Genomic DNA, 230686 nt, shown 5'->3' on the forward strand with positions numbered 1-230686 from the left:
CTGGCGCAGATCCTCATCCGCAGCATTGATCAGGTGCAAACCCAGCCGTTCGTCGCCGTCGCCCGCGCCAAAGGGGCCAGCCGCAGCGGCGTGTTGTGGCGACATGTGGCGCGCAACGCCCTGCTTCCGGCACTGACCATTGCCGGTTTGCTGTTTGGCGAACTGATCGCCGGAGCGCTGATCACCGAAACTGTCTTCGGCCTTAATGGCCTCGGGCAACTCACGCAACAGGCCGTGAATAATCAGGATGTCGCGGTATTGCAGGCGATTGTGGTGATTTCCGCCGCCGCTTTTGTCGGCATCAACTTACTGGTCGATTTACTGTATCCGCTGCTCGACCCGCGCCTTAAAGCCTCTGCGTCTAAAAACTCACGGGGAGCCACCGCATGAGCAGTTTACCGCTTGGCAAAAGCATTCTCTCGTTACCCCTTACACAGCGTCGCCGCTGGAAACCTGCCCGCCTGCAACCGGGGTTAATCCTCGCGTGGCTGGTGATGGCGACCGTCATTTTGTGGGCGATTGCCCCCGGATTATTTACGGATTACAGCGGTACCGAAGGGATTGCCGGTGCGCAGCGTCTGGCCCCGCAGGCCGGACACTGGCTGGGGACGGATCAGCTCGGCCGCGATGTCTACGCCCGCATTGTTTACGGCGCGTCACATTCCCTTTCCGGCGCGCTGGTTGCGGTGGCGCTCGGGCTGGTGTTCGGCACCGCCTTAGGGCTGGCAGCGGGCGCAACCGGCGGTCTGGTGGATGCCATCGTTATGCGCATCAATGATGTTTTGCTGTCAATTCCCGGCCTGCTGCTGTCGCTGAGCGTAATTATTCTGCTCGGCTTCGGCACGGTGCACGCGGCGATTGCCGTCGGTGTCACATCCGTTGCCAACTTCGCCCGCCTGGCCCGCGCCGAAGTGGTGCTGGTGCGTCACAGTGATTACGTCGAAGCCGCCTGGGGCAGCGGCGGTTCCTTTCTGTCGATTTTGTGGCGGCATATTTTGCCCAACTCGCTGACGTCGGTGATCGCCTTCTCGGCGTTGCAGTTCGGCAGCGCGATACTGGCGATTTCCACCCTGAGTTTTCTCGGTTACGGCACGCCGCCGCCGACGCCGGAATGGGGTTTACTGATCGCCGAAGGCCGTAACTACATTTCCACCGCCTGGTGGCTGACCACTTTCCCCGGCGTCGTCGTGGTTCTGGTGGTGCTTTCCGCCAACCGCATCAGCCAGTCATTACGCAGGAGAACGCGATGAACGCGCAGGCCACTTTTACGCATAACGCCCCGCCGGTGCTCGAACTGGATAATCTCTCCATCGCCTACGACGGCAAACCGGTGGTGCATAACGTGTCGTTTACGATTAACGCCGGTGAAGTGCTGGCGCTGGTCGGCGAATCTGGCTCCGGCAAAACCACCACCGCACAGGCGATCATCGGTCTGCTGGCTGAGAACGGCCATATCGAACAGGGTGAAATCCGCCTCAATGGCACGGACATCAGCCAGTGGTCACAGCGCCGTCTCGACGCCCTGCGCGGCGCACGCATCAGTCTGATACCGCAGGATCCCACCAGTTCGCTGGATCCGGTCAAAACCATCGGTTCGCAGGTAGCAGAAATTCTCGATATCCATCAGCGCCTGTCACGTCAGCAGCGCGACGCCCGCGTGGTGGAACTGCTGTCCCGCGTGGGTCTTTCGCACCCGGAACAGCGGGCGAAGCAGTATCCGCATGAGCTTTCCGGCGGCATGAAGCAGCGCGTATTAATCGCCATTGCGGTTGCGCTGCAACCGGCGCTGATCATTGCCGATGAACCGACCAGCGCGCTGGATGTCACGGTGCAAAAACGCATTCTGGATTTGATTGACGAACTGCGCCGCGAGTCCGGCACCGCCGTCTTGCTGGTGACGCATGACCTGGCGATTGCCGCCGAACGCGCCGACCGGTTGCTGGTGTTCCGTCACGGCAAAGTGCAGGAGCAGGGCATCACCCGCGAGGTGCTGAATGCGCCGAAAAGCGATTACACCCGCCAGCTTTTCGCCGATGTCCCTGCCCTGTCCGGCCGTCACCGTGCGCACCTGCGCACGGCGGAGGAACCGGTGCTGGTGGTCGAAAACATCACTCACGATTTCACCCTCGGCGGCAAAAATCAGGCGGCGTTCCGCGCCGTTGATCACGTGTCATTCAGCATTCCGCGCGGCACCACGCATTCGCTGGTCGGCGAATCCGGTTCCGGCAAAACCACGCTGGCGCGCATTCTGCTCGGTTTTCAGAAACCGGACAGCGGACGTGTGCTGATCGACGGCGAAGACATCACGCGCCTGAAAGGCGAAGCCCTGCGTCAGTTGCGTAAAAAAATCCAGCTGGTGTATCAGAATCCTTTTGCCTCGCTGGATCCGTCGCAAACGCTGTTTCGGGTCATCGAAGAACCGTTGCTGAATTTCGAAAAAATCCCGGCTGATGTACGCCGTGAACGGGTGCTGGATATCGCCCGCCGCGTGGCGCTGCCGGAAGCATTACTCAGCCGCAAACCCCGCGAACTGTCCGGCGGTCAGCGCCAGCGTGTGGCCATTGCGCGGGCACTGATTTTAGAGCCGAAAGTGCTGGTTCTCGATGAAGCCACGTCGGCGCTTGACGTCACCGTGCAGGCGCAAATTCTGACGTTGCTTTCGCAGTTACAGGATTCACTCGGCCTGACCTATTTATTTATCTCGCACGATCTGGCGACCGTCCGGCAAATCTCGCACAGCGTCTCGGTGTTGAACCGCGGACAGCAGGTAGATTCCGGCAACGTGGAAGACGTTTTCGCCCTGCCTTCCAGCGATTACACCCGCCAGCTTATCGATGCCATTCCCGGCCGCCATCGCGCCGCATGAAACAGCACATGAAACAAGAGGGACATTATGAGCAGTAAACGTCTTGGATTTTTCACCCGCCTTCTGGACAACACCAGCGCGCAGGAACGTTACCGGCTGGCGACCGAGCAAATCATTCACGCCGAACAACTGGGTTTTGATTCCGCCTGGGTCGCGCAGCACCATTTTCATGAAGCCGAAGGCGGCCTGCCTGCGCCACTGGTTTTTCTTGCGCAGGTGGCAGCGCACACCCGCTTTATCCGTCTCGGCACCGGCGTGATCACCCTGCCGATGGAGAATGCCCTGCGCGTGGCCGAAGACACCGCCGTGCTGGATTTACTCTCCGGCGGACGGCTGGAAGTCGGTTTAGGCTCGGGGGGTACACCAACGTCATTCCCGCCGTTCGGGCTGGAAAGTCAGGATCGCGGCAAGGCGTTTGGCAACAACCTGCAAATCCTGCTCACCGCCTGGCGCGGTGAACCGCTGGCGGGCACCGGTAACCGTTTATATCCGGCGGCACCGCAACTGGCGAACCGCGTCTGGCAGGCGACCTTCTCGGTTGACGGCGGCGCGCGTGCGGGTAAATCCGGCGACGGTCTGATGCTCTCACGCACCCAGCCACGCCCGGCGGACGCGCCGGATTTACGCCTCGACGAGCTGCAAAACCCGATCATTGATGCCTATCTCGACGCACTGCCCGACGGCGTTGCACCACGTATCATGGGCTCCCGTACCGCCTTCGTCGCCGAGAACGGCGATGAGGCGCGCGAACTGGCGCAAAAAGGCTTACGACGCCAGGCCGAAAATCACCGCGCCAGCGGGCAGATTGTGCAGGGCGATACGCTGGACGATTACATCCGCGCCTTCGACGTGCATCTCGGCACGGCGGCGCAGGTGACGGCCAGTTTGCAGGCCGATACCGCCCTCGCCCGCGTCACCGATCTGGCGTTTCAGGTGCATTCCATTGATCCGCCGCATCCGTACATTTTGCGTTCCATCGAACTGATTGCCCGTCACGTTGCGCCCGCGCTCGGCTGGGTTCGCCGCACGCCGCAGCGCAGTGTTTCCTCTCCATCCGCCGATTCCTCATTTTCAAGGGAAACCCTATGACCCCCTATTCGACCGACCTGCTGGAAAAACTGGCGGAAATCGCTCCGGATTCCGCACTGAAACAGGCACGCGATACCCGCGACGCCGCCACCCGTCACGCACAGGGCAGTTACGATGCGCTGTTTACCGAACAGGATGGCGTGGATTTTTTGCTGGCAGAACGCCTGCGGCTGGCGCAAAACGTGGCGCGCTGGCACGGCGATTCACAACTGACCAATCACTATTCCGAGCGTTTGCAGGATTTGCCGGATATCGACGAAACCGCCCGCCTCGATGCCGCGCTGACGCACGGTGAACGTCTGAGCTTCAAACCCGCCAGCGCCACGCCTGCGCATTTGCAGACGCTGAAAAAAGCCGGCTGGTCGGTGGATGCGATTGTCACGCTGTCGCAACTGATCGCCTTCGTCAGCTTCCAGAGCCGCGTGCTGCGCAGCTACCGGCTGATCGGCGGCAAGCCGGTGGAAAACGGCAGCAATAAACCGGTCGGCGCGGCGTTCTGGCGCACCGAACCGAACACACACAGTGGCCGCGATGCGCCACAGGCGTTTACCCAGGAAGAACTCGGCTGGGAGCCGTGGATCCCGGCGAAAAAACTCGAAGAATTCGACGCCGGCCAGCAGGCCATTCTGGCGAAATTCGGCCATACCGATTCTGACTATTTCCGCCTGTTAGGCCGCAATTTACCGGTCCTCGAACAGCGCACCCTGACGGACAAAGGCATTTTCTACACCTCCGGCGGGTTGCCACGCAAAGAGCGCGAACTGGCCGCCACGGTCGCCAGTAAAATCAACGGCTGTATTTACTGTGCTTCTGTGCATTCACGTAAAGCCAGTCAGTTGTCGAAGCAAACGGAAGAGGTTCAGCGCCTGATCGACACACCGCCGGGCGGCATTCTCAGTAAAGAACAATCTCCGCGCTGGCAGGCCGAAATTGATTTCGCCGCCGCGCTTTCGGCTACGCCACCGGTCGCCACGGAGCAGCACATTGCGGCGCTGCGTGAACAGGGGTTAAGCGAACTGGAGATTGTCGATCTGGCACAGTCCGCGGCATTTTTCGCCTGGGCCAACCGTCTGATGTTAACGCTGGGAGAACCGTTTAATGACTGAAGCCATCCGTCCGCAACTCGATCATGTCGTCATCAACGTCGCCGAACAGCTCAATCTGGCCGGGCAACAGTTCCGCCGTCTGGGATTTCATCTCACGCCGCGCGGCCATCACTCGCTGGGTTCCAGTAACCATCTGGCGATTTTCGGCGAAAACTATCTCGAACTGCTCGGCTATGAGCCGGGCAACGCCCGCACCCGCACCGATCTGTGGCAGGCTCCGCTCGGCCTGACCGGTCTGGTGTGGAAAACGCAGAATTCATCGGCGGTATACGAACATCTGCAACAGCAAGCTATTGCCGGTTCCGCACCGGCGGAGTTCTTCCGCCCCGTGGCGCTCAACGACGGCACCTCGCCGAATGCACGGTTCCGCACCGTGCCGCTGGCTGCCAGCCGCGTGCCGAATGGCCGCAGTTTCTTTTGTCACCATCTGACACCGGAACTGGTGTGGCGTAATGAATGGCAAAACCACCCGAACGGTGTCGCCGATATCACCGGCTTTGTGATTTCCGCCGTCAGCCCGCAGGATGCCGCACAGGTGTATGGTGAGTTATTCGGTGCCGCTGCGCTGGAGATCAAACCGCAGGAAGTGCTGCTGCGAGCAGGTCGCGCCACCGTCCGGTTTATCACACCGGAGCAAGCCGCCGCTGAATTCGGCATTGTGCCGGAAGGCGAAAACGGCAGCGCCCGCATGATCGGGCTGGAATTCGCCACGCGATCGCTGGATGCGGTACGCAATAGTTTGCGGGTGGGGGAAATACCTTTCAGGGATGACGTTAACCGTGTGTCTGTCCGTGCAGCGGACGGGCTTGGGGTGGCGCTTGGATTCAGCGAGGAATGATCTGCTTTTAGCTGCTCCCCCTGCGAATGGGGAGGCCGGGAGGGGGTTTTAAGTATTAACGCAAATGCCTGCGCGGTAACTTAACCCGCTGATTTGTCTTTAATACCCCACCCCAATCCTCCCCTTCGCAGGGGAGGGAGTCGATCGAGTTTCCGCTGAAGACTTTAGATCTTTTCGCTCTTAGTTATCACTTTTATTTTGTTGCTTAAATTCCCTGATATGTTAAAACTCTGCTACCGCGAGTCTTAGACGGCTAAACGTCTAAATACCCATCCGTCTATTTAATAAGGCCCAACGCTCAGTGACATCCTCCCTTCTTGAGATGCGTAATATCTCGATTTCATTTGCCGGTTTCCCTGCCCTGCGTCAGGTGAATTTCACGCTGGAAGGCGGCTCCGTTCATGCCTTAGTCGGGGCGAATGGCGCGGGGAAATCAACGCTGATGGCCGTGCTTTCCGGCACACATGAGCATTACACCGGGCAGATCACCATCGACGGTGAGGCAGTAAATATCCGTCTTCCCCATCATGCCCGCCAGCACGGGATCCACCTGGTACAACAGGAAGTGGATGTTGCGCTGGTGCCGACGCTCAATGTCGCCGAAAACATCATGCTGGACCGGCTGTCCGAGCCGGGCCATTTGCACAACTGGTCGCAGCTATACCATCAGGCGCAGTTGCTGACCGACCAGCTTGGGCTGAACATCAGCCTGCGGGCGCGGATCGAAAGCTGCACACTGGCCGAGAAACAACTGATTTTGCTGGCACGTGCGTTATCGCATAAATGCCGCTTTCTGATCCTCGATGAACCGACCGCGCCGCTGGATCAGGCGGAAAGTGCCCGCCTGTTCGCGCTGGTGCGCAAGCTGAAAGCCGCCGGAATGGCGATCGTATTTATCTCGCACCGCATCCATGAACTGCGCGATATCTGCGACCGCATGACGGTGCTGCGTGACGGACGTCTGGTCAGCGATGACAGCATGGACGGTCTGAGCAATGAACACATTATCGAGAAAATGATCGGCCATCAGCTCGACGATATTTATCCACCGCGCCGCCCGCCGCACAGTGGTGAAACGCTGCTAAGCATTCAGGGAATGCACGATAAAGACAAACTGCGCGATATCTCGCTGCGCCTGCATCGCGGGGAAATTCTCGGGATTGCCGGGCTGGCCGGTGCCGGAAAAACTGAACTGTGCAAAGCACTGTTCGGCGCGACGCCGAGTCAGGTCGACAGCGGTGAACTGAATGGCAAACCCTGGAAGCCAAAAGAGCCGCATCTTTCTGTGGAACAGGGACTGGCGTTAGTGCCGGAAGAAAGGCGCAAGGAAGGGATTTTCATTGACGAAAATATCCCGATGAACCTGAGTGTCACGGCTGACGATACGTTTTCGCGCTGGAGTATTTTCAGTACGCGGCAGTCGCTGTCATGGGCAAAAGACATTATCGGCCGTTTAGGCATTCGCGCTTCCGGGCCGATGCAGAAGCTGGCACGGCTTTCCGGCGGCAATCAGCAAAAGGTTGCCATCGGGAAATGGCTGCGCAGTGAGAGTCAGGTGCTGATTTTCGACGAACCGACCAAAGGCGTGGACATCAAGGCCAAAACGGACGTGTTCAGGCTGATCGACGGCCTGGCGCAACAGGGAAAAGGCATTATTTATGCTTCCGGTGAGTTCGCCGAACTGGTCGGTTTATGCGACCGCATTCTGGTGTTATGGGATGGCCGTATCGTCGCCGAACTGAACGCCGCAGACGTCGACGAAGAAACCTTATTAGTCTATTCAACCGGAGGAATACCCGCGTGAACAAAGCCGTGGTGAGTAAAGAAAACGTGCCCGACGCCCGCCTGCCGTGGCGTCATCAGCTGTTTGAATTTTTGTATAAATGGGGCATGTTGCTGACCGTGGTATTGCTGATCGCCGCGTTTGGCCTGGCCTCAGATAATTTCCTCGAACCGTCGAACATCATCAACATTTTGCGTTCAATTGCTATCGTGACGGTGATTGCCATCGGCGTGTCGATTTCCCTGGCGGTCGGCGGCTTCGATTTATCGGTCGGTTCAACGGCGTCGCTCGCCAATGCGCTGGTGATTTCGATGTTCGTCTGGCACGGTTTCGGCACCACCGAAGCGATACTGATCACGCTGGCGTTGTGTACGCTGGTCGGACTGTTCAATGCCTTTCTGATCGTCATCCTGAAAATTCCTGACATGCTGGCGACGCTCGCCAGTCTGTTCGTGATCCAGGGTGCGGCCATGACCTACAGCTATGGCGGTTCGATCACTGAAAATATGTTATTGCCCAGCGGTGACATGGCTGAAGGCACGGTGCCTGCGGTGTTCAGCCTGCTCGGACAGGTGCCGGTGATTGTGATCGTGATGGCCGTCGTGACCCTTGCGGTACAATTGTTTATGTCACTGACCAAACATGGCCGCCGTATGTACGCCATCGGCGGTAACCCGCTGGCCGCGCGTCTGGCCGGGATCCGCACCGCCCGTTATCGTGTTATCGCTTACGTGATGTCATCGGTACTGGCCGGTGCCGGCGGGATTTTGCTGGCCTCACGCATTGGTTCTTCGCAGGTGAATGCCGGTGGCGGTTATCTGATGGACGCCGTTGCCGCCGCGTATATCGGTTTTTCACTGGCGGGTTCCGGTAAGCCTAATGCGCTCGGCACACTGCTTGGTGCGGTGATTTTGGGCGTGCTGTCGAACGGGCTGGTGATGCTGTCAGTGCCGTATTATGCGATGGATATCATCAAAGGGTTAGTGCTGGCGGTGGCGTTAGCGCTGACGTATATCCAGAAACGGTGATTTTTTTGGGTTCGGCACCCAAACTGGCCCTTAAGGTCAACACCTTGGGTCAAGGTCGTGGGCTCGCCGCCCACACGGGCCAAGACCTTGGGTTGCCACCCAAACTGGCCTCAAGGGTGGCTTATCGCCACCACCCTTGAGAATCCCGGGCTCTTTTAACTGCGCGCTCCGCTCGCTGGCTATGTTTCAGAGACCACAGCGACAGGCTGGAAATCTTGCCGCTTTGCGGTACCTTCTCTCGGTCCTGGAGCCTCAGGTCTCCAGGCCGCTCCGTTCAGCAAGATTTCTGAAACGCCCGCACGATCTTAAATTCAAAGGCAGACAGTTTTTAGATTTCAAAATCAGTCAGGTTGTGAATTAAGAGCCTGAGGCCGGTTCCAAAATACCGCCGGACGAGAGGTGGAAAACCGCGCATCTTTTTGCGCGGGTTGTAACCCGATGGGAGGGAACCGCGCAGCGGCGGGATTTTGCGGCTATCACTGCGGCTGATGAAACATAGTCAGCGAGCGGAGCGCGCAGTGAAAGAGCCCGGGGGGTCTTGGGGGGTGGCGGCGATAGGCCGCCCCCCAAGTCGGTGTGGGCCGACGCCCACGACCTTGAATTTGAAGTTAAAACCGCCCCTGATTCGGTCAAAATCAGATCACACCAGCACCTTATACATCACACTGGTCGATTCCAGCTTTCCCCCCGTCGACATCGCATAGTGCGGGATCGTTCCGCTCAGGGTAAAACCCAGATTTTCATACAACGTCTGCGCCGGACTGCCGGTGACGGTATCGAGCACCAGCAGTGTTTTGCCCTCTTCCCGTGCCAGGGCTTCGACCGCCATCATCAGTTTTCGGGCGATACCTTTGCGCCGCCCGTCAGGATGCACCATCAGTTTCACCACATCACCGCGATGCGCGCCGTTGGCAGGTTGATCGACGACAAGCTGCACGGTACCCGCAATTTTTCCCCCCAGACGCGCCACCAGCAGACGTTTTTCGCCACGCTCAAAAGCCGGTAACAACTTTTGCCAGAACGCCTGCGCCTGCACAAAACCGAAAGGCAGAATAAAACCGATGCTGGCACCCAGCGCCACGGACTGCATCAGCGTTTCAGCCAGCGCATCCCGATCACCTGGCGACAATACGCCGCCCTGTACTTCACTGACCACCACTTCATTGCTGTTTTGCATAACGTTAAACCTTACTCAGTCAGACATTAAGGACGTGAAATGACGATGGCATAGCGGGCATCTGCCGGGCCGGGCACCTTGAAAGAGGTGCTGCCGTGGAGATGAAACCGCAGGCAGTCGCCCGGTTCAAGCCGGTAGCTGCGGCCATCAAGCGTGAATTCCAGAATGCCTTCCAGCATCCAGATATGCTGTTCAAGACCCTCTACCGGCGGTGCGTCGTAAGTAATGCTGGCGCCAGCCTTCAGCACACCGGACATCAGCTCAGCGCGAAAACCCGGTGCCGGTGCGGAAACGGAACGACGCTCAAAACCGGTTGCCCGGTCATGCCACACCGGTTGTTGCGATGCGCGGATAAGCTCCGGGGGATTATCTTCCAGCGCCATCAGCAAACGGGAAGTGGTCAGCCCGTAAGCCGCACTCAGTTTGCCCAGCAACGAGGCCGTCGGGCTGGTTTCTGCCCGCTCCACGCGTGAAAGTGTCGCGCGGCTGATGCCGGTCATCTGCGCCAGTTGTTCAAGTGACCAGCCCTGGCTGACGCGTAATTCTGCCAGCCGTTCCGCCAGACGGAGATCGTGATTGTCCTGGCCTTCTCCCATTTTCTTACCCTGCCGTAAAATCTCAATACAGGGAAAATATCTCTTATATGAGAACGCTGCAAGTTAAAAAAGTGTAACCAAAAGGATTTTCCAAGTTGTACAAAAATAATAAAGTTGTACAACTTTAAGATGTGGCGCTAGAGTGAGCTTATAAGTGGTATGAATATTTGGATGGAAATATGTCTCTGTACAGCATCGGTGAAGTCGCCCGAATTTGTGGTATCAACCCGGTCACGTTGCGTGCCTGGCAGCGGCGTTATGGCCTGCTGAAGCCACAGCGCACAGAGGGTGGCCATCGTCTGTTTAATGATGATGATCTCGATACCATCCGCACCATTCTGGGCTGGATCAATCGCGGTATTCCGGTTGGTCAGGTGAAATCTTTGCTGGAAGGTAAAGTGGACGCGCTACCCGGTGGCTGGTCGCAGTCAGAACATCAGTTGCTGACTGCCTTACAGGATGGTCGTCCGCAAAAAGTTCGTCAGCTGATGATGGAATTCGGTCGAGAATATCCGGCGGCCACATTTGTGAAGAACGTGCTTCGCCCGCTGCGTGAACGCCTGAGTTCCGGCGATGCGCGACTGCTGATGTTACGCAGCCAGCTTGACGGGCTGATCATTGAACACGCAGTGATGTGTATGAACGCTGCCCGTAAACGCCCCGGAGCGGTTGCCACACTGATCGGCTGGGGACATACAGACAGCACCGAATTGTGGCTTGAAGCCATCGTGCGCTGCGAAGAAGGTTTTCAGATCGAGATATTACCGGTTCCGCTCAGCGAACCGTATCTGGAAAACCTGAGCGGTTCGCAAATTCTGTTGTGGTCCGAAGGCAAGCTGACGCAGGTCCAGCGCCAGCGCCTGCAGAACTGGATGGATCAGGGGTTGTCGATCATGCTGCTGGGCAGTTCTGCGGTTCTGCTTGGCGCAGAAGAAACAGACGCAGAGGAAGGCGGGTTCAGCGAACGTCTCCGGGGCGGTGATCCTCATGCCAGTCTTCATACCGGGCCAGTTCGCCAGAAAGGAAAAAATAATGACTAAACATTTTCCTGAGTCCGCAATCCCTGACGATGTTCTGGTGCGACTGTGCGAATTTTATCGCCATCTCGATATCACCCGCCTGCCGCTGCTTTCCCGTATTTATCATCCGCAGGTGGTGTTTACCGATCCGGTTTCGCATTACGAAGGGGTCGATGCGCTGGAACACTACTTTGCGCAATTGCTTAAAAAAGTGAATGACTGCCGTTTCGAGATCCAGCCTCCGCTTATCCGGGGCGATGAAGCGTCACTGTTCTGGCGGATGGAATTCTCGCACCCGGCTCTGAAAAAAGGTCAGGCGCTGTTCCTTGATGGCGCAAGTCATCTGCGCATGAATGAAAACCTTATCATCTGTCAGCGTGATTATTACGATCTCGGTGCCATGCTGTACGAGCACATTCCGGTGCTGGGCGGTGTCGTGCGTGCTGTCAAAGCCAGGTTGAAATAATGCGCCGCGTACTGATCACCGGTGCCAGTTCAGGTATTGGCAAACAACTGGCACAGGATTATGCCGCCGAAGGCTGGGAAGTCATTGCCTGCGGGCGTGATGGCGCAAAGCTGACGGCGGTGGCCGCAGCCAGCCCGCTGATCATCCCGCTGCGTTTTGATATCACCGATTTACAGGCTACCCGCGAAGCGTTGCAGGGCAGGCAGGCCGATTTGGTGATCCTTTGCGCCGGCACCTGCGAATATCTCGACAACGGCGTCGTCGATGCTGAAAAAGTCATGCGGGTGATGAACACCAATTTTACCGGTCCGGTCAATTGCCTTGATGCCCTGCTCCCCGGCTTAGCGCCCGGCAGCCGGGTAGCGCTGGTGGGTTCCGTCGCCTGGCTGCTGCCGTTTGCACGCAGTGAAGCCTATGGGGCATCCAAAGCGGCGCTGGCCTTTTTTGCCCGCTCTCTGGCGGTTGATCTGGCGAAACGTCAGATTCACATTTCGCTGATCCAGCCGGGGTTTGTCGAAACGCCACTGACATCGCGCAATGATTTCCCGATGCCGATGATGGTGAGCGTCACGCAGGCCTCAAAGCACATCCGAAAAAAACTGGCGCGCGGTGACAATGAAATTGCCTTCCCTCCGCTTTTTATCCGTTTACTCAAGGTGGCCTCATTGCTGCCCGTCAGTCTGCAACAATGGTTATGCCGGAAAATGGTGAAATAACATGACAACAAAAGTGGCGATTGTGGGCAGTGGTATTTCCGGGCTGAGCTGCGCCTGGTTGCTGGCAAAAAGTCAGCCCGACTGCGAGATTACCGTCTTTGAAGCGTCGGCAACCTTAGGCGGGCATACTGCCACGCAGGATGTGATTTCCGACGGAAAAGAATACGCCATCGATACCGGTTTTATTGTCTATAACTCCCGGACATACCCGCATTTTATTGCCCTGCTCAAAGAACTGGGCATTGAAGGCCAGCCGACGGAAATGAGTTTTTCCGTACGCAATCCGGTTAACAAACTCGAATACAACGGCCACTCGCTGAACAGTCTGTTTGCCCAGCGCCGTAATCTGCTCAAACCGCACTTCTGGCGATTTATTCTCGAGATCCTGCGGTTTAACAAGCTGTGCAAAACGCGTTTGCTGAATCCGCACAATGACGAAGATACGCTGGCTGATTTACTCGATCAAAACGGTTTCACGGCGTTTTTCGCCCTGCATTATGTGTTGCCGATGGGAGCGGCTATCTGGTCTTCTTCCCTGAGCGATATGGCGAATTTCCCGCTGTCGATGTTCCTGCGCTTTTTTGATAATCACGGACTGCTGGACGTCAGCAACCGCCCGCAATGGATGGTGGTACCCGGCGGTTCACGGGAATATATCCGCCGGATGCAGGAAAAACTTCCGGCCAGCGTCAGGCTGCTCACCCGTGCTCCGGTCAGTAAAGTCGTGCGCACGCCCTGCGGTGTGACGCTGCATTCCCCGCACGGCGAGGCGCATTTTGATCAGATTGTTTTCGCCTGCCACTCCGATCAGGCGCTGGCGATTCTGGGCGACAACGCCAGTGCTGATGAGCAAAGCATTCTCAGCGCCCTGCCTTATCAGAGCAACGACGTTATTTTGCACACTGATACGCACCTCCTGCCACGGGAAAAACGTGCCTGGGCGAGCTGGAATTATCAGTTGCCCAATTCGCTGCATCTGGCCGAACGCGCAGATATGCGCGACAGCAATGCGGCACACCGCCGCGCCAGCGTGACCTATAACATGAATATTTTGCAGGGGCTGAATACGCCGCAAACTTTTTGTGTGTCGCTCAACCCGCTGACGCCGATAGATGAAAGCAAAGTCCTGTTCCGCACCACGTATATGCACCCGGTTCTCAATCTGGCCAGTCACCAGGCGCAGCAGGAGCGCCACCGGATTAACGGCCACAACCGAACCTGGTTCTGTGGTGCGTACTGGTACAACGGCTTTCACGAAGACGGCGTCAACAGTGCCCGCGATGTGGCGGAACAGCTCAGTCTGCAACCGGGCAGTGTACAGCGACAGTATGATCAGGAAAAACGGGAGGCGTCATGAACAGCCAGTTGTATGTCGGCACGGTGTGCCATCGCCGGTTTACGCCGGTTGAACACCGTTTCGACTACGATATTTTCATGCCGCTGATTGACCTCGATGAACTGGATCAGTTACCTGCACAGGGTATTCAGCTCGAGCGGTTTTCCGCCGCCAGTTTTCGTCGCAAAGATTATCTCGGCGGCGGTGATATCAAAACCAAAGCGCAAGCGAGAATTGAAGCGCTGACCGGCGAGCGCCCGGACGGACGGGTGATGTTGTTATGTCAGTTGTGTTATTTCGGCTGTTATTTCAATCCGGTAAACTTTTACTATCTTTATGATAAAAAAGAGATTTTATGCTGGATGCTGGCCGAGGTGCGCAATACGCCCTGGAATGAACGTCATACCTACGCCGTGCTCCCTGACGGTTCACAACCGGTGCCGAAAGCCTTTCATGTGTCGCCCTTTAATCCGATGGATATGGTCTATCACTGGCGGCTGACACCTCCCGGAAAACAGTTACACATCACTATTGAAAATTACCGCAAAGAACGGGAATTCGATGCAGCCCTTTCACTGACGGCCCGTCCGCTGACCCGCGCGGCGTTGCGTCAGCAATTGTGGCGACTGCCTCTCATGACCGCAAAAACCGCGCTGACCATTTACTGGCAGGCGCTGAAACTGTGGCTGAAACGGGCCCCCATTTATTCTCATCCTCCCGTTGATAAGGACTGACCATGAGCCAACCTGAAATGCAGCTCGCCCGTGAAGGGGCGAATAACAGGCGCTGTAGTAAAGCGGCACGCGCGCTCATTCTCGGCGTACTCAAACAGCTTAAAGGGGCCGGTCTGATCCTGCGCGAACGCGGCGAGGAAGAACTCTTCTTCGGCGATCCGAGCGCGATATTGCAGGGGGAAATAGATGTTCTGCATCCGCGAGCTTACCGGCGTGTGCTGCTGGGCGGCAGCGTCGCCGCGGGTGAAAGCTTTATTGATGGTGACTGGACGACGCCTGATCTGACCGTCGTTCTGCAACTGCTGGCCGAGAACCTGAAGCTGGTCGATAAAATCGAGGCTCGCCTGAGCTGGCTCAGCACGCCGGCAAAAAAAATTATTCACTTTTTCCGCCGCAACAGCCCGGCGCAGGCGCGTAAAAATATCTCGGCGCATTACGATCTGGGTAACGATTTCTATCGGGGTTTTCTCGATGAGAAGATGCTTTATTCATCGGCCTGGTATCAGGAACCGCAGATGACACTGGAACAGGCGCAGGAAGCCAAGATGCGCCGTTTGTGTGACCAGCTTGAATTGAAGGCGGGCGACCATCTGCTGGAAATCGGCACCGGCTGGGGTGCGATGGCCGAATTTGCCGCGCGGGAATACGGCTGTCAGGTGACCACCACCACCATTTCCCGTGAGCAATATCACTTTGCCTGTGAGCGGATCGAAAAAGCCGGGCTGACGGACCGCGTGACGGTGCTGTTTGAAGACTACCGTTCGCTGCGGGGGCAGTTCGACAAACTGGTGTCGATAGAGATGATCGAAGCCGTCGGCAAACGCTATCTCTCCACCTTTTTCAGGCACTGCAATGCGCTGCTTAAACCGCAGGGACGCATGGCGATCCAGGCCATCACCATCGCCGACCAGCGTTATGCCGCCTACAGCCGTAATGTCGATTTTATTCAGTGCTACGTTTTTCCCGGCGGTTTTCTGCCCTCAATTACCGCCATGAATGACACGATGACCCGCTGCACCAGTCTGGTGGTGCGTGACCTGTTCGATATCGGTGCCGATTACGCCCGTACTCTTCACGAATGGCGTGAACGGGTTCTGCACTACTGGACTACGCAGACGGAGGGCGTGCATGACGAATATTTCCGCCGCCTGTGGCTGTTTTATCTGTGCTACTGCGAGGCAGGTTTCCGCGCCCGCACCATCAGCACCGTGCAGCTTGTTGCCGAGCGACGCGCATGAAATCCTTGCGCTTCTGGCTGCTGACATTGGGTTTTGATGCCTGGTGGACGCTGGCCGTCTGGGGGCGCAAACGTTTTATCCTCTTCCTGCTGGTAAGCAGTTTTCTGATGCTGGCGTTTACGCCAGCAAAACGCCGGTTATGGGTCGCCACGGCCTGCACGCTGGGTATCATGATGGATTCGCTGTGGTGCATTCTGGGTCTGTTTGAATTTACCGGTGCTTCCGCCGTACCGCCGTGGATGATGGCGTTATGGCTGGGTTTCAGCGCCTGGTGGCTGTGGTTACTCAGCTATTTACGGCTGACGTGGTACTGGCTGGTGCCTGTCGGCGCGGTCAGCGGCCCGCTGGCTTATTACCTCGGCATGCAACTGGGTGCCATGCAACTTCTCGCCGCACCGGTATATGTCTGGCTCTTACTGGCGGCTGGCTGGGCGGTATTCTTACCGCTGGTAAGCCTGCCGGTTTTGATCAGCAACGACACAGGGCGGAAAACCCGATGATGCGCACATTTCTGACAGCACTTTCGCTGATGATTTCCTTCTCTGCCTTTGCCGCCACGCCGTGGGGCCCCTGGCAACAGGTCGGGCGCGCTACGCTGAGCTGGGGACCCTTTGAGGTTTATCACTCGCAACTGCTGACACCGGACGGTCAATATCACCCCGGAAAATGGCCGCAGGCGCTGGTGATTGACTATCTGCGCAGCATTGACCATCAGGAGCTGACCAAAGCCACCGAAGAACAGTGGCAGGCGCTGGGATTACTGACGCAGGCACAGAAAAATGGCTGGCTGGACGCGGTGCAAAACACCTGGCCGGATGTCAGCAACGGCAGTGAAATCGTGTTTGTCGCCACGGAAAACGGCGGCCAGTTTTACAGCCAGCCAGCGAACAGCGTGCTGAGTACACCGGTGGGTCAGCCTTTCAGTCCGGCATTCCGTGATGCCTTTCTGGCTATCTGGCTCTCGCCCGCCACACAGTACCCTGATTTACGCAGCAAGCTGACCGGCGCATCCGCGTCCGATTAATGGCATCTTATGGAGGTTTTATGAGTGTTCTGCGCAAGATTTTTGTCACCCTGATCGTCGGCAGTATGCTGTTACTCACCGGCTGCAAAGCCAATATTCAGGATTACGCGCAAGCGCAACCGAAGCTGGATATTTTCACCTGGTTTGCCGGTGACAGTGTGGCCTACGGCATGGTGCAGGATCACAGCGACAAACAGACCCGGCGCTTTACCGTGAAAATCCGCGGTGACGTGGCGGGCGATACGCTGACGCTGCATGAAAATTTTGTTTATGACGACGGTGAGAAACAGACCCGCATCTGGCGAATCCGCAAACTCACGGATGGCAGTTATACCGGTACGGCGGGTGATATTATCGGCACCGCCGCCGGGCAATCCGCAGGCAATGCCTTTAACTGGAAATACGTGATGGATGTGAAATCAGGCGGCAGCACCTACCGCCTGACGTTCGATGACTGGATTTACCAGCAGGACGAACAGCACCTGTTTAACGCCACCTCGCTGAAAAAATTTGGCGTGGAAGTGGCGCGGGTGACGATCTTCTTTGAGAAGAAGTGAGGTAAGCTCGAACCGTTCCCTCCCCTGCGAAGGGGAGAATTAAACCTTCACTTCTTTAATCTCAGTCTTCTTACGCCCGAACACGAATTTCCCCAGTGTCACCAGCAATACCGCGCAGAGAATAACGCCTAACGCCACCCACTCGACCGGGGAAAGGGATTCACCGGCGAAGCCAATGCCCAGCAGAACGGCCACAATCGGGTTCACATAGGCATAACTGGTGGCAACGGCGGGACGGACGGTTTTCAGCAGGAACATGTAGGCGCTGATGGCAATCATCGAGCCAAATACCACCAGATAACCGAGCGCCAGAAAGCCGCTCAGCGGCGGGACTGCCGTCAGGTGTTCGCCGCTGAACCGGCTGGCCACCAGCAGTACCAGGCCCGCGATAATCATTTCCGCCGCGCCTGCCATTAAGCCTTTGGGCAGCGGCAGACGCGAACTCCACACCGAACCAAACGCCCAGCTCAGCGAGGCGAGCAGGATCAGCGCCGCGCCCCACGGGTTGCCTTGCAGATTGCTGCCGGTATTAAGCAGCACAATCCCGAACAGGCCGATGGCAACACCGGTCCATTCCAGACGGCTGTTAGGCATACCCCACAGGCGGCTGAAGCACAGGGTAAACAGCGGCACGGTCGCGACCATTACCGCTGCAATGCCTGACGGCACCTGCATGTGTTCGGCCACCGTCACCAGCCCGTTACCCACCGAGAGCAGCAAAATGCCCACCGCACCGGCGGCCATCCACTGTTTAAGGGTCGGAACGTGATGGCCACGCAACAGCAGAAATGTAAACAGAATGCATCCGGCGACAAAGAAACGCAGTCCGGCCATCATCAGCGGTGGCCAGCTTTCCACCCCCACGCGGATCACGAAATAGGTAGAACCCCAGATGAAATATAGTGCAAACAGTCCAGCGATTAATGGCAGCAGAGAACGGGTGGCGGAACCAGTCATAGGAATAACTTATTAGCGTGATAACGAAGGCAGACAGTTAACGCTATTGGCCTGATTACCGGCAAGTAAATCTGTGCTATCACATCAAAATGTTGCTAAAAGGTTTCTGTATATGACAAAAAATGCGCTGGCATCAGGGTTAAAAGTAATCACAGCATGAATAGTCTGTTGCAGGGGTGCGGAAACGATTTATAATTCGCCGTTCAAAATTCTGAGGTATTGCACATGAACTCGCTTGGCAAAAAATTATTTATCGCGCTGTTTGGTCTGATGGCCATTGGTGCAATTGGTGGCGTGATGGTTGCCGGTTATGCGGTGGTGATTCAGGACGACGCTAAACCGGTCAGCGACAGCGACGCCCCTTCTGTGGTGCCTGCGCCAGCGGCGGCGTCAGCGCACTGATTCGTCTGCTGACCGCTGCTGCCAGCGTTGTAACCAGTGGCTCCAGCGTTCAAACACCATATCCACACAAATCGCCAGCAGCGCGACAATCACCGCACCCTGCAATACATAGGCGGTATTAAAGCCGCTCAGGCCGATGATAATCGGCGATCCCAGGCTTAATGTACCGACCGACGAGGCGATCGCCGCCGTCCCGATATTAATAATCACTGACGTGCGGATCCCTGAAATAATCACCGGCGCGGCCAGCGGGATTTCCACTTTTCTCAGCATCTGCCCGCGGCTCATGCCCACACCCTGCGCAATCTCGCGCGCCGACGCCGGGACCGATTCAATACCGGCAATCGTCCCCTGTAAAACCGGCAACAGCCCGTAAAGTACCAGTGCGATAATCGCCGGTTTTTCGCTAAACCCCATCACCGGCACCGCCACAGCCAGCACCGCGACCGGCGGAAAAGTCTGCCCCATCGCCACCAGCGTTTCCACCAGAGAGCGGAATTCCTTGCCTGCCGGACGCGTCACCCCGACGCCCGCCGCCACGCCAATAACCACCGCGATCAGACTGGAAATACTGACCAGCAACAGATGCGCCTGCACCAGCGCGGCGAAACTCTCCTGCTGATACACCGGCCTGCTGAGCGCCGGAAACATCCAGTGGAACAGACCGCCGAGCGAGGTCATGCCGAAAATCAGCGCCAGTAACAGCGCGAAAAGCCAGAGTAAAGGATCGGTGATAATCCGCACGACAACCCGTTTCATGCGCCGCTCCTTTGTACCGTCAGATCCGCAAAATGCAGCACGCCCAGCCGCTGCCCCTGTTCATCCACCACCGGCAACTGCTGAACCTGCTGCGCGACAAATGTTGATAATGCCTGACTCAGGCTCATGGTGTCAGTCAGCGGTGGCTGGCTGCCGGAATACGACTCGCCGCGCCGCGTCAGCGAACCGACTTCGCACAGCGATAACAAGCGGATCCCCATGTCGCTGCCACCGAAGAAATCACGCACAAACGGCGTCGCCGGTTGCGTCAGCAATTCCAGCGGCGTGCCCTGCTGCACTACCTGCCCGTCATTGAGCAGTACAATGCGGTCGCCCAGCGCCAGCGCTTCGTCGATGTCGTGTGTCACCAGCACAATCGTGCGGTGAGTGATTTTATGAATGCGCGCCACTTCTTCCTGCAACGTGGCGCGGGTCACCGGATCCAGCGCGCCGAAGGGTTCGTCCATCAGCAATACTTCCGGGTCTGAAGCCAGCGCTCGCGCCACCCCGACGCGTTGCTGTTGCCCGCCGGAAAGCTGATGCGGATACCGCTGACGAAACTGTTTCGGATCGAGATTGAGCAATTCGAGCAGTTCGGTCACGCGGTCACGTATTTTCGCTTTCGGCCATTTCAGTAATTGCGGCACGGTGGCGATGTTCTCTTCCACCGTCCAGTGTGGAAACAGGCCGATTGACTGGATCGCGTACCCCATCCGGCGGCGCAGATCCTGCGCCCGGAATTTTTCTATCGGTTCACCGGCGAATAAAATCTCTCCGCGATCGTGCTCCACCAGCCGGTTGATCATTTTGAGCGTGGTGGATTTCCCTGAACCGGAAGTGCCGATCAGCACCGTGAATTCGCCTTTGGCCATTTCCAGCGTGAGATCGCGCACGACCGCTTTTCCGGCAAAGTGTTTGCTTACCTGCTTGAAATGAATCATCTGCGTGTGGTTTCCAGAATTGATACTGCGAATTTAAAGACGCTGTCGACGACGACCGCCATCAGCACCGCCGGGATCACCCCGAGCAGCACCAGATCCAGCGCACTGCTCAGCAAGCCCTGGAACATGATAGCCCCCAGCCCGCCCGCACCAATCAGTGCCGCAACCATCGCCATACCGACGGTTTGCACTGCCACAATGCGAATGCCGGTGAGGATAACCGGCAAGGCGATCGGCATCTGCACCCGGAAAAATACCTGCGCACGGTTCATACCCATACCACGGGCGGACTCAGTCACGGCTTCCGGCACTGACTCCAGCCCGGCAATCACGCCGCGCACCAGCGGCAGCAGCGAATACAGCACCAGCGCGATAATCGCCGGTGCCAGCCCGATGCCGCTGATACCGTGCTCCGCCAGCCACGGCAGCGCTTTTGCCAGCCCGGCCAGCGGCGCGAGCAGCAGGCCAAACAATGCAATCGACGGCACCGTCTGAATGATGTTCAGTACCGACAATACCGGCCCGCGCCATCGGGGTTTGCGGTGACACAGCAAACCGGCAGGCAGCCCGATCAGCACCGCAGGCACCAGCGTGCCGAACAGAATGCCGAGATGCTGCCATACCGCATCGTTAAACACGTCCGAACGGTTGTCGTATTCCTTGAGCAGCGACAACTGGGCAAGCTGACCGTAAGCCAGCAGCAGAACCACCGGCACGATCATCTGCACATTAAGCAAAATGCGCAGGCTGTGATTGCGGGTAAAACGGGAAATGGCATCGGAGGCGATCAGCAGACAAAGTGCCGCCCCCGCCCAGAAACCGCCGCCAAGCGAAGTGCGCGCGATACTGTCTTCATCGCCACCGGCAAGCTGTACGGCGCTGTGACCGGCCAGCCAGACCAGGGAAGTCAGCAGGATCTCAGCCAGCAACATCACCACTAAATGATTGCGGCCATAAAGCGTCAGAAAGGCGCAGATCAGCAGCAAAACGGCAGGCAACAGGAGTAAAGCAGAATAACCATGCAGCAGGCTTGCCAGCGAAATGCCTTTGCCGGACACCAGCCGGTTGGGGGCATGGCTGACGAAAGCCAGACCGAAACCGGCCAGCAACAGCAGCAAAACCAGCGTCAGCAGGACGCGGTTTTTGACGGGGGAGTGAGAAGTCAAAGCATTACCTGATATCAGAGAGCACGATCCGAAGATCGTGCTCCGGGCGTCACTGCCCGGTTATTTTTTAACGAAGCCCTTTTCCTGCAAATACTTCGCCGCAACCTTTTTCGCATCCTGACCATCAACCGCGATTTTCGCATTCAGGCCCTGCAACGTTTTGGTATCGAGCGACGCAAACACCGGCCTGAGCAACTCAGGAATGTTCGGATGTGCTTTCAGCGCCGCCTCACGGATGATCGGGGCCGGTGCGTAAATCGGCTGCACACCTTTCGGATCTTCCAGCGTTTGCAGGCCGAGCGCCGCCACCGGACCGTCCGTGCCGTAGGCCATCGCCGCATTCACCCCGGAGGTCTGCTCGGCGGCGGCTTTGATGGTCACCGCCGTATCGCCGCCCGCCAGAGACAACAGTTGGGCCTGATTAAGCTTGAAGCCGTAGGCATTCTCAAACGCCGGTAAGGCATCCGGACGCTCGATAAACTCGGCTGACGCCGCCAGTTTGAAATCGCCGCCGCTGCTGATGTATTTGCCCAAATCACCCAGCGATTTCAGGTTGTGTGCACTCGCCACATCCTGACGCACCGCGATAGTCCAGGTGTTATTCGCCGGAGACGGGCTCAGCCAGACAATTTTGTTCTGGTCATAATCCAGCTTTTTGACTTTATCAAAACCGGCCTGCGCATTTTTCCACGCCGGATCTTTATCATCCGAGAAGAAGAAGGCGCCGTTACCGGTGTATTCAGGATAGATATCGATTTCGCCCGCGGTGATCGCACCGCGCACCACTTTCGTCGTCCCCAGCTGTAATTTATTGGTGGTGTGAATACCATTGGCTTCCAGCACCTGAATAATGATGTTACCGAGCAGCGAACCTTCGGTATCAATTTTGGAGCCGACACGCACGGCGTCATCCGCCGCCTGTGCGCTGAAACTTAACGCCGACACCAGCGCCAGCGCTGCCACGGAAAATCCCCGTACTCGCCCGGTTGTTACATTCATGTTCTATCCTCTTATCGGGTTATATTGATTTTTGTCGCCCGGCGACTGCTCTGTCTTTCTGCTTTCATCTGTATAAACAAGCTGCTAACAAGAATAGTCCAATTTCGCGCAGGGGAATGGATGGTGAGCTATAAAAGCAGGCGGCGGTATCGCTGTAAAATACGTAAATGTTCGAAGCTTATCCGCCGCATCACTTAGGCAACCCTCTTCCGTTTTCCCTGCAGACAGGAGAACCCGATGTCAGTGCAACATCCACGCAGAACACATCCCCGCGTGATCAGCGCGGCCATCGCTGACGGTGATCATCGCCTGAAATTCGAAAAGATCCGCCTTGGCGCACCGCGTCGTAATGAGGTGGGCGTACACATTGTCGCCTGCGGGATCTGTCATACCGATCTGAGTTTTATCTCACCGGCCACGGTCTTAGGCCACGAAGGCGCAGGGATTGTCGATCAGGTCGGCAGCGCGGTAAAAAGCGTAAAACCGGGCGATCATGTGGTGCTGTCGTTTCAGTCCTGCGGCCAGTGCGACGCCTGTGAAAATAACCGGCCTGCGGACTGTGAACATTTTTCCACGCTGAATTTCGGATTCTCGCGCCTCGACGGCAGCAGCGCCTATCCGCCGGGCATCAGCGGCCATTTCTTTGGACAGTCGTCGTTTGCCAGCTACGCGCTGGTGACGGAACGGAATCTGGTGAAAGTGGATAAATCCCTGCCGCTGGCTACCCTCGCCCCGCTCGGTTGCGGCCTGCAAACCGGTGCGGGAACGGTGATGAACACGCTGAGGGTAAAAAAAGGCGACCGTCTGCTGGTCACCGGCACCGGCGCGGTGGGGATGGCGGCGGTGATGGCGGCGAAAATGGCCGGAGCAAAAGAGATTATCGCGCTGGATCAGTATCAGCACCGGCGGGATCTGGCGCTGGAACTGGGCGCGACAGATGTCATGAAAACTGGCAAAGAGCGCAGTCTGCAAGGTACGCTGGATTACGTCATCGACACGGCGGGGGTTTCATCGCTGGATACACTGGGGCAGAACGCCCTTAAAGACGGCGGAGTGATGGTGCGCCTGACCGGCGCCGGTGGCGCGACGCTTTCCCGCAGGCGGAAAATTATCAGCGTGATCCAGGGCGATTCGGTGGCACAGGAATTCATCCCGAAAATGATTACGCTGTGGCAGGCAGGTAAATTTCCTTTTGACCGGTTACTGCATTTTTATGACTTTGAGGCGATTAATCAGGCCATTGAAGATACCGGCAGCGGCAAGGTGATCAAGGCCGTTTTACGCTGGCAGGAATACGCTTAGATCCCTTTGTTTTAACATATAGCCATTTGTTTTCACGCAATGTCTCATCAGGACTTGTGAGCGGCATCACCTCGCCTCTATGCTGGCTTTTTTGTCAAAAAGCGTAAATACAACAATGTCTGACTCAATTGCGGCCTCTCAGACCGCCTCTTCAGGGGATTACAGCGCGGCCAGCACGGCGCCTGACCAGCCGGTGGTGATTCGTTCCGCTGCCGATATTACTCAGTTAGTGAACCGCGGCGCGGCGAAAATCAGCGACGCGCGCATCGTGATTGCCATCGCACTGGGCGGCGTTTTCCTCGACGCCTACGACCTCGGTGCGCTGGCCTTCGGGATGAAAGATATCACCCGCCAGTTCGGCCTGACGCCTTCCGGCGCGGGTTTTGTGGCCTCGGCGATCACCTTCGGGGCGATTGTCGGCGCACTCTTCGGCGGTTATCTGACCGACAAAATCGGCCGTTACCGCGTCTTTATGGCTGATATGTTCTTCTTTGTGATTGCCGCGCTGGCCTGCGCCTTTGCACCGAATGAATGGGTGCTCGGCGGGTCGCGCTTCGTGATGGGATTAGGCGTCGGCATCGATTTACCGGTGGCGATGGCGTTTCTGGCAGAGTTTTCAAAACTTCAGGGTCGCGGTAATAAAGCCTCGCGCGTGGCGATGTGGTGTCCGACGTGGTACGCGGCGATCAGCGTCTCCTATCTGCTAGTTCTGCTGCTTTACGCGGTACTGCCTGCCACGCATACCGACTGGTTGTGGCGTCTGATCCTCGGTTTCGGCGCGGTCCCGGCGATTCTGATTATCGCAATCCGTCACCGTTATATGAATGAATCACCGGTCTGGGCGGCCAATCAGGGCGACCTGCAAAGTGCCGCGGCGATCCTGCGAAAGTCTTACAACATCAATGCAGTCGTGGCTGAAGATGCGGACAAAACACCGCAGGTGAAAGTACGCAAAGCCGCATGGCGTAACTACGGCACCCTGTTGCAGGGGATTTATCTTCGCCGCACGGTACTGGCGACCGTGACAGCCGTGGCGTCGTCCTTTGCCTATAACGCCGTGGCGTTCGGGCTTCCGGTTATCTTATCCAGCTTCCTGCAACAATCGATGATCAGCACCATTCTGTTCTCCCTCGGCCTGAACCTGTGCTTCGCCTTCGTCGGTGGCCTGATCGCAGTGAGATATGTCTCGAAATTTGGTGCATGGAAAATGACCTATGCCGGTTACGCCTGCCAGTTAATCGCGATGATCGGCCTGGCTGTGGTCGGCCGCCCGGCAGACGGCGGTGAAGCCGCAATTTCCATCGCCATGCTGGCATTATTCCTGTTCGGTCAGGGCTTTGGTCCGGGATCGCACACCATGACATTTGCCTCACTGAGCTACCCGACATCACTGCGCGGCATGGGTGTCGGCTTCAACCAGACGCTGATGCGCGGCAGTTCGACGGTCTCGCTGTTCCTTTTCCCGGTACTTTCCGCCGCACTCGGCACCGGCGTGTTCTGGGTGATCGCGCTAGCGCCACTGGCAGGCTTAATCGTGCTGACAGCGGTACGGTGGGAACCGTCGGGATATGATGTGGATGCTGAAGATTTTCAGCAGGAAATTAAACCGGTTTAGGTTTTTACCTTGCTCCTCCCCCTGCGAAGGGGGAGGCTGGGAGGGGGTTTTAAAGACAACACAATAGGCACTGCACTCTTCAACTCTTTGATTCTTCTTTAATACCCCACCCCAACCCTCCCCTTCGCAGGGGAGGGAGCAGATCGGTATTCTTACTCATCTCTGTTAGAAAACTGAGAGAGTGACATCAAACCACCGCACTTCTCGGCGCAAACACAAACCCGATGTCGTTCTCGATCATCGCGGCCACCAGTTCAAACCCGCCATTCGGTCTGGTCTGCGCAAATTCCAGTTCGCTGGTAAACACCGGGCTGACCCAAAACTGATTCACCGGATCCCCGTAAATTTTCGGCAAACGCATTTTGTCTGCCGGACCGCACAGCGCGGAGGAAATGACATGCCCTTCAAAGCCGAGCGGTGCCATCGGCGACATCAGCGTGTGGCCTTCCCCCAGCCAGCTGAGCGTCGTCCAGGGGATCTGTGCATAACCGGATAACGCGCTGGCCATCTGCACGGCATTTTCTTCTGTCACATATTCTTTGCCGACCGAAAAAGCCAGCTCGATGCGACGGTGTTTTTCAGCTTCATCATTAAAAATGATATCGACTTGCGGCATCGGACGGATGCTCATACCGACGGTGAAGAAGTAATAGTTTTCTTCGTCTTCATGCTGGGAAATCGCCATCGGCGGCCAGTTGCCCTGATTGATCAGATAATATTTCAGTGAGGGGCCAAAGCGGTCTTCGTAGGATTCCAGCAGCTTGCGCTGGATTTTCGGCCACGGATTGCTGAATTCATTTTGCCAGTCGCGCCAGAACAGACGGGTCTTTTCCGCCAGCTCACATTGCATATTGGTCGAGGCAGAACCGAGCGGGAAGGTCAGCGGATTTTGTTTGATGCAACCGGCGGAATAACACACCGAATGGTCGATATACAAACTCCAGCCGGGGATCACCGCCAGCAACAATCCCTGATACCACAACGCCGCGCCGTCATCGCTTTCATTCCACAGGATCTGGATTTGTGCAGGGTCCAGCGGCGCTTCGCCTTCGAGATTGCGACAGTATTGCGCCGCCAGCATCGGGGCAATACCCTGCTCCATTGCCTCTGTGTCATCGTTCGCTGGTGCAGGTACCAGATTGCGTACCCAGCAGGCGCGCATTTTCGGGAAGCGGTCACGCAAATCTTCGCGGGCGAAAATATAGAAATACACCACGCGGTTGTCCTGCTCGACCAGCGCGGTCAGGGTTTGTTTGTCGTTACTGACTTCAGCAACAATGTCGGACTGGCGCATATGACCTCAACAATATTAGGAAGCTTATTATTCCCTGTGATGGTCAGTGTAAAACGGATAAGCCAGCCATATAACGGGCAATATTCCCAAAAATCCCCGATAAATCATTAAAACAGGCGCTTTTTGTTAAAATATCGACATCAGCGACAATACTTACGGAACAGTTGCGCCAGACAAGCCGCACACTGAGAGAATCGGTTTAGCGCCGCCCGGGCCGGGCATGTATCCGCATCTTTAACGATCAGCGAAGACGCCCCATCCGCCGCATGGCCCGGTGCCATGAGCCGTTTCTCACCGCCCAGCGCAGCACGCCTGCAATGCGGCGGGTACCGAAACGCACAATTTTACGTTTAGACGGAGAAAGGGAAATCCCCAGTTGCGTCGCCGCCCACTCAGGCAATAACTCAATGCCCGCCTGAATCATCAGGCTGCCCACCGGCTTCGCCAGACGGCTCGGTGCGGGCGCATTCTGCAATAATCTCACCACTTCCAGTGTCCGTTCATCACAGCGCAACTGCGGGCGCATCGCCTGCAGATAGTCTTCTACTGCATCGACACTTTCAGGCACATTGACCGCACCGAGGCTTTTCGCCACACGGGAAAATTCCTGATAATAAAGGTTCTGCCCGGCAAGACTGAGCAAAGGATTGCGATAACGCAGATGTGATTGCAGGAAACTGTAGGCTTCCGCCACGTGCACCCAGACCAGTAAATCCGGGTCATTGGCCGCATAAGGCGTGCCGTAAGCATCGGTACCGGTGACCCGCAAATGAATGGATTTTACTTTTTCGATTAACGCGTTGGCATCATTCACAGGCGCAAAAGTCGTCCCGGAAATGAACTGGCTGGTGCGACGAAGCCGCCCGAGCATATCTTCACGAAATGAGGAATGATCCCAGACACCGGCGAGCGCCAGCGGATGAAGCATTTGCAGCAGCAAGGCACTGACCCCGCCACAAAGCATAGATGAGAAGTCTCCGTGAATTCGCCAGGTGATGCTTTGCGGGCCAAACAGCCCCGGGTCACCCGGCGGATTCTCAAAGTCTATACCGCCTAACGCCAGGCCCGAAATACTCAGCACCTGACGTTCTATTCTCTTTCTTAACAATTATCGTAACTCAGTGATTATTGTACGGCTTTGCTGACTACCGTCGCTTTGGTCAGATCGGGCCACAGGTTCATGACCACGTCAATCAGCCGGTTCAGTTCATCAGCACTTGCGCCGTCACGGGCCTGTACGGAAAAGCCCTGAATGGTGCAGGCGAGGTATTTCGCCAGCAGCGCGCTGTCGGTTATCGCAGTCAAATCGCCGCTCTGTTTTTTCTTCTCGAAATATTCAAACAGAGTGCGTTCCTGCGAAAGGTGGCGCGCACGCAGCATTTCGGCAATATCCGCAGAAGATGAAGACATCCCGGATGATGCGCTGATCATAAAGCAGCCACTTGGCGTGTCGCAGTCGGTAAACAGCTCAACGATGGCACGCAAATAGCGCCCGACCGTATCTTCAACGGACAAATCTGTTCTGCTCAGTAAACATGAGCTCTTTTCGTAAAAGTTTTTCAGATAATGTTCAACGGCTGCGCGGAAAAGCCCTTCTTTGTTACCAAATTCAGCATACAAAGTTGGCGCTTTTGCACCGGTTGCTTCGACCAAATCGGCTAATGAAGTGGCCTCGTAACCATGGCGCCAGAATAAATTCAAGGCCTTGCTCAGAGCAGTTCCACGATCGAACTGTTTTGGGCGACCGCGACTTTTCCGGACCAAAGCCGTCTGTTCAGTGCTCATACACCCTCCTTCCATCACCATTGTGATTATGGTTATTAAATTTTTTTAGAAATAACTTAACGATCATTATTAAAAATAGTTGCGCACAAGTCCAGCGGAGTTTATCATTTAATTATCGAGCGATAAGAAAATCACTCAAACCCGTAAAGCTGCACAACGAAAACGCTTTTATAAGTCTTTTTATCAGCAACACATTCAGGACGTAACATCATGAGTAACTTTAAAATCCTTCTTGCAGTTCTGGCATTAACCGCTGTACCGGTTGCCAATGTTGCCGCACAGCAGGTTATCATGATGCCTTTACAGAGTCCGGAAGTGAGGATGGTCAATGTGACCGGTGACAGTAACTTCTGTAACCCGGCCACCTGTACGAACAAAAAAATCGAACAGGGCCGTATTCCTACTTCTCCCACTCAGCCACCTGCACCAACGACCACCGGTCATCAGCCCGCGTCTATTTACTACTAACGAACGCGGTAACTGACGACAAACCGTCAGGGCAGGAATAACGATAAGGCGGCTCAGGTCGCCTTATCTTTTTCTTAACTGCCCCCTGTTTTATCACCCTCTCCGGCCAGAACCAACCATTAACTTAGCGATCATTAAAGATTCATTCAGCAAAAATATGCATAAAGGTTTTTCAATTAATCGCGCAAATCATTTCAAAAACATTAAGTTAACAAAAGTAAAACAAGAGCCGCATTTAACGTGAGCTTCATCACAGCACGATTAGTTAACGATCATTAAAAAAAACATCTTGCACAAACTCTCAACACTCCCTATCATTTACTTATCGAACGTTAACTAATAACTAACGTTGACCCGAAACGGGGGTTCCTGAAAAAAGGTACCCCGAAGAAAAAATTGACGAACAGGAATTAACATCATGAAAACAATCGCAATGACAATAGCAGCACTGACACTTGCTACCGCTTCTTTCTCTACCCTGGCAGCGACTGAAGTTCAGTCCGCACCCGCGGGTGAACAAACCATCGGTACTGTCAGCGCCTCTTCAAACGGTGACCTGAGCACACTGCAGTCAAAACTGAATGCAAAAGCCACGGAAGCCGGTGCAAGTTCATACCGCATCATCGGTGCTTCAGGTGAAAACCATCTGTACGGTACTGCTGAGTTGTATAAATAAGCCCGGAAGATTCCGTTAGCAGATTGTTCCGCACAATAAGTTAACGATTAATAAATAAATGAGTTGCACAGAATGTGATCCAGGTCTAACATTTACTTATCAACTGTTAAGAAATAACAGTCGGACCTGACAATCACCTGCTGATAAACAAATAAACAGGAAGACCATCATGAAAAATATCACTATGACTTTAGCGGCAATCGCCCTTGCTACCGCTTCTTTCTCAACTCTGGCAGCGACTGAAGTTCAGTCTGCACCAGAAGGTCAACAGGCAATTGGTGTGGTAAGTGCTTCTTCAGGCAATGATTTATCAAGCCTGCAGAACAAACTGAATGCCAAAGCTAACGAAGCCGGTGCAAGCTCATACCGCATCATCGGTGCGTCAGGTGAAAACCATCTGTACGGTACTGCTGAGCTGTATAAATAAGCACAAGAATAAGCAATTTAAGGGTACAACAGCATTTAGTTAACGATTAATAAGCTAGATGTTGTATCGGACAGAAGACAGCTTTGCCCATTAAATGAACGTTGATAACAACGCCTGGCAAAGCGTAAAAATACGGAACGAGGAAAATATTATGAAAAACTTAACAATGACTCTTGCTGCAATCGCACTGGCTACCGCGTCATTCTCGACTCTGGCTGCAACAGAAGTTCAGTCAGCACCTGCAGGTCAGCAGGCGATTGGTGTCGTCAGCGCAACATCAGGCAACAGCCTGAGCAGCCTGCAGGACAAACTGAATGCCAAAGCCAGCGAAGCCGGTGCAAGCTCATACCGTATTATCGGTGCGTCAGGTGACAACCACCTGTACGGCACAGCTGAACTGTATAAATAAGCTGAATAAGCCGTAAAGAGCAGTAAGCAGAAGAGGCGGCATTGGCCGCCTTTTTCGTGTCTGCGCTGCTGAAAAGTTTCTCGCAAAGCCCCCCACCCGTCTTACCTTGTGCTACATTTCCTCTTCTGTTTCCTCCAGGTTTTCTTTCCCAATGTAACGAATTCTCATCACTGACAGTTTTTCTTCTCCCTGTTGCCTGCGTGCAATGCGGGGGGTTTCTGTTATTTCTGATGAGAATCTCTTTCATGAATTCGTTATTGATTGCGCTCATACGCGCACTTCGCAGTCATCGCTGGCTGCGGCTGCTGGGTTGTGCCTTTATTCTATCGTCTCTGGGAAATGGCCTGACGCAGGTGGTGGTTTTTGGTCAGTTGCTGCGCTGGAATGCCTCCCCCGCTACACTGACTTTCACCTATATGCTGGCAACATTGCCCGGCTTTCTCGGAAGTCTGTGGGGCGAACATTTGTGCAGGAGAATGTCGCCACTGTGGATTTTGATCCTGACCGAAATACTCGGCATGGTGGCACTGATATTTCCGCTGTATGGTCTGCTGTCACACAATATTTCCGCATTGCTGGCCGTTCAGTCTGCTGAAGCGTTATTCAGCGGGATGAGTTATCCGGCGCTCACCTTGCTATTCAAACGCGGGCTAAGCGCTGAGGAGTTACCGGCGGCGACGGCAATGGAAACGCTGATCTTCGCCTCGCAGGTTTTGCTTGGCACCGGCGCGGGGGTTTTGCTGTTTAATGTTGTTTCGCCACTGAGTATGCTGCTGCTCGATGCCTTGAGTTTTTCCGCATCTGCCGTTTTGCTTCTGACCACCCGGAAAATATTTCAGGCCAGATACGCCGAAACTCCACCCGCTGACGCCCCCATCCCCGCGCCACTGCGCTGGAAAAATTACTCACCGCTGCAAAAACGAAGTATCTTGCTGTTACCGGCGCTCGCCGCTGTCGGGTCACCCGCTATGGCATTATTGCCCGCACTCGCGCAGCAAATCCGCCCTGAAGAAACCACTGGTCTGGCACTCCCGTTGTTGTTTGCCCGTAGCCTCGGGCAACTTTGCGGGCCCTTATTACTCAATGCTGACAAACTCCGGCATTACAGCGCCAGTAACGGACGGTTATTGCTATGCCTGATGTTGTTTCTGGGCGGATATTTCCTGCTTCCACCGTTGTCAGTCTGGCCGGTGGCAAGTCTGGCGCTGATTTTCAGTGCTCATCTGGCCTCGAATATGGTGTTTGCATTAGGAACTTTCGGAGTGCTGCAAAATTTTGCGGGCAGACAGGTCGCCACAGCCAGCGCTTTGGCCTGGCGCGGACAAGTCATGGTGAGTGCTGTCGCCACCGGCACCGCTGGTTTGCTGGCAGAAAGCATCGGCGCAACCGGCGCGCTGTATAGCGTGTCACTTGCCAGTCTGGCTGGCGTTGTTATCTTACTCTGGCGCTACAGGACGTAATCAAAAAACGAAAAAGGCAGGGATTTTCTCCCTGCCTTTTAACACCGTATAAACGCTTTCTTTCGGCACATCTCGCAAGAATTCTCCTTAATTATCTCACCACCTTTTAGCTGCCGTATAAGGACGTTGGCATAAGAGCTATTTAGGTATAAAATTTTATACACAAGGAAAGTGACGGTGATTAAAGATATCGACTGGCGTGGAAGTTCGTTGAAGGACTTACGTGATTTTCCCACAGACGCCAGAAAAAGAGCGGGCTATGAGCTTGAGCAAATTCAGCAAGGGCTTCCCCCAACACAATGGAAATCAGTCAACGACTGGGGTGCTGGCGTGGTTGAAATCAAACTCGATGTACGCGCCGGTACTTTTAGGGTTGTCTATCTCGCTAAATTCGACGAGGCCATTTACATCCTGCACTGCTTTGCGAAAAAGAATCAGCAAACCAGCCCGAAAGATATTTCCATTATAAAAAGCCGCTATGCCCAAATTGTACGGGAGCGCCACAGGAGAGAAAATGAAAAAGGATATTGATGTCGCATCACGACATATCACGCCAGCAGGCGGAAATGTGTTCGCCGATTTGGGATTCAGCGCCGTCGAAGCCCAGGCTTTACATGCAGATTCCCAGAGTAAAATTGCTCATACTCTGGCGCTCAAAGAGCAACTGATGACGGAAATTGGCCTCTGGATCATCCATCAGAATCTGCGGCAGAGCGATGCTGCAAAAGTTTTACAAGTTTCGCGCCCGCGCGTTTCTGACGTCGTAAACAAAAAGACGGATAAATTTACGCTTGATGCCCTGATTCTGATGCTGAGCCTGGCCGGAAAACAGGTGAAGCTGGTGGTTGAATAATCAGCAAGGTAAACAAAAAAGCAGAGATCTCTCCCTGCCTTCTTCGTATTGCCCTAAACCAGCCGGTCAGTTAGCCGAGCTTTTCAACTGATTGTCTTGCTGATGTTGCTCCAGCGCCAGCGCGATCAGTCGGGTGATCAGTTCAGTGTAACTTAGCCCACTGGCTGCCCAGAGTTTCGGATACATACTGATGTTGGTGAAACCTGGCAATGTGTTGATTTCATTGATGACGACATCACCCTGCTCTGTCAGGAAAACGTCCACACGCGCCATGCCACGACATTCCAGCACCTGAAATGCCTGCAACGCAATGACACGGATACGGTCATGGATTTCCTGTGGCAAATCAGCCGGAACAGCCACGGAAGCACCGGATTCGTTGATGTATTTGGTATCGTAGGAATAAAACTCGTCATGCAGGATCACTTCGCCACACACACTGGCCTGCGGGTGATCGTTACCCAATACAGCACATTCAATTTCACGGCCTTTTATGGCTGATTCCACCAGTACTTTGTGGTCGAAGCTGAATGCTTCATCCAGCGCACGCTGATAGCCCGCTTCATCGCTGACTTTACTGACGCCCACCGATGAGCCCTGATTCGCTGGCTTGATAAATAACGGCAGACCGAGTTGTTGCGAAACGCTGGCAAAGGTATTTTTCTGACGGTTCGCACGGGTCAGACAGACAAACGGTGCAACGGCCAGACCGGCATCACGCAGTAAACGCTTGGTGACATCTTTATCCATGCTGACGGCGGAGCCCAGCACGCCGGATCCCACGAAGGCAATATTTGCCATACGCAGTAACCCCTGCAGGGAACCGTCTTCCCCCAGCGTTCCGTGCACAATCGGGAAAACAACATCCACCTGTGACAACGCACTGGCGCTGTGGGTTTCGATTAACTGATTCTCAGTCTGGCCGGGGATCAGTGCAACCTGGTTATTCGAGCGGTTCAGGGCAATCAGCGACGGATTTTCAGCATTGATCAGGTAGTTACTGGCATCATTAATATGCCATTCTCCCTTCTTATCAATGCCCAGCAACGTCACATCAAAGCGTTGTTTATCAATCGCATCCACGATGTTTTTTGCCGACTGCAGGGATACTTCATGCTCTGCCGATTTACCACCGAAAATAATACCAACCCGTAATTTACTCACCTGCAGCTCCTTGTCGCCTGCCTCAGCGGACGGCGAATGTTTCTATAAACAACCACGCTATAAGCCATTACGACTAATCAACAACAAACAGTTTCGCGCCAACCGGTGTGGATGAACGGTGCGCTTCGGCATTGTCCGCCACCTGATAACTCATGCCCGGCGATAAGATAAAAGTCCGTCCGTCTTCAAGACGCGTATGAAGCTCTCCCTCCAGGCAGAACAAAACATGGCCTTTACTGCACCAGTGGTCAGCCTCATAGCCTGCTGAATATTCAACGATCCTCACCCGGATATCGCCAAATTTTTGTGTACGCCACAGCGCCATGCCGGTATCACCCGAATGCTGCGTTGGCGTGACATCACTCCAGTCAGTCGTGCAAAACGGAATCGCATCAAGCTTCATGAGTTTCTCAATGTGGGGAAAAGAAAGGAAAGCCAGCATAAAAGTGAGCGCTAAATTTATCAATCGCTTGCTGAAAACAATTCATTAACAGCCCGTCGCAAAGTTATGTAAAGCCGACTGTTCTTAGAGACAGGCTACAGCACACGTATGACGGGGCCAGTGAGAATGCGGCCAGAGCAGGCAATGCTGTTGTGTTGCATGAGATTTCTGTGGGACAGGGGTCACGTTTTTTCGACTATGCTTAATGTTCTGTTGAGAACGCAGAAAGGCGCACGCACCTCAATTCCAACGTGCCGTTGTTTTCGACGACACGCCACAAAACAAGGAGCAACACATGCCATATCAAACGATAAATCCATTCAACAATAAGCTCATCAAAGAATATCAAACACATAACGATCAGCAGGTTGAAGAGGCGCTCTCTGCAGCCCATGCTTTATATAAATCTGACTGGGGTCAGGGCGATATTAAGCAACGCGTTAACGTGCTGCATAAATTATCCGAACTGATGGCTTCCCGCATCGATGAACTGGCGGAAGTGATCAGTGTAGAAATGGGGAAACTCATCGGTCAGAGCCGTGGCGAAGTGCAGATTTGTGCGGATATAGCAAAATTCTATGCTGAAAAAGCGGAGGAGTTTCTCAAGCCTGTGCCGTATAAATCCGATCTCGGCGAAGCCTGGGTTGAACATCATCCGATAGGGGTGATCCTGGCCGTCGAGCCGTGGAATTTCCCGTTCTACCAGTTAATGCGCGTACTGGCACCGAATCTGGCCTCCGGTAACAGCGTGGTGGTCAAACACGCCAGCATCGTTCCCCATTGTGCGGAAACTTTTGAGAAACTGGTTACCGAAGCGGGTGCGCCAAAAGGTGCGTATACCAACCTGTTTATTTCTCAGGATCAGGTCAGTGCCATCATTGATGATGACCGCGTTCAGGGTGTCGCGCTGACCGGTTCGGAAAAAGCCGGTGCGGTCGTGGCTTCACGGGCGGCCTCTAAGCTGAAGAAATCGACGCTGGAACTCGGCGGTAATGACGTGTTTGCCGTACTCGATGATGCCGATATCGATAAAGCCGCCAAAGCCGGGGCGCAGGCCCGTGTTTCCAATGCCGGACAGGTCTGTACGGCGGCCAAACGCTTCATTATTCATGAGAAAGTCGCCGATGAATTTCTTAAAAAATTCACCGAGCACTTTAAGGCGCTGAAGATCGGCGATCCGCTGGATAAATCCACCACGCTGGGGCCGTTGTCCTCTGCCGATGCCGTGAAAACGCTGAGCAAACAAGTGGATGACGCCGTGAAACACGGGGCTAAACTGCACTTCGGCGGTAAAAAGGTGGCAGACAATCCGGGCAACTTCTTTGAGCCAACGATTCTGACGCACATTACCCGCGATAATCCGGCCTATTTCGAAGAGTTCTTTGGCCCGGTGGCGCAGGTGTATGTGGTGAAAAATGATGAGGAACTGGTGAAACTTGCCAACGACTCCCATTACGGCCTCGGCGGTTCGCTGTTTACTACCGATCTGACCCGCGCCCGTAAGCTGGCAAGCCAGATTGAAACCGGTATGGTATACGTCAATTCACCGACGGATACCGCAGCGGAACTGCCTTTTGGCGGCGTGAAACGCTCCGGTTTCGGCCGCGAACTCTCTGATCTCGGTATCAAAGAATTTGTGAACCAGAAACTGGTGGTGCTGGCCGCGAAGTCCTGATGCTTCTTCTCCCCCTGCGAAGGGGGAGTTTCCCTCCCCACACTTTTCCTTTCTCCCTTATTTACCAAGCGTTGATACACAACAAAGCGCGGTAACTTGTACCCCCTCTATAATCAGGCCCGTTTGTCTTCCCACTGGTAAATCACATGGCGTATGAACTCAATCTGAACTGGCCGGAATTTTTAGAGAAATACTGGCAAAAAAAACCTGTTGTTATCAAAAAAGCGTTCTCAAATTTTGTTGATCCAATCTCTCCAGACGAATTAGCCGGTCTGGCGATGGAGCCGGAAGTGGACAGCCGTCTGGTGAGCCATAAAGATGGTGAATGGCAGGCAAGTAACGGTCCTTTTGAAGATTTCGACGGGCTGGGTGAAACCGGCTGGTCATTGTTGGCGCAGGCCGTAAATCACTGGCATTTGCCTGCGGCTGAGCTGGTGAAGCCTTTCCGCGTACTGCCGGACTGGCGTTTAGACGACCTGATGATTTCGTATTCCGTGCCCGGCGGCGGTGTCGGCCCGCATATCGATCAGTATGACGTTTTTATCATTCAGGGCATGGGCAGCCGCCGCTGGCGTGTGGGCGATGCCCTGCCGATGCGTCAGTTCTGCCCGCACCCGGCCTTACTGCATGTGGATCCGTTCACGCCAATTATTGATGAAGATCTTGAGCCGGGTGACATTCTGTATATTCCGCCGGGCTTCCCGCACGACGGCTTTACCCATGAAACCGCCCTCAACTATTCCGTCGGTTTCCGTGGCCCTAACAGCCGCGATTTCATCAGCAGTTTTGCTGACTACGCGCTGGAAAATGATCTGGGCGGCAATCATTACAGCGATCCGGATTTAACCCTGCGTGACCATGTCGGTAAAGTCGAAGATTATGAACTGGAACGCGTACGCCAGATGATGGTTGAGCTGATCAGCCAGCCGGAAGATTTCAAACAATGGTTTGGCCGTTTCGCCACCACGCCACGCCATGAACTGGATATCGCACCTGCCGAACCGCCATACGAATCACATGAAATTGCCGATGCGCTGATGCAGGGCGAAAAACTGATACGCCTGAGCGGTCTGCGGGTTCTCAACGTCGGCGAACGTTTCTTTGTTAACAGCGAGCCGCTGGAAACATCGCAGTATGCCGCCGCCGATGCGCTGTGCCGCTATACGCTGATCAGTAAAACAGAGCTGGGTGCTGCGTTGCAGGATGCTGAATTTGTCGCTCTGTTAACGGATCTGGTGAATCAGGGTTACTGGTATTTCGACGAGTAAACCACCGGGGATTCAATAACGGCAAAAGGCGGCCTCCATCACGGATGCCGCCTTCTTTATTCTGCGTCAGACCCTTAATATTTACGACCGATAAAGCTCCACCGGCGGCTTCATTTTCCGTTCTTCCGGTGCGAATAAACTAATCTCTTCGCCCAGGATATATTTGGCGCGCAGCATCGCGGAAATCTTATCCATAATCATCACGATAGCCACCAGAATCAGTGTGATAAACATCACCACATCCCAGTTCCACAGACGCATATTTTCCGCATACACCAGACCAATCCCGCCCGCGCCAACAAAGCCAAGCACAGCAGCTGAACGGGTATTGGATTCAATCTGATACAGCGACAACGCAAGGAATGTCGGGAAGGATTGGGTGAAAATCCCGAAGCGGTGCGTTTGTAACGGGGAAGCCCCCAGCGCGCGCAGGCCGCGGCTTGGCGAACGATCTACTGCTTCATGCCCTTCAGCATAAAGCTTGCCGAGCAAGCCTAAATCCTGCATTACAATCGCCAGCACACCAGCCAGCGGCCCCATGCCGACAGCACGAACGAAAATCAGCCCCCAGATCGCCATATCCAGCCCGCGTAAAACATCCAGAAGACGGCGGATTACCATGGAAACGGGTCTGAGAACCGGCGTCGACATCACATTACGCGCCGCGAGGAATGAAAGCGGCAATGCGAGGAAAGACGCGGTGATGGTTCCGGAAAACACAATCGCCAGCGTGATGGCGATTTGCGAAAAATAATACATAAACGGCCATTCGGAAACGTTATGCCAGACAAACATCCGCAGGAAATAACGCCCTACTTCGCGGGTGCCGCGCACCACTTCGCTCCACGGAATGCCAAAATAACTGAAGAAATAAACGTAGTAGAGGGTAATCACGACAGCCAGTATCGCAAGGTAGCGCAGATAGCGGCGCTGCGCGGCAAACAGATGCCCGTGCTGCTGCTTCAGGCTGCTGACCACATGAGGTTCGAGCGCATCAGTTAACATCAGAAAGTGCCCTCCACAACGCGTTTACGTAATTTACCGGAAAGAAAATCCATAGCCGACACCACCAGAATAATCAGCAGTAACGTCATGCTGACCTGATCATAGCGGTCCAGTTTGATTGAGGTCATCAGCTCCTGTCCGATACCACCGGCCCCGACCAGCCCGAGGATAGTCGACTGGCGGAAGTTAATTTCGAGGCGCATAAAGCTGTAGGATAAGAAGATCGGTTTCACCTGCGGCCACATGGCGAAACGCATGCGCTGCAAACGCCCCGCGCCGCAGGCCCTGAGGCCACGCACCGGTTTGTCTGATGCGGTTTCAATAGATTCGTAGAACAATTTGGTCAGGCTGCCGACAGTGTGTAACGTCAGGGCGATAAAACCCGGAATGGCACCGACGCCAAATGCCATCACACACATCACTGCCCAGGCCAGTTCCGGCATGGTGCGCAGGAAAGCGACAAAAGTACGGATGCTGAATTTCACCCATTTAGGCGAATCCGTATTACTGGCGGCGAGAAAAGCCAGCACGACCGCCAGCGCTGTCGACAATATCGTCGAGGACAACGCCAGCTGAATAGTTTCCCAAATCAGCGGCAGCTGAATATTGAGACGATATCCCCAGTACGCCAGTGAACCTTCGGTATGACCGTCAGCAAATAATAATGACCAGTGTAATACCGGCACCGTCTGACCAATATAATCAAAGAAGCTGGGGGCAGAGACAATAATCGTTTTTAAATTAAGTTCGGAAACATTGCCTGACCACAGATATAACAACAGCATCAGCCCTGACCAGATCAGCGCTTCCCGCTTTTGTTTACCGCGTATCTGCTGGTAATAACGATTGAAGTCTTTGTTCAAAATAATATTTCCGATTTGCAGATAATCATTATTCCTCCCCCTTCGCAGGGGAGGGAGCTACGGGTTAGCGACCGCCTTTAGTCAGTTCACGCTTCATATCGATAATCTGCTGATATTCAGCCAGTGACGTTTCGCCGATATGCTGTTTGCCTCCCACGGCTTTCACGAAACAAGCGTGGTCATCTTTATCCAGTTTCTTAATGGCAGAAACCAGCTTAGCTTTAAATGCCGGTGGCAAATCGCTGCGCACTAAAATCGGACCATTAGGAATTAACGGTGATTCCCAGATAATGCGGATTTTCTTCATCAGATCCGGATGGTCCATGCGGATCATGCGGTTGAATGCGCCGGAGGTATAACCGGTTTCCCGGTCGCCGATCATTGAAGCCCAGGTCACGGCGCCTTCGAACTGACCGTTCAGCACGCCAAGAATATCCTGCTCATGGCCACCGGAGAAGGTCACGCTGGAGAAGAAGTTGTTGTATTTGTTATCCGTGGTGCCGCCAAATTCTTTCTTAAATGTCTGATTCGGGATCAGGTAACCGGAAGTGGAATCCGGATCAGCGAAACCGAATGATTTGCCTTTCAGGTCAGACAATTTCTGATACGGGCTGTCGGCTTTAACGACAACAACGGAGTGATAACCACGGGATTTATCGGTATCATCAATCACAATACCCACCAGATCCACCGCTTTCGGATTATTAATATAGACCGAAGCGAAAGATGACGGGGACATGCTTAATACCATATCCACTTTCTTACCTAACAAACCTTGAATAACACCTGAATAATCGGATGAATTACGCAGTTTGGTATCCACATTTAATTCTTTATCGAAGAAATCTTTTACACACTGATTATCGCCAATTTGCTGAGTGGCATTCTGGCCCCCCAGAATACCTAAGTTTAATTCTTTAGGAGCATCTTCTGCCATGCTGTGCATTGCGGTTAAAGAACCTGCTACGAAGACTGCCAGACGTAATAACTTCTTCATGTAATGATGACCTTGTGTAGATTGAGAGAAAGTAGAAATAAGCACTGCAAAAAAATAAATGACGTTATTGTTTAACTGTTTATAGCTTCGTGTTCTTCACCGTATAACTGATGCAAAATACCGTCAGTTAACTGATCCGGATGCCCGTCGAAAATAATCTGCCCTTTCGCGATGCCGATAACGCGGGTGCAATAATCTTTCACCAACTCAACCGAGTGCAGGTTGACCATCACGGCGATATTCTCTTCGCTGACTTTTTTCAGCGCATTCATGATGCGCAGGGTATTTTTCGGATCCAGTGACGCCACCGGTTCGTCGGCCAGCAGAATTTTGGGGTTCTGCATCAGGGCACGACAAATCGCCACACGCTGCATCTGGCCGCCGGAAAGGTTTTCAGCCCGCTGCAACGCATGCGGCAGCATGTGCAACCATTCAAGCAAAGAAATAGCCCGGGCGCGGTCTTCGTCATCGAACTGATTAAAGAATGATTTGAACGTTGAGGTATGACTGAGACGCCCCAGTAACACATTGGTCAGCACATCCAGACGCGGCACCAGGCAAAAATCCTGAAAAATCATGCCACAACCGGAACGCCAGCGACGCAGCGCTTTGCCGGTCAGCCCGGCCAGTTGTTGCTGCTCACCGTTTTCGTAATGGCACACCACACTGCCTTCTGTGAGCGGGATCGTACCGTTGAGCACATGCAGCAGGGTGGATTTACCCGCGCCGGAACGGCCAATGACCGCCACGAATTCACCGGCGTGGAGATCAAAATTGATGTCGTTCAGGACACGCTGACCCGATTTATAGGATTTCACCAGGCCTTTGACGTCCAGAACTTTATTCAGATGCTGCGGCCCGGTCTGAGGATATTCAGCCTGTGCCAGCTTAAGTTGAGCTTGCGCCATGATGCTGTCTCTCGGTTGCTTTCGTTATCTGGCGTTCATTAAGCGCGAGTTTTATGACACATCAATGACGATTTAATGGACAGCACATGACAAAAATGCAACAGATTAAGTGAAATTACCTAACCCATATCCCGAATGATGTTTAACGTAATAAGTATGATTTAAGTCTATGATTAGATGGCATCACATCAAAAAAGGAAGATGAAATGGATAATCAGTCACTCATCGCCACGCTGAAAGAGATTGCCGGCAGTCGCCACGTTTTAACCGGCGACAGCAACACTGAACGTTACCGCAAAGGGTTCCGATCCGGTGGCGGCAAAGCGCTGGCGGTGGTATTTCCGCAAACGCTGCTGCAGCAATGGCAATTGCTCAAGGCCTGTATCGCCGCCGACAAAATTGTCATTATGCAGGCCGCCAATACCGGGCTGACCGAAGGTTCGACGCCCAGCGGTGACGACTATGACCGCGACATTGTGATTTTCAGCACGCTGAAACTAGACACAATCCAGTTACTCGACGGCGGCCATCAGGTGATCGGCTTTCCCGGCAGCACCCTTTATAAGCTGGAAAAAATCCTCAAGCCCTACAACCGCGAGCCCCATTCGGTGATTGGCTCATCCTGTATCGGCGCATCGGTGGTCGGCGGGATCTGTAATAATTCCGGCGGTTCGCTGGTGAAACGTGGCCCGGCGTATACCGAAATGGCACTGTACGCACAGATTGATGCGCAAGGTGAGTTACAGCTGATTAATCATCTGGGTATTAATCTTGGCGAAACGCCGGAAGAAATCCTGACACGTCTGGAAAAAGGCGATTATCTGGAAACCGATATCCAGCATGATCAGCGTCTGGCGTCAGATCACGATTATGCCTCGCGTGTCCGCGAAGTGGATGCTGATACGCCGTCACGTTTCAACGCCGATCAGCGACGTTTATTTGAAGCCTCGGGTTGTGCGGGTAAGCTGGCCGTTTTCGCCGTGCGGCTGGATACCTTCCCGGCAGAAACGCAGCAGCAGGTTTTTTACATCGGCACCAACGATACTGCGGTGCTGACAGAATTACGTCGTCAGATCCTGCGTGATTTCGCTAACCTTCCGGTTGCCGGGGAATACATGCATCGGGATATTTTCGATATCACCGAAGTCTACGGCAAAGACACTTTCCTGATGATCGACAAACTTGGCACCGACAAGATGCCGGATATGTTTACTGCCAAAGGAAAGTTCGATGCACACGCCAGTAAGGTCCCTTTCCTGCCTAAAAATTTCAGTGACCGCGTGATGCAATGCCTGAGCAAAGCTTTGCCGAATCATCTGCCGCCGCGGATGAAACAGTACCGCGACCGGTTTGAACATCACTTATTGCTGAAAATGTCCGGCCCCGGCATTGACGAAGCCCGAACTTTTTTGACGCGTTTCTTTAGTGAGGGTCAGGGTGATTTCTTTATCTGTTCCGCCGATGAAGGCAAGAAAGCCTTCCTGCACCGCTTCGCTGCCGCCGGTGCGGCCGTGCGTTATCACGCGGTACATGAAAAAGAAGTGGAAGATATTCTGGCACTGGATATCGCACTGCGCCGCAATGACCGTGACTGGTTCGAAACTTTGCCGGAAGATATCGATAATCAGCTGGTGGCAAAACTGTATTACGGCCATTTCATGTGCCACGTTTTCCATCAGGATTACATCGTCAAAAAAGGCGCAAACAGTAAGGCGCTGAAACACAGAATGTTAGAACTGCTCGATGCCAAAGGCGCGGAATATCCCGCCGAACATAACGTCGGCCATTTGTATCTGGCGAAACCGCATCTGAAAGAATTCTACCGGCAGGCCGACCCGACCAACAGCTTCAATCCGGGGATCGGGAAAACCAGTAAGTTGAAAAACTGGCATGATTGAAATAGCTCATCTCGTCCACTGCGAAGAGGTTTAATACCCCACCCCAACCCTCCCCTTCGCAGGGGAGGGAGCGTAACAACCTCATCTCATAAGTCATTAAAACAACTGTGTTCCGTAACCCCACATAATCACCGTCAGAGCCAGAAGTAGCTCTAAGACCAGAACGCCCATTGCCAGTGTTGAACTGGAGAACAGGAACCCTTCGCGACGGTCGATATTGAGGAAGTTAGGAATGCCGAGATACAACAGATATCCGCTGTAACACAGGCCGATCAGCCCGACAAACAGGCATAACCAGACCATCGGATACAGGGCGACGAGCCCGCTGAGGAACATCGGCGTGGCCACGTAGCCGGCAAAAACGATACAGTTGTTGAGTGTCGGGCGACTGTCATAACGACGTGCCATCCCGTAGATAATCCGCCCCATCAGTGCGACAGCAGCGAGCATCAGAACATAGAAAATGACGGCGATATAAGACGCGGTGAACATGGAAACCATCAGCTTCTCGCCGTCACCGAAGTTCCAGCCAAGTTGTGTTGTTCCGATGAAAGAACAGACAACCGGGATTAGCGCCATTAAAAGAACATGGTGGGAATACACATGTGAAACGGTTTCCCGCTCACGCTGGATTTGTTGCAATTCGGGACCCGGATTAGATATCAGTCCCCAGACATGATTAGCCATGAAACACCCCCTTGTACGCCGAAAGCCGCCAGCAGCGCGCAGTGATAAACCTTCGGGGATACCCGTCAGACAAGGGCATAAAGAAGGTGGCGACCTGTCTATATTATAGTCGTTCTTGCCAGCTTTGCTGATACGGCCAATTCAGCGTAATGAGCGATTAACCGCAGCAGAGAGCCTTTAGTGGATGTAGCGTGCCGCCGTAAACGTCACGCCAACCAGTACCAGCATCATGCTGATAATCCACCGGGTCTGCTGGATCATGAGGTTATAAAACATCGCCTGCATGGCGCTTAGTGAGGCTTCAATCTTCACAAAGCGCGCATCCACCTGTTCGAACCGTTTATCGATTTGTTCAAACCGTTTATCAACTTGTTCAAACCGCTTATCAACTTGTTCAAAACGCTTATCGACTTGTTCAAACCGTTTATCGATATGCGTCAGTCGTTCGTCAATCCTGAGCAGATGCCCGTCAATGCGGGAGATGTTCTGTTCGGTTTTGCCGACCCGCACTCCGATATCGGTCACGGCATCAGTGAGTGTCACCATCTGATGTTCCAGTTTGCCGACACGGAGATTGGTCTCCGTGGCCACTTCCGTCAGGTGAGTGATCTGCTGCTCCACCTTCCCGACGCGCAGATTCAGCCCGGCAATTTCCTCGCCGTTTTTGATCCCCTGCTTTTCAATATTATTGATTTGTGTTTGCATAAGCTTCTCCATTGGCGATTTTCCTTTATATTCTTCCGGCCAGGCTGACGCGCCCGGAAGATACAGCATCGGATTGACGGGCGAGATATCCATTGTGTGTAACTGAAACATGGCTGTTGTCCCTCACATGTGCTTTCCCTGTTTAGAAATCCTTAATCTGCGGAAAGTTTGCACTGGATAAATAACCACCTCAAATCAATTTCCTTCTCGATAAATACGCGATTGCTTATGTATCTATATATGGCTGAATTGCATTGCTTTGCTGAATAAATACTAATGAAAATAGTCTGTTACGGAGATCTGTAACGCGTGAAGCTTAAGGCGTTACCGGCGGCGGCGGGTGATGAACGTCATAGTGCGTACCGGGGAAACCGGGCATTTTCCGGCCCGCATTAACTCATAAACTTTTACGGGCGAAAAAGTCTGCAGCGAGGTTAAAAAATCATTAACGTAGAGGCAGGCATTACTTATCAGGAGAATGGCATGCGCATTACCTGCTTACACACGGCGGACAGTAATATTGCGGTATTTGAAAACACAGCACAGGAACTCGGGTTGAATCAGCATCAGTTCCGGCATGTTTCGCGGCCCGATTTACTGGCCGCAGCCGAAAAGGCGGGCGGGCTGACCGCGGAAATCCGTCAGCAAACGGCGGATGTGCTGCTGGCATTGAGTGAAAATGCCGATCGCGTGTTACTGACCTGCTCGACGCTGGGTTCTGCGGCGACGCTTGCCAGTGAAAGCGCCGCCGTGCCGGTTTTACGTGTTGATCAGGCGCTGGCGGAACAGGCCATGAAAACGGCGGGCAAGGTGGTCGTACTGTGTGCAGTCGAAACGACGCTGGAACCGACGCGGCAGTTATTCGCTCAGGTAGAAAAACATCCGCAGGCACAGTGTGAAATCCGTCTGGTGGCGGGCGCATGGCAGAAGTTTAAGCAGGGAGATCTGGCCGGATATTTACAGGCCATTGCAGTGGTGGCAGATGCGGAATATAAGCAAGGCGCGGCCTGCGTGGTACTGGCTCAGGCTTCAATGACCGGTGCAGCGCAACTGACGCAAATGGGTAAACCACTCACCAGCCCTGAATGTGGTTTACGCGCGGCGCTGGCCTGAAAACGGCAGCCAGAAAGCAGAAATACCACCAGACGCTATACTGATAAGGAATATCATTGGCTTAGCCGGATAGCCGATGACGACTGAAGATTATGTTAAGGAAAAAATATGAAAATTATTCTTTGGATCATCGCCATCATCTTTATCGTCGGCTTACTGACCCTTACAGGGGTATTTAAACTGATTTTCTGACCACGTTGTCTGTCCCTGCAAAACAAAAAGTCCGGCACCTGGCCGGACTTTTTCAGTTTCATTAATAGCCTAAATAATTCGAGTCGCAGAAAGGCGGCAAGTAAAGGAGTCCCGATGAGCTGACATCAAGTCAGTGATTCGGGCGCCTGAGCGCAGCCAACGCATCTGCGGCCTGAAGTATGACAGGTATTTCAATCATCGGCCTCTTCGACCGAAGGCTGCGTTTTCTGCTGCTCTTTCTGCTTACGGTAGTTCTTCGCAATTTGCGGAACTGGCACTGCTTTGCCGGTTTCCATCCAGGTGCGCAGACGGTTGGCATCCGCAAAGGCAGTAAATTTACCGAAGGCATCCATCACGACCAGCGTCACGGGCTTGCCGTTAATGGTGGTACGCATCGCCAGACAATGGCCTGCTTCATCGGTATAACCGGTTTTGGTCAGCTGGATATTCCACGACGGGTTCATGATCAGATGGTTGGTATTACGGAACGGCAATGCATACGCCGGATGGCTGAAGACAGCCGTTTTTTCAGCCGTCGTGCTGAGCTGTCCGATCAGCGGATAGCGCTGGGAAGCCAGCAGCAGCCGTGTTAAATCACGCGCTGTGGAGACATTGCGTGGCGACAAACCGGTCGGTTCAGCATAATGCGTATGGGTCATGCCCAGCGATTTCGCTTTCGCATTCATCGCATTAATAAATGCAGAATAACCGCCCGGATAATGTGCCGCGAGGCTGGCCGCAGCCCGGTTTTCCGAGGACATCAGCGCCAGTTGGATCATCTGACGGCGGGTAATTTCACTGTTCAGTTTCACGCGGGAGAACACGCCACGCATTTCAGGTGTATTACTGATATCGATATTGATCACTTCGTCGAGTGGCAGATTCGCATCGAGCGTGACCATCGCGGTCATCAGTTTGGTCAGGGAGGCAATCGGCCTCACCTCATCCGGATTTCGGGAATAAATCACTTCGTGGCTTTTCAGATCCACCACCATGGCACTGCCGGAAGCAATTTGAACGATCGGGGCGACGGCCGGCTCATGCTTTGCAGCGAGGGCGGCAGGGGCAGACAACATGCCTGAATTTAAGGCTAATAAGCTCAGAACCAGAAGACGGATTTTCACATGCATTGCTCTGTATTTAGAAAGTTGTCATTAAGATATGTCGTAACAGCGGGCGGAATTATAAGGGAGGTGAATAGTCTTAGCACTCGCAATTTTCAATTCTATTTGTCACAAAGTCTGTCGCTTCCCCCCGCAGGCCGTGGAACGGCGAGTAAGTGACCACTTGCGTAAGATTGCACCGAAAAAATAAAGGGACGCTCAGAAAGCGTCCCTTCGAAATACACAGGTGAATATTATTGATTGTCGATCAGATAACTGATTTCCTGCCCGTAAGAAAGCTCAAGCGTATTGCCATCCGGATCATCCAGAAAAGCCCAGTATCCCACCGGTGCGCCGGAATCTGTGGGTTCCTTACGCAAAACGCCTGCGGCACGAGCCTCTGCAAGTCGGGCGTCCATGGCTTCTTTCGTCGCGCAAGCGACGCCAAGATGGCCGAAGGGGCCAAGTTTAGTGTCGGTATTCTCAGGATCTTCTGCCAGTACAATGGCGAAATGGCGGGTCATGTCGCACAGCCACGCGACAGGTCTGGCGTTGCTGCCCTTTTCCCCGCGCCGGTGGATCACTTTCATGTCAGCAAACTGCTGGTAGAACGCGATGCTGGCATCCAGATCTTTGACGGCAAAAGCGATGTGGGTCAGGCCGATATCTTTATTTTCCATGATACTTCTCCATTTTTAAGCGTTGTCGCGTGGAGAAGTCATGACGGGGGATCACCGGTTAATACGTCCGGCAATTTCCTTCGACGTCTTCAGCACGCGCACTTCAGTAAATAACTCTGTCGCCTCTTCGTACTCTTTACGTAAATAACTCAGCCACTGTTTGATGCGCGCAACGTGATACAAGCCGGTGTCGCCCTGCTTTTCCAGACGGGTGTATTTCTGCAACAGCGTCATGACGTCCGGCCACGGCATACGCGGTTCGTTGTACTTCACCACACGGCTGAGATTCGGAATATTCAGCGCGCCACGCCCCAGCATCACCGCATCACAACCGGTGGTTTGCAGGCAGGCCTGAGCGCTTTCGTGATCCCAGATTTCACCGTTAGCGATCACCGGAATACTCAGACGCTGACGGATTTCGCCAATCGCAGCCCAGTTAATACGCTCCGGCTTATACCCGTCTTCCTTGGTACGCCCGTGCACCGTCAGTTCCGTTGCACCGGCCTGCTGCACCGCATCGGCAATTTCGACGCTGTGTTCCAGCGAATCCCAGCCGAGACGCACTTTCACAGTGACCGGCAAATGCGCGGGAACCGCTGCGCGCATGGCTTTGGCGCCCTGATAAATCAGCTCCGGATCTTTGAGTAATGTCGCCCCGCCACCGCTGCCGTTCACCAGCTTTGACGGACAACCGCAATTGAGATCGACACCGTAAGATCCCAGTTCCACGGCGCGGGCGGCATTTTCAGCCAGCCACTGCGGATACTGACCGAGCAACTGCACGCGCACCAGTGTGCCGGACGGCGTGCGGCTGGCATGATGTAATTCAGGGCACAGGCGATAGAAGGATTTGGCGGGGAGCAACTGATCCACCACGCGCAAAAACTCGGTGATGCACAAATCATAGTCGTTCACTTCTGTGAGAAGTTCACGAACCAGAGGATCAAGCACACCTTCCATCGGAGCCAGTAATACGCGCATCGCAGTTCAACCCTTAAAAATGACGCGCAAGATTACCGCAAGGCCCGCCGCCGGGCAATTACCCCTGAGACAAATCGCGGCTTAATGACGTTTTCGCCCTGCCCTGTGAGCGTCTGACTCTGACAGAGCGCCAGGCAATCCACACCGCCAGAAGCGCAGGCACTGCAAACAGCAGGAACATCCAGAATGCCGCGCTGGCTGCGCCGTTATCGCCCTTATCAACGCCCGCAAAGTTAGCTACCGTTCCGGCTAACGCCGCGCCGAGCGCCGCTGCAAAAGATTGCACTACGGTTATCGACGCACCGGCTTTTTCGCGATCCTCTTCCGGTGCCTGTTGCAGAACACGGGTCAGCAGATGCGGCCAGCCGAGACCAATCCCAAAACCGGCCAGCGCCAGCCCGAGCACCACACCACTGATATTCAGCCACGGCAGGCCGAAAGCAACCGGCACGGTGAATAACAGTAAAAGCAGACCCGCAGCCAGGATCAGTGGCCCGCAGATAATCGCACCGTCGGCACGACGTCCTATCCAGCCGGAACTGGCCACTTCGCTTAATGTCCAGCCCGCAGCCGCAGCGGCAGTGATGTATCCGGCCGCCAGCGGCGTCTGGCCGTGTAAATGTTGCAGCAGATACGGCACAAACAGTTCGCAACCAAGGCCGATAATCAGCAACGTCATTACCAGATACAGGCCATAGAGCGGTGAGGAACGGCGTAAAGCGTCGCGCGGAAGTAACCTGACATCCGCTGTAAATTCGCGGTGGCGCAAGATCAAAATCATCACCACCGCGACCACGAAACCGAGCAGGTTTATCAGCCCTGAGGAAGACAGACTGCCCGCCGACACGACCAGCACCGCGCCGGTCAGCAAAGCCAGTTGCACCAGCGGCAGCGGTTCGTCCGGCTGCCTGTCGTGCCGGGATTTCGGCAAAATCCGCCAGACCCACAGCCCGAACAGTGACGTGACCGGCAACAGCAAACCAAACGCCCAGCGCCAGGCGTGCAGTTCGGCAAAAATACCGCCGACCGCCGGGCCGACCAGCGTCGCAATGCCCCACATCGCCGAAATCAGCGCCATCGCCCGTGGCCAGAGAGATTCTTTAAACAGGAGGTTGATCATCGCGTAGGACAGTGCGAACAGGAATCCGCCGCCCAGCCCCTGCAGCGCCCGTCCGAGCAGCAGCACCGGCATATTCGGCGCGGCGGTACAAATGGCAGCACCGGCAATAAAGATACCGGTCGCCATCAGATAACTGCCACGCGGCCCGGCGGTGCGCATCAGCCGTGCGGAAAGTGCCGAGCCGAGAATGGAGCAAACGACATACAGCGTGGTGTTCCAGGCATACCAGGCCAGACCGCCGATATCCTGCACGACGGAAGGGAGGATCGTGATAACGATGTAACTGTTAGTGGCATAAAGCGCAACGCCTGCGCTCAGGGTGATGGCGCTGCCCCGGTTTTCGGCGCTGAATAAATCTGCCCATCCGTTCTGACTTCCCGACATTTTTTCTGCATCCCTTTGGTTTGTTCTTTCCACGCATTGAAGCGCGTTGTGATTATGGTATGATTAAAACAAGAAATTACTTGGAATATCTTTTACGTAATCTAGAACCCGGCGAGGCAATATGTCAAGCAGTGACCTGGAAAATAAAAATGACGTCCGGCAAAGCGTCGCAGAGCGCTTACTGACGCTGCTGAAAACCCGCGGAGAACTTCAGGCCGGCGATGCCGGACATCTGCTGGGCACCACAGGTGAAGCCGCGCGCCAGCAGTTTGTGAAGCTGGCGAAGGAAGGACTGGTGGACGCTAAATCTGTCCCGCAGGGGGTCGGGCGTCCGGCGCAGTTCTGGCAACTGACCGCCGCCGGTCATGCGCGATTTCCCGATGCCCATGCTGACCTCACCGTACAGCTTTTGCAGTTGATCCGCACCTCCCTGGGTGATTCTGCGCTGGATCAACTGATCACCTCGCGCGAAAACCGGACACTGGAAAATTACCGGCAGGCCATGAATGGCGCGAATTCTCTGGAAGAAAAGCTGCAACGGCTGACGGCTATCCGCACGCGGGAGGGTTACATGGCAGACTGGAAAATGCAGGAGGACGGCAGCTATCTGTTTGTCGAAAATCACTGCCCGATTTGCGCTGCCGCGACAACCTGTCAGGGGTTTTGCCGGGCCGAGCGGGATGTGTTCAGCGAGGTGCTGAACGCCAGCGTCGAGCGCACCGAGCATATTTTGCAGGGCGCACGCCGTTGTGCCTATGTGATCAGGTAAATCAGATCAGGCAGAACGCAGGCGAAAAAAAACCGCCGGTGAAGGCGGTTAGATAGCAAGTCAGCAGGAAACTTATTTGTTGCCGCTGCCCGCATTGCCGGTACGACGCTGGCCTGCGTGTGCAGGACGCGAACGTGCCGGACGGTTCTCAGCTGAACCGCGGTTTTCTGAACCCCGGTTTTCAGAGGTGCCGCTGCGCTGACCGTTGCCGCCCGGGCGCGGAGCGCCTGAACGTGGAGCGCCGGTACGCGGTGCACCCGGACGCTGGCCCTGACGTGGCGCGCCACGACCGCCGCCGCCGCTGCCCTGACGACCATTAATGATCGGCTCAGCTTTGATACTCGGGTCTGGCTCGTAGCCTTCCAGCGCGATGCGCGGAATTTCACGTTTCAGCAGACGTTCGATATCACGCAGCAGTTTGTGTTCATCGACACACACCAGAGAAATCGCTTCACCGGTGGCTTCCGCACGACCGGTACGGCCGATACGGTGAACATAATCTTCCGGTACGTTTGGCAGTTCATAGTTCACCACGTGCGGCAACATATCGATATCCAGGCCACGCGCAGCGATGTCTGTTGCCACCAGAACACGGACAGAACCGGCTTTAAAATCAGCCAGTGCACGGGTACGTGCGCCCTGACTTTTGTTGCCGTGAATAGCCGCAGCCGTGATGCCGTCTTTATTCAACTGTTCAGCCAGATGGTTTGCACCATGTTTGGTCCGGTTGAACACCAGCACCTGTTTCCAGTCGCCTTCACCGATCATCTGAGACAGCAATTCTCTTTTACGTTTCTTATCAACAAAATGAACGCTTTGTTCAATTTGCGCAGAAGCGGTATTGCGACGCGCGACTTCTACAGAAGCCGGGTTGGTCAGCAGCTTGCTCGCCAGACCTTTAATCTCATCAGAGAACGTCGCGGAGAACAGCAGGTTCTGACGCTTGGCAGGCAGTTTTGCCAGCAGGCGGCGGATGTCATGAATGAAGCCCATGTCCAGCATGCGGTCGGCTTCGTCCAGCACCAGAATTTCAACCTGAGATAAATCAACAGCACGCTGATGTTCCAGATCAAGCAAACGACCCGGCGTTGCGATCAGCACATCCACACCACCGCGCAGTTTCATCATCTGCGGGTTGATGCTCACACCGCCAAATACCACCAGCGAACGCAGGGTCAGGTATTTGCTGTAAGCCTGTACGTTTTCACCAATCTGCGCCGCGAGCTCACGGGTTGGCGTCAGGATCAGCGCACGAACCGGGCGACGTCCTTTGAATTGCGCGTTGGTATGGCTGAGCATATTGAGCAGCGGCAAAGTAAAACCAGCGGTTTTACCGGTACCGGTCTGCGCACTCGCCATCAGGTCACGACCTTCCAGCACGACAGGAATAGCCTGACGTTGGATAGGCGTAGGTTCGCGATAGCCCTGTTCTTCAACAGCACGCAAAATTTCGGCACTTAAGCCGAGGGAATCAAATGACATATAAGGAAAAGCTCCAGTCCACTCTAACCCGAACGGGGTTCGGTGCAGTTTCAAGAGTGGATGATCAGACGAGGCAAATGAGGCATTACCACGAGGATTCGGCACAAACTGCAGTGCGCCAGTTGCGTCGATACTAGCACAAAACGCCGCCCTGCGTGAAGTTATCTCCTTATTGCCTGTAACTGGCGGTTACAGCCGCAGACTCTGGTAACAAATACAGGCCGCATAATCTGCCGAGATAATCCGAAACTTTGATACAGGATAATCAATTATAAACCTGATGAATGGGTTCCCACTTTTTGCGTCCCACTTCACAGATTTGATTGCTATGCTTCTTTTCTCTCACTCCTCTGTGCATAAGGCTACATCGCTGCAACATGGAAACCTGGAAAGTAAATTTAATCTCCGTCTGGCTGGGCTGTTTTTTTACCGGCATGGCGATGAGTCAGATCCTGCCTTTTTTACCGCTTTACATCGAACAGCTCGGCGTGACGTCGCATGAATCCCTGAGTCTGTGGTCAGGACTGGTGTTCAGCGGTACGTTTTTGGTTTCCGCTATCGTTGCGCCACTGTGGGGCAGCCTGGCTGACCGCAAAGGCCGCAAACTGATGTTGCTGCGTGCCGCACTGGGCATGGCGATTGTCATGATGTTACAGGGGTTCGCCACCAACGTCTGGCAGCTTTTTATTCTGCGCACACTGATGGGGCTGACGTCCGGGTATATTCCCAACGCGATGGCGCTGGTCGCCTCGCAGGTACCGCGCGATAAAAGTGGCTGGGCGCTGGGCACGCTGTCTACCGGCCAGGTCTCCGGCGTGATTATCGGTCCGCTGCTCGGCGGTTTTATGGCTGACCATCTCGGCCTGCGCACGGTGTTTTTCGTCACCAGCGGCATGCTGTTTATCAGCTTCCTGATCACATTATTTTTGATTAAAGAGCGCGTGGTGCCGGTGACCAAAGCCAACCGGCTGAGCGGTAAAGCGGTATTTACCACGCTGCCTTATCCGTGGCTGATTGTCAGTCTGTTCGTCACCACCATGATGATTCAGCTCGCCAACGGTTCCATCAGCCCGATCCTGACGCTGTTTATCCGCGAACTGTCATCGGATACCAGCAACATCGCCTTTATCAGTGGCGTGATTGCCGCCGTGCCGGGCGTTTCCGCGCTGATGGCCGCCCCGAAACTCGGCAAGCTCGGCGACCGCATTGGCGCGCACCGCATTCTGATTGCCGCGCTGGTTTTTTGCTTCATTCTGTTTTGCCTGATGGCGCTGATTAATACGCCAACCCAGCTGGGTATCCTGCGTTTCATGCTCGGTTTCGGCGACGGCGCGCTGATGCCTGCGGTACAGGCATTGCTGGTGAAATACAGCAGCGATCAGGTCACCGGCCGGATATTCGGTTACAACCAGTCGTTCATGTATCTCGGCAACGTGGTCGGCCCGCTGATTGGCTCCAGTGCTTCTGCCCTGCTCGGCTTCAGGTGGGTGTTTATCGTGACGGCGGTGCTGGTGCTGTTTAACACCGTACAGGTGTGGTGGAGTTTTCGGCAGGTACCGACGGGGAGAGTCAGGGTTTGATGTGCTCCTCCCCCTTCGCAGAATTACCCTGAGGACTTTGATTTGCTCCTCCCCCTGCGAAGGGGGAGGACGGGAGGGGGTTTTAAGGGCTGACACCAATCTCTGTGCAAGCTCCAACTTATTGTTCGCCATTAATACCCCACCCCAACCCTCCCCTTCGCAGGGGAGGGAGCTAATAAACCTTACCAGCCGGCATAAAAAAGGGGCACTTCTCAGTGCCCCTCTCAAACGTTTGCAATCAAAAACCCTTACCGGCGGTTGCCGAAGATCCGCAACAGCATCAGGAACAGGTTGATGAAATCGAGATACAACGTCAGCGCGCCAACAATTGAGTATTTACGGAAGTTATCACGGTCGTCTGCTGATAACTGCGCACCCATGTTTTTCAGCTTCTGCGTGTCATAGGCAGTCAGGCCGACGAAGATCAACACACCTGCGTAAGAAATGATGTTCGCGAGGCCGGAGCTTTTCAGCCACATGTTCACCAGTGATGCCAGCACCAGACCAATCAGCGCCATGAACAACATACTGCCGATACCGGTCAGATCACGCTTGGTCACGTAACCGTAGACACTCATTGCGCCAAACATACCGGCGGCGACGATGAACGTTCCGAAGATTGAATCACCGGTGTAGACCAGGAAAATGCTGGAAAGCGTCAGACCGGTTAGTGCGGAATACAGCATGAACAGACCGGTGGCCACGGTGCCGCTCAGGCGGTTCACCATGCCGGAAATCACGAACACCAGCGCCAGTTGCGCGATGATCAAACCAAAGAAAGTAATCTGACTTGAGAAAACAAAGCTCATGATTTTTTCAGAGCCGGAAGCATACCAGGCCACAAATGCGGTCAGCAGCAAACCACAGAACATCCAGCCATACACTTGCGCCATGTACGCCTGAATGCCGGTGTTCGCGCGTTCAACAATTGAACCGTTACTGCGTGGATATCGATCCATGATGATTACCCTTTTGCATGGAGGATGAAAATGAGGCCGGAACAGCCTCCCGATTTTTAAAGCGTATCACAGATAGAGAGAAAAGCATGGGCGGTCTGCGTGCGGTTGAGGCGCTATTTACCAGCGCGCCGCCGCCTGTTTATCACTGTCGCGGGCATCGACCCAGCGGTCACCCTCTTCTGTGGCTTCACGCTTCCAGAACGGCGCGCGGGTTTTCAGATGATCCATAATAAATTCATTGGCTTCGAATGCCATGCCGCGATGCGCGCTGGTCACGCCGACAAACACAATTTCATCGCCCGGATACATCGGCCCGACGCGGTGATAAACCGAGACACGTTGCAGCGGCCAGCGGGTGCGGGCTTCGGCAACAATCTCAGCCAGCGCTTTTTCGGTCATGCCCGGATAATGTTCCAGCGTTAACGCGCTGACGTGGCTGCCCAGATTGTGATTGCGCACTTTACCGGTAAAGGTCACCACCGCACCGTCGGCGTCTGATTGCGCCAGCCAGTTGTACTCATCACCCACGCTGAATGGCGCGGCATCGACAACAATTTTCGTCTGATCCATCTCAGCCCCCGGTCACCGGCGGGAAGAACGCCACTTCATCGCCCGCACGCAGCGGATGCGCCATCGTGGTCAGCGTCTGGTTAACCGCCACCAGTAATTTCCCTGATTCCAGCGCCAGTGCCCAGCGGTCGCCCCGTCCGGTGAGCGAAGTCCGTAGCTCTTCCACCGTGGCGAAATCCGCAGGAAGTTGCAGACCTGAGGTGCCGGTCAGTTCGCGCACCTGCGCGAAGAATAAAATATCAATCATACTTGCACCTTACTTTCCGCTTTAAAGTCCCCGGATTTGCCACCGCTTTTTTCCAGCAGACGGATCGGGCCGATCACCATATCTTTCTGCACGGCTTTACACATGTCATAGATAGTCAGCGCCGCGACAGAAGCCGCCGTCAGCGCTTCCATTTCCACACCGGTTTTACCGCTCAGACGACAGCGTGACTCGATACGAACACGGTTATGTTCCGGCTGCGCTTCCAGCTTCACTTCCACTTTGGTCAGCAACAACGGATGGCACAGCGGGATCAGGTCCCAGGTTTTCTTCGCAGCCTGAATACCGGCAATCCGCGCTGTGGCAAACACATCACCTTTGTGGTGGTTGCCGTTGATAATCATTGCCAGCGTGTCAGCCGCCATTTCAACAAAGGCTTCCGCACGGGCTTCGCGGACGGTTTCCGCTTTACCGGAGACATCCACCATGTGGGCGTCACCGGACGCATTAATATGGGTCAGTTCAGACATACTTATTTCTTCAAATGTGGAGTGAAATTGCACGGCCCCTGACGGGCATCGAGCTGCGCTTCAATAATGTTGTCCCAGGCGGTCTGGCAGGCACGGGTTGAACCGGGCATGGCGAAAATCACCGTCTGGTTAGCGATGCCGCCAATGGCGCGCGACTGAATGGTCGAGGTGCCGATATCTTCAAACGACACCATGCGGAACAACTCGCCGAAGCCTTCGATTTCGCGGTCAAACAGGGGTTTCAGCGCTTCCGGCGTATTGTTGCCCGCGTTAAAACCGGTACCGCCGTTGACCAAAATCGCCTGAATCTTTTCATCAGCAATCCACGCGGAGACCACGGCACGGATGCTGTAAATGTTCTCTTTGACGATTTGCTGCGCAACGACGTGATGGCCGCCTTCGGTGACCGCTTCTTTCAGGTAATGCCCGGATGTGTCTTCAGCGTCGGTGCGGCGGTCAGAAACCGTCATGATCGCGACAGATAAAGGCAAAAACTCTTTACTGGCTTTACTCATCAGTTTGCTCCTTAAACGATAAATGCCGGATTCAGCCGCCGATAAACGACAGGTTCTGAGTAACTCCGGTATTGCCTTCATGCAGGAAGTGGGTTTGTTTTTTACGGCTGAGGCCGCCCTGAATGCGGTCCATCAACGCGTCCTGCTGCATGTCGTCGGCTAATAAATCGCGTAGCGGAATGCCCTGCTCGCCGAAAAGACACAAATGCAGATTGCCGATGGCAGACACGCGCAACCGGTTACAGCTTGCGCAAAAGTCTTTTTCGTAAGGCATGATCAGACCGATTTCACCCAGATAATCCGGATGGCTAAAGACCTGTGCGGGGCCGTCGCTGCGGGCGCGAAGCTGTAACTGCCAGCCCTGACGCACCAGTTGTTCGCGCAGTACTTCGCCCGAAACATGGTGTTTACGGAACAGGTCACCACCGTCGCCGGTTTCCATCAGTTCGATGAAACGCAGCTGGATGGGACGGGTTTTGATCCAGCCGAGGAAGGTATTCAGACTGGCATGATTCACATCGCGCATCAGCACGGTATTGACTTTCACCTTGCTGAAACCGGCATCAAAGGCGGCATCAATACCCGCCATAACGTCATGAAATTTATCCTGCCCGGTGATGGCATGAAACTGGCGGGCATCAAGACTGTCAACGCTGACGTTGATGTTAGTCAGCCCCGCGTCGCGCCATTTCGCAATATCACGCGCCATACGGTAACCGTTGGTCGTCACTGCCAGCGTTTTGATTGAGGGATTTTCGCGCACGGTGGCAATGATCTCGCAGAAATCGCGGCGCAGCGACGGCTCTCCACCGGTCAGACGCACTTTTTCCGTCCCTAAATTAGCGAACGCGCGGCTGACCCGACGGATTTCATCGAGCGAGAGAAAACTTTTATTGCTGTGTCCGTGCGGCTTGTAGCCATCCGGCAGACAATAGGTGCAACGAAAATTGCACACGTCTGTGATCGACAGCCGCAAGTAGTAAAACTTGCGGGCAAAAGCATCAGTAAGTTGAAGCACCTTTAACACCTTTCCAGATACGGGAGATGCGGGCATTTCTGCCATGCACCCTGGTGACTTATGGTCACGGCCAGGGCTCCATATTGTTTCTGTGGGAACGACGTCAGAAAGGCAACTTAGGAACCAGGGCTAGGAGTTGATTCATCCGGTCCATAGCGGAGCGAGGATGAATACGGGGTAACGGGGCATATTCTAACGCCGCAAAGTCCGGATCGCCAAGATGGTTTTTCGTTATGCATTTTGATACATAACGGTTTTTCACCCCCAAAAGCGGCATTTTCAATGCCTAAATCGCCTGGTTTTTAATACTCTGAGAGTGGCAGGAAGGGATAACATCTTGTTGCAAAATTAGGTAAAATCCGCCGCTGGAAAACGATGTAAACCCGCCACTCCCCATTTGAAAGGAAAACCATGCGCAATCGAACATTAGCTGACCTCGACCGGGTGGTGGCGTTAGGCGGAGGTCACGGGCTGGGTCGTGTGATGTCTTCACTTTCGCTGCTCGGCCCGCGCCTGACCGGCATTGTGACCACCACCGATAATGGCGGATCCACCGGCCGTATCCGCCGTTCCGTTGGCGGCATCGCCTGGGGTGATATGCGCAATTGCCTGAATCAGCTGATCACCGAACCGAGTCTGGCATCGGCGATGTTCGAATACCGTTTCAGCGGTCAGGGCGAGCTGGACGGCCATAATCTTGGCAATCTGATGCTGCGCGCCCTGGATCACCTCACCGTGCGCCCGCTTGAAGCGATCAATCTGGTGCGCAGCCTGCTGAAAGTCGATGCTGAACTGATCCCGATGTCAGAACATCCCGCCGATCTGGCGGCAATTGATGCCAATGGTGAGCACGTTCACGGCGAAGTGAACGTCGATAAACTGGCACAAATACCGCGTGAACTGCTGCTGGAACCGCAGGTGCCTGCCACCCGTGAAGCGTTACAGGCCATCGCCGAAGCCAATCTGATCCTGATCGGGCCGGGGAGTTTCTTTACCAGCCTGATGCCGTTGCTCCTGATGAGCGATCTCACCACTGCCCTGCGCCGCAGCCGGGCACATATCGTGTATATCGGAAATCTGGGGAAAGAACTGAGTGTCGCCGCCGCCTCGCTGACGCTGGATGACAAACTGGATATGATCGAGAAACGTATTGGCCGCCGCGCCGATGCCGCGATTGTCGGGCCGAAAGTCAACGTCGGCGCAAGCGCCGCTGAACATCTGATTATTCAAAGCCCGCTCGAAGCCAGTGATGTGCCCTATCGCCATGATCGCGATATGCTACGGGCGGCAATAGAAGAAGCGCTGCAAAAAATGCTCTGAGTTCGGAATAACAGAAACAGAAAAGGCCGCATCAGCGGCCTTTTCTGCGTCCGGGGAACAGCGTTTATTGCCAGTCGGCCAGGATTTCCGCCGTGGTTTTTACCGTTACCGGATTGCCCGGCACGGATAACTCACGCCACACTTCATTATGCTGCCCGATAAGTTGCTGCGCCGTCGCATGTGTACGATCGCCGGTAGTGTGCGCATCCGATGCCACCGTCACGGCATAACCTTTGCTGGCAGCAACTTTGATGGTGGTGTCCACACAATAATCCGTTGCACAACCGCAGATCGTAAAACGGGTTATCTTCAGTTCCTGCAAAACGTTATCCAGTGAGGTACGGTAGAAAGAATCACAGGCGGTTTTAGTCACAGAAATCGCGCCTTCCGGCTGATGTAATTCCGGTAATACCTGCCAGTATTCGCTGCCTTCGGTCATTTCACCTTCGGCGTGTTGGATAAAAATAACGCGCCCGGCCTGGTCAATCAGCTGATTAATGCGCTCAGTCCGTCCGCTGCGGTCATGACGCGGAGAAGCGAACACTCCGTTTTGCATATCCACTACAATAAGAACATGTTGCTCTGACATGATTTTCCCTCACAAAAAAACGCCCTGAAATGCGCGTAAATTACTTTTTCACCAGCGGATGATTATTCCACGGGCTGTCGGCAGCGGGTGCGGCGGTACTGACTTTTGGCTTTTGCGGGGCCTGTGCGGAAAGCGGCGTGCGGCGCTTGCTGCGGGTCATATCCGGGCGCAGATGCCCTTCGATGAAATCCAGATATAAGGTTTCCACTTCCTTACGCGCCCACGGCGTGCGGCGCAGGAATTTCAGGCTGGATTTCACGCTTGGGTCACTTTTGAAACAATTGATATTGACCTGAGAAGCCAGCGCCGGCCAGCCAAAGTTATCCACCAGCGTTGTCAGCAGTTTTTCCAGCGTGACGCCGTGCAGCGGATCTTTCGCTGCCCCAGGGTGTTGTGGTGTATCAGTCATTGGCTCGCTCTTTGTAAAATGTCTGGGTCATGATTTTTAAGCCGCGCAGTCTACCACCCTTCTCGTTAAGAAATCGCAATAAACTGTTCACGCAATGCATGCAGCTCGTCGCGGGTATTGGCCGCTTCTTCGAACTCCAGATTCTGCGCGTGTGCATACATCTTGCTTTCCAGCTCTTTGATGCGCTGCTCCAGCGCTTTTGGCGTAAGCGACCTGAAGGTTTGCGCCGCTTCGGCATCGCGTTTGTCTTTGTTCTTTTTGGTTTTCGGCTGGCCCAGTTGCAGAATATCGGAAATCTTCTTGTTCAGCCCCATAGGTGTGATGCCGTTTTCGAGGTTGTACGCTTCCTGTCTGGCGCGACGACGTTCGGTTTCTTCAATGGCGCGGGCCATTGAATTGGTAATTTTATCGCCGTACAAAATCGCTTTACCGTTGAGGTTACGCGCCGCACGACCGATGGTCTGGATAAGCGAGCGTTCCGAACGCAGGAAGCCTTCTTTGTCGGCATCGAGGATCGCCACCAGCGACACTTCCGGCATATCCAGCCCTTCGCGCAGTAAGTTGATACCGACCAGCACGTCAAATTCCCCCAGACGCAAATCGCGGATAATCTCCACACGCTCGACGGTATCGATGTCAGAGTGCAGATAACGCACCTTCTCGCCGTGTTCTTCCAGATACTCTGTCAGATCCTCGGCCATGCGTTTGGTCAGCGTGGTGACCAGCACACGCTCGTTAATCGCGACGCGTTTGCGGATTTCAGACAGCAGGTCATCAACCTGCGTGGTCACCGGTCGCACTTCAATGATCGGATCCAGCAGACCGGTCGGACGCACCACCTGATCGACCACATCGTCACCGGATTTCTCCAGCTCGTATTTCCCCGGCGTGGCCGAGACATAAATACTTTGCGGTGCCAGCGCTTCGAATTCCTCAAAGCGCATCGGGCGGTTATCCAGTGCGGAAGGCAGACGGAAACCATATTCCACCAGCGTTTCTTTACGCGAACGGTCGCCTTTATACATGCCACCGATTTGCGGAATGGTGACGTGCGATTCGTCAACAATCAGCAGGCCGTCAGCTGGCAGATAGTCAAACAAGGTCGGCGGCGGCTCGCCCGGCCCGCGGCCTGACAGATAGCGGGAGTAGTTTTCGATACCGGAGCAATACCCCAGCTCATTCATCATTTCGAGATCAAACTGCGTGCGCTGGCTGATGCGCTGCTCTTCCAGCAGTTTGTTATTGGCCAGCAGCACCTTGCGGCGATCGGCCAGTTCGACTTTGATTTCTTCCATCGCCTGCACAATACGTTCGCGCGGCGTGACGTAGTGCGTTTTCGGGTAGATGGTAAAACGTGGCACTTCATGCTGTACCTGGCCGGTCAGCGGATCAAACAGTGAAAGACGTTCAACTTCCTGATCAAACAACTCAATGCGCAACGCCAGATCGTCCGATTCAGCCGGGAAGACATCGATCACTTCGCCACGCACGCGGAAAGTGCTGCGCTGGAAAGCCTGATCGTTGCGCGCATATTGCAGTTCCGCCAGACGACGCAGGATCGAGCGCTGATCGATAATCATCCCTTTAGTCAGATGCAGCATCATTTTCAGGTATAAGTCCGGGTCGCCCAGACCGTAGATCGCAGAAACTGAGGCCACCACAATGACATCGCGCCGTTCAAGCAGCGCTTTGGTGGCAGAAAGACGCATCTGCTCGATGTGTTCGTTCACCGAGGCGTCTTTTTCGATAAAGGTATCCGAGCTCGGAACATACGCCTCAGGCTGATAATAGTCATAGTAAGAGACGAAATATTCGACGGCGTTTTCGGGGAAGAACTCTTTCATCTCGCCGTATAACTGTGCGGCCAGCGTTTTGTTGGGGGCAAGCACCATCGTCGGACGGTTCAGATCCGCGATCACATTCGCCACGGTAAAGGTTTTTCCTGAACCGGTTACCCCGAGCAATGTCTGGTGCGCCAGTCCGTTCTCCAGCCCTTCTTCCAGACGGCGTATTGCCTCAGGCTGGTCACCTGACGGTTTAAATTCGGAATGCAGTTTGAACTCTTTACTCATGACGGGCTACCTGACTGAAATGGGAATGCATAGGGCCGTGCGCGCTGAACGGGTGAACAGTTTGCGGAAAAATAGTATGAAAGACTTCGCGATTTTTGCCAGCCCTGATTTTACCCTCGCTATAATACTGTATATAAAACCAGCTTCCAATCGATAAAAAATGTTTGCGTTTAACATGCTGGCGCCCCTGCACTTTTTTAGGATATGACGAATAAGAATTTTCACCATCAGGGGACATTTTTTCTCAGAATCCTTACCCCCTCCACTTTCTGATCACAGGTTGACGAAGATTGACACAACGATGACAAACGAATTACGGCAGTATTGCTTTTAACTAACCCATTGATTAAAAACACTATCATTAAAAAGGTGCGAATACGGGCAAACTGAGCGGAACCCGCATGCTGACTCGTCTGTAGCAACTTTTCTCACTCTCATGCACAAGGTTATCCACAGGAATAGTGGATAAGTCTCAGCGCGCCCCGCGCTGCGGGAGTTGGGAAAAAACCGGATTTTGGCTCCCGCAGGTCTGAGAGGCTTTTTTTAGTTATTTTTTATCTTTTTTATCCCCTTATTTATGCCTATTTTGCCTAGATTTCCGGGCTGATGTTTCTTGCAAAAAACCAAAAGTGCATCTCAGCGGTTTTTTTGGCTCACGTTTGTCCATGAGCTTGCACCAAAAACAGAGGGGACGGCACTGGCAAAGTGCAGTTCCCTGTGTGCCGCCTCTGACGGGAAGAATTTCAAAACCTCAGAAATGCTAATGAATAATCCGAAAGGGGAAGCGTCCCGGCTGTTAACACAGCGGTAACTTCTTTTTTCCCGGCCATTTTCACAAACTTGGCCTGAGAGTTGCAACGTTTCTGAATGAAAGGGTTGCGGCAGCCAGAACGACTTTTTTCACCCCGGCATAAAAAATGAGGATCTGCGTGTTTTCGGGCGGACAAAATCATTTTTAGTGCGGGGAAACGCCCCTTAACCCCATTTATCACTGGTTAAGGTGCATTTATCTGTAATTGATGCTGTCAGGTTAGCCGTCAACAAACGGAATTAAATTCTGCGTTGGGGCATTAACAGCGGAACATAAATGTCAGAAATATGACAGCGGCCGTCAAAATGAAGTTCAGCGGAAGGCTCCGTGCGGGAGGGAGGTCTGATGTTAAGTGTAAAATCAGTTAATCAGTATTATGGGCAAAAACATATTCTGTGGGATATCAATCTCGAACTGTACCGCGGTCAATGCACCTGCCTGATCGGGCGAAATGGCGTGGGAAAAACCACGCTGGTGAACTGCATCATGGGGCATCTTCCGGTGAAAAGCGGCGCCATCTCCTGGCAGTCGCGTGACGAAGAGCCGCAAAGTCTGCTGAATTTGCCGGTCGAAAGCCGCGCGCAAATGGGGATCGGTTATGTGCCACAGGGACGGCAGATTTTTTCGCAGATGAGCGTCGATGAAAACCTGCAAATCGCCATGATGGCCAGCCGGAATAAGACCCGTCGTGTGCCGGAAGAGGTATATGACCTGTTTCCGACATTAAAGGAGATGGGGGCGCGCAAAGCCGGTGAGCTCGATGAAAGCCAGCAGCAGCAACTGGCCATCAGTCGTGCGCTGGTTCAGGAACCTGAATTACTGATTCTGGATGAACCGACCGAGCACACCAGCGCGTCGATGGCGGCAAACATGGGCAATATCATACACCGCCTGAACCGTGATCTCGGCCTGACCTTGTTGCTGGTCGGCCATAAATTGCCGTTCATCCGCAGTGTCGCTGACCGGTTCTGTCTGGTCGACGGCGGACGTAACATCGCGCAAGGCACGCTGGCTCAGCTTGACGATACGTTAGTCAAAAATTATCTGACCGTCTGACGTCTCATGCCGTGAGACGGTTAAGATGAAGATACTGTCCCAAATTAACGTCAGTTCCGGCACTCAGGTACGGGATCTCGCCCAGCAAAGGCGCAGGCAGCATACGCGTGAGCGTATCCATATAGGCCTGATGATGCTTCCCCGTTTCCTGTACGTCATTGGCTATCCAGCCTGCCAGATGCAAACCACTTTGTGCGATGGCCTGCGCCGTCAGCACGGCGTGGTTAATACAACCCAGCCGCATGCCTACCACTAACACCACCGGCAATTGCTCGGCAATCGCCCAGTCGGCAAAGGTATAATCCGCCGTCAGCGGTGTATACCACCCCCCCGCACCTTCCACCACCACCCAGTCCGCCAGCGGTTCGAGATGACGTAATCCGTCGGATAACACCTGTGGATCAACCGGCCGTTTTTCCAGTTCGCTGACGATATGTGGCGAAGTCGGTTCGATAAACGTGCACGGGTTCACTTCGTCATAACGCAGCCCGACAGTGCTGTAAGCCTGCAAGGTCAGTGCGTCACTGTTGCGCGGGCCTTCGCCGGTCATTTCACTGCCTGATGCCACCGGTTTATAACCGGCGGTTGTGTGTCCGGCGCATGCAGCAGCCTGTAAAAATGCAGTGGTCGCCACGGTTTTACCGACTTCAGTGTCGGTGCCGGTAATGAAGTATTTTTGTTTCATGAAAAGCCTGGTGTTGGTTGGCTCCCTCCCCGCATTGAAATCGGCTTTTGCTCCTCCCCCTGCGAAGGGGGAGGGAGCAGACCGCGCCGGTTTCAATCCGGGGAGGAGTAAATTATCTTGGGATCAGTTCTTCGACCTGCAAAATGCCGTAGACCAGCCGGTAGTTGAGCGGCAGGATGCCGTCGCGGCGGGCGTAGTGTTTGTCCAGCAATTGCAGGCGTTCCCTCCCCCCCAGACCGCCGAGACGACCATTTTTGATGTGCGTCGCGCCGATGCCTTTCAGCGAGCGAAGCAGCGACATCACATCAGGGAATTGGGCTACGTGCTCGCTGAAAGTGACTTCGTGGCGATACGGCGCGCAGGCTTCGGCGATTTTGTCCGGCGTCAGGAACTGATTGACGTGACGTCGGCCATCGACCTTCATCCAGGCAGCAGCCAGCTCATTGAGCGAACCTTCTGCCAGCGTGGAGAACAGCACCAGCCCGCCGTTGCGGGTAACCCGGTGCATTTCTTCCAGGGCGCGCGGCAGTGCGTTGCACCACTGCACGGCCAGATTGCTGAAGCAGATGTCGACAGAATTGTCGGCAAACGGCAAACGTTCGATGTCGCCCGGCACGTATTCATCCGCTGAATCCAGCTCACGCGCACGGTTCAGCATGCCTTCGGAGAGATCCAGCGCAATGACATTTTTACCCTGCGCACGCCAGTGACGGCTGAAGTGGCCAGTGCCGCAACCGGCATCGACGACAATCTTGCCGGCGTCTTTCAGATACGGCGCAGCCAGCGCCAGCAATTCCTCACCCACATCACGCTGCAATTGCGCAGCGTTTTCATAACTGATGGCAGCACGACTGAACGCGTCGGCCACCGCTTGTTTGTTCACTAATTCAGTGACTGCACCCATGAAGGGACTCCAGCAAAAAATCGATATCTTCCGGCCTGTGCGCCGCTGTCAGGGTAATGCGCAACCGCGCACTGCCCGGTGGCACCGTCGGTGGACGGATGGCGCTGACCCATAATCCGCGCTCACGCAACATGGATGCCAGATCCAGCGCGGGCTGGTTTTCACCCACAATCACCGGCTGGATCGCCGTCTGTGAACCGGTCAGCGGATACGGCAAACCGGCGGCACCCGCGCGAAAACGGGCAATATTGGCCGCCAGTTTATCACGCAGACCATCATCCTGCCGGACTCGTGCCAGTGCAGCCTGTAGCGCACACACCTGCGCGGCGGGCATCGACGTGCTGTAAATCAGATGACGGGCAAACTGTAACAGGTAATCTGCGGTCACCTCATCACACAGGACGGCCGCGCCACTGCAACCGAAAGCTTTTCCGAAGGTGACCACCAGCAGTTCCGGCCTGATGCCCTGCTGCCAGCAACTGCCGCGCCCTTCTTCACCGGTAACGCCCACGCCATGCGCGTCATCAACCATCAGCCAGCTACCGTGCGCTTTGGACAGGTTATGCAGATCAGCCAGCGGTGCCGCGTCGCCGTCCATACTGAATACACCTTCAGTCACCACCAGCGTTTCACCGCTGACCGGTTTTTCCAGCAGGCGCTGCAGGGAATCCGGCTGATTATGGTGAAAACGGCGTAACTGCGAAGGCGCATGAGCTGCGGCTTCCAGCAAGGAGGCGTGGCTGAGTTTGTCGGCCAGCACGCGATCATCACTTTGCATCAACGCCGCGAGAATCGCCTGATTCGCCGCAAAACCGGAGATAAACAGCAACGCACGCGGATATCCCTGCCACTGCGCCAGTTGCTGCTCAAACTCTGCATGCGCCTCGCTGTAGCCGGTGACATGTCCGGAGCCGCCGCTGCCAACGCCGTATCTCTCCGCGCCCTGCTGCCACGCGGCAATCACCTGAGCGTCCTGACTCAGGCCGAGATAATCGTTACCGGAAAAGTTCAGATAACGCCGGTCACCCTGCGTCAGAAAGCGTGCGCTGCCGCCCCGGTTTGGCTGCCGCACACGAAAGGCCGCCGCCTGTTTGCGCGCCGCTACCGCGTCGTTAATCCGCGTTTGCCAGCTCATCGGTTATACGGCGGCGTTGTAGAACTGATCGGTATCGGCATGTACCAGTTTTTGGGCCAGCGCGGCCTGCTGCTGGTTATCGCCCATTTCTGTTTCAAATGCCTGCGGGTTCAGTCCCAGCTTGCCGAATAAGATTAAGTCTTTATCCTCTGCCGGGTTTGGCGTGGTCAGCAGTTTGCAGCCGTAGAAAATGGAGTTGGCACCGGCCATAAAGCACATCGCCTGGGTCTGCTCGCTCATCTGTTCGCGACCTGCGGAAAGGCGCACATACGATTGCGGCATCATGATGCGGGCGACCGCAATAGTGCGGATGAAATCAAACGGATCCACATCATCGTTATCCGCCAGCGGCGTGCCTTTGACTTTCACCAGCATGTTGATCGGCACACTTTCCGGCGGCACCGGCAGGTTCGCCAGTTGCATCAGCAAACCGGCGCGGTCTTTCACGGTTTCACCCAAACCGACAATGCCGCCTGAGCAGACTTTAATGCCTGCGCCGCGCACTTCTGCCAGCGTATCCAGACGTTCCTGATAGCTGCGGGTGGTAATGATGCTGCCGTAAAATTCCGGCGAGGTATCCAGGTTATGGTTATAAAAATCCAGACCGGCATGCGCCAGGCGCTGTGCCTGTGTGGTGTTCAGCGTGCCGAGGGTCATGCAGGTTTCCATTCCCATCTCTTTCACGCCCTGCACCATTTGCTCAAGGTAAGGCATATCGCGGTCATGCGGGTTTTTCCACGCCGCGCCCATGCAGAAACGGGTCGATCCGGCGGCTTTTGCCTGACGGGCGGATTCCAGCACCTGCTCAACCTGCATCAGACGTTCTGATTCCAGCCCGGTTTTGTAGCGGGAACTCTGCGGGCAGTATTTACAGTCTTCCGGACAGGCACCGGTTTTGATCGACAGCAAGGTGCTGACCTGAACCTGACGCGGGTCGAAGTGCTGACGGTGAATTTGTTGCGCTTCGAACATCAGCTCTAAAAAAGGCTTATCGAACAGGGCCTGAGTTTTTTCCAGCGTCCAGTGGGTGCGGGCAGTCATTGCGACTCCTTTAAAAAGTGTTCAGTTATATTTTTTTCATAATCCGTAAACCATTTTTAATTTGTTTTGGTTTACCGTCAACGTTAAAATTATTTTTTGGTTTACAACTTTACGCCCGCAGGACTTTCTATGACCCCCGCCGACATTGAATTCGATCAGCGCCACATCTGGCATCCGTACACATCCATGACCAAACCGCTGCCCGCGTATCCGGTGGAATCTGCCTCCGGCGTGATGCTGCAACTGGCCGACGGACGCCAGCTGGTTGACGGTATGTCATCCTGGTGGGCGGCGATCCACGGTTACAACCATCCGCAACTGAATCAGGCGGCTATCGACCAAATCGGAAAAATGTCGCATGTGATGTTTGGCGGGATCACCCACCCGTCGGCGGTGGCGTTGTGCCGCCGTCTGGTAGAGATGACCCCCGCCGGTCTGGAGTGCGTGTTTCTGGCGGATTCCGGCTCGGTGGCCGTTGAAGTGGCGCTGAAAATGGCGATGCAATACTGGCAGGCACGCGGCGAAAAACGTCAGACGCTGCTGACCCTGCGCAACGGCTATCACGGGGATACCTTTGGCGCGATGTCAGTTTGTGACCCGCAAAATTCGATGCACAGTTTGTATCAGGGTTATCTGCCACAACATTTGTTTGCAGATGCGCCGCAGAGCCGTTTTGACGGGGAATGGGATGAGTCGGATGTCGCGCCGTTCGCCAAAATGCTCGACGAGAATCACCGCAAAATCGCGGCCGTCATTTTAGAACCGGTGGTTCAGGGCGCAGGCGGGATGCGAATTTATCACCCGCTGTATCTCAAACGCGTGCGTAAGTTATGCGATGAATACGGCGTGTTGCTGATTGCCGATGAGATTGCCACCGGATTTGGCCGCACCGGCAAGCTGTTTGCCTGTGATCACGCCGGGATTTCGCCGGACATCCTCTGCCTCGGTAAAGCGCTGACCGGCGGCTACATGACCCTCTCCGCCACGCTCACCACCCGCCATGTGGCGCAGGTGATCAGTGACGGCGAGGCAGGATGTTTCATGCATGGCCCGACATTTATGGGCAATCCGCTGGCCTGCGCGGTTGCCAACGCCAGTCTGCATTTACTCGCGGAAAACCGCTGGCAGGCGCAGGTACTGACCATTGAAAAACAGCTGCGCGACGGGTTACAGCCGCTGGCAGAACATCCGGCCGTCGCCGACGTACGGGTGCTCGGAGCGATTGGTGTGGTGGAAATGCGCCAGCCGGTAGACATGGCGCAGTTGCAGAAGCATTTCGTCGGGCAAGGGGTATGGATACGTCCGTTCGGCACGCTGATTTACCTGATGCCGCCATACATTATTTCGCCTGAAGAACTGAGCAAACTGACCGGCGCAATCGCCAGCGCACTGGCCGCACTTTACTGATTAGCCTGTACTGACTAACCGGTGCGAGGTGGATAACAGCGCGCTCAGTTTTTCCCGGCTGAGCCGCGCCTCTTCATTAAGAAAATCAATCGCCACTTTCAGTACGGGCGTCGGGTTTTCGGGATACAACAGCGTATAGGATGCGCCACTCGCCACGCATAAGGGGAACGGCGCAATCACCCTGCCCGCCTGCAAATCATCTTCGATTAATGTCAGGTCACCTATCGCCACGCCATAGCCCTGTAAGGCTGAGTTGATCGCCAGATCCAGCGTATCAAAATGCTGCGATTTCGCCGACGGCAGCCCCTGTACGCCTTCTTCACGCAGCCACAACAGCCAGTCGCGACGATCGCGCGTCGGGTGAAGCAGCGTTTTATCGGCCAGATCTGCCACTGCCGTTTTCCCGTTATGGCGTGGCAGAAAATCCGGCGTACACACCGGCGTCAGCACTTCATCAAACAGATGATGCGCACGGCGCTGTGATTCCGGCGGACGACCAAACACCACGGCGGCATCAAAATGTTCGTTGCTGAAATCCACACCGTGGGCGATGGAAGCCGTCAGCTCGATCTGCATATCCGGCCTGTCATTTTGCAGCTGAATCACCCGCGGCAGCAGCCAGCGCATGGAGCAGGTCGGGCATTTAATGCGTAAGGTATCCGGATGCGACCCCACACGTTGCAGGGCTTCGCCCATCAGCGCCAGCGCCTGCTGTACCGGCGGCAACAACTGCGCCCCGCGCGGGGTCAGCGTCAGCCCGCGGGCCTGACGTAAAAACAACGGATACCCCAGTGTGACCTCAAGCCCGGTGATCTGGCGGCTGACCGCGCCCTGCGTGATGTGCAACAACGACGCCGCGTGCGTCAGATTCAGCGTCTGTGCGACCACCGCAAAGGTTTTCAGCACGTTGAGCGAAGGGAGATTCAGATACGGCAGTTCAGGAGAAAAACTCACACTTACCTCGTCAGGAACGTCATGCAGCCATGATTTAAGATCATAACGAGTATGACAAACTTTCCATTGTCGGCACAGGGGAACTGTTGCTTAATCATTCAACACCCGTTTTTATCTTCACATGGCCACGCGGCCTGCTTTTTTTGGGGGAAATGCTATGAAGAGCGCTATGTCGCCCCGCTCCAAATTACCTGACGTCGGCACCACAATTTTCACCGTTATCGGCCAGCTCAGTGCTGAACACAATGCCCTGAACCTGTCACAGGGTGCGCCGAATTTCTCATGCCAGCCCGCGTTAATCGACAGCGTCGCAAAAGCCATGCGCGAGGGTCATAACCAGTACGCACCCATGAGCGGCGTGGCGGCATTACGCCATGCGCTGTCCGCCAAAGTCGACGCGCTTTACGGTTGTAAATATGATGCCGACAGCGAAGTGACGGTGATTGCCAGCGCCAGCGAAGGTCTGTATTCCGCCATCAGTGCCCTGGTCCATCCGGGCGATGAAGTGATTTATTTCGAGCCGTCGTTTGACAGCTACGCACCGATCGTCCGTTTACAGGGCGCGAAGCCGGTGGCTATCGGCCTGTCGATGGACGATTTCAGCATCGACTGGGATCAGGTCGCCAGCGCCATCAACAGCCGCACGCGGATGATCATCATCAACAGCCCGCATAATCCGACCGGTGCCATTTTCACCGAATTTGATATCGAACGTCTGACCGCGCTGACCAGAGACACCGACATCGTCATTTTGTCCGATGAAGTGTATGAGCACGTAGTGTTTGACGGCGAACGCCACGAAAGCATGGCCTGCCATCCGCAACTGGCTGAACGCAGCGTGATTGTGTCGTCTTTCGGCAAAACCTATCACGTCACCGGCTGGCGTGTGGGTTATTGCCTGGCCCCGGCAGAACTGATGGATGAAATCCGCAAAGTGCACCAGTTTATGGTGTTCTCTGCCGATACGCCGATGCAGGTCGCTTTCGCCGAAGCGCTGGCTGACCCGCAAAGTTATCTGGGACTGGCCGATTTTTATCAGCAAAAACGCGACCTGCTGGCCGAAGCCCTCAGCGGATCCCGCTTTGAATTACTGCCGAGCCGTGGCAGTTTCTTTATGCTGGCGCGTTTTAGTCATTTCAGTCCGCTGACCGACGACGAATTTGTGCTGAGCCTGATCCGCGATCATCAGATTGCGACCATTCCGCTGTCAGCCTTTTACAGCAATAACAAACCTACCGGGCTTATCCGCCTGAGCTTTGCCAAAAATAATGACACGTTGTACGAAGGCGCACGCCGGTTGTGTCGCGTCTGAACCTTTGTATTCATCAAAATAACGCTGGGGAATTGTGAATAATGAAAAAATTGAAAATCGCATTGTTGTTAGGTTGCGCCGTGGCGTCTTTCTCCGCACTGGCTGACGGTTCCACGCTCAAATTTGGTCTGGAAGCGCAATATCCACCGTTCGAATCCAAAAGCGCGACCGGTGAATTGCAGGGTTTTGATATCGATCTGGGTAACGCCGTCTGCGCCGCCGCCGGTGTGAAATGCGACTGGTACGACACCTCTTTCGACGGCCTGATTGCAGCATTGCAGGCGCGTAAATTTGATGCAATTAACTCGGCGATGAACGTGACAGATAAACGTCGTCAGGCAATTGATTTCACCCACGTCATTTACCGCGTCCCGACCAAACTGATCGCCAAAAAAGATTCCGGCCTGCTGCCCGCCACTGAATCACTGAAAGGCAAGCATATTGGCGTGTTGCAGGGATCGATTCAGGAAAGTTATGCGCAGGCGCACTGGGCACCGAAAGGCGTGGATATCGTTTCTTATCAGGATCAGAACCAGGTCTACCTGGATCTGTCATCCGGTCGCCTTGATGGCACCTTAGTGCTGGCACCCGCCGGTCAGAGCGGTTTCCTGTCGCGTCCTGACGGTAAAGAGTATGGCTTCGTCGGCGACGCCGTGCGTGATGACAAAATCCTCGGCAGCGGCATTGCCTTCGGCCTGCGTAAAGGTGATACCCAGTTGAAAGAGAAGCTGGACGTGGCTATCGCCAAAGTGCAAAAAGATGGCGTTGTGAAAGCGCTTTCGAAGAAATACTTCGGCGACATTGATGTGAGTGTGAAATAAAGCCGCCGGGAAGACAGGTTTTACTTTTGCTCCTCCCCCTGCGAAGGGGGAGGAGAGCCTACACATCATATTGAATATTAAGGATATTGGTTTTCTATTATGAGTTTATACCTTGTTTTTTATCCAGCAAATAAATCTTATACAAACTAATTTCTGTTTTGAAGAAAAGAGCACAAATAGTTCAAGCGTTATTCGAAACTACAATTCACTGGATAAATCTTACTCATTGAATTCATTAACATTTTGCATTATTTCCGCATAAAATATAGGTGTATATTATCGTTTTCTCCACAGAACGGTAATCATTATGCCTCACACGACAAAGCGTCTCTACTTCTATGCTCCCGGTGATCATTTCCATCTTGCCCCTCTTGATATGTTCGTCGTGGCAAAAAAATCAGTCAGAGAAAATGGCATTCACTGGCTGGAACCCGTCTGGTCAACAGGCCCAACTCCCGATAAAAATGGTTTGTTGTTATTCACTTCTAAACTGGATGCTTTGATATATACCTTCATATTAAATAAAGGGGCAAACGAGGATTGGAATGTTTACCCTTTCAATGATGTCAGCGTGACTGAAATGATGATTGATGTAGCTCCACTGACAGAGACATATTCAATATATATTGCATTCGGTTTCAGCGTAGATAGCAAAGAGTCTCTTATATTCACCAGCGGTGGTTTACGAACCAGAAGTTTTATGCAAGATTTCAAAATAGAAAAAGAAAGCTCTGCTTTATCTCCAATTACGCTGAAATTTGAAAACACACTTTTTCAACAAATAAATGATTACTGGAAAGATTATTACGCTGATTATTGTGAGGAAATAAAAAAACAAAACGCATTAGACGGTGCGCATTTAATGCAAACTGCCCATACTGCCATTGAGAAAATTGAAAGATCTAAAAATGGGAAAATAAACGACTTTGATTGTATTTCGCATTACTCAATTAACAAAGAAAAATGGATCACTTCATACTGAAAAGGATAAATAAGAATGGCAATGATCGGATATTTTATACGTCTTGGTGATAAAACCTCATGCGGCGGAAAAGTAGTAAGTGCATCAAGTCATATTATACATCACGGACTAAATTTAGCTCGTGTAGGAGATAAAGTGACATGCGGTAAAAACGAAGGTGTATTTAATCTGTTTGGTGGAATACATAACTACACTTGCGATGGTATTCCTTGTATTGGCACACTTGAAAGTTTCGCCGGTTGCCCATGTCGATCCAGATTATTCGCAAGCGAATTTTCATCCAGTTACTATCCTGAACCGCCGAAAATGGCGTCACAGAAAACTACTGTCAATGAACCTGAGCAACACGCACAGGCGGCAAAGAAACAGATGGTTACTGAAACTAAACCAGAATCGGCACCAGCTTCCCCTCTAAAAGAGGATAAACCACCACGCAAACCGGTGGATGCTGGATTCTGCATTGTTGATTTACCTGCGAATGTAAAAGATTTTGGAGACTATTTATTTTACAATCCTATAGCAGGGGCAAGAGAATTATACGATACACTCAACGGCAGCGGGCCAATCAAACCAGCGTCTATTCTTTTATTAGTTGACCCTGATAAACAAGATCCAAAACAAATCGAAACTTTGAAGAAAGCAAAAGAAAAAGTTGATACTGCATTAAGTGATTTGACGATGGAAGAAGCGTCATTACTCTACAAACATAAAGACGCTATAGATGCTTTTACAGGAATCGGGAGTAGTATCACTGGAATGGCATCTGAGGTGGGTGGAAAATATTTTGAGGAAATAGAGAAGGTATTGAAAGAAATACAACAAACCTACCAAAACGCCTATATTACCAGAGGTGCTTTAATTGGTGAGCAATTCTATGTACAAAGAGCAATGCATTTTAAAAAGCTTAATATGTTGCTTAATAATTTCATGAAATTTAAATTGGGTATGAATGAATATTCAGACATTAGACGCGCATTAGGTTTATCAAGTAGAAGCATAATGCGGCATTGGTCACAAACCGGCGTTACAGATATTGAGGGCTATGCAACATATATAGAAAAATCAGCAAAGCTTATAAAAGCCATGAAGAAATTAGGTTATGTCGGTATAACACTAGATTTTGCAAACACAACTAATACTATTTATGATGCTTGCACAGTTGGTAGAGAGTCAGAGTGTAAAAGAATAACAGTGGTTGAGTACAGTAAATTTGCTGGGTCGCAAGCCGGTGGATTAGTTGGAGGAGCAATAGGGGCGCGATTATCAGGGGCGGCTTGTGTGTGGGGGCTGGGTTTGCTTACTAGTGAAATCGGCGGTGCGGGCGCATTGCTATGTTCTGCTGTAGCTGTGACCGGTGGTTTGGCTGGTGGAGAGGTTTTAGGTTCAGTAGGTGAAGATCTCGGCAGTAGTGCCGGGCAAGTAATGTATGAGGCATTCTATAGTGAGTGATAAAACCGTCATTGATATGATTACATTCTTACTACTTATATTAGTAATAATATTAGAGTTGGTAGTAACATTTTTCAATGAAAGACGTTATCAAGAACTATGTGATGAATACAAAAAGAAACATAACATCATACCCCCCGGAGTTATGTCATTTAAATATTTCAATTTTAATATAGTATATATTAGTGTTCCAGTTGAAAAAATATCCTATGTTTACTTACCACTCTGTTTACGAAAAGAAAATCGTATGATCAAAAAGGATTTGTATTTTTGGCATGATTTTATAAATACAAGTAAATTTAAGTGCTGGGGAATTATTGAAGTTTCTTTGATTGTAATGTCAGCAACTATCTTTATTTTTTTAATTGCTCATTATTATTTTTTTTGACATTCAAAGATAAAAACATAGTTAGAAAAAAAAGGTGCGGAATATTCCCGCACTTTTTTTCTGCCTGTCGGGCAGTGAACTGTTGCGTTTTCAGGTTTACCCTTTGAACTGCAAAAGATTATGCCTTTTTACGCACAAAGACCTTCTTTTTCTAATGGTCAATTCGATAATTTAAAATCAATGAGTTAGCGAGGGCATTAAAAGAGGTTTATCACTGAGTAACCATTAACACTCCCACACTTCTCTTCTTCGCACGGCAGAGAATCATGGTCACATTTCAGGGAAAAACCCCAGGATTTATTCAAACATGGCATAAACCGCTTCGTTCGAAAACGGTTGAGCGTCCTATACTTATTCCCAATTACGTTGACTTTGAATTCCCTTATAAGAAAACAGGAAGGAACTGGTATGTCTCAATCACAGTCTGAAAACCGCCGCATCATGCTGGCTTCACGTCCTCACGGTAAACCTGTCGATGATAATTTCCGTCTGGAAAAAGCCCCGTTACCGCAAGCCAAAGACGGCCAGTTACTGCTGCGCACCGTCTGGCTGTCGCTCGACCCGTACATGCGCGGGCGCATGAGTGACGCCCCTTCCTACGCCGCGCCGGTGCAAATCGGGGAAGTGATGACCGGCGGTGCGGTTTCCCGCGTTATGGAGTCAAAAAGCCCGGATTTCAAAACCGGTGATTTAGTAGTTGGTCGCACCGGCTGGCAGGATTATTCCGTGGCCGATGCCAAAGAGGTGAAGAAGCTGGAAGGTGCCGCCCTGAAGCAACCTTCCCTCGCACTGGGTGTTTTAGGCATGCCGGGCTTCACCGCTTTTATGGGCTTGCTGGATATCGGTGAACCCAAACCGGGCGAAACGCTGGTCGTTGCTGCAGCGACCGGACCTGTCGGTTCGCTGGTCGGACAGATTGGTAAGATCAAAGGTTGCCGCGTGATCGGGATTGCCGGTGGCGAAGAAAAATGCCGCTATGCCGTTGAGCATTTTGGTTTCGATGAATGTCTGGATCACCGCGCGCCGGATCTGGATAAACGCCTGAAAGCGGCCTGCCCGGACGGTATCGATGTCTATTTTGAAAACGTCGGTGGCGCAGTGTTTGACGCCGTATTGCCGCTGCTCAATACCAAAGCACGTATTCCGCTGTGCGGGCTGGTTTCACAATATAACGCGACCGGTCTGAAGGACGGTCAGGATCGCCTTTCCCTGCTGACCGGCACCATCCTGAAGAAACGCATGCGCGTGCAGGGCTTTATTATCTTTGATGATTACGGCCACCGCTATCCGGAATTTGCAAAACAGATGGGCGAATGGTTTGAACAAGGGAAAGTGAAATTCCGCGAAGATATCGTGGAAGGATTAGAGAACGCACCGCAGGCGTTCTTTGGCCTGCTTGAGGGTAAAAACTTTGGCAAACTGGTCGTTCGTGTCGGTCAGGACTGATTTATCCTTAACTTCAGCCGACGGCGTCCACAGGAGGTAACATGAAATTACTGATTGTATTGACATCACACGATAAGCTCGGTGAAACCGGTAAAAAAACCGGTTTCTGGCTGGAAGAATTTACCGCCCCTTATTACGAATTTCTCGATGCAGGGGCCGAACTGACGCTGGCCTCGCCGAAAGGCGGACAGCCACCGCTCGATCCAAAAAGCGATGAGCCGGATGCGCAGACCGAAACGACCGAACGTTTCCGCAGTGATCAAGATGCGCAGAAGGTGCTGGCGAACACGCACAAACTTGCTGATATTAACGCTGATGACTTCGACGCCATCTTCTATCCGGGCGGTCACGGGCCGTTGTGGGATCTGGCGGAAGACCCGCATTCCATCGCACTGATCCAGGCTTTCTGGGCTGCGGGCAAGCCGGTTTCTGCGGTCTGCCACGCGCCGGGTGTATTGCGCAATGTGCTGGTGGAAGACGGGACGCCGCTGTTGAAAGACAAGCGCGTGACCGGCTTTAGTAACAGCGAGGAAGACGCGGTTGGCCTGACCGACATCGTGCCTTTTTTGGTCGAAGACGAACTGAAGAAACACGGCGGCGACTACAGTAAAGCGGCGGACTGGCGGCCTTATTCCATTACCGATGGCACACTGATCACCGGGCAGAATCCGGCCTCTTCCAGAGCGGTCGCACAGGCATTGCTGAAATTGCTGGGCGGTGTCGGGGCCGGCAAGTAATCTGACCGTGAATATTTCATTATCTGAAGAGGGTTTTATGGCTTTTACACTGACCAGTAATGATCTGCGCGATGGCGACAAAATGCCGGAAACGCAGGTTTTTAACGGCATGGGCTACAACGGCGATAACCTGTCGCCGCATCTGGCCTGGTCCGGGGCGCCCGAAGGCACCAAAAGTTTTGTCATCACCTGCTATGATCCGGATGCCCCGACCGGTTCCGGCTGGTGGCACTGGGGCGTCGCGAATATTCCGGCTGACGTCACCGAATTGCCACAAGGTGCCGGCTCCGGCAAAGGCGGTTTACCCGCAGGTGCGGTACAAACCCGCACTGACTTTGGCAAGGCCGGTTATGGCGGCGCGGCGCCTCCGCAAGGCGAACACCATCACTATCACTTCACCGTCTACGCCATCGATACAGAAACGCTGGAAGTCGATGAGAATGCCAGCGGCGCGTATCTCGGCTTCAATGTGCATTTCCATACTCTCGGCAAAGCATCACTGACAGTGATATACAGCTGATTCCTGTGGTATAAAAGACGCAGAAAAGGTGGTCAGTTTTTACTGGCCACCGTTTTTTTATTGCGGCCTTTGCCGCAACATTGAAAAAAGAATAACCTTTTTCATCAAGGAGTCAGTCACAGTGAAAATTTCCACCCTGTCGCGCGCGTGCGCTGTGTTGTCTGCCAGCCTGATCCTGGCGGCATGTAGCAGCAGCCATCAAGGCTTATCCAGCCAGGTTGCTCCGGGCACCGCGTCACTGCCCGTGTTATCAGCGGACGAAGCGGCCAATTTTACCACAAAAAATTATCTGGCCTTTGGCGGCCCTTCTTTGCAGGTTCAGCAGCAGGGCTGGTTCCCTAAACTGGCAAGCACTGACGGTGTGAAAACCAGTTTCGTGGTCGGCCCGCAGTTAGGCACCGACGGCGCAGAATACTCCAGCGTTCAGATGGCGGTAAACGCGGCACTGGCTGTGCGTAACCACGGCGAACGTATCTTTATTAAAATCCTGCCAGGCACTTACAACGGCGCGGTTTACATCCCGGCTGGCGCACCGCCAGTGACTTTATTCGGTGCGGGCAACAGCTCTGCTGATGTAACCCTCGCACAAGGTCTCGAAGCATCCGCCGCTCCGGCAACATACCGTTCAACCGTCAGCCCTAACGGCCAGTTCCTGCCAGGCGATCGCGCGTTCTATATGTTCCAGAACTGCGCTACGCTGACGACTGAAACCATCGGCACCGGCTGTACCGCCACCGTCTGGTCACAAAGCAACGGTGTGCAGATTCAGAACCTGACCATCGGTAATTCCCTGCTCGATACTGTTGATGCTGGCGATCATTCCGCCGTTGCGCTGCGTACCGACGGTGACAATGTGATTCTGGACAACGTGCGCCTGATTGGCCGCCAGAATACCTTTATGGTGAACACCGCCAACATCCACAACCAGACTGACAACAGCCGTTACAGCCGTGCTTACGTGCATAACAGCCTGATCGTCGGTGATGTGGATTACGTGTTTGGCCGGGCAAATGCTGTCTTTGACCATGTTGAGTTCCACACTGTCAGCAGCCGTGGCGTGAAACAGGCATCCATCTTCGCACCGGACACCCCGGCCACTGCGCCGTATGGCTTCCTGGTCATCGACAGCAACCTGACCGGTGACCGTGGCTTTGAGCAGGCTGCGAAAGCGAAAATGGGCCGTGCGTGGGATGCAAATGGTGCCAGCAGCCAGCTGGTGATCCGCGACAGCAGCTTCGACAACAGTTATGACCAGATGAACCCGTGGGGCGCATCCGTCTTCTCCGGCCAGCCGTTTGTCGGCAATGTGCCGAAAGATGAAAAACAACAGCGCAACGTGAATGACACCAACTTCAACCGCCTGTGGCAGTACAACAACGTGCTGACGCAGCCTGCGAAGTAATTAGTCTGATGCCATGAAAAAACCGCCGGGGTTGCCTCCGGCGGTTTTTTTTCATCACAAGGAAATATTATCGCGCTTCGTTACCGAGGCGGAACACCGACACGGTACGTTCCAGATTCACCGCCTGCTCATCGAGCGACGCCGCCGCGCTGGCAGACTGCTGAACCAGCGCCGAGTTTTGCTGGGTCACGGTATCCATCTCTGCCACCGCCAGCGCAATCTGGCTGATGCCGCGACTTTGTTCATCCGACGCCGAGGCAATCTCATGAATGATTTGCGTCACATGACGGACCGAGCCGACGATTTCTTCCATGGTGTCACCGGCTTTCGCCACCAGCTGTGAACCGTTATTGACGTTAATCACCGATTTGCCGATCAGCCCTTCAATCTCTTTCGCCGCCTGTCCGCTGCGCTGCGCCAGACTGCGCACTTCACTGGCGACCACCGCAAAACCACGCCCCTGCTCCCCTGCCCGCGCCGCTTCAACCGCTGCATTGAGTGCCAGGATATTAGTCTGGAAAGCGATGCTATTGATGACAGTGGTAATTTCAGAAATCTGCTTCGAACTGACCGTGATCTCTTTCATCACGCCCACAACATCCGCCACCAGTTTACCGCCCCGCGCCGCCGTGCTGGCAGCATCGGAGGCCAGCTGACTGGCCTGCGCGGCATTGTCGGCGTTCTGTTTCACCGTTGAGGTCAGTTGTTCCATGCTGGCCGCTGTTTGCCCCAGCGCTGCCGCCTGCTCTTCGGTGCGGGCTGACAGGTCGATGTTGCCTGCGGCAATTTCACCCGAGGCACGGGTGACCTGCGTGACGCCTTCGCGGATGTCACCGATGATACCGTGCAGATTCTGGTTCATGGCTTCTATTGCGCGGCTCAGTTGCCCCACTTCGTCAAAGCTGTGGCTGGCGGCATGCGTGGAAAGGTCACCGGCAGCAATACGTTCTGCGGTTTGCAGTGTGCGGCGCAGCGGAAGCGTCAGCTGACGGGTTATGCGCCACGAAATCAGCACACCGGCCACCACGGTCGCCACAATGATCACCAGCATTTCAGAAATGGTGCGCGTCACTTCCTGATGAAGATTGTTCATCTCATGATCAAGCAGCGTGTCAGACGCGGAGGTCAGCGCCAGCCCGGCTTCAGCCAGTTGTGCGGTGATTTGTTTTGGGTCGCTGCCTGCCGGAGGATTCAGCGTGTGCTGCCAGCTTTCACGGTAGCGGCGGATATTACCCGGCATAGTATCCACCAGACGCTGGTCCTGCGGATCCCAGGAATAGGCCTCAACATCGGCCTGACGGGCTTCCAGTTTATCCAGAGCCTGGCGGTTTTCTTCAACAAATTTGGGATCTTTGCTGGCCATATAGGAAAGCCGGGTAAATTTGGCATCGCTCAGCAGGTCGTTAACGGTCTTGAGCAAGGTCGCTTTTTCAGCGCGTTGGTTGATGCTGGTCAGATGGTGGATGCCGGACACAGCGATAAAAGATCCCAGAAGCAATACCAGTGCAAAACCTGCACCGAGCTTGTTAGCGATTGTGGCATGGCGAACCCGGCCAGCGATCCCTGAAAGTACATTCATTTTCTTCTCCCTGATAACCAAAAGGACTGACTCTGAAGTGGCAATGCCACCGAAGAATGAGTGAATAACGGGAGAGTTATCGACCAGCGATGTTCAACATTTATAGAAACATTAAAATATTTCTTATGAATAGCACGTCTGGCACAGGCAATAAAAAAGCCCCTTATTACAGGGGCTTGATCATTATTTCACAGCGGTATTATTGATCAGTTAAAAATAATGCATTAGAAAATCTCACCAGTAAGCCGAGGTGATTAATTAATTTCCAGAATGCTTACCCACATCGGACCCTTGCCCACAGCATAAGTTTTCAGCGTGGTCAGCTGACCGTTTTGTGGATCAATTTTCGCTACTTCAATCGCATCCGATTTCTGTCCCGCAGTGATCACATACTGGCCGGAGTTGTCGATATTGAAACCGCGAGGCTGGGTCTGGGTGGCGTGATGGCCGACCAGCTCAAGCACGCTGCCATCTTCTGAGACGGTCAGCACAGAAATCAGGCTGGCAGTCCGATCAGAGGCATACAGGAATTTGCCGTCCGGCGTGATGTGTAAATCCGCCGCCCAGCAGGTGCCGGTGAAATCAGCGGGCATAATCCCCAGCGTCTGCACCTGACGGTATTCGCCGCTGGTGACGTCTTTCTGATACACGTCCACACTGCTGTTCAGCTCATTTACACAGTAGGCAAAATGATGATTCGGGTGGAATGCCATATGACGCGGGCCCGCACCCGCTGCGGTTTTCAGCTCCGGCGCGTCATGCGGCGTCGCTTCGCCGTTCACACTGAAGTCGAACTGGCGGATGCGGTCTTCTTTCAGTGCCGGGATCATCAGCACCTGATTGGTCGGGTCGATATTGGCTGAGTGCGGCGCCTGGATGTTTTCCAGCACCTGTACAGGTGCCAGCGCGAGGCCTTTCTCATCCAGCGGATGAATGCTGACATTGTTAAAACTGTAGGACGCGGAGAAGACAAAACGACCCTGAAGGTCGATACCCAGATGCGTCGGACTGCCCGGCAAGGGTGCCATCGCGGCTTCTTCCAGTTTACCTTCCTGGTCAATACGGTAAGTCAGCACGCCAAACTCAGGACGCACGCCGACATACAGACGATGGCCATCAGGATGAATCACCATCGGCTGAACCTGCCCCGGCACTTCCACCGTTTGCAGCAGACTCAGTTCACCATTGTCTGCCAGACGAAAAGCGTGGATTTGCTGGCTCTCAGGGCTGGCAACATAGACGACTTGCTTCATCACATCTCCTTATTAAATCTCAATGGACAGTTATGTTTTGTAAAAGCGTAGCTCAGGTTAGCACGATACGGCGACACCTTTGATCCCGGGCGCGCGGTTTAATTAGCAGGCTAAAAAAGGTAATATGCCGATAATTTCCCCAATTCACCCTCACTTATAATGGACTGCTCATGACTTATCGCATTATTGCGCTCGATCTCGACGGGACGCTGCTGGACCGCCAAAAACGTATCCTCCCGGAATCCCTTGCCGCCCTGGCCGATGCCCGTGCACAAGGGGTCAAAGTGGTCGTCGTGACCGGACGCCATCATGTGGCTATCCATCCGTTTTATCAGGCATTGCAGCTCGATACACCTGCTATCTGCTGTAATGGCACGTATTTGTATGATTATCAGGCACGTAAGGTTTTAACCTCCGATCCGCTGGATGCCGTTAAAGCGAAAAAAGTGGTCGACTTGCTGGAGTATCACGGCATCCACGGTCTGTTGTATGTCGATGACGCCATGTTGTATCAGCAACCGAGCGGCCACGTCAGCCGCTCTATTGCCTGGGGGCAAACGCTGCCGGAACATCAGCGCCCGAACATTATTCAGGTTAACAGCCTGCGCGAAGCCGCTGACGACGCGCAGTCAATCTGGAAATTCGCCACATCGCATCAGGATCTCGATACGCTGCATACGTTTGCCGCGCAGGTTGAAAACGAGCTGGGCCTGGCCTGTGAATGGTCATGGCATGATCAGGTGGACGTGGCGAAAGGAGGCAACAGCAAAGGCCACCGCTTGCAGGAATGGGTCGAATCTCAGGGCATGAGCATGCAGGATGTGGTGGCGTTCGGTGATAACTACAACGACCTGAGCATGCTGGAAAATGTCGGTCTGGGCGTGGCGATGGGCAATGCAGCAGATGCTATCAAAGAACGTGCCGCACTGGTGATTGGCGACCACGAAACACCGGGTATCGCTGAGGTTATCCGCAGTAAAGTGCTGAACTAACTTTTACCGGTACACCTTCCTCTGCCACAGAGGAAGGTGTTTTCTTCGCAGAACAATCAGTCAGTTTTCAACGATTTATTTCGGACCGGCCGGACGTTGCGGGTGATTAATTGCTTATTTTCGTCGAAGTACCGGCTGGGCCAAATCACCGACGGATGGATACCCAGGGCCTGAGCAATGATCAGTTCCCCTTTCGGCCACGGACGCGCCAGCGCATTGGCCAGTGTGGATGAGCCTAAACCGGCCTGACGTGAGACCGCCGCCAGTGAGGATTTTTTCTTACGTAATGCGGCAATGATATCCGCCGGATGCCAGTCATTTTCCATTTTTCATCCCTCTTCCATATGTTGTTAGTACAGCTATCTGAATCGTGAATTACACTGACACATAACGATGTCCAGTAACTCTAAACAACAATAATGTTAAGTGATGCTAAACATAACGTCAATAAAGTTTCTATGGTTATTGATAATGATCCCACATCGACTGAAATCCGCGCGGGCAAAAGCCAGACTTACGCAGGAAAAACTGGGTGTTTTAGCCGGAATAGATGAGAGCACTGCCCGTTCACGGGTGTCGCAATATGAAAACGGCACGTACAGCCCGAACTTCGACACCATGTGCCATTTCGCCCGCGTGCTTAACGTGCCGGAATGCTATTTTTATATCATTGATGACGCGTTTGCCGAAGAGGTTCTGGTGCTTTACGCCGCTTTTAACCCGTCAAAAAAGTAAGACACCACACAATTAACGACTCACCGACACACTTTTGATCTGCGCATACAGCCACTGGCCTGCACGGATCATCAGTTCGTCGCGCGCCCACGGCGTGATCCGTGCCCAGATGATGTGATCCGCCATTGCCAGTTTGACCTCCACCTGATTCCCCAGATCCAGACATTCCAGCACTTTCGCTGGCAGAATATTGCGGATACTGCTGTTGTTAGCCGTCGGTTGCAGTACCAGAGAAACGTCCGTGGAATTCACGCGAATGCGCAGCGCCGTACCGGGTTCTTCTTCCACTTTACTGATCCATAAACGCTGATCGCCAATGGCCAGCGCGGTCATTTCATAGCGCGGATGATGTTCCAGTACACTGACATTCAGTACACTGCTTTGCTCTTCTTTCGGCAGCCACGGACGCATCACATTGCTCGCCCACACGTCTTCCAGCCTCCCCATCGTCAGCACTTTGCCGCCGTCCAGTACCAGCACTTTTTCCGCCAGACGTAAAATCTCATCCAGACTGTGCGTCACGTACAAAATCGGAATGCTGATTTCCTGCGCCAGACGCTCCAGGTAAGGCATCAGTTCGCGTTTACGCGGGATATCCAGCGCGGCAAGCGGCTCATCCATCAGCAAAATTTCCGGTGCCGTCAGCAACGCCCGGCCAATGGCCACGCGCTGTTTCTCGCCGCCGGACAACGTGAGCGGGAAGCGATCCAGCAAAGGGGCGATACCAAGCAAACGCACGATGTTATCGAACTGACTGCGCATCGCCGGTGCCATGCCGTACTGCAGATTGCCTTTCACGCGGTAATGCGGGAACAGGCGCGCATCCTGAAAAACATAACCAACGCGACGCTTTTCAGGCGGCAGGAAAATGTTGTTTTGCTTATCCGATAAAATGCGGCCGTTTAAAGTAATGCGGCCACTATCAGGTTGGGTCAGTCCGCCGATGGCATTAATCAGCGAGGTTTTTCCCGCGCCTGACAACCCGAAAATGGCCGTTATCCCCTGCGCCGGTAACGTCTGCGTCACCTGTAATTCCAGGCTGCCCAGCGTCTGGCTGAAATCGAGTTCAAGCATGTCAGCCTCCCAGCCGGATACGACTGCGTTTTGCCAGCCAGTCAGAAATCAGCAATGCCGCCAGAGACAGGAGGATCGCCAGCACGCAGAGTCGCGCGGCAGCCCCTTCCGCGCCCGGCGTTTCAATCAGGGTATACATCGCCAGCGGAATGGTGCGGGTTTCGCCCGGAATATTCGAAACGAAGGTGATGGTTGCGCCAAATTCACCCAGCGAACGCGCAAACGCCAGCACCACGCCGGCAATGACGCCCGGCACGGACAGCGGCAGTGTGATGGTGAAAAAGACCCGCCACGGCGATGCACCCAGTGTGCGGGCGGCGAGTTCAAGTTTGGGGTCAACAGCCTCCAGCGACTGGCGGATCGCCCGCACCATCAGCGGAAATGCCACTACTGCCGAAGCCAGCACCGCACCGTGCCAGCTAAAACTGAAGCTGAAACCCAACCATTCGTACAGACGCTGGCCGATAAAGCCGCGTCGTCCCATCACCACCAGCAGCAAATAGCCAATCACCACCGGCGGTAATACCAGCGGCAAATGAATAATACTGTCGAGCAGGGACTTGCCGGGGAAGCGGCCGCGGGCAAGGACCCACGCCATCAGAATACCAAGCGGCAGACTGCAAACTACGGCCAGGCTCGATACTTTCAGACTGAGAAGTACCGCCTGCCACTCATATTCACTCAACATCATGTTGGTTTCTTAATCCTGAATTTAGGTGTCGCAGAGGTAAAATATCGGCAAAAATTTCGAAGGCTTTAATTCCCGTCAAAGTATAGAGAATCACACGCAGGGAAAGAAACCAGGATGGACAGATAAAGCCTGCACAGTGCGGGAAGGCTTTATCTGTTTTCAGCAACCGCGATGAATTTAGCCGCGAGGCGTGAAACCGTATTTTTTGAATATTTCAGCCGCTGCCGGCGTTTTCAGATAATCATAAAAACCACGGACAGTCGCATTTTCGTGCCCCTTCACCATCGCCATCGGATACTCAACCGGCTTATGGCTGGCGGCCGGGAAAATACCGACCACTTTCACTTTTTTGCTGGCGAGGGCATCAGAGCCATAAACAATGCCCACCGGTGCCTCTTCACGTTCGACCAGCGCCATGGCTGCACGGACGTCGCTGGCGCGCGCCAGTTTAGGTTCCAGTGTGGTCCAGGCCCCCAGTTTTTGCAGCGCTTCTTTGGCATAAATCCCGGCCGGGACATGATCAGGGTCACCCACCGCCAGACGGCTGTCGCCTATCAGTGTGGTCCATTGGGTTTTCTCAGAGATGTCGACTTTGTTGATTTTGCTGCTGGCCGCAGAAATCAGCACCAGGTCGTTGTCCAGCAACGTGTACCGGGTGTTATCAACCATTTGCTGCTTGCTGATGGCATAATCCATCCACTGCTGATCGGCAGAAATGAACAAATCTGCCGGCGCACCCTGCTCAATCTGGCGGGCCAGTGTCGAAGATGAGGCGAATGAGGAGACAACCTGCACGCCTTTTTCTTTCTGATACTGCGTGGCAATATCCTGCAATGCGTTGGTCAGTGATGCGGCAGCAAACACCGTGATTTTCTCTGCTGCCTGCGCCTGAACGCCAGTCCCTGCAACCAGAACGGCTGCGGTGAATATTTTGCCCCATTGATGTGTCATCGTTTTCCTTCGCGTTTATAAAGGGATATTTCGTTATGTAATCTTTAATATAACGCGACAGAAAATGATGTCATTCATTTTTATGAGTCAGGGGCGGATAAGCTACGTTTTTTTGATCTGAACGGGAAAAAGAAAACCCGGCGCAAGGGCCGGGTTCCGGAAACAAACAGGCTCATTAATCAGTAATGAGGTTTCTCACGGGATTCTTTAGAGTGACCCACGTGGGAGATGAGGTTGAATACTTCGCCCAGTCCCCAGATCAGGCCCAGGATCACAGCGATAAACACCGGCACCATGATGGCAGCGAAAATCAAACTTTCTAATAGTTCTAACATGATAGCCTCACTTAACTGGCTGAATCGCCCTGAGGCGATGTTGGACTTCGTACATGAAGTCAAAAACGAAAAATCAAACTGTTGCGGATAATAACAGCACGGGACGGTAATTACTTTAGCATTTAGCCAACTTGCCTGCCTGCAGGTTTAGCGGCGACAATACGCCATGATTCTAACAAGGAAGCTGCGATGCAAGCCGAAATTCTCTTAACCCTTAAACTTCAGCAACGTTTGTTTGCCGATCCGCGTCGTATTGAATTACTGCGACAGGTGCGCCAGACCGGTTCAATCAGTCAGGGGGCTAAGCTCGCGAACATCAGTTACAAAAGCGCCTGGGATGCCATCAATGAAATGAATCAGCTTGCCGATCAGACGCTGGTCGATCGCAGTACCGGCGGGAAAGGCGGTGGCGGCGCGGTATTGACACCTTATGGCGAGCGCCTGATCCAGCTTTATGAATTACTGGCGCAAATCCAGCAAAAAGCCTTCGACGTGCTGAAAGAAGATTCGCTCCCTCTCGACAGTTTGCTGGCGGCCATTTCACGCTTCTCCCTGCAAACCAGTGCGCGCAACCAGTTCTTCGGCAACGTGATTGACCGCGATAACAGCACCGTTCAGCAGCACATTGATGTCCTGCTGGCTGACGGCAAAACCAAAATCCGCGCCGCGATCACTGAACAAAGCGCCGACCGTCTGGCGTTAACGCCCGGCAAAGAAGTGCTGGTGCTGATCAAAGCACCGTGGATCACGCTGGGCTTTCGCGCCGAAAACCCGCACAACGCATTGCAGGGTGAAGTCACCCGCATTCAGCGCGGTGAAAACAACAGCGAAGTGCTGATGAAACTGCCGGGCAGTGAAATATTATGCGCGACAGTGTCAAATGCCGAAGCCGATCAACTGGCTTTGAAAACCGGCCAGAGCGTTTATGCACAGTTTGATGATGACAAGGTGATCCTCGCTACCCTGTGCTGAAAAGCAGAATTTAATCAGTATCTTGCAAAATCAGCGTTTTCATTTTGCAGATTTGTCAATTGACTTGCAACGGTGCAGCGCTTATCCCTTGTTTTATAATCATTTCAAAATGAGAGATAAATAATGTCTTCGTTGCATATCTCGCAAGGTGTTTTCCGCCTCAGCGATACCCGGACCCTCACACTTTCTGATCTGAATATTCAGCAGGCCGACAGCTGGGCGTTTGTCGGCTCGAATGGCAGCGGGAAATCCGCCCTGGCGCGTGCGCTGGCAGGCGATTTGACCCTGCTGAAAGGCACCCGCGAAAACAGTTTTGCTCATATCGTGCGCCTGTCATTCGAACAGTTGCAGAAGCTGGTCGCCGATGAATGGCAGCGTAATAACACCGATTTACTGGGCGAAGGTGAAGATGATACCGGCCGCACTACCGCTGAAATTATTCAGGATGAAGTGCAGGACCCTGCCCGCTGTGCGGCCCTTGCCGCGCAATTTGGGATTGAGAAATTGCTCGACCGCCGCTTCAAATATTTATCGACCGGTGAAACACGTAAAACCCTGCTGTGTCAGGTGCTGATGCAAAAGCCCGATTTGCTGGTGCTGGATGAGCCGTTCGATGGCCTCGACGTCAGTGCCCGTGCGCAACTGGCACAGTTGCTGGAAACCTTGTCCGGCGAAGGCCAGACGATGGTGCTGGTGCTTAACCGCTTTGACGACATTCCTGCGTTTGTGAAAAATGTCGGCGTACTGGCTGACTGCACGCTGGCCTCGGTAGGTCCGCGCGAACAGGTAATGGCTGATGCGCTGGTCGCCCAACTGGCGCACAGCGAAAGCCTGAACGGCATGGCTGTGCCGGAAGCAGAAGATCCGACAGCCCGCGTCAGCCCGCCTGCCGATAGCCCGTTGATCGTGCTGCGTGACGGCGTGGTGCAGTACAATGACAAACCGATTTTGCACCATCTGAGCTGGCAGGTCGATCACGGTCAGCACTGGCAGATCACCGGCCAGAACGGCGCCGGGAAATCCACCTTACTGAGCCTTATCACCGGCGATCATGCACAAGGCTACAGCAATGACCTGACGCTCTTCGGTCGCCGTCGCGGCAGCGGTGAAACCATCTGGGATATCAAACGGCATATAGGTTATGTCAGCAGCAGTCTGCATCTGGATTACCGCGTCAGCACCAGCGTGCGCAATGTCATTACTTCCGGCTTTTTCGATTCGATCGGCATTTATCAGGCGGTATCCGACCGGCAAAGATTGCTCACCTCGCAATGGCTGGCGCTGCTCGGACTGGACGGCGATGCCGGAGAGTCGCCGTTCCACAGTTTATCCTGGGGACAACAGCGGCTGGCGCTGATCGCCCGCGCACTGGTCAAGCATCCGGCGCTGTTAATTCTGGATGAACCTTTGCAGGGTTTGGATCCGATCAACCGCCAGCTGGTGCGCCGCTTTGTCGATATCCTGATCGGCGAGGGCGATACTCAGTTGCTGTTTGTTTCGCATCATGCCGAAGATGCGCCGGAATGTATTACTCACCGGCTGAGCTTTATTCCTGACGGCGAAATCTACCGTTATCAGACTGATGTGCTGTAACGTTATTTCGCCTGACCTTCTCGGGAATCATCAGCGCTGTCACTACACCGGCCAGCGCCAGTGCCGCCAGCAATGAAAATCCGTTTTCAATGCCCTGCTGGCCGGGGTTATTCCTCAGCAACAGAGTCAGCAGTGCCAGTACCAACAGGGTGCTGCTCACCTGAATCCAGCCTCCTGGCCGGATTGCATAATGGTATTCATCACCGGTGAGCAGATCCCTTTCCGCCGCGGCGGCCTGACGCGCCATACCTGCCCCGAAGCCGGTCAGTAACATAGCCGCCAGCAGCGACAGCCAGAACGATGGCATCCTCGCCATCAACCCCAGTCCGCCCGCTGCAATCATAAAACCCCACAACAAGATGCGGGCAGGGGTAATGTGCCGCCCGAGCTTTTCGCCCAGAGATTTGCCCGCCAGCAGCATCAGCAATAAGGGAATAAAGCTGAGAATCATGCCCGGCACGCCCGATCCGTAAATCTGATTCAACGCCACCGCCAGCAAAAACCACGCGGCATAAGTGACTGCAGTGACAAAAATACGCGTCCAGAGGCTTATCTGTAACGGCAACGACGCCCGCAAATGACGGGGCATCAGCGGTTCAGGGTGATAACGCTCGCTGATGACAAACAGTATAAAAAAGAGGGTGGAAGCCCCCGCCAGCGAATGGGACAACAGTGTATCCAGTCCGTAAAAAGCGACACTCAGCAATGTCAGTGTCAGGTTCAGCACAAACAGGATTCCCGACGCCGGGGGCAGCCACCGCACAGGTGATTTTTTGGCGTTCATAACAGTTCCTTTATCAGCATTTAGCGGTTCAGAAGATGAATGTGTTTCACCTTCATGGTGTTGATAAAAGAGCTTACACCGCCTATTTTAAGTGATTCAAAGTCATAGATTTCAGCCATGGATGAAAATAACTCATCATGAAGAAAATCCGCTTACCCCCGCTGGGCTCACTCAAAGCGTTTGATGTCGTGGCGCAGCACAGGAGTTTCAAACGTGCGGCAGAAGATATCGGCGTAACGGCTACCGCCATCAGCCATCAGATCCGGGTGCTTGAAGAGTCACTGGGCACGGCGGTGTTTGAGCGCAGCGCCCGTGAGGTCAGGCTGACCGCTGCGGGGAAAATTCTGTGCCACGCCACCCGGCAGGCATTTGCCGGATTACAGGCAGCCGTCGAAGAAATCCATCACGCCGCGTTGCCTGCGGCACTGACACTGACCACCACGTCCAATTTCCTGACGCACTGGCTGGTGCCACGGCTGGCGGACTTGAAAGCCGCTGCGCCAGAAATGGATTTGCGGCTACACACCGGCATTGAACTGGTGGATTTAACCCGTAACACCGTGGATGTGGCGATCCGTTACAGCGAATCCGTCGATGAAAATCTCGATTCAACGCGGCTTTATCACGACACTTTTGTGCTGGTTGCCAGTCCCGCACTGGCGCTGAAAACGAAGGAGGATCTTAAGGCGGTGACCTTGTTTCATGTGGAAAACCGTCATATTCCCTACCCTTCTCCCGACTGGGAAAACTGGAAGAAACACGTCGGTCCCGCGCAATTAAATACCGACAGCGGCCTGCGCTTTACAGATGAAACCCATGCCATTCAGGCGGCGATTGCCGGCCAGGGCGTGGCGATTGTCAGCAGTTTGCTGGCACATGACTTCATTGAAAAAGGCATTCTGATTACCCCGTTCCCTCAATATCTTCCCGGTGCAAACTATTATCTGGTGACGACAAAAGAGAAAGCGCTGCGTGAAGACATCGTGACGCTCCGCCGCTGGTTACTGGATAAAATGTCAGCCTTCCCCCCGGCTGGAGTCTGAAAATGAGCCCAAAAAGCTGATTCGGACAAAGCATAAATTTTAGTGTAAGCGATTACACAACCCATCCTTTCTGACTTACCGCAGGCTACAGCAGGCTTTCGGTATGGCACGCAGCACCTGTTGAGTCAGGTGGAAAGGTGGTAAACTGTTTGTGTAAGCGATTCCATTTTATTGGGGATGGATCACCTTTTTCAGCCTTGCAGCGTGATATCGTTGCATCAAGATAATCATCGGGGAGCTATTTATGTACGTATTAGTCACAGGTGGTAGCGGTTACATCGGCAGTCATACCTGCGTGCAATTGATTGATGCAGGCTTTACGCCAATCATTCTTGATAACCTTCACAACAGCAAAGTCAGCGTGCTGGAACGCATCCATAGCCTGACCGGCAAAACGCCGCTGTTCTATGAAGGTGATATTCGTGACCGCGCGCTTCTCGATAAAATTTTCACTGAGCACTCCATTCATTCCGTCATTCATTTCGCCGGCTGGAAAGCCGTTGGCGAATCGGTGGCGAAACCCCTGGCATATTACGACAACAACGTCACCGGCACGCTGGTGCTGGTTGAAGCCATGCGCGAAGCTGGCGTTAAAAACCTGATTTTCAGCTCTTCGGCAACCGTGTATGGCGATCAGCCAAAAACGCCGTATGTGGAAGATTTCCCGACCGGCAATCCTTCCAGCCCGTACGGGCGCAGCAAGCTGATGGTCGAGCAAATTCTGCAAGATGTGCAGCGTGCAGAACCTGAATGGAGCATTACGCTGCTGCGTTACTTCAACCCGGTCGGCGCGCATCCGTCTGGCCTGATGGGTGAAGATCCGCAGGGCGTACCCAATAATCTGATGCCGTTTATCGCACAGGTGGCGGTAGGTCGTCGTGAGTCCGTGGCCATTTTCGGTAACGATTATCCGACACCGGACGGTACCGGCGTGCGGGATTATATCCATGTGGTGGATCTTGCCGACGGCCATCTGGCGGCAATGAAAACGCTGCACAACAAAGCTGGCGTACATATTTATAACCTGGGCGCGGGCTTCGGCCACAGCGTTCTGGATGTGGTTAACGCCTTCAGCAAAGCCTGCGGCAAGCCGGTGAATTACAAGTTTGCCCCGCGCCGTGATGGCGACTTACCGGCGTACTGGGCGGATCCGACCAAAGCGGCGAAAGAGCTGAACTGGAAAGTCACCCGAACACTTGAAGACATGGCCAACGATACCTGGCTATGGCAGTCGAAAAACCCGCAAGGCTACCCGGATTAAGGCGCACTAAGGAAAGTTTATGACCACGTTTAACCCGATTGATCACCCGCATCGCCGCTATAACCCGCTGACCGATCAGTGGGTTTTAGTCAGCCCGCACCGCGCCAAGCGCCCGTGGCAGGGTCAGCAGGAAGCCGTTTCTCAGGAAACGCTGCCTGCGCATGACCCGGACTGTTTCCTGTGTCCGGGCAACACCCGCGTGACCGGTGATGTAAATCCGAAATACACCGGTACGTTTGTGTTCACCAATGATTATGCCGCGCTGATGCCGGATACGCCTTTTGCGCCGGAAAGCGACGATCCGCTGATGCGCGTGCAAAGCGCACGCGGTACCAGCCGGGTGATCTGTTTCTCGCCGGATCACAGCAAAACGCTGCCGCAACTGTCGGTTGAAGCACTGACAGAGATCGTCAGAACCTGGCAGGAACAAAGCGCGGATCTGGCAAAAACCTATCCGTGGGTGCAGGTTTTCGAGAACAAAGGCGCGGCGATGGGATGCTCTAATCCGCATCCGCACGGTCAGATCTGGGCCAACAGCTTCCTGCCGAACGAAGCCGAACGCGAAGATCGCCTGCAACGCACCTATCTTGAACAGCAAGGCTCACCGATGCTGGTTGATTACGTGCAGCGCGAACTGGCCGACGGCAGCCGTACGGTGGTTGAAACCGAACACTGGCTGGCGGTGGTGCCATACTGGGCCGCATGGCCGTTCGAAACCTTATTGCTGCCAAAAGTTCACGTCAAACGCATCACTGAGCTGAATGATGCACAACGCAGCGATCTGGCGCTGGCACTGAAAAAGCTGACCAGCCGCTACGACAATCTGTTCCGGTGCTCTTTCCCGTATTCGATGGGCTGGCACGGCGCGCCATTTACCGAAGGCGACAATGAACACTGGCAGTTGCATGCACATTTCTATCCGCCGTTGCTGCGTTCAGCCACGGTGCGCAAATTTATGGTCGGCTACGAAATGCTGGCTGAGACCCAACGCGATCTGACAGCGGAACAAGCCGCTGAACGTCTGCGGGCGGTGAGTGATGTCCATTATCGTGAGGCCGGAGAAAAATAATGAAACTGAAGACCAAAACCCTGGAAATCTTTGCCGATAAATTCGGCTACCCGGCGACCATTACCATCAAAGCGCCGGGCCGCGTGAATCTGATCGGCGAACATACCGATTACAACGACGGCTTCGTGTTGCCGTGCGCCATCGATTATGAAACGGTGATCGCCTGTGCGCAGCGCAATGACCGCACGATCCGTGTGATCGCCGCCGATTACGACAACGACGAAGACAGCTTCTCGCTCGACGAGCCTATTTTGCACAGCGACGCGCACCCGTGGGCCAACTACGTGCGCGGCGTGGTGAAACACCTGATGTTGCGTAACAACGATTTCTCCGGCGCCGACATGGTGATCAGCGGCAACGTGCCGCAGGGCGCGGGCCTGAGTTCTTCTGCCTCGCTGGAAGTGGCCGTCGGTCAGGCATTGAAATCCCTATACGATTTGCCGCTGGATGGCGTCGCGCTGGCACTGAACGGTCAGGAAGCAGAGAACCAGTTTGTCGGCTGTAACTGCGGCATTATGGATCAGTTGATTTCCGCGCTGGGTAAAGAAAATCACTCCCTGCTGATCGACTGCCGTTCGCTGGACACCCGCGCAGTGTCCATGCCGAAAAACGCGGCGGTGGTGATCATTAACTCCAACGTGAAACGCGGTCTGGTGGACAGCGAATACAACGCCCGTCGCGAACAGTGCGAAGTGGCGGCCCGTTTCTTCGGCGTGAAAGCGCTGCGTGATGTCGATCCTGCCCTGTTCTTCTCCATTCAGGATGAACTGGATCCGGTGGTTGCCCGCCGTGCACGTCACGTGATCACTGAAAACGACCGTACGCTGGCGGCGGCAGATGCCCTGGCCAGCGGCGACCTGAAACGCATGGGCGAACTGATGGCGGAATCTCACGCCTCAATGCGCGATGATTTTGAAATCACCGTGCCGCAAATCGATAAGCTGGTGGAAATCGTCAAAGAAGTGATTGGCGATAAAGGCGGTGTGCGCATGACCGGCGGCGGCTTCGGCGGCTGCATTGTGGCGCTGGTACCGGAAGACATGGTGGAGAAAGTCCGTCATGCGGTGGAACAGCAATATCAGGCGCACAGCGGCCTGAAAGAAACCTTCTACGTTTGCACCGCGTCACAAGGAGCAGGCATATGTTAAAACCTGAAAACACACAGCTGGCGCCCGATGGCCAGCCGTTTGAACAGGTGACGCTACAGAATGCGGCGGGTGCCACCGCCACATTCATGGACTGGGGCGCGACCTGGTTATCCTTCACCCTGCCGCTGGCAGATGGCACGACGCGTGAACTGCTGCTCGGCTGCCAGTCACCGCTGGAATACATGAACCAGAGCGCCTATCTGGGTGCCACCGTCGGACGTTACGCCAACCGTATCGCCCGCGCGCAGTTTAACATCGACGGCAAACCGCATCTGGTGGTCGCCAATCAGGGCGTGCATCAGCTTCATGGCGGGCCGGAAGGCTTCCATGCGCGTCGCTGGACGATTCTGGAGCAGACCGCACAGAAGCTGACGTTCCAGCTATTTTCTGCCGACGGCGATCAGGGTTATCCGGGCAATATGACCGCGAAAGTGCATTACCATCTGACTGATGATAACCGTCTGGAAATCCGTTACGAAGCCACCGTGGATAAGCTGTGCCCGGTCAATCTGACCAATCATGCCTATTTCAATCTCGACGGCGAAGGCACCGATGTGCGCCAGCACAAGCTGCAACTGTTTGCGGACCGTTTCCTGCCGGTCGACAGCGATGGCATTCCTTGTGCAGATCCGACCCCGGTTGAAAATACCGGTATGAATTTCAACGCGGCCAAAACGCTGGCGAAAGATTTCCTCGCTGACCGCGACCAGCAACGCGTGAAAGGCTATGACCATGCCTATCTGCTCAACCGCACCTGCAACAGCGGCAGCAATCCGGCGGCGCATTTGTGGTCTGCCGACGGCAAAGTCAAAATGACGATGTTTACGTCAGCGCCCGCCGTGCAGCTCTACAGCGGTAATTTCCTGGGCGGAACACCGAACCGCAGCGGCGGCGCATACGCCAGCTACAGTGGTGTGGCGCTGGAAAGCGAATTCCTGCCGGACAGCCCGAACCACGTCACCTGGCCGCAGCCGAGCTGCTGGATCAAACCCGGTCAGACCTACAAATCCTCGACAACGTATCAGTTCTTCGCGTTGTAATATGCTCAGGACAGGGCCGCCCGGCACTGTCCTTTCTCCCGAACTTCTTCGAATTTGTGACTGACTGCGCATCTGCTTCCGCACTTTCCCAGCGAAACATCTAAACTCAGAGAGTGTCCTGCATAAAAGGACGTTTATTAAGGAGTTTTGATATGCGTTTACCTGTTGTGCTATCCCTGCTGGCAGCGCTGTGCGCGGCGGGTTCCGCTCTGGCGGCTGACCCGGTGAAAGTCCCTTCTCCTGCTCAGACTGAGCAACGCCAAAAGATGACCGATTGTAATCAGCAGGCTACCACGCAGTCCCTGAAAGGGGATGAGCGTAAGAAATTCATGAGCAATTGTCTGAAAGCAGAGGCCAAAACTGACGATAAGATGAATCCTCAGCAGATGAAGATGAAAACCTGTAATGCCGATGCCGCGAAGCAAAATCTGAAAGGCGATGCGCGTAAAACCTTCATGAGTACCTGCCTGAAAAAAGCCAGCTGATCACGCTGACCTGCTTGTACAAAACGCGCTGCCAGGGTGACCTTGTGCGCGTTTTGTTTTACATCGCCGCAGCAAATTCGTTATGTTTAATACAAACGGACTCCCGCATAGATTTCCTGAGGAAGTTTCAGATTGCTGTGTGGGTTGCCCAGACCCTATAATGATAACTGTTATCATTGAAAATTGAGTTAACTGAGGAGTTTAGCTATGGCTGTAACCAAGCTGGTGCTGGTAAGACACGGTGAGAGTGAGTGGAACAAAGAAAACCGCTTTACCGGTTGGCATGATGTTGAACTGTCCGAGAAGGGCCGCACTGAAGCAAAAGCTGCGGGTCAGCTGTTGAAAGACGAAGGCTTCCAATTCGATTTTGCATACACCTCTGTGCTGAAACGTGCCATCCATACCCTGTGGAGCGTTTTGGACGAACTGAATCAGCCATGGCTGCCGGTTGAGAAATCCTGGAAACTGAACGAACGTCACTACGGTGCGTTGCAAGGTCTGGATAAAGCAGAAACTGCACAGAAATACGGTGACGAGCAAGTTAAACAATGGCGTCGTGGTTTTGCTGTAACACCTCCGGAGCTGGATCGCGCTGACGAACGTTTCCCTGGCCACGACCCGCGTTACGCTAAACTGACCGAGGCAGAACTGCCAACCACAGAAAGCCTGGCGCTGACCATCGAACGTGTTATTCCTTACTGGACTGACGTGATCAAACCACGCATCGCCAGCGGCGAGCGCGTCATCATCGCGGCACACGGTAACTCCCTGCGCGCACTGGTTAAATATCTCGACAACCTGAGCGAAGATGAAATTCTGGAACTGAACATCCCTACCGGTGTTCCGCTGGTTTACGAATTTGACGAAAACTACAAACCAATCAAACGTTACTATCTGGGTAACGCCGACGAAATCGCAGCGAAAGCAGCGGCCGTGGCAAACCAGGGTAAAGCGAAGTAATTTCGCATTAAGCAGGAAGATTGGCACAGGCATGCGAAAGCGTGCCTTTTTTGTATCTGAACCTAAGGAGAAACTGATGCCCGTCAGACTCGCCTCACCCGATGAAGCAGAAATACTCTGGGAAATCCGTAATCAGGCTATCCGCCACGGGTGTAAAAACACTTACGATGCGCAGATTGTGATGGCATGGACGCCCGAACAGATGCCTGCCGGATACCGCAAGGCCATAGCAGAGAATCCTTTTTTTGTCGCACAAGTGCAGGGGCTGGACACGCCAGTGGCAACAGGATTTCTGGATCTCAAAAATGGCAGTGTGGAAGCAATTTTTACGTTGCCAGAATTCGAAGGAAAAGGTCTCGCTACCCAAATTCTTGCTGCCCTAAAAGCAGAAGCGAAATTACGGGGATTCACGGCGCTTACGCTGGCCTCCACGCCGAATGCCTTTGAGTTTTATAAGAGGAACGGTTTCAGTCTGGTAAAAGAGAGTCTTTACCGCTCTGAGATGGCGAATGCTGATTTGCGTTGTATGAATATGCACTGCGAATTGTAAGGCATATTCAGGCAAGAAAAAGCCCCGCGAAGGCGGGGCTCAGAAAGACTTGATCAGAAGGTAAAATTAACCGCGGCGCGCTTTGACAGCGTTAGCCAGGCTGCGCAGCAGCACTTCAGTATCTTCCCAGCAGATACAGGCATCGGTCACGCTTTGGCCATAAACCAGCGGTTTACCGCTGTCGAGGCTTTGATTGCCTTCCACCAGATGACTTTCGACCATCACCCCCATCACCGCCTGTTCACCGCCAGCAATCTGCCCACAAACGTCTTCGCACACTTCCATTTGTTTTTTGAATTGCTTGCTGCTGTTAGCGTGGCTGAAGTCGATCATGATACGGGCTGGCAGGCCGCCTTTTTTCAGGCCTTCTTTCACTTCCTGCACATCCTGGGCGCTGTAGTTTGGTTTTTTGCCGCCGCGCAGAATGATATGGCAGTCATTATTCCCGCTGGTATTAACGATAGCGGAATGACCCCATTTGGTGACAGACAGGAAACAGTGCGGCGCGCCAGCCGCGTTGATGGCGTCGATCGCCACTTTGATGGTGCCGTCGGTCCCGTTTTTGAAACCAACCGGGCAGGATAAGCCGGAAGACAACTCGCGGTGAACCTGAGATTCCGTGGTACGTGCACCAATGGCCCCCCAGCTCATTAAATCCGCCAGATATTGTGGCGTGATCATGTCGAGGAATTCGCCTGCAGCCGGCAAACCGGAGTCATTAATATCCAGTAGCAGTTTGCGGGCAATGCGCAAACCGTCGTTAATCTGGTAGCTGTTGTTCATGTGCGGGTCGTTAATCAGCCCTTTCCAGCCCACCGTGGTCCGCGGTTTTTCGAAATAAACACGCATCACCACTTCCAGCTCGCCTTGCAGTTCTTCACGCATTTTCAGCAGACGGGAAGCGTATTCTTTCGCGGCTTTCGGATCGTTAATCGAGCAAGGGCCGATGACGACCAGCAAACGGTCATCGTTTCCTTTCAGGATTTTATGAATAGCATTGCGAGCCTGAGAAACTGTTTTTGCCGCTTTGTCAGTGGCGGGAAATTTTTCGAGCAGGGCAACCGGAGGTAAAAGTTCTTTGATTTCTTTAATGCGTAAATCGTCGTTTTGATAATTCATAACAGTTCCATTCGGGTGTTCATAAGAGACAAAGCGAAACGCTGACCGCGTTCAATCTAGCCGTATTAAATGTCAGTGTAAACCTGCTTTTACACTTACGATTAGTCTCATTTTGATTTAAGACATAATTTATTTAGCTAGGCTTTTATCAGATACATGAAAAACGACCACGGACCTTTCCCGAAAAATGGAGATGACATTATGAAAAAGCTCGCAATCATGTTACTGACCGCAACCATGGCGCTGACCACCGGTGCTGCTTACGCTGTCGGCGAATCTTCGGCCAGCGACAACAACGGCCAGGCAAATCAATCCGGCTCGCCGGGTTCAGTTCAGGAGATTGCGCCTAAAAGCGTGAACAACGATCAGATAAACAATACCAATCAGCCTGCGAATGAAGTCAATACCAAAACGGATGCACAAACCCATCCCATGAGCAAAGATAAGCAGCATGAGAAAACCATGTGCAAAGATGGCCGTTGCCCGAATCAGACCCCGGGCACAACACCGTCGAAAGAAACCGGTAACTGATCCCGTCACGGTTGCTCACACAGGAGGAACGTTGCTTCCTCCTTTTTCCTTAACGTCCCCTTCTTGCAACACATTACGATTACGCTATTGTAATCGTCCCGGTTCATCATTTTTGTGAATATAATTATGTCTTCTTCCCTGTTACCGCAGGACAAAAACAGTCGCCGTTTATTGCTGGCTTTCCTCGTTACTGTGATTTTCATGGTGGCCGAAGTGATTGGCGGGCTGGTTTCTGGCTCTCTGGCGCTTCTGGCCGATGCAGGGCACATGCTGACTGACGCCGCCGCGCTGCTTGTCGCTTTGCTTGCCGTGCGCTTTGCTAAACGTAAGCCGAATACCCGCCATACTTTTGGCTATTTGCGCCTGACCACCATGGCCGCCTTCGTGAATGCCGCCGCGCTGCTGGTGATTGTCGTTCTGATTGTCTGGGAAGCCATCGCGCGATTCTTTAATCCGCAGCCAGTGATGGGCACCACTATGCTGGTGATCGCCATCGCGGGCCTGCTCGCCAATATTCTGGCCTTCTGGCTGCTGCATCAGGGGCAGGAAAAAGCCAACATCAATGTACGTGCCGCTGCGCTGCACGTTTTGGGTGATTTACTGGGGTCGATTGGGGCGGTCGTTGCAGCGCTGATCATCATGTATACCGGCTGGACGCCTGTTGATCCGATTTTATCGGTGCTGGTTTCCTGTCTGGTGTTAAACAATGCCTGGCGGTTGCTGCGGGAAAGTTTCCATGAATTGCTGGAAGGTACGCCGGAAGAGATCGACATCAACCAACTGCGCCGGGATTTATCGCTGAGTATCCCGGAAGTGCGCAACGTGCATCACGTTCACGTCTGGCAGATTGGGGAACAGCGGCTGATGACCGTGCATGTGCAGGTGGTTCCTCCGCACGATCACGATGCGCTGCTGTACCGTATTCAGCGCCATTTGCTGGACAAATGCCGTATTGGGCATGCCACAATTCAGATGGAATATGGGCAGTGTGAGGCTCCGGATTGTGAGATCAATGAAATTCCGGTGGCCAGCACCGGGCATGATCATCATGGTCATAGCCATGCCCATCATCACCACTGATCCGTAGCTCAGAATCAGAAAGCAAAACGCCTCCGTGGCAGAGGCGTTTTAGAGGGAGCACAGTCAGGCCGGTTGCAAAGGCTGAGAACCGTTTTGCTTTGCACTTTTGATCCACAGCCACGAACCGTTCAGGGCTATCAGCGTCAGCAATACGTATTCGAGCGCCATCGCATACACGCCCTGATAAGCGAAAATCGCGACGCTGATGACATCAATGATCACCCACAGCAGCCAGTTTTCGACATACTTTCGGGTCATCAGCAGCATTGCCACCATAGACAACACCATCATTGACGAATCCCAGAACGGGAAGGCATCAGGTTGCAGTTCAGGCATCTGCACATTCAGACCCAGCGCCTGCATCAGATTTACCGCCACCAGCGTCAGGGCGGCAAAAACGCGGTCAATGTTGAAGGTCATCAGCAGAATGCCTGCGACGCACACAACGCCCCATATCAGCGCTTTGCCACGCGGCAACCAGCGGATCTGCAGTTCAGCCTCCTGATCGGCGGTCTGACGGCTCCAGGCATACCAGCCGTAGATATTCGCAGCAAAGAAGAAAATCTGCAGCAGCAGGCTGGCGTAAAGCTGGATCTGGAAGAAGATGATCGCAAACAATGTCACGTTGATCAGGCCGAACGGATAGTTGATCAGCTTTTCTTTACTGGCGTACCAGATGCAGAGCAATCCAAAAAGGGTGCCAACGGCTTCAATCCACGACAGATCATACCCGCCCTTTCCAAGCGGAATATGAACCAGAATATTGCTGGTACTGAAAAAATCCATCATCACATCCTTTTCCTTTTATTGTCGGTCACAAGCCAATATCAGCGGCAAAGCATCCTTACAGCGCTTTAGCCAGAGTCCGTAATTTCAGTTGTGCGGCGAAATCCAGCATGCGATTCAGTGGGATCAATGACTTCACTCGCAGCGCCTCGTCCACCTCGATAGCATGTTCCGTGCCGCCGTATTCCAGACCTTCTGCAATCGCCTTCAGGCCGTTCATCGCCATCCACGGACAATGCGCGCAGGTACGACAACTTGCGCCCTCGCCTGCCGTCGGCGCTTCAAACAATTCTTTGTCCGGACATGCCTGCTGCATTTTGTAAAAAATACCGCGGTCAGTGGCAACGATCAGCTGCTTCTGAGGTAACGTTTTTGCCGCCTGAATAAGCTGACTGGTAGAACCGACCGCATCAGCCATATCAACAATCGCCTGAGGAGACTCAGGGTGCACCAGAACAGCGGCGTTCGGGTACAAACCTTTCATTCGGGTCAGGGCCTGCGTTTTAAACTCGTCATGGACGATACAGGCCCCCTGCCAGCACAATACATCTGCCCCCGTCTGCTTACGGACGTAATTTCCGAGGTGACGATCGGGCGCCCAGATTATTTTTTCGCCCAGACTATCAAGATGTTCAATCAGCTCAACCGCAATGCTCGAGGTCACGACCCAGTCTGCTCTGGCTTTTACTGCAGCGGAAGTATTAGCGTAGACCACCACGGTGCGGTCAGGGTGCTGGTCGCAAAAATCTGAGAACGCCTGTTCAGGGCAGCCCAGATCCAAAGAACATTCAGCATTGAGCGTTGGCATCAGCACGGTTTTTTCCGGGCTGAGGATTTTGGCCGTTTCTCCCATGAAGCGCACACCCGCGACGAGCAGGGTTGATGCGGGGTGCTGGCTGCCAAAGCGCGCCATCTCCAAAGAGTCCGCGACAATACCACCGGTTTCTTCAGCGAGCGCCTGAATTTCAGGATCGGTGTAATAGTGCGCCACCATCACAGCATCACGTTCCTTCAGCAGTTTTCTGATCTTCTCTTTATAGAAAGTTTTTTCATCTGCAGTCAGCACGGCGGGTTTCGGAGGGAAAGGATAAACCGTCGCATTCAGATCCAATGTTTCGCTCATACTCGTCATCTCATTCAGACAGGCAGCTTGCCCGGATAGCCATAAGCCACAACAAATTCCATCCGGAAATCTGTTGGTTTTGTATGCTAAACAAAATACCGCAAAAAACAGTAAAAGTCGTCCAGATATTAGCCATAAGGCTTAAAATGTTTACTGCACTTAAAAGAGATGAGATGGCACCGGATTGTGAGGAAGGATTTTATCGCTGCGTTGATATTATGGGGTTCAGATGCGAAAAAAGCGCCAAAAGGCGCTTTTCTCTGAATTCTGCAGTTTAGAACGTTCCACTTTAACAGTGGTGGGCCGTGCTGGATTGACTCGGTTTCACCTCGCCCTGCGGGCAACGCTTACGCGTTGTCGTCTCGCTTCGCTCGGCTCGAACCAGGGGTTCTCATCCTGCACTGCTTTACTGCATTTTCCACTTTAACAGTGGTGGGCCGTGCTGGATTCGAACCAGCGACCAATTGATTAAAAGTCAACTGCTCTACCAACTGAGCTAACGGCCCATCTAAATGCTGGGTACTACTTTAATTTTAGCTTTCAAAATCTTCAGGAGGTTCCACTTTAAAAGTGGTGGGCCGTGCTGGATTCGAACCAGCGACCAATTGATTAAAAGTCAACTGCTCTACCAACTGAGCTAACGGCCCTTCCTGAATACTTCTTATTGCCAGCGTGTCTTGCAGTTGGTGTGCAAGCCACATGCAATGTTGATTTAGATTGGTGGGCCGTGCTGGATTGACTCGGTTTCACCTCGCCCTGCGGGCAACGCCTGCGCGTTGTCGTCTCGCTTCGCCCGGCTCGAACCAGGGTTCTCATCCTGCACTGCTTCACTGCATTTTCCACTTTAAAGTGGTGGGCCGTGCTGGATTCGAACCAGCGACCAATTGATTAAAAGTCAACTGCTCTACCAACTGAGCTAACGGCCCATCTAAACCTGCTGCATATTACCTAAATCTCTGACAGCGTTAGCCGTTTGGAGTTGTCTGGGCAACGGCGGCATATATTACTTATTTAACTTTTCAGTGCAACTTTAATTTTCAGAAAGAGTGCTAACTGATGGTGTTTCACACACTCAAGCCCAGAAAATGCACGATATGTACATTTTCCGGACCTGAACGAGGAACTATTTTGCAGATAAACGTTTTTGAGCTTGTTTTGCCGCATCGGTATTTGGGTACTGTTTCACGACCTGTGCGAAGACGGCTTTGGCTTTATCAGCCTGCCCTTTCTCCTGCATGATCACCCCAACCTTGAACATTGCGTCAGAACTTTTTGGAGACTTAGGGTAGTTTTTGACCACAACTGCAAAATAATACGCAGCGTCGTCTTTTTTACCCTTGTTGTAATACAACTGTCCTAACCAGTAATTGGCGTTAGGCTGATAAGTTGAATCAGGATATTTTTTTACGAAACTCTGAAAAGCCGCAATGGCTTCATCATACTGTTTCTTTTCCAGCGCCAGTGAAACCGCAGCATTGTAGTCGCTGTTCACGTCACCGGTGCTTGCCGGAGCTTGTGCTGCACCCGCGTCAGGTGTTGTGGCAGCATCACCTGTGGCCGCTGCAGCACCCGTGCTGGCGGCTCCGGCAGAACCCTGGCTTAAGCTGTCCAGTTGATTAAAAATCTGCTTCTGGCGATCACCAAGCTGACTCAGCTGATATTGATTCTCCTGGATTTGACCACGAAGAGTATCCATATCACGTTGAGTATCAGAAAGTTGTTGCTGGAGTTGAGTTAATAGCTGGCTGTGAGCGTTAGAAATACGCTCCAGAGAGGTGACCCGATCTTCAATCGAGCCTGAGCCGACATTACTGATTGGCGCTTGGGCAGTAGCGGCCCATGGGACCGCTACGCCAACCAGTAACGACAGACTCAACAGGTGAGTTCTGAAGTTACTGCTCATACTATTCTCTTAGTATACCAGTACGGCACGACGGTTTTTAGCGTATGCCGCTTCGTCATGGCCCAGTACAGCTGGTTTTTCTTTACCGTAAGAAACGATAGAGATTTGGTCAGCAGAAACGCCTTTGCCTTGCAGGTACATTTTAACAGCAGTAGCACGACGTTCGCCCAGGGCGATGTTGTACTCTGGAGTACCACGTTCGTCAGCATGACCTTCTACAGTCACTTTGTAAGACGGGTTGCTACGCAGGAAAGCAGCGTGCGCGTCCAACATCTGAGCGAATTCAGAAGACACATCGTATTTGTCCAGGCCAAAGTAAACGATGTTGTTTTTCTGCAGTTCTTGCATCTGCAGACGAGCTTGCTCTTCTGAAGACATGTTAGCGTTTTCAGTGCCTGCGCCAGAGTTCAGACCCATACCATTAGATTGGTCGTTGTCTGCGTTCTTGTGAGAACTACAAGCAGCTACTGCCAGTACAGGCAACGCCAGCATCAGCCCTTTCAGCACTTTGTTCAGTTGCATCTATTCGATCCTTTTATAATTTTTTGCCATACATAGTTTTCTATGCATTACAGATACGGCGACCAGGCAGGAAATTTGACCTGTCCATCAGTTGCCGGAAGACGCGCTTTGAAACGCCCATCAGTCGATACCAACTGCAATACGGAACCCAGTCCCTGAGAGGAGCTGTAAATTACCATGGTGCCATTGGGTGCGAGGCTAGGCGTTTCATCCAGGAACGTGTCCGTCAATGTTTGAACGGCTCCCGTTGCCAGATCCAGTTTAGCGATGTGCTGTGTACCGCTGGCGCTGCTCACCATAACCAGGAACTTACCATCTGTACTTACGTCAGAGTCCTGATTCTGCGAGCCTTCCCAGGTCAGTCGCTGAGGCGCACCGCCATTAACGTTGACTTTATAAACCTGCGGACGACCGCCCTGATCCGACGTGAACGCCAGATTCTGACTGTCCGGGAACCAGGTTGGTTCAGTGTTGTTGCTACGTCCGTTTGTCACCTGGCTAATCTGACCAGAAGACAGATTCATTACATACAAGTTCAGGCTACCGTCTTTAGACAGCGCGAAGGCCAGTTTGCTGCCATCCGGAGAGAAAGCAGGGGCACCGTTATGACGAGGGAAAGAAGCAATCTGCTTGATTGCACCGTTTGCCAGCGTCTGTACCACCAAGGCTGAGCGGCCGCTTTCAAATGTCACGTAAGCCAGTTTGCTGCCGTCCGGAGACCAGGCCGGGGACATCAGAGGCTCAGGTGAACGGTGAACCACGAACTGGTTATAACCATCGTAATCCGCTACACGCAGCTCATACGGGAATTTCCCGCCGTTGGTCTGCACGATATAAGCGATACGGGTACGGAATGCGCCTTTAATACCGGTCAGCTTTTCAAACACTTCATCGCTGGCGGTATGAGCGGAATAACGTAACCATTGTTTGGTCACTTTGTACTGGTTTTGCGCCAGCACGGTACCGGGTGCGCCAGAGGTATCCACCAGTTGGTAAGACACCACATAGCTGCCATCGGCGGCAGGCTGAACCTGACCGATAACAACAGCATCAATACCCAGCGCGGTCCAGGCAGCAGGGGTGACTTCTGCGGCAGAGGTTGGCTGCTGAGGCATACGTGATGCATCAATAGGATTAAATTTGCCGCTGTTACGTAAGTCAGCAGCAACAATACCACCCACATCTTCAGGTGGTGTACCCGGGCCAGCCCATTTGAATGGCACAACGCCAATCGGACGAGCTGTATCTACCCCTTGGGTAATTTCAATGCGAACTTCTGCATGAACCACAGATGCCCACATCATCAAAAGGCCGAACGCTACTCGAAATGCCTGCTTCATTGTATCTCCCTTATCTGGACGTATCTGCCCGCGATAATTTAGCAGAATTTTAACAAACCAACGCACACAAAACTAGAATTACACCCTGCAAACCATCGTAAAAATCTGAAAAGTTATTATTTTCATCTTTTATTAAGGTTTGAAATCTATCGGAGCGTTTTTAAACACTTCATAGACGGCTTCAGAAGGCGGTTTCGGGAACTTCGCCTGTCGGGCAGCAGCAAGCGCTGCCTGACATAGAGCAGGATCCCCACCTTCAGCCGACACACTGATTAATGAGCCATCAGGGTTCATTTTAACGCGCAACGAACAGGTTTTGCCTGCATAAGATGACGCGTCATAGAATCTGCTCTCGATGGCAGCCTTAATCTGGCTACCATAGTTTGCAATATCAGCCCCGGATGCCCCCGCCTTTTTCTGAGTCCCCTTCCCTGCCGGAGCAGAAGCGCCGCCACCCGTTGCGCCTTTCGGTGCATTTTTGGAGTCGGCCAGGCCATCAAATAAGTTATTCGCATCAGCGGCTTCTTTGGCAGCAGCGGCGGCGGCAGCTTTTTTATCGGCTGCAGCTTTCTTGGCAGCCGCGGCAGCTTCCGCTTTTTTCTCTGCGGCAGCGGCAGCTTTTGCATCGGCGGCAGCTTTGGCATCAGCCTCAGCTTGTGCTTTCGCATCAGCCGCGGCCTGAGCTTTCGCTTCAGCAGCAGCCTGTTTTTTGGCTTCTGCTGCCGCTTCTTTCTTAGCGTCCGCTTCAGCTTGTTTCTTCGCAGCGGCGGCTTCAGCCTCTGCTTGTTTTTTAGCATCAGCAGCGGCTTTTTTCTGCGCGTCAGCTTGTGCTTTAGCCGCTTCTTTCGCGGCATCTGCTTTCGCCTGTGCGGCCGCTTTTGCCGCTTCAGCCTTCGCTTGTGCGGCGGCAGCTTCTGCCTGTTTCTGCTGTTCTTTCGCCTGCTCGGCGGCTTGTTCAGCCTGCTTCTGCTGCTGGGCCTGTTCCTGAGCCTGCTGCTTCGCATTTTCCTGCGCTTGCAGACGCTCTTTCTCAAGTTCTTTCAGGCGTTGCTGTTCTGCGGCCTGTTTCTGTTGCAGCTCTTCAGCCTGTTGTTCTGATTTTTTCTGACGCGCGGCGGCGGCACGTTGGGAATCAGCCTGTTGCTGTTGCTGGCGGTTGTACTGATCGACCACGGCACTTGGATCAACCATTACGGCAGAGATATCACTACCGCCACCGCCGCCACTCATGCTGGTATCTTCGTCCAGCGATCCCAAAATCAGCAGGCCTATAATGATGATATGCAGAACGACCGAAACAATAACGGCGCGTTTGAGCTTATCGTTTTGTTCAGTTGCAGTTGCCTTTACCAAAATAGATTTCCCAAGACAGGATTACTAAAAACCCGGTTTCCTGTATTGCCTGTCATATTTCTAACAAGCCAGAGAATGCCGGGTTTCAAATAAGTGTTACAAATTACCTATCCTCAGATAGGTTGTGTCATCAATCCGACGGATTTCACACCAGCCTGATGCAGCATGTTCAGCGCCTTGATGATTTCATCATAAGGCACATCTTTTGCACCGCCGATCAGGAATACCGTCTTCGGATTGGCCTGAATACGGCTGGTCGCTTCTGCGATAACCTGCTGTTCAGGCAATTGTTCCATACGCTGATGATCCACCACGATGGTGTATTGACCCACGCCAGACACTTCAACAATCACTGGCGGATTATCATCGCTGGACACCGTTTTAGAATCCGTAGCATCAGGCAAATCCACTTCCACGCTCTGGGTAATGATGGGGGCTGTTGCCATAAAAATCAGTAACAGAACCAGCAGTACGTCCAGCAGCGGAACAATGTTGATCTCCGACTTACCTTCGCGACGGTTACGACGACCTCGTGAACGAGCCATACTCTCCCCCTTTAGTTACTGCTGGTTTCGCGAGAGAAAGCCTGACGATGCAGGATGGCCGTAAATTCTTCCATGAAGTTATCGTAGTTTTGCTCAAGCTTGTTCACACGCTGATTCAGGCGGTTATACGCCATAACCGCCGGGATAGCAGCAAACAAACCAATCGCAGTAGCGATCAGTGCTTCTGCGATACCCGGCGCAACCATTTGCAACGTGGCCTGTTTCACAGAACCTAAACCGATAAAGGCATGCATGATCCCCCAGACTGTACCGAACAGACCGATATACGGGCTGATAGAACCGACAGTGCCAAGGAATGGAATGTGAGTTTCAAGTGATTCGAGTTCACGGTTAAAAGAAATACGCATCGCACGTGAAGAGCCTTCAATCACAGACTCAGGCGCATGGCTGTTGGCACGATGAAGACGAGCAAACTCTTTAAAACCGGAATGGAAGATTTGCTCTGCCCCGCTCAGGGTTTCGCGACGGCCCTGGCTTTCCTGATATAAACGGGAAAGCTCAATACCGGACCAGAATTTATCTTCAAACGCTTCTGCCTCACGGGTGGCGGCATTCAGCACTTTCGTGCGTTGAATGATGATCGCCCAGGACGCGACAGAGAAGCACACCAGGATAAGCATAATCAGCTTAACCAGGATGCTGGCCTTTAAAAATAAATCAAGCATGTTCATGTCAGTCACTGCTTAAACTCCGCGACAATAGACTTAGGAAGCGCACGTGGCTTCATTTGGTGTGGATCAATGCACGCAATTAACACTTCTGCAGAACTCAGAAGGTTGCCATGCGAATCAAGAATTCGTTGTGCAAAAGTAAGAGAGGCTCCGCGAATAGACGTAATCTCACTCTGGACATCCAGCAGGTCATCCAGGCGAGCTGGTGCAAAGTATTCGACCGTCATGCGGCGGACAGCAAAAGCGACATGTTCTCCCAGCAACTGCTGCTGGTGAAAATTGCGTTGGCGCAACATCTCTGTGCGAGCCCTTTCATAAAAGGCGACGTATCGGGCATGGTAGACCACACCTCCCGCGTCTGTGTCCTCAAAATAGACACGAACCGGCCATCGGAACAACGAATTACTCACTGTACATCCCGTAATGCAATTTGACGGCACTACTATACGCAAGAGAATTGGGGTTGGGAATGGGTAGTATTGATGGAATGAAAATAATTATGGGCCAGAAAGGCCCATAAGAAAATTACTGTAAATTTGTCTTTTTTTTACGCAAATAATCAGCTGAAAAAGTAATAAAGTCCTGCGGCTAACGTAATCATTGCCAGCAATGGCGAGAAAAAAGCCTTCCAGACAGATTTATTCGGGCGAAAACCCAGGCCATGGATAATGCCACTGCAAACGGCCCAGATCAAAATGATCCCATGCCAGACTTCAAGCTGACTGGTTGACGAGGCAAACATGCCGGGTTTCCAGAAAACGCAACCCGCCAGTACCAGTGACATCACAAGCGAAAGGGCCCGCAAGGGGCCCTTGTCTGTGACAGCGTAGAGTTTATCCACGATCACACTCATTATTACTTCTCTTCTTTAGCCGCTTTATTGGCTTCGCTGTGTTCAAACGCCAGCGCGGTAATGATACCGAATGAGCAAGCCAGTAAGGTGCCGAGGATCCAGGCAAAATACCACATGGTGTTCTCCTTAATACAACGAATGCTTGTTGTTCTCGATGTAGTGTTTATCGAGGCGCCCGAACATCTTGTAATACGCCCATGAGGTGTAAATCAGGATGATTGGCACAAAGATGCAAGCGACAACGGTCATCACTCTCAGCGTCAACAGTGTGGATGTCGCATCCCACATGGTCAGGCTGGCATTCGGTTCAGTGACAGACGGCATCACGAACGGGAACATCGTGATACCGGCAGTCAGGATCACACAGGCAATAGTCAGTGAGTTGCTGATGAACGCCAGCGCGGCTTTATTCATGCGTGAGAACAGAATGGTCAGCAACGGCAGTAGCACACCCAATGCAGGGATCGCCCACAAGCCCGGTGTCTTGTTGAAGTTAGCCAGCCATGCACCCGCTTCATGAGACACGGTTTTGCGCAGCGGGTTAGACGGACCTGCGTGATCCATAACGGAGGTCACGGTGAAACCATCAATCCCTTTCACTAACCAGATACCTGCCAGCAGGAAGCACACCATCATCACCAGCGCAGAAATCTGCGACGCGGTACGGGTACGCAGGTGCAATTCACCCACAGTACGCATTTGCAGATAGGTGGCGCCCTGGGTGATCAGCATGGTCAGGCTCACCAGACCGGCCAGAATGCCGTACGGGTTCAGCAAGCCCAGCAGATTGCCGGTGTAGAACAGACGCAGGTCGCTGTCGATATGGAACGGCACACCTAACAGCAGGTTACCGAAAGCCACGCCGAAGACCAGAGCCGGCACGAAGCTGCCGATGAAGATGCCCCAGTCCCACATACCGCGCCAGCGAGCACTTTCCAGTTTTGAACGATAGTCAAAGCCCAGCGGACGGAAGAACAAGGCGCACAGCACCAGCACCATCGCCGCATAAAAGCCGGAGAATGCCGCTGCATAGACCATCGGCCAGGCAGCGAACAATGCGCCACCGGCGGTGATCAGCCAGACCTGGTTGCCGTCCCAGTGCGGGGCAATGGCGTTGATCATCACGCGGCGGTCAGTATCGGTTTTACCGATAATGCGCACCAGGATGCCTACGCCCATATCAAATCCATCGGTGACTGCGAAGCCGATAAACAGCACGCCAATCAGCACCCACCAGATGAACCGTAAAACTTCATAATCAAACATAAGTGGACTCCCTATTACCGAGCTTGCTCAAGTGGCGCTGAAGTTTGTTCAAAGTGATAACGGCCCGTTTTCAGGCTGCTTGGGCCCAGGCGCGCATATTTGAACATCAGGAACATTTCAGCGACCAGGAACAGGGTGTACAGACCGCAGATGAGGATCATCGAGGACAGTACATCACCCACAGTCAGTGAAGAGTGTGCGACCGCAGTCGGTAACACTTCACCAATCGCCCAAGGCTGACGGCCATATTCAGCCACGAACCAACCCGCTTCGACAGCAATCCACGGCAATGGCAGGCCGATGAATACCGCGCGGTGTAACCAGCGTTTCTGACCAATCTTGCCGCGCAGGACGGTATAGAAGGACAGCGCAATCAGGACGAACATCAGGATGCCGCAGGCCACCATGATACGGAATGCGAAGTACAGAGGCAGAACGCGTGGGATAGAATCTTTGGTGGCTTTCTGAATCTGTGCGTCAGTCGCGCCCGCCGGGTTGTCGGTATAGCGTTTAAGCAACATACCGTAGCCCAGATCCTGCTTAGCATTTTCGAAATCGCTGCGCACTTTCGGGTCTGTGTTGCCCGAACGCAGTTCTTCCAGCAGGGTGTACGCTTTCATACCGTTGCGGATGCGCACTTCGTGTTGCGCCATCAGGTCTTTCAGACCGGTCACCGGCGTATCCACAGAACGCGTGGCAATCAGACCTAGCAGGTAAGGGATCTGAATAGAATATTCGTTTTCCATCTTGTCCTGATTAGGCATGCCGAACAGCGTGAAACTGGCCGGTGCAGGTTGGGTATCCCACTCTGCTTCGATAGCGGCCAGTTTGGTTTTCTGGACGTCACCCATTTCATAACCAGATTCATCACCCAGTACGATAACGGAGAGCACGGCGGCCAGACCGAAGCTTGCTGCGATAGCAAATGAACGCTTCGCAAAGCCAACGTCACGTCCTTTTAACAGGTAGTAAGAGCTGATAGCCAGAATGAACATCGCGCCAGTCACATAACCAGACGCTACGGTGTGAACGAATTTAACCTGCGCAACCGGGTTCAGAACCAGCTCGGAGAAGCTGACCATTTCCATACGCATGGTTTCGTAGTTGAAAGTCGATGCAATCGGGTTTTGCATCCAGCCGTTCGCCACCAGGATCCACAATGCTGACAAGTTTGAGCCAAGGGCAACAAACCAGGTCACGGTCATATGCTGAACTTTAGAAAGACGGTCCCATCCGAAGAAGAACAGGCCCACTAAAGTGGATTCGAGGAAGAACGCCATTAAACCTTCAATCGCCAGAGGCGCACCGAAGATATCACCAACGTAATGTGAGAAATATGACCAGTTAGTCCCGAACTGGAATTCCATGGTTAAACCGGTTGCAACGCCCAGCGCAAAGTTAATTGCAAAGAGTTTGCCCCAGAATTTGGTCATATCTTTATAGATTTGCTTGCCGGAAAGCACATAAACCGTTTCCATAATTGCCAGTAAAAACGCCATACCCAGCGTTAACGGGACAAATAGGAAATGGTACATGGCTGTTAAAGCAAACTGTAAACGCGACAGTTCAACGATATCAAACATCTTGACCCCTTGCTCCTCGGAGGAAGACCCCAAATTGCGATCTTTGACGAACCGGTTGCCGGAACGCCTCATGACTACCAATATTCAAATGTGTGTAAAAAAAATGTCAGCGCCCGGTTGAGTAAAACCGTCGACCAGACATTCTGAGTCCGGAAAAAGCGCGAGCAGCGGGCCTGCAACAGGCTGATGAACGGGCAAAATCACGGGAAAAAGTCATCATACAAAAAACGGATGTTACAGGACCAATATGTTACGCCAGTAATCCCACACATTAAATAGGTTTTTTAGTGACCCAAAGCGGATTTCCGTGTACAGGTCAATTTAAGAACAAAACAGTGAAAATCCCTGTAATTGATCTGCCGCAATTTAAGCTTATCTCCTTGTTTATTTCTATAATATCTCTATTGATTTCTAAAAAAAGATTTCAGGATGTTAACTTTTGGTTTCATTGAGCTTTAATGGGAGCCCGGATGTTAATTAATTGTACTTTTATGGTTGCCATAAATATCTAATTCGCTACCTTCTTAAATCCAATTATTAACCTTTTATTTCCAATGAACCTATCGTGCTGTGTTAATAAATATAGCTCAATTCAGTGAATGTTAACTATTTAGCTTAAAATAAAAAAGGCCACCCGAAGGCGGCCAACATGTCGAATCTTTTTCTTTAATAAATCGACTTAACCCGCACCCTAATTTTACCGGTGCGGGTAGTGTAATACTTATTGCGGAAGCAATGATTTCACGGCTTCGCCGATATCGGCCAGGCTGCGAACGGTTTTAACGCCTGCCGCTTCCAGCGCTGCAAATTTCTCATCAGCAGTGCCTTTACCACCCGCAATGATGGCACCAGCATGGCCCATACGTTTGCCTTTAGGCGCCGTCACACCCGCGATATAGCCCACAACCGGTTTGGTCACGTGTGCTTTGATGTAGGCTGCGGCTTCTTCTTCAGCGTTACCGCCGATTTCACCGATCATCACGATCACTTCAGTCTGCGGATCTTCCTGGAACAGCTTCAGGATATCGATGAAGTTAGAGCCCGGGATCGGGTCACCGCCGATACCAACGCAGGTCGACTGGCCGTAGCCGTAGTCAGTGGTCTGTTTCACGGCTTCATACGTCAGCGTACCTGAGCGGGAAACAATACCCACTTTGCCCGGCAGATGAATGTGGCCTGGCATGATGCCGATTTTGCATTCGCCCGGCGTGATCACGCCCGGACAGTTTGGCCCGATCATCACCGCGTCGCTTTGATCCAGTTTCACTTTAACCACCAGCATATCCAGCGTCGGGATGCCTTCAGTGATACAGATGATCAGTTTGATGCCTGCATCCAGCGCTTCCAGAATGGAATCTTTACAGAACGGTGCCGGAACATAAATCACAGACGCGGTTGCGCCGGTGGTTTCTACCGCTTCACGCACGGTATTGAACACGGGCAGACCCAGATGTTCGGTGCCGCCTTTGCCCGGCGTGACGCCGCCGACCATTTTGGTACCGTAAGCAATGGCTTGTTCGGAGTGGAAAGTCCCCTGGCTACCGGTGAAACCCTGGCAGATAACTTTGGTGTTCTTGTTGATTAAAATCGACATTATTTCCCCTCCACTGCCGCGACAACTTGTTGAGCCGCATTCGTCAGGCTGGTCGCTGCAATGATGTTCAAACCGCTGTCTGCCAGTTTTTTGGCACCCAGCTCGGCATTATTACCTTCAAGACGCACCACAACCGGCACGCTGACGCCCACTTCTTCCACCGCACCGATGATACCATCGGCGATCAGGTCGCAACGTACGATACCGCCGAAGATGTTGACGAAGACGGCTTTGACTTTTTCATCGGACAGGATGATTTTGAAGGCTTCGGTCACACGTTCTTTGGTTGCGCCACCGCCCACATCGAGGAAGTTAGCCGGTTCACCGCCGTGCAGTTTCACGATATCCATGGTACCCATTGCCAGACCGGCACCGTTCACCATGCAACCAATGTTACCGTCGAGGGCAACATAGTTCAGTTCCCACTGCGCTGCCTGAGACTCACGGGCATCTTCCTGGCTGTAATCGCGCATTTCACGCAATTCTGGCTGACGGAACAAGGCGTTGCCGTCCGCACCCAGTTTGCCGTCGAGACAGATCAGGTCGCCAGCGGTAGTCACTACCAGCGGGTTGATTTCGATCAGCGCCAGATCGCGCTCAAGGAAGATGTTCGCCAGACCCATGAAGATCTTAGTGAACTGCTGAACCTGCTTACCGGTCAGACCCAGTTTGAAAGCCAGTTCGCGGCCCTGATACGGCTGCGGACCTGCCAGCGGATCAAGCGCAACTTTGTGGATCAGGTGCGGGGTTTCTTCCGCCACTTTCTCGATTTCCACGCCGCCTTCGGTAGAGGCCATGAACACCACGCGACGGGAGCTGCGATCCACAACCGCACCGAGGTACAGTTCCTGATCGATATCCGTTGCCGCTTCAACCAGGATCTGGTTAACCGGCTGACCGCTGGCGTCTGTCTGATAAGTCACCAGACGTTTGCCCAGCCAGTGCTCAGCAAAAGCACGGATTTCTTCTTTGCTTTTAACCACTTTCACGCCGCCCGCTTTACCGCGGCCACCGGCATGAACCTGACATTTCACCACCCACGGACCGGCACCGATTTTCGATGCAGCCTCTTCCGCTTCACGCGGGGTGGAACAGGCGAAGCCCGTTGGTGCTGGCAGGCCGTAGCGCAGGAACAGCTGTTTCGCCTGATACTCGTGTAAATTCATGATGTTCTATCCATTCTTATTCGGTAAGTAGGAAGGCTTATCAGGGCACAGCGAGCTGTGCCGCAGATTTTTCGATCTCTAATCTTTCGCTGTACCGGGACTAGACGTCCAGCAGCAGACGAGCCGGATCTTCCAGCATCTCTTTAATGGTCACCAGGAAGCCGACGGATTCGCGGCCATCAACCAGACGGTGATCGTATGACAGTGCCAGATACATCATTGGCAAAATCACCACCTGACCATTGACTGCCATCGGGCGATCTTTAATGGCATGCATGCCCAGGATCGCGCTCTGTGGCGGGTTGATGATCGGCGTGGACATCAGGGAACCGAAGACACCGCCGTTGGTTACAGTAAAGTTACCACCGGTCAGTTCTTCCACTTTCAGTTTGCCGTCACGGCCTTTGATCGCCAGCTCTTTGATTTGCTTCTCGATATCCGCCATGCCCAGCGTATCGACATCACGCAGAACCGGGGTCACCAGACCGCGTGGCGTAGAAACCGCAATGCTGACATCGAAATAGTTGTGGTAAACCACATCATCGCCGTCAATAGAGGCATTGACTTCCGGGTAGCGTTTCAGCGCTTCAACCACGGCTTTCAGATAGAAAGACATGAAACCCAGACGCACGCCGTGACGTTTTTCGAAACCATCACCGTACTGCTTACGCAGATCCATGATGGGCTTCATGTTGATTTCGTTGAAAGTGGTCAGCATCGCCGTGCTGTTTTTCGCTTCAAGCAAACGCTCAGCAACGCGTTTACGCAGACGGGTCATCGGTACACGTTTTTCGCTACGTGAACCCAGAGCCGGTGCGGCGCTGGTGGCAGCCGGAGCCGCCGCAGGTGCTGCGGCTGGCTTAGCGTCTTTGGCTTTCGCCAGATGCTGTTCGATATCTTCACGGGTCAGACGACCGCCGACACCGCTGCCTTTAATCGCGCTGGCATCGAGAGAATGTTCTGCAATCAGACGGCGGATCGCCGGGCTGAGTGCGTCGTTATTCTCTTCTTCCAGTGCTGCTGTGTGGCGTGCCGCAGGAGTCGCTTCTTTATCGGAGCTTTTCTCAGTGCTTGGCTTACCGCTGCTGTTACCCGGACGGATACGCGCCAGGATCTGACGGGAAATCACCGTCGCACCTTCGTCTTCGATAATGCTGTCCAGAATACCGGCTTCACTTGCCGGCACTTCCAGAACCACTTTATCGGTTTCAATTTCTACCAGTACATCGTCACGCTCAACACTGTCGCCCGGCTTTTTGTGCCAGGTGGCAACCGTCGCATCCGCAACGGATTCAGGAAGGTCAGGGACCAGAATATCTACGCTACTCATTATAAATCCTTCTTATGTTCCATAGTGTTAACTCACGCCAACGCGTTATTTAACGTTCAGCGCATCGTTAACCAGATCTTGCTGTTGCTTCTGGTGAACGGACATGTAACCCACTGCCGGGGAAGCAGAGGCCGGACGTCCTGCGTAACGTAAAGAAGCCCCGAAAGGAATCACTTCACGGAAATTGTGCTGGCTGCAATACCACGCGCCCTGATTCAGCGGCTCTTCCTGACACCAGACGAAATCATGAACGTGTGAGAATTTCTCAAGCACTTCCTGAATTGCCTTGTGCGGGAACGGATAAAGCTGCTCGATGCGGACAATCGCCACATCGGTTTGCTCGTTTTTGCGACGCTGTTCCAGCAGGTCGTAATACACCTTACCGGAGCACATCACCACGCGCTTAACCTGTTTCGGTTCCAGTTCGTCGACTTCACCAATCGCTGGCAGGAAGCTGCCGTTAGCCAACTCATCAAGCGTAGAAACCGCCAGAGGATGACGCAACAGAGACTTCGGTGACATCACGATCAGCGGACGGCGCATACCGCGCAGTGCCTGACGACGGATCATGTGGTAAACCTGCGCCGGGGTAGACGGGATACATACCTGCATGTTTTGCTCAGCGCAAAGTTGCAGATAACGTTCCAGACGCGCGGAGGAGTGCTCCGGCCCCTGCCCTTCGTAGCCGTGCGGCAGCAACATCACCAGACCACACATGCGGCCCCATTTCTGTTCGCCGGAACTGATGAACTGGTCGATAACTACCTGTGCACCGTTGGCGAAGTCACCAAACTGCGCTTCCCAGATCGTCAGGGTGCGTGGTTCAGCAGTCGCGTAACCGTATTCAAAGGCCAGCACCGCTTCTTCGGAAAGCACGGAATCCCAGACGTTGAATTCGCCCTGGCTGTTATGAATATTGGCCAGCGGCACGTACACGGAACCGTTTTTCTGGTTGTGGATCACGGCATGGCGGTGGAAGAAAGTCCCGCGGCCGGTATCTTCACCGGACAGACGGATCGGAATACCTTCATCTACCAGCGTAGCGTAGGCCAGGTTTTCTGCGCCGCCCCAGTCGAATTTCTTGTTCCCTTCGGCCATCTCGTTACGGTCGCCATAAATCTTGGCAACGCGTGACTGCATTTCGATCGCATCCGGCACATGGCTGACGCGACGCGCCAGTTCCTGCAGACGTTTCAGCTCGACTTTGTTCGGGTAAGGCTCGTCCCACTCATGATTCAGATACGGTGACCAGGTGAAAGTGTGCATGTCATTCTGACGCCACTCTTCCACTACGCATTCACCGGCATCCAGCGCATCGCGGTACAGGTTGACCATTTCCGTGGCATCTTCGAGACTGGCTACGTTTTGCTCAGTCAGGACATCAGCGTAAATCTTGCGTGGCGTCGGGTGTTTCTTGATCTTGTTGTACATCAGCGGCTGGGTTGCGCTCGGTTCGTCGGCCTCGTTATGGCCGTGGCGACGGTAGCAAACCAGATCGATCATGACGTCACGTTTAAAGGTGTTACGGAAATCCAATGCCAGGCGGGTCACGAAAGCCACCGCTTCAGGGTCATCGGCATTGACGTGGAAAATCGGTGCCTGCACCATTTTTGCAATATCGGTACAGTAATCGGTAGAACGCGCATCTTTTGGATTCGAGGTGGTGAAACCCACCTGGTTATTGATGACGATACGCACGGTACCGCCCACTTCATAACCGCGTGCCAGCGACATGTTCAGGGTTTCCTGCACCACACCCTGACCGGTAATCGCCGCATCACCGTGAATGGTGATAGGCAGAACCATGTTGCTGCGCGCTTCGTCCAGACGATCACGACGGGCACGCACAGAACCGATGACTACCGGGCTGACGATTTCCAGGTGCGACGGGTTAAACGCCAGCGCCAGGTGAACCATACCGCCTTCGGTTTCCACATCAGACGAATAACCCATGTGGTATTTCACGTCACCGGTACCCAGATGTTCTTTATGCTTGCCGGAGAATTCGTCGAACAGGTCCTGCGGCTTTTTGCCCAGCACGTTGATCAGCACGTTCAGACGACCACGGTGCGCCATACCCAGCACGACTTCGCGTGTGCCGTTTTTGCCAGCATGACGGATCATTTCTTTCAGCATCGGCACCAGCGCATCGCCGCCTTCGAGTGAGAAGCGTTTTGCACCGGGGAATTTCGCGCCCAGATAACGCTCCAGACCTTCTGCTGCGGTCAGCTCTTTGAGGAACGTTTTCTTCTCATCCAGAGTGAAGCTCGCCCGGCCCGCCACGGATTCGATACGCTGTTGGATCCAGCGTTTCTCTTCGGTATTGGTGATGTGCATGTATTCCGCACCAATCGAACCACAGTAGGTTTGCTTCAGGGCTTTATACAGCTCGCCGAGCTGCATGGTTTCCTTGCCGATGGCAAATGAACCGACGTTGAAGGTTTCCTGGAAATCAGCTTCAGTCAGATGGTGGAACGCCGGATCCAGATCAGGCACGTCGTCCAGTTTCCACAGGCCGAGGGGATCAAGGTTCGCGTTCTGATGGCCACGGAAGCGGAAGGCGTTGATTAACTGCAGCACCTTAACTTGCTTGGCATCCGTTTGCGGATCGCTGATGGAGGAGTTATAACGTGACGCGTCTTTCGCCAGGCGGCGGAAGTAGTCCCGAGTTTGAGAATGGAGTTGCTCTGGTTTCACACCCACTGTTGGTAGCTGTTTAAAAATCGAACGCCAGCTATCGTCAACGGAACCAGGATCGGTTAAGTAGTCTTCATAGAGTTGCTCTATGTAAGACTGGTTTGCACCCGCCAGATAGGAGGAATCCAGCCAGGCCTTCATTGCGCCGTTCTGCATCGTGATCCCTTAAGCTTTGAAGCTTTAGTTTTCGCCGTGGTTAATAATATTGACCGTGATACACCGCGGTAAAACGGTTTTCCATACTAAAACAGTTCGTTGGTTGAGCGTTTGGCTCTTCAAGGAACCTTCAGAAATCCGCCATGCGCGTGACTGATTTTTGAAGTTACCCTGCTTGTTTCTGCTGCTTTTCAGCTTTTCTCTAACTCCCTGATTTTGACCCGGCTATCTTACTCCAGTCAGGCGCAACTTTGTTGCACTTGTTGCTACTTTGTTATTAAAAATTTAATTATTTGCTATCGCCGCCTCAGTTACCACATTTGTAACTAAAGAAAGCGAAAAGCCGGTGATAACGAAATAACAGCGGGAACCTGAGTTCCCGCTGTGCGTGGCTTATCAATCAGGCACCGCGTTGTAGCAGCATCGATTTGATATGGCCGATAGCCTTGGTCGGGTTCAGCCCCTTCGGACATACACTCACACAGTTCATGATGCTGTGGCAGCGGAATACGCTGAAAGCATCATCCAGATCGTCGAGGCGCGATTGTGTTTCGGTATCGCGGCTGTCGATCAGGAAACGGTAAGCGGCCAGAAGGCCCGCCGGTCCGACAAACTTGTCCGGATTCCACCAGAAGGACGGACAGGACGTTGAGCAGCAGGCGCAGAGAATACATTCGTACAATCCGTCCAGCTTTTCGCGGTCATCCGGCATCTGTAAATGCTCACGCGCCGGAGGATTTTTCCCATCATTCAATAAGTAAGGCTTAATCTTCTCATACTGCTTATAGAATTGTCCCATGTCTACTACAAGGTCACGGACAACCGGTAACCCGGGCAACGGACGGATAACAATTTTCTTGCTGCCGTTACGCAGTGTCGAGACGGGCGTGATACACGCCAGACCGTTTTTACCGTTCATGTTAACGCCATCTGACCCGCAAACGCCTTCACGGCATGAGCGGCGGAAAGACAGCGTCGGATCCTGTTCTTTCAGCAAAATCAGCGCGTCGAGCAACATCATGTCGCGCCCTTCTTTGGCTTCCAGCACATAATCTTTCATGTACGGCACATCATCGACATCCGGGTTGTAGCGATAAATCGAAAATTCAATTTTCATAATTTGTCTCCGCTCCGCCCTAGTAAGTACGCGCTTTCGGCGGGAACGCCGCGCGAAGCTTAGGCTGCATGTTCACCTCACGGCGGGTCATGCTTTCTGTTTCCGGCTGATACAGCGTGTGGCACAACCAGTTCGCATCATCACGCTCAGGGAAGTCGAAGCGGCTGTGTGCGCCACGGCTTTCGGTGCGGTAGTTTGCGGAGACGGCGGTGGAGAACGCGGTTTCCATCAGATTATCCAGCTCCAGACACTCAACGCGCTGGGTATTGAACTCTGAGGACGTATCATCCAGACGGGCAGATTTCAGACGCTCGCGGATCACTTTCAGCTCTTCCAGACCTTTCGCCATCGCATCACCTTCACGGAATACCGAGAAGTTGTTCTGCATGCACGATTGCAGGTCTTTACGGATAGCCACCGGATCTTCACCTGAACGGGTGTTGTTCCAGCGGTTCAGACGTGCCAGAGACACATCGATATCATCCTGAGACGCATCACGGCTGTCGCCCTGCTCTGCGATGGATTCCTGCAGATGCATACCCGCTGCACGGCCAAACACCACCAGATCCAGCAGTGAGTTACCGCCAAGACGGTTAGCGCCATGTACCGATACGCAGGCAATTTCACCCACCGCGAACAGGCCCGGGATCACTTCGTCCTGGCCCTGTGCGTTAACACGCAGCGCCTGGCCGGTCACCTTAGTCGGAATACCGCCCATCATGTAATGGCAGGTCGGGATAACCGGGATCGGCTCTTTCACCGGATCGACGTGTGCGAAGGTACGCGACAGTTCAAGAATACCCGGCAGGCGGGATTCCAGAACGTCTTTACCCAGATGATCAAGTTTGAGTTTGGCGTGCGGGCCCCACGGACCTTCACAACCACGGCCTTCACGGATTTCGATCATGATGGAACGCGCCACCACGTCACGACCCGCCAGGTCCTTGGCATTCGGCGCATAACGTTCCATGAAACGTTCGCCGTCTTTATTGAGCAGATAACCGCCTTCACCACGACAGCCTTCTGTCACCAGCACCCCTGCACCGGCGATACCGGTCGGGTGGAACTGCCACATTTCCATGTCCTGCACCGGCACGCCTGCACGCAGCGCCATGCCGACACCGTCACCGGTATTAATGTGGGCGTTGGTAGTGGACTGGTAAATACGCCCTGCACCGCCGGTCGCCAGCACAGTGGCTTTGGCTTTGAAGTACACCACTTCACCGGTTTCAATGCAGATTGCGGTACAGCCGACGATCGCGCCGTCCTGGTTTTTCACTAAATCCAGTGAATACCATTCGGAGAAAATCGTGGTGCCGTTTTTCAGGTTTTGCTGGTACAGCGTGTGCAGCAAGGCATGACCGGTACGGTCGGCTGCTGCTGCGGTACGTGCCGCCTGCTCGCCGCCGAAGTTCTTCGACTGGCCGCCAAACGGACGCTGATAAATACGGCCGTCTTCAAGACGGGAGAAAGGCAGCCCCATGTGTTCGAGTTCCAGAATCGCTTCCGGCCCGGTTTTACACATATATTCAATGGCGTCCTGGTCACCGATATAGTCGGAACCTTTTACGGTGTCGTACATATGCCATTCCCAGTCATCCTCATGGGTGTTACCCAGCGCAACGGTAATACCGCCCTGCGCGGACACCGTATGGGAGCGGGTCGGGAAGACTTTTGAAATCAGGGCGCAAGACAGCCCCATTTGTGAAATCTGTAACGCGGCACGCATACCGGCGCCACCTGCACCGATGACGACAGCATCAAACTCTCTGACTGGCAGATTCATTTACTACGCTCCCCAAACAACAATTGTTCCGTAAAGTAGGTAAACCACTAACACCACGACGATAGCCAGTTGCAGCATCAGTCGGACAGCCAGCGGTTTCACATAGTCCGTTAACACCTGCCACATGCCGATCCACGCGTGTATCAGAATTGAGAGCAGCGCCAGCAGTGTGAATACTTTGGTGATGGAGGAAGAGAAGAAGCCATGCCAGACATCAAATGTCAGTTCCTGAGCCAGAACCACGAAGCCCAGAATATAGAGGATGTACAGAGTGAGGATAATGGCGGAAGCACGCAGTAACAGCCAGTCGTGCACACCATTGCGCCCTAACGCAGAAACGTTGCTTACCATACGAGAACTCCAGCCAGAATTGACAGCACGACGGTCAGACCGATTGCCACCTGGGCAGAACGGGTACCGGCAGCCAAACTCTCTTCGATATAGCCAAAATCCATCAGCAGATGGCGGATGCCACCGCAAACGTGATAGGCCAGCGCAGTGAGTATTCCCCAAAAGATGAATTTGACGAAGAAGCTATTCATGATGGCGGCAGCATGTGCAAACCCTTCAGGAGAAGAGAGAGACAGGCCTAACAGCCAGAGGAGGATACCGACGGCGACGAAGGTAATTACGCCAGAGACTCGGTGTAAGATGGACGCTATCGCAGTAACAGGAAACCGGATCGTTTGCAGATCCAGATTGACAGGTCTTTGTTTTTTCACGGTTTTGCCCACACAGCTCTTATTATTTTCCCTCCGGTCCGGAGCAGTATGTCAGACAGCACCCTTTCCTTCGTTCTTGTCGCTGTGGGTGCGTTGGCTGCGCGCGCTCACCCTACTCACTGACCTATGTCAGCTCACAGGGATTCGGTTGCTTGCCGCCTTCCCACAACACCAATTACTTTGGAAAGCTGAGCTAAAGCTCATCAGTTTTCGCGCTCAAAGGACGACATCCAGTGTGCTTAAAAGGCGCGATGAACGTATTTTCGTAGCCGTAACGTAAAGGGCGAAGAAAATGATGCTGGGTGCTCCTACTTCGGATTGCCCGGAGACCTTGCAGGAGTATAGGTTGATCACATTCTTATTACAATTGCCCTACAAATGCTTTATTCACATTTCTCTGAAACAGTGAGTTATCTCTCACTTTTCATAAAAGACACAAAATAAATTATCTGGTTTGACATTTGATCAACATTTCCATTACAAATGAGCTATCCCTATAGGACTGTGATACTGAGCACATACCGGCTTCGCCTTCACGCACCAAAATGGTGAAAGTTTCTGAAGAATCAGCGGATCACACAATCGCATGCGGGGTCTTCCCTGATGGCTCAAGTTATGCAAAAGTGGTGATTGTGTAAATCCTCATACTCTTCACCGGTACTGAGCGACAGAACAGTAATGATTTACCGAATCGTTAACAACGATGAAACGCCGCTTGTTTGTCACAGAGCAGTCTGAGACTGCACTTCGACTCAGCTCTACGTTCCCTTCCCATTCGATCGCAGAGCTAAGGCTGACAATAATAATGACCTTACAAGGCGTCGCTTCCAGGCATTTCTGTTGTTACTGATTTTTAAAAATAAGGCGCTAAGGAGACTGTAAATGGCTGATAAGAAAGCGACACTTACCCTACAAGGTCACGACCCGATTGAACTTAACGTGCTGTCCGGCACACTGGGCCAGGATGAAATCGATATCCGCACCCTCGGTTCTAAAGGTCTTTTCACTTATGACCCCGGTTTCACCTCTACTGCATCCTGCGAGTCCAAAATCACCTATATCGACGGTGACGAAGGCGTTCTGCTGCACCGTGGTTTCCCGATTGACCAGCTGGCACAAGAGTCCACTTTCCTTGAAGTGAGCTACCTGCTGCTGAACGGCGAAGTGCCGACTCAGAAACAGTACGATGAGTTCAAAACCAATGTCACCCGTCACACCATGGTGCATGAGCAAATCACCCGTCTGTTCCACGGCTTCCGTCGCGACTCTCATCCGATGGCTGTGCTGTGTGGCGTGACCGGCGCACTGGCCGCGTTTTATCACGACTCGATCGACGTAGAAAACGAACGTCACCGTGAAATCGCCGCTTACCGTCTGCTGTCCAAAATGCCGACCGTCGCCGCCATGTGTTACAAATATTCTATCGGCCAGCCGTTTGTATATCCGCGCAATGACCTGTCCTATGCCGGTAACTTCCTGCACATGATGTTCGCCACCCCGTGTGAAGAATACAAAGTGAACCCGATTCTGGAACGCGCGATGGATCGTATTCTGATCCTGCACGCTGACCACGAGCAAAACGCCTCTACCTCCACCGTGCGTACCGCCGGTTCTTCCGGCGCTAATCCGTTTGCCTGTATTGCTGCGGGTATCGCGTCCCTGTGGGGACCGGCTCACGGCGGCGCGAACGAAGCTGCACTGAAAATGCTGGAAGAAATCAGCAGCGTTGATCACATCCCTGAATTCGTGAAACGTGCTAAAGACAAGAATGATTCCTTCCGCCTGATGGGCTTTGGTCACCGTGTTTACAAAAATTACGACCCGCGCGCGACCGTGATGCGTGAAACCTGTCATGAAGTGCTCAAAGAGCTGGATCTGAAAGACAACCTGCTGGAAGTGGCGATGGAGCTTGAGCACATTGCGCTGAACGACCCGTACTTCATCGAGAAGAAATTGTACCCGAACGTCGATTTCTACTCCGGCATCATCCTGAAAGCGATGGGTATCCCGTCTTCCATGTTCACCGTGATCTTCGCGATGGCACGTACTGTCGGCTGGATTGCTCACTGGAGCGAAATGCATCAGGAAGGCATCAAAATTGCCCGTCCTCGCCAGCTTTATACCGGCTATGACAAGCGCGATTTCCACTCTCAGCTGAAAAAATAATCTTTCTTTTCATGGATGACAAAAAGGCTCCTGCGGGAGCCTTTTCAATTTGGTGCGTTTGCTATACCTGACACACCGGACACCAGAAGAACGGTCGCGATGACACGCTGGTTTTCATGATCGGATCGCCGCAACGCTCGCACGGCAGCCCTGTGCGGCCAAACACTTTGAAGCGAAACAGCGCACCGTGATGCACATTTTCATCCATCGTGCCGCGTGTGGCATATGACAAGCGCGCAACCGACAAACAGGCATCGGCCAGCGCATCCCGTTCCGTTTCGTTCAGCTCTTTGGGTTTATGATCCGGCAGCAGTTTCGCCAGCCAGAGAATTTCCGACCGCAGATAATTACCCAGCCCCGCCAGAAATGCCTGATCCAGCAACATTCCGCCTAACTGGCGATTGCAAAATTTAGGCGAAAGTAACCGCTCACGGACCTGCGCGACGGTCAGCCACTCATCCAGCACATCCGGGCCGATACGTTGCAGGAACGGATGATTTTCAATGTCCGCCGTATCGTAAATACTGATCTCGGACGCGCTGTACAGCAGGATCGCCGCGTCTGTGGTTTCCAGCTTTACCCGCAACGAGCGTTGGGTTTCTTGCGCCACGTCACCGGCATTCACCACCCGCCAGACACCGTAAAGCTGATTGTGGCTGTAGAGCGTCAGACCGTTGGAAAAGTGCGTCAGCAGCGCTTTTCCGCGTGTTTCAATTGACGTGATTTTCGTGCCCCTGAGCGCTGACTGATAAGGTTTCAGCGCCGGAAACGCAAACCAGACATCCGTCAGGGGCTTATTCACTACCGCAGCAGCCAGCAGATCAGCAGCACGGCGAATTTCAGGACCTTCAGGCATCAGTGAGTCGCACCCTCAGCAATTTTTAAATCCTGTTCCGTGTGCAATGCGATGGCGATAGTCAGTTCAAGGGCGTTCAGGACAGTATGTACTGACATACTTGGCGCGCCCGGATGATGCGCGGCCTGTTCCGGCAGATAAGGTATGTGGATAAAACCGCCCTTCACCACTTTGCAGGCAGGCTGCGCCAGACGGTGCATCAGACCGTACATCACATGGTTACAGACGTAGGTACCGGCGGTTTGCGACACCGATGCCGGGATCCCCGACTCGCGTAATCCGTTAACAATCGTCTTGATCGGCAGGGAAGAGAAATACGCCGCCGGGCCATCGCTGATAATCGTTTCATCCACCGGCTGATTGCCGTCGTTATCAGGAATACGCGCATCATCGACGTTGATCGCCACGCGTTCGATACTGAAATCCGTGCGGCCACCGGCCTGTCCGACGCAGACAACCATTTCAGGCAGCACTTCATCGATCGCCGTATTCAGTGCATCAATGGCTTTGCCGAACACGCACGGCAACTGGCGAACCACAATCTGCGCACCCGACAATTCCAGATCGCCCAGTTGCTTTACCACTTCCCATGACGGATTAACGCGCTCGCCGCCAAAAGGCTCAAAACCGGTGACTAAAACTTTACGCATAGGTACTCCTCAGATTCTGCAAAAATCAGCCTGCGCTGATCTGAATATCCTGTTCAACAAACGCGCGCCTCAACCGGCGGGCAAACGTCAGTGCATGCTCACCATCACCATGTAAACAGACAGTGTCTGCTTTAACGGGCACCCAGACGCCTTCGCGGCTGAGCACTTTCTGTTGCTGTATCATCGACAGTGTCTGATCGACCGCCAGCTCATCGCTTTCGATCATCGCATCCGGCTGAGTACGTGGCACCAGCGTACCGTTGTTCTGATATCGCCGGTCAGCAAACACCTCCTGACGGGTTTGCAAACCCAGACGTTCACCGGCACGAATTAATTCGCTGCCCGCCAGCCCGACCAGTCGTAATGCCGGGTCCACTGCCTGCACCGCACGGGCGATAGCATCCGCCAGCACGGCATTGGTCGCGGCCTGGTTGTACAGCATGCCATGTGGCTTCACATGCACCATATTTCCGCCTTCGGCACGGGTGATGGCGGCCAGTGCACCCAGCTGATATACCACCTGCGCATACACCGTTTCGGGCGGTAGTTGCATGGCGGTGCGGCCAAAATTTTCGCGATCCGGAAAACCGGGGTGCGCGCCAATCGCCACGCCGTATTTCAGCGCCCCGCGCACGCATTGCTGCATGGTCTGCGCATCACCGGCATGAAATCCGCAGGCAATATTGGCTGAACTGACAAGCTGCAACAGCGCCTCGTCATTCCCACAGCCTTCGCCTAAATCGGCATTAAGATCAACGACCATGCAGCCCCCGTTTAATCTGTTCGATAAAGAGCGATTGCTCACGCAAGGCTTTCTGCGCGTCTTCCGGTGTGCATTTGATGAAATGAACCGGTTCGCCCAGCCGGATTTGCGCCAGATTATACAAATCCGCCTCAATGACACAGGCAATACGCGGATAGCCGCCGGTGGTCTGGGCATCGGCCATCAGCACAATCGGCTGGCCCCCGTGCGGCACCTGCACCACGCCCGGCAATAAGCCGTGCGACAGCATTTCTCGGTCAGTTTCGCGTTTTAGCGTATGACCGTGCAGACGGTATCCCATACGGTTACTTTGCGGGCTCAGCTGCCAGGCGGCGCGCCAGAATTCCTCACGCGACTTCTCGCTGAATTCCTGATACTCCGGCCCCGGCAATGCCCGAATGCGATTGCCGAAAAGCAATTGTTTAATGCCCGTGGATTTGTGGGGCTGCGGGTACGAGTCGCCGGTGGGAAGCGTGTCACCGTCCTGCAACGGACGCCCGTGGAAGCCGCCAAATTTGGCTTTCAGATCGGTACTGCGCGACCCCATGACTTGCGGCACATCAATGCCGCCGGAAACCGCCAGATAGCTACGCATGCCGCGGGTGGGCATTTTCAGGGTCAGCACCTGCCCCGGTTTCACTTCATAACACCAGCCGGTCCACAGCTCTTTGCCATCAAGCTGCGCGTGGCAACCGGCACCGGTCAGCGCGATCCAGCCCTCGCGGTGAAACCCGGCACTGAATTGTCCGAGGGTAATTTCCAGCCCGGCGGCATTTTCATCGTTGCCGACCAGCAGGTTGGCGATACGCAACGCCGGGGCATCCAGCGCGCCGGACTGACTCACGCCCTGCTGGCGGTAACCGTTGCGGCCTAAATCCTGCACCGTGGACAACATCCCGGCGCGTAAAACCTTCAGCATACGCCCTCCTTCTGTGGCACAAAGCGCACGCTGTCGCCCGGCAGCAATAATGTCGGCGGTTCCCGCAGCGGATCAAACATCGCCATTGGCGTCTGGCCGATCAGTTGCCAGCCACCCGGCGTCGCGAGAGGGTAAATACCGGTCTGACTACCGCCAATGCCAACCGAGCCCGCAGGCACCGACAGGCGCGGCTCGCCGTGACGTGGCGTGGCAAGTTGCTCCGGCATGCCCCCCAGATAAGGGAAACCGGGCTGGAAGCCGAGAAAATAGACGGTGTAATCAGCACCTGCATGGCATTCCACCACCTGACGCGGCGTCATGCCGGTATGGCGCGCCACATTGTCTAAATCCGGCCCCAGCTTACCGCCGTAAATCACCGGAATTTCAATCCGCCGCGATCCCGGCTCAATGGCTTCGCTTTCTTCCCACCAGTTTTGCAGACGCTCAATCGCATCCAGCGCCGAACTTTGCGCCTCACAGAGTAATACCGTCAGATTATTCATACCGGGAATGACTTCACGCACGCCCGGATACACGGCGCGATCCTGTAAACGTTGCGTCAGTCCCCAGATCCGCTGCTGGCTTGCCAGTGACACCGGGGGTTCAAGTTCCAGCACTACCGCGCGTTCGCCCAGCAGGTAACATCGTGCTCGTTGCACTCAGACACTCCTTAAAGAAGGGTTGTGGATCATCGGGTTATTCATCGAATCAATAGCGTGAGATTTGTTATCAGTTATGCGTGAAACAGAGTGCTGATGTCAACTCATCTGCCCCTTTGCGCGGGACACTGAGGTTTCGCCCGTCGCCTGCAACTGCTACTCTCAGAAACGTTGCTGTTTTTTTAGCGTTTGGATAACGCCTTCGTTACACAATAGGGATGGCCTGTGAGAAAACCATTAGCGCTCTTTTTTCCGCTCTACACCACGACATTACTGATGTTACTGGGCTCCGGCCTGCTGACGACTTACATTTCCCTGCGTCTTTCCGCTATTCATGTCAGCGGCGCGATGATCGGGGCGATCATCGCAGCTAACTACATCGGGCTGGTTATCGGCGGCAAAGTCGGCCATATCCTGATCGCCCGCGTCGGCCATATTCGCGCCTACGTTTCCTGCTCCGGCATCATCACCGCCGCCGTGCTGGGCCATGGCCTGACTGACATTATCCCGGTCTGGGTGGTGCTGCGCCTGATCATCGGCTTATGCATGATGGTGCAATATATGGTGCTGGAAAGCTGGCTCAACGATCAGGCCGAATCCAGCCAGCGCGGCGTGGTATTTGGCTTTTACATGGTGGCGTCTTATCTCGGGATGGCACTCGGTCAGGTCGTACTGATGCTCAGCAGCGATTTAGGCGTCAGTACGCTTATCGTTATCGCCTTGTGTTTCGCCCTGTGTCTGGTGCCGATTGCGCTGACCACACGTACCAACGTCGGCCATATGTCTCCGGCACCGATGGAGCTGAAATTCTTTATCGGCGCGATCCCGAAAGTGCTGGCGATTACACTGGTCATCGGCATGGTCGTTGGCTCGTTTTACGGCATGGCACCGATTTACACCAGTCAGCAAGCGCTGACGACACAGCAAACTGGTCTGTTTATGGCGCTGGCGATTTTCGCCGGGCTGCTGGCACAGTTCCCGCTCAGTTGGCTGTCTGACCGCTATAACCGCAACATGCTGATGCGCATAAACGCTATCCTGCTGGCCGTTACCGCCCTGCCGCTGGCGTTGTTCAGCCATATTTCATTCCCGCTGTTACTCGCCATTGGTTTTGTCGTCAGCCTGATGCAGTTCACGCTGTACCCGCTGATCGTCGCGCTCGCCAATGACATGATCGAACCGGAACGCCGCGTCTCGCTTTCAGCCTGTCTGCTGATGGCCTTTGGCGTCGGTGCCTGTATCGGCCCGCTGGCGGTCGGTGCGCTGATCGAGCCGTTGGGCGGCAACATTCTTTACGCCTTTTTCGCGCTGTGCGGTATTGGGATTGTGGCGCTGAGTCGCACGTCGAAGAAAGAAGAGGAAATGCAAATGGCAACCGATGCGCCGGTTCCGCACATCGCCATGCCAGACAGCCTGAGCAGTTCCCCGCTCTCGCCTGCCCTGAACCCGGCGTTTGACGAGCAGATGATTCAGGAAACCATGCCCGCCCCGGAAAATGTGGTGGAACCGCAGGTTGAAGAAAGCGAAGTCGCTGAGGAAGAAGATGAGAGTAAGTATCCACCACAGGGCGCTGACCCTGAAGTGGATACCGGATTACAGCGGGCATTTACCCTGCTGGAAGACAGCGTTTCTGAAGAGACTGGCGAAAAGAAAAATTAGGCAGGATTGTCGATGTCGATGAACATGACGTCTAACCCGTGTTCCGCTGCCAGCCATTCGCCCAGCGCTTTCACGCCATAACGTTCGGTGGCGTGATGGCCTGCGGCAAAGAAATGCAGACCCATTTCACGGGCAATATGAATGGTTTGTTCAGACACTTCGCCGCTGATAAAGGCATCGACGCCAAATTCTGCGGCTTTCTGAATGTAGCCCTGACCGCCACCGGAACACCATGCCACGCGACGGATTTCGGCAGGTGCATTCTGTGAACTGTGCAGCACGTTGCGATCCAGCGTCACTTCAATGCGCTGGCGGAATTCTTCGCCGGTCAGTGGTTTTTCCAGCTCACCCCACGGCAACAGCACGGCAATTTCCCCCTGCACGGTAATACCGAACAGTTTCGCCAGTTGCGCGTTATTCCCCAGCTCCGGATGACCGTCCAGCGGCAGATGGTAGGCGTACATATTGGTATCCGTTGCCAGCAACGTCTTAAGACGGTTACGCTTCATGCCGCGAATTTCAGCCGGTTCGTCTTTCCAGAAATAACCGTGATGCACCAGAACCGCATCGGCTTCGACAGCAATCGCGGCATCCAGCAGATCCTGCGACGCCGTCACGCCGGTCACGACACGCTGCACTTCACGACGTCCTTCGACCTGCAATCCGTTCGGTGCGTAATCTTTGTAGTTGCTGATATCCAGTTTCTGGTTAATCAGCTTTTCAAGCTGGAGGTTGTTCATGGCGTTTCTCGTTATTAATGGATAGATCTATTTGATCTCTAATTTATCACCCTGCGCCATCCTGACAAACTTCACGCCAAACTTATTGCCTTTTTCCAGTTGCGCCATGATCTCTTTTTCAGGATCTGCACCGGCTTTCAGGCTCGGTTTAACGTGGCTGATAATCACCGTCAGGCCGTTCAGCGCGCCCTCGCCGCCTGCGTATCCCTGCAAATATCCCAGCTCTTTCAGCAGCCAGCCCGGCGTCAGATGCCCGAACAGTTTGCCGTCGGGCACGCCATCGGGATATGATGTTTCGATAATCAGCCCTTTCAGGCGTTTCGCTTTCATCTCATCGCCCAGCATGCGCCACACGGTATCGAGATTCTTCGATTTTTCGACTTCATCCGGGCCGGTATCGCCAAAAAAGGCAAACGACGCATTATTACGGCTCACCAGAATCATACTGGATGGCGTACCGCCGTGGCTGAGCGGGTAAATATTGCCGTCCAGACCGGTCAGACCGAGGGAGAAACGCTGCGCCGGGCGTTGCTGGTTCAGGCGATAGGTGCCGATACGTAAACCACTGCCGGAGTCGGTAAAGTTCGGCCAGACGCGGCCATTGAAATAATGCTGACGCAGCGTGCCGATAGTATCCGCCGTGCCGTAAATCGGTTTTTTGCTGTCTTCCGGCGAACTGATGATAAGCCCAGCCAGATGGTCGAGATGACCGTGACTGATAAAGTATCCGCCAATCAGGTTGCGGAAAACCTCACCCTGCGGGGTCAGGGGCGCAGCATTTTCAGCGGTGACCTGCGGGAAACTGCCTTTATCCAGTGCCTTACGGATGCCCGGCAAAACAGAACCGGCATCCAGCCCGAGATAGAGTTTTTGATCATCACTTCTGATCAGGTAGGAGGTGAGATTACCTTCTTCGACGCCGCCGTTCACACCGAGCGCCACAACATCAAATGCCGCATTGGCCTGGCCCGCCCCGCATGCCAGCATCAGCGCCAGCAGGTATTTTTTCATCACATCGCTCCTTGTCGTGGTGAGTGTATAAAATCAGTCTGACCGGTTTTTTGCCGCCTCAAAAGCCGCAAGCGTGTCTTTTCTCGCCTGTGCGTGATCAATAACCGGCAGCGGATAGTCTAACACGCGCCGATGTTTTTCCGCCCAGCGATGCGGTTGATGAATGTCTCTTTCCGGCACATCCGATAATTCCGGCACCCAGGCTTTGATAAAGCGTCCGGCTTTGTCAAAACGTTCACCCTGTGTTGTCGGATTAAAAATACGGAAATACGGCGCGGCGTCTGTGCCGGTAGATGCGCCCCACTGCCAGCCGCCGTTATTGGCGGCCAGATCGCCATCCAGAAGTTGCGTCATGAAATAGCGTTCACCTTCACGCCAGTTGATTAACAGATCCTTCACCAGAAAACTGGCAACTATCATACGAAGGCGATTATGCATCCAGCCCGTTGCATTTAGCTGACGCATGGCCGCATCGACAATCGGATAACCGGTTTTGCCTTCTTTCCACGCCTGTAAATCCTCCGGCGCGTGACGCCAGCGTACGTTGTCAGTCCATCCGACGAACGGCTGATGTTTGCAAAGTTTCGGCCAGGCGACGATCAGATGACGGTAAAACTCGCGCCACACCAGTTCATTCAGCCAGCCAAATGCGCCGCTGTCGGTTTTCTCCAGCACCTGCGGGCATTCCGTTCGCAGACGGTTCAGACACTGGCGCGGTGACAGCACGCCAATCGCCAGATACGGCGACAATGAACTGGTGCCGTCGACGGCCGGTAAATCACGCTGCCCGAGATAATCCTGCACCTGTTCGCGGCAAAAACTACGTAGCTGGTTGCGCGCCGCGTCTTCGCCAACAGCGAAATCATCGCCGATATCCGCCAGCGGATAATCGAACGGCATCAGCCGGTGCATCATCACTTTTCCGGCATGTTCACGGGCTGGCGGCGCTGGTAAAGAACGGCTGTCAGATTCGGTCAGGCGCGATAAAAACGCCCGACGAAACGGCGTATAAACCTTATACATTTCGCCGTTTCCGGTGATCACGGAACCCGGTGGCAACAGCAGGCTGTCGTCAAAAGCATGGCACAGTACAGATTCGCTGACCGCGTTCTCCAGCGCCGCATCCCGCTGACGCTCATTGATTTCATACTGTTTATTGTAAAACAGAGTGTCCACCTTTTCGGCTTTGCAGAAATCTTTCAGCCAGTCCACGCTGTCAGCAAAATCATCGCACTGGTGATAATGCAGCACAATGCCCCGTTCAGCCAGGGCATGCTGTAGCGCCTGAAGATGCTGATAAATAAACATCGCCTGACGCGGTGCCATTTCGTGTCGTTTCCACTGTTCCGGCGTGGCAACAAATACAGCAATAACACGCGCCTGCGGGTCTTCACAGGCGGCATGCAACGCGCGATTGTCGGTTATCCGCAGGTCATTGCGGAACCAGACTAAATGCGTGGTCATATTTTCCCTTTTAATGTCCGTATCGAAGTTTTAACGCTTCCGGATAAGGCTCGAAATAACGCTGGTCAGCCAGATAAGCGTCCGGATATTCCGACAGGTAATGTTTGAGCAAAGTGATCGGGGCCAGCAACGGCTGCATGCCCTGACGGTAACGGTCAATAAGCCCGGCCAGTTCCTGACGCTGCGGCGAACTCAGCTGTTTGCGGAAATACCCCTGCACATGCATCAGCACGTTAGTGTGATTACGGCGCGTGGCTTTGTGGCTCAACAGGTTCATCAGCCGCAGGCGGTATTCGTCAAAGTAGTTATCGAGAGAATCCCACTCTGCCATCGCGGCGACAAAACGCCCCAGCTCACGGTATTCCGGCTGAGAATGGGCCAGCAGAATAAGTTTATAACGGCTGTGGAAGGCCATCAGTTTGCCGCGCGTCAGGCCGCTTTCGCGAAGCTGGTTCAACTCAAACAGCGCAAAAACGCGCTCAACAAAATTCTCACGCAGCACCGGATCGTTGAGCCGCCCGTCTTCTTCTACCGGCAGCCACGGATGTTGTTTCATCAGCTCGGCGGTATATATCCCGATACCGGACTTTTTGGCATCTTTACCATTGGCGCTGTACACCCGCACCCGCTCCATCCCGCAGCTCGGGGATTTTGCACAGACGATATAACCACACAGGCCGGTCAGCGGTGCCACGCGTTTTTCGGCGTACTGCTGCATTTTTTCGGTTACATCAACGCTCTCATCGTTACTGAAACGCATCACGATACTGTCATCCATTTTCACCAGGCGCAGCGCCGGACGCGGCGTCGGCAGGCCGATCGCCATTTCCGGACAAATCGGTTCGAACCGCACATAGGGCGCCAGTTGCTCTACGGCAAACGCCAGACGTTTATGCCCGCCATCAAAGCGGACATTTTCACCCATCAGGCACGCACTGATACCAATCGGAATTGTTTTCGTCATTGTCTGCGCCTTGCGTTGAAAGAAGGAAAGAGAGGCGGCATTAATTCATCACCCTTATATATAACTTTAGCACAAGTTATACATAAAAATAATGTTGTACAAGTTTATCGGCAGGCAATAAAAAACCCCGTTGGAGGAACGAGGTTTTTGGCTCCTCCCCTTGGCAGGGGAGGGAGCTAACTTAATAGAAATCTTGTGTCGCCATCTCGGCATGACTCAGCCACACCGGTTTATCGCTGGTTTTCATCCAGACGCGGTGCAAATAGCTGTTAAAACGGGCACGGTCAGCACGGAACAGCATGACCGGCAGGGCCAGAATACCGGCAGCGATAACAAAAGCGCGGCGGGCCAGTATGCGGGTCATTGTGTATGGCGTGTAATCATTCATCGCGTTGCTCCTGTGAAGTTTGGAAAGTTTTCGGAAACTGTAAGTTGTGAAAAATATACCGCAACTGATGAAATTTTACTACTCATCTGACCACTTAAAAGTGTAAATTTTCGCCAAATTTGGCCTGTCGCTGTAATTGAGTTACAGAATGGTTAAATAAATACGTAATTAAAGTTAATCACTAATTCCTAAGTCATTGGAGTCACAGCAAGGCACCCAGCGAAAGAATCCCGATGAGCTGACTCAGGTCAGTGATTCGGGTTATTGAGCGCAGGTAACGCCGCTGGGGTTTCAAGGACGAAGGAATTTTTATACTTTTTTTACACGCTGGCCTCGTTTCTTTTCAGGATCTTTTCCTGCCTTTCCTTATTCTCGCCACAACATAAAAACACACCTGTGGAGGTGGATTGTGAGTGTTGGCGTAATCTGCGGCGCGTTACTGGTTCTTCTGCTGCTCGGCTATCTGGTTTATGCCCTGCTGAATGCGGAGGATTTTTAAATGGCCGCAACCGGATTCTTACTGATTGCCAGTTTTATGCTGGTGCTTTTGCTGCTGGCAAAACCACTGGGTAACTTTATTGCTCAACTGATTGAAGGACAGCCCGGCGCATTTATTCAGCGCATAGAAAACGGTGTTTTACGCACGTCTGGCAGCAGCAATGCTGAAATGAACTGGTGGCAGTACGCGCTGGCGATCATGGTATTTAACATCCTGGGCATTGTCGTGCTGATGGCGTTGCTGATGGCTCAAGGCGCATTGCCGATGAACCCGCAGCATTTCGGCGGGTTGTCATGGGATCTGGCTTTTAACACTGCGGTAAGTTTCGTGACCAACACTAACTGGCAGGCTTACAGCGGCGAAAGCACGCTGAGCTATCTCAGCCAGATGGTCGGGCTCACCGTGCAAAACTTCCTCTCCGCAGCGACGGGTATCGCCGTAGCGTTTGCCCTGATCCGCGCTTTTGCGCGCCCTTCAGCTCAAACCATTGGCAATGCCTGGACGGATTTATGGCGCATCACGCTGTATCTGTTGCTGCCAGTGGCTTTCCTGCTGGCACTGTTTTTCGTCAGTCAGGGTGTGCTGCAAAACTTCGAAGCGTATCAGCACATCACCACGCTGGAAGGCCTGCAACAGACTTTACCTATGGGACCAGTGGCTTCTCAGGAAGCGATCAAAATGCTCGGCACCAACGGCGGCGGCTTCTTCGGTGCCAACTCAGCCCATCCGTTTGAGAACCCGACAGCCCTGACCAATATGGTGCAGATGCTGGCGATCTTCATTATCCCTTGCGCGCTGTGTTTCGCATTTGGCCGTGTGGTCGGTGACAACCGTCAGGGCCACGCACTGGTCTGGGCGATGTCAGTGATCTTCGTGGTGTCGGTGGTGGTGGTGATGTACGCCGAACTCAAAGGCAATCCGCATCTGATGGCTCTTGGTGCCAGCAGCAATTTTAATATGGAAGGTAAGGAAAGCCGCTTCGGCATTCTGGCCTCCAGCCTGTACGCCGTTGTCACCACGGCAGCCTCATGCGGTGCAGTCAATGCCATGCACGATTCCTTTACGGCACTCGGCGGCATGGTGCCGATGTGGCTGATGCAGATTGGTGAAGTGGTGTTCGGCGGCGTGGGTTCCGGCCTGTACGGCATGCTGCTGTTCGTGCTGCTGACGGTGTTTATCGCCGGGCTGATGATTGGCCGCACACCGGAATATCTCGGTAAGAAAATCGATGTTTACGACATGAAGATGACCGCACTGGCCATCCTGGTGACACCGACGCTGGTGCTGCTCGGCACAGCGCTGGCGCTGGTCACCGACGCCGGTCGCGCAGGGATTTTAAACCCCGGCGCGCACGGTTTCAGTGAAGTGCTGTATGCCGTGTCTTCCGCCGCCAATAACAACGGCAGTGCGTTTGCCGGGCTGAGCGTTAATACACCGTTCTACAACCTGTTGCTGGCAGTCTGCATGTTCTTCGGCCGCTTCGGCGTCATCATTCCGGTGCTGGCGATTGCCGGTTCGCTGGTGATGAAAAAACGCCAGCAGGCAGGCAACGGCACCTTACCGACATCCGGCCCGCTGTTTATCGGTCTGCTGGTCGGCACCGTGTTGTTAGTCGGCGCACTGACCTTTATTCCGGCGCTGGCGCTGGGGCCGGTGGCGGAACATTTGCAGGTCTGGTCAGCACAGTAATGCTGCGTAACTCGTTGAACTGATGAATATAGAGACTAAAAAGATGAGTCGTAAACAACGTGCGTTATTTGAACCCCGTCTGATCCGCACTGCCCTGCTGGATTCGGTGAAAAAGCTGGATCCCCGCGTTCAGTGGCGCAATCCGGTGATGTTCGTGGTGTATCTGGGCAGCATTCTGACCACGCTTATCTGGCTGGCAATCCTGATGCACCGCACCGACGGCAGCGCGGCTTTTACCGGCAGCGTGTCGCTGTGGCTGTGGTTTACCGTACTGTTTGCCAACTTTGCCGAAGCACTGGCGGAAGGCCGCAGCAAGGCACAGGCGCAGAGTCTTAAAGGCGTGCAGAAAACCAGTTGGGCGAAAAAAATCTACGAACCGCGCCCTGAATCGCCGGTGATTAAAGTCGCTGCCGATACCCTGCGTAAAGGCGATTACGTGCTGATCGAAGCGGGTGATACCGTGCCGTGCGACGGTGAAGTGCTGATCGGCGGTGCGTCAGTGGATGAAAGTGCCATTACCGGTGAGTCTGCGCCCGTGATCCGCGAGTCCGGCGGCGACTTCTCCTCGGTCACCGGCGGCACACGCGTCTTGTCAGACTGGCTGGTGGTCGAGTGTTCAGCCAACCCCGGCGATACCTTCCTTGACCGTATGATTGCGATGGTCGAAGGCGCAAAACGCCGCAAGACGCCAAACGAAGTGGCGCTGACCATTTTGCTGGTCGCGCTGACGCTGGTGTTCGTGCTGGCCACCGCCACGCTCTATCCGTTCTCACTGTTCAGCGTTGACGCCAGTCATGCGGGCATCCCGGTCACAGTGACCGTACTGGTCGCGCTGCTGGTGTGTCTGATCCCGACAACCATTGGCGGGTTGCTGTCGGCTATCGGCGTGGCGGGCATGAGCCGCATGCTGGAAGCTAACGTCATCGCGACCAGTGGCCGTGCGGTGGAAGCCGCCGGTGACGTGGATGTGCTGTTGCTGGATAAAACCGGCACCATCACGCTGGGTAACCGTCAGGCATCGCAGTTCCTGCCCGCGCCGCAGGTGACGGAACAGGAACTGGCCGATGCCGCGCAGTTATCGTCCCTGGCCGATGAAACGCCGGAAGGCCGCAGTATCGTGGTGCTGGCCAAGCAGCGCTTTAACCTGCGCGAACGCGACATTCATTCGCTGAATGCGACCTTTGTGCCCTTCTCCGCACAAACCCGCATGAGCGGCGTTAATGTCGGTGAGCGCAGTATCCGTAAAGGGGCCGTCGATGCCATCCGCCGTCATGTGGAATCCAACGGCGGGACCTTCCCGAAAGCTGTCGATGGCCTGGTGGAAACCGTGGCGCGTAAAGGCGGTACGCCGCTGGTGGTCGCCGAAGGCGCGAAAGTGCTGGGCGTAGTGGAACTGAAAGATATCGTCAAAGGCGGCATTAAGGAACGCTTTGCCGAGCTGCGCAAAATGGGCATCAAAACGGTGATGATCACCGGCGATAACCGCCTGACGGCTGCCGCCATTGCCGCCGAAGCGGGGGTCGATGATTTTCTGGCAGAAGCCACGCCGGAAGCCAAACTGGCATTGATTCGTCAGTATCAGTCAGAAGGCCGTTTAGTGGCGATGACCGGCGACGGCACCAACGATGCACCCGCGCTGGCGCAGGCTGATGTCGCAGTGGCGATGAACTCGGGGACGCAGGCCGCGAAGGAAGCCGGGAACATGGTCGATCTCGATTCCAATCCGACCAAGCTGATTGAAGTGGTGCATATCGGTAAACAGATGCTGATGACGCGCGGCTCGCTGACCACCTTCAGTATCGCTAACGACGTGGCGAAGTATTTCGCCATTATTCCGGCGGCGTTCGCAGCGACCTATCCGCAACTGAATGCGCTGAACGTCATGCATCTGCATTCTCCGGCTTCGGCCATTATGTCGGCGGTCATTTTCAACGCGCTGGTAATTGTGTTCCTGATCCCGCTGGCGCTGAAAGGGGTGAGCTATAAAGCCATGAGTGCCGCTGCGCTGCTGCGTCGTAACCTGTGGATTTATGGTGCAGGTGGTCTGCTGGTGCCGTTCGCCGGTATCAAGCTGATCGACGTGATCCTGACCGTTTTACATCTGAGCTGATTTTTGAGGAAGACCATTATGTCCGTAACAAGAATGTCCTATGTTCGCCCGGCTCTGGTGATGACGGTTCTGCTGACGCTGGCAACCGGCGTGGTATATCCGCTGCTGACCACCGGCGTTTCAGAGCTGGTATTCCGCCCGCAGGCGATGGGTTCACTGATTAAAGACAGTGGCAATAAAGTGATTGGCTCAGAACTGATCGGGCAGAATTTTACCCGCAATGATTATTTCTGGGGCCGTCCTTCGGTGACGTCCGATTCGCCGTACAATCCTATGGCATCAGCGGGCAGTAATCTGGCGGCCAGTAACCCGGCGCTGGATCAGGCGGTGAAAGACCGCGTGGCGGCGCTGCGCAAAGCCAATCCGCAAAGCCCGGCGACGGTGCCGGTGGATCTGGTGACCAGCAGCGGCAGCGGACTGGATCCGCAGATTTCCGTTGAGGCCGCGCAATGGCAGGCTCCGCGCATTGCTGCCGCACGCGGGCTGCCACTGGCGCAAGTGAATAAATTGATTGATGATAATACATCATCACCGCTGATTGGTTACCTCGGCCCCGACGTCGTAAACGTGCTCGGACTGAACTTAGCGCTGGATGAACGGAAAGCAAACTAATTCATCACCCCACCAGACAGGATGATATGACAGAAGACCGCCCCGATCCGGACAGCCTGCTGGCGCTCGCTAATGAGAAGCCACGCGGGCAACTGAAAGTCTTTTTCGGCGCCTGTGCGGGCGTCGGGAAAACTTTTGCTATGTTGCAGGAAGCACAGCGTCTGCGCGCCACCGGCCTCGACGTGCTGGTGGGCGTGGTGGAAACCCACGGAAGGCAGGAAACGCAGGCGCTGTTGCCGGGGCTTTCTCTGTTACCGCCGAAACGCATTCACCACCGTGGTCGCCAGGTGCAGGAGTTTGATCTCGACGCCGCGCTGGCCCGCCGCCCTGCCCTGATCCTGATGGACGAACTGGCGCACAGCAATGCCGCCGGTTCGCGCCATCCGAAACGCTGGCAGGATGTCGAAGAGTTACTCGATGCCGGTATCGACGTGTTTACCACCGTGAACGTTCAGCATCTGGAAAGCCTGAACGATGTGGTCAGCGGCGTCACCGGCATCATTATTCGTGAAACGGTTCCCGACCGTCTGTTTGATGACGCCAGCGAAGTGGTGCTGGTAGATTTACCTCCCGATTCCCTGCGTCAGCGCCTGAAAGAAGGCAAAGTTTATATCCCCGGTCAGGCCGAACGTGCCATCGAACACTTCTTCCGTAAAGGCAATCTGATCGCCCTGCGCGAGCTTTCCCTGCGCCGCACCGCCGACCGGGTTGACGATCAGATGCGCGAATACCGCGACGATCAGGGCGTCAACCGTGTCTGGCATATCCGTGATGCGCTGCTGCTGTGTATCGGTCATGGCGGTGGCAACGAGAAATTAGTCCGCGTCGCCTCGCGCCTGGCTGCGCGCCTCGGTTGCGTCTGGCACGCAGTGTATGTCGAAACCCCGCGCCTGCACCGTTTGCCTGAAGGCCAGCGCCGCGCCATTTTGCATTCCCTGAAACTGGCGCAGGAACTGGGGGCAGAAACGGCCACCCTCTCCGATCCTCAGGAAGAACAGGCGATTTTGCGTTATGCCCGCGAGCATCGTCTGGGCAAAATCATGACCGGCCGCCGCCGTGAAAAGCGCTGGAAATTCAGCACCAGTTTTGCTGATAAGCTGGCGGAAATTGCGCCCGACCTCGATTTAATCGTCGTCGGTCTGGAAGATGCGCCGCCAAACACTGCCCGTAAAGAACAGGACTCACGCACTTTCGCTGACCGTTTCAGCCGCCAGTTGTGGGGCTGTGCGCTGGCCGTGGCGCTGTGTGCGGTGATTACCATGATGTCGCAATGGCTGCTGCCGACCTTCGATCAGGCCAATCTGGTGATGGTGTATCTGCTCGGCGTGGTGATTGTTGCACTGTTTTATGGCCGCTGGCCGTCAGTGCTGGCGGCGGTGATTAACGTCGTCAGCTTTGATCTGTTTTTCGTCCAGCCACGCGGTTCGCTGGCGGTAACTGACGCGCAATATCTGGTGACCTTCGGCGTGATGCTGATTGTCGGCATTCTCATCGGGAATCTGACCGCAGGCGTGCGTTATCAGGCGCGTATTGCCCGTCACCGTGAAAAACGTGCGCAGCATCTGTATGAAATGTCCAAAGGGCTGAGTCAGTCGCTGACACCGGAAGCCATCGCGCAAACCAGCCGTCACTTTATTTCTTCCAGTCTGAATGCCAAAACTGCCATTTTGCTGCCACAGGAGAACGGTGAACTGGCGCAGCCTGCCGGTGAAATCACCTCGATTGTGGTAGATGACGCTATCGCCCGCTGGAGTTTCGACAAAAAACTGCCAGCCGGTGCGGGCACCGATACCCTGCCCGGCGTGCCGTACCAGCTTCTGCCGCTGATTGCATCCGGGGAGTCGCGCGGCCTGCTGGCGGTCGAACCACCGAATATCCGTCAGCTGTTAGTACCGGAACAGCAGCGTCTGTTGCAGACCTTTACCGTACTGATTGCCAATGCGCTCGAGCGCCTGCATCTGGCCGCCAGTGCGGAAACGGCGCGGCTGGAAACCGAACGCGAACAACTGCGTAACTCGCTGCTTTCTGCACTTTCCCACGATTTACGTACACCGCTGACGGTGCTTTTCGGGCAGGCGGAAATCCTCACGCTGGATCTGGCATCGGAAGGCTCGAAGCACGCACCGCAGGCCAGCCAGATCCGCCAGCAAGTACTGAGCACCACACGGCTGGTGAATAATCTGCTGGATATGGCGCGCATTCAGTCCGGCGGATTTAATCTGCGTAAAGAGTGGCAGTCGGTGGAAGAAATTACCGGCAGCGCGCTGCGGATGCTCGAACCGGTGCTGGTGCACGACAACATCGAAATTGATTTGCCGAAGGAAATGGTGCTGGTTAACTGCGACGCCAGCCTGATCGAACGGGTGCTGATCAATTTGCTGGAAAATGCCCATAAATATGCCGGAACCGGTGCGACGATAGGCATTAAAGCCACGCCGCTGGATGAATGGCTGGAGATGGAAGTCTGGGATAATGGCCCCGGTATTCCGGCTGGCGCCGAGCACAGCATTTTCGACAAATTCGCCCGCGGTAATAAAGAATCCGCCATTCCGGGTGTGGGCTTGGGATTAGCGATTTGTCGTGCCATTATTGAGGTGCACGACGGACGGATATGGGCGGAAAATGGCCCGGACGGCGGTGCGCGTTTTCGTTTCAGGCTGCCGCTTGAGGCGTTACCGGAAATGGAAAGTGACATGGAATCAGACATTGACGAGGTATCGTGAGCGCAACGCCGGTAAATATTTTAATTGTTGAAGATGAAAAAGAGATCCGCCGCTTTGTGCGCACGGCACTGGAGGCGGAAGGCTGGCGGGTGTTTGAAAGCGAGACGCTGCAACGCGGGCTGATTGAGGCCGGCACACGAAAACCGGATCTGATTATTCTTGATCTCGGTCTACCGGACGGTGACGGCCTGACATATATTCGCGATTTGCGCCACTGGAGTGCCATCCCGATTATTGTGCTGTCGGCGCGCACCCGCGAAGAAGACAAGATTGCCGCGCTGGATGCCGGTGCCGACGATTTTCTCACCAAGCCGTTTGGCGTCGGTGAACTGCTGGCGCGGGTTCGTGTGGCACTTCGCCGCCATACGGGCAGCACGCAGGAAAGCCCGCTGGTGACATTTGCAGATGTCACGGTAGACCTGATCAACCGGCGCGTACAGCGTAACGGTGAAGATTGTCATCTGACGCCGATTGAGTTTCGCCTGCTGGCCGAACTGCTGGCGAACAGCGGCAAAGTCATTACTCAGCGTCAGTTACTGAGCCACGTGTGGGGCCCGAATTATGTCGAACACAGTCATTATCTGCGCATCTACATGGGGCATTTGCGCCAGAAACTGGAAGCCGACGCCACCCGGCCGCGTCATTTACTGACCGAAACCGGCGTGGGCTATCGCTTTATGCCTTAGGTTTGTCAGCGTCCGGTTTGGTTTCGCCGAACTCGGCCTCCAGACTTTCTGCGGCCTGCTGCAAAATCGCACTCACCCGCACCACCTGTTCCGGCGTTAAATCCGCACGCATCATGTTGCCGCGCAGCGCGTGACGCAGGCGGTGCATGGATTCATGGATCCCCTCTGCCAGGTTGTTTTCACGCGGACGTTGCGCGCCAGCCAGACGGGCAAAAATCGCATCAACCACCGCCTGATGTTGCGCCAGTTCCACTTTACCGGCCTCGGTGATCTGATAGCTTTTCCGGCCATTACCGGTGGCGACAGGCTCGAGGAAATCCTGCTCTTCCAGCAGCGTCAGCGTCGGATAAATCACGCCAGGGCTTGGCACATAAAGACCTGAAGATGCCTCTTCAATCGCTTTGATCAGCTCATAACCATGGCTCGGTTTTTTCGCCACCAGCGCCAGCAGCACGCGACGTAAGTCACCATGTTCAAACAGACGATGCACACCGCGCTCGCCACGACCGCCGCGACGGCCTTCGCCACGCCCGCGACGTTCATCCCCTTCCTCACCCCGGTCCTCCCCGCGGTGACGACCATCACGACGCAGCGCATAACGCTCACTGTGATCACCAAAAGCAGATTCATGACGGCAATGACCGCGATGCCCTTCTTCCCGGCTACCGTGACCGCGATGGCGGCCTTCAAACATTTTGCTAAACATATTTTATGCCCTTTTTAGATATATCGAATTATTTCGATATATCTAAACTAGATCGGTTTTCAGAAACTGGCAAGCCGAAAAACGAATTTAGATAACTCTTTTTACATCTGATCTTCCGGCAAGAAACGGGCAAAAAAAAAGCGCTGAATAATCAGCGCTTTTGATGAGAAGAAGAAAACAGCTTATTTCGCGTCGGCAAGCACTTTGCTGACGATTTCTACCGCTTCTTTCTCGATTTGTTCACGGTGTTCAGCACCGAGGAAGCTTTCACAATAGATTTTGTAGGCTTCTTCTGTGCCGGACGGACGTGCCGCAAACCAGCCGTTTTTGGTCATTACTTTCAGGCCGCCAATGGACGCACCGTTACCCGGCGCGTTGGTCAGACGGGCGGTGATCGGGTCACCGGCCAGCGTGTCAGCTTTCACCTGTTCAGGAGAAAGTTTAGACAGCGCGGCTTTCTGTGCGTGGGTCGCAGACGCCTGAATACGGTTGTAGCTTGGTGCGCCAAAGCGGGCCGCCAGCTCGTTGTAATGTTCCTGCGGATTCTTGCCGGTGACCGCGGTGATTTCCGCTGCCAGCAGGCACATGATGATACCGTCTTTGTCGGTTGACCACGGTGTGCCGTCGAAACGCAGGAAAGAAGCCCCTGCACTTTCTTCGCCACCAAAACCAAAGCTGCCGTCAAAAAGGCCATCAACGAACCATTTGAACCCGACCGGCACTTCCACCAGCTTGCGGCCCAAATCTTCTACTACGCGGTCAATCATCGCACTCGATACCAGCGTCTTACCGACGGCAACGTCTTTGCCCCACTGCGGACGGTGCTGGAACAGATACTGAATCGCCACCGCCAGATAATGGTTCGGGTTCATCAGTCCGGCAGGTGTCACGATACCGTGGCGGTCATAATCCGGGTCATTGGCGAAGGCCAGATCGAATTTATCACGCAGTGCCAGCAGACCGGCCATTGCCGATTCAGACGAGCAGTCCATGCGGATCACACCGTCGTGATCGAGATGCATGAAACGGAAAGTCTGATCGACTTCATCGTTCACCAGCGTCAGATCCAGTTTGTAATGCTCTGCGATGCGCTTCCAGTATTCGATACCTGAACCGCCGAGCGGATCCACACCCAGTTTCAGACCGGCTTTCTGAATCGCGGCCATATCCACGATATCGGTCAGCCCTTCGATAAACGGCTGAACCAGATCTTTCGCTACAAGATGACCACTTTTCCACGCCAGATCCAGAGACTGACGTTTCACACCTGTCAGTTTCGCGGCCAGCAATGCGTTAGCGCGTTTCTCAATCACGGAGGTCAGATTGGTATCTGCCGGGCCGCCGTTGGTCGGGTTATATTTGATGCCGCCATCTTCAGGCGGGTTATGCGAAGGCGTGATAACGATGCCATCCGCCAGCACGCCGCCGTTGCGGTTGTGGGTCAGAATCGCGTGAGACACGGCCGGTGTCGGCGTGAACCCGTTATCTTCCTGAACAATGACATCCACACCATTGGCGGTCAGCACTTCCAGCACAGAGATAAATGCCGGTTCGGACAGCGCGTGCGTGTCTTTACCCACGTAGCACGGGCCGGTGGTGCCCTGCTCTTTACGCACTTCGGCAATCGCCTGAGCAATCGCCAGGATGTGCGCTTCATTAAAGCTGTGACGCAACGCACTACCGCGATGGCCGGACGTGCCGAATTTCACAGCATGCGCCGTGTTTGCCGGATCCGGTTGCAGAACGTAATACTGTGACGTTAACTGCGCCACATTGATCAAATCGCTTTGCTGAGCAGGTTGCCCTGCACGGGGGTGATTAGCCACTGGCGCTTCTCCCTTACGCTGAAATTAGAGGGTGCCGCATACTTTATCAGTCAGTTCCGCCGGGAACTGCATGAACTGCATGATGTGTTCAATCATGCTGCGTTTGCGACCTGTGTTGGTATTCGTAATAACCCAATACGGCGTTCCGGGAACGTGTTTAGGCTTGGTATGAATGCCGTTTTGCAGCAAGGTCTGCTGGTCACCGGCAAAATAAGTCCGCGTGCGCCCGGTCAGAGAGTCGGTCGCCGTCGCAAATTCTTTAGGGTTCAGGGTATACAAGGTCGAGAGGATCAGCATAAAACGGTTAACCGCTTTAGTCTGTTCTGCGTATTCGTCGGACAGCAGCAGTTCACGAACGGCGCGGACTTTATCACGCGACGTCGGTGCGGCAGCGGCGGCAGGTTTTTCCTGCGCGACAGTTCCGGCGATAACAGTAGTGTTCACTGGGGCGGCAGGAGCGGTCTGACCGGCAGTAAACTTCAACATACGGCGTAAAATATCAGACGCACTTTCACCGATTGCTTGCGTGTGGCTGGCAATGTAGCGGTAGAGTTCTTCGTCAACCTCAATAGTTTTCATCTTTATCCAGTACTGTTTTTCTACTTAATTCATTCAAAAGGATTATACAAATTTCTACGCAGTAACAAACAGGGGAATTGCGCCGCGAAGTAAAATCCAGACAACTTCCCGATTTTGCTGCATGCAGGCTCCGGCCCGTTCTGCTCCTGGTAGTCAAATCCCGCTCAGGCATCTGGCAGAAACTTTCTGTTCTAAAAAATTATCCGCAAGTCATGATAACCTAATGAGATTGTTTATCTGTATGAACTTCGCTATGAAATTACATTATCGCCTGCAGGGATCTGAAGTCGCTGGCAGCAGTGCACTGCCGGTTTTGCTCATCCACGGATTGTTCGGCACCCTTGATAATCTGGGCATTCTGGCCCGTGACCTGAGACAACAGCATAACGTGTTACAGGTGGATTTGCGTAATCACGGCCAGTCCGGACGTTCTGATGACATGTCTTACGCCGCCATGGCGCAGGATTTAGTGGAAACACTGGATGCTGTTGGTTTCCCAAAAATCATTGTTATTGGCCATTCAATGGGCGGAAAAACGGCGATGGCGCTGACGGCGCTGATCCCCGATCGCATCGAAAAGCTGGTCGCCATTGATGTCGCCCCGGTGGATTATCATGTGCGTCGTCATGATGAGATTTTCGCGGCCATTAACGCCGTGACCGACGCAGGGCTTCGTGACCGCACATCTGCCACCGACTGTATGCGCAAGTATATAAAGGAAGACGGTGTGATCCAGTTCCTGCTCAAATCATTCCGCCAGGGCGAATGGCTCTTCAACGTGCCCGTGCTGCTCAGTGAATACGAAACCATTACCGGCTGGGAAGACGTGCCGCCGTGGGATCTTCCGGCATTGTTTATCCGTGGCGGGTTGTCGCCGTATGTGCAGGATGAATATCGCGACGCAATTGCCCGCCAGTTCCCGCAGGCCAAAGCGCATGTGGTGGCGGGAGCCGGTCATTGGGTACATGCGGAAAAACCCGATGCGGTACTGCGCGCTGTGCACCGTTTCATCGATGCGGCCTGAGGTTGAACATCCTGGGGATAAATTGTGCAAAAAGTCTGCACAACTGAGAAAGTTATCATGAAATCAGGGTAATCAGGCGTTGTGAACCCCTGGCGCGCCAGTGTATGATTGCGCGCTATAATTTTGCCGCCCCGTTTTGCTCACAGTGAGTCGCGGGAGGTAAATTGGGTCAGGGTTTCTTAGCCCGAAATGTGTGAAACGCTCGTCAGGAACCGGCTTGCCGTTTTCCGATGTAAAAACTTCCCTGGTTGTACCGCTACCTATGGCAAAAGAACAACTGGATCGCACGACGATTGATCTGTTCGCAGATGACCGCCGTCCGGGGCGTCCAAAAACAAATCCGCTATCCCGTGATGAACAGCTCAGGATCAATAAGCGCAACCAGTTACGCCGTGATAAAGCGAGCGGCCTGCGTCGTGTGGAGCTGAAAATAAACGCCGATGCTGTTGATATGCTCAATAAGCTGGCAGAAGAACGCAATATCAGTCGTAGCGAATTGATTGAAGAGATGCTGCTCTCACATCTTAACGGTCATGAAGGTTGATTGAAAAACGGGTAACCCTCTCAGGCTACCCGTTTGTTTTTTCTTACTTATTCCCCGCTACTTCATGCCTTCCCACTCAGAACGTTTCCCAGTTTTCTGCACTTTTCGCCGAAAGCCTGCCGGTATCCGGACGCAATAATGGCGCCGAAACCGACTTCGCCGGACGTGAACCGACGCTGGTCACACTGTCTTTCAGCTTGAAGGTGGCGACGGCGTTGTTGAGCAATGAAGCCTGTTCTTCCAGCGATACCGCAGCCTGCGACGCCTGTTCTACCAATGCGGCGTTCTGCTGTGTGACGCTGTCCATTTCTGTGACAGCGACAGCCACCTGACTGATCCCTTTGCTTTGCTCATCGGAGGCAGAGGCGATTTCCGCCATGATGTCGGTGACATGCGTAATTGAGCGCACCACTTCATTCATCGTCTGACCGGCGTTTTCAACCAGTTTCGAACCGCTGTCAACGCGGGAAACTGATTCGCTGATGAGTTGCTCGATTTCTTTCGCTGCCTGCGCACTGCGTTGTGCCAGACTGCGCACTTCGCTGGCCACCACGGCAAAACCACGCCCCTGTTCGCCCGCACGTGCCGCTTCTACTGCGGCGTTCAGCGCCAAAATGTTGGTCTGGAAAGCGATACTGTTAATCACGGAAGTGATTTCAGCAATTTTCTTTGAGCTGCCGGAGATATCTTTCATGGTGCTGACCACGTCCGCGACGATGTTGCCGCCCTTCTGTGCGGTGGTAGAAGCTTCCATGACCAGCTGGCTGGCGTGATGCGCGTTATCGGCATTGTGTTTCACGGTAGCCGTCAGTTGTTCCATGCTGGCAGCGGTTTCTTCCAGGGCAGACGCCTGTTCTTCCGTACGGGAAGATAAATCGTTGTTCCCGGCAGAAATTTCTGACGCGCCCTGATAGATGTGATTGGTGCAGTTGCGGATGGTCTGAACGGTATTAACCAGGCTCGACTGCATCTCGTTCAGCAACGGAATCAGCTTACCGGCGCAGTTTTTACCGAACTCATCCAGATAAAGCGTCAGATCGCCGCTGGCGATCACCGCGAAGTGATCGCGGATTTTATCCAGCGGTTTCACCAGCGCCATCACCAGATAGCGATCAGTCAGCAATAAAATCACCAGCCCGATACCAAATGCCGTCAGCAGAATCACTTTGCTGAATGAGGTCAGATGGGTAGATTGCCGTTGCGCCGCATCAAAATCGACAGCGATCTGACCGCTGACTTTTTCCATCGATGAGCCAAAGCTGCGGCTCAGCGCAGGCACGGTGGAATTGGTCAGTTGGTTATAGGATTCCATGTTGTTGCTGCGGGCTGCGTCAAACAATGGCGTGACGCCCTGCGTGATCAGATTTTCCCAGCTGGTGATTAATTCCTGCACGGAAGCATCTTCCAGCCCCGGATGCGGTGCCGCTTTAAAGCTGGCCAGCGCCTGCGTCAGCCCGTTGAGTGATTGTTTTGCGCTATCAAAAATTTCCGGGCCTTTTGACGGATCGGCCTGAAGCTGTGCGACGGCGCGGCTCATGCGCGTCACGGTACGGAAGTACTGATCATTGCCTTTATTGATCAGCGCCATATTGTTGACCAGCTCAGTACTGTTTTTGGTATTTTGCGTCAGTGTGTCCAGTGAGGTAACGGTGTAAAGGGACACGCATGCCCACATGACGCAAAAGATACCAAGAATGGTTAATAAAGCGGCCCTGATGGTGATATTTTTTAAAAACTGCACGATATGCCTCTCTCGAAACATGTCTGTTTCTGGCCTGAGGATTGACGGGGATGCGGAGAATCAAGACAGGTAACCCGCAGGCAAGTGCCCCAGGACATGTTTGAACACCTCTCCGGGCATCGATTTCTTTATTATGTTGAGATTGCTCCCGCATCATCTATCGGCGGAATATTCTCGAAATTTAGTATTGTGACGACTTATTTCTCAAATTTGCGTTGACCCTATAAAACCTGTGGTTAATTCGTCACACGTCAAAGCACACAAAGGCGATAACACTTAAAAATATTGCCCGATAAACTTATTTCCCAGTTAAGAAGGCGGGCAGAAACATATTCTCCGCCGCACGAGTTTGCTATCATCTGCATTATTATTGCCTGCGTTGCAGAGCACTTCATTGAGAACAAGAGGTTAGGTAATCTTATGGCCGTTGTAGGTATCTTCTTTGGATCCGATACAGGTAACACCGAAAACATCGCAAAAATGATCCAGAAGCAATTGGGTAAAGATGTTGCAGAGGTGCATGACATTGCGAAGAGCAGCAAAGAGGATCTGGAAAAATTCGATATTTTGCTAATCGGTATTCCAACCTGGTATTACGGTGAAGCGCAGTGTGACTGGGACGACTTTTTCCCAACGCTGGAAGAGATAGATTTCGAAGGTAAGCTGGTTGCACTGTTTGGCTGCGGTGATCAGGAAGACTACGCCGAATATTTCTGCGACGCGCTGGGCACCGTGCGCGATATCATTGAACCACGCGGCGCAGTGATTGTCGGACACTGGCCTACCGAAGGTTACCACTTCGAAGCCTCTAAAGGCCTGGCTGATGATAAGCACTTCATCGGACTGGCAATTGACGAAGATCGTCAGCCGGAACTGACCAGCGAACGCGTTGATGCCTGGGTGAAGCAGATCACAGAAGAACTCAGCCTTTCTGAAATTATTGGCTAAAAACCCTGTTGGCCCTGAGGATTTATTCTACAATTGAAGGGCCAAACTATTACTGAAATTAACAATTTAACTGCTACAAAATTGTAACTTTCGGTCATATCAAGGTACACTGAGTTCCTCTGTTTTTTCTATTGATCAAGTCGTTGCATTCCAAATGTGACCGGCAATTTGTGATCTTTATTAACAGGCTGTCGTTGACGAGAATTGGCACATTGCGTTAAACGAAGAGATTAAACGAATAATTTTGTGCCGCCGATGCCACAGGCTGCATGCCTCAACTTGATTAGCACATAGTAACAGGACTGAATCCGCATGACTGACAACAACACCGCACTGAAGAAAGCTGGCTTAAAAGTCACGCTTCCGCGCCTCAAAATCCTGGAAGTGCTGCAAGCGCCGGAAGGTCATCACGTTAGTGCGGAAGATCTTTACAAGCAACTGATTGATATGGGTGAAGAAATCGGTCTGGCGACGGTCTACCGTGTCCTGAACCAGTTCGACGATGCCGGTATCGTTACGCGTCATAATTTCGAAGGCGGCAAGTCCGTATTCGAACTGACTCAGCAACATCACCACGATCACCTGATCTGCCTCGATTGCGGACGTGTGATCGAATTCCGTGACGAGTACATTGAAGGCCGTCAGCGTGAGATTGCTAAAAAACACGGTATCAAGCTCACCAACCACAGTTTGTACCTGTACGGCCACTGTGAAGCAGGCGATTGCCGCGAAGATGAATCTTTGCACAACGATAAACCTGCGCATTAATATGCACAGGGCAACCTCGTTGCCGCACAGGCTCTGAATTAATTAACCGCTGAAAAGCGGTTTTTTTATGCGTGGATTTTGCGCTGACAGCAGACATAAAAAACCCCGGCAGCCGGGGTTTGATTGATGCCTGTTTGATTCACGGTTGCGGAGAATTATTGGCGCTGATTTCCTGCCATATCTTTCCGCAATCTGCTGCATACGCCTGACCATTACCGGTTTTACGCGCCGTCAGACAGCGCTGGTAATCCACCACACGCACCGTTTCCTGTTCCGCAAATTGCTGGTGGGCCTTTTCCTGTTTCAGTTTATTCAGTAACACCTGACAGGAAGCCAGTTTGTCCGGATTACCTTCCGACGTATTGATACAGGTACGATAATCTTCCCGCGTTTGGGATATTTGTACCTGATCGGTGGTTGGCGCACAACCGGCCAGCAGAACAGCCGAAACCACGATCATCAGTAATTTATTCATCGACATAGCGACCTCAGAAAATAGTGAATGGAGCGATAACGATGAATTTCACGTCTTTTTCATCCTGGAAGATATTGCCGTACCCGCCGCCCCAGCTCGGAATATCCGAATGGTTGTCGTACTGGGTGTAATGCAGTTTGAATAACGTACCTTTCGCGCGACCTTCCTGAAGGGTGTACAGCGCATCCAGGCTCCAGGCGCTTTCTTTCAGGCGCTGGCTCTGGTCGTAAGCAGCGTTGGTACTCGGTTTGGCATCCCACGCATAAACATATGAGCCACCGAATGCCAAACCCGGTAAATCCCATTTCGCCAGGTCATACAATACGCCTGCATACAGTGCTTTTTCCCCGTTGGCGTTGAAGTCCGAGCGGTTGTCCCACCACACATCAAGACGGCCATTTGAGGAAGAATAAGTCGGGGTCATGCGCTGCAGGAAGTAACCCTGATTCCCTTCCGCTTTGACCATTGTCCCTTCCAGTCGCCAGTTAAACTGACCGGTGGTATAGCCGAAGGTCAGCGCCTGCAACCATGCCAGACCATCGTACAAACTGTTCGGATCGTTCTTATCACTGATACGGTCTTCTGCGCCATAGAACTGATAGCTGGTGGTCAGCGGATTGCCCAGCAGATCCATTTTGTACGAGGCTTTAGCAAAATACTGATCGACATAACTTTCCGCCTGGCCAAATGCGCCTTCCAGCACGAAGTCATTTTTAAAATCATATTTTGCCCCGAGCGAGTGAATATAAGAAACGCCGGTTTTCTGGTCATTCTGGCGGAAATCATCCATTTCCAGATGCCACGGCGATTTATATTCGTCAGCCCACATATAGGAGAAACTCAGCTCACCCGGCTCACCGAAATCGTGTTTATAACCGGCTTCTGCACCGCGATAGGTACCCGGCATAAAGCTCCAGTGCGGCGCGATCAGTGTCTGTCCGGTAGGCTGAATATAGCCCGCGTGCCCCCAGAATCCGCCGTATTTGAATTTACCGGCGGCCTTATAAAGGCTGACCCCGCTTTTATCACCCGAGTAATCTTCGTCGTAAGCGCGGTTGCTGTTGGAAAAAGCGATTTCGTTGGGATGTCCGCTCTCGCTGCTCTCGGCCATTTCAATCGCCGTAAAGGCCGCGATATCAACACCAAAAATGTCCCAGGCATACCCGGAAGAAAAATCGAGATTCAGGTTAGCGGTAGAATGCGAAAGGTTGGTTGTATAGTCTTTGTAGCTGTTACTTGTCGGATCCATATCCTTGCGGTCACGTTCACGCTGCCAGTAATACACGCCCCCCGTCAGCGTTGAATCATCAATAAAACCGGCCGCCTGGGCCTCTGGTGAAAACATCATTCCGCCACCCAGTAAGGTGCCGGCGAGAGAATACATGGCAGGTTTCAGGTAAGCCGATCCCCCACCCCTGTTACGGTGCTTGTGCATAGAGATTCCTCATTTTGACTAAAAATTTCGTGCAAAAACCCAAACGGGTATCAAAATCGGCCGCCAGAGACGAACCGGTTAAATCAGGATTAAGAGTATTTTTCGCGGCGCGAATTATCAATGAGTAATTAATCATTAATCATCGAAATATGACAAAGTGCACATAAAAATGAAAAATTGTAACATCACGTCTTAGGAAAGGATTAAACAGATGGCTTATATAAATAATTAATAAAAACAATTAATTAACTGTAATTTTCTAACAATTAAAACGTTTCAGCAAATGAAAACACATGAAGAAAGCATTTAAAATGCAAGTGTTGGAAACGCATTAATTCGCGTCGAAAAACAAAATTTCTTCCGGGAGAAATAAAACGCAGATATAAAAAAACGCAGCCTGAGCTGCGTTTTAAAACCTTATCGCGATGACTTTTATGCGACCGGTTTGCTTTCCCACGTATCGCGCAGGCCAACGGTCCTGTTGAACACCAGATGTTCCGCGCTGGAATAGCGGCTGTCAGCACAGAAGTAGCCTTCACGCTCGAACTGCAGGCTGATTTCAGCCTGAGCAGCCACCAGGGACGGTTCGACAAAACCGTGCGCAATCACCAGAGATTCCGGATTGATGGTGGTCAGGAAATCGTCTGCCTGCCCCGGATTTGCAACACTGAACAGGCGGTCATACAGGCGGAACTCAGCCGGTTTACCTTCTGAAGCGGAAACCCAGTGGATCACGCCTTTCACCTTGCGGCCATCAGCAGGATCTTTACTCAGCGTGTCAATATCGTATGAACAGAAGATCGTGGTGATATTCCCCTCTCCGTCTTTCTCGATACGTTCCGCTTTGATCACGTAGGCATTACGCAAACGCACTTCTTTGCCCAACACCAGACGCTTGTACTGCTTGTTGGCTTCTTCACGGAAATCCGCCTGATCAATGTAAATCTCACGGGTGAACGGCACTTCGCGGGTACCCATTTCCGGTTTATTCGGATGGTTCGGCATCTTCACCATCTGCACATCATCACCGGTAAAGTTTTCAATAATCACTTTAACCGGATTGATAACCGCCATGGCGCGCGGTGCGTTCTCGTTCAGATCGTCACGGATGCAGGATTCGAGCGCCATCATTTCGACGTTGTTATCCTGCTTGGTAACGCCGATGCGACGGCAGAATTCACGGATAGAAGCCGCGGTATACCCCCGGCGGCGAAGACCTGAAACCGTCGGCATACGCGGATCGTCCCAGCCTTCAACAATCTTATCCGTCACCAGCAGGTTCAGCTTACGCTTGGACATGATGGAGTATTCGAGATTCAGACGGGAGAATTCGTACTGACGCGGATGGCATGGAATAGAAATGTTATCCAGAACCCAGTCGTACAGACGACGGTTGTCCTGGAATTCCAGCGTACACAGCGAATGGGTGATCCCTTCCAGCGCATCGGAAATGCAGTGGGTGAAATCGTACATCGGGTAGATGCACCATTTTTTACCGGTCTGGTGGTGTTCTGCGAACTTAATACGGTACAGAACCGGATCACGCATCACGAAGAATGGCGAGGCCATATCGATTTTTGCACGCAGACACGCCGCGCCTTCGGCGAACTCACCGTTACGCATTTTTTCAAACAGCGCAATGTTCTCTTCCACGGTACGATCGCGGTACGGGCTGTTTTTACCCGGCGACGTCAGTGAACCGCGATATTCACGGATCTGGTCAGGAGACAATTCATCAACATACGCCAGACCTTTGTTGATCAGTTCCAGCGCGTAAGCATGCAACTGATCAAAGTAGTCCGAGGAATAATGAATATCGCCGCTCCAGTCGAAACCTAACCACTGGACGTCGCGTTTGATCGACTCAACGAATTCGATGTCTTCTTTTGCCGGGTTAGTATCGTCAAAACGCAGATTGCACTGCCCCTGATAGTCTTGCGCAATGCCGAAATTCAGGCAGATGGATTTCGCATGACCGATATGCAGATAGCCATTAGGCTCAGGCGGGAAACGGGTGTGAACAGTATTGTGTTTCCCGGTCGCCAGATCCTCATCAATAATCTGACGGATAAAATTTGTTGGGCGGGCTTCAGCCTCACTCATTGTGCAATTCCTCTACGCAACATTGACTCTACGGATAACCGCTTATGTTCCAACAAGCCACGTCGGGAAACAACCGTTAGTTGCATAAAATCGTGGTTATCTCTGCTGCCTCTGTCCTCAGACAATAAAAAGCGGGAAGAGATCGCTCTCTTCCCGCAGTCACTATGTCGACCTGTTATGCCATCTGCAGGATTATTTGCCCTGGATGTCGAACAGTTTGGTCTGACCGGCTACCACAGAACCGCTGGCCAGTGACGTCACACCGGTATAATCATCAATATTGCTGACGACGACCGGGCTGATCATTGAGCGCGCGTTGGCGTTCAGGTAATCCAGATCCAGTTCCAGCACTGGCTGACCGGCAGTGACGGTTGCCCCTTCTTCGACCAGGCGGGTAAAGCCCTGACCGTTCAGCGCAACGGTATCAATCCCCATATGCACCACGATTTCAGCACCGGAAGTGGTTTCCAGGCAGAACGCATGATTGGTATTGAAGATTTTCACCACAGTGCCCGCCGCTGGCGACACAACAATTTTATCGGTAGGCCGGATGGCGACACCATCACCCACCGCTTTGCTGGCAAAGGCTTCATCAGGCACCTGATCCAGCGCCACGATGTCACCGGTAACCGGAGACACCAGAGTTTCCACTACGGCTTTCACGCTGTTTGCCTGAGGTTTGACTTCAGACACTGGCGCAGCCGGTGTTGCGGTAGCCGCAGCAATCGGGCCAGCATTCAGTGCGGTACGCATTGCGCCGGCAATGATTTCGGCACGGGTACCGACAATCACCTGCACGCTTTGTTTATTCAGGCGGATAACCCCTGAAGCACCCAGACGTTTCGCCAGTCCGTCGTTGACCAGTGCTGAGTCTTTCACGTTCAGACGCAGACGGGTAATACAGGCATCAATGCCGGTCAGGTTGTCTGAACCACCAATAGCACTGATATAACGACGTGCCAGAGCAACGGTTTCATCACCTTTGTTGCCAGCAGTTTCCACATCAACGTCGTAACCGTCAGCTTCGTCACCGGCCACTGCCAGTTCACGACCCGGGGTCAGCAGGTTGAATTTCTGGATGGTGAAACGGAACACCACATAGTAAATCACGAAGAACACCAGACCCTGCGGGATCAGCATGTACCAGTGAGTCGCCAGCGGGTTACGGGAAGACAGCACCATATCCACCAAACCTGCGCTGAAACCGAAACCGGCAATCCAGTGCATGCTTGCTGCGATAAAGACCGAAATACCGGTCAGGACGGCGTGGATCACATACAGCACCGGTGCAACGAACATGAAGGAGAACTCCAGCGGTTCGGTAATACCGGTAAAGAAGGAAGCAAAAGCAGCAGCCAGCATGAGACCGGCAACTTTTGCTTTGTTTTCAGGACGTGCGCAGTGGTAAATCGCCAGTGCAGCGCCCGGAAGACCGAACATCATGATCGGGAAGAAGCCCGCCTGATAACGACCGGTGATACCCACCACCCCTTTACCTGACTGGATAGATTCCTGACCACCGAGGAAGTTAGGAATATCGTTAATGCCTGCAACATCAAACCAGAACACGGAGTTCAGTGCATGATGCAGGCCGACCGGGATCAGTAAACGGTTGAAGAAGGCGTAGATCCCCGCACCGGCAGAACCCAGTTGCTGGATATGCTCACCGAAGGTCACCAGAGCGTTGAAAATCAGAGGCCATATATACATCAGGATGAAGGCAACGATGATCATCAGGAAAGAAGTGAGGATCGGAACCAGACGACGACCGCTGAAGAATGACAGCGCTTTCGGCAACTCGACATGGCTGAAGCGGTTGTATAACTCAGCAGAAATGATACCGACCAAGATACCCACGAACTGGTTATTGATTTTACCAAACGCCGTCGGCACCTGGTCTAACGGGATCTTCTGAATCATTGACACGGCTGCAGGCGAACACAGCGTGGTAAGAACCAGGAAACCGACAAAACCAGTCAGTGCCGCTGCACCGTCTTTGTCTTTGGACATGCCATACGCCACACCGATCGCAAACAGTACGGACATGTTTTCAATGATGGCGGAGCCAGATTTAATGAAAAATGCCGCCAGCGCATTGTCTCCACCCCAGCCCACAGGGTCGATCCAGTAGCCGACGCCCATGAGGATGGCGGCGGCCGGTAACGTAGCAACAGGCACCATTAATGCCCGGCCAATCTTTTGTAGATAACTCAATATATTCAACATTCCCCCTACTCGCCCGTAAGCGAATCACCAAAGTAGTTTAATTAGTATGTTTACTACCTTTTACATTTACCGTTCCGATTTAACCAACTGCGATTGCGAGTGTAAAAAGATTATTTCGTATCGCAAATTAAAACCTCTCTTTTTGTGAGAATTGTCACCAAAAAGAGGTCATAACATGCCATCACACTGGTCAAGACACCAAACTTATTTTATCATTAAAAAAATCCAGGCGGCATTGTGCCAGTCATAAACCGTTGCGGTGGTTTACGCTTAACAAGACCGCCCTGAACCCAAAACTGCTTTCTGAATTCCTGCCCCGCGCTAAAAACTTCAGCGGAGGACAGACATAGTATATTCAATATTCTGAAACTAAGAGGTATCTGATGAGACTTATTCCCTTAAACACCCCCACTGAAGTAGGCAAATGGGCTGCACGTCATATCGTTGAACGCATCAATGCGTTTAAACCCACTGCTGACCGTCCGTTTGTATTGGGCTTACCCACCGGTGGTACGCCGCTCGAAGCTTACAAACATTTAATCGCCATGCATAAAGCAGGCCAGGTTAGCTTTAAAAACGTAGTGACCTTCAACATGGACGAATATGTCGGTCTGCCACAGGAACACCCTGAGAGCTACCATACGTTTATGTACCAAAACTTCTTTGATCACGTTGATATTCCACGCGAAAACATCAATCTTCTGAATGGTAATGCACCAGACGTCAACGAAGAATGCCGCCAGTACGAGGCGAAAATTAAGTCATACGGCAAGATTCACCTGTTTATGGGTGGTGTGGGTAATGACGGTCATATCGCATTCAACGAACCGGCCTCTTCTCTGGCTTCCCGTACCCGTATCAAAACCCTGACGCATGAAACCCGTATCGCGAACTCACGTTTCTTCGACAACGATGTCTCACAGGTGCCAAAATACGCCCTGACCGTTGGCGTAGGCACGCTGCTGGATGCGGAAGAAGTGATGATTCTGGTGACTGGCCATGCCAAAGCGCAGGCACTGGAAGCGGCTGTTGAAGGTAATATCAACCACATGTGGACCATCAGTTGCCTGCAATTGCACGCGAAAGCCGTTATGGTATGTGACGAGCCGTCCACCATGGAACTGAAAGTCAAAACTGTTAAATATTTCCGCGAGTTAGAAGCGGAAAATATGAAAAACCTTTAATTAACTGAGTCCCCGAAAGCCCTGGAGTTGCAGCAAGGCGGCAACTGAACGAATCTCCGGGAGCTTACTCAAGTAAGTGACCGGAGTGAGTGAAGGCAGCCAACGCTGCTGCAGCTCAAAGGATTTAGGGGAATGGGGGCATGATGTACGCTTTAATGAACTGCCGGGTGTATACCGGTCATGACGTTCTGGATAACCACGCAGTAGTGATTGCCGATGGCAAAATCGAACGAGTCTGCCCGGTGAGTGAATTGCCGGCGAATGTGGAAACCCGCAGTCTGGATGGTGCCATTCTTGCCCCCGGATTTATCGATCTGCAACTTAATGGTTGTGGTGGCGTGCAGTTCAACGATTCACTGGAAGCGATTTCAGTAGAAACGTTAGAAATCATGCAGAAAGCCAATGAAAAATCCGGCTGTACCAGTTTCTTACCGACGCTTATCACCTGTAGCGATGACTACATGAAACACGGTATCAGCGTCATGCGCACCTATCTGGAAAAGTATCCGAACCAGGCACTGGGTCTGCACCTTGAAGGGCCATACCTCAGCCCGCTGAAAAAAGGCACGCACAATCCGGCATTCATCCGCCTGCCAGACAGCGCCATGATTGATTACCTGTGTGCAAATGCTGACGTAATTACCCAACTGACACTCGCACCTGAACAGGTTGATGCAAAATATATCCGCCAGTTGCGTGATGCAGGAATAGTGATTTCCGCAGGCCATTCAAATTCAACCTATGCTGAAGCCCGTGCCGGTTTTGCCGCAGGTATCAGCTTCGCCACGCACCTTTATAATGCAATGCCAGCCATTACAGGCCGTCAGCCTGGTCTTATTGGTGCAATCTTCGATACGCCAGAAGTCTATACCGGTGTGATTGCTGATGGTCTTCATGTCGACTGGGCGAATATTCGCAACGCGAAAAAGCTCAAAGGAGAGAAGCTGGTGCTGGTCACTGACGCAACGGCTCCGGCTGGCGCGAATATTGATGAGTTCATTTTTGCCGGTAAAACAATATACTACCGTGACGGACTCTGTGTGGACGAAAACGGAACACTGAGCGGCTCTGCGCTGACGATGATCGAAGCGGCACAAAATAGCGTCGAACATGTTGGCATCGCGCTGGACGAAACGCTGCGTATGGCAACGCTTTATCCGGCACGCGCAATTGGTGTTGACGACCAACTGGGCAGCATCGAAGCAGGTAAAGTCGCCAACCTCACCGCGTTCACTCATGATTTTAAAATCACAAAAACTATCGTTAATGGTGACGAAGTTTAATTGAGCGGATAAAAGCATTGATGACAACTGGCGGACAGCAGGCACAAATCGGCAACGTTGATCTGGTTAAGCAGTTAAACGGCGCGGCGGTTTACCGCCTGATTGACCAACAAGGTCCCATCTCGCGCATTCAGATTGCTGACATGAGTCAGTTAGCGCCCGCCAGTGTTACCAAAATTACCCGACAATTACTTGAGCGCGGGCTGATTAAAGAAGTTGATCAGCAGGCTTCCACCGGGGGGCGCCGCGCCATTTCTATCATCACCGAAACCCGCCCTTTCCATACCATCGCAGTACGTCTTGGTCGCCATGATGCGACGATTACGCTCTATGATCTCAGCGCCAAATCGCTGGCCGAACAACATTACGCCCTGCCCGAGCGTACTCAGGAAACCCTCGAGAACGCACTGTTCGAGGCTATCCAGCAATTCATCGAACTGAACCAGCGCAAAATCCGCGAACTGATTGCCATTTCCGTCATCCTTCCGGGGCTGGTCGATCCGAATAAAGGCATCGTGCGCTATATGCCGCATATCAGCGTGGGCGCGTGGAAATTAGTCGATGCGCTGGAAGCCCGGTTTAAAGTCACCAGTTTTGTCGGCCACGATATCCGCAGTCTGGCGCTTGCCGAGCACTACTTCGGTGCAACCCGCGACTGTCAGGACTCCATTTTGGTTCGTTTACACCGCGGTACGGGTGCTGGCATCATCGTTAACGGCCAGATTTTTCTCGGCAGTAACGGCAACGTCGGTGAAATCGGTCACATTCAGATCGACCCGCTGGGCGAACGCTGCCATTGCGGTAATTTCGGCTGTCTGGAAACCGTTGCGGCTAACGCTGCCATCGAAAATCGGGTGCGCCATTTACTGACGCAAGGCTACGCCAGCAAGCTGAGTCTGAATGACTGCTCAATTTCGGCAATCTGCAAAGCGGCAAACCGCCACGATCCGCTGGCAACCGAAGTGATCGAGCACGTTGGCCGCCAGTTGGGTAAAGGTGTCTCCATCGCGATAAACCTGTTTAATCCGCAAAAAGTCGTGATAGCCGGTGAAATTACTGAGGCCGATAAGGTTCTGCTTCCGGCCATTCAGAACTGTATTAATGCGCAAGTTCTGAAAGATTTCCGCCGTAATTTACCGGTGGTGACGTCAGCCCTGAATCATCAGTCAGCGATTGGTGCGTTTGCCCTGGTAAAACGGGCGATGCTGAATGGCGTTCTGTTACAGCGTCTGATGGAAAATTAAGACGTGCTATAGTATCGGGCTGCCAGGAATGGGACTGAAAATGTGGGTTTGGAAATTATGACGATAAAGAACGTAATTTGTGACATTGACGGCGTGCTGTTGCACGACAATACCGCAGTACCTGGTGCCGATCGTTTTCTGGCGCGGATTCAGGAACAGGGAATGCCTCTGGTTATTCTCACTAACTACCCTTCCCAGACAGCACAGGATCTGGCAAACCGCTTCAGCGCTGCCGGTCTTGACGTGCCTGAAAGTGCATTTTTCACCTCTGCGATGGCCACAGCCGATTTCCTCAAACGTCAGGAAGGCAAAAAAGCCTATGTTGTTGGCGAAGGCGCGCTGATTCATGAGTTATATAAAGCCGGTTTCACCATCACCGATATCAATCCTGATTTCGTGATTGTCGGCGAGACCCGTTCTTATAACTGGGACATGATCCATAAAGCCGCCTATTTCGTGGCAAACGGCGCGCGCTTTATTGCAACGAATCCTGATAATCACGGGCACGGTTTTGTTCCAGCCTGTGGCGCGTTATGCGCACCTATCGAAAAAATTACCGGCCGCCAGCCGTTTTATGTCGGTAAACCGAGTCCGTGGATTATCCGTTCGGCGCTGAATAAAATGCAGGCGCATTCCGAAGATACCGTCATTGTGGGTGATAATCTGCGTACTGATATTCTGGCTGGTTTCCAGGCGGGTCTGGAAACCGTTCTGGTGCTGACCGGCGTTTCCACGCTCAATGATATTGAAGGCATGCCTTTCCGCCCGACCTGGATTTATCCGTCAGTGGCCGATATCGACGTGATTTAGCGCTTCCGTTAACTGCCTGAAAACGAGTCCGGATCTTTATTCAGGCTCGTTTTTTTTTGCCTTTTGCCTGATTTTTATCCACTTTTCTCTTTTTTTGAATCCTCCTCAGTTTTTGGCGATTAAATTAATAATTCGCTAATAAAATAGCGTTAAAAATGACAATTCATCAAATAACACTCCCCATCAACCCACTATTTATCAGAAGAGCGTTAAAACGCTTGCACAACATGGGGGTTTTGACGCATTTTCATAGTCAGCAACGCAACAGCGCCGGGCTAAAACTGAAAGAACGGCAACGTTGATCCTCATTCGTAATCATAAAAATGACAGCCAGAGAAACGTCGTTAGGGAGAAAGTAATATGTGTTCAATTTTCGGTGTGCTCGATATCAAAACTGACTCCGTCGAGCTGCGCAAAAAAGCGCTGGAACTGTCGCGCCTGATGCGTCACCGCGGACCCGACTGGTCCGGTGTGTTTGCCAGCGATAAAGCAATTCTGTCACATGAGCGTCTGTCCATTGTCGACGTGAACAACGGCGCTCAACCTTTATATAACGCGGCACACACGCATGTTCTGGCTGTTAACGGCGAAATATACAACCATCAGGCTTTGCGCGCTGAGCTGGGCGACAAGTATGAATTCCAGACCGCGTCTGACTGTGAAGTGATTCTGGCGCTGTATCAGGAAAAAGGCCCAGCCTTCCTCGATGAACTGCAAGGCATGTTCGCATTCATCCTTTATGACACAGAAAAAGACGCTTACCTGATTGGCCGTGACCATTTAGGCATCATCCCGCTGTATATGGGTTATGACGAACACGGCAACATGTATGTGGCTTCAGAAATGAAGGCGCTGGTGCCCGTTTGCCGCACCATCAAAGAATTCCCGGCAGGCAGCTATTTATGGAGCCAGGACGGTGAAATTCGCGAATATTATCAGCGCGACTGGTTTGACTTCGAAAATGTCAAAGACAACGTAACCGACGCTGCGGCGTTGAAAGATGCGCTGGAAGAAGCGGTGAAAAGTCACCTGATGTCTGACGTACCTTACGGCGTGCTGCTGTCAGGTGGTCTGGATTCCTCCGTGATTTCTGCCATCACCAAGAAATTTGCCGGTCGCCGTATCGAAGATAAAGACCAGAGCGAAGCCTGGTGGCCGCAACTGCACTCCTTTGCCGTCGGTCTGCAAGGTTCCCCGGACCTGCGCGCTGCTCAGGAAGTCGCCAACCATTTGGGCACCGTGCATCACGAAATTCATTTCACCGTGCAGGAAGGTCTGGATGCGATCCGCGACGTGATTTATCACATCGAAACTTATGACGTCACGACTATCCGGGCCTCAACGCCAATGTATCTGATGTCGCGTAAAATCAAAGCGATGGGCATCAAGATGGTGTTGTCCGGCGAAGGTGCTGACGAAGTGCTGGGCGGCTATCTGTATTTCCATAAGGCGCCGAACGCCAAAGAATTCCACGAAGAAACCGTGCGTAAATTGCTGGCCCTGCACATGTATGACTGTGCGCGTGCTAACAAAGCCATGTCAGCCTGGGGTGTTGAAGCCCGCGTACCGTTCCTGGACAAAAAATTCCTCGACGTCGCAATGCGTATCAACCCGAAAGACAAGATGTGCGGCAACGGTAAGATGGAGAAACATATCCTGCGTGAATGTTTCGAGTCTTATTTACCCCACAGCGTTGCATGGCGTCAGAAAGAACAGTTCTCTGATGGTGTAGGTTACAGCTGGATCGATACTTTAAAAGAAGTGGCCTCACAGCAGATCACCGATCAACAGCTTGAAACTGCACATTTCCGTTTCCCGTACAACACGCCGACATCGAAAGAAGGTTATCTGTACCGCACGATTTTTGAAGAATTGTTCCCGGTGCCAAGTGCGGCTGAATGTGTACCTGGCGGGCCGTCAGTGGCCTGTTCTTCTGCGAAAGCGATTGAGTGGGACGAAGCGTTCAAAAACATGGACGATCCTTCCGGCCGTGCTGTTGGCGTGCATCAGTCCGCCTACAAATAACCGATTTACCAGTAAAACTCCTTGTAGCAAACGGGCCTCTTCAGGCCCGTTTTTTTACGTGTAAAGTCAGTAAAAATAATGTCTTTTGTCCAATTAATCACCAGAGTGGTTATAAGCCACACAAATGGACACCGTCAGGCCTTTTTCTCCAAAAAAGGTGTTGACGCAAAACGGTCATATACGCATAATGCGCCCCGCAACGCCGATGAAGGTAGCGCGAAAAAAGATGGCTACGTAGCTCAGTTGGTTAGAGCACATCACTCATAATGATGGGGTCACAGGTTCGAATCCCGTCGTAGCCACCATCTTTTTTGCGGGAGTGGCGAAATTGGTAGACGCACTAGATTTAGGTTCTAGCGCCGCAAGGTGTGCGAGTTCAAGTCTCGCCTCCCGCACCATTTCCAGACATCGGCAGCACTGTTGGGGTATCGCCAAGCGGTAAGGCACTGGTTTTTGATACCAGCATTCCCAGGTTCGAATCCTGGTACCCCAGCCATTTTCTTACCTTTCACATTGCTGTATTGATGTGGTTGTGAGGAAAATCCAATTTGAAGAAGTTGTACTGTTGGGGTATCGCCAAGCGGTAAGGCACTGGTTTTTGATACCAGCATACCCTGGTTCGAATCCAGGTACCCCAGCCATACTTCTTTCTGTATAATTGGTAAGCACTTGAAATTTATTATTAAGTTAGTTAAATTAGTGCTTGAAGTTTTGAAGTAAGTCAGTAAAATTTGGCTACGTAGCTCAGCTGGTTAGAGCACATCACTCATAATGATGGGGTCACAGGTTCAAATCCCGTCGTAGCCACCATTTTACTTGCAGTACACTGCTCAAAAGGTAGTGAGAAACAAAATTGGGGTGTCGCCAAGCGGTAAGGCTCTGGTTTCTGATACCAGCATACCCAGGTTCGAATCCTGGCACCCCAGCCACATTAAGAAAGCCCGCCTCGCGCGGGCTTTTTGCTATCTGACGTTTTCAAACGAGAGGGGAAACCGGGATGAATCCGGTTTGCCCTCTGGTCATCAAATCCCTAAAGCATATTTCAACGCTTTGATTTTCAGTGCACCCGCACGCTGTGCGGTCATCAGCGCCAGATTACGCAACGCTTTCACCGGTGCCAGATCATTACTGAAGGCGGTATAGAACAAATCCATCCCGCTTTGCATCAGCAGATTATCCAGACGACGCTGGCGCTGATAACGCCGCAACACCTTTTCGCTGCTCCACGCTTCATCATGGTCACGCGCCTTCTCCAGCACCGATAACAACGCCTCCACGTCACGGTACCCCAGATTCACACCCTGCCCTGCCAGAGGATTGATGGTATGTGCAGCGTCCCCCACCAGCGCCAGCCCCGGTAAGACATAACGCTGCGCGTGGCGGCGAACCAGCGGGAATGCACCTGCGGATATCGCTTTCACTGTACCCAGCCGTGCCGGGAAAGCCTGCATCACTTGCGTCGTGAGTTGCTGCATATTCAGCGTTTTCAGGTGACGAATGCGCTGCGGGCTGTCATACCAGACCAGCGAGGCCTGATTGCCAAACAATGGCAGAAACGCCCGCGGGCCCGAAGGGAAAAATTGCTGCCACGTTACGTCCTGATCCGCCATTGCGGTTTCTACATTAATCAGCATGCAGTGCTGACGGTATTCCCAGCCATCCACACCAATCCCTGCTAACTGCCGCACCAGCGAATTCGCGCCATCGGCGGCAACCACAAGTTTCGTGCGCAATAACTCTCCGGTGGTCAGTTGCAGAGACCAGGTTTTATCGTCGTGCTGCAAAAGGTGACGCAATTTTGCCGGGCAAAAGCGGGTCAGATTGGTGCGGGCATCGAACTGTTGCCACAGCGCCAGCTGAAGTACCCGGTTTTCGACCATGAAGCCCAGTTCCGGCAACCCGAGGGACTGCGCATCGAATTTCACTTCAGAACCGCTCACTTCCCAGGTTTCCAGACGACGGTAAGGGACTGAGCGCATTTCCTCAACCGCATCCCACGCCCCCAGTTTCTGTAAAAAGCGCACTGACGCGCAACCAATCGCGGAGATACGCAAATCAGCAGGCGCTGACGGGTCAAACCCGACAGGCTCGTCATTTTCTATCAGTGCGACCTGCAATCCCTGCTGTGCCAGCCCCAGCGCGGCAGCGGCCCCCACCATGCCGCCACCGACAATGACTGCATCAAATGTCTTCTCAGAATTATTCATTTTTATTCCGGCTTTCTGTTCAGTTCATTATGCGAAGTGTACCGGATTTTTGTGTTGGCATCAGGGCCTAAGCTGCTTTCCTGCACTGGTCAGCACCGGAGTGAGGGTTTACAATAGCGCCCCTGAACTATGCTATGCACTGCGGCACTGCCGATCTAACGTTTCCCGTATTGAGTACTGACACGCTGATGACTAAAAAACTGCACATAAAAACCTGGGGCTGCCAGATGAATGAATATGATTCATCCAAAATGGCTGACCTTCTCGACAGCACCCATGGTTACCAGCTGACGGATAACGCTGAAGAAGCAGATATTCTGCTGCTGAACACCTGCTCGATAAGGGAAAAAGCGCAGGAGAAAGTGTTCAGCCTGCTCGGACACTGGAAATTACTGAAAAAGAAAAACCCGAATATTATCATTGGGGTGGGTGGCTGCGTTGCCTCACAGGAAGGCGAAATGCTGCGTAAACGTGCGCCTTGTGTCGACATCGTCTTCGGTCCGCAAACCTTGCATCGTTTGCCGGAAATGGTGAACCACGTACGCGGCACCAAAAGCCCGGTCGTGGATATCAGCTTCCCTGAAATCGAAAAATTTGATCGCCTGCCGGAACCCCGCGCAGACGGCCCGACAGCCTTCGTTTCCATCATGGAAGGCTGCAACAAATATTGTAGCTTCTGCGTCGTACCTTATACGCGCGGTGAAGAAGTCAGCCGCCCGTGCGATGACGTATTGTTCGAAGTCGCACAACTGGCCGCGCAAGGCGTGCGTGAGGTGAATCTGCTGGGTCAGAACGTTAATGCCTATCGCGGCGAAGCCTTTGATGGCGGCGTGTGCACCTTCGCTGAACTGTTGCGCCTGGTGGCAGCGATTGATGGTATTGACCGTATTCGTTTCACGACCAGTCATCCGGTCGAATTTACCGATGACATTATAGAAGTCTATAAAGATACGCCTGAAGTGGTGAGCTTTCTGCATCTGCCGATCCAAAGTGGCTCCGATCGCATTCTGACGATGATGAAGCGTCCTCACACCGTGCTGGAATATAAATCGACTATCCGCAAGTTACGCGCTGCGCGTCCTGATATTCATTTCAGTTCAGATTTTATCATCGGTTTTCCTGGCGAAACGAACGAAGATTTTGAACGTACGATGGATCTGATCGCGCAAGTGAATTACGACGTCAGCTTCAGCTTCATCTATTCTCCGCGTCCGGGTACACCGGCGGCAGATATGGTTGATGATGTGAGCATGGAGGAGAAGAAACAGCGTCTGGCGCTGCTGCAGGACAGAATTACGCAGCAGGTCATGCGTTTCAGCCGGGCCACCCTGGGTACCGTTCAGCGCATTCTGGTGGAAGGCACATCCCGCAAGGACATTATGGAACTGACCGGCCGTACCGAATGTAACCGCGTGGTCAACTTCGAAGGCACGCCGGATATGATTGGCAAGTTCGTGGATGTCGAAATTGTCGATGTGTATGCCAATTCACTGCGCGGTGTGGTTGTCCGCACGGAAGAACAGATGGCGCTTCGCCTGCATGAGTCTCCGCAATCAGTTATCGAACGCACCCGTAAAGAAAATGAATTGGGCGTTGGAATGTATCAACCCTGACCCCTCAGTATGATGCATGACCTTCAATCGACAGGGCGCTCCGGCGTCCTGTTTCTTTTGAGATTTTCGGTAATAAACTCATCACAAGGGTTTAATTTCCCAGCAAAGGCCGCATATCCGGATGAAGGCTCCTGCAACTGCCGCCACGTTGCAGCATATTTTGCCAAGGGCATGTATTATTAACTCAGGTATGGTTGACGACTGAAAGCAATGATCAGTCGGGTGAAATTCAAAATACTCGAACACATTGACTGACCCAGAGTGGTCCAAAGGATTCGTTTGAACGTTGTAACACAAGAGATTTTACTCGAGCCCGAAGACAACCAGCGTTTGCTGAGCCTGTGCGGGCCGTTTGATGACAATATCAAGCAACTGGAGCGCCGGTTGGGCGTTGAAATCAACCGTCGTGATAACGCGTTTAAATTGGTCGGGAAGAGCCTGCCTGTTGCCGCAGCCGCCGACATCCTGCGTGACTTATACGTAGACACTGCGCCGCTGCGCGGTGAGATCCAGGATATCGATCCTGAAAAAATTCACCTGGCGATCAAAGAAAGCCGGGTGCTGGAGCAAACGGCAGAAAGTGTGCCCGAGTTCGGCAAAGCCGTGATCATCAAAACCAAGCGTGGCATGGTGAAGCCGCGTACGCCCAATCAGGCGCAGTATATCGCCAATATCCTTGACCACGACATCACCTTCGGGATTGGTCCTGCGGGAACCGGTAAAACATATCTGGCCGTGGCGGCTGCGGTGGATGCGCTGGAGCGTCAGGAAGTACGTCGTATCCTGCTGACCCGTCCTGCCGTTGAAGCCGGTGAAAAACTGGGCTTCCTGCCGGGCGATCTCAGCCAAAAAGTCGATCCTTATCTGCGCCCGCTGTACGACGCATTATTTGAAATGCTCGGCTTTGAGAAAGTTGAAAAACTGATTGAGCGCAACGTCATTGAAGTCGCCCCGCTGGCTTATATGCGTGGCCGTACATTGAACGACGCCTTTATTATCCTCGATGAAAGCCAGAATACTTCTATTGAACAGATGAAGATGTTCCTGACCCGTATTGGTTTTAACTCCAAAGCGGTGATCACCGGCGACGTCACCCAAATCGACTTGCCGCGTCATCAGAAGTCAGGGCTTCGTCATGCGATTGAAGTGCTGTCGGCAGTCGAAGAACTCAGTTTTAACTTCTTCCACAGTGAAGACGTGGTACGTCATCCGGTGGTTGCGCGCATTGTGGTCGCGTACGAAGCCTGGGAAGAAGAAGATCAAAAACGCCGCGATGCCATTGCCGCAGAACGTAAACATGAACATCAGCACAATGCAACACAACAGGCCGGTCAATGAATACGGTAATTCTCGATTTACAAATTGCCTGCGAAGATGCGGCGGGTTTGCCGTCAGAAAATGACTTCCAGACCTGGCTTGAGGCGGTTCTTCCGCAATTTCAGGAAGAATCGGAAGTGACAATTCGTCTGGTTGATATCCCTGAAAGTCATGAACTTAATATGACTTATCGTGGGATGGATAAACCGACCAACGTGTTATCCTTTCCATTCGAAGCACCGCCGGGTATGGAGATGCCGCTTCTTGGCGACCTGATTATTTGTCGTCAGGTTGTTGAGAAAGAAGCAAAAGAGCAGGACAAAGAACTTCTGGCCCATTGGGCGCATATGGTCATTCACGGCAGTTTGCATTTGCTGGGTTATGACCATATCGTTGACGAAGAAGCCGAAGAGATGGAATCGATTGAAACTGAAATCATGCAGGGTCTGGGGTATCCCGATCCGTATATTTCAGAGAAAGAAGATAACTAAGCGCCACAGTAAACTCGCGTAATGCCTGCCTGATAAAGTGTTCATCCGCAGGCATTGCGCATAATTTTCACTAACTACGAGTAATCCAAACCAAACGCCATGAGCGATGACCATTCACAAAATAGTGACAGCCCCAGTCCCAAGAAGGGCTTCTTTTCCCTTATCCTTAGCCAGCTGTTTCACGGTGAACCCAAAAACCGTGGCGATCTGGTTGAGCTGATCCGTGATTCAGAACAAAACGATCTGATCGACCCCGATACCCGTGACATGCTGGAAGGCGTGATGGATATCGCCGAGCAGCGCGTCCGGGATATCATGATCCCGCGTTCACAAATGATCACGCTAAAACGTAATCAACCGCTGGAAGAGTGCCTCGATGTCATTATCGAATCTGCACACTCACGCTTCCCGGTGATCAGCGAAGATAAGGATCACATTGAAGGCATCCTGATGGCCAAAGACCTGCTGCCGTTTATGCGCACAGAGTCCGAGCCATTCAGCATCGATAAAGTGCTGCGAACCGCGGTCGTTGTTCCTGAAAGCAAACGCGTTGACCGCATGCTGAAAGAATTCCGCTCCCAGCGTTACCATATGGCGATTGTCGTGGATGAATTCGGCGGCGTTTCCGGTCTGGTAACCATCGAAGATATTCTCGAACTGATCGTCGGCGAAATCGATGATGAGTACGACGAAGCAGAAGATCTGGATATCCGCCAGCTCAGCCGCCATACCTATACCGTCCGTGCACTGGCGCCGATTGAAGATTTTAATGAAGTGTTCCAGACCCATTACAGTGACGATGAAGTCGATACGATTGGTGGTCTGGTGATGCAGTCATTCGGCCATTTACCGGCGCGTGGTGAAAGCATTGAAATTGACGGTTACCTGTTCAAGGTTGCGATGGCCGACAGCCGTCGTATCATTCAGGTTCATGTAAAAATACCGGACGACGCGCCGCAACCGATACTGGAAGAATAATCACTCCATGGCAATTGCCTCTTTATATCAACGCCAGCGGGTCCGTGCCCTGCTGGCGCTCTTTTTCGGTGCCTGTGGCACGGTGTCATTTTCCCCTTATGACTTCTGGCCTGCGGCGATTATTTCGCTCTGCGGACTGCTGGCATTAACGCTCGATCGCCGCCCTGCCCAGGCGGCTTTATTGGGTTTCTTCTGGGGAATGGGTCTTTTTGGCAGTGGCGTAAACTGGGTTTATGTCAGCATCGCCACATTTGGCGGCATGCCGGAAGCCATTAACCTTTTCCTGGTTGTTTTACTGGCGGCCTATTTATCACTCTACACGATGCTGTTTGCGGGCTTGTTCAGCAAACTGTGGCCAAAAACCACCTGGTGGAAACTGGCTATCGCCGCACCCGCGCTATGGCAGATTACTGAATTCCTGCGCGGCTGGGTGCTGACCGGTTTCCCGTGGCTGCAGTTCGGCTACAGCCAGATCGACGGCCCGCTGAAAGGTCTCGCACCGATCACCGGTGTCGACGGCATCACTCTTTTACTGACGTCTCTGAGCGGGCTGATTGTGTATGCCATTTATCAGCGCCGTGTAACGCCTGGAATTATTGCTGCCGCCATGCTGCTGCTGCCGTGGCCGCTGCGTTACATTCACTGGTACCAGGAACAAACCGACAAAACGGTCGATGTGGCACTGGTTCAGGGCAATATTCCACAATCCATGAAATGGGATCCGAAAGCGCTGGAAAGCGCGTTACAGACCTATCTGGATCTCAGCCGTCCGTACGTGGGCAAATCCAGTATGATCATCTGGCCGGAATCGGCCATTTCGGACATTGAATCCGATCAGCAGGGTTTCCTGAGCATGGTGGATAATCTCTATCGCGCGCACGGCACCCAGCTCATCACCGGTATTATTGATGCCCGTCGCAATGCAGAAGGCATGAAGGTGTATAACAGCGCCATCGTGCTCGGCGGTGAACAGCCATATCACTACCCTGACGAAAACCGCTTCAATAAGCATCATCTGGTGCCTTTTGGTGAATTTGTGCCGCTTGAAGCCATTCTTCGCCCGCTGGCACCGTTCTTCGATTTACCGATGTCCGGGCTGACCAGTGGTGATTACGTGCAGAAACCGTTGTTTGTCAGTGGTCTGAATCTGACCACGGCGATTTGTTACGAAGTCGTCTTCGGCGAACAGGTTCGCGACAACCTCCAGCCGGACACTAATTTCCTGCTGACGATTTCAAACGACGCCTGGTTTGGTCATTCCATTGGCCCGTGGCAACATTTCCAGATGGCGCGTATGCGTTCGCTGGAACTGGGCCGTCCGTTGCTGCGCAGTACCAATAACGGTATTACTGCGGTGGTAAATGCTCAGGGCGATGTAACCCATGAAATTCCGCAGTTTACACGCCAGGTGCTGAACGTGAAGGTCACGCCGACAACCGGCATGACGCCTTATGCCCGTGCTGGCTGGTGGCCGGTGTGGTTTGCTACAGCGATCATGGCGGCGGTTGCGCTATGGCTGGGTCGTCGTAAATCCTGAGCATAAGCGTTTCGTTTCTAAAACAGGCACCTCCGGGTGCCTGTTCTTTTTTGTAGCACTCCTTTCTAAAATTCCTGACGCTCCCCTTTTACCTGCTGCCGATTGTTTCAACGGCGGCATTAAGCGCTGCCGATTTGCCCGCTTATGAAGTTAAATCAGGCCATCTGGCACGACTCTTGCTACATCTGATTGAAAGATATCTGATTAGTTACTTTTTATGACGGAATGCATCATTTTGGTACAAACAGGCGACTTCTCATGCACTTTCTGAGTGCATAGCCGTTTGATTGCTTTGATTTGGTGCGCGTCTCGTCTCAAAAAAGAAACAATGTGGTTTCATAATATTCACATTCAGCTATTTTCTAGCTTCATATGACGAGGCATTAGTACTTTCTGATCCCTGAGTTTGGATCCCTAATGACAGCAAGGAGTTGGACATGCAATTGCGCAAATTGGCGTTATCAGTACTGTTGGCAAGCGTTACCGTAAGCAGCTTTGCTCACGCAGAAGAACTGACCGGCACCCTGAAAAAAATTAAAGACAATGGCGTTATCGTGGTGGGTCACCGTGAATCCTCAGTGCCGTTCTCTTACTACAACAACGAACAAAAAGTGGTGGGTTATTCACAGGACTATTCTGACGCTATCGTTGACGCGGTGAAGAAAAAACTGAACCTGCCAAATCTGCAAGTCAAAATGATGCCAATCACTTCGCAGAACCGTATCCCGTTGCTGCAAAACGGCACTTACGATTTCGAGTGTGGTTCAACAACTAACAACCTGGAACGTCAGCAACAAGCGGCCTTCTCTGACACCATCTTTGTGATCGGTACGCGTCTGCTGGTGAAAAAAGGTTCAGAGATTAAAGATTTCACTGACCTTAAAGGCAAAACTGTTGTTGTCACTTCCGGTACGACTTCTGAAGTTCTGCTGAACAAACTCAACGAAGAGAAGAAACTGGATCTGCGCATCATCAGTGCGAAAGACCACGGTGACTCCTTCCGTACGCTGGAAACTGGCCGGGCAGTGGCCTTCATGATGGATGACGCGCTGCTGGCAGGTGAACGTGCGAAAGCCAAGAAACCAGACAACTGGGACATCGTCGGTACACCGCAATCCAAAGAAGCTTATGGCTGCATGATGCGTAAAGACGATGCTGAGTTTAAAAAACTGGTTGATGACACCATCGTGCAGGCACAAACCTCCGGTGAAGCGGGCAAGTGGTTTGAAACCTGGTTCAAAAAACCTATTCCTCCGAAAAACCTGAACATGAACTTTGAGCTGTCCGATGACATGAAAGCTCTGTTCAAAGCGCCAAACGATAAGGCGCTGTAAGTCATACCAGATGGACGGGTATAACCAAGAGAAGAGTGAAAAGTGACTAAAATACAAGGTTGGACCACCAACCTGTGATGATACAGATGCGGGGTGGTCGTTCCCCACCCCGCATTTTTCCCATTCACTTTAGGCGAATTGCGTCATCACTCAGATGGGTAAGCCTTTACCCGCTTTACGGAGTTTTTATGTCAATAGATTGGAACTGGGGCATTTTTCTGCAACAAGCCCCCTTCGGTAACACCACTTATCTGGGCTGGATTTGGAATGGATTTCAGGTCACTGTCGCACTGTCAATTTGCGCATGGATAATCGCCTTCTTCATCGGCTCTCTGTTCGGTATTTTGCGTACCGTTCCCAACCGTATCCTTTCAGGCATGGGTACCTGTTACGTCGAATTATTCCGTAACGTGCCATTAATCGTGCAATTCTTTATCTGGTATCTGGTGGTCCCTGAACTGCTGCCTGAAAATATCGGCATGTGGTTTAAATCCGAACTGGCGCCTGACGTGCAGTTCTTCACCTCATCAGTCATTTGCCTTGGGTTGTTCACCGCCGCCCGCGTATGCGAACAGGTACGTGCAGCCATCCAGTCGCTGCCAAGCGGGCAACGCAATGCCGGGCTGGCGATGGGCCTCACGCTGCCGCAAACTTACCGCTATGTACTGTTACCCAATGCTTACCGCGTGATCGTGCCGCCAATGACCTCGGAAATGGTCAACCTGGTGAAAAACTCCGCCATTGCCTCGACCATTGGTCTGGTTGATATGGCCGCACAGGCCGGTAAGCTGCTGGATTACTCCGCGCATGCGTATGAATCATTCACTGCAATCACCGTTGCTTATGTCCTTATCAATGCCGTCATCATGCTGCTGATGCATTTCGTAGAACGTAAAGTCCGCCTGCCGGGCAACATGGGAGGGAAATAAGCATGCATGAATTCGACTGGAGTTCTATTGGTCCCGGCCTGCCCTATCTGTGGCAAGGCATGGTCATCACGCTGAAGATCACGTCTCTGGCGATTGTCGTGGGTATTTTGTGGGGAACCCTGCTGGCAGTAATGCGCCTGTCAACGTTCAAACCTATCAGCTGGTTTGCCTCCGCGTACGTCAATCTGTTCCGTGCCGTTCCGCTGGTGATGGTACTGCTGTGGTTTTACCTGATTGTGCCAGGATTTTTGCAAAAGGTACTCGGCGTGTCGCCTAAAACCGATATTCGGCTGATCTCTTCTATGGTCGCTTTTGCCCTCTTTGAAGCAGCCTATTATTCGGAAATTATTCGCGCAGGGATCATTAGCATCGCGCGCGGTCAGTCCTCCGCCGCGCTGGCGCTGGGCATGACACAGTGGCAATCCATGAAGCTGGTTATCCTGCCGCAGGCTTTTCGCGCCATGGTGCCATTGCTGCTGACGCAGGCTATCGTTTTGTTCCAGGATACTTCCCTGGTGTATGTTCTGGGCCTCGCAGACTTCTTCCGCAGTGCATCTAACATCGGTGACCGTGACGGTACGCTGGTCGAGATGGTGCTGTTTGCAGGAATTATTTACTTTGTTATCAGCCTTTGTGCTTCCTTGCTGGTGCGTTATTTGAAGAAAAGGACCGTTTCATGATTTCACTGAAGAATGTTTCTAAATGGTACGGGCACTTTCAGGTGCTTACCGATTGCAGCACCGAAGTTAAAAAAGGTGAAGTTGTGGTGGTTTGCGGGCCTTCAGGCTCAGGAAAATCGACGCTGATCAAAACCGTGAACGGACTCGAACCGGTTCAGAAAGGCGAGATCCTGGTCAACGGCACGCCGGTCAATGATAAAAAGACCAATCTGGCGCAACTGCGTGCCAAAGTGGGGATGGTTTTCCAGCATTTCGAACTGTTCCCGCACCTTTCCATCATCGATAACCTGACGCTGGCGCAAGTCAAAGTTTTAAAGCGTGATAAAGCGGCAGCGAAAGATAAGGGCCTGAAATTACTGGATCGTGTCGGTTTATCCGCGCATGCCAATAAATTCCCCGGCCAGCTTTCCGGTGGTCAGCAACAACGAGTGGCGATTGCCCGTGCGTTGTGTATGGATCCGATCGCGATGCTGTTTGACGAACCGACGTCCGCCCTTGATCCGGAAATGATCAACGAAGTGCTCGACGTCATGGTTGAACTGGCAAACGAAGGCATGACAATGATGGTGGTGACGCACGAAATGGGCTTCGCGCGTAAAGTGGCCAACCGCGTGATTTTCATGGATGAAGGCAAGATTGTGGAAGATCGCAACAAAGACGATTTCTTCAATAACCCTGAATCCGATCGCGCCCGGGATTTCCTGGCGAAGATCCTGCACTGACCGGCACTGAGTAAAAGCAAGAACACCTGCCCCGCATCTGAGGGGCAGGTGTTTGACGTTTAAGGTTCAAACGGCCGACGCGTAAACTCAGTGTTGCCGCATTTCGGGCATTTACTGAGAATTTCCGGCGTATACACCGCTAAGTGGAAATGACAATTTTCACACACCAGATTGCCCAACCCGACGACTTCTCCGCTGTGATAAATCCCGTGATGGCTGACATCTTTAAAAACTTCTTTCCATTCCAGTTGGGTTTTATCGGTCATATCTGCCAGCTCTTTCCACAAGCTTTCTTTAATGACCCGCATAAACACACTGTCCGTGCCGTCATCTTCTTCTGCCACGGCTTGCTGGTTTTCTTCATAGCTGCGGGCAAATTCATGTAAATCGCGGCGTACCGCCGAGGTCAGCTGTTCAATCTGGATTTCCGTCAGCTTGCCTTCCTCCTGCAGCCTGACGCGGGCATCCTGCACCAGCGCGCTGATATCACGTTCACCCTGTTTTAACCGCTCGGTCAGTGAGGCCACCAGCTGACGGTAAGATTGCGTAATATTGCTCATATTTCCTCTCCTTGAACTGTCATAACCATTTTCACGGCGGGAGCGCACTGCCTTTATTTTAGTCGTAAATCCCTGATCCGTTGCGCAGATTATCTCGCGCTGACTCGCAGATTATGAATATTGCACCAGAAGCGGACAGAAATCCCCTTTAGCCTTCGCTGGGTGTTGTTGCTCCAACCGCTTATCAGCTATGCTATGCGGATCTTTTGATTAAAACTTTTTGAGCTACAGGCGTAGCTGTTTTCACTCACAGGACCACCGGCCGCCATGCAAGAGCAATACCGTCCAGAAGACATCGAGTCACACGTTCAGCTTCACTGGCAAGAGAAGCAAACTTTCAAAGTTACCGAACAGCCTGGCAAGGAGAAATATTACTGCCTCTCCATGTTGCCTTATCCATCAGGCCGTCTCCACATGGGACACGTGCGCAACTACACCATCGGTGACGTGATTTCCCGTTATCAGCGCATGCTCGGTAAAAACGTTCTGCAGCCGATTGGCTGGGATGCGTTTGGCCTGCCAGCAGAAGGGGCGGCGGTAAAAAACAACACCGCACCGGCTCCGTGGACTTACGAAAATATCGAATACATGAAGAACCAGCTTAAATTGCTGGGCTTCGGCTATGACTGGGATCGTGAAGTCGCGACCTGTAAGCCTGATTATTACCGCTGGGAACAATGGTTCTTCACCAAGCTGTACGAAAAAGGCCTGGTTTATAAGAAGACCTCCGCAGTGAACTGGTGTCCGCATGACCTGACCGTTCTGGCGAACGAGCAGGTTATCGACGGTTGCTGCTGGCGTTGTGATACCAAAGTAGAACGTAAAGAAATTCCTCAGTGGTTCATCAAAATCACGGCTTACGCCGATCAGTTGCTCAATGATCTGGACACGCTGGAAAGCTGGCCAGAGCAGGTGAAAACCATGCAGCGCAACTGGATTGGCCGCTCGGAAGGGGTGGAAATCACTTTTGATGTGGCTGACAGCGATGAAAAAGTCACGGTTTACACCACCCGTCCTGATACGTTTATGGGCGCGACCTACGTCGCCGTGGCTGCCGGTCATCCGCTGGCGCAACTGGGTGCACAGAATAATCCTGCGCTGAACGATTTTATCGACGAATGCCGTAACACCAAAGTTGCCGAAGCAGAAATGGCGACGATGGAAAAGAAAGGCATGGCAACCGGTCTGTTTGCCATTCACCCGCTGTCCGGTGAAAAGCTGCCAGTCTGGGTCGCTAACTTCGTTCTGATGGAATACGGCACCGGTGCGGTGATGGCCGTTCCAGCTCACGATCAGCGTGACTGGGAATTCGCCACCAAATATAACCTGCAGATTAAACCGGTTATTCTCAACGTTGATGGCAGCCAGCCTGATGTCACCGCAGAAGCGATGACTGAGAAAGGCACGCTGTACAATTCAGGCGAATTTGATGGTCTGAATCACGAAGACGGTTTCAATGCCATTGCCGACAAGCTGGTTGCCCAGGGCGTAGGCCAGCGAAAAGTCAACTACCGTTTACGCGACTGGGGGGTTTCCCGTCAGCGCTACTGGGGTGCGCCAATCCCGATGATCACGCTGGAAGACGGCACCGTTATTCCAACGCCAGAAGATCAACTGCCGGTTGTGTTGCCGGAAGATGTCGTCATGGACGGTATCACCAGCCCGATTAAAGCGGATCCTGAGTGGGCGAAAACGACCGTGAACGGTATGCCGGGCCTGCGTGAAACCGACACCTTTGACACCTTTATGGAGTCTTCCTGGTATTACGCACGTTATACCTGCCCGCAATACGACGAAGGGATGCTGGATCCGGCAGCCGCCAACTACTGGCTGCCTGTGGATCAGTATGTCGGCGGGATTGAACACGCCATCATGCACCTGATGTATTTCCGCTTCTTCCACAAACTGATGCGTGATGCCGGTTTGGTGGATTCTGACGAACCGGCTAAACGTCTGCTGTGTCAGGGTATGGTGCTGGCTGATGCCTTCTACTACACCGGTAACAACGGCGAACGTATCTGGGTTTCGCCAGCGGATGCCATCGTTGAACGTGATGAAAAAGGTCGCATCACCAAAGCCACTGACCCGCAAGGCCACGAGCTGGTTTACGCGGGCATGAGCAAGATGTCTAAGTCTAAAAACAACGGCATCGACCCGCAGGTGATGGTGGATAAATACGGCGCAGATACCGTGCGTCTGTTTATGATGTTTGCATCTCCGGCAGAAATGACGCTGGAATGGCAGGAATCCGGTGTTGAAGGGGCAAACCGCTTCCTGAAACGTGTCTGGAAACTGGCCTTCGAACATACAGAAAAAGGCCAGGTTGCCGCTCTGGATGTGGCTTCCCTGAATGAAGCACAGAAAGATCTGCGCCGTGACTTGCATAAAACCATCGCCAAAGTGACCGATGATATCGGCCGTCGTCAGACCTTCAACACCGCTATCGCGGCCATAATGGAACTGATGAACAAGCTGGGCCGTGCACCGCAGGATACCGAACAGGATCGTGCACTGTTGCAGGAAGCCTTGCTGGCGGTTGTTCGTATGCTTTACCCGTTCACCCCGCACGTCTGCTTCACCCTCTGGCAGTCGCTGAAGGGAGAAGGCGACGTGGATACCGCACCATGGCCACAAGCTGATGAGCAGGCAATGGTTGAAGATTCCAAGCTGGTCGTTGTGCAGGTGAACGGTAAAGTGCGTGCTAAAATCACCGTAGCCGCTGATGCTACCGAGCAACAAGTGCGCGATCGTGCGGCAGAAGAACATTTGGTCGCAAAATATCTGGATGGGGTTACGGTTCGCAAAGTAATCTACGTCCCGGGCAAACTGCTTAACCTGGTTGTAGGTTGAGTCAAGGAGGATCTGTGCGACATCCCATAATGACACTGCTGCTCACTGCAGCAGTGCTGATTACAGCAGGTTGTGGATTCCATTTACGTGGGAAAACCAATGTTCCTGATGAACTGAAAACAATCGTTTTGGACAGTGGGGATCCGTATGGTCCGTTGACGCGTAACATCAGGACTCAGCTGCGTCTGAGCAACGTGACTATTGTTGATGATCCGACCAAAGAACAGCGTAAGGATATCCCGTCGCTGCGCATTGGTGCTGAGTCAGTGGGTCAGACTACCGCATCGATCTTCCAGGACGGTAAAACCGCGGAATATCAGATGGAAATGAACATTAATGCGACGGTTCTGATGCCAGGTAAGGATTTGTATCCTATCCATGTGAAAGTGTTCCGCTCCTTCTTTGATAACCCGTTAACGGCGCTGGCAAAAGATAACGAGCAGGACATTATTGTCGAGGAAATGCGTCAGCAGGCTGCGCAGCAACTGATCCGTAAGTTGCTGACCGTTCATGCTTCAGAATTGCAGAAAGCAGACGATGTCGGCGGGCGCCAGGTAGAAATCATCTCTACCGGTTCGTCAGCCACGACGTCGTCTGATGCCTCTGCGGCACCGGCCACATCTTCCGCACAATGATCCGAGTTTATCCGGAACAACTTGCCGCGCAGCTCCGTGAGGGGCTGCGCGCTTGTTATGTATTATGTGGAAACGACCCTTTGCTTTTGCAGGAAAGCCAGGACAGCATACGTCTCGCGGCCCAGCAGGCTGACTTCCAGGAGCACTACACGTATATACTTGACGCCCATACTGAATGGGAGTCTATTTTCAGTATCTGTCAGGCACTGAGCCTGTTTGCCAGCCGCCAGACCCTGATGCTTATTCTGCCCGAAAATGGCCCGACGGCGCCGATGGCAGAACAATTACTCAAACTGACCACCCTGCTCCACGACGATATTCTTCTGCTGTTGCGCGGCACAAAACTGACCAAAGCGCAGGAAAACAGCGCCTGGTTTAAAGCGTTGAGTGACAAAGGTGTCTTCGTCAGTTGTCAGACGCCTGAGCAGGCACAACTTCCCCGCTGGGTGACCCGTCGCGCCAAAGAACTTTCGCTTGAACTCGATGAGCCAGCTAATCAGCTTTTGTGCTACTGCTATGAAGGAAATTTGCTGGCACTGGCACAGTCGCTGGAGCGTCTTTCCCTGCTCTATCCTGATGGTAAACTTACGCTACCGCGCGTCGAAGAGGCCGTTAACGATGCGGCACATTTCACGCCTTATCACTGGCTGGATGCGTTGCTGGCCGGGAAAAGTAAGCGCGCCTGGCACATTTTGCGTCAGTTGCAACAGGAAGACAGCGAACCGGTTATTTTACTGCGAACCGTGCAGCGTGAACTGCTGATGCTGCTCCATCTGAAACGTAAAATGGACACGACGCCGATCAGAACCCTGTTTGATCAGCAAAAAGTCTGGCAAAACCGCCGGGCACTGGTAACTCAGGCACTGCAACGCCTGACGCTTGCCCAGTTGTCTCAGGCCGTTCGTCTGCTGACCCAAATGGAAATCACGCTGAAACAGGATTATGGTCAGTCAGTCTGGGCCGAGCTTGAAAGCCTGTCTATGCTACTCTGTGGGAAATCCTTACCTACTGGTTTTACGGAGTTGGGTTCGTATTGAAGCAGGACACAAGTATGCCGCGCCGCACTGCACATTCTTTGACAACTTCTGAAAAGCTGCTGGCTTTTTTCGGTGGTACCTTTGACCCGATCCATTATGGTCATCTGAAACCCGTTGCGGCGCTGGCAGCGCAGGCCGGGTTTGATCAGGTGATCCTGCTGCCTAACAACGTTCCTCCACACCGGCCCCAGCCCGAGGCAACACCGCAGCAACGCCTGCATATGGCGAAGCTGGCAGTGGCGGATAACGCGCTGTTTTCAGTCGACCCGCGAGAACTGGCTGTTGAAACGCCCTCCTACACGATTGAGACACTTGCAACGTTACGTAAAGAACATGGCGACAAATGCCCGCTGGCGTTTATCATTGGCCAGGATTCATTACTGACGCTGCACAAGTGGCACCGCTGGGGATCTTTGCTGGATTTCTGTCATATCGTGGTGATGGCGCGCCCGGGTTATCAGGAACAACTTGATACGCCGGAACTGCAGAAATGGTATGACGCCCATCGGGTGAATGATGCCGACGCACTTAAGCAAAAACCGGCCGGATTCATTTATCAGGCTAATACCCCATTGCTGGATATTTCAGCGACTGAAATCCGCGAGCGCCGCCATGCGGGTCTTGATTGCTCAGATTTACTGCCTTCCGCCGTTGAGCGCTATATAGAATCACAGGGCTTGTACCGCGAGTAGCTAACGCGTGCTATACTGCGCCGCTTAATTTCGGCTCTCGACAACGCTGCGTAACCAACCAATACAATATATTGATTGTTAAACGTTTTAAGCTGTTTTCCAGACAACCGCTATGTTTATCCTTCATGAGATTGTTCATTGCTTCGGTGCCACACTGGCGAACATCTCGTGAGGTCAATTGTTTCAAACATCCCCAGGGGGAACCTTTGCAAGGTAAAGCGCTCCAAGATTTTGTTGTCGATAAAGTCGACGACCTGAAAGCACAAGACATCATCGCCATTGATGTTAAAGGTAAATCCAGTATTACTGACTGCATGATTATCTGCACCGGCACATCAAGCCGCCATGTGATGTCCATTGCCGGACATCTGGTTGAAGAAATTAAAGCCGTCGGCCTTGATGCCATGGGTGTGAAAGGCATTAATGAAGCTGACTGGGTCGTTGTCGATCTGGGTGAAGTGATTGTGCATGTCATGCAGGAAGAAAGCCGTCAGTTGTATGAGCTTGAGAAACTCTGGGGCTGATGCGTGAAGCTGCAACTTGTCGCCGTCGGCACAAAAATGCCTGACTGGGTGCAAACCGGTTTTAACGATTATCTGCACCGTTTCCCTAAAGACATGCCGTTTGAACTGACTGAGGTTCCGGCCGGGAAACGTGGGAAGAATGCAGACATCAAGCGCATTCTTGAAAAAGAAGGCGAACAGATGCTGGCCGCTGTCGGCAAAGGGAATCGCATCGTGACGCTGGATATTCCAGGGACACCGTGGGAAACCCCGCAACTGGCGCAACAACTGGAACGCTGGAAACAGGACGGACGCAATGTCAGCCTGTTGATCGGCGGCCCGGAAGGGCTGGCACCGGCTTGTAAAGCCGCAGCGGAACAGAGCTGGTCGCTCTCTCCGTTAACGCTTCCTCACCCGCTGGTGCGGGTTCTGGTCGCGGAAAGTCTTTACCGCGCCTGGAGTATTACCACTAATCATCCATATCACCGCGAATAACGGGTGGTGAATGTCAGCAACATGAATTAAGTAGTGGGATGAAAATAGATCGTAACCCTTTTCGCGACTATACGGCTGAATCAGCCCTCTTTGTGCGCCGTGCACTGGTGGCGTTCATCGGCATTCTGCTACTTAGCGGCGTTTTAGCTTTTAATCTTTATAATCTGCAAATTGTCCGTTTCCAGGACTACCAAACCCGTTCTAACGATAACCGTATCAAGCTGGTGCCCATTGCGCCCAGCCGCGGGATTATCTATGACCGCAACGGTACGCCGCTGGCGCTGAACCGCACGATTTATCAGCTCGAACTGGTGCCGGAGAAAGTGGACGATTTGCAGGCCACGCTTGAAGGCCTCAAACCGATAGTTGACCTCACGCAGGAAGATATCGATAACTTCAAAAAAGAACGCCAGCGTTCGCGACGCTTTACGTCTATTGCCGTCAAAACGGCACTGACTGAAGTTCAGGTTGCGCGTTTTTCCGTGAACCAGTTCCACTTCCCCGGCGTTGAAGTCAAAGGCTATCAGCGTCGCTATTATCCTTACGGTTCAGCGCTGACGCACGTTATCGGCTATGTATCGAAAATCAATGACCGTGACGTTGAACGCCTCGATAAAGATGGCATTCTGGCCAACTATGCCGCCACGCACGACATTGGGAAGCTCGGCATTGAGCGCTATTACGAAGACACGCTTCACGGTAAAACCGGCTATGAAGAAGTTGAAGTGAACAACCGTGGCCGCGTTATCCGCCAGCTTCACGAAGAACCGCCGCAGGCGGGCAAAGATATTTACCTGACGATCGACTTGCCATTACAGCAATATATTGAAGTCTTGCTGACCGGCAGCCGCGCCGCTGTCGTGGTTACCGATCCGCGCGATGGTGCCATCCGTGCGCTGGTGTCTAACCCGAGTTATGACCCGAACCTGTTTGTGGATGGCATCTCCAGCAAAGAGTACAACACGCTGCTTAACGACCCTAATAAGCCGCTGATCAACCGGACGACGCAGGGCGTTTATCCGCCAGCGTCTACCGTGAAACCCTATATTTCAGTTTCAGCGCTGACAACCGGCGTTATCAATAAAAATACCTCCCTGTTTGATCCGGGCTGGTGGCAGCTACCGGGTTCAGACAAGCGTTACCGCGACTGGAAACACTGGGGACATGGTCGCCTGAATGTGACGAAAGCCCTTGAGGAATCGGCTGATACCTTCTTCTATCAGGTTGCTTATGATATGGGGATCGACCGCCTTTCCGAGTGGATGGGTAAATTTGGTTACGGCCAGTACAGCGGTATCGATTTATCAGAAGAACGTAGCGGCAATATGCCAAACCGCGACTGGAAGTTTAAACGCTTCAAAAAACCCTGGTATCAGGGCGATACCATTCCGGTCGGTATCGGCCAGGGCTACTGGACCGCCACACCAGTACAAATCATGAAAGCCATGACCACGCTGATTAATGACGGCAATGTCAAAACGCCGCATTTGCTGCTGAGCACCAAAGTTGACGGCCAGCAGGTGCCGTACAAACAACAGGAAACGACTCAGATTGGTGATATTCATTCCGGCTATTGGGAAATTGCCAAAGACGGTATGTATGGTGTAGCAAACCGTCCGAACGGTACTGCCCGCAAGTATTTTGCTGATGCGCCTTATAAAGCCGCCGCAAAATCCGGGACAGCACAAGTTTACGGTTTGAAAGCCAATGAAATCTATAATGCGCATAAAATCGCTGAGCATCTGCGTGACCACAAGCTGATGACCTCTTTTGCACCGTATGACAAACCGACCGTGGCGGTTGCCGTGGTTCTGGAGAACGGTGGCGCGGGTCCGGCGGTGGGGACAATTTCACGCCAGATACTCGACCATATTTTACTGGGCGATAACACGACACAATTACCGGCTGACGCGCCTGCGCCGCCGGGAACCGAAGGTGATTAACCGTCAATGACTGAGAACCAACAAAAAAGATCATTGTGGTCGAAAATGCATATCGACCTGACGATGTTGCTGATCATACTTGCGCTGCTGACCTACAGTGCGTTCGTGATGTGGAGCGCCAGCGGTCAGGACATGGGCATGATGGAACGTAAAATCGGCCAGATCCTGATGGGTCTGGTGATTATGCTGGTCATGGCGCAAATCCCGCCGCGCGTTTACGAAAGCTGGGCGCCTTACCTCTACATCTTCTGTGTCTTCCTGCTGGTGCTGGTGGATGCTTTCGGCAGTATCAGTAAAGGTGCACAGCGCTGGCTGGATTTGGGGATCATTAAATTCCAGCCGTCAGAACTGGCGAAAATTGCCGTGCCCCTGATGGTCGCGCGCTTTATCAACCGTGACGTTTGCCCGCCCTCACTCAAAAATACCGCGATTGCCCTGGCATTAATCTTCATCCCTACCCTGCTGGTCGCGGCACAGCCGGACCTTGGCACCTCAATTCTGATTGCCGCATCCGGTTTATTCGTGCTGTTCCTTTCGGGCATGAGCTGGAAACTGATTGCCGTCGCCGCCCTTCTGGTTGCGGCGTTTATCCCGATCCTGTGGTTCTTCCTGATGCACGACTATCAGCGTGACCGCGTCATGATGCTGCTGGATCCTGAAAGCGATCCGCTGGGCGCGGGCTATCATATTATTCAGTCTAAAATTGCGATCGGCTCTGGCGGTCTTTCCGGCAAAGGCTGGTTGCATGGCACGCAGTCTCAGCTGGAATTCCTGCCCGAGCGGCATACCGACTTTATCTTTGCCGTGCTCGCGGAAGAACTGGGGCTGATTGGCGTTCTGGTGCTGCTTGGGCTGTACTTATGCCTGATCATGCGCGGTCTGATGATTGCCGCCCATGCACAGACCACTTTTGGCCGCGTGATGTCCGGCGGACTGATGCTGATTCTGTTCGTTTATGTGTTTGTTAACATCGGCATGGTCAGTGGTATTGTCCCGGTAGTTGGGGTACCTTTGCCTCTGGTCAGCTATGGCGGGTCAGCACTCATCGTGCTAATGGCAGGGTTTGGTATCGTTATGTCGATACATACTCATCGAAAAATGTTGTCGAAAAATTTATAGAGGTGAGCAATGCGTAAGGAGTGGCTTGGAGCTGTCATTATCGGTTTGCTGCTAAGTGGTTGTGCCACTGATGAAACACAGCAACAACAACCGGCACCGCAGCAAGCCTACAACGGCCCTGTGGTAGAAATCGGCGGGGCTGATCCGCGTTACGAACCTTATAATCAGGGCACGATGCAGGATTATACCGTTAACGGTAAAACCTATAAGATCATTAAAGACCCGTCGAACTTCTCGCAGGTAGGACAGGCTGCCTGGTACGGTCAGGAGAATGGTGGCAACACCACCGCGATCGGGGAAGAATTCGACCCGACTGCCATGACCGCTGCGCATCCGACGTTGCCGATCCCAAGCTATGTCCGGGTCACCAACATGGCGACAGGACGCATGCTGGTCGTGCGTGTTAACGATCGAGGCCCTTACGTGCCGGGCAAAATCATTGATTTGTCTCAGGCTGCGGCAGACCGCCTGAACCTGACCAACAGCACCAAAGTACGCATTGATTTTATCAACGTCGCGCCTGATGGCACACTCTCCGGCCCGGGGACGATTGGTACGACCGTCGCCAAACAATCTTATGCATTACCGTCACGTCCAAGCTTAGGCGCCAGCAATATGGGTACGCCGACGCTGACCGCTGAGCCGGTGAATACATCGGATGTCCGCCCGATCAGTAACAGCACGCTCAGTAATCCGAATGCCGCGCCATTAACGAATGACGAAGATAACAACGGCGCCGTAGCCTCTGCGCCAGCAGCGACCACGATGTCCGGTAACAGCGGCGGCGGCGGGTTTCTGAGCGCGCCAACACCTCTGCGTCAGGGTGTGTTAGAAGGCAGCGAACCGGTAACAGCACCGGTTGCTGTCGCCAGTGCCGCGCCGGTAGCAGCAGCTGCGGCCTCCGCAGCGCCTGCGCATACCACTGCCATTCCTTCCTCGGGATTTATGGTGCAGGTTGGCGCACTGAGTAACCCGCAAAATGCACAGTTGTGGCAAAAAAGCCTCAGCCAGCGTTTCTCCGTGCCGGGAAAAGTGCAGGCGAATGGCAGTACTTACCGCGTTCAGCTTGGGCCATTCAGCACCCGTCAGCAGGCCGTTCAGCTGCAACAGCGACTGGCCAGCGAAGCTCAGCAGCAGTCTTTCGTCACCGCCGGCATGTAATAGCAAAATACGGGGCGACGGCCCCGTTCTTATAAGTCCCCATTCTTATAAGTAAAAGTCAGTAAGCGCCGGTAATCGAAGATGTCTGACTTATGACTCTTCTGCTATAGTGGCGCACGTTTATCACTTACTCCCACGGATGTTGTTGTCCCGATCATGAAACTTGTAAATACTTCACGTTTAGTCAAAAGCCTCGCATTTGGCACCGTAATCACTCTGAGTGCAGCGTCCGCCTATGCCGACGATGTTAATTTAAAAACAATGATCCCTGGCGTTCCGCAGATTGATGCTGAAGCCTATATCCTGATCGACTACAACTCCGGCAAAGTGCTGGCAGAAATGAATGCCGATGCGCGCCGCGACCCTGCCAGCCTGACTAAAATGATGACCAGTTATGTTATCGGTCAGTCCATCAAAGCCGGCAAAATATCTCCGACCGACATTGTTACCGTGGGTCCGGACGCCTGGGCCACCGGTAATCCGGTGTTCAAGGGCTCTTCCCTGATGTTCCTCAAACCGGGCGATCGTGTCCCGGTTTCCGAGCTCAACCGTGGGATCATTCTGCAGTCGGGTAACGACGCCTGTGTGGCAATGGCCGACCATGTGGCCGGAAGTCAGGATGCTTTCGTTGCCATCATGAACAATTACGTGAACTCGCTGGGTCTGAAAAATACCCATTTCGGTACCGTTCATGGTCTTGATGCGGCGGGCCAGTACAGCTCAGCCCGCGATATGGCGCTGATCGGTCAGGCGCTGATCCGTGATGTGCCGGAAGAATACGCCACGTACAAAGAGAAAGAATTCACCTTCAACAATATCCGCCAGATGAACCGTAACGGTTTGTTGTGGGATAACAGCCTGAATGTTGATGGCATTAAAACCGGTCATACTGATTCAGCGGGCTATAACCTGGTAGCTTCTGCGACAGAAGGCCAGATGCGTCTGATCTCCGCCGTGATGGGCGGTCATACGTATAAAGGCCGTGAAGTTGAAAGTAAAAAGCTGCTGACCTGGGGCTTCCGTTTCTTCGAAACCGTTTCTCCGCTGAAAGCCGGTAAAGAGTTTGCTTCAGAACCTGTCTGGTTCGGCGATACTGACCGCGTCGCATTGGGCGTTGAGAAAGATGCTTACCTGACAATCCCGCGCGGTCGTATGAAAGATCTGAAAGCCAGCTACGTGCTGAACACACCGGAACTGCATGCGCCCTTGCAGAAAAATCAGGTGGTTGGGTCGATCAACTTCCAGCTTGACGGCAAAACCATTGATGAACGCCCTCTGGTGGTCATGAATGAAGTGAAAGAAGGCGGCTTCTTCGGCCGCATCGTGGATTACATCAAACTGATGTTCCACCACTGGTTTGGCTAAGTTGCCTGCTTGAAAAAGTTTGCAACAATCCCCATATAACCGGTATAGATTATGGCTCCCGCTACGGCGGGAGTTATACTTTCAGAGATAAAACTTAATACGCTGTACAACACGCTGGAGTGCACATGAAAACCAAACTGAACGAACTGCTCGAATTCCCTTGTCCCTTTACCTACAAAGTAATGGGCCTGGCACAACCCGAGCTGGTAGACCAGGTTGTGGAAGTCGTGCAACGCCATGCGCCTGGTGATTACAATCCTCAGGTAAAACCGAGCAGTAAAGGGAATTACCACTCCGTTTCGATTACGATCACTGCGACTCACATCGACCAGGTCGAAACCCTGTACGATGAACTGGGCAATATCGAAATTGTCCGCATGGTGCTGTAAGCCCTTTCTGACCGATCCGCGCGGGAGTCACCGCTGTCGCGCGTTTTCCCCCTCTTGAATGACGATAACTGCCGTGCAATCACAAAATCCGCAAGAACGTATCGTACTGCGCCAGCTTGGTCTTCAGCCTTATGAACCGGTTTCTCTGGCTATGCATCATTTTACTGAACACCGTAATGCCGGCTCGCTTGATGAGATCTGGCTGGTTCAGCATCCCCGTGTCTTTACGCAGGGCCAGGCTGGCAAAGCTGAACATGTTCTGATGCCCGGTGATATTCCGGTTATCCAGAGCGACCGTGGCGGTCAGGTAACGTATCACGGACCCGGTCAGCAGGTGATGTACGTGATGGTGGATTTAAAGCGGAAAAAGCTCGGTGTCCGTCAACTGGTGACGGCGATTGAACAAACCGTGGTGGATACGCTGGCACACTTCTCCATCGATGCGTATCCGCGTGCCGACGCGCCGGGTGTGTATGTCGATGGCAAAAAGATTTGTTCTCTGGGGTTACGCATCCGCAAAGGCTGTTCGTTACACGGCCTGGCATTAAATATTGATATGGATCTGGAGCCTTTTCACCGCATCAATCCCTGTGGTTATGCCGGCCTTGAAATGACGCAGGCGAGCCTGGAAAAGCCGGGACTGACGGTCGATCAGGTAATGCCGGTTCTGGTGAAATCTTTCAATCATCGCCTTGATTATCAGCAGGTTGATTATCTGCCCTGGCAGATTGAACACTACGCCCCTTCTCCACAGTGATCTTTCTCACGTAGCTCGCGCCTCTGCCATTTATCGGGAGCGCGAGAAAATATTTACACACCATTAACACCCCGTCAGCACATTCAAAGAACCGCTAAAATAAACAGTATTTTCAAAAGATTAACGTCTATTAACAGCTATTTTTTCACCCCCCCTTCCTGTCTGAGGTTAAAAAATTGCAGCATTTAGCACTTCCGGTCATGACGAAGGGCTGAACGAAGGGCTGCTTCAATGATATAATTTCCGCATTATTTCTACTTTTTTTGATGAATCAGCCAGTTCATTGAATGTCCTGAAAAAACTCGGGTAACGAGTGACAAACCTGGAAGCTGCAAGATTATGAGTAAACCGATTCAGATGGAACGCGGCGTCAAATACCGCGATGCAGATAAGATGGCGTTAATTCCGGTGAAAACCGTGGTCAGTGACCGGCAGGAAATGTTACGTAAGCCGGCATGGATGAAAATCAAACTGCCAGCCGACTCAACGAAAATTCAGGGCATTAAATCCGCATTGCGCAAGAATGGCCTGCATTCCGTTTGTGAAGAGGCGGCCTGCCCTAACCTTTCCGAGTGCTTCAACCACGGTACCGCAACGTTCATGATCCTGGGTGCCATCTGTACCCGTCGCTGTCCGTTCTGCGATGTGGCACACGGTCGCCCGACCGCGCCTGATACCAACGAGCCGGAAAAACTGGCCCAGACCATTTCTGATATGGGTCTGCGTTATGTCGTGATCACCTCTGTTGACCGTGATGACCTGCGCGACGGCGGGGCTCAGCATTTTGCGGATTGTATTACTGCTATCCGTGCAAAAAATCCAACCATCAAAATCGAAACTCTGGTCCCGGATTTCCGTGGCCGTATGGATCGTGCGCTGGAAATCCTGAACGCCAGCCCGCCGGACGTGTTTAACCACAATCTGGAAAACGTGCCGCGTGTTTACCGTCAGGTCCGTCCGGGTGCCAACTACGAGTGGTCCCTGACGCTGTTGCAACGTTTTAAAGAAGCGCATCCGGAAATCCCAACCAAATCAGGTCTGATGGTGGGGCTGGGTGAAACAAACGAAGAAATTATCGAAGTCATGCGCGACCTGCGTCGTCATGGCGTGACCATGCTGACGCTCGGCCAGTACTTACAGCCAAGCCGTCACCACCTGCCGGTGCAGCGTTACGTGAGCCCTGAAGAGTTTGATCAAATGAAAGAAGCAGCGATGGAAATGGGCTTCACCCATGCAGCCTGCGGTCCGTTCGTGCGTTCTTCTTATCACGCCGACCTGCAAGCTAAAGGGTTAGAGGTTAAGTAACATTTCGTAACGTCTTTGCCTGAGAAAAACAAAAAGGTTGTTCGCAAGAACAACCTTTTTTCGTTTGGCTGAGACGCCGGAGACGCGTTTACCGAAAACTCAGTCTTTGTGCTCAACACGTTGAGCAGGCTTTTCTTCTGCGGTTTTTTCAGCAGAAGCGGGAGCCGGATCATCGTTCATGGCTTTCTTGAAGCCACGCAATGCCGCGCCCAGGTCGCCGCCCAGAGAACGCAGTTTGCTGGTACCGAACAACAGAACGATCAGCACGCCGACCACCAACAATTTAGTAATACTTAGACCTTCCATACATACCTTCTTTACACTGAGTGCTGGAAAACAGCAGTGGCAATTTGCCGTTATTAACGGCCATTCGCGACGTTAATACAACCCGAAAATGTAACAGAACGGATCCAGAACTGTGCGCATTGTGACCAGAGTGAGCTATTATGAGCGTGAATAGCACGCTCATAAAGTACTTCTGTCTTTATTTACAGCAAATCCGCTGCATGTTTGCTTTCGATCAGATGAAACGACTCAGGAAAGCCTGTGTCCGCTGATGTTGCGGATTGACCAGGACATCATCCGCCGCCCCCTGCTCAACGACAACGCCGCGATCCATAAACACCACGCGATCGGCAGCCTCTTTCGCAAAACCGATCTCATGCGTCACCACAATCATCGTCAGTCCCTGCTTTGCCAGATCCCGCATGGTCGCCAGCACTTCGCCCACCAGTTCAGGGTCGAGCGCGGACGTTGGTTCATCAAACAGCATCAGCTTAGGTTTCACCGCCAGCGCACGGGCGATAGCAACACGCTGTTGCTGCCCCCCGGAAAGATGACGCGGGTAGGCATTTGCTTTATCGCTCAGGCCGACTTTTTGCAGCAATTCACGGGCATATTTCTCTGCTTCATGACGGCTTTCTTTATGCACGCCAACCGGCGCCTCAATGATATTTTGCAACACGGTCATGTGCGGATAAAGATTGAATTGCTGGAATACCATGCCGATATCCCGGCGCTGCCGCGCGATCGCCCGTTCAGGCAATTTATGCAGACGGTCACCGCGAAGTTCATAACCGATTTGCTCGCCGCCTACCATGATGGAACCGCGATCAATATCTTCCAGATGATTTATACAGCGCAGGAATGTGGACTTACCCGAGCCAGACGGCCCGAGGATCACCACCACTTCGCTGGGTTTCACATCAAGATCAATTCCCTTCAGCACCTCGTTATCACCATAACTTTTGTGCACGTTACGGGCGACCACCAGTGATGCTTGTCCGGATGACGGTACGTCAGCGGGCAATTGACTCATAAGTCCTCCTTTTGGGCCATGCCCGGTGAATGGATGATCGGTGCGGTTTTTTCTTCCGTATTGCTCTGACGACGTTTGGCGTTAGGCAATGTCCGGCGTGTGCCCCGGGAATAATAGCGTTCAATCGCAGACTGCCCGAGATTGAGCAATGACGTGATAAACAAATACCAGATCACTGCCACCATCAGCATCGGCACCACTTCAAAGGTACGGTTGTAAACCGTTTGCACGGAATACAGCAAATCACCCATGGCGATAACGCTGACCAGCGATGTGGCTTTAATCATGCTGATCAGCTGATTACCGGTCGGAGGAATAATCGAACGCATGGCCTGCGGGATGATGATCCGGCGCAGCGCGCGGCCACGACTCATGCCAAATGCCTGTGCGGTTTCCGCCTGACCATTATCGACTGACAGCAAGCCTGCCCGAATGATTTCTGCCATATAAGCCGCTTCATTCAGTGCCAGACCGGCAATGGCAGCGGTCAGCGGGGTGATCAGATCATTGGTATTCCAGCTCATGTACTCCGGACCAAACGGGACCCCGAGCACCACCCGCGGGAACAACGTCGACATGTTGTACCAGAACAACAACTGCACCAGCAGCGGCGTACCGCGGAAGAACCAGATATACAGTCCTGCTAATTTTCTCAGCAACAGGCTGTCAGACAAACGGGCAATCGCCAGCATCAGCCCGATGATGACGCCGAGCAGCATCGACACCACGGTCAGGCCGAGCGTGACGCCCAGACCTTTGATCACCGACCCTTCCGTGAACCACTGCGCGACAACGTGCCATTCAAAATTCTCGTTGTGCGATACCGCCCAAATCACATCGGCGGCAATCAGCAGCACCACTATCCAGGCAATCCAGCGGCCGTAGTTACGCGGTGCGTGGGAGAACTCAACGTTACGTCGCGGATCCTGCGTATAGTCGTCCTTGACTGCCGGCTTTGAACTATACGGTTTATCAGTCATTTAGCCTGCGCCTTTGCCAGGTTAATGCCCGGTGCCGGAATCATATTGCCTTCCAGACCCCATTTTTTCATGATGATGGCATACGTGCCGTTGTCGAACAGTTTCTGATAACCGGCGAGGATCGCGTCACGAACCGGTGAATCTTTGGCGACAACTGTCCCCTGGAAGATATCGCCAAAGCCGTTGGATTTACCGGTACCGGTCAGTTCAAGCTGGCCGCTGGCTTTTTCCACAAAATAGGTCAGCGGTGCCTGAGAAGAGAAGAACGCGTCGGAACGGTTAGAACGAACCGCCAGAATCGACGTCGGCTGATCGGCAAATGACTGTACGGTCACGGCCGGTTTGCCGTCTTTGACACATACATCAGACTGCTTACGGATAACCTGCTCAGCCGAACCGCCCGCCATCACGGCAATGCGTTTACCGCAGGTATCATCGAGGGAACTGATGTTTTCCGGGTTGCCTTTGCGCACACCGAAGACGACGTATTCTTTGACGAAATCGATGAAATCATTTTTCGCCTGACGATCAGGATAATCACCAATCGGGCCGATGCCCATCTGGTAGCGTCCAGCGGCCATACCGCTGAGGATGCCGGATAAGCCGCTCACGGAAGCATGCTCTATTTTTACCCCCATGACTTGCGCCAGCGCGTGCGCCAGATCCGCACTTGCGCCATCCAGACCGTTGGCGCTGGTCACAATTTCATACGGCGGGAAAGAACCGTTATTCACAGAGGTCATCACACCTGACTTCTGGATATCCGCAGGTAATTTTGCGTGGATCGCCGGATCCATCGTCTGAGTCGGGATTGTTACATTTTCAGCAGCAAAGGCATGTATGGAAGATACGGAAAGTAATGCAGCGGTCAGTACAGCAGCCTGACGAAATTGTTTTGCCATCATTCTCTTATTTCCTCTGTGTAAAAAGTCGGTCTGTGAGTTTATGAATGTTGTGGTTTTATAGTGAGTACCTTCCGTGGCGAATTTCCGGGTAGTGCTTTTTCATTTATCACGCGTTCCCTGGTGAGGGCGCGGTACTGCATGAGTCTGAGACAGCCGTTGAGGACCGGCCGCACACAGACTCAGTCGTTACGCAGTTGCGGTAAACCAAAACGGCGGTTTGCCAGCACCGGTAATACTTTTCGTGCGTGCGCCAGACGATCTTTATCCAGTTCGGCAAACACCAGCGCCGGGGCTTCGGCGGCGCGGGCGATGGCCACACCCAGCGGATCGACCACCATACTGTTGCCGATATTGCGCTCGCCGCATTCGCCTACGGCGACCATATACGTGGTGTTTTCCAGTGCGCGGGCCGTGACCAGCACGTCCCAGTGCATTTCTTTCAGCGGGCCTTTCACCCACGCGGCGGGCAGCACCAGCACATCAGCACCATCAAGGACCAGACGGCGCGCCAGTTCCGGGAAACGCACGTCATAACAGGTCATCAGGCCGACGTTGAACCCGGCGACATTCACCAGCGGTGGCACTTCGTCCCCCGCCGTGACATTTTTTGATTCCTGAGAAGAGAACGCGTCATAAAGATGCAGTTTCTGATATTCAGAAATAATTTCGCCATTACTGATGGAAATCAGTACGTTATAAGCACGACCATCCGGTGCAGGCGTATGCACGCTCATCATGGTGGTCATCTGATTGCCACGACTGGCCGCCAGCAACTGGCTGACAAACGGGCCATCCAGCGGCTGCGCCGCTTTTAAAACCAAATCCGGATCGGTAATGTCACGCGCCAGAATACCTTCCGGCAACACCAGCAAATCCACGCCCGCTTCCAGAGATTTCGCCATCAGCGAAAGGCAGGTTTCGACGTTGGCTTCCCATTCGCGGGAAACAGCAAACTGACCTAAGGCAACTTTCATTTTTGACTCCCCTGTCGCTCATGGGTAAAAGCGATCGGTTAAGGGTTACAGGGCAAAGTTCGGGAACAAATCTCGCGGCGTCAGGCGCTTAGCGGTCAGCCCCTGCGCATGTAATTCCTGCGCAAAATCGTCGATCATCTTTTCATTGGCGGCGTAACCGTTTGCATTCCAGTCCGCAGGTAAATCGACCACGGTGCGACGTAAATCATCCAGCAACCATGGCGTGGTGTCGGCGTATTTCGCGCGCTTATCCATCCAGACTTCATAAGAACGGTCAATGATGTCGCTCAGCGCCTGCGGTAACCACGGATGCTCTTCGGCCAGTGCAGGTTTGATCGCCAGCAGGTGGATGCCGGGGATATAGCCGACACGCTTGAAATAGGCCAGTTCGGCGGCACGGAAATCCGGCTGAAACTGACGGAAACCGGAATCAGGCTTGAAAAAACCCTCAGGCATAAACGGTGTAAATACCGCATCCAGCCAGCCTTCCTGTAATAATTCCATCATCGGACGCTCTTGCGGCACGGCTTCAATGCGCCCTTCGCGGCCAAAACCGGCCAGACGGTCAACAATCGGGTGCGCTGCGGTCAGACGGCCGACATACCAGTTCGCCTCTTCAATGCCCACCCCTTCCAGTGCCAGCAATGTGCGGGTCCAGGTGTTGCCTGAATCCTGCCAGCCTGTCAGGCCAATACGTTTACCGGCCAGCTGAGAAAGTTCGGTCAGCGGACTGTCTTCGCGGGTGATGATGCAGCGCTGACGAAAGCCACGCATCAGGAAATGCGGTATCGCCAGCAGGTCCGTTTCGCCCCGCGCACGCCCTTGTGCATAACGGCTGAAAGAGACTTCACCCGCATCGTATTTATCGCTGGTGCCCAGGTTATCAACCAACGTGCCCACGCGGTCTATCTCAAGATTAAACCCTTCCGGTTTAAGATCGCCTAATGCCAGCGGCGTAAAATAATCCCAGTCACGAACTGCCAGCCTGATGGTAATCGTCACATCTTTCCCCTTAAGTGTCAGCATGGTTGATATGCAGAAAAACAACTGTGCGTTTACAAACCTTCCCGAAAACACACCAAATTCTTTTACGAAGGCCATCATTTTCACTGCAATGTGATTATTTTATCGCCCCCGTTGGCTAACTTTGATACTAATGGCATAAATTAATATGTACAATAGAATCTTTGTTACTGAACAAAAGGCAAAAAAATGGCACAAAACCCTCTCGAAAAAACGCTGGATGCAGAATGGTTAGCGACGCAGTTACAGGATCGTTCCATGCGGGGCATTGCGATTGAAACCGCGGCGATGATCCGATCTGGCGTGATCGAGATTGGTACGCATCTTCCTGCCGTGCGTGAACTGGCACAGGCGCTGGGCGTCAGTCCGGCCACGGTTTCTGCGGCCTGGGGCCAGTTGCGACGTCAGAAAGTGATCGCCGGACGCGGGCGAAACGGCGTCTGGGTGTGCGGCGATATGCTGTCACCCAGACCGGCACGCTTCGAGAAAATCGGCAATTTTGGTGAGCATATTATTGCGGATCTGGCACTGTCATCACCGGATCCGGCACTGCTGCCAGACCTGCATGAAGCCATGCAGCACGGCGTTGGCGCAGACAATCTGAACAGTTATCAGCGTGAGGCTATCGCACCGTCGTTGCTTAGCGCCGCACGTCAGGACTGGCCTTATGACGCCCCCGCTTTTATGGCGGCAGATGGCGGATTTGACGGCATGAACCTGACGCTGCAAACCCTGCTGATGCAGGGGTCAGTGGTAGCGATTGAAGACCCGACCGCCACACGACTGCTGGATATGCTGGACAATCTTGGGGCGCAGGTGATTGCGGTGAAATGCGACGAATTCGGGCCCACGCCAGAGTCGCTCAGCCAGGCACTGCTGAAAAATCCCTCCGCCTTTATTTTTCAGCCACGCACTCATTCGCATTGCGGCCATGCCATTAACGCAGAACGTTATGCTGCACTGGCCGACATTCTCAGCCAAAGTCACACGCTGATTATTGAAGATGACGGCATCGGGCAGTTGTCGCGTTACGCGCCGCTGAGTATGGGCAGCAAACTGCCGGACCGCACGGTGCATGTCCGTTCTTATTCCAAAGCCTACGGACCGGATCTGCGGCTGGCGGTGATTTCGGGATCGGTGGATTTAATCAAACAAATCAAATCATTCCGTAATTTTGGTGCCGGCTGGTCGAGCCGTATTTTGCAGGAGGCGCTGGCGTGGCTGATTAATGATCCGAAAACGCAGGAAGGGATTACGCAGGCTAAAAAAGTGTATGCGGAGCGACGCAAAGCGATGTCCGATGCGTTGCGCATTCGCGGCGTGAATATCCCTGACCGCGACGGGCTGGCGATGTGGATCCCGGTACCCTCGGAACAGTTTGCGCTGGTGACGATGGCCGCACGCGGCATTGCGGTGCTGCCCGGCGAGCGCAGCCGCATCGGGCCGGGGCAATTTATCCGTATCAGCACCAGTCAGGTGAAACCGGAGCAGGTTGATCTGATCGCCGACGCTATCGTGCTGGCGCTGGATGCCTGATCACTCAGAGTTTTTTAAGCAAATACTTGGGTGATTCCTCATACTGTGCCCGCGCATAAAACGTGTGGGCGCGTACGCGGCGGGTATGACTGTGAACTTCCATCCGGTCACAGCCCCGTTCCGCCGCCAGACGTTCGGCTTCATCGAGCAATTTCTGGCCGATACCGCCGCCGCGTGCGTGATCGCTGACGCACAAATAACTGATGCGACAAAATTCGCCGGTCAGCGCAATTTGCGGGATAAAATGCAAAGAGATAAATCCGACGGCTTTCCCGTCCGCTTCAGCGACCAGCAGACGGCTATCCGGGTTCGCCGCCATTTTCACCACCCGTTCCGCGATCGCTTCCGGCGTATTGGGATAATCCAGATCGCCCAGTAATTGCGCCAGAACCGGCGCATCGGACGCCATACCTTCTCTGATCAACATGACTTTCTCCTCGTAAAATGTTGTTTCAGTCTCACGGCTACACAAGCCTGAATGCGCGGGGTAAACTTAGCGCCCGGCCCTTTGCGAATTCATCTGTTTTTTTAAGGCATTCCTATGTTTAGCACCTTACTTGCAGTCTTTATTGGTGGCGGTATTGGCAGCGTTGTGCGCTGGTATGTCAGTCTGAAAATGAACGGCATCAGCCCGGTGCTGCCAGCCGGTACGCTGACAGTAAATCTGGTCGGTGCCTTTATCATTGGTCTCGGCATCGCGATTTTCACCCGTCTGACCCATCTCGACCCGGTATGGAAACTGCTGATCACCACCGGCTTCTGCGGCGGCCTGACAACCTTTTCCACCTTCTCTCTGGAAGTGGTCTACATGCTACAGGAGGGTCGCTTCGGTGCTGCACTGCTGAACATGGCGCTGAATATGGCCGGTTCACTGGCCATGACATTACTGGCGTTTATGCTGGTCAGCTGGTTCAGCGCGCACTGATCTTATCTTCCGTCGATGCCTTTTTAATGACAAGAGGCATCGCTGTGATAAATCTGTGACGTGGATTCCCCTCCTTCCGCCGTCTCTTAATGTTTCCTTCATCTTATCCGCTGATAATAGCGACAGTTCACTCTGCTTTATCTTTGAGGTATGACATGTTTTCTTTTCCCAAAACGTCTTCTGAGTTCCTGATTGTTGCTCTCTGCGTTCTGACTGTTGTGGCTTTTTTACAGGCATACTTTGCTTAACAGCCCCGCGTAACCCGCAACTTTCCCCTTTTCCGTAAACGGCGCTTTCCTCTGGATTGCGCCGTTTACATTTGTACGTTGTGCTACATGGCGCAGAAAAAACGTCAGTTTTTACCCCATTCATAATACAAATATTTACCTGCCTCTCCATATTCCCTATACTTGAGAATGATCGTTCACAAACTACATCAGCCAAATTACCGGGTATCGCATGCTTCCCCTACAACAATGCACGAAAGATGTGCGCATCAGCGCACGTCGCGACCAGATCATTGCCGCCGCACGTCTGTGTTTTCGCAGGCATGGTTTCCACGGAGCAGGCATGGCTGAAATTGCCAAAACGTCCCAGCTCAGTGTGGGACAAATTTACCGCTATTTCGCCAATAAAGATGCGATCATCGAAGAAATCGTGCGCCGGATTGTGATGAAGAAAATCCGGCTGATGACCGGTAACGCACATAACCTGCAGCAGGTTGCCCATAATCTGGCACACCGGCGGATCGGCAATTTAAGCGCGCCGTATAAAGAAGATCAGTGCACTGAACACAAAGAGCAGGCCGAAATTGACCACGCGCTGATGCTGGAAGTCGCCGCAGAAGCGACCCGCAATCCGATCGTGGAAAAAATCTGGCGTGACTCCGAAAAACAGCTGTTCCAGGAAGCAAAAACGCTCCTCAGTGCCACCTTCCCGCAATTTTCCGATGCTGAAATGACGGCAAAAGTCGAGTCATTAGCGGTAATTTGTGAAGGTACCGCTTTTCGTCGCCTGACGACTGTTCACGCCGACGCTGAGCTTCTGGAAGCCTTGTACCATCGCTATTTCCGGAGCCTCTTCGAAACGGATTTCCGCCCCCATAAACTGGAATAAACTTTTGCTGCCATCCTGATGTTCATGACGCTGGTGCGTAAAGCGGCGTAAAACTCTGGCGATCAACAGGCAAAAAAAAACCCGCTTCGGCGGGTTTTTTCAATCAATCGGCTAAAGTCAGATAGCGATAACGTTAGCAGCCGACGGGCCTTTGGCACCATTGGTGATTTCGAACTCTACGCGTTGGCCTTCAGCAAGGGTTTTGAAACCGTTGCTGGAAATAGCAGAGAAATGAACGAAAACATCTTTGCTGCCATCTTCAGGGGTAATGAAACCGAAACCTTTAGATTCATTGAACCACTTAACGCTACCTTTAATCTTAGACATCAAACTTACCTTTAACGTGAATGTTGGACACAAAAAGTGTGTCAAATACAGTACAGCAACAGATTTCACTTTTGTCCAGAATTCTGATGGCAATAAGCGATAAACCTCTCACTCTTCGCTTTCTGTTGCCTTTTTCTGCTGCGAAAAAGGCCCTTAATAGACTTCTGACATCAACCGGTTAGAAGAAAGAGTCATCATCATTATTGAAATCGTCAGTGTTGAAATCATCATTTCCGAAACCCAAATCCGAATTGTCATTGCGCAGCGACGCATCTTCCCATGACGGCTGGTTGCTGTCGAAACTCTGACTGTTATCAAGGAAGCTGCTGTCAGCAGGATTAAGATCCTGCACCGGCGGTTCTTCGATGATATTGACGATTTCCTGCGGCTGGCTGTGATGGAACATGCCGGTCAGCATATCCGCCAGCACCACCCCGCCCGCGACGCCTGCGGCCGTGCGCAATGCACTGCCCAGAAAACCCGGCTGCTGCGGTGCAGCTTGTGCCGGTGCCTGCTGTTGCGGCTGTGAGGCATATTGCTGTGGCTGAGGCGGGTTACCCCAGCCTTGCGTACCGGGAATCGGCTGGCTGCCCTGCGACGCCTGGCGTTGCGCTTCAGGCTGAGAAGAGGAGCCGCCGCCAAACAAGCCAGCCAGAAAACCGGTACTTTGCGGTTTGGCCGTCTGCGCCTGTTGTTGCAACTGCTGAACCTGCTGTTGCAGTTCCTGTACCTGTGTATTGAGTTTGGTCAGTGCCGCTTCCTGAATAATCATCGCCTGCGCCATGTAATAAGGGGCAGACGGCTGCTGACGAATATGGGCCTGAATCACACGTTCAGCTTCCGCATCACGCGGTGCCGTACCGGACTCCGCCTGTTGTAAGCGACTAAAAAGCCCGTCAATTAAACGCTGTTCTTCAGATTGCATAAGTTCACCTTGTTGATGTGTTGCGCTGCGTCAGGAAAGACGCCAGTCGGCGTTATACAGATACAGTAATACAGTTAGTTTTTTGTATGAATTAACGGAGTGTCAACAAATGTGACGGAGGTAAAGATAGTGCAGAAAGCGCGCAGAGGCATTGAAAAACCGCCTGCGAGACCACAAGCGGTGAAATATCAGGGCCTACTTTTTCGGCGTCCAGCCGAGGATGAAATCCTGATCCGGCAGGCTGGTGTAGTTGCGCACGATATCGTGATAAGTCTTTGCCGGGTCCAGATCTTTAAACTGTTGCGGATAAATAAACTTCGCCAGATATTCCATGCCGACAATGTTATACGGGTGGTTGTAGAACTGGTGATAAACACCGTAAACGTGACCCGCCTTCACCGCAGGGATTTGCGCCACGCCGGTGCGTGAAAGCAGCACGTTGGCTTCTTTATCCACATCCGCCTGGTCCGCACCGTAGCCAAACGGCAGAATGTGCGTCACAGCCCCGCTTTTCGGACGCGCCGAACCGGTCATGATGTAAACATCCGGCTTCATGCTGATCACCTGTTCCAGAGAAACAGTGCCTGATGCACCCGGCAGGAGTTGAGAGCCGATATTATTGGCCTCTACCGCCTGGATCAGTTTGCCCCATCCCGCATTACCGTGAGTAAAACAACAGGAATCGTCGCGACCGGCAATCGGCTCGATGAAGACATTCGGCCTGGTTTTAATCGCCGCTACGGCTTTCTGAATGGCCTGGAAATGCTGGTTATAGAACGTGGTGTAAGCGCGGGCGTTATCTTCCTGATTCATCACTTTACCGAGCAGCTCAATACTTGGCGCGGTATTTTTTGCCGGATCCAGCTCATAATCGACAAACAGTACTGGAATGTGCAGCGCGGCGAGTTTATCCAGTACGCCCGCCTGCGCCAGTGAATCCTTCGCCCGCATCTGCGCAATCATCAGATCCGGTTTTTTAGCGATCACCGTTTCCAGATCCACCTGCCCTTTATCACTGAATCCCATGTCGAGAATTTTCGCCGATTCAGGCCATTTGCTTTTCAGCATTTCCCAGGTGCCGCTGTCGGTTTTCTTCAGCAGGTTATTCCAGGCCACGACATGCTGAAAAGGGTTGGCTTTATCCAGCACGGCCAGCGCCAGAAGATCACGCCCGTCCTGCAAAATGACCCGTTGCGGCGCTTTATCGAGGGTGACTTTCTGACCGGCCATGTCCGTGACCGTCAGCGGATACGTGGTAGCAAAACTGGCGAAGGAGGTCGCCATCAGACCGGCAACAGACAGCACGCGAGCAGTATTCTTTAACATGCGATTACCCGAAAATGAGAATGAATGAAAAATGATTTTGATAATTGTTATCAACTCAAGCTGAAATAATAAACAAGGAAAGGTGAAAGGGGCAACGTTTTTAAAGCGGACAGGAGGCGTTAAAACATGTCGAAATATTAACGGGATACCGCAAGGGCATCCCGTTTCGCGTCACAGGGTCGCAGGCAATTTCAGCCGCTGACTTTATCACTGCCGGTACTGACGTTGTCGCGGCCAATAAAATGCAGCAGGAATTCGCTCACCATCACGCGTTTAAACGCGGACTGTTTTTTGTCAGCCGCAGCGCTGTGACCACCGTCCGTATTCTCGTAAAAATAGACCTGCGGGATACCCAGCGCCTGCATTTTCGCTGCCATTTTACGGGCATGGTCAGGCCCGACGCGGTCATCGCTGGTCGCCGTTGAGAAGAATACCGGCGGGTATTTTTTTGTCGGATCGATATTGTGATACGGCGAAAATTCGCGGATAAACGCCCATTCTTCCGGTTTCTGCGGGTCGCCGTATTCAGCAATCCACGAAGCGCCAGCCGAGATTTGCGTGTACCGGTACATATCCAGCAGCGCCACTTCACACACGATGGCCCCGAATAATTCCGGGTAGCGCGTCAGCATATTGCCAACCAGCAAGCCGCCGTTGCTGCCGCCTTGCGCCGCCAGATGGGCGGGTGAAGTGATTTTGCTGGCAATCAGCGCCTTCGCCACGGACGAGAAATCTTCATACGCGCGCAGACGTTTTTCTTTCAGCGCGGCTTTATGCCATTCCGGCCCGTATTCACCCCCACCGCGTATATTCGCCACCACAAACACGCCGCCGCGATCCAGCCACGCCACGCCACTGACGCCAAGATAATACGGCTCAAGTGAAACTTCGAAACCGCCGTAGCCATACAGCAGCGTCGGATTTCTGCCGTCATACGCCACGTCTTTGGACGAGATGACAAAATACGGTACGCGGGTACCGTCGTCGGACGTCGCGAAATGCTGGCTGACCTGATAACGGGTGGCGTCGAAATGCGACGGATCTTGTTTCAGCAGTTCGGCTGCAACGTTTGCACCGTTATCCAGATTTCCAAGCGACAGACTGGCTGGTTGCAGGAAACCGCTGACGCTCATGAAATATTCATTGGTCTCATCATCCACGCCCCACGCATTGATTTTGCTCAGTTCCGGCACTTTGCCGAACGGCTCACGTTGCCAGCCGCCGTCTTTTGGCGTCAGCACTTCAAGCCGGTTGACGACATCGCGCGTAATGCTGAGGATGATATGATCTCGGGTATAGGAATAGCCGTTGAGCTGATCACGGGTAGCCGTGACACCGCTGAGAGAAGAATGCGCACCCGGCATAAACAGCGGTTTCAGCGTTCGTTCACCCGCCATAAAAGCGTCAAAATTCATGGTCAGCAACGAACCGGACGGCCAGCTTTCGCCGTTTACCTCCCATTCGCTGGAAGGTTGGATCAGGATCCACTCCCGCCAGGTGCTGAATTTGGCATCCGCCGGCACGTCGATTTTGACTAAGTTTTTATCGGCATCCAGCAGGAACACTTCACGGTGATAGAAGTCGGTGACACGCACCACATAGTTGTGCTCAAACCCTTTGAGGGCATCGCGATAACCCGCGGCCATCATGTCTGTCTTTTCGGCGCTGAACACGGTGACCGCTTCGCAAAGTGGCGTACCACGCTGCCAGATTTTGACGATGCGCGGATAACCCGAATCGGTCATCGAACCTTCACCAAAATCGGTGGCGACAAACACATGGTCGCGGTCAATCCAGCTGATGCGGCTTTTCGCGACAGGTAAATAAAAACCGTCCGGCACAAAATCCCGGGTGATTAAATCAAACTCACGGACTTCAGAGGCATCACCGCCGTCTGGCGACAGCACTAAAAGCGCGCGTCCGAAGTCCGGTTTTAAATTCCAGAAACCGTGATATACCCATTCTTTCCCTTCAGCTTTACCCAGCGCATCAATATCCAGCACGGTTTGCCACTGCGGTTCGGCTTTGCGGAATTCATCCAGCGTGGTCTTGCGCAAAATGCCCTTCGGGTTCTGAGCGTCCTGCCAGAAGTTGTACCAGTCGTTGCCGCATTTCCACACACCAGGGATGTGATCCGGCGAGTTCAGACCTTCCAGTACTTTCTCCCGCAGCGGATCGAAATCTTTGCCCTGAGTAAACGCGGCCAGCGTGATGGCGTTTTGCTCACGCGCCCATTCCAGCGCTTTTTCATTGCGTAAACCTTCGAGCCAGATGAAATCATCCTGCGGGGGGGAGAGGGGATCGGTTGTCATAATATTCAGCCCTGAAAAATATAAAGAGTTCAGAAATACCCGTTTTGTGGCGGTGATTTCAAGTCTTTTAAGTTTCTGTCAGTTTCGGAATAACCTTCCGAAAATCGTGATTTTTTTTCTTAAAAAATCCATTCTGCGATCTGCATGTGTTTCTGCCCTCCTTTTTTGTGAGTCACCTCAAGCATTGAAATAACAGGAACGCCTATAAAGAAATCATTACTTTGTGATGACAAAAAATGACAGGGAACTGAGGTAGAAAAGGGAAACGAAAAATCAGGCAGTAACCGAAAAGGAGTGAGTACATGGAATGGAAAATCATAGACATCCTGAATATTCCGCAGACCGGGCTGAAGTATATCTGCATTCAGGCTTTTAAAAACCTGAAGCTGATTTTGTCCGTAGATAATGATTTTAAGCTGCAAACCGGCGACACGTTAGAGATTACGCCGGAGGGCTATTCACTGAACCGTCATCAGGCACAGAGCCTGAAAATTCACCGAATGATGCCGTATTGTCAGAAACGCTGGCAATCGCTTTCCATTCAGTAAATGTGTTTAAACGCATGTCCGCAATAGAAAAGCCGGCATTCAACTGACCGGCTTTTTCTTTTGTTCACGTCGCCTGTCCGACAGGCCGTCGTGATCGCCCAATTGCTGCTCCGGCACGTCCCGCCAGCGGTCTTTGCGCGTCGCTTCATATTCCTGATTCAGCGGATAATAAATGCGATTTTCCGGCTTATTGGCCTCGCCGACAACCAGAAGACGCACTTCCTCATCGCTGTTGTTAATGAAGGTATGACAGATACCGGTACCGTGCGGAAATGCCACGGCATCGCCCGGTTTCAGCGGGTGCAGATGGCCATTAATCCAGGCGTCAGGATGCCCTTCCAGCACGTACACAAACTCATCTTCTGCACTTTCCGCGTGGGCGAAACAGGTACGACGCCCCGGTAACAAACGTTCGTGATGAATACCAATTTTCGTCAGGCCAAGCGCTCTGCCGAGCGGTGCGCCAATCGACATCAGTTCATCATCACCGGGATAATTGCCGTCGTCAGGACCTTCGAGCTCGGTCCAGTGTCGGATAAAGTCAGGTCTTCCCTTGCTCATAAAATCTCCGGATAACATTGCCGATAATCAATTTTAGTACAATGCCGTTGATGTCTGCTGCATGGAGTATGGGCTTTGCGTCTGCGTAATATGTTTCGGCAAACAGGCAAATCTTATATGAACCTTCTCACCGTCGTTGCTTTCACCCAGCGTCTGGAATTTGCCGGTACAAAAATCGAAGATCTTTTTGTAGGTATCCGCACGACGCTGACGCTCAAGGATTGAAAAGACGGACGTCGTGTAACTCGCTTCACCCTGCGTAAACGAAGGATCAAAATTGGCCGGGCGATAGGTTGCATCGCCAACCGGTTTATCGATAGAGGAACAGCCTGCCAGCAAACCCGCGACGACGGCCGCGGCAACCCATATTATGGTGATATTTTTCATGACTCATCCCGAAAACGTTAACGTTATTAGTGTAGCTGAGCAGAAGCATCCGTCCTGCTCACACTGCCAATACTATTCTTGCCATTGTGTTTCACATTCACCAATGCCCGTTCGGCAGCCGCCAGCCACTGGTTATAATCATCATGATTGCGGGATATCGCCACGCCGATACTCAGCGAACACTGAAAACCGGAATCCTGCGATAAACGGATTTCTGAGGTTTTCAGCAATAACCGGTACCCCACGGCATACGCTTCTTCTTCGGAAACGCCCGGCAGGATCACCACAAATTCATCGCCCCCCAGAATAGCCGGAAAATCGTTTTGCCCGGTTTCCTGCCGTAAAATCGCTGATACCGAGCGCAGCACATAATCCCCCGCTTCACGCCCGAACAAATCATTCACCATTTTCAGATCATCGACGCCCAGTACCATCAGGCAGGATAAATCATGTTTTGCGCGTTCAAACTCCAGCATCAGCCGCCGGTCGAGTAACCGCCGGTTAGGCAAACCAAGAAAAGGATCCATCAGGGCGGCTTTTTCCAGCTCGTGTTGTTTATCCCGCAGCTTTCTGGAAATGGAATAATTCGCTGCACTGAAAGCAATAATATAAAGCGTGGAAAGCGGCAACGTCAGCCATAACGTCCTGTCGGTGACGGTGAAATAAAACGTCATTCCCGACAACGGCCAGCACACGATAAAACCGGCGCAATAAAACAGCGCGGCGCGGCGCAGCAATTGCCAGCCACCGGCGGAAAAGCGGTCAGCGATGAGAATAGCCGTAATAATGGCCGAGGGCAGCGGACAAACGCCCATCAGCGCCACCCAGGCTCCCCCCGCGATGGCATCAAATGCCAGGTTTCTGAATTCCGCCTGATTAGGATGACGGGAGCGATGCGCAATCAGCATGGCGACATGCGGCCAGACAAAGGCATTCAGCGCCAGCAGGCTGATGGGGATCCAGGAAGCATGACGTTCAAGAAGAACAGAAAACACAGGAAAAAAGCAGAGAAAAGTGCCAAGCATCCTCATTAAGTACATTCGCCGTAAGAAGCGCCCTGAGCGCTCACGGACGAGACTTTCACCTGAAGAATAATATGGCATACGGGAAACGGCTCTTGAGTTAGTGTTTTATTTATATTAGTCGAGTTACTTATCTCAGAGCTACTGAAAGCGGTGATTTTAATGCGCCGAACAACGGGGTTTTTTAGGGTTAAATAAGACAGGTTAATCGTTAACCAGAGAATTTAGGATAAAAATTCACAAAAGCAGAAATAACGTATTGATTTTATGCATTCATAATATTGCCGAAAAAAAGGCGGCTTTTACACCACCTTTGGCGCAAAGGTTTTATACATTCTACGGGGACGGGCAATTACTTACCGTACTGAGCGTCAGTCACCTTTTCCATCCACTCAACCGGGCTGCCATTCAGGGATTCAGCAATCGCAATGTGTGTCATGGCATTCTCGGGCGTAGCGCCATGCCAGTGTTTGATACCCTGCGGGATCCATACGATATCGCCGATATTCATGTCGCGGATTTCGCCGCCCTCTTCCTGCAACCAGCCACGGCCTTGCGTGATGATCAGCGTCTGGCCCAGCGGATGGGTGTGCCAGGCGGTGCGTGCGCCCGGTTCAAAGGTCACTGTCGCGCCGCCGACACGGGCGGATTCAGTGCCGCTGAACGGCGAGTCGATGCGCACCTTACCGGTGAAGTAATTTTCCGGGCCGTTTTGTGAAGGTACGGAACCACTTTTGGTAATTTTCATTTTATCAGTCATTTCATTCTCCGCTTCGGCAAAGGCTGCCGGAAAGTTCGTCATGTGATAAACAATAGCGCCGTTCGTTTATGGCGACCAGAGGGCAAAATATGAAAGGAGCTATGAGATAAATTCATAAATTGGTTGCTGACGTTATAATAATGACAACTCAACAAAAAGATCTTACGCGATATGTTAAAAGAAAATTTCAACGATTTAATTTCTTTCCTCGTCGTGGCGAGAGAACGCAGCTTTACTAAAGCGGCGGCCAAACTGGGCGTGTCACAATCTGCGCTCAGCCATGCCATCCGCAGTCTGGAAGAGAGGCTGGAACTGCGTTTGCTGACCCGGACAACCCGCAGTGTCGCCCCGACTGAAGCCGGTGAAAAAATGCTCGCCAGTCTCGGCCCGCGCTTTGCGGAAATTGAATCTGAGCTGGAAGCATTAAGCGAAATGCGCGAACGTCCGGCGGGCAATATCCGTATTACCGCCGGTGAGCATGCGGTAGATTCCATTCTCTGGCCGGTATTGAAAAAATTTCTCGCTGACTATCGTGATATAAATATCGAAATTATTCTCGATAATGCGCTGACCGATATTGTTACCGGCCGGTTTGACGCCGGGATCCGCCTCGGTGAACAGGTTGCCAAAGACATGGTTGCCCTGCGCATCGGACCGGAAATGAGCATGGCCGTTGTCGGTTCTCCGGCTTATTTTGATAAACAGGGTATTCCCGCAACCCCGCAGGAATTACAAACTCACTGCTGTATTAATATGCGTTTGCCAACCATGGGCGGCATTTATGCCTGGGAATTCGGTAAAGATGGCCGCGAATTAAAAGTCCGCGTTGACGGACAATTAACCTTCAATAGCTTGCGTCAAAGAATTGATGCGGCGGTTCATGGCTTTGGACTGGCCTATGTGCCGGAAGATTCCGTGGCATCGGAAATTGCCAGCGGAAAATTAATCCGGGTTCTGCAAGAGTGGTGCGAGCCCTTCCCCGGTTATTATCTGTATTATCCAAGCAGAAAACAGCACACCACAGCGTTTGCCTTGCTGCTTGATGCGCTGCGATATAAAAATTAGTCGCACCGATCATTATTTAATCAAAACACACGAAAAGAGTGTTGATACTTATTTCATGAAGATAATTAATTGATTTTATTTAAGTTGTGTCTCATCCTGTCCGCACTTTAAGAAATATTGTACTTTTTGCATTTGCAGCCCGCCTGGAGCGGGCTTTTTTATGTCTGAAAGACTGTCAGGTATAAATTACGTCAGCTTGCGTACCACCCGGCAGGGATTTCCACAGGCGACAACGCCCGCCGGCACGGGTCGCGTGACGACACTTCCGGCGCCAATCGTGCAGCCATCGCCGAGGGTCACGCCGGGCAATATCACGCATCCGCCGCCAACCCACACATCGTTACCCAGCCTCACCGGCCGGGCGCTGCCAATATGTTCGCGACGTAAATCAATATCCAGCGGATGCTGCGCGGTATAAATTTGCACGTCAGGGCCGATAAAAACGTTATTCCCTATTGTAACCGGCGCGCAGTCGAGTAATACAAAATTAAAATTGATGAATACATTATTCCCGATCCGGGTATTTATGCCGTAGTCAATGCGCATACCTTTTTCAAAATGGACATTGCTGCCCACTTCCCCAAATATTTCCCTGATCAGGGCATCTTTCTCCGCCGTCTGACGGGCGCCGAGCGCATTAAATGCGTCCACTTTATCGCGGGTCTGATAACGAATTTCACGTAATTCGTCATCATTAATATGGTAATCCAGCCCGCCCGTCATTTTAAGTAAATCGCGCATCAACTGCTCCCTGACAATGTTCACATCCGCAATGAATGGCCGGGATATTTACTGCCCGATATCGCGCAGTTTTTTCCCGGACATGAGATTTCTTTCAATTTGCTCCAGCGTGACGTTTTTCGTTTCCGGTATCAGGATAAAAGTGATCACCACAAACACCACGTTCAGCGCGGTGTACAGCCAGAATGTCCCTGCCGCACCGATATTGTCCATAAGCGTCAGGAAAGTAGCGCCGATAATCATGTTCGAAATCCAGTTGGTGGTCGTCGAACAGGTGATACCAAAATCACGACTTTTCAGCGGCTGTATTTCAGAACACAGGATCCACACCACCGGTGCAGCACTCATGGCGTAACCGGCAATGCACATCATGGTCATACCGACCGACAGCCAGGAAAGTGCTGCACCGGCCGTGCCCTGATTGAACTGCTGAAGGCAATATCCCAGCACCAGCGTGCCGAGCGCAATCACGCTAAAGCCAATTTTCAGTGCCGGTTTGCGTCCGGCCTTATCGACCATGCCGATGGCAATAAACGTCGCAAGCACGAACGTCAGCCCAACAATAATGGTGGCGATCATCTGCTGGCGTGTACTGGTAAATCCCGCTAGGTTAAAAATCTTCGGCGCGTAATACATGATGATATTCATGCCGGTAAACTGCTGCATTGCCTGCAACAACATGCCTAAACCGACGGCGCGGCGCACGTTGCTGTTGGCTTTAAACAATTCCCATCCGCCCTGTTTCAGTTTAAGACTTTCACGGATTTCATTCAGTTCCTGGCGGGCTTTTTCCGAGGTATCGCGCAGCATTCTCAGCACACGCTCGGCCTCAATATGCTGTCCTTTGGCCGCCAGCCAGCGCGGGCTGTTTGGTAAAAAACACACCGCAATCATCAGCACAAACGCCGGGATAGCCAGCACGCCCAGCATCGCGCGCCAGTCACCGCTGCTGCTGAAGGCGGTATCGGAAAGGAAGGCCAGCAAAATGCCGAGCGTCACCATCAGCTGATACATGGCAATCATCTTGCCGCGAATGGTTTCTGACGCCATTTCAGACAGATACAACGGCGCGGTGTAGGAGGCAATGCCGACAGCAAAGCCGAGGATCAGGCGCGACATCATCAGAATTTCGACGCTGGAAGCGAAAGCCGAGCCAAGGGAACCGAGAATAAACAGCAGTGCCGCCGCCATCAGGCTGTATTTGCGTCCCAGCCGGAAAGAGAGCCAGCCATTGGCCAGTGCACCGAACGCCGCGCCAAGCATCATGATGCTGACAACCCATTCCTGCTGACGACTGCTCAGCACAAAATGCTCGGTAATAAAGGGAAGCGCACCAGAAATCACACCAATATCGAGGCCGAATAACAGCCCCGCCATCGCCGCCGCAAAAGACACAAACAGGTTCATCACTTTGGTGTTTTTGAGCGAACTTTCAGTCAGTTTAACCACATCAGATGACGACATTTTTTTCTCCGGAAAGGGGGAATACAGCAACGGACATCAGAAAAAAATCATTCAGCCATTACGATAAGCACAAGTGCCCGGTGGGGTGAGAGCAGGAAAGGCACATATATACACAATCGTGCTGCACCGGACTTTCTGTGATCGGGATCACTGGGGAGAAGATGGCGGCGATATGGTGCAGGGGAATAAAAGTCAGGCAGAACCGATCCTTGCGAGACATCTTCCAAATCTGAATACAACTCCCTGTAAATGCATCCAGCCTGTTTCTTTGTTCCGGCAGCAGGAATAAAGTTTCCCCGCTGCGGCAAAATCCGCAGCCGGAAGGTATCCCGCAGGTCAGCGCCTATCTGAAGGCGACCGCACATTTATTACCCGTATTGTTTGAGCTGAGTGAACGGGCGAATGACAGGTTAGGGAAAGCGGGAAAAGTAACTGCCGCGATTAACTGACAGGTCTCTGACATGAAAAAGGCCCGTCGAACTCATCTGGCGGGCTTGAGAGCGCCCTGCTCCCCACATCGTTTAATCATGAAAATTTTTTACTTTTCAGTTTGCACTGAATGGGTTCAGGCGTCAGGATTTACCCTGATTCTCCCATTAGCAGTAAGAAAGGTTCATTGATAATGACGACTCAGACACCTGGAAAGACGGTTGCGGCAGGAACAATTTTTAGTCCGGCCGGTCTGCAATTTCTGAATAAACTCGCACAAAACAACTCCCGCGACTGGTTTAAGGCTAATCAGGATGAATACGAAAATACGTTGAGAACGCCTGCACTGCGCTTTATCGAGCAAATGCAGCCAGAGATTATTGCCATTTCTCCGAGACTGACTGCCGTCGCGAAAAAAGTGGGGGGCAGCCTGATGCGCCCGCAGCGCGACAGCCGGTTCAGCAAAGATAAAACGCCGTATAAAACCAATGTCGGCATTCAGTTTCGTCATTTTCAGGGCAAAGATGTGCACGCGCCCGGCCTCTATCTGCACATCGCCGAAGACGGTTGTTTTATTGCGGCAGGGATCTGGCATCCGGAATCAAAAGCGTTAAACGCGATTCGCGCCTGTATTGATGAGAACCCGAATGCCTATCAGAAAGCGCTCAAGACATTGCACGATAACGGGTTTGTGATGGATGGCGACAGTCTGAGTCGTCCGCCCAGAGGCTTCGACAAAAACCACCCGCTGTTAGCTGAATTAAAACGCAAAGATTTTATCGCGCTTAAACACATCGCCTTTGAGGATCTGTGCAGGCCAGATGTCATCGATTTTTGCGCCGCGCAGTTCAGACATTGCGCGCCGTTGATGGCTTACCTGTGTTTTGCACTTGAGCTGGATTTCTGAAGCAGACGAGACGGCGGGTTCCCCTGCCCGGTGAAGTGCGATGTGAAGAGCGATGTATTCTTGACACCTGAAAAAGCCAAAATTATATTTTCACTGTCATGACAGCAACCGGCCAGAGGCCTCGTGGTTGAATGCGCTGGCCGGTTTGCTAAATCCCTTTCCCCTGACAGTATTCATGCTGTGGCACTCAGGGCTGTGATGTTTTAATCATTTTAACCCGGCTACCGGGCCAGGCATGGGTGCCTGTCACCGACTACTCTCTAAGACCTTCTATCGCCTGACACAATGCATCATTAGGCTTACCTGTTATTGTCACAGCTGATTGTTGAACACGCTCTAAACGACTGGCAATTCTAGAGCGACTTATCTCTTCCCCATTCTGAGCAAGCATAAAGCAACATTCACCTACCATCCTGCACGCTTCTTCAAAAACTGGATTCAAAATCTCCATAAAACCTCCAAACGGCCTTAAAAAACCCCCGTAGAGTAGCTGAAGATCCCAGGAAAAATTTTTCCATTAGAAAAATTAACAGTCGTCTCTGAATTCACATCAAAAGGGGTTTTAGCTGATAACAGGTCACAGCGTCTGCCAGGCCCGCGCACCATTTAGCACTGACGAAAGTCTGCCTGACAGAGGCCCTTTTTTGACAAAAGACAGCGATCACTCTGCCATCAATAAGTATTAACATTCGATGAAGGTTGCGGGAATGCGGAAATGTTTGCCCGGCTCTATCCGGCCACAAGTCTTTCCACGGTAAACAACATTGTACCCCAATGCCTTGCTGCCCCCCGCACGCATAAAATCTGTTCATACATTCAGCACAATTATAAGACATTCTAATTGTTAAGGCGCACAGGTAAAAAAGTTATAGGGATATTGTTTTTGTTAACATATTCTTGCTTTAAACACGAAATCGCAATGATAACGCAGGTAAATCACTCGCACAGGGTAAGGATAGAATCTATGCTTAAACAACAAAATGACTTGCAATCAACAGATTGGGTTGATTGCGCTAAAGGACTGGGCATTCTATCGGTTATAGCCGGTCATGTTTTTACAGGATTGCCTTCTGAAATAATCTATCTTTTCCATATGCCTCTGTTTTTCTTCATAGGCGGATATTTATTCAAACCAAGAGCAGCGAAGACGTACTTATTCTCAAAGGCAAAAAAACTATTAGTTCCCTATGTCCTGTTCTTACTTTTATTCACAATAGCAATGATAGCTTCACGAGTTATAAACAATGATATAAACGCATATGTCATTATAAAAATAATAGCAATGAGTATATATGGAGGAGAATATCTTACTGGATGGTTGGGCGTATTTTGGTTTATTACAGTATTTTTTATTAGTCAACAGATTCTGAATATACTTGTTTTACACATGGAACAAAAAGTCATCATAGCCATTGTTTTCATATCATTGTGCATCTCATACATTGTGGGTAAGTTTGTAAATATGCCATTACCTTTGAACATAGGGGTGGTTTTTTATGCCGTTCCTGTCATGTATTGTGGACTGATAGCCCGACAATGGAAAAAAAATGTCAATATCATATTTCCTTTAGCAATATCTGCAGTGGGTATATATGTGACAATCGTCCATCCAGATATAATGAAATTTAATATGAAGTCTTCTGATTATGGATTGCCATTTTTTAGCCTGCTTGTGTCGCTGGGTATAATCACGCTGATATCTCGCGTATCATCTTTTCGATTTGCCCGGAACCCTTTAGTTATTTTTGCAGGAAGAGAATCCATGATGATAATGTACACTCATCAGTTTATACATCTGAGCATTGCAGTATTCATTTTTAAGAGTGAACTTTGGATTTTTCTTTTCACAGCAGTGATGTCACTTTTAGTTTCGTATGTCATTAGCAGATTAAAAGTTTTAATTTATAAAGAAAGTAAATCTGTGGCGTAATTTATTCGAGGGAACCGCTTCAACGCGCCGGGGCGGTTTCAGCTTAATACTTCATTTAACGGAGCATGCAAAGCAGACAGACGCTATTTTGAGGGTTACTGTCCCCAATCTGTCCCGCTCGCTAATTTCGGCGGGAACGACGGACAGCTAACTGCTTGATTTGAAATGGTACGCCCTACAGGGCTCGAACCTGTGACCTACGGCTTAGAAGGCCGTTGCTCTATCCAACTGAGCTAAGGGCGCATTGCTTGTCCCTTTCGGGAGCGTTGCGGGTTCGGATTATACGGGCAGACCGGGATGAGTCAATGGCTTTCGAACTCACTGCTTAATGCCTGAACAATTTGCAGATTCACGATCGCCTGCCAGTTCAGCCACCGGACGTCCGCCGGGTGTGACGGTGCTCCAGGCAACAAACTGTGATTCGCCGTGTTCGCCCATCACATATCCCGTGACGCTTTTCGGATCAACGCCGAAAACTTCGCCCACGACACGTTTCATACGCACGGTATCAATTTCCCCGCCACTGTCTCAGGTTAAATTCTCATCCGCAGATAACAAGTTATTCGCATTCAACGCCTGACAGCGCCCGCCGCTTCTGACAAAATAGGCGCATCCCCCTGCATTTATTAATTGATGGATTTATTCCCTGATGGCAGCAAAGATTATTGACGGTAAAACGATTGCGCAGCAAGTCAGAAGCGAAGTTGCAGCGCGTGTTCAACAACGACTGGCCCAAGGAAAACGCGCCCCCGGCCTGGCCGTGGTGCTGGTCGGTGAAAACCCGGCGTCACAGATTTATGTCGCCAGCAAACGCCGTTCTTGTGAAGAGGTCGGGTTCATCTCCCGCTCTTACGATCTCCCGGCCACCACCACTGAAGGTGAGTTGCTGGATCTGATCGAAAAACTCAATAACGACAGCGAAATCGATGGCATTCTGGTTCAGCTTCCGCTGCCTGCCGGTATCGATAACATTAAAGTGCTGGAACGTATTCATCCGGATAAAGACGTCGATGGCTTCCATCCGTATAACGTCGGCCGTCTGTGTCAGCGTGCTCCCACGCTGCGCCCGTGTACGCCGCGCGGCATCGTGACGCTGCTGGAACGTTACGGCATTGATACCTTCGGGCTGAATGCTGTCGTTATCGGTGCCTCCAACATCGTGGGCCGTCCGATGAGCATGGAATTACTGCTGGCCGGTTGCACCACCACCGTCACGCACCGTTTCACCAAAAATCTGCGCCATCATGTTGAGAATGCCGATCTGGTGATTGTCGCTGTGGGTAAACCGGGCTTTATTCCCGGCGAATGGATTAAACCGGGCGCGATTGTCATTGATGTCGGTATTAACCGTCTGGAAAGTGGTAAAGTTGTCGGCGATGTGGAATATGATGCCGCCGCTGAGCGGGCTTCCTTTATCACACCGGTGCCGGGCGGCGTAGGCCCGATGACGGTCGCGACGCTGATTCAAAATACCTTGCAGGCGTGCGAGGAATATCATGACATCAGCGCCGGTAAGCCTTAAACCCTTTGCATTACACAAAAGTCAGGAACACATGGAAACTTTCTTTCTCGAAAAACACCCGCACGTTGAACTGTGCGATCTGCTCAAATTTATGGGCTGGTGTGACAGCGGCGGTACTGCAAAAGCAGTGATTGCTGAAGGCCAGGTTAAGGTCAACGGTAAAGTCGAAACCCGTAAGCGCTGCAAAATCGTTGCCGATATGAACGTTGAGTTCGCCAGCAACAAAGTCGTGGTGAAAGCGTCCGAATAATCTTTCCGGCGACATTGCCCCGCAAAAGAAAATGCCCTGCAAGCAAAAGCTCACAGGGCATTTTTTATTTACAGACAGGGCCACAGGCTGAGCACAAATTATGGCTGCGTCACCCACAGTACCGGCCATTCGCCGCCGCTGCTGTAACCGTCGCAACTGGGCTCAGAGGCAAATGCCGCCAGCCGGAACTGTTTGCCATCAAACACCCAGCGCGAAGAGACGCCACAGTCACCAATGCCGCGCCCTTTATCGTAAGTCGAGAGCATACCGGTTTTCGGGTCGAAATCAGCGTTGATAAGCTCCGGCGATTCATCCTCCTCGCCCAGTTTAAACGGCATATTCAGCGCCAGATTTTCCATTTTATAAGGTGCCTGTCGCGAAACCAGGAAACCCAGCGCATAGAGGTTATACGCGCCCATGTCGCAGTTGACGGTCATCAGGGCTTTGTCGTTGCTCAGGGCGAAAATATGCACTTCGCGTTCGGAAGGATCGAGGCTGCAATCATTATTCTCAATGGTGGTGGCAGCATTTTGCGTGATGGCCGACATCTCGGTTTCGGATAATGCATGCGGTTCGCTAAAATGCGGTAAAACCGGCATGGCCGGAACAGGCGGCACGGTACTCGCCGGTTTTACGCCACGATTAATCCAGGCAGTTTTGGTGCCAACACGTCCCTGCTGCGCATCAATCGCCAGCAGCGCGGCCTTTATGCCTTTCAGGGAGATGACCGGCCTGACGGACTGAGCCGGATCGGCTTTCACTGCCAGCTGAATGCTGCTGCCTTCGCGGATAGCGGCAATAAATTCATTCACCACCAGACGGTTAGTGGTGGAAAGATGTTTTTTACTGATATCCCATTCGCGATGATTAAAACTGAGTGTTTTGCCGTTCATCTGCAAACGGTTGGCCACCGGCGCATCCGCCATCTGCTCATCACTGTTACGCTGATAATCAATGCTGACCGAGGATTTTCCTTCCGGCCCCGCTTCGCGGGTGATTTTCATGACCAGCTCCTGCCCGTCCTGCGAATTGCGCGCGGCGCAGTGATTCAGGTTGTCACAGCTGACCTGCCAGTCGTTATAAATAGCCTGCAACGGCTCAGCCTGCGCGCTAAAAGCCAGCATCGTGGCCAGCAGGCATAAAGGGGCGGTTATCCATTTACACATTATGAGTTTCAGCTCTGTTCGAAATTATCTTTCTGATAATAGCGTAACCCTCGTCAGGAGACTGCCCTCAATGCAGCATTTTTTATTCGACATTATAAAGAGATACTCCGTCCGCAGAGTTTGCGGCAGACAATAATTTTTCATGACATACGAGAAGCCGTAATGGTGACGCAGGGAAACTTTCAGTACACTGGCTGAGCCAAAAACAAACAATAATGGCGAAAAGGATGAAGATCATTTCTCTGGGAGATACGGATGAAGTTATTGATTTTGATGATAACGCTGTTATCACTGCCTGCGCTGGCTGAAGAGCCACCGGTGGTGTACGCCGGCACGCTGGGTAAAACCAGCATCGTCGTCGAACTCGATTTAAATAAACCTGACGAAGTCACCGGCCGGTATTTCTATCAAAAATACCGTCTGGATCTGCCGCTCAACGGTGCGCTGGATGGTCAGGAACTGAAATTACAGGAAGGTCTGGATGATTTCGACGATACACCGCGCCCTGAACTGACGTTGACCAAAGATGAAAACGGTGGCTGGCAAGGCAACTGGACCAACCCGCAGGGCAAAACGCTGCCGGTTAAGCTACAACCCGCTCAGTTACCGGCAGCGGCCCCTGATGACGGCTATCTCAGTTCGCTGCTGCACACCGATCCGTATGAATATTTGCGTTTATCCGCGCTGCAACTGAAAGCAGGTAAAAATGAAAACTTCATGGGCTATCAGTTGCAATGGTGGTCTGAACCCCAATCGAAAATCAGCTTCTTTGAGATTGTTTCCGGCTATCCGGAAGCCAGTTTACCGGCCATTAACCAGAAGCTGCGCGCCCGTTTATGGCAGGAAGTCAGCGGCTGGCATGCCTGTATGCTCGGTGCGAGCCGTTTTGGTCAGGGAGAATATCAGCAGACGGTGACACCTGAATACATGAGTGACGAGGTGGTCAGTATCAGTGTGTTTACGTCTTATGATTGCGGTGGCGCGCATCCGGATTTCGGCGAAGCACCGATCAATCTTAACGCAAAAACCGCAGAAACGCTGACACTGGAAGATGTGGTCTGGGTGGGTGATGGCGCACCGTTCCACTATCTGAATGCTGAAGATCGCGCCCTCACCGGTAAGAACGATGTGGATTTCGATACCTTCGCGCAGTACCGCGATAAAAAATGGGCGCCGTGGCTGGTGAAACAACTGACCGTGGCTTATCCGCAACAGATGAAAAAGCCGACGGAAGAAAGCGAAGACGATTGCGATTATTCAGACCCGTCGGTCTGGCAGTTCCCGGCCTGGTATTTCACGCCAAAAGGGCTGTATTTTGATCCGACCTTTGCCCGCGTTATGCGTTCGTGCGAAGGCCCGGAATGGTCAGTGCTGCCATGGTCTGCCATGAAAGGCCACGCGGGCAGTACCGCAATAAAGCTGGAACACTGAAACCCGCAGTGTACGTGGCGCGTTGATATTCTGAGATATTCTGAACAGAGATAAAAAAAGCGACCAGAAGGTCGCTTTGTTCAGAAAATAAAGAACTGTATCAGCAGATTAGAAAGCGTATTTGTAGTTCATTAAAATACCTTTATCGCTCACGCTGTCTTCTTTCCACTGGTAGGCATCAAACGCCAGCTGACCGGCTTTACCGTGATAGCTTACGCCCAGAGAAGCCATGCCATTGATACCGCCGCCTTGCTGATCGCTGGCCACTTTAAAGCTGGCATTCCCGGCACCCTGCAATGAGGCTTTTTGCGCAGACTGGTTGTAGCTGATATTCGGGCCACCTTCGACCAGGGCATTCACCGCCAGGCCGTTAGATCCCGCATATTTCAGTTTCAGACCGATCAGTGCATCTACCGCCGTTTCTTCACTTGCATCCATGGTCAGGTTGAAGTCACCCGCACCGTGCTCGCTGTAACCGTCGTTGGCCGTATGGCGCAGTTTCAGACCCGCACTCGGCGTCAGGTTTAACCCTTCCGCTACTTCAAAGCCTTTACTGAACTGGCTGCGCCATTCCATATATTGCTGGCTGTTATCTGAATCCGCTAACTGGTTAACACCCGTGTAGTTAACGCTACGGTTGCTTTCAAGCTGGTGCACATCGTAACGCAGGGCGTTGGTCAGCATCAGACCGTTACCCATATCGACATTATGGTTCAGCCCGAAGAACTGGCTGTAGCCTCCGGTTAAACCGTTGTCACCGGCTTTCTGTTTGCCGTCGATGCCGTTGCCATCCAGACGCGCAATACCGTATTGCATTTGCACTTTCTGGCCTGCACTCAGGTCAAAGCTCTGGCTCAGCGCCATCATGTCATAACGGGTATCATTACCCAGCTCAGCACGCTTGTCGTTTTTGTCCACCAGGTTAAAACCAAAACCGGAAGGCATCACGACAGCATTGTCAGCCAGCATGTTGAAGCGCTGACTTAACACACGGGCTTCTTTAAAGGCTGAGGTGGCGTTAGCACCTGAAAGCTGGCGCATGGCGTTGTCCACTTCAGCAGCAGAACTCAGGTTAAGGCTGTTGTATAAGGCGTTGTTGGTGTAGTTGTCTTCCAGCGTTGCCGCCATATCCTGCACACCAGCGTCATCTTTTACGACTTCCTGATAGTTGTTTTTGGTCATGGTGACGTCAACATTACCGCTTTCGTCTGTCTGGGCGTCGGCATTCCACACCACGCTGGTGGACTTAACGTTTTCCGTGCCCTGAATATCTTCGCCTACAAAGACATTATCGAAGGTTTCAGTTTTCGCATCGGTACCGGCAGTGAAACCGGTATCAACGGTCACATCATCCAGTTGCGCATGGCTGATGCTCATCGTTCCGGCCTGGCCACTGGCGGTGGTGCCCACGGTATAATTGCTCACCGTGCTGTAATAAACCGTCGTGGTATCCACCACTGATGGAGCTTCATCTTTGACCATCGTCCAGTTGGTTACACCATCAGCGACGGTAACGTTACCGGTATTGACCAGATGTGCACTGGTGCCGTTGCGGTCAAAGATATAGGAATCATTGGCATTCACATTGATGGTGCCCTGGTTGACCGCCGTCACATTATCGCCATAGGCTTTAAAGGCCACCAGCCCGGTACCGTTCTCGTCCACCGTTTGTTCCTGGTCGCCCAGATTGATGGTACCGTTATTGATAAGCGTGGTGTTATTTTGCCCTTTCATCGCCGTTGCGCCATCACCGGTCACGGTCAGGGTGCCGTTATTGGTAAATGTGCTGGTGTTATTCGCGCTGTTACCTAACGAAATGGCATCTGTTGCAGAACCACCAGAGGTAAAGGCATTGACTGAAGCATAATAAATTGAGCCATTATTGGTGGCCTCAATAGTCCCCTGATCATACACCGTGCCTGGTGCGACAGTATCGTTATAAACTGTGGCATCCGACATATCTGATAATACCGACGCCGAGCCCGTACCCATTATGGTTCCGCTGGTCCCATTCACCCACGTCAGCGTGTCTTCTGCGCTGTCACTGCCAAGGTAAAACATACTTTGGGGCTTGCCAAGATCACTCATAGCGGCCGTGCTCATCGAGCCCAGATTATAAATGGCTGCATTTCCCAGACCAATGATGGATGAAGTATATGCTGAGGTGGAACCGTTGAATTCTACCGACGCTGACGTATTATTAATAAAAGTACCATCATCTATACGAATGGCATCGGAAATGTCGTTTGCATTTAACGAGATTGACATCAACAACATATCTGCTGAATTTAAAAACGTTGCATTGGCCTCGACCCGCAGTTTCCCCCCGACATTGCCATTGTCAGTGTTACTTACATCAATGGAAAATTTTTCTGAGCCAGCGACATGTTCTACCAATAATGGTTGTGACGCTTCACCATTGAGAACCACTTCGTTATTTATTGAGTTACCACCCGGTAAACTATCACCACTAAACGCCGTTGAATAATCCGATGTCCAGGACGCCACGCCCAGCGGCTCGGTTCCGTCCAGCAACCAGGTTCTGCGATCAGAAATACTGAAGCCTGTTAAAGCGCCGGTCGCCTGATCCAAAGACGAGACATAGACCACTTTTCCGTCTTTATCGGTCAGTGACCATAAGGTATCAGACTGTTTTTTGCCGCTGAAGGTTTGCCCGTTAAAGCTAAATGTTGCGGTATCCGCACCTGGCACCATGGTAATAGATAAACCATTAGGGTAAGTGGTAGTCTGCGAGACCGGCACGTCATCACCACCGTCATCCGGCGGAACCGGTGTATCACCACCGTCATCCGGCGGAACCGGCGTATCACCACCATCATCTGGCGGAACCGGTGTATTGCCACCTGAATGGTCATCACCGCCGCCGCCACCACCGCCACCTGCCGCGATAGCAATACCTGCCACCACCGCAGTGGCCGCACCGCCAATCATCCACCATTGGGTATCGGTCAGCCCGCGGGTTTTACACGAATCTGGCAACGCTTTTTTTTGCGCTTCGCTTAATTTCGATATTTCTTTCGGACACGTTGGTTGAGGCGTGTCTAAAGGTGCAGAAAATACCGCTGGCGATGCCAGGGCCATACTGATGCAAAGAGAGAGATTTCTCATCGTGAGAGTTTTCATTAATAAGTCCTTTATTTTCCAGGAGACTAAGCGTGTTTAATATAAAATCATCAGTACATAATGGGAGTCCGCAACCCAATTAATGCAACGAAGAAAATAACAATTTACTGATGAATTACATTAATGGAATACGTCAATATTCAGCCGAGAAAACTAATGTCTTAACACTCATTTCGAAAACAAATAAAAATGATCTGAACGATCAATTATTTTAATCAACTTTTAAAAACAATAATTTAAAGTCAAAAAGAAACACACAATTAAGCACGATGAATTATGAATTAAGTAATTTAATATACAAATAAAGCAATTAAATCCAGCACTTAACCTATATTTACATCTGACACACTTCAGAAAAATGAAGAGAATCACCCAAAATATTGATATAGAATAAATAAACACAAGTCATGACTTGACCCATATTTTACAATAAGACCAATCAGGTAGGATTAATATTATGAAACAAAAAAGATAAGGTTATGATGTACAGAAGAAGCAAACAGACTCAAATAATGTTTGAGCCTGTTTGTAAAGTGCAGAGGATCCTTTAAATCCGCTTATTTATGTAATCCAATAAAACGATTATGCCAGCCAGCCCTGAATCTGCGCATATTGCAGCAGCATGATGGTTTTGCCATCTCTGATGCGGCCATCTTTGATCATCGCCAGCGCCTCGGTGAACGGCACCTCCAGCACATCAATGTCTTCGTCTTCCACGCCACCACCGGCGTTCTGACGCTGCGACTCGTCGTATTCCGCTGCGAAAAAATGCACGATTTCGGTCACGCTGCCCGGCGACATATAGGCTTCAAACAGTTTATCTACCTTGCCCACCGCAAAACCGGTTTCTTCGATAGCTTCTTTACGGATGCAATCTTCCGGCGAATCGTTGTCGAGCAAACCGGCGCAGGTTTCCAGCAACATACCGGTCGGGTTGCCATTAACATAAGTCGGCATACGGAACTGTCTGATCAGCAGAACGGTTTTTTTAGGACGGTTATAAAGCAGGATAGTCGCGCCGTTCCCCCGGTCATACACTTCACGGGATTGCGGCTGGCGTTCGCCATTACATTTGATTAAATCGTAGGTGTATTTGCGAAGAACATACCAGTTATCAGAGAGTAACTGGTTCTGGACATTTTCAATCCGGGATGACGTGTCATGAGATGACATAAAGCGTGCCTCCGCTCAGAGGGGGGTGAGAGAAGCCAGACATCATAGCGGCATTACACCACGCACGCCAGATTCAGCCGTGCTCAATGGCATTAAGCAGTTGCTGGCGATGGCGTTCAATCCACTTTGCATCCAGCGGCCCCCAGCCTGAAAGCTGATAATACCCGTCATTGTTGCGTACCCCCTGCTGCACAAATTCCAGCTCGACGCCCATGCCCGGCAGCGCTTTCAGTACGTCCTGCAAGGTGCGGCGCGGCCAGCCGGTGATTTCCATCAGTTTCGGTACGTTAGGCTTTTGTTCAGTGTCCAGTAACCAGCAAAGGTAGAGACGACGGGCAAAAACCGAATTTAACATCAAACTCATCTGAACGACTCCAGTGTGGGCATACGAATGCGTGCCATAAAAAACAGGTTGTTAACGCGCAGACGGTTTCAGTAATTCTGTCTGCAGGATAACGGCTGCGGGATAACCCTGTGTGCAGGGAGGTTTTTTTTACATTATCTCCTTTATTTCTCCACGTTTTATGCGATATGAGAAGGTAAAGTGCACTGACGTAGAACACCACTCTAACACTTGCTCAGTCCCGCCGGGACAGTACCGCCTCTGAGACCGCCTTGTAGAAAATAGCGCTCAGGGGATTTTTTTGTCAGATTACTGACGTTCTGTTTGTTTGCTGATGTTAGTCACTCATGCCAGAGTGACAACGAGGTTCCTGAAGCATGGCTAACTTTTTTATCGATCGCCCAATCTTTGCCTGGGTTTTAGCGATCATTATTTCCCTGTCCGGCGCACTCGCGATCTATTTTTTGCCGGTTGAGCAATATCCCGACCTGGCTCCGCCGAACGTCAGGATTTCTGCCACCTATCCCGGCGCATCAGCACAAACATTAGAAAATACCGTCACCCAGATTATCGAACAAAACATGACCGGCCTCGATAATCTGATGTACATGTCCTCACAAAGCAGTAACGACGGTAAATCTCAAATTACCCTGAGTTTTACCGCCGGAACCGATCCGAACGAAGCGCTGCAACAGGTGCAAAACCAGTTACAGCAGGCGCTTAAACGTCTGCCGCAGGATGTACAGACGCAGGGTGTGACGGTGTCAAAAACCGGTGATACCAACCTGATGATGGTGGCGTTTGTCTCCACAGACGGCAGCATGGATAAGCAGGATATCGCCGACTATGTGGCCTCCAATATTCAGGATCCGCTGAGCCGCGTGCCCGGTGTCGGCAGCATCGATGCTTACGGCTCACAATACGCGATGCGTATCTGGCTGGATCCGGACAAACTCAATAATTACCAGCTGACCACCGCCGATGTGGTGACGGCCATCAAAGCACAAAACAGTCAGGTCGCTGTCGGTCAGCTCGGCGGCGCGCCTTCGGTGGATTTTCAGGCGCTGAACGCCACCATTAACGCACAGGCGCAGTTACAGACGCCGGAACAGTTCCGTCAGATCACGCTCAAAGTAAACCAGGACGGCTCACAGGTTAAACTTGGCGATGTCTCAACTGTCGGTCTTGGTGCGGAAAACTATGCCCTGCTCAGCCGCTATAACGGGCAGGCGGCGTCCGGTATGGGCGTGAAACTGGCGTCCGGTGCCAACGAACTGCAAACGGACAAAGCCGTTCGTGCACGTCTTGATGAGCTCTCTCACTATTTTCCGCACGGGCTGAAAGCCGAAATTGCCTACGAAACCACACCATTCGTTAAAGCGGCGATCACGGACGTGGTGAAAACGCTGTTTGAAGCCATCGTGCTGGTGTTTCTGGTGATGTACCTGTTTCTGCAAAACTTCCGCGCGACGCTGATCCCGACGATTGCCGTGCCGGTCGTTTTGCTGGGGACTTTCGCCGTACTGCATCAGTTTGGCTACAGCATCAATACCCTGACGATGTTCGCGATGGTCCTCGCCATCGGCCTGCTGGTGGATGACGCCATCGTCGTCGTGGAAAACGTCGAGCGCGTGATGAGCGAGGAAGGCCTTAGCCCCAGAGAGGCCACGCGAAAATCGATGGGGCAAATTCAGAGTGCGCTGGTCGGGATTACGATGGTGCTGTCGGCGGTGTTCGTACCGATGGCGTTCTTCGGCGGCACCACCGGCGCAATCTATCGCCAGTTCTCCATCACCATTGTCTCGGCGATGGTGCTGTCAGTGTTCGTTGCGCTGACGCTGACACCGGCGCTGTGCTCAACCCTTCTCAAACCTGTCGCACAGGGACATCATCACGGTAAACGCGGTTTCTTCGGCTGGTTTAACCGGATGTTCGACCACAATGCGCGTCGCTACGAAAACGGCGTGGCGCGCGTGCTGCGTAACAGCCTGCGCTACATGCTGGGTTATGCCGCACTGGTCGCCGTGCTGGCCGTTATGTTTATCAAACTGCCAACCTCTTTCCTGCCGCTGGAAGACCGTGGCGTGTTTACTGTGCAGATTCAGTTGCCGCCGGGTTCGACGTTGCAGCAAACCCAAAAGGTGGTGGAAAAGGTTGAGAAGTATTTCCTGACTGAAGATAAGAAAGACGTGCTTTCGGTGTTCTCGACCATCGGTGCCGGGCCGGGCGGTAACGGGCAGAACGTTGCGCGTATGTTCGTGCGCCTGACGCCGTGGGATGAACGCACTGGCACAGATGATTCTTCCTTTGCGCTGATCGACCGTGCGACCAAAGCGTTTAACAAGATCACCGAAGCCCGTGTTATCGCCAGCAGCCCGCCCGCCATCAACGGCCTCGGCAGCGCCACCGGCTTTGATATGGAACTGCAAGATCACGCCGGGCTCGGCCACGATGCACTGATGGCGGCACGGGATCAGTTACTGGCGATGACCGCCAAAGACAGCAATCTGACCCGCGTGCGTCACAACGGTCTGGATGACAGCCCGCAGTTGCAAATCGACATCGATCAGGTGAAAGCGCAGGCGCTGGGCGTGGCTATCTCTGATATCAACAGCACGCTGAGTACCGCGTGGGGCTCGACCTACGTCAATGACTTCGTTGACCGTGGCCGGGTGAAGAAAGTCTACGTGCAGGCCGCAGCGCAATACCGCATGTTGCCGGACGATATCGACCGCTGGTATGTACGAAACTCCGCCGGCACCATGGTGCCCTTCTCCGCTTTCGCCACATCAAAATGGCTGACCGGTTCGCCGCGTCTGGAGCGTTACAACGGCTATTCCGCGCTGGAAATTGTGGGTGAACCGGCAACGGGTATCAGCAGCGGTACGGCGATGGATGACATGGAAAAGCTGGTGGCTAAATTACCGGTCGGGATTGGTCTGGAATGGACCGGTCTGTCGTATCAGGAAAGACTGTCAGGTTCGCAGGCACCGGCGCTGTATGCGATCTCCCTGCTGGTGGTGTTCCTGTGTCTGGCGGCGCTGTACGAGAGCTGGTCCATTCCGTTCTCCGTCATGCTGGTGGTGCCGCTCGGCGTGCTCGGCGCAGTGATGGCCACCTGGCTGCGCGGGCTGGAAAACGATGTGTATTTCCAGGTCGGGATGCTGACCATCATCGGTTTGTCGGCGAAGAACGCCATTTTGATTGTTGAATTTGCCAATGACCTGAATGTGCGCGGGAAGGAGTTACTGGAGGCCACGCTCGAAGCCTCCAGAATGCGTCTGCGTCCGATTCTGATGACCTCGCTGGCGTTTGTTTTCGGCGTTCTGCCGATGGCGACCAGCATGGGGGCCGGTTCAGGCAGCCAGCACGCCGTCGGTACCGGCGTCATCGGCGGGATGATTTCCGCCACCGTGCTGGCGATTTTCTTCGTACCGCTGTTCTTTGTCTTGATCCGCCGTCGTTTTCCGGGCAAACACACTGCGACAGTCATTGCGGATATCGTGGAAACGGCACCTGCGGAACACCGGTAAAAGCGCAGGATCGCAGGCAACAAAAAAGGCGTTAATTCACATTAACGCCTTTTTTATTCATGATTTACTGGCTGTGAGAATCGTCGCTAAATGCAACGTAATGGTCTTCCTGAACAAACGTTTTTTATAATGACGTGCTGCACTGAGAATAAATCTTTTCTTTGCTTTGTCGGTAACGATGTGGGGCAATTACGCTTTCAACATACGGTCGATAAAGTCTTTCCAGTGACCTAATTCTTGCTCTAACATTTTACTCCCCTTGATTGGACGCTGGCAGTATACGTCTGTTTTTTGACCATGCAAAACCTCTGTGAGTATTTTTTAAGCGCGATCACAATCCCGCCCCGTCTGGATCCTGCCAGCGTTTTGCCTCATTATGTGTTCTTCTCTGACGCCACTTATCAGCGCGGCAAAAAAGCGCTTATTTTACTGACAGGTTACGTTTTTCTATGGCAACAACTTCAGCTCAAACCTCATTTATTCTCTACGGCATAAAAAATTGCGATACCGTTAAGAAAGCCCGCCGCTGGCTGGAAGAAAACGGGGTTGAATGCCAGTTTCATGATTACCGGGTCGAAGGGCTGGATGCCGCGTTGCTGCAGGATTTGTTAGATAAACAAGGCTGGGAAGCGATGCTCAATACCCGCGGCACCACCTGGCGCAAGCTCGATGAGGCTACCCGCGCCGCCTGCGATAACCAGGCCAGTGCCAAAGCGCTGATGCTCGAACATCCGGCAGTGATCAAACGTCCTTTTTTACTGGCGCCAGACGGCCAGTCTCTGCTGGGATTCAAACCAGAAAGCTATCAGCAATTTCTTGCACAGGTGAAGTAACATGAGTTGTCCGGTTCTCGATTTAGCCCAACAGTTAATCCGCCGCCCTTCCCTCAGCCCGGACGATGCCGGCTGTCAGGAGATTATGATTGCCCGCCTTGAGGCCATTGGGTTCCACGTTGAGCCGATGCATTTTGGCGATACCCTGAATTTCTGGGCGACACGTGGTGAAGGCAAAACGCTGGCCTTTGCCGGGCATACCGACGTCGTCCCTACCGGCGATCACAAACTGTGGGTTACCGGCCCGTTTGAGCCGACGCTGCGCGACGGCATGTTGTATGGCCGCGGTGCGGCAGACATGAAAGGTTCACTGGCGGCGATGGTGGTGGCAGCAGAGCGTTTTGTCGCCGCCAACCCGAATCATCAGGGCCGTCTGGCTTTTCTCATTACTTCCGATGAGGAAGCCAGCGCCGTTAACGGCACGGTGAAAGTGGTCAGCGCGCTGATGGCACGCAATGAGCGCCTCGATTACTGTCTGGTTGGCGAGCCTTCCAGCACCACGCGCGTCGGCGATATTGTGAAAAATGGCCGTCGCGGTTCCATGACCGCCAACCTGCATGTGCATGGCGTTCAGGGGCACGTCGCCTATCCGCATCTGGCGGATAATCCGGTACACCGTGCCATGCCAGCGCTGAATGAACTGGTCGCCACTGTATGGGATAACGGCAACGAATTCTTCCCGCCGACCAGCATGCAAATCGCCAATATCAACGCAGGCACCGGCAGCAACAACGTCATTCCGGGCGAACTGTATGTGCAGTTCAATTTCCGTTTCAGCACCGAACTGACCGATGACATCATCAGACAGCGCGTCGCCGAATTACTGGATCGCCATAACCTGCAATACACCCTGAACTGGGTGGTTTCCGGCCAGCCATTCCTGACATCACGCGGTGCGCTGGTGGATGCGGTGGTCAACGCCGTGCGTCACTACAGCGAAATCACGCCGGAACTGCAAACCACCGGCGGCACCTCCGACGGGCGTTTTATCGCGCTGATGGGGGCGCAGGTGGTGGAACTGGGGCCGGTCAACGCGACTATCCACAAAATCAATGAATGCGTCCATGCCGCCGATCTGCAGGTGCTCAGCCGCATGTATCAGCGCATTATGGAACAGTTAATCGCATGATCACTCATGAGATGCTGACCGGGTGCTCCGATGCACATCTGGTGACTCTCGGCGACGGGCCGCATCGTTTGCAGAAAGAAGCGGCGCAGGCATTCGAAAAAATGCGTCTGGCAGCCCGTGACGCCGGTTTTGACCTGCAACCAGCCAGCACCTTTCGTGATTTCGATCGGCAACGGGCTATCTGGAATGGCAAATTTCGCGGCGAGCGACCAGTATTAGATAAGAACAGCCAGCCGGTGGATATCAGCGCGCTGACGGCGGCAGAACGTTGTGAGCTGATTTTGCGCTGGTCGGCGCTGCCGGGCGCAAGCCGTCACCACTGGGGCAGTGATCTGGATGTGTACGATCCGTCATTGTTACCGGCAGGTAAGACACTGCAACTGGAGCCGTGGGAATATGAAGAAGGCGGGTATTTTTATCCGCTGAATCAATGGATGTCAGCGCATATGGCAGAATTTGGTTTTTACCGCCCGTATGCAGAAGATCGCGGCGGTGTGGCTGTCGAACCCTGGCATCTGAGTTACCGGCCACTGGCGGCAGAATGTGAAAAACAGCTCACGCCGCAGGTGTTACTCAGCGCCTGGACCGGAAAAGACGTCGCTGCCGCAGACTGGTTAGCCGGGCAACTAGACATCCTTTTCCCGCGATTTATCGCCCCCTCACCCCTTTAAGGAGTACACCATGGAGTGGATTAAAGATTACTGGTGGATCGTTCTGATCATTCTGGTCGGCATGTTCATCAGCGGCATCAAAGAGCTGAACCGCGTTGATGTGAAAAAGTTCCTGAAAGACAAACCTGAGATCCCGCCGCATCGCGACAACAATGCTGAGTGGGATAAAGATGACGACTGGCCAAAGAAAAAGTAATCCCACCTCGCCAGCCCCTCACCTTTAATCAATATTAGTCGGCGGATAATCTAGCGATTCTCCGCCGATTGACTTTCTCTCCTGCCACTATCATGCAACGTGAAACTGATGCACGGAGAGAACACGTCCTTTGCAAACATTAACGATTAACCGGGCAGATCAGGCAGTGCCTGAGCCCGTCGACGCGTCACAATTTCTGGGTCTGGCTCCGTTTTTGCGCATGAGCATTGCGGGCGAGGAATGGTCTGACATCGCACAGACACTGATTACCCGTGCGCAGCAAACCCCTGATGACGCCGTATTATGGATGAACCTTTCCACTGTCATGCTGTGCCTGCAACGCACTGAACTGGGTCTGAGCATTCAGAATCAGGCACTGGCGATGCAACAGGTTTATACCCTTCGTGCCGCGCAACAACCGGCAAAATTACGTTTACTGATACTGATGGTACCCGGCACGCTTTCCGCGAATGTGCCGCTGGATTGCCTGCTGGAAAACAGCGACATTGAGCTGATTTATTACTACATCACGCCCGAAGCCCCTTTTGAAGCACCGATCCCTGAACACGATTTACTGATGGTCGGCATCAGTGCTACC

The 230686-nt window shown here is 52.9% G+C and carries 223 protein-coding genes, 10 tRNA genes, 2 other RNA genes, 1 pseudogene and 1 riboswitch (2 of these 237 cut by a window edge); of the genes and pseudogenes, 121 read left to right on the forward strand and 115 right to left on the reverse strand.

Features of this window, described 5'->3' with window-relative positions; all coding sequences use genetic code 11:
- From RAHAQ2_RS14740 to RAHAQ2_RS14775, 8 genes are all read left to right on the forward strand, one after another.
- On the forward strand, positions 1-390 hold the end of the coding sequence (locus tag RAHAQ2_RS14740; protein WP_015697998.1) for an ABC transporter permease. Its footprint begins 570 nt before the window's first position; only the last 390 of its 960 coding nucleotides appear in the window; its start codon lies beyond the left edge, outside the window; it ends in the stop codon at positions 388-390.
- On the forward strand, positions 387-1250 hold the full coding sequence (locus RAHAQ2_RS14745; protein WP_015697999.1) for an ABC transporter permease: 864 nt from the start codon (positions 387-389) through the stop codon (positions 1248-1250). Before RAHAQ2_RS14740 ends, RAHAQ2_RS14745 begins: the two co-directional genes overlap by 4 nt.
- Complete coding sequence (locus RAHAQ2_RS14750; RefSeq protein WP_015698000.1) at positions 1247-2866, forward strand: dipeptide ABC transporter ATP-binding protein; 1620 nt, start codon at positions 1247-1249, stop codon at positions 2864-2866. Before RAHAQ2_RS14745 ends, RAHAQ2_RS14750 begins: the two co-directional genes overlap by 4 nt.
- Positions 2867-2893: 27 nt before the next feature.
- Entirely contained in the window at positions 2894-3955 is a 1062-nt protein-coding gene (locus RAHAQ2_RS14755) for a putative FMN-dependent luciferase-like monooxygenase (RefSeq protein WP_015698001.1), read from the forward strand.
- Entirely contained in the window at positions 3952-5061 is a 1110-nt protein-coding gene (locus tag RAHAQ2_RS14760) for an alkylhydroperoxidase domain protein (protein ID WP_015698002.1), read from the forward strand. Before RAHAQ2_RS14755 ends, RAHAQ2_RS14760 begins: the two co-directional genes overlap by 4 nt.
- Positions 5054-5899 carry a VOC family protein gene (locus RAHAQ2_RS14765; protein WP_015698003.1) on the forward strand — a complete coding sequence of 282 codons (846 nt, stop codon included), beginning with the start codon at positions 5054-5056 and terminating at the stop codon, positions 5897-5899. Before RAHAQ2_RS14760 ends, RAHAQ2_RS14765 begins: the two co-directional genes overlap by 8 nt.
- A gap of 322 nt (positions 5900-6221) precedes the next feature.
- Positions 6222-7703: a sugar ABC transporter ATP-binding protein gene (locus RAHAQ2_RS14770; protein ID WP_086935277.1), complete on the forward strand. Its 1482-nt coding sequence runs from the start codon at positions 6222-6224 to the stop codon at positions 7701-7703.
- An 11-nt stretch (positions 7704-7714) separates the two neighbouring features.
- Positions 7715-8710, forward strand: coding sequence for an ABC transporter permease (locus RAHAQ2_RS14775; protein ID WP_037039950.1), 996 nt, complete (start codon positions 7715-7717; stop codon positions 8708-8710).
- A gap of 640 nt (positions 8711-9350) precedes the next feature.
- Here RAHAQ2_RS14775 and RAHAQ2_RS14780 read toward each other — a convergent pair.
- Together RAHAQ2_RS14780 and RAHAQ2_RS14785 are read right to left on the reverse strand one after the other, a co-directional pair.
- Positions 9351-9887 (reverse strand): GNAT family N-acetyltransferase, encoded by a 537-nt coding sequence (locus RAHAQ2_RS14780; protein ID WP_015698006.1) that lies wholly within the window; start codon positions 9885-9887, stop codon positions 9351-9353.
- Between the two features lie 26 nt (positions 9888-9913).
- Entirely contained in the window at positions 9914-10483 is a 570-nt protein-coding gene (locus RAHAQ2_RS14785; protein WP_015698007.1) for a helix-turn-helix domain-containing protein, read from the reverse strand.
- A gap of 179 nt (positions 10484-10662) precedes the next feature.
- Between RAHAQ2_RS14785 and RAHAQ2_RS14790 the strand changes: the two genes are divergently transcribed.
- From RAHAQ2_RS14790 to RAHAQ2_RS14830, 9 genes are read left to right on the forward strand one after another with little or no spacing between them, the layout of a single operon-like run.
- On the forward strand, positions 10663-11523 hold the full coding sequence (locus RAHAQ2_RS14790) for a MerR family transcriptional regulator (RefSeq protein ID WP_015698008.1): 861 nt from the start codon (positions 10663-10665) through the stop codon (positions 11521-11523).
- On the forward strand, positions 11516-11968 hold the full coding sequence (locus RAHAQ2_RS14795; RefSeq protein WP_015698009.1) for a nuclear transport factor 2 family protein: 453 nt from the start codon (positions 11516-11518) through the stop codon (positions 11966-11968). Before RAHAQ2_RS14790 ends, RAHAQ2_RS14795 begins: the two co-directional genes overlap by 8 nt.
- Positions 11968-12684, forward strand: a complete 717-nt coding sequence (locus RAHAQ2_RS14800) for an SDR family NAD(P)-dependent oxidoreductase (protein ID WP_015698010.1) — start codon at positions 11968-11970, stop codon at positions 12682-12684. Before RAHAQ2_RS14795 ends, RAHAQ2_RS14800 begins: the two co-directional genes overlap by 1 nt.
- A gap of 1 nt (position 12685) precedes the next feature.
- Positions 12686-14041 carry an NAD(P)/FAD-dependent oxidoreductase gene (locus RAHAQ2_RS14805; RefSeq protein WP_015698011.1) on the forward strand — a complete coding sequence of 452 codons (1356 nt, stop codon included), beginning with the start codon at positions 12686-12688 and terminating at the stop codon, positions 14039-14041.
- On the forward strand, positions 14038-14754 hold the full coding sequence (locus RAHAQ2_RS14810) for a DUF1365 domain-containing protein (protein WP_015698012.1): 717 nt from the start codon (positions 14038-14040) through the stop codon (positions 14752-14754). The genes RAHAQ2_RS14805 and RAHAQ2_RS14810 overlap by 4 nt, the downstream gene beginning before the upstream one ends.
- A gap of 2 nt (positions 14755-14756) precedes the next feature.
- Positions 14757-15992, forward strand: a complete 1236-nt coding sequence (locus tag RAHAQ2_RS14815; protein WP_015698013.1) for an SAM-dependent methyltransferase — start codon at positions 14757-14759, stop codon at positions 15990-15992.
- On the forward strand, positions 15989-16492 hold the full coding sequence (locus RAHAQ2_RS14820) for a DUF2878 domain-containing protein (protein ID WP_015698014.1): 504 nt from the start codon (positions 15989-15991) through the stop codon (positions 16490-16492). The genes RAHAQ2_RS14815 and RAHAQ2_RS14820 overlap by 4 nt, the downstream gene beginning before the upstream one ends.
- A complete protein-coding gene (locus tag RAHAQ2_RS14825) occupies positions 16489-17016 on the forward strand; it encodes a hypothetical protein (protein WP_015698015.1) in 528 nt (175 codons plus the stop codon). The genes RAHAQ2_RS14820 and RAHAQ2_RS14825 overlap by 4 nt, the downstream gene beginning before the upstream one ends.
- A 20-nt stretch (positions 17017-17036) precedes the next feature.
- Positions 17037-17573 (forward strand): DUF3833 domain-containing protein, encoded by a 537-nt coding sequence (locus tag RAHAQ2_RS14830; protein WP_015698016.1) that lies wholly within the window; start codon positions 17037-17039, stop codon positions 17571-17573.
- Positions 17574-17612: 39 nt separating this feature from the next.
- On the opposite strand, the gene yedA is transcribed toward RAHAQ2_RS14830, so the two are convergent.
- Entirely contained in the window at positions 17613-18530 is a 918-nt protein-coding gene (gene yedA / locus RAHAQ2_RS14835) for a drug/metabolite exporter YedA (protein ID WP_015698017.1), read from the reverse strand.
- 225 nt (positions 18531-18755) lie between these two features.
- On the opposite strand from yedA, the pseudogene RAHAQ2_RS26165 reads away from it, so the two are divergent.
- Positions 18756-18857: pseudogene (locus RAHAQ2_RS26165) on the forward strand (hypothetical protein); the annotation flags it as partial.
- A 63-nt stretch (positions 18858-18920) separates the two neighbouring features.
- Here the strand turns inward: RAHAQ2_RS26165 and RAHAQ2_RS14840 are convergent.
- Genes RAHAQ2_RS14840 through osmF form a run of 4 tightly spaced genes read right to left on the reverse strand, consistent with a single transcriptional unit; the run spans position 18921 to position 22797 of the window.
- A complete protein-coding gene (locus RAHAQ2_RS14840) occupies positions 18921-19691 on the reverse strand; it encodes an ABC transporter permease (RefSeq protein WP_015698019.1) in 771 nt (256 codons plus the stop codon).
- Positions 19688-20632, reverse strand: coding sequence for an ABC transporter ATP-binding protein (locus RAHAQ2_RS14845; protein WP_015698020.1), 945 nt, complete (start codon positions 20630-20632; stop codon positions 19688-19690). Before RAHAQ2_RS14845 ends, RAHAQ2_RS14840 begins: the two co-directional genes overlap by 4 nt.
- Positions 20629-21798, reverse strand: coding sequence for an ABC transporter permease (locus tag RAHAQ2_RS14850; RefSeq protein ID WP_015698021.1), 1170 nt, complete (start codon positions 21796-21798; stop codon positions 20629-20631). Before RAHAQ2_RS14850 ends, RAHAQ2_RS14845 begins: the two co-directional genes overlap by 4 nt.
- A gap of 60 nt (positions 21799-21858) precedes the next feature.
- The gene (gene osmF, locus RAHAQ2_RS14855) at positions 21859-22797 is read right to left on the reverse strand and encodes a glycine betaine ABC transporter substrate-binding protein OsmF (RefSeq protein WP_015698022.1); all 939 of its coding nucleotides are present in this window, start codon (positions 22795-22797) and stop codon (positions 21859-21861) included.
- Between the two features lie 237 nt (positions 22798-23034).
- Between osmF and RAHAQ2_RS14860 the strand changes: the two genes are divergently transcribed.
- Together RAHAQ2_RS14860 and RAHAQ2_RS14865 are read left to right on the forward strand one after the other, a co-directional pair.
- Positions 23035-24099: an alcohol dehydrogenase catalytic domain-containing protein gene (locus tag RAHAQ2_RS14860; protein WP_015698023.1), complete on the forward strand. Its 1065-nt coding sequence runs from the start codon at positions 23035-23037 to the stop codon at positions 24097-24099.
- A gap of 115 nt (positions 24100-24214) precedes the next feature.
- Entirely contained in the window at positions 24215-25714 is a 1500-nt protein-coding gene (locus tag RAHAQ2_RS14865) for an MFS transporter (protein ID WP_015698024.1), read from the forward strand.
- A 187-nt stretch (positions 25715-25901) separates the two neighbouring features.
- On the opposite strand, the gene RAHAQ2_RS14870 is transcribed toward RAHAQ2_RS14865, so the two are convergent.
- The 3 genes from RAHAQ2_RS14870 to RAHAQ2_RS14880 form a co-directional block, all read right to left on the reverse strand.
- On the reverse strand, positions 25902-27008 hold the full coding sequence (locus RAHAQ2_RS14870) for a suppressor of fused domain protein (RefSeq protein ID WP_015698025.1): 1107 nt from the start codon (positions 27006-27008) through the stop codon (positions 25902-25904).
- Positions 27009-27249: 241 nt separating this feature from the next.
- Positions 27250-28116, reverse strand: a complete 867-nt coding sequence (locus RAHAQ2_RS14875) for an oxygenase MpaB family protein (protein ID WP_015698026.1) — start codon at positions 28114-28116, stop codon at positions 27250-27252.
- 17 nt (positions 28117-28133) lie between these two features.
- Entirely contained in the window at positions 28134-28793 is a 660-nt protein-coding gene (locus RAHAQ2_RS14880) for a TetR/AcrR family transcriptional regulator (protein ID WP_015698027.1), read from the reverse strand.
- A 210-nt stretch (positions 28794-29003) separates the two neighbouring features.
- Between RAHAQ2_RS14880 and RAHAQ2_RS14885 the strand changes: the two genes are divergently transcribed.
- The 7 genes from RAHAQ2_RS14885 to RAHAQ2_RS14915 all read left to right on the forward strand — a co-directional run bounded on the left by RAHAQ2_RS14885 (position 29004) and on the right by RAHAQ2_RS14915 (position 33086).
- Entirely contained in the window at positions 29004-29261 is a 258-nt protein-coding gene (locus RAHAQ2_RS14885; RefSeq protein ID WP_015698028.1) for a hypothetical protein, read from the forward strand.
- A 418-nt stretch (positions 29262-29679) separates the two neighbouring features.
- Positions 29680-29937 (forward strand): multiple stress resistance protein BhsA, encoded by a 258-nt coding sequence (gene bhsA / locus RAHAQ2_RS14890; RefSeq protein WP_015698029.1) that lies wholly within the window; start codon positions 29680-29682, stop codon positions 29935-29937.
- Between the two features lie 169 nt (positions 29938-30106).
- Positions 30107-30364 (forward strand): multiple stress resistance protein BhsA, encoded by a 258-nt coding sequence (gene bhsA / locus RAHAQ2_RS14895; protein WP_015698030.1) that lies wholly within the window; start codon positions 30107-30109, stop codon positions 30362-30364.
- Between the two features lie 151 nt (positions 30365-30515).
- Positions 30516-30773 carry a multiple stress resistance protein BhsA gene (gene bhsA / locus RAHAQ2_RS14900; protein WP_015698031.1) on the forward strand — a complete coding sequence of 86 codons (258 nt, stop codon included), beginning with the start codon at positions 30516-30518 and terminating at the stop codon, positions 30771-30773.
- Positions 30774-31018: 245 nt separating this feature from the next.
- The gene (locus tag RAHAQ2_RS14905) at positions 31019-32233 is read left to right on the forward strand and encodes an MFS transporter (protein ID WP_037039970.1); all 1215 of its coding nucleotides are present in this window, start codon (positions 31019-31021) and stop codon (positions 32231-32233) included.
- Positions 32234-32410: 177 nt separating this feature from the next.
- Entirely contained in the window at positions 32411-32764 is a 354-nt protein-coding gene (locus tag RAHAQ2_RS14910; RefSeq protein ID WP_015698033.1) for a type II toxin-antitoxin system RelE/ParE family toxin, read from the forward strand.
- Complete coding sequence (locus RAHAQ2_RS14915) at positions 32748-33086, forward strand: helix-turn-helix domain-containing protein (RefSeq protein WP_015698034.1); 339 nt, start codon at positions 32748-32750, stop codon at positions 33084-33086. Before RAHAQ2_RS14910 ends, RAHAQ2_RS14915 begins: the two co-directional genes overlap by 17 nt.
- A gap of 66 nt (positions 33087-33152) precedes the next feature.
- On the opposite strand, the gene ddlA is transcribed toward RAHAQ2_RS14915, so the two are convergent.
- Both ddlA and RAHAQ2_RS14925 read right to left on the reverse strand, forming a co-directional pair.
- Entirely contained in the window at positions 33153-34250 is a 1098-nt protein-coding gene (gene ddlA / locus RAHAQ2_RS14920; protein WP_015698035.1) for a D-alanine--D-alanine ligase, read from the reverse strand.
- A 73-nt stretch (positions 34251-34323) separates the two neighbouring features.
- Positions 34324-34653, reverse strand: coding sequence for a DHCW motif cupin fold protein (locus tag RAHAQ2_RS14925; protein ID WP_015698036.1), 330 nt, complete (start codon positions 34651-34653; stop codon positions 34324-34326).
- Between the two features lie 334 nt (positions 34654-34987).
- Here RAHAQ2_RS14925 and RAHAQ2_RS14930 point away from each other — a divergent pair, with 334 nt between their 5' ends.
- Together RAHAQ2_RS14930 and RAHAQ2_RS14935 are read left to right on the forward strand one after the other, a co-directional pair.
- Entirely contained in the window at positions 34988-36367 is a 1380-nt protein-coding gene (locus RAHAQ2_RS14930; RefSeq protein WP_015698037.1) for an NAD-dependent succinate-semialdehyde dehydrogenase, read from the forward strand.
- Positions 36368-36513: 146 nt separating this feature from the next.
- Entirely contained in the window at positions 36514-37635 is a 1122-nt protein-coding gene (locus RAHAQ2_RS14935) for a ribosomal protein uL16 3-hydroxylase (protein WP_015698038.1), read from the forward strand.
- Positions 37636-37716: 81 nt separating this feature from the next.
- On the opposite strand, the gene phnE (RAHAQ2_RS14940) is transcribed toward RAHAQ2_RS14935, so the two are convergent.
- From phnE (RAHAQ2_RS14940) to phnC, 4 genes are all read right to left on the reverse strand, one after another.
- Positions 37717-38640, reverse strand: coding sequence for a phosphonate ABC transporter, permease protein PhnE (phnE, locus tag RAHAQ2_RS14940; protein ID WP_015698039.1), 924 nt, complete (start codon positions 38638-38640; stop codon positions 37717-37719).
- Entirely contained in the window at positions 38640-39503 is an 864-nt protein-coding gene (phnE, locus tag RAHAQ2_RS14945) for a phosphonate ABC transporter, permease protein PhnE (RefSeq protein WP_015698040.1), read from the reverse strand. Before phnE (RAHAQ2_RS14945) ends, phnE (RAHAQ2_RS14940) begins: the two co-directional genes overlap by 1 nt.
- A 64-nt stretch (positions 39504-39567) precedes the next feature.
- Entirely contained in the window at positions 39568-40500 is a 933-nt protein-coding gene (phnD, locus tag RAHAQ2_RS14950; protein ID WP_015698041.1) for a phosphonate ABC transporter substrate-binding protein, read from the reverse strand.
- 71 nt (positions 40501-40571) lie between these two features.
- Positions 40572-41408 (reverse strand): phosphonate ABC transporter ATP-binding protein, encoded by an 837-nt coding sequence (gene phnC, locus RAHAQ2_RS14955; protein WP_015698042.1) that lies wholly within the window; start codon positions 41406-41408, stop codon positions 40572-40574.
- Between the two features lie 206 nt (positions 41409-41614).
- Between phnC and dld the strand changes: the two genes are divergently transcribed.
- On the forward strand, positions 41615-43306 hold the full coding sequence (gene dld / locus RAHAQ2_RS14960; protein WP_015698043.1) for a D-lactate dehydrogenase: 1692 nt from the start codon (positions 41615-41617) through the stop codon (positions 43304-43306).
- A 96-nt stretch (positions 43307-43402) separates the two neighbouring features.
- On the opposite strand, the gene RAHAQ2_RS14965 is transcribed toward dld, so the two are convergent.
- Both RAHAQ2_RS14965 and RAHAQ2_RS14970 read right to left on the reverse strand, forming a co-directional pair.
- Complete coding sequence (locus RAHAQ2_RS14965) at positions 43403-43993, reverse strand: Yip1 family protein (RefSeq protein WP_015698044.1); 591 nt, start codon at positions 43991-43993, stop codon at positions 43403-43405.
- Positions 43994-44170: 177 nt separating this feature from the next.
- Positions 44171-44809 carry a hypothetical protein gene (locus RAHAQ2_RS14970; RefSeq protein ID WP_015698045.1) on the reverse strand — a complete coding sequence of 213 codons (639 nt, stop codon included), beginning with the start codon at positions 44807-44809 and terminating at the stop codon, positions 44171-44173.
- 372 nt (positions 44810-45181) lie between these two features.
- On the opposite strand from RAHAQ2_RS14970, the gene RAHAQ2_RS14975 reads away from it, so the two are divergent.
- Both RAHAQ2_RS14975 and RAHAQ2_RS26305 read left to right on the forward strand, forming a co-directional pair.
- Positions 45182-45811 (forward strand): aspartate/glutamate racemase family protein, encoded by a 630-nt coding sequence (locus RAHAQ2_RS14975; RefSeq protein ID WP_015698046.1) that lies wholly within the window; start codon positions 45182-45184, stop codon positions 45809-45811.
- 108 nt (positions 45812-45919) lie between these two features.
- Positions 45920-46003 (forward strand): small membrane protein YohP, encoded by an 84-nt coding sequence (locus RAHAQ2_RS26305; RefSeq protein WP_019105993.1) that lies wholly within the window; start codon positions 45920-45922, stop codon positions 46001-46003.
- Positions 46004-46194: 191 nt separating this feature from the next.
- On the opposite strand, the gene pbpG is transcribed toward RAHAQ2_RS26305, so the two are convergent.
- The 4 genes from pbpG to RAHAQ2_RS14995 all read right to left on the reverse strand — a co-directional run bounded on the left by pbpG (position 46195) and on the right by RAHAQ2_RS14995 (position 50271).
- On the reverse strand, positions 46195-47133 hold the full coding sequence (gene pbpG / locus RAHAQ2_RS14980; protein ID WP_037039984.1) for a D-alanyl-D-alanine endopeptidase: 939 nt from the start codon (positions 47131-47133) through the stop codon (positions 46195-46197).
- 227 nt (positions 47134-47360) lie between these two features.
- Positions 47361-47786 carry a VOC family protein gene (locus RAHAQ2_RS14985; protein ID WP_015698048.1) on the reverse strand — a complete coding sequence of 142 codons (426 nt, stop codon included), beginning with the start codon at positions 47784-47786 and terminating at the stop codon, positions 47361-47363.
- Positions 47787-47837: 51 nt separating this feature from the next.
- Positions 47838-48767, reverse strand: coding sequence for a tRNA dihydrouridine(16) synthase DusC (dusC, locus tag RAHAQ2_RS14990; RefSeq protein WP_015698049.1), 930 nt, complete (start codon positions 48765-48767; stop codon positions 47838-47840).
- A 58-nt stretch (positions 48768-48825) separates the two neighbouring features.
- Positions 48826-50271: an MFS transporter gene (locus RAHAQ2_RS14995; protein ID WP_015698050.1), complete on the reverse strand. Its 1446-nt coding sequence runs from the start codon at positions 50269-50271 to the stop codon at positions 48826-48828.
- Between the two features lie 121 nt (positions 50272-50392).
- On the opposite strand from RAHAQ2_RS14995, the gene RAHAQ2_RS15000 reads away from it, so the two are divergent.
- Positions 50393-51040, forward strand: a complete 648-nt coding sequence (locus RAHAQ2_RS15000; RefSeq protein WP_015698051.1) for a helix-turn-helix transcriptional regulator — start codon at positions 50393-50395, stop codon at positions 51038-51040.
- A gap of 72 nt (positions 51041-51112) precedes the next feature.
- Here the strand turns inward: RAHAQ2_RS15000 and rhlE are convergent, their stop codons facing one another.
- The gene (rhlE, locus tag RAHAQ2_RS15005) at positions 51113-52522 is read right to left on the reverse strand and encodes an ATP-dependent RNA helicase RhlE (protein WP_015698052.1); all 1410 of its coding nucleotides are present in this window, start codon (positions 52520-52522) and stop codon (positions 51113-51115) included.
- A gap of 377 nt (positions 52523-52899) precedes the next feature.
- On the opposite strand from rhlE, the gene mdtG reads away from it, so the two are divergent.
- Positions 52900-54102: a multidrug efflux MFS transporter MdtG gene (mdtG, locus tag RAHAQ2_RS15010; protein ID WP_015698053.1), complete on the forward strand. Its 1203-nt coding sequence runs from the start codon at positions 52900-52902 to the stop codon at positions 54100-54102.
- A 248-nt stretch (positions 54103-54350) separates the two neighbouring features.
- Here the strand turns inward: mdtG and RAHAQ2_RS15015 are convergent, their stop codons facing one another.
- The 6 genes from RAHAQ2_RS15015 to moaA all read right to left on the reverse strand — a co-directional run bounded on the left by RAHAQ2_RS15015 (position 54351) and on the right by moaA (position 57899).
- A complete protein-coding gene (locus tag RAHAQ2_RS15015) occupies positions 54351-55061 on the reverse strand; it encodes a Bax inhibitor-1/YccA family protein (RefSeq protein WP_013576373.1) in 711 nt (236 codons plus the stop codon).
- A 117-nt stretch (positions 55062-55178) separates the two neighbouring features.
- Positions 55179-55631 carry a molybdopterin synthase catalytic subunit MoaE gene (gene moaE / locus RAHAQ2_RS15020; protein ID WP_015698054.1) on the reverse strand — a complete coding sequence of 151 codons (453 nt, stop codon included), beginning with the start codon at positions 55629-55631 and terminating at the stop codon, positions 55179-55181.
- Position 55632: 1 nt separating this feature from the next.
- Complete coding sequence (gene moaD, locus RAHAQ2_RS15025; protein ID WP_015698055.1) at positions 55633-55878, reverse strand: molybdopterin synthase sulfur carrier subunit; 246 nt, start codon at positions 55876-55878, stop codon at positions 55633-55635.
- Positions 55875-56366, reverse strand: a complete 492-nt coding sequence (gene moaC / locus RAHAQ2_RS15030; RefSeq protein WP_015698056.1) for a cyclic pyranopterin monophosphate synthase MoaC — start codon at positions 56364-56366, stop codon at positions 55875-55877. The genes moaD and moaC overlap by 4 nt, the downstream gene beginning before the upstream one ends.
- A 2-nt stretch (positions 56367-56368) precedes the next feature.
- The gene (moaB, locus tag RAHAQ2_RS15035; protein ID WP_013576377.1) at positions 56369-56881 is read right to left on the reverse strand and encodes a molybdenum cofactor biosynthesis protein B; all 513 of its coding nucleotides are present in this window, start codon (positions 56879-56881) and stop codon (positions 56369-56371) included.
- Positions 56882-56912: 31 nt separating this feature from the next.
- Positions 56913-57899: a GTP 3',8-cyclase MoaA gene (gene moaA, locus RAHAQ2_RS15040; RefSeq protein WP_015698057.1), complete on the reverse strand. Its 987-nt coding sequence runs from the start codon at positions 57897-57899 to the stop codon at positions 56913-56915.
- Positions 57890-58047, reverse strand: a riboswitch (molybdenum cofactor riboswitch). It overlaps the preceding gene by 10 nt.
- A 263-nt stretch (positions 58048-58310) precedes the next feature.
- Here moaA and RAHAQ2_RS15045 point away from each other — a divergent pair.
- On the forward strand, positions 58311-59219 hold the full coding sequence (locus RAHAQ2_RS15045; RefSeq protein ID WP_015698059.1) for a gluconeogenesis factor YvcK family protein: 909 nt from the start codon (positions 58311-58313) through the stop codon (positions 59217-59219).
- A gap of 64 nt (positions 59220-59283) precedes the next feature.
- Here RAHAQ2_RS15045 and RAHAQ2_RS15050 read toward each other — a convergent pair whose 3' ends face one another.
- The 3 genes from RAHAQ2_RS15050 to uvrB form a co-directional block, all read right to left on the reverse strand.
- Positions 59284-59808, reverse strand: a complete 525-nt coding sequence (locus RAHAQ2_RS15050) for an isochorismatase family protein (protein WP_015698060.1) — start codon at positions 59806-59808, stop codon at positions 59284-59286.
- Between the two features lie 40 nt (positions 59809-59848).
- Positions 59849-60217 carry a VF530 family protein gene (locus RAHAQ2_RS15055; protein WP_015698061.1) on the reverse strand — a complete coding sequence of 123 codons (369 nt, stop codon included), beginning with the start codon at positions 60215-60217 and terminating at the stop codon, positions 59849-59851.
- Positions 60218-60282: 65 nt separating this feature from the next.
- Positions 60283-62289: an excinuclease ABC subunit UvrB gene (gene uvrB, locus RAHAQ2_RS15060; RefSeq protein WP_015698062.1), complete on the reverse strand. Its 2007-nt coding sequence runs from the start codon at positions 62287-62289 to the stop codon at positions 60283-60285.
- Positions 62290-63445: 1156 nt separating this feature from the next.
- On the opposite strand from uvrB, the gene RAHAQ2_RS15070 reads away from it, so the two are divergent.
- A complete protein-coding gene (locus tag RAHAQ2_RS15070) occupies positions 63446-64156 on the forward strand; it encodes an ABC transporter ATP-binding protein (protein ID WP_013576383.1) in 711 nt (236 codons plus the stop codon).
- 4 nt (positions 64157-64160) lie between these two features.
- On the opposite strand, the gene bioD is transcribed toward RAHAQ2_RS15070, so the two are convergent.
- The 4 genes from bioD to bioB form a co-directional block, all read right to left on the reverse strand.
- On the reverse strand, positions 64161-64841 hold the full coding sequence (gene bioD, locus RAHAQ2_RS15075) for a dethiobiotin synthase (RefSeq protein ID WP_015698064.1): 681 nt from the start codon (positions 64839-64841) through the stop codon (positions 64161-64163).
- A gap of 112 nt (positions 64842-64953) precedes the next feature.
- Positions 64954-65745: a malonyl-ACP O-methyltransferase BioC gene (bioC, locus tag RAHAQ2_RS15080; protein ID WP_015698065.1), complete on the reverse strand. Its 792-nt coding sequence runs from the start codon at positions 65743-65745 to the stop codon at positions 64954-64956.
- Complete coding sequence (gene bioF / locus RAHAQ2_RS15085; RefSeq protein WP_015698066.1) at positions 65729-66880, reverse strand: 8-amino-7-oxononanoate synthase; 1152 nt, start codon at positions 66878-66880, stop codon at positions 65729-65731. The genes bioC and bioF overlap by 17 nt, the downstream gene beginning before the upstream one ends.
- A 3-nt stretch (positions 66881-66883) precedes the next feature.
- The gene (gene bioB, locus RAHAQ2_RS15090) at positions 66884-67921 is read right to left on the reverse strand and encodes a biotin synthase BioB (protein ID WP_015698067.1); all 1038 of its coding nucleotides are present in this window, start codon (positions 67919-67921) and stop codon (positions 66884-66886) included.
- A 129-nt stretch (positions 67922-68050) separates the two neighbouring features.
- Here bioB and bioA point away from each other — a divergent pair, with 129 nt between their 5' ends.
- Positions 68051-69328 (forward strand): adenosylmethionine--8-amino-7-oxononanoate transaminase, encoded by a 1278-nt coding sequence (gene bioA, locus RAHAQ2_RS15095; RefSeq protein WP_015698068.1) that lies wholly within the window; start codon positions 68051-68053, stop codon positions 69326-69328.
- On the opposite strand, the gene RAHAQ2_RS15100 is transcribed toward bioA, so the two are convergent.
- A complete protein-coding gene (locus tag RAHAQ2_RS15100; RefSeq protein WP_015698069.1) occupies positions 69329-70282 on the reverse strand; it encodes a LysR substrate-binding domain-containing protein in 954 nt (317 codons plus the stop codon).
- 157 nt (positions 70283-70439) lie between these two features.
- Here RAHAQ2_RS15100 and RAHAQ2_RS15105 point away from each other — a divergent pair, with 157 nt between their 5' ends.
- The 9 genes from RAHAQ2_RS15105 (at position 70440) to RAHAQ2_RS15145 (ending at position 79339) form a co-directional block, all read left to right on the forward strand.
- Positions 70440-71594: a methionine aminotransferase gene (locus tag RAHAQ2_RS15105; protein ID WP_015698070.1), complete on the forward strand. Its 1155-nt coding sequence runs from the start codon at positions 70440-70442 to the stop codon at positions 71592-71594.
- Positions 71595-71635: 41 nt separating this feature from the next.
- Positions 71636-72415, forward strand: a complete 780-nt coding sequence (locus RAHAQ2_RS15110; RefSeq protein WP_015698071.1) for an ABC transporter substrate-binding protein — start codon at positions 71636-71638, stop codon at positions 72413-72415.
- Positions 72416-72722: 307 nt separating this feature from the next.
- Complete coding sequence (locus RAHAQ2_RS15115; protein WP_015698072.1) at positions 72723-73397, forward strand: hypothetical protein; 675 nt, start codon at positions 72723-72725, stop codon at positions 73395-73397.
- A gap of 15 nt (positions 73398-73412) precedes the next feature.
- Complete coding sequence (locus RAHAQ2_RS15120; RefSeq protein WP_015698073.1) at positions 73413-74846, forward strand: PAAR domain-containing protein; 1434 nt, start codon at positions 73413-73415, stop codon at positions 74844-74846.
- Entirely contained in the window at positions 74839-75234 is a 396-nt protein-coding gene (locus RAHAQ2_RS15125; RefSeq protein WP_015698074.1) for a hypothetical protein, read from the forward strand. The genes RAHAQ2_RS15120 and RAHAQ2_RS15125 overlap by 8 nt, the downstream gene beginning before the upstream one ends.
- Before the next feature lie 408 nt (positions 75235-75642).
- The gene (locus RAHAQ2_RS15130) at positions 75643-76680 is read left to right on the forward strand and encodes an NADP-dependent oxidoreductase (protein WP_015698075.1); all 1038 of its coding nucleotides are present in this window, start codon (positions 75643-75645) and stop codon (positions 76678-76680) included.
- 41 nt (positions 76681-76721) lie between these two features.
- On the forward strand, positions 76722-77417 hold the full coding sequence (locus RAHAQ2_RS15135; protein WP_015698076.1) for a type 1 glutamine amidotransferase domain-containing protein: 696 nt from the start codon (positions 76722-76724) through the stop codon (positions 77415-77417).
- A gap of 37 nt (positions 77418-77454) precedes the next feature.
- Entirely contained in the window at positions 77455-77937 is a 483-nt protein-coding gene (locus RAHAQ2_RS15140; RefSeq protein ID WP_015698077.1) for a kinase inhibitor, read from the forward strand.
- A 121-nt stretch (positions 77938-78058) separates the two neighbouring features.
- Positions 78059-79339: a putative acyl-CoA thioester hydrolase gene (locus RAHAQ2_RS15145; protein WP_015698078.1), complete on the forward strand. Its 1281-nt coding sequence runs from the start codon at positions 78059-78061 to the stop codon at positions 79337-79339.
- A gap of 67 nt (positions 79340-79406) precedes the next feature.
- Here the strand turns inward: RAHAQ2_RS15145 and RAHAQ2_RS15150 are convergent, their stop codons facing one another.
- Complete coding sequence (locus tag RAHAQ2_RS15150; protein WP_015698079.1) at positions 79407-80918, reverse strand: methyl-accepting chemotaxis protein; 1512 nt, start codon at positions 80916-80918, stop codon at positions 79407-79409.
- Between the two features lie 254 nt (positions 80919-81172).
- Positions 81173-82171: a 6-phosphogluconolactonase gene (gene pgl / locus RAHAQ2_RS15155; protein WP_015698080.1), complete on the reverse strand. Its 999-nt coding sequence runs from the start codon at positions 82169-82171 to the stop codon at positions 81173-81175.
- A 170-nt stretch (positions 82172-82341) separates the two neighbouring features.
- Here pgl and RAHAQ2_RS15160 point away from each other — a divergent pair, with 170 nt between their 5' ends.
- Positions 82342-83163, forward strand: a complete 822-nt coding sequence (locus RAHAQ2_RS15160) for a pyridoxal phosphatase (protein WP_015698081.1) — start codon at positions 82342-82344, stop codon at positions 83161-83163.
- Positions 83164-83219: 56 nt separating this feature from the next.
- Here RAHAQ2_RS15160 and RAHAQ2_RS15165 read toward each other — a convergent pair whose 3' ends face one another.
- Positions 83220-83489, reverse strand: coding sequence for a helix-turn-helix domain-containing protein (locus tag RAHAQ2_RS15165; protein WP_015698082.1), 270 nt, complete (start codon positions 83487-83489; stop codon positions 83220-83222).
- Positions 83490-83634: 145 nt separating this feature from the next.
- On the opposite strand from RAHAQ2_RS15165, the gene RAHAQ2_RS15170 reads away from it, so the two are divergent.
- Positions 83635-83898 (forward strand): helix-turn-helix transcriptional regulator, encoded by a 264-nt coding sequence (locus RAHAQ2_RS15170; RefSeq protein ID WP_015698083.1) that lies wholly within the window; start codon positions 83635-83637, stop codon positions 83896-83898.
- A 12-nt stretch (positions 83899-83910) separates the two neighbouring features.
- Here RAHAQ2_RS15170 and modC read toward each other — a convergent pair whose 3' ends face one another.
- The 4 genes from modC to RAHAQ2_RS25030 all read right to left on the reverse strand — a co-directional run bounded on the left by modC (position 83911) and on the right by RAHAQ2_RS25030 (position 86949).
- Entirely contained in the window at positions 83911-84972 is a 1062-nt protein-coding gene (gene modC, locus RAHAQ2_RS15175; protein ID WP_015698084.1) for a molybdenum ABC transporter ATP-binding protein ModC, read from the reverse strand.
- A gap of 1 nt (position 84973) precedes the next feature.
- On the reverse strand, positions 84974-85663 hold the full coding sequence (gene modB, locus RAHAQ2_RS15180) for a molybdate ABC transporter permease subunit (RefSeq protein WP_015698085.1): 690 nt from the start codon (positions 85661-85663) through the stop codon (positions 84974-84976).
- A gap of 177 nt (positions 85664-85840) precedes the next feature.
- Positions 85841-86614 (reverse strand): molybdate ABC transporter substrate-binding protein, encoded by a 774-nt coding sequence (gene modA, locus RAHAQ2_RS15185; RefSeq protein ID WP_015698086.1) that lies wholly within the window; start codon positions 86612-86614, stop codon positions 85841-85843.
- 179 nt (positions 86615-86793) lie between these two features.
- Entirely contained in the window at positions 86794-86949 is a 156-nt protein-coding gene (locus tag RAHAQ2_RS25030; protein ID WP_015698087.1) for an AcrZ family multidrug efflux pump-associated protein, read from the reverse strand.
- A 189-nt stretch (positions 86950-87138) separates the two neighbouring features.
- Here RAHAQ2_RS25030 and modE point away from each other — a divergent pair, with 189 nt between their 5' ends.
- Both modE and modF read left to right on the forward strand, forming a co-directional pair.
- Positions 87139-87921 (forward strand): molybdenum-dependent transcriptional regulator, encoded by a 783-nt coding sequence (modE, locus tag RAHAQ2_RS15195; protein ID WP_015698088.1) that lies wholly within the window; start codon positions 87139-87141, stop codon positions 87919-87921.
- 123 nt (positions 87922-88044) lie between these two features.
- Positions 88045-89514 carry a molybdate ABC transporter ATP-binding protein ModF gene (gene modF / locus RAHAQ2_RS15200; RefSeq protein ID WP_015698089.1) on the forward strand — a complete coding sequence of 490 codons (1470 nt, stop codon included), beginning with the start codon at positions 88045-88047 and terminating at the stop codon, positions 89512-89514.
- Here modF and RAHAQ2_RS15205 read toward each other — a convergent pair.
- On the reverse strand, positions 89468-90298 hold the full coding sequence (locus RAHAQ2_RS15205) for an MFS transporter (RefSeq protein ID WP_015698090.1): 831 nt from the start codon (positions 90296-90298) through the stop codon (positions 89468-89470). The genes modF and RAHAQ2_RS15205 overlap by 47 nt on opposite strands.
- A gap of 137 nt (positions 90299-90435) precedes the next feature.
- On the opposite strand from RAHAQ2_RS15205, the gene RAHAQ2_RS15210 reads away from it, so the two are divergent.
- The 8 genes from RAHAQ2_RS15210 to RAHAQ2_RS15245 all read left to right on the forward strand — a co-directional run bounded on the left by RAHAQ2_RS15210 (position 90436) and on the right by RAHAQ2_RS15245 (position 97854).
- The gene (locus RAHAQ2_RS15210; protein ID WP_015698091.1) at positions 90436-91341 is read left to right on the forward strand and encodes a LysR substrate-binding domain-containing protein; all 906 of its coding nucleotides are present in this window, start codon (positions 90436-90438) and stop codon (positions 91339-91341) included.
- A gap of 244 nt (positions 91342-91585) precedes the next feature.
- Positions 91586-92602 (forward strand): UDP-glucose 4-epimerase GalE, encoded by a 1017-nt coding sequence (gene galE, locus RAHAQ2_RS15215; protein WP_015698092.1) that lies wholly within the window; start codon positions 91586-91588, stop codon positions 92600-92602.
- Positions 92603-92621: 19 nt separating this feature from the next.
- Complete coding sequence (gene galT / locus RAHAQ2_RS15220) at positions 92622-93671, forward strand: galactose-1-phosphate uridylyltransferase (RefSeq protein ID WP_015698093.1); 1050 nt, start codon at positions 92622-92624, stop codon at positions 93669-93671.
- Positions 93671-94819 (forward strand): galactokinase, encoded by a 1149-nt coding sequence (gene galK, locus RAHAQ2_RS15225; protein WP_015698094.1) that lies wholly within the window; start codon positions 93671-93673, stop codon positions 94817-94819. Before galT ends, galK begins: the two co-directional genes overlap by 1 nt.
- Positions 94813-95859, forward strand: coding sequence for a galactose-1-epimerase (galM, locus tag RAHAQ2_RS15230; RefSeq protein ID WP_015698095.1), 1047 nt, complete (start codon positions 94813-94815; stop codon positions 95857-95859). The genes galK and galM overlap by 7 nt, the downstream gene beginning before the upstream one ends.
- 152 nt (positions 95860-96011) lie before the next feature.
- Positions 96012-96344 carry a PsiF family protein gene (locus RAHAQ2_RS15235; RefSeq protein ID WP_015698096.1) on the forward strand — a complete coding sequence of 111 codons (333 nt, stop codon included), beginning with the start codon at positions 96012-96014 and terminating at the stop codon, positions 96342-96344.
- 207 nt (positions 96345-96551) lie between these two features.
- Complete coding sequence (gene gpmA, locus RAHAQ2_RS15240) at positions 96552-97304, forward strand: 2,3-diphosphoglycerate-dependent phosphoglycerate mutase (protein ID WP_015698097.1); 753 nt, start codon at positions 96552-96554, stop codon at positions 97302-97304.
- A 76-nt stretch (positions 97305-97380) separates the two neighbouring features.
- Positions 97381-97854, forward strand: coding sequence for a GNAT family N-acetyltransferase (locus RAHAQ2_RS15245; protein WP_015698098.1), 474 nt, complete (start codon positions 97381-97383; stop codon positions 97852-97854).
- A 66-nt stretch (positions 97855-97920) separates the two neighbouring features.
- On the opposite strand, the gene aroG is transcribed toward RAHAQ2_RS15245, so the two are convergent.
- On the reverse strand, positions 97921-98973 hold the full coding sequence (gene aroG / locus RAHAQ2_RS15250; RefSeq protein WP_015698099.1) for a 3-deoxy-7-phosphoheptulonate synthase AroG: 1053 nt from the start codon (positions 98971-98973) through the stop codon (positions 97921-97923).
- Positions 98974-99174: 201 nt separating this feature from the next.
- Between aroG and RAHAQ2_RS15255 the strand changes: the two genes are divergently transcribed.
- Both RAHAQ2_RS15255 and zitB read left to right on the forward strand, forming a co-directional pair.
- On the forward strand, positions 99175-99504 hold the full coding sequence (locus RAHAQ2_RS15255) for a protein YbgS (protein ID WP_015698100.1): 330 nt from the start codon (positions 99175-99177) through the stop codon (positions 99502-99504).
- Positions 99505-99630: 126 nt separating this feature from the next.
- Entirely contained in the window at positions 99631-100584 is a 954-nt protein-coding gene (gene zitB, locus RAHAQ2_RS15260) for a CDF family zinc transporter ZitB (protein WP_015698101.1), read from the forward strand.
- A gap of 63 nt (positions 100585-100647) precedes the next feature.
- Here zitB and pnuC read toward each other — a convergent pair whose 3' ends face one another.
- From pnuC to sdhC, 26 genes are all read right to left on the reverse strand, one after another.
- Complete coding sequence (gene pnuC, locus RAHAQ2_RS15265; protein WP_037040014.1) at positions 100648-101370, reverse strand: nicotinamide riboside transporter PnuC; 723 nt, start codon at positions 101368-101370, stop codon at positions 100648-100650.
- 58 nt (positions 101371-101428) lie between these two features.
- The gene (gene nadA, locus RAHAQ2_RS15270; RefSeq protein WP_015698103.1) at positions 101429-102493 is read right to left on the reverse strand and encodes a quinolinate synthase NadA; all 1065 of its coding nucleotides are present in this window, start codon (positions 102491-102493) and stop codon (positions 101429-101431) included.
- A 296-nt stretch (positions 102494-102789) separates the two neighbouring features.
- Positions 102790-102909: non-coding RNA, RtT sRNA (locus tag RAHAQ2_RS25035), on the reverse strand.
- A gap of 14 nt (positions 102910-102923) precedes the next feature.
- A tRNA-Lys gene (locus RAHAQ2_RS15280) sits at positions 102924-102999 on the reverse strand.
- A gap of 65 nt (positions 103000-103064) precedes the next feature.
- Positions 103065-103140, reverse strand: a tRNA-Lys gene (locus RAHAQ2_RS15285).
- Positions 103141-103211: 71 nt separating this feature from the next.
- A non-coding RNA gene (locus RAHAQ2_RS25040) (RtT sRNA) lies at positions 103212-103330 on the reverse strand.
- Positions 103331-103343: 13 nt separating this feature from the next.
- Positions 103344-103419 (reverse strand) — tRNA-Lys (locus tag RAHAQ2_RS15290).
- A 197-nt stretch (positions 103420-103616) separates the two neighbouring features.
- On the reverse strand, positions 103617-104396 hold the full coding sequence (gene cpoB, locus RAHAQ2_RS15295; RefSeq protein WP_015698104.1) for a cell division protein CpoB: 780 nt from the start codon (positions 104394-104396) through the stop codon (positions 103617-103619).
- 9 nt (positions 104397-104405) lie between these two features.
- Positions 104406-104918: a peptidoglycan-associated lipoprotein Pal gene (gene pal, locus RAHAQ2_RS15300; RefSeq protein ID WP_013576426.1), complete on the reverse strand. Its 513-nt coding sequence runs from the start codon at positions 104916-104918 to the stop codon at positions 104406-104408.
- A 47-nt stretch (positions 104919-104965) separates the two neighbouring features.
- Complete coding sequence (gene tolB / locus RAHAQ2_RS15305; protein WP_015698105.1) at positions 104966-106258, reverse strand: Tol-Pal system beta propeller repeat protein TolB; 1293 nt, start codon at positions 106256-106258, stop codon at positions 104966-104968.
- 132 nt (positions 106259-106390) lie between these two features.
- Complete coding sequence (gene tolA / locus RAHAQ2_RS15310) at positions 106391-107611, reverse strand: cell envelope integrity protein TolA (protein WP_015698106.1); 1221 nt, start codon at positions 107609-107611, stop codon at positions 106391-106393.
- Positions 107612-107724: 113 nt separating this feature from the next.
- Positions 107725-108156 (reverse strand): colicin uptake protein TolR, encoded by a 432-nt coding sequence (tolR, locus tag RAHAQ2_RS15315; RefSeq protein ID WP_013576429.1) that lies wholly within the window; start codon positions 108154-108156, stop codon positions 107725-107727.
- Between the two features lie 11 nt (positions 108157-108167).
- Positions 108168-108857 (reverse strand): Tol-Pal system protein TolQ, encoded by a 690-nt coding sequence (tolQ, locus tag RAHAQ2_RS15320; RefSeq protein ID WP_015698107.1) that lies wholly within the window; start codon positions 108855-108857, stop codon positions 108168-108170.
- Positions 108854-109258 (reverse strand): tol-pal system-associated acyl-CoA thioesterase, encoded by a 405-nt coding sequence (ybgC, locus tag RAHAQ2_RS15325; RefSeq protein WP_015698108.1) that lies wholly within the window; start codon positions 109256-109258, stop codon positions 108854-108856. Before ybgC ends, tolQ begins: the two co-directional genes overlap by 4 nt.
- A 149-nt stretch (positions 109259-109407) precedes the next feature.
- Complete coding sequence (gene ybgE, locus RAHAQ2_RS15330; RefSeq protein WP_015698109.1) at positions 109408-109701, reverse strand: cyd operon protein YbgE; 294 nt, start codon at positions 109699-109701, stop codon at positions 109408-109410.
- A 2-nt stretch (positions 109702-109703) separates the two neighbouring features.
- Positions 109704-109817, reverse strand: a complete 114-nt coding sequence (gene cydX / locus RAHAQ2_RS25045) for a cytochrome bd-I oxidase subunit CydX (protein WP_013576433.1) — start codon at positions 109815-109817, stop codon at positions 109704-109706.
- Positions 109818-109827: 10 nt separating this feature from the next.
- The gene (gene cydB, locus RAHAQ2_RS15335) at positions 109828-110967 is read right to left on the reverse strand and encodes a cytochrome d ubiquinol oxidase subunit II (RefSeq protein ID WP_015698110.1); all 1140 of its coding nucleotides are present in this window, start codon (positions 110965-110967) and stop codon (positions 109828-109830) included.
- 14 nt (positions 110968-110981) lie between these two features.
- Complete coding sequence (gene cydA, locus RAHAQ2_RS15340) at positions 110982-112550, reverse strand: cytochrome ubiquinol oxidase subunit I (RefSeq protein WP_015698111.1); 1569 nt, start codon at positions 112548-112550, stop codon at positions 110982-110984.
- A 721-nt stretch (positions 112551-113271) separates the two neighbouring features.
- Positions 113272-114144, reverse strand: a complete 873-nt coding sequence (sucD, locus tag RAHAQ2_RS15345; protein ID WP_013576436.1) for a succinate--CoA ligase subunit alpha — start codon at positions 114142-114144, stop codon at positions 113272-113274.
- Positions 114144-115310 (reverse strand): ADP-forming succinate--CoA ligase subunit beta, encoded by a 1167-nt coding sequence (gene sucC / locus RAHAQ2_RS15350; protein ID WP_013576437.1) that lies wholly within the window; start codon positions 115308-115310, stop codon positions 114144-114146. Before sucC ends, sucD begins: the two co-directional genes overlap by 1 nt.
- 100 nt (positions 115311-115410) lie before the next feature.
- Positions 115411-116640 carry a 2-oxoglutarate dehydrogenase complex dihydrolipoyllysine-residue succinyltransferase gene (gene odhB / locus RAHAQ2_RS15355; protein ID WP_015698112.1) on the reverse strand — a complete coding sequence of 410 codons (1230 nt, stop codon included), beginning with the start codon at positions 116638-116640 and terminating at the stop codon, positions 115411-115413.
- A 45-nt stretch (positions 116641-116685) separates the two neighbouring features.
- A complete protein-coding gene (sucA, locus tag RAHAQ2_RS15360; RefSeq protein ID WP_015698113.1) occupies positions 116686-119493 on the reverse strand; it encodes a 2-oxoglutarate dehydrogenase E1 component in 2808 nt (935 codons plus the stop codon).
- Between the two features lie 400 nt (positions 119494-119893).
- Complete coding sequence (locus RAHAQ2_RS15365; protein ID WP_015698114.1) at positions 119894-120610, reverse strand: succinate dehydrogenase iron-sulfur subunit; 717 nt, start codon at positions 120608-120610, stop codon at positions 119894-119896.
- Positions 120611-120629: 19 nt separating this feature from the next.
- Complete coding sequence (sdhA, locus tag RAHAQ2_RS15370; RefSeq protein WP_015698115.1) at positions 120630-122396, reverse strand: succinate dehydrogenase flavoprotein subunit; 1767 nt, start codon at positions 122394-122396, stop codon at positions 120630-120632.
- A 3-nt stretch (positions 122397-122399) separates the two neighbouring features.
- The gene (sdhD, locus tag RAHAQ2_RS15375) at positions 122400-122747 is read right to left on the reverse strand and encodes a succinate dehydrogenase membrane anchor subunit (protein WP_013576442.1); all 348 of its coding nucleotides are present in this window, start codon (positions 122745-122747) and stop codon (positions 122400-122402) included.
- A complete protein-coding gene (sdhC, locus tag RAHAQ2_RS15380) occupies positions 122741-123130 on the reverse strand; it encodes a succinate dehydrogenase cytochrome b556 subunit (RefSeq protein WP_015698116.1) in 390 nt (129 codons plus the stop codon). The genes sdhD and sdhC overlap by 7 nt, the downstream gene beginning before the upstream one ends.
- Positions 123131-124000: 870 nt before the next feature.
- On the opposite strand from sdhC, the gene RAHAQ2_RS15385 reads away from it, so the two are divergent.
- Complete coding sequence (locus RAHAQ2_RS15385) at positions 124001-125284, forward strand: citrate synthase (RefSeq protein ID WP_015698117.1); 1284 nt, start codon at positions 124001-124003, stop codon at positions 125282-125284.
- Between the two features lie 61 nt (positions 125285-125345).
- On the opposite strand, the gene nei is transcribed toward RAHAQ2_RS15385, so the two are convergent.
- From nei to pxpB, 5 genes are read right to left on the reverse strand one after another with little or no spacing between them, the layout of a single operon-like run.
- The gene (nei, locus tag RAHAQ2_RS15390) at positions 125346-126140 is read right to left on the reverse strand and encodes an endonuclease VIII (RefSeq protein WP_015698118.1); all 795 of its coding nucleotides are present in this window, start codon (positions 126138-126140) and stop codon (positions 125346-125348) included.
- Entirely contained in the window at positions 126140-126790 is a 651-nt protein-coding gene (gene pcp / locus RAHAQ2_RS15395; protein WP_015698119.1) for a pyroglutamyl-peptidase I, read from the reverse strand. The genes nei and pcp overlap by 1 nt, the downstream gene beginning before the upstream one ends.
- Before the next feature lie 25 nt (positions 126791-126815).
- Positions 126816-127553: a 5-oxoprolinase subunit PxpA gene (gene pxpA, locus RAHAQ2_RS15400; protein ID WP_015698120.1), complete on the reverse strand. Its 738-nt coding sequence runs from the start codon at positions 127551-127553 to the stop codon at positions 126816-126818.
- The gene (gene pxpC / locus RAHAQ2_RS15405) at positions 127543-128472 is read right to left on the reverse strand and encodes a 5-oxoprolinase subunit PxpC (protein WP_015698121.1); all 930 of its coding nucleotides are present in this window, start codon (positions 128470-128472) and stop codon (positions 127543-127545) included. Before pxpC ends, pxpA begins: the two co-directional genes overlap by 11 nt.
- Entirely contained in the window at positions 128466-129131 is a 666-nt protein-coding gene (gene pxpB, locus RAHAQ2_RS15410; RefSeq protein ID WP_015698122.1) for a 5-oxoprolinase subunit PxpB, read from the reverse strand. Before pxpB ends, pxpC begins: the two co-directional genes overlap by 7 nt.
- A gap of 276 nt (positions 129132-129407) precedes the next feature.
- On the opposite strand from pxpB, the gene RAHAQ2_RS15415 reads away from it, so the two are divergent.
- Positions 129408-130790 (forward strand): MFS transporter, encoded by a 1383-nt coding sequence (locus tag RAHAQ2_RS15415; RefSeq protein WP_414811657.1) that lies wholly within the window; start codon positions 129408-129410, stop codon positions 130788-130790.
- Here RAHAQ2_RS15415 and RAHAQ2_RS15420 read toward each other — a convergent pair.
- The 5 genes from RAHAQ2_RS15420 to RAHAQ2_RS15440 all read right to left on the reverse strand — a co-directional run bounded on the left by RAHAQ2_RS15420 (position 130787) and on the right by RAHAQ2_RS15440 (position 135357).
- Positions 130787-131530 carry a type 2 GTP cyclohydrolase I gene (locus tag RAHAQ2_RS15420; protein ID WP_015698124.1) on the reverse strand — a complete coding sequence of 248 codons (744 nt, stop codon included), beginning with the start codon at positions 131528-131530 and terminating at the stop codon, positions 130787-130789. The two genes, RAHAQ2_RS15415 and RAHAQ2_RS15420, sit on opposite strands and share 4 nt — an antisense overlap.
- Before the next feature lie 27 nt (positions 131531-131557).
- Positions 131558-132541, reverse strand: coding sequence for an MBL fold metallo-hydrolase (locus RAHAQ2_RS15425; RefSeq protein ID WP_015698125.1), 984 nt, complete (start codon positions 132539-132541; stop codon positions 131558-131560).
- Between the two features lie 33 nt (positions 132542-132574).
- The gene (phrB, locus tag RAHAQ2_RS15430) at positions 132575-134005 is read right to left on the reverse strand and encodes a deoxyribodipyrimidine photo-lyase (RefSeq protein WP_015698126.1); all 1431 of its coding nucleotides are present in this window, start codon (positions 134003-134005) and stop codon (positions 132575-132577) included.
- 10 nt (positions 134006-134015) lie between these two features.
- Positions 134016-134969 carry a YbgA family protein gene (locus RAHAQ2_RS15435; protein WP_015698127.1) on the reverse strand — a complete coding sequence of 318 codons (954 nt, stop codon included), beginning with the start codon at positions 134967-134969 and terminating at the stop codon, positions 134016-134018.
- 181 nt (positions 134970-135150) lie between these two features.
- Positions 135151-135357: a YbfA family protein gene (locus RAHAQ2_RS15440; RefSeq protein ID WP_015698128.1), complete on the reverse strand. Its 207-nt coding sequence runs from the start codon at positions 135355-135357 to the stop codon at positions 135151-135153.
- 409 nt (positions 135358-135766) lie between these two features.
- Between RAHAQ2_RS15440 and RAHAQ2_RS25050 the strand changes: the two genes are divergently transcribed.
- From RAHAQ2_RS25050 to kdpE, 6 genes are read left to right on the forward strand one after another with little or no spacing between them, the layout of a single operon-like run.
- Positions 135767-135856 (forward strand): K(+)-transporting ATPase subunit F, encoded by a 90-nt coding sequence (locus RAHAQ2_RS25050; protein ID WP_071823630.1) that lies wholly within the window; start codon positions 135767-135769, stop codon positions 135854-135856.
- Positions 135857-137545, forward strand: a complete 1689-nt coding sequence (kdpA, locus tag RAHAQ2_RS15445) for a potassium-transporting ATPase subunit KdpA (RefSeq protein WP_015698129.1) — start codon at positions 135857-135859, stop codon at positions 137543-137545.
- A gap of 43 nt (positions 137546-137588) precedes the next feature.
- Positions 137589-139655, forward strand: coding sequence for a potassium-transporting ATPase subunit KdpB (gene kdpB, locus RAHAQ2_RS15450; RefSeq protein WP_015698130.1), 2067 nt, complete (start codon positions 137589-137591; stop codon positions 139653-139655).
- A gap of 18 nt (positions 139656-139673) precedes the next feature.
- Complete coding sequence (kdpC, locus tag RAHAQ2_RS15455; protein WP_015698131.1) at positions 139674-140267, forward strand: potassium-transporting ATPase subunit KdpC; 594 nt, start codon at positions 139674-139676, stop codon at positions 140265-140267.
- A 26-nt stretch (positions 140268-140293) separates the two neighbouring features.
- Positions 140294-142990, forward strand: coding sequence for a two-component system sensor histidine kinase KdpD (kdpD, locus tag RAHAQ2_RS15460; RefSeq protein WP_015698132.1), 2697 nt, complete (start codon positions 140294-140296; stop codon positions 142988-142990).
- A complete protein-coding gene (kdpE, locus tag RAHAQ2_RS15465; RefSeq protein WP_015698133.1) occupies positions 142987-143676 on the forward strand; it encodes a two-component system response regulator KdpE in 690 nt (229 codons plus the stop codon). Before kdpD ends, kdpE begins: the two co-directional genes overlap by 4 nt.
- On the opposite strand, the gene RAHAQ2_RS15470 is transcribed toward kdpE, so the two are convergent.
- The 3 genes from RAHAQ2_RS15470 to seqA form a co-directional block, all read right to left on the reverse strand.
- Positions 143666-144382, reverse strand: coding sequence for a PadR family transcriptional regulator (locus RAHAQ2_RS15470; RefSeq protein WP_015698134.1), 717 nt, complete (start codon positions 144380-144382; stop codon positions 143666-143668). The genes kdpE and RAHAQ2_RS15470 overlap by 11 nt on opposite strands.
- Before the next feature lie 182 nt (positions 144383-144564).
- Complete coding sequence (gene pgm, locus RAHAQ2_RS15475) at positions 144565-146208, reverse strand: phosphoglucomutase (alpha-D-glucose-1,6-bisphosphate-dependent) (RefSeq protein WP_015698135.1); 1644 nt, start codon at positions 146206-146208, stop codon at positions 144565-144567.
- Between the two features lie 24 nt (positions 146209-146232).
- Entirely contained in the window at positions 146233-146787 is a 555-nt protein-coding gene (gene seqA, locus RAHAQ2_RS15480) for a replication initiation negative regulator SeqA (RefSeq protein ID WP_015698136.1), read from the reverse strand.
- Between the two features lie 241 nt (positions 146788-147028).
- Between seqA and ybfF the strand changes: the two genes are divergently transcribed.
- Both ybfF and ybfE read left to right on the forward strand, forming a co-directional pair.
- Positions 147029-147811: an esterase gene (gene ybfF, locus RAHAQ2_RS15485; protein WP_037040027.1), complete on the forward strand. Its 783-nt coding sequence runs from the start codon at positions 147029-147031 to the stop codon at positions 147809-147811.
- 262 nt (positions 147812-148073) lie between these two features.
- Positions 148074-148355, forward strand: a complete 282-nt coding sequence (gene ybfE, locus RAHAQ2_RS15490; protein ID WP_037040030.1) for a LexA regulated protein — start codon at positions 148074-148076, stop codon at positions 148353-148355.
- 76 nt (positions 148356-148431) lie between these two features.
- Here the strand turns inward: ybfE and RAHAQ2_RS15495 are convergent, their stop codons facing one another.
- On the reverse strand, positions 148432-150096 hold the full coding sequence (locus RAHAQ2_RS15495; RefSeq protein WP_015698139.1) for a methyl-accepting chemotaxis protein: 1665 nt from the start codon (positions 150094-150096) through the stop codon (positions 148432-148434).
- A gap of 420 nt (positions 150097-150516) precedes the next feature.
- Here RAHAQ2_RS15495 and fldA point away from each other — a divergent pair, with 420 nt between their 5' ends.
- Together fldA and fur are read left to right on the forward strand one after the other, a co-directional pair.
- Positions 150517-151044: a flavodoxin FldA gene (gene fldA / locus RAHAQ2_RS15500; RefSeq protein ID WP_013576468.1), complete on the forward strand. Its 528-nt coding sequence runs from the start codon at positions 150517-150519 to the stop codon at positions 151042-151044.
- Between the two features lie 312 nt (positions 151045-151356).
- A complete protein-coding gene (gene fur, locus RAHAQ2_RS15505) occupies positions 151357-151812 on the forward strand; it encodes a ferric iron uptake transcriptional regulator (protein WP_015698140.1) in 456 nt (151 codons plus the stop codon).
- 139 nt (positions 151813-151951) lie between these two features.
- On the opposite strand, the gene RAHAQ2_RS15510 is transcribed toward fur, so the two are convergent.
- The 4 genes from RAHAQ2_RS15510 to nagE form a co-directional block, all read right to left on the reverse strand.
- Positions 151952-152287 (reverse strand): ChiQ/YbfN family lipoprotein, encoded by a 336-nt coding sequence (locus tag RAHAQ2_RS15510; protein ID WP_037040033.1) that lies wholly within the window; start codon positions 152285-152287, stop codon positions 151952-151954.
- Positions 152288-152300: 13 nt separating this feature from the next.
- Positions 152301-153671 carry a chitoporin ChiP gene (chiP, locus tag RAHAQ2_RS15515; protein ID WP_037040035.1) on the reverse strand — a complete coding sequence of 457 codons (1371 nt, stop codon included), beginning with the start codon at positions 153669-153671 and terminating at the stop codon, positions 152301-152303.
- Positions 153672-154154: 483 nt separating this feature from the next.
- Positions 154155-155825, reverse strand: coding sequence for a glutamine--tRNA ligase (gene glnS / locus RAHAQ2_RS15520; RefSeq protein WP_015698143.1), 1671 nt, complete (start codon positions 155823-155825; stop codon positions 154155-154157).
- Between the two features lie 192 nt (positions 155826-156017).
- Positions 156018-158048, reverse strand: a complete 2031-nt coding sequence (nagE, locus tag RAHAQ2_RS15525) for an N-acetylglucosamine-specific PTS transporter subunit IIBC (protein WP_037040037.1) — start codon at positions 158046-158048, stop codon at positions 156018-156020.
- A 386-nt stretch (positions 158049-158434) separates the two neighbouring features.
- Between nagE and nagB the strand changes: the two genes are divergently transcribed.
- The 11 genes from nagB to RAHAQ2_RS15580 all read left to right on the forward strand — a co-directional run bounded on the left by nagB (position 158435) and on the right by RAHAQ2_RS15580 (position 165526).
- The gene (gene nagB, locus RAHAQ2_RS15530) at positions 158435-159235 is read left to right on the forward strand and encodes a glucosamine-6-phosphate deaminase (protein WP_015698145.1); all 801 of its coding nucleotides are present in this window, start codon (positions 158435-158437) and stop codon (positions 159233-159235) included.
- A gap of 143 nt (positions 159236-159378) precedes the next feature.
- Positions 159379-160518, forward strand: a complete 1140-nt coding sequence (gene nagA, locus RAHAQ2_RS15535; RefSeq protein ID WP_037040023.1) for an N-acetylglucosamine-6-phosphate deacetylase — start codon at positions 159379-159381, stop codon at positions 160516-160518.
- 20 nt (positions 160519-160538) lie between these two features.
- Positions 160539-161762, forward strand: a complete 1224-nt coding sequence (gene nagC / locus RAHAQ2_RS15540) for a DNA-binding transcriptional regulator NagC (RefSeq protein ID WP_013576476.1) — start codon at positions 160539-160541, stop codon at positions 161760-161762.
- A gap of 57 nt (positions 161763-161819) precedes the next feature.
- On the forward strand, positions 161820-162572 hold the full coding sequence (locus tag RAHAQ2_RS15545) for an HAD-IIA family hydrolase (RefSeq protein WP_037040039.1): 753 nt from the start codon (positions 161820-161822) through the stop codon (positions 162570-162572).
- A 360-nt stretch (positions 162573-162932) separates the two neighbouring features.
- Positions 162933-164597 carry an asparagine synthase B gene (gene asnB, locus RAHAQ2_RS15550; protein ID WP_015698148.1) on the forward strand — a complete coding sequence of 555 codons (1665 nt, stop codon included), beginning with the start codon at positions 162933-162935 and terminating at the stop codon, positions 164595-164597.
- A gap of 228 nt (positions 164598-164825) precedes the next feature.
- Positions 164826-164902: transfer RNA gene (locus RAHAQ2_RS15555), tRNA-Met, on the forward strand.
- Positions 164903-164910: 8 nt separating this feature from the next.
- Positions 164911-164995: transfer RNA gene (locus RAHAQ2_RS15560), tRNA-Leu, on the forward strand.
- A gap of 23 nt (positions 164996-165018) precedes the next feature.
- Positions 165019-165093, forward strand: a tRNA-Gln gene (locus RAHAQ2_RS15565).
- Between the two features lie 70 nt (positions 165094-165163).
- Positions 165164-165238 (forward strand) — tRNA-Gln (locus tag RAHAQ2_RS15570).
- Between the two features lie 92 nt (positions 165239-165330).
- Positions 165331-165407: transfer RNA gene (locus RAHAQ2_RS15575), tRNA-Met, on the forward strand.
- Between the two features lie 44 nt (positions 165408-165451).
- A tRNA-Gln gene (locus tag RAHAQ2_RS15580) sits at positions 165452-165526 on the forward strand.
- Positions 165527-165619: 93 nt separating this feature from the next.
- Here RAHAQ2_RS15580 and ubiF read toward each other — a convergent pair.
- On the reverse strand, positions 165620-166804 hold the full coding sequence (gene ubiF / locus RAHAQ2_RS15585) for a 3-demethoxyubiquinol 3-hydroxylase (protein ID WP_015698149.1): 1185 nt from the start codon (positions 166802-166804) through the stop codon (positions 165620-165622).
- A gap of 188 nt (positions 166805-166992) precedes the next feature.
- On the opposite strand from ubiF, the gene miaB reads away from it, so the two are divergent.
- The 9 genes from miaB (at position 166993) to RAHAQ2_RS15630 (ending at position 176405) form a co-directional block, all read left to right on the forward strand.
- A complete protein-coding gene (gene miaB / locus RAHAQ2_RS15590) occupies positions 166993-168417 on the forward strand; it encodes a tRNA (N6-isopentenyl adenosine(37)-C2)-methylthiotransferase MiaB (RefSeq protein WP_037040041.1) in 1425 nt (474 codons plus the stop codon).
- 279 nt (positions 168418-168696) lie between these two features.
- Entirely contained in the window at positions 168697-169755 is a 1059-nt protein-coding gene (locus RAHAQ2_RS15595; protein ID WP_015698152.1) for a PhoH family protein, read from the forward strand.
- Positions 169752-170225, forward strand: coding sequence for an rRNA maturation RNase YbeY (gene ybeY, locus RAHAQ2_RS15600; protein ID WP_013576482.1), 474 nt, complete (start codon positions 169752-169754; stop codon positions 170223-170225). The genes RAHAQ2_RS15595 and ybeY overlap by 4 nt, the downstream gene beginning before the upstream one ends.
- Positions 170226-170324: 99 nt before the next feature.
- Positions 170325-171203, forward strand: coding sequence for a CNNM family magnesium/cobalt transport protein CorC (gene corC, locus RAHAQ2_RS15605; RefSeq protein WP_015698153.1), 879 nt, complete (start codon positions 170325-170327; stop codon positions 171201-171203).
- Positions 171204-171210: 7 nt separating this feature from the next.
- On the forward strand, positions 171211-172740 hold the full coding sequence (lnt, locus tag RAHAQ2_RS15610) for an apolipoprotein N-acyltransferase (protein ID WP_015698154.1): 1530 nt from the start codon (positions 171211-171213) through the stop codon (positions 172738-172740).
- A 437-nt stretch (positions 172741-173177) separates the two neighbouring features.
- On the forward strand, positions 173178-174074 hold the full coding sequence (locus tag RAHAQ2_RS15615; protein ID WP_015698155.1) for an amino acid ABC transporter substrate-binding protein: 897 nt from the start codon (positions 173178-173180) through the stop codon (positions 174072-174074).
- Between the two features lie 188 nt (positions 174075-174262).
- A complete protein-coding gene (locus tag RAHAQ2_RS15620; RefSeq protein WP_015698156.1) occupies positions 174263-175003 on the forward strand; it encodes an amino acid ABC transporter permease in 741 nt (246 codons plus the stop codon).
- Between the two features lie 2 nt (positions 175004-175005).
- Complete coding sequence (gene gltK, locus RAHAQ2_RS15625; protein WP_015698157.1) at positions 175006-175683, forward strand: glutamate/aspartate ABC transporter permease GltK; 678 nt, start codon at positions 175006-175008, stop codon at positions 175681-175683.
- Positions 175680-176405, forward strand: coding sequence for an amino acid ABC transporter ATP-binding protein (locus RAHAQ2_RS15630; RefSeq protein WP_013576488.1), 726 nt, complete (start codon positions 175680-175682; stop codon positions 176403-176405). The genes gltK and RAHAQ2_RS15630 overlap by 4 nt, the downstream gene beginning before the upstream one ends.
- Positions 176406-176464: 59 nt before the next feature.
- Here RAHAQ2_RS15630 and RAHAQ2_RS15635 read toward each other — a convergent pair whose 3' ends face one another.
- On the reverse strand, positions 176465-176965 hold the full coding sequence (locus RAHAQ2_RS15635) for a zinc ribbon-containing protein (RefSeq protein ID WP_015698158.1): 501 nt from the start codon (positions 176963-176965) through the stop codon (positions 176465-176467).
- 267 nt (positions 176966-177232) lie between these two features.
- Between RAHAQ2_RS15635 and leuS the strand changes: the two genes are divergently transcribed.
- The 13 genes from leuS (at position 177233) to lipA (ending at position 191216) form a co-directional block, all read left to right on the forward strand.
- Complete coding sequence (gene leuS / locus RAHAQ2_RS15640) at positions 177233-179815, forward strand: leucine--tRNA ligase (protein ID WP_015698159.1); 2583 nt, start codon at positions 177233-177235, stop codon at positions 179813-179815.
- Positions 179816-179829: 14 nt separating this feature from the next.
- Positions 179830-180450 (forward strand): LPS assembly lipoprotein LptE, encoded by a 621-nt coding sequence (gene lptE, locus RAHAQ2_RS15645; RefSeq protein WP_015698160.1) that lies wholly within the window; start codon positions 179830-179832, stop codon positions 180448-180450.
- Positions 180447-181487 (forward strand): DNA polymerase III subunit delta, encoded by a 1041-nt coding sequence (gene holA, locus RAHAQ2_RS15650; protein ID WP_015698161.1) that lies wholly within the window; start codon positions 180447-180449, stop codon positions 181485-181487. Before lptE ends, holA begins: the two co-directional genes overlap by 4 nt.
- A gap of 14 nt (positions 181488-181501) precedes the next feature.
- Positions 181502-182179: a nicotinate-nucleotide adenylyltransferase gene (gene nadD, locus RAHAQ2_RS15655; RefSeq protein WP_015698162.1), complete on the forward strand. Its 678-nt coding sequence runs from the start codon at positions 181502-181504 to the stop codon at positions 182177-182179.
- Between the two features lie 206 nt (positions 182180-182385).
- Positions 182386-182703 carry a ribosome silencing factor gene (rsfS, locus tag RAHAQ2_RS15660; RefSeq protein WP_015698163.1) on the forward strand — a complete coding sequence of 106 codons (318 nt, stop codon included), beginning with the start codon at positions 182386-182388 and terminating at the stop codon, positions 182701-182703.
- 3 nt (positions 182704-182706) lie between these two features.
- Positions 182707-183177 (forward strand): 23S rRNA (pseudouridine(1915)-N(3))-methyltransferase RlmH, encoded by a 471-nt coding sequence (rlmH, locus tag RAHAQ2_RS15665; RefSeq protein WP_013576495.1) that lies wholly within the window; start codon positions 182707-182709, stop codon positions 183175-183177.
- 38 nt (positions 183178-183215) lie between these two features.
- A complete protein-coding gene (gene mrdA / locus RAHAQ2_RS15670; RefSeq protein ID WP_015698164.1) occupies positions 183216-185120 on the forward strand; it encodes a peptidoglycan DD-transpeptidase MrdA in 1905 nt (634 codons plus the stop codon).
- Positions 185121-185126: 6 nt separating this feature from the next.
- Positions 185127-186239: a peptidoglycan glycosyltransferase MrdB gene (gene mrdB, locus RAHAQ2_RS15675; RefSeq protein WP_015698165.1), complete on the forward strand. Its 1113-nt coding sequence runs from the start codon at positions 185127-185129 to the stop codon at positions 186237-186239.
- Between the two features lie 9 nt (positions 186240-186248).
- Positions 186249-187400: an endolytic peptidoglycan transglycosylase RlpA gene (rlpA, locus tag RAHAQ2_RS15680; protein WP_015698166.1), complete on the forward strand. Its 1152-nt coding sequence runs from the start codon at positions 186249-186251 to the stop codon at positions 187398-187400.
- 156 nt (positions 187401-187556) lie between these two features.
- On the forward strand, positions 187557-188765 hold the full coding sequence (gene dacA / locus RAHAQ2_RS15685) for a D-alanyl-D-alanine carboxypeptidase DacA (RefSeq protein WP_013576499.1): 1209 nt from the start codon (positions 187557-187559) through the stop codon (positions 188763-188765).
- Between the two features lie 125 nt (positions 188766-188890).
- On the forward strand, positions 188891-189154 hold the full coding sequence (gene ybeD / locus RAHAQ2_RS15690; RefSeq protein WP_013576500.1) for a DUF493 family protein YbeD: 264 nt from the start codon (positions 188891-188893) through the stop codon (positions 189152-189154).
- A gap of 58 nt (positions 189155-189212) precedes the next feature.
- Entirely contained in the window at positions 189213-189911 is a 699-nt protein-coding gene (lipB, locus tag RAHAQ2_RS15695) for a lipoyl(octanoyl) transferase LipB (RefSeq protein WP_015698167.1), read from the forward strand.
- A gap of 339 nt (positions 189912-190250) precedes the next feature.
- Entirely contained in the window at positions 190251-191216 is a 966-nt protein-coding gene (gene lipA, locus RAHAQ2_RS15700; RefSeq protein WP_013576503.1) for a lipoyl synthase, read from the forward strand.
- A 99-nt stretch (positions 191217-191315) separates the two neighbouring features.
- Here lipA and tatE read toward each other — a convergent pair whose 3' ends face one another.
- From tatE to RAHAQ2_RS15730, 6 genes are all read right to left on the reverse strand, one after another.
- Positions 191316-191522, reverse strand: a complete 207-nt coding sequence (gene tatE / locus RAHAQ2_RS15705; protein WP_013576504.1) for a twin-arginine translocase subunit TatE — start codon at positions 191520-191522, stop codon at positions 191316-191318.
- Positions 191523-191736: 214 nt separating this feature from the next.
- Positions 191737-192534, reverse strand: coding sequence for an amino acid ABC transporter ATP-binding protein (locus RAHAQ2_RS15710; RefSeq protein WP_015698168.1), 798 nt, complete (start codon positions 192532-192534; stop codon positions 191737-191739).
- Positions 192531-193514: an amino acid ABC transporter permease gene (locus tag RAHAQ2_RS15715; protein WP_015698169.1), complete on the reverse strand. Its 984-nt coding sequence runs from the start codon at positions 193512-193514 to the stop codon at positions 192531-192533. The genes RAHAQ2_RS15710 and RAHAQ2_RS15715 overlap by 4 nt, the downstream gene beginning before the upstream one ends.
- Positions 193511-194419 carry an ABC transporter substrate-binding protein gene (locus tag RAHAQ2_RS15720; protein ID WP_015698170.1) on the reverse strand — a complete coding sequence of 303 codons (909 nt, stop codon included), beginning with the start codon at positions 194417-194419 and terminating at the stop codon, positions 193511-193513. Before RAHAQ2_RS15720 ends, RAHAQ2_RS15715 begins: the two co-directional genes overlap by 4 nt.
- Before the next feature lie 179 nt (positions 194420-194598).
- A complete protein-coding gene (locus tag RAHAQ2_RS15725) occupies positions 194599-195393 on the reverse strand; it encodes a deaminated glutathione amidase (RefSeq protein ID WP_015698171.1) in 795 nt (264 codons plus the stop codon).
- A gap of 45 nt (positions 195394-195438) precedes the next feature.
- Positions 195439-196395, reverse strand: coding sequence for a substrate-binding domain-containing protein (locus RAHAQ2_RS15730; protein WP_037040075.1), 957 nt, complete (start codon positions 196393-196395; stop codon positions 195439-195441).
- 210 nt (positions 196396-196605) lie between these two features.
- Here RAHAQ2_RS15730 and RAHAQ2_RS15735 point away from each other — a divergent pair, with 210 nt between their 5' ends.
- Complete coding sequence (locus RAHAQ2_RS15735; RefSeq protein WP_015698173.1) at positions 196606-197952, forward strand: aminotransferase class I/II-fold pyridoxal phosphate-dependent enzyme; 1347 nt, start codon at positions 196606-196608, stop codon at positions 197950-197952.
- Positions 197953-197956: 4 nt separating this feature from the next.
- Here RAHAQ2_RS15735 and RAHAQ2_RS15740 read toward each other — a convergent pair whose 3' ends face one another.
- Entirely contained in the window at positions 197957-198379 is a 423-nt protein-coding gene (locus tag RAHAQ2_RS15740; RefSeq protein WP_015698174.1) for a GNAT family N-acetyltransferase, read from the reverse strand.
- A gap of 114 nt (positions 198380-198493) precedes the next feature.
- On the opposite strand from RAHAQ2_RS15740, the gene crcB reads away from it, so the two are divergent.
- Positions 198494-198877, forward strand: a complete 384-nt coding sequence (crcB, locus tag RAHAQ2_RS15745) for a fluoride efflux transporter CrcB (protein WP_015698175.1) — start codon at positions 198494-198496, stop codon at positions 198875-198877.
- A gap of 459 nt (positions 198878-199336) precedes the next feature.
- Positions 199337-199993, forward strand: coding sequence for a TetR family transcriptional regulator (locus RAHAQ2_RS15750; protein ID WP_015698177.1), 657 nt, complete (start codon positions 199337-199339; stop codon positions 199991-199993).
- A 117-nt stretch (positions 199994-200110) separates the two neighbouring features.
- On the opposite strand, the gene cspE is transcribed toward RAHAQ2_RS15750, so the two are convergent.
- The 4 genes from cspE to RAHAQ2_RS15770 form a co-directional block, all read right to left on the reverse strand.
- Positions 200111-200320 (reverse strand): transcription antiterminator/RNA stability regulator CspE, encoded by a 210-nt coding sequence (cspE, locus tag RAHAQ2_RS15755; protein ID WP_009636912.1) that lies wholly within the window; start codon positions 200318-200320, stop codon positions 200111-200113.
- A 178-nt stretch (positions 200321-200498) separates the two neighbouring features.
- Complete coding sequence (locus RAHAQ2_RS15760) at positions 200499-201245, reverse strand: DUF2076 domain-containing protein (protein ID WP_015698178.1); 747 nt, start codon at positions 201243-201245, stop codon at positions 200499-200501.
- 195 nt (positions 201246-201440) lie between these two features.
- On the reverse strand, positions 201441-202571 hold the full coding sequence (locus RAHAQ2_RS15765; protein WP_015698179.1) for an ABC transporter substrate-binding protein: 1131 nt from the start codon (positions 202569-202571) through the stop codon (positions 201441-201443).
- A gap of 191 nt (positions 202572-202762) precedes the next feature.
- A complete protein-coding gene (locus RAHAQ2_RS15770) occupies positions 202763-204883 on the reverse strand; it encodes a prolyl oligopeptidase family serine peptidase (RefSeq protein WP_015698180.1) in 2121 nt (706 codons plus the stop codon).
- 302 nt (positions 204884-205185) lie between these two features.
- Between RAHAQ2_RS15770 and RAHAQ2_RS15775 the strand changes: the two genes are divergently transcribed.
- Positions 205186-205431 (forward strand): hypothetical protein, encoded by a 246-nt coding sequence (locus tag RAHAQ2_RS15775; protein WP_015698181.1) that lies wholly within the window; start codon positions 205186-205188, stop codon positions 205429-205431.
- A 39-nt stretch (positions 205432-205470) separates the two neighbouring features.
- Here the strand turns inward: RAHAQ2_RS15775 and RAHAQ2_RS15780 are convergent, their stop codons facing one another.
- The 4 genes from RAHAQ2_RS15780 to RAHAQ2_RS15795 all read right to left on the reverse strand — a co-directional run bounded on the left by RAHAQ2_RS15780 (position 205471) and on the right by RAHAQ2_RS15795 (position 208149).
- A complete protein-coding gene (locus RAHAQ2_RS15780; RefSeq protein ID WP_015698182.1) occupies positions 205471-205992 on the reverse strand; it encodes a cupin domain-containing protein in 522 nt (173 codons plus the stop codon).
- Between the two features lie 33 nt (positions 205993-206025).
- Positions 206026-206379, reverse strand: a complete 354-nt coding sequence (locus RAHAQ2_RS15785; protein WP_015698183.1) for a hypothetical protein — start codon at positions 206377-206379, stop codon at positions 206026-206028.
- A gap of 26 nt (positions 206380-206405) precedes the next feature.
- A complete protein-coding gene (locus RAHAQ2_RS15790) occupies positions 206406-207482 on the reverse strand; it encodes a diguanylate cyclase domain-containing protein (protein WP_015698184.1) in 1077 nt (358 codons plus the stop codon).
- A 271-nt stretch (positions 207483-207753) separates the two neighbouring features.
- Positions 207754-208149, reverse strand: coding sequence for a (R)-mandelonitrile lyase (locus RAHAQ2_RS15795; protein ID WP_037040077.1), 396 nt, complete (start codon positions 208147-208149; stop codon positions 207754-207756).
- A 183-nt stretch (positions 208150-208332) separates the two neighbouring features.
- Between RAHAQ2_RS15795 and RAHAQ2_RS15800 the strand changes: the two genes are divergently transcribed.
- Complete coding sequence (locus RAHAQ2_RS15800; RefSeq protein ID WP_015698186.1) at positions 208333-209226, forward strand: LysR family transcriptional regulator; 894 nt, start codon at positions 208333-208335, stop codon at positions 209224-209226.
- A 186-nt stretch (positions 209227-209412) separates the two neighbouring features.
- On the opposite strand, the gene RAHAQ2_RS15805 is transcribed toward RAHAQ2_RS15800, so the two are convergent.
- The gene (locus RAHAQ2_RS15805; RefSeq protein ID WP_015698187.1) at positions 209413-209967 is read right to left on the reverse strand and encodes a sugar O-acetyltransferase; all 555 of its coding nucleotides are present in this window, start codon (positions 209965-209967) and stop codon (positions 209413-209415) included.
- Between the two features lie 48 nt (positions 209968-210015).
- On the reverse strand, positions 210016-211458 hold the full coding sequence (locus RAHAQ2_RS15810) for a sugar porter family MFS transporter (protein ID WP_274378174.1): 1443 nt from the start codon (positions 211456-211458) through the stop codon (positions 210016-210018).
- Positions 211459-212053: 595 nt separating this feature from the next.
- On the opposite strand from RAHAQ2_RS15810, the gene RAHAQ2_RS15815 reads away from it, so the two are divergent.
- Together RAHAQ2_RS15815 and RAHAQ2_RS15820 are read left to right on the forward strand one after the other, a co-directional pair.
- Entirely contained in the window at positions 212054-212767 is a 714-nt protein-coding gene (locus RAHAQ2_RS15815; protein ID WP_015698189.1) for a DUF2461 domain-containing protein, read from the forward strand.
- Positions 212768-213731: 964 nt separating this feature from the next.
- On the forward strand, positions 213732-214697 hold the full coding sequence (locus RAHAQ2_RS15820; RefSeq protein ID WP_015698190.1) for an acyltransferase family protein: 966 nt from the start codon (positions 213732-213734) through the stop codon (positions 214695-214697).
- 166 nt (positions 214698-214863) lie between these two features.
- On the opposite strand, the gene RAHAQ2_RS15825 is transcribed toward RAHAQ2_RS15820, so the two are convergent.
- Both RAHAQ2_RS15825 and RAHAQ2_RS15830 read right to left on the reverse strand, forming a co-directional pair.
- A tRNA-Arg gene (locus RAHAQ2_RS15825) sits at positions 214864-214940 on the reverse strand.
- A 75-nt stretch (positions 214941-215015) separates the two neighbouring features.
- Positions 215016-215201, reverse strand: a complete 186-nt coding sequence (locus RAHAQ2_RS15830) for a hypothetical protein (RefSeq protein WP_081875973.1) — start codon at positions 215199-215201, stop codon at positions 215016-215018.
- A 145-nt stretch (positions 215202-215346) separates the two neighbouring features.
- On the opposite strand from RAHAQ2_RS15830, the gene folD reads away from it, so the two are divergent.
- Positions 215347-216219, forward strand: a complete 873-nt coding sequence (gene folD, locus RAHAQ2_RS15835; RefSeq protein WP_015698191.1) for a bifunctional methylenetetrahydrofolate dehydrogenase/methenyltetrahydrofolate cyclohydrolase FolD — start codon at positions 215347-215349, stop codon at positions 216217-216219.
- A 31-nt stretch (positions 216220-216250) separates the two neighbouring features.
- Complete coding sequence (gene ybcJ, locus RAHAQ2_RS15840; protein WP_013576535.1) at positions 216251-216469, forward strand: ribosome-associated protein YbcJ; 219 nt, start codon at positions 216251-216253, stop codon at positions 216467-216469.
- 98 nt (positions 216470-216567) lie between these two features.
- Here ybcJ and RAHAQ2_RS15845 read toward each other — a convergent pair whose 3' ends face one another.
- Positions 216568-217635: a DUF1176 domain-containing protein gene (locus RAHAQ2_RS15845; protein ID WP_015698193.1), complete on the reverse strand. Its 1068-nt coding sequence runs from the start codon at positions 217633-217635 to the stop codon at positions 216568-216570.
- Positions 217636-217890: 255 nt separating this feature from the next.
- Here RAHAQ2_RS15845 and RAHAQ2_RS15850 point away from each other — a divergent pair, with 255 nt between their 5' ends.
- A complete protein-coding gene (locus RAHAQ2_RS15850; RefSeq protein ID WP_015698194.1) occupies positions 217891-219066 on the forward strand; it encodes a hypothetical protein in 1176 nt (391 codons plus the stop codon).
- 108 nt (positions 219067-219174) lie between these two features.
- Here the strand turns inward: RAHAQ2_RS15850 and RAHAQ2_RS24670 are convergent, their stop codons facing one another.
- The 3 genes from RAHAQ2_RS24670 to RAHAQ2_RS15865 all read right to left on the reverse strand — a co-directional run bounded on the left by RAHAQ2_RS24670 (position 219175) and on the right by RAHAQ2_RS15865 (position 223741).
- Positions 219175-222210, reverse strand: coding sequence for an autotransporter outer membrane beta-barrel domain-containing protein (locus tag RAHAQ2_RS24670; protein ID WP_015698195.1), 3036 nt, complete (start codon positions 222208-222210; stop codon positions 219175-219177).
- A gap of 582 nt (positions 222211-222792) precedes the next feature.
- Positions 222793-223383, reverse strand: a complete 591-nt coding sequence (nudK, locus tag RAHAQ2_RS15860) for a GDP-mannose pyrophosphatase NudK (protein WP_015698196.1) — start codon at positions 223381-223383, stop codon at positions 222793-222795.
- Between the two features lie 73 nt (positions 223384-223456).
- Positions 223457-223741 (reverse strand): winged helix-turn-helix domain-containing protein, encoded by a 285-nt coding sequence (locus RAHAQ2_RS15865; protein WP_193785526.1) that lies wholly within the window; start codon positions 223739-223741, stop codon positions 223457-223459.
- 362 nt (positions 223742-224103) lie between these two features.
- Between RAHAQ2_RS15865 and acrD the strand changes: the two genes are divergently transcribed.
- The 6 genes from acrD to RAHAQ2_RS15895 all read left to right on the forward strand — a co-directional run.
- Positions 224104-227259 carry a multidrug efflux RND transporter permease AcrD gene (gene acrD / locus RAHAQ2_RS15870; protein ID WP_015698198.1) on the forward strand — a complete coding sequence of 1052 codons (3156 nt, stop codon included), beginning with the start codon at positions 224104-224106 and terminating at the stop codon, positions 227257-227259.
- Positions 227260-227708: 449 nt separating this feature from the next.
- Positions 227709-228092 carry an ArsC family reductase gene (locus tag RAHAQ2_RS15875; RefSeq protein ID WP_015698200.1) on the forward strand — a complete coding sequence of 128 codons (384 nt, stop codon included), beginning with the start codon at positions 227709-227711 and terminating at the stop codon, positions 228090-228092.
- A gap of 1 nt (position 228093) precedes the next feature.
- A complete protein-coding gene (dapE, locus tag RAHAQ2_RS15880; RefSeq protein WP_015698201.1) occupies positions 228094-229221 on the forward strand; it encodes a succinyl-diaminopimelate desuccinylase in 1128 nt (375 codons plus the stop codon).
- On the forward strand, positions 229218-229892 hold the full coding sequence (locus RAHAQ2_RS15885) for a M15 family metallopeptidase (protein ID WP_015698202.1): 675 nt from the start codon (positions 229218-229220) through the stop codon (positions 229890-229892). The genes dapE and RAHAQ2_RS15885 overlap by 4 nt, the downstream gene beginning before the upstream one ends.
- Before the next feature lie 10 nt (positions 229893-229902).
- Positions 229903-230088 (forward strand): YpfN family protein, encoded by a 186-nt coding sequence (locus RAHAQ2_RS15890; RefSeq protein ID WP_013576544.1) that lies wholly within the window; start codon positions 229903-229905, stop codon positions 230086-230088.
- Positions 230089-230218: 130 nt separating this feature from the next.
- Positions 230219-230686: the beginning of an ATP-grasp domain-containing protein gene (locus tag RAHAQ2_RS15895; RefSeq protein WP_015698203.1), read on the forward strand. 813 nt of this gene lie beyond the right edge of the window; only the first 468 of its 1281 coding nucleotides appear in the window; the start codon lies at positions 230219-230221; its stop codon lies off the right edge, out of view.

The organism is Rahnella aquatilis CIP 78.65 = ATCC 33071 (assembly GCF_000241955.1).
GTDB classification, from domain to species: domain Bacteria; phylum Pseudomonadota; class Gammaproteobacteria; order Enterobacterales; family Enterobacteriaceae; genus Rahnella; species Rahnella aquatilis.

Coding starts and splice junctions, on each gene's coding strand:
- phrB (WP_015698126.1), bottom strand. CDS start 134,005: ATGACCACGCATTTAGTCTGGTTCCGCAATGACCTGCGGATAACCGAC.
- sdhA (WP_015698115.1), bottom strand. CDS start 122,396: ATGAATCTGCCAGTCAGAGAGTTTGATGCTGTCGTCATCGGTGCAGGT.
- RAHAQ2_RS15820 (WP_015698190.1), top strand. CDS start 213,732: ATGCTTAAACAACAAAATGACTTGCAATCAACAGATTGGGTTGATTGC.
- RAHAQ2_RS26305 (WP_019105993.1), top strand. CDS start 45,920: ATGAAAATTATTCTTTGGATCATCGCCATCATCTTTATCGTCGGCTTA.
- dld (WP_015698043.1), top strand. CDS start 41,615: ATGGATAATCAGTCACTCATCGCCACGCTGAAAGAGATTGCCGGCAGT.
- RAHAQ2_RS15715 (WP_015698169.1), bottom strand. CDS start 193,514: ATGACTGATAAACCGTATAGTTCAAAGCCGGCAGTCAAGGACGACTAT.
- RAHAQ2_RS15765 (WP_015698179.1), bottom strand. CDS start 202,571: ATGTTAAAGAATACTGCTCGCGTGCTGTCTGTTGCCGGTCTGATGGCG.
- RAHAQ2_RS14840 (WP_015698019.1), bottom strand. CDS start 19,691: ATGAAACGGGTTGTCGTGCGGATTATCACCGATCCTTTACTCTGGCTT.
- RAHAQ2_RS15545 (WP_037040039.1), top strand. CDS start 161,820: ATGACGATAAAGAACGTAATTTGTGACATTGACGGCGTGCTGTTGCAC.
- nadD (WP_015698162.1), top strand. CDS start 181,502: ATGCCGCGCCGCACTGCACATTCTTTGACAACTTCTGAAAAGCTGCTG.
- RAHAQ2_RS14805 (WP_015698011.1), top strand. CDS start 12,686: ATGACAACAAAAGTGGCGATTGTGGGCAGTGGTATTTCCGGGCTGAGC.
- cydX (WP_013576433.1), bottom strand. CDS start 109,817: ATGTGGTATTTTGCCTGGATCCTCGGCACCTTACTGGCTTGCTCATTC.
- RAHAQ2_RS15165 (WP_015698082.1), bottom strand. CDS start 83,489: ATGGAAAATGACTGGCATCCGGCGGATATCATTGCCGCATTACGTAAG.
- rlpA (WP_015698166.1), top strand. CDS start 186,249: ATGCGTAAGGAGTGGCTTGGAGCTGTCATTATCGGTTTGCTGCTAAGT.
- leuS (WP_015698159.1), top strand. CDS start 177,233: ATGCAAGAGCAATACCGTCCAGAAGACATCGAGTCACACGTTCAGCTT.
- odhB (WP_015698112.1), bottom strand. CDS start 116,640: ATGAGTAGCGTAGATATTCTGGTCCCTGACCTTCCTGAATCCGTTGCG.
- RAHAQ2_RS14845 (WP_015698020.1), bottom strand. CDS start 20,632: ATGATTCATTTCAAGCAGGTAAGCAAACACTTTGCCGGAAAAGCGGTC.
- dapE (WP_015698201.1), top strand. CDS start 228,094: ATGAGTTGTCCGGTTCTCGATTTAGCCCAACAGTTAATCCGCCGCCCT.
- bioA (WP_015698068.1), top strand. CDS start 68,051: ATGACCCCCGCCGACATTGAATTCGATCAGCGCCACATCTGGCATCCG.
- sdhD (WP_013576442.1), bottom strand. CDS start 122,747: ATGGTAAGCAACGTTTCTGCGTTAGGGCGCAATGGTGTGCACGACTGG.
- RAHAQ2_RS14975 (WP_015698046.1), top strand. CDS start 45,182: ATGCGCATTACCTGCTTACACACGGCGGACAGTAATATTGCGGTATTT.
- RAHAQ2_RS15210 (WP_015698091.1), top strand. CDS start 90,436: ATGAAGAAAATCCGCTTACCCCCGCTGGGCTCACTCAAAGCGTTTGAT.
- RAHAQ2_RS15710 (WP_015698168.1), bottom strand. CDS start 192,534: ATGAGTCAATTGCCCGCTGACGTACCGTCATCCGGACAAGCATCACTG.
- RAHAQ2_RS15720 (WP_015698170.1), bottom strand. CDS start 194,419: ATGATGGCAAAACAATTTCGTCAGGCTGCTGTACTGACCGCTGCATTA.
- RAHAQ2_RS15780 (WP_015698182.1), bottom strand. CDS start 205,992: ATGAGCAAGGGAAGACCTGACTTTATCCGACACTGGACCGAGCTCGAA.
- pcp (WP_015698119.1), bottom strand. CDS start 126,790: ATGCGTAAAGTTTTAGTCACCGGTTTTGAGCCTTTTGGCGGCGAGCGC.
- RAHAQ2_RS24670 (WP_015698195.1), bottom strand. CDS start 222,210: ATGAAAACTCTCACGATGAGAAATCTCTCTCTTTGCATCAGTATGGCC.
- kdpC (WP_015698131.1), top strand. CDS start 139,674: ATGTCCGTAACAAGAATGTCCTATGTTCGCCCGGCTCTGGTGATGACG.
- uvrB (WP_015698062.1), bottom strand. CDS start 62,289: ATGAGTAAAGAGTTCAAACTGCATTCCGAATTTAAACCGTCAGGTGAC.
- RAHAQ2_RS15110 (WP_015698071.1), top strand. CDS start 71,636: ATGAAAAAATTGAAAATCGCATTGTTGTTAGGTTGCGCCGTGGCGTCT.
- RAHAQ2_RS15120 (WP_015698073.1), top strand. CDS start 73,413: ATGGCAATGATCGGATATTTTATACGTCTTGGTGATAAAACCTCATGC.
- rhlE (WP_015698052.1), bottom strand. CDS start 52,522: ATGTCATTTGATTCCCTCGGCTTAAGTGCCGAAATTTTGCGTGCTGTT.
- modF (WP_015698089.1), top strand. CDS start 88,045: ATGTCTTCGTTGCATATCTCGCAAGGTGTTTTCCGCCTCAGCGATACC.
- bioD (WP_015698064.1), bottom strand. CDS start 64,841: ATGAAACAAAAATACTTCATTACCGGCACCGACACTGAAGTCGGTAAA.
- RAHAQ2_RS14795 (WP_015698009.1), top strand. CDS start 11,516: ATGACTAAACATTTTCCTGAGTCCGCAATCCCTGACGATGTTCTGGTG.
- RAHAQ2_RS15015 (WP_013576373.1), bottom strand. CDS start 55,061: ATGGATCGATATCCACGCAGTAACGGTTCAATTGTTGAACGCGCGAAC.
- RAHAQ2_RS15205 (WP_015698090.1), bottom strand. CDS start 90,298: ATGAACGCCAAAAAATCACCTGTGCGGTGGCTGCCCCCGGCGTCGGGA.
- RAHAQ2_RS15000 (WP_015698051.1), top strand. CDS start 50,393: ATGTCAAGCAGTGACCTGGAAAATAAAAATGACGTCCGGCAAAGCGTC.
- glnS (WP_015698143.1), bottom strand. CDS start 155,825: ATGAGTGAGGCTGAAGCCCGCCCAACAAATTTTATCCGTCAGATTATT.
- RAHAQ2_RS14915 (WP_015698034.1), top strand. CDS start 32,748: ATGAAAAAGGATATTGATGTCGCATCACGACATATCACGCCAGCAGGC.
- RAHAQ2_RS15105 (WP_015698070.1), top strand. CDS start 70,440: ATGAAGAGCGCTATGTCGCCCCGCTCCAAATTACCTGACGTCGGCACC.
- galM (WP_015698095.1), top strand. CDS start 94,813: ATGTTAAAACCTGAAAACACACAGCTGGCGCCCGATGGCCAGCCGTTT.
- RAHAQ2_RS15425 (WP_015698125.1), bottom strand. CDS start 132,541: ATGAAAAAATACCTGCTGGCGCTGATGCTGGCATGCGGGGCGGGCCAG.
- RAHAQ2_RS15800 (WP_015698186.1), top strand. CDS start 208,333: ATGTTAAAAGAAAATTTCAACGATTTAATTTCTTTCCTCGTCGTGGCG.
- RAHAQ2_RS14930 (WP_015698037.1), top strand. CDS start 34,988: ATGCCATATCAAACGATAAATCCATTCAACAATAAGCTCATCAAAGAA.
- RAHAQ2_RS15150 (WP_015698079.1), bottom strand. CDS start 80,918: ATGAATGTACTTTCAGGGATCGCTGGCCGGGTTCGCCATGCCACAATC.
- nagA (WP_037040023.1), top strand. CDS start 159,379: ATGTACGCTTTAATGAACTGCCGGGTGTATACCGGTCATGACGTTCTG.
- phnD (WP_015698041.1), bottom strand. CDS start 40,500: ATGAAGAAGTTATTACGTCTGGCAGTCTTCGTAGCAGGTTCTTTAACC.
- RAHAQ2_RS15070 (WP_013576383.1), top strand. CDS start 63,446: ATGTTAAGTGTAAAATCAGTTAATCAGTATTATGGGCAAAAACATATT.
- ubiF (WP_015698149.1), bottom strand. CDS start 166,804: ATGAATAATTCTGAGAAGACATTTGATGCAGTCATTGTCGGTGGCGGC.
- RAHAQ2_RS15435 (WP_015698127.1), bottom strand. CDS start 134,969: ATGACGAAAACAATTCCGATTGGTATCAGTGCGTGCCTGATGGGTGAA.
- RAHAQ2_RS15470 (WP_015698134.1), bottom strand. CDS start 144,382: ATGTTTAGCAAAATGTTTGAAGGCCGCCATCGCGGTCACGGTAGCCGG.
- RAHAQ2_RS15170 (WP_015698083.1), top strand. CDS start 83,635: ATGATCCCACATCGACTGAAATCCGCGCGGGCAAAAGCCAGACTTACG.
- chiP (WP_037040035.1), bottom strand. CDS start 153,671: ATGTATTCTCTCGCCGGCACCTTACTGGGTGGCGGAATGATGTTTTCA.
- nei (WP_015698118.1), bottom strand. CDS start 126,140: ATGCCTGAAGGTCCTGAAATTCGCCGTGCTGCTGATCTGCTGGCTGCT.
- tolB (WP_015698105.1), bottom strand. CDS start 106,258: ATGAAGCAGGCATTTCGAGTAGCGTTCGGCCTTTTGATGATGTGGGCA.
- yedA (WP_015698017.1), bottom strand. CDS start 18,530: ATGACTGGTTCCGCCACCCGTTCTCTGCTGCCATTAATCGCTGGACTG.
- RAHAQ2_RS15750 (WP_015698177.1), top strand. CDS start 199,337: ATGCTTCCCCTACAACAATGCACGAAAGATGTGCGCATCAGCGCACGT.
- RAHAQ2_RS14755 (WP_015698001.1), top strand. CDS start 2,894: ATGAGCAGTAAACGTCTTGGATTTTTCACCCGCCTTCTGGACAACACC.
- modA (WP_015698086.1), bottom strand. CDS start 86,614: ATGACACATCAATGGGGCAAAATATTCACCGCAGCCGTTCTGGTTGCA.
- ybcJ (WP_013576535.1), top strand. CDS start 216,251: ATGGAAACTTTCTTTCTCGAAAAACACCCGCACGTTGAACTGTGCGAT.
- ybgE (WP_015698109.1), bottom strand. CDS start 109,701: ATGAGTGTGATCGTGGATAAACTCTACGCTGTCACAGACAAGGGCCCC.
- gpmA (WP_015698097.1), top strand. CDS start 96,552: ATGGCTGTAACCAAGCTGGTGCTGGTAAGACACGGTGAGAGTGAGTGG.
- pgl (WP_015698080.1), bottom strand. CDS start 82,171: ATGAAGCAAGTCGTCTATGTTGCCAGCCCTGAGAGCCAGCAAATCCAC.
- miaB (WP_037040041.1), top strand. CDS start 166,993: ATGACTAAAAAACTGCACATAAAAACCTGGGGCTGCCAGATGAATGAA.
- RAHAQ2_RS14785 (WP_015698007.1), bottom strand. CDS start 10,483: ATGGGAGAAGGCCAGGACAATCACGATCTCCGTCTGGCGGAACGGCTG.
- pxpA (WP_015698120.1), bottom strand. CDS start 127,553: ATGGTCGTTGATCTTAATGCCGATTTAGGCGAAGGCTGTGGGAATGAC.
- galT (WP_015698093.1), top strand. CDS start 92,622: ATGACCACGTTTAACCCGATTGATCACCCGCATCGCCGCTATAACCCG.
- RAHAQ2_RS15235 (WP_015698096.1), top strand. CDS start 96,012: ATGCGTTTACCTGTTGTGCTATCCCTGCTGGCAGCGCTGTGCGCGGCG.
- RAHAQ2_RS15815 (WP_015698189.1), top strand. CDS start 212,054: ATGACGACTCAGACACCTGGAAAGACGGTTGCGGCAGGAACAATTTTT.
- cpoB (WP_015698104.1), bottom strand. CDS start 104,396: ATGAGCAGTAACTTCAGAACTCACCTGTTGAGTCTGTCGTTACTGGTT.
- RAHAQ2_RS14965 (WP_015698044.1), bottom strand. CDS start 43,993: ATGGCTAATCATGTCTGGGGACTGATATCTAATCCGGGTCCCGAATTG.
- RAHAQ2_RS15045 (WP_015698059.1), top strand. CDS start 58,311: ATGCGCAATCGAACATTAGCTGACCTCGACCGGGTGGTGGCGTTAGGC.
- RAHAQ2_RS15770 (WP_015698180.1), bottom strand. CDS start 204,883: ATGACAACCGATCCCCTCTCCCCCCCGCAGGATGATTTCATCTGGCTC.
- bioC (WP_015698065.1), bottom strand. CDS start 65,745: ATGGGTGCAGTCACTGAATTAGTGAACAAACAAGCGGTGGCCGACGCG.
- fldA (WP_013576468.1), top strand. CDS start 150,517: ATGGCCGTTGTAGGTATCTTCTTTGGATCCGATACAGGTAACACCGAA.
- RAHAQ2_RS14870 (WP_015698025.1), bottom strand. CDS start 27,008: ATGCGCCAGTCCGACATTGTTGCTGAAGTCAGTAACGACAAACAAACC.
- pbpG (WP_037039984.1), bottom strand. CDS start 47,133: ATGCATGTGAAAATCCGTCTTCTGGTTCTGAGCTTATTAGCCTTAAAT.
- RAHAQ2_RS15725 (WP_015698171.1), bottom strand. CDS start 195,393: ATGAAAGTTGCCTTAGGTCAGTTTGCTGTTTCCCGCGAATGGGAAGCC.
- RAHAQ2_RS15420 (WP_015698124.1), bottom strand. CDS start 131,530: ATGAACAACCTCCAGCTTGAAAAGCTGATTAACCAGAAACTGGATATC.
- crcB (WP_015698175.1), top strand. CDS start 198,494: ATGTTTAGCACCTTACTTGCAGTCTTTATTGGTGGCGGTATTGGCAGC.
- RAHAQ2_RS15160 (WP_015698081.1), top strand. CDS start 82,342: ATGACTTATCGCATTATTGCGCTCGATCTCGACGGGACGCTGCTGGAC.
- gltK (WP_015698157.1), top strand. CDS start 175,006: ATGCATGAATTCGACTGGAGTTCTATTGGTCCCGGCCTGCCCTATCTG.
- RAHAQ2_RS15140 (WP_015698077.1), top strand. CDS start 77,455: ATGGCTTTTACACTGACCAGTAATGATCTGCGCGATGGCGACAAAATG.
- galK (WP_015698094.1), top strand. CDS start 93,671: ATGAAACTGAAGACCAAAACCCTGGAAATCTTTGCCGATAAATTCGGC.
- moaC (WP_015698056.1), bottom strand. CDS start 56,366: ATGTCTGAACTGACCCATATTAATGCGTCCGGTGACGCCCACATGGTG.
- RAHAQ2_RS15255 (WP_015698100.1), top strand. CDS start 99,175: ATGAAAAAGCTCGCAATCATGTTACTGACCGCAACCATGGCGCTGACC.
- RAHAQ2_RS14765 (WP_015698003.1), top strand. CDS start 5,054: ATGACTGAAGCCATCCGTCCGCAACTCGATCATGTCGTCATCAACGTC.
- cspE (WP_009636912.1), bottom strand. CDS start 200,320: ATGTCTAAGATTAAAGGTAGCGTTAAGTGGTTCAATGAATCTAAAGGT.
- corC (WP_015698153.1), top strand. CDS start 170,325: ATGAGCGATGACCATTCACAAAATAGTGACAGCCCCAGTCCCAAGAAG.
- RAHAQ2_RS14745 (WP_015697999.1), top strand. CDS start 387: ATGAGCAGTTTACCGCTTGGCAAAAGCATTCTCTCGTTACCCCTTACA.
- sucC (WP_013576437.1), bottom strand. CDS start 115,310: ATGAATTTACACGAGTATCAGGCGAAACAGCTGTTCCTGCGCTACGGC.
- RAHAQ2_RS14935 (WP_015698038.1), top strand. CDS start 36,514: ATGGCGTATGAACTCAATCTGAACTGGCCGGAATTTTTAGAGAAATAC.
- galE (WP_015698092.1), top strand. CDS start 91,586: ATGTACGTATTAGTCACAGGTGGTAGCGGTTACATCGGCAGTCATACC.
- RAHAQ2_RS15735 (WP_015698173.1), top strand. CDS start 196,606: ATGGCACAAAACCCTCTCGAAAAAACGCTGGATGCAGAATGGTTAGCG.
- ybeD (WP_013576500.1), top strand. CDS start 188,891: ATGAAAACCAAACTGAACGAACTGCTCGAATTCCCTTGTCCCTTTACC.
- RAHAQ2_RS14885 (WP_015698028.1), top strand. CDS start 29,004: ATGAGTAACTTTAAAATCCTTCTTGCAGTTCTGGCATTAACCGCTGTA.
- dacA (WP_013576499.1), top strand. CDS start 187,557: ATGAAACTTGTAAATACTTCACGTTTAGTCAAAAGCCTCGCATTTGGC.
- nadA (WP_015698103.1), bottom strand. CDS start 102,493: ATGAGCGAAACATTGGATCTGAATGCGACGGTTTATCCTTTCCCTCCG.
- RAHAQ2_RS14800 (WP_015698010.1), top strand. CDS start 11,968: ATGCGCCGCGTACTGATCACCGGTGCCAGTTCAGGTATTGGCAAACAA.
- RAHAQ2_RS14860 (WP_015698023.1), top strand. CDS start 23,035: ATGTCAGTGCAACATCCACGCAGAACACATCCCCGCGTGATCAGCGCG.
- acrD (WP_015698198.1), top strand. CDS start 224,104: ATGGCTAACTTTTTTATCGATCGCCCAATCTTTGCCTGGGTTTTAGCG.
- pxpC (WP_015698121.1), bottom strand. CDS start 128,472: ATGCTGAAGGTTTTACGCGCCGGGATGTTGTCCACGGTGCAGGATTTA.
- RAHAQ2_RS14830 (WP_015698016.1), top strand. CDS start 17,037: ATGAGTGTTCTGCGCAAGATTTTTGTCACCCTGATCGTCGGCAGTATG.
- RAHAQ2_RS15785 (WP_015698183.1), bottom strand. CDS start 206,379: ATGAAAAATATCACCATAATATGGGTTGCCGCGGCCGTCGTCGCGGGT.
- bhsA (WP_015698031.1), top strand. CDS start 30,516: ATGAAAAACTTAACAATGACTCTTGCTGCAATCGCACTGGCTACCGCG.
- tolR (WP_013576429.1), bottom strand. CDS start 108,156: ATGGCTCGTTCACGAGGTCGTCGTAACCGTCGCGAAGGTAAGTCGGAG.
- RAHAQ2_RS15115 (WP_015698072.1), top strand. CDS start 72,723: ATGCCTCACACGACAAAGCGTCTCTACTTCTATGCTCCCGGTGATCAT.
- RAHAQ2_RS15055 (WP_015698061.1), bottom strand. CDS start 60,217: ATGACTGATACACCACAACACCCTGGGGCAGCGAAAGATCCGCTGCAC.
- RAHAQ2_RS15795 (WP_037040077.1), bottom strand. CDS start 208,149: ATGAAAATTACCAAAAGTGGTTCCGTACCTTCACAAAACGGCCCGGAA.
- RAHAQ2_RS14985 (WP_015698048.1), bottom strand. CDS start 47,786: ATGGAAAATAAAGATATCGGCCTGACCCACATCGCTTTTGCCGTCAAA.
- RAHAQ2_RS15135 (WP_015698076.1), top strand. CDS start 76,722: ATGAAATTACTGATTGTATTGACATCACACGATAAGCTCGGTGAAACC.
- moaD (WP_015698055.1), bottom strand. CDS start 55,878: ATGATTGATATTTTATTCTTCGCGCAGGTGCGCGAACTGACCGGCACC.
- holA (WP_015698161.1), top strand. CDS start 180,447: ATGATCCGAGTTTATCCGGAACAACTTGCCGCGCAGCTCCGTGAGGGG.
- bioF (WP_015698066.1), bottom strand. CDS start 66,880: ATGAGCTGGCAAACGCGGATTAACGACGCGGTAGCGGCGCGCAAACAG.
- RAHAQ2_RS15740 (WP_015698174.1), bottom strand. CDS start 198,379: ATGTTGATCAGAGAAGGTATGGCGTCCGATGCGCCGGTTCTGGCGCAA.
- mdtG (WP_015698053.1), top strand. CDS start 52,900: ATGGAAACCTGGAAAGTAAATTTAATCTCCGTCTGGCTGGGCTGTTTT.
- RAHAQ2_RS25030 (WP_015698087.1), bottom strand. CDS start 86,949: ATGTTAGAACTATTAGAAAGTTTGATTTTCGCTGCCATCATGGTGCCG.
- nagC (WP_013576476.1), top strand. CDS start 160,539: ATGACAACTGGCGGACAGCAGGCACAAATCGGCAACGTTGATCTGGTT.
- RAHAQ2_RS15415 (WP_414811657.1), top strand. CDS start 129,408: ATGTTACTGGGCTCCGGCCTGCTGACGACTTACATTTCCCTGCGTCTT.
- RAHAQ2_RS14815 (WP_015698013.1), top strand. CDS start 14,757: ATGAGCCAACCTGAAATGCAGCTCGCCCGTGAAGGGGCGAATAACAGG.
- ybfF (WP_037040027.1), top strand. CDS start 147,029: ATGAACTTCGCTATGAAATTACATTATCGCCTGCAGGGATCTGAAGTC.
- RAHAQ2_RS15620 (WP_015698156.1), top strand. CDS start 174,263: ATGTCAATAGATTGGAACTGGGGCATTTTTCTGCAACAAGCCCCCTTC.
- pnuC (WP_037040014.1), bottom strand. CDS start 101,370: ATGGATTTTTTCAGTACCAGCAATATTCTGGTTCATATTCCGCTTGGA.
- ybfE (WP_037040030.1), top strand. CDS start 148,074: ATGGCAAAAGAACAACTGGATCGCACGACGATTGATCTGTTCGCAGAT.
- RAHAQ2_RS14790 (WP_015698008.1), top strand. CDS start 10,663: ATGTCTCTGTACAGCATCGGTGAAGTCGCCCGAATTTGTGGTATCAAC.
- RAHAQ2_RS14905 (WP_037039970.1), top strand. CDS start 31,019: ATGAATTCGTTATTGATTGCGCTCATACGCGCACTTCGCAGTCATCGC.
- kdpB (WP_015698130.1), top strand. CDS start 137,589: ATGAGTCGTAAACAACGTGCGTTATTTGAACCCCGTCTGATCCGCACT.
- modC (WP_015698084.1), bottom strand. CDS start 84,972: ATGCTTGAACTCGATTTCAGCCAGACGCTGGGCAGCCTGGAATTACAG.
- seqA (WP_015698136.1), bottom strand. CDS start 146,787: ATGAAAACTATTGAGGTTGACGAAGAACTCTACCGCTACATTGCCAGC.
- bhsA (WP_015698029.1), top strand. CDS start 29,680: ATGAAAACAATCGCAATGACAATAGCAGCACTGACACTTGCTACCGCT.
- RAHAQ2_RS15130 (WP_015698075.1), top strand. CDS start 75,643: ATGTCTCAATCACAGTCTGAAAACCGCCGCATCATGCTGGCTTCACGT.
- RAHAQ2_RS14970 (WP_015698045.1), bottom strand. CDS start 44,809: ATGTTTCAGTTACACACAATGGATATCTCGCCCGTCAATCCGATGCTG.
- RAHAQ2_RS15050 (WP_015698060.1), bottom strand. CDS start 59,808: ATGTCAGAGCAACATGTTCTTATTGTAGTGGATATGCAAAACGGAGTG.
- RAHAQ2_RS14770 (WP_086935277.1), top strand. CDS start 6,222: ATGCGTAATATCTCGATTTCATTTGCCGGTTTCCCTGCCCTGCGTCAG.
- folD (WP_015698191.1), top strand. CDS start 215,347: ATGGCAGCAAAGATTATTGACGGTAAAACGATTGCGCAGCAAGTCAGA.
- RAHAQ2_RS14780 (WP_015698006.1), bottom strand. CDS start 9,887: ATGCAAAACAGCAATGAAGTGGTGGTCAGTGAAGTACAGGGCGGCGTA.
- bhsA (WP_015698030.1), top strand. CDS start 30,107: ATGAAAAATATCACTATGACTTTAGCGGCAATCGCCCTTGCTACCGCT.
- RAHAQ2_RS15760 (WP_015698178.1), bottom strand. CDS start 201,245: ATGCAATCTGAAGAACAGCGTTTAATTGACGGGCTTTTTAGTCGCTTA.
- RAHAQ2_RS15440 (WP_015698128.1), bottom strand. CDS start 135,357: ATGAATGATTACACGCCATACACAATGACCCGCATACTGGCCCGCCGC.
- RAHAQ2_RS14995 (WP_015698050.1), bottom strand. CDS start 50,271: ATGTCGGGAAGTCAGAACGGATGGGCAGATTTATTCAGCGCCGAAAAC.
- kdpD (WP_015698132.1), top strand. CDS start 140,294: ATGACAGAAGACCGCCCCGATCCGGACAGCCTGCTGGCGCTCGCTAAT.
- RAHAQ2_RS15885 (WP_015698202.1), top strand. CDS start 229,218: ATGATCACTCATGAGATGCTGACCGGGTGCTCCGATGCACATCTGGTG.
- RAHAQ2_RS15890 (WP_013576544.1), top strand. CDS start 229,903: ATGGAGTGGATTAAAGATTACTGGTGGATCGTTCTGATCATTCTGGTC.
- pal (WP_013576426.1), bottom strand. CDS start 104,918: ATGCAACTGAACAAAGTGCTGAAAGGGCTGATGCTGGCGTTGCCTGTA.
- zitB (WP_015698101.1), top strand. CDS start 99,631: ATGTCTTCTTCCCTGTTACCGCAGGACAAAAACAGTCGCCGTTTATTG.
- sucD (WP_013576436.1), bottom strand. CDS start 114,144: ATGTCGATTTTAATCAACAAGAACACCAAAGTTATCTGCCAGGGTTTC.
- RAHAQ2_RS14925 (WP_015698036.1), bottom strand. CDS start 34,653: ATGAAGCTTGATGCGATTCCGTTTTGCACGACTGACTGGAGTGATGTC.
- RAHAQ2_RS15630 (WP_013576488.1), top strand. CDS start 175,680: ATGATTTCACTGAAGAATGTTTCTAAATGGTACGGGCACTTTCAGGTG.
- moaB (WP_013576377.1), bottom strand. CDS start 56,881: ATGAGTAAAGCCAGTAAAGAGTTTTTGCCTTTATCTGTCGCGATCATG.
- RAHAQ2_RS15775 (WP_015698181.1), top strand. CDS start 205,186: ATGGAATGGAAAATCATAGACATCCTGAATATTCCGCAGACCGGGCTG.
- nagB (WP_015698145.1), top strand. CDS start 158,435: ATGAGACTTATTCCCTTAAACACCCCCACTGAAGTAGGCAAATGGGCT.
- moaE (WP_015698054.1), bottom strand. CDS start 55,631: ATGGATCAGACGAAAATTGTTGTCGATGCCGCGCCATTCAGCGTGGGT.
- RAHAQ2_RS15850 (WP_015698194.1), top strand. CDS start 217,891: ATGAAGTTATTGATTTTGATGATAACGCTGTTATCACTGCCTGCGCTG.
- bioB (WP_015698067.1), bottom strand. CDS start 67,921: ATGACTGCCCGCACCCACTGGACGCTGGAAAAAACTCAGGCCCTGTTC.
- osmF (WP_015698022.1), bottom strand. CDS start 22,797: ATGAATGTAACAACCGGGCGAGTACGGGGATTTTCCGTGGCAGCGCTG.
- RAHAQ2_RS14880 (WP_015698027.1), bottom strand. CDS start 28,793: ATGAGCACTGAACAGACGGCTTTGGTCCGGAAAAGTCGCGGTCGCCCA.
- RAHAQ2_RS14865 (WP_015698024.1), top strand. CDS start 24,215: ATGTCTGACTCAATTGCGGCCTCTCAGACCGCCTCTTCAGGGGATTAC.
- lipA (WP_013576503.1), top strand. CDS start 190,251: ATGAGTAAACCGATTCAGATGGAACGCGGCGTCAAATACCGCGATGCA.
- phnC (WP_015698042.1), bottom strand. CDS start 41,408: ATGGCGCAAGCTCAACTTAAGCTGGCACAGGCTGAATATCCTCAGACC.
- ybeY (WP_013576482.1), top strand. CDS start 169,752: ATGAATACGGTAATTCTCGATTTACAAATTGCCTGCGAAGATGCGGCG.
- RAHAQ2_RS14750 (WP_015698000.1), top strand. CDS start 1,247: ATGAACGCGCAGGCCACTTTTACGCATAACGCCCCGCCGGTGCTCGAA.
- asnB (WP_015698148.1), top strand. CDS start 162,933: ATGTGTTCAATTTTCGGTGTGCTCGATATCAAAACTGACTCCGTCGAG.
- RAHAQ2_RS15635 (WP_015698158.1), bottom strand. CDS start 176,965: ATGAGCAATATTACGCAATCTTACCGTCAGCTGGTGGCCTCACTGACC.
- modB (WP_015698085.1), bottom strand. CDS start 85,663: ATGATGTTGAGTGAATATGAGTGGCAGGCGGTACTTCTCAGTCTGAAA.
- cydA (WP_015698111.1), bottom strand. CDS start 112,550: ATGTTTGATATCGTTGAACTGTCGCGTTTACAGTTTGCTTTAACAGCC.
- RAHAQ2_RS15245 (WP_015698098.1), top strand. CDS start 97,381: ATGCCCGTCAGACTCGCCTCACCCGATGAAGCAGAAATACTCTGGGAA.
- lipB (WP_015698167.1), top strand. CDS start 189,213: ATGACGATAACTGCCGTGCAATCACAAAATCCGCAAGAACGTATCGTA.
- RAHAQ2_RS15845 (WP_015698193.1), bottom strand. CDS start 217,635: ATGTGTAAATGGATAACCGCCCCTTTATGCCTGCTGGCCACGATGCTG.
- nudK (WP_015698196.1), bottom strand. CDS start 223,383: ATGTCATCTCATGACACGTCATCCCGGATTGAAAATGTCCAGAACCAG.
- RAHAQ2_RS15510 (WP_037040033.1), bottom strand. CDS start 152,287: ATGAATAAATTACTGATGATCGTGGTTTCGGCTGTTCTGCTGGCCGGT.
- RAHAQ2_RS14820 (WP_015698014.1), top strand. CDS start 15,989: ATGAAATCCTTGCGCTTCTGGCTGCTGACATTGGGTTTTGATGCCTGG.
- RAHAQ2_RS15365 (WP_015698114.1), bottom strand. CDS start 120,610: ATGAAAATTGAATTTTCGATTTATCGCTACAACCCGGATGTCGATGAT.
- tatE (WP_013576504.1), bottom strand. CDS start 191,522: ATGGAAGGTCTAAGTATTACTAAATTGTTGGTGGTCGGCGTGCTGATC.
- mrdA (WP_015698164.1), top strand. CDS start 183,216: ATGAAAATAGATCGTAACCCTTTTCGCGACTATACGGCTGAATCAGCC.
- RAHAQ2_RS15790 (WP_015698184.1), bottom strand. CDS start 207,482: ATGCCATATTATTCTTCAGGTGAAAGTCTCGTCCGTGAGCGCTCAGGG.
- sucA (WP_015698113.1), bottom strand. CDS start 119,493: ATGCAGAACGGCGCAATGAAGGCCTGGCTGGATTCCTCCTATCTGGCG.
- kdpA (WP_015698129.1), top strand. CDS start 135,857: ATGGCCGCAACCGGATTCTTACTGATTGCCAGTTTTATGCTGGTGCTT.
- RAHAQ2_RS14760 (WP_015698002.1), top strand. CDS start 3,952: ATGACCCCCTATTCGACCGACCTGCTGGAAAAACTGGCGGAAATCGCT.
- mrdB (WP_015698165.1), top strand. CDS start 185,127: ATGACTGAGAACCAACAAAAAAGATCATTGTGGTCGAAAATGCATATC.
- fur (WP_015698140.1), top strand. CDS start 151,357: ATGACTGACAACAACACCGCACTGAAGAAAGCTGGCTTAAAAGTCACG.
- lnt (WP_015698154.1), top strand. CDS start 171,211: ATGGCAATTGCCTCTTTATATCAACGCCAGCGGGTCCGTGCCCTGCTG.
- aroG (WP_015698099.1), bottom strand. CDS start 98,973: ATGAATTATCAAAACGACGATTTACGCATTAAAGAAATCAAAGAACTT.
- phnE (WP_015698039.1), bottom strand. CDS start 38,640: ATGTTAACTGATGCGCTCGAACCTCATGTGGTCAGCAGCCTGAAGCAG.
- dusC (WP_015698049.1), bottom strand. CDS start 48,767: ATGCGCGTATTACTGGCTCCGATGGAAGGTGTGCTTGATCCTCTGGTT.
- RAHAQ2_RS14810 (WP_015698012.1), top strand. CDS start 14,038: ATGAACAGCCAGTTGTATGTCGGCACGGTGTGCCATCGCCGGTTTACG.
- RAHAQ2_RS15615 (WP_015698155.1), top strand. CDS start 173,178: ATGCAATTGCGCAAATTGGCGTTATCAGTACTGTTGGCAAGCGTTACC.
- RAHAQ2_RS14825 (WP_015698015.1), top strand. CDS start 16,489: ATGATGCGCACATTTCTGACAGCACTTTCGCTGATGATTTCCTTCTCT.
- RAHAQ2_RS15875 (WP_015698200.1), top strand. CDS start 227,709: ATGGCAACAACTTCAGCTCAAACCTCATTTATTCTCTACGGCATAAAA.
- modE (WP_015698088.1), top strand. CDS start 87,139: ATGCAAGCCGAAATTCTCTTAACCCTTAAACTTCAGCAACGTTTGTTT.
- RAHAQ2_RS15805 (WP_015698187.1), bottom strand. CDS start 209,967: ATGCGCGATTTACTTAAAATGACGGGCGGGCTGGATTACCATATTAAT.
- RAHAQ2_RS15385 (WP_015698117.1), top strand. CDS start 124,001: ATGGCTGATAAGAAAGCGACACTTACCCTACAAGGTCACGACCCGATT.
- cydB (WP_015698110.1), bottom strand. CDS start 110,967: ATGTTTGATTATGAAGTTTTACGGTTCATCTGGTGGGTGCTGATTGGC.